Origin of the sequence: Pantoea sp. AS142, from assembly GCF_037152305.1 — a bacterium.
In the GTDB taxonomy this organism is placed as follows: Bacteria; Pseudomonadota; Gammaproteobacteria; order Enterobacterales; family Enterobacteriaceae; genus Pantoea.
This window is the reverse complement of the sequence record NZ_JBBCMO010000007.1, coordinates 1-230,686: the sequence shown is the minus strand read 5'-3', so window position 1 is coordinate 230,686 and position 230,686 is coordinate 1. Positions and strand designations below refer to the sequence as shown.

211 protein-coding genes, 3 tRNA genes, 7 pseudogenes and 1 other annotated feature are annotated in these 230,686 nt (G+C 53.8%); of the genes and pseudogenes, 108 read left to right on the top strand and 113 right to left on the bottom strand.

The genetic code is table 11. The features are described 5' to 3' along the window. Window positions 1-69: 69 nt before the first annotated feature. Entirely contained in the window at window positions 70-222 is a 153-nt protein-coding gene (locus tag WFO64_RS14745; RefSeq protein WP_337012847.1) for a hypothetical protein, read from the bottom strand. Window positions 223-392: 170 nt separating this feature from the next. Here WFO64_RS14745 and sapA point away from each other — a divergent pair, with 170 nt between their 5' ends. The 7 genes from sapA (at window position 393) to WFO64_RS14710 (ending at window position 7,918) form a co-directional block, all read left to right on the top strand. After that, on the top strand, window positions 393-2,015 hold the full coding sequence (gene sapA / locus WFO64_RS14740; protein WP_337012846.1) for an ABC transporter substrate-binding protein SapA: 1,623 nt from the start codon (window positions 393-395) through the stop codon (window positions 2,013-2,015). Then, window positions 2,016-2,981, top strand: a complete 966-nt coding sequence (gene sapB / locus WFO64_RS14735) for a putrescine export ABC transporter permease SapB (protein WP_337012845.1) — start codon at window positions 2,016-2,018, stop codon at window positions 2,979-2,981. It begins immediately after the preceding gene. Further along, entirely contained in the window at window positions 2,968-3,858 is an 891-nt protein-coding gene (gene sapC, locus WFO64_RS14730; RefSeq protein WP_337012844.1) for a putrescine export ABC transporter permease SapC, read from the top strand. Before sapB ends, sapC begins: the two co-directional genes overlap by 14 nt. Beyond that, complete coding sequence (sapD, locus tag WFO64_RS14725) at window positions 3,859-4,854, top strand: putrescine export ABC transporter ATP-binding protein SapD (protein ID WP_337012843.1); 996 nt, start codon at window positions 3,859-3,861, stop codon at window positions 4,852-4,854. Between the two features lies 1 nt (window position 4,855). Beyond that, window positions 4,856-5,659 (top strand): putrescine export ABC transporter ATP-binding protein SapF, encoded by an 804-nt coding sequence (gene sapF, locus WFO64_RS14720; RefSeq protein WP_337012842.1) that lies wholly within the window; start codon window positions 4,856-4,858, stop codon window positions 5,657-5,659. Window positions 5,660-5,800: 141 nt separating this feature from the next. Next, complete coding sequence (gene fabI / locus WFO64_RS14715) at window positions 5,801-6,589, top strand: enoyl-ACP reductase FabI (RefSeq protein ID WP_010244547.1); 789 nt, start codon at window positions 5,801-5,803, stop codon at window positions 6,587-6,589. A 216-nt stretch (window positions 6,590-6,805) separates the two neighbouring features. Continuing rightward, window positions 6,806-7,918 carry a CMD domain-containing protein gene (locus WFO64_RS14710; protein ID WP_337012841.1) on the top strand — a complete coding sequence of 371 codons (1,113 nt, stop codon included), beginning with the start codon at window positions 6,806-6,808 and terminating at the stop codon, window positions 7,916-7,918. Between the two features lie 5 nt (window positions 7,919-7,923). Here WFO64_RS14710 and WFO64_RS14705 read toward each other — a convergent pair whose 3' ends face one another. The 3 genes from WFO64_RS14705 to WFO64_RS14695 form a co-directional block, all read right to left on the bottom strand. Beyond that, window positions 7,924-8,820 carry a LysR family transcriptional regulator gene (locus WFO64_RS14705; RefSeq protein ID WP_337012871.1) on the bottom strand — a complete coding sequence of 299 codons (897 nt, stop codon included), beginning with the start codon at window positions 8,818-8,820 and terminating at the stop codon, window positions 7,924-7,926. Window positions 8,821-9,012: 192 nt separating this feature from the next. After that, entirely contained in the window at window positions 9,013-9,744 is a 732-nt protein-coding gene (locus WFO64_RS14700; protein ID WP_337012840.1) for a YoaK family protein, read from the bottom strand. 368 nt (window positions 9,745-10,112) lie between these two features. Next, window positions 10,113-11,699, bottom strand: coding sequence for a PTS transporter subunit EIIC (locus WFO64_RS14695; protein WP_337012839.1), 1,587 nt, complete (start codon window positions 11,697-11,699; stop codon window positions 10,113-10,115). 261 nt (window positions 11,700-11,960) lie between these two features. Here WFO64_RS14695 and WFO64_RS14690 point away from each other — a divergent pair, with 261 nt between their 5' ends. The 5 genes from WFO64_RS14690 to pdeR all read left to right on the top strand — a co-directional run bounded on the left by WFO64_RS14690 (window position 11,961) and on the right by pdeR (window position 21,008). After that, on the top strand, window positions 11,961-14,264 hold the full coding sequence (locus WFO64_RS14690) for an FdhF/YdeP family oxidoreductase (RefSeq protein WP_337012838.1): 2,304 nt from the start codon (window positions 11,961-11,963) through the stop codon (window positions 14,262-14,264). 111 nt (window positions 14,265-14,375) lie between these two features. Continuing rightward, a complete protein-coding gene (locus WFO64_RS14685) occupies window positions 14,376-16,310 on the top strand; it encodes an exoribonuclease II (RefSeq protein WP_337012837.1) in 1,935 nt (644 codons plus the stop codon). A gap of 200 nt (window positions 16,311-16,510) precedes the next feature. After that, window positions 16,511-18,580, top strand: a complete 2,070-nt coding sequence (locus WFO64_RS14680) for a carbon starvation CstA family protein (RefSeq protein WP_337012836.1) — start codon at window positions 16,511-16,513, stop codon at window positions 18,578-18,580. Continuing rightward, window positions 18,573-18,863 carry a YbdD/YjiX family protein gene (locus WFO64_RS14675; protein ID WP_337012835.1) on the top strand — a complete coding sequence of 97 codons (291 nt, stop codon included), beginning with the start codon at window positions 18,573-18,575 and terminating at the stop codon, window positions 18,861-18,863. Before WFO64_RS14680 ends, WFO64_RS14675 begins: the two co-directional genes overlap by 8 nt. 159 nt (window positions 18,864-19,022) lie before the next feature. Further along, window positions 19,023-21,008, top strand: a complete 1,986-nt coding sequence (pdeR, locus tag WFO64_RS14670; RefSeq protein WP_337012834.1) for a cyclic di-GMP phosphodiesterase — start codon at window positions 19,023-19,025, stop codon at window positions 21,006-21,008. Between the two features lie 12 nt (window positions 21,009-21,020). Here pdeR and WFO64_RS14665 read toward each other — a convergent pair whose 3' ends face one another. The 3 genes and pseudogenes from WFO64_RS14665 to araD form a co-directional block, all read right to left on the bottom strand. Next, entirely contained in the window at window positions 21,021-21,887 is an 867-nt protein-coding gene (locus WFO64_RS14665; RefSeq protein ID WP_337012833.1) for a crotonase/enoyl-CoA hydratase family protein, read from the bottom strand. A gap of 144 nt (window positions 21,888-22,031) precedes the next feature. Then, window positions 22,032-23,016, bottom strand: a pseudogene (gene kdgT, locus WFO64_RS14660) (2-keto-3-deoxygluconate transporter). 214 nt (window positions 23,017-23,230) lie between these two features. Beyond that, window positions 23,231-23,929: an L-ribulose-5-phosphate 4-epimerase gene (gene araD, locus WFO64_RS14655; RefSeq protein ID WP_337012832.1), complete on the bottom strand. Its 699-nt coding sequence runs from the start codon at window positions 23,927-23,929 to the stop codon at window positions 23,231-23,233. Between the two features lie 347 nt (window positions 23,930-24,276). Here araD and osmB point away from each other — a divergent pair, with 347 nt between their 5' ends. Beyond that, window positions 24,277-24,492, top strand: coding sequence for an osmotically-inducible lipoprotein OsmB (gene osmB / locus WFO64_RS14650; RefSeq protein WP_003853848.1), 216 nt, complete (start codon window positions 24,277-24,279; stop codon window positions 24,490-24,492). 75 nt (window positions 24,493-24,567) lie between these two features. On the opposite strand, the gene yciH is transcribed toward osmB, so the two are convergent. The 5 genes from yciH to pgpB form a co-directional block, all read right to left on the bottom strand. Next, window positions 24,568-24,891, bottom strand: a complete 324-nt coding sequence (yciH, locus tag WFO64_RS14645) for a stress response translation initiation inhibitor YciH (protein WP_337012831.1) — start codon at window positions 24,889-24,891, stop codon at window positions 24,568-24,570. Then, complete coding sequence (pyrF, locus tag WFO64_RS14640) at window positions 24,891-25,610, bottom strand: orotidine-5'-phosphate decarboxylase (protein WP_337012830.1); 720 nt, start codon at window positions 25,608-25,610, stop codon at window positions 24,891-24,893. Before pyrF ends, yciH begins: the two co-directional genes overlap by 1 nt. Before the next feature lie 198 nt (window positions 25,611-25,808). Beyond that, window positions 25,809-26,978 (bottom strand): lipopolysaccharide assembly protein LapB, encoded by a 1,170-nt coding sequence (gene lapB / locus WFO64_RS14635; protein WP_337012829.1) that lies wholly within the window; start codon window positions 26,976-26,978, stop codon window positions 25,809-25,811. A 6-nt stretch (window positions 26,979-26,984) separates the two neighbouring features. Then, window positions 26,985-27,293, bottom strand: a complete 309-nt coding sequence (locus WFO64_RS14630; RefSeq protein WP_010244487.1) for a LapA family protein — start codon at window positions 27,291-27,293, stop codon at window positions 26,985-26,987. A gap of 134 nt (window positions 27,294-27,427) precedes the next feature. Then, window positions 27,428-28,186, bottom strand: coding sequence for a phosphatidylglycerophosphatase B (gene pgpB, locus WFO64_RS14625; RefSeq protein WP_337012828.1), 759 nt, complete (start codon window positions 28,184-28,186; stop codon window positions 27,428-27,430). Window positions 28,187-28,413: 227 nt separating this feature from the next. On the opposite strand from pgpB, the gene ribA reads away from it, so the two are divergent. Beyond that, a complete protein-coding gene (gene ribA / locus WFO64_RS14620; protein ID WP_337012827.1) occupies window positions 28,414-29,007 on the top strand; it encodes a GTP cyclohydrolase II in 594 nt (197 codons plus the stop codon). Between the two features lie 247 nt (window positions 29,008-29,254). Here the strand turns inward: ribA and acnA are convergent, their stop codons facing one another. The 4 genes from acnA to topA form a co-directional block, all read right to left on the bottom strand. Next, window positions 29,255-31,936, bottom strand: a complete 2,682-nt coding sequence (gene acnA, locus WFO64_RS14615) for an aconitate hydratase AcnA (protein WP_337012826.1) — start codon at window positions 31,934-31,936, stop codon at window positions 29,255-29,257. A gap of 595 nt (window positions 31,937-32,531) precedes the next feature. Further along, on the bottom strand, window positions 32,532-32,690 hold the full coding sequence (locus tag WFO64_RS14610) for a YmiA family putative membrane protein (protein WP_098050400.1): 159 nt from the start codon (window positions 32,688-32,690) through the stop codon (window positions 32,532-32,534). 495 nt (window positions 32,691-33,185) lie between these two features. Then, window positions 33,186-34,160: an HTH-type transcriptional regulator CysB gene (gene cysB, locus WFO64_RS14605; RefSeq protein ID WP_337012825.1), complete on the bottom strand. Its 975-nt coding sequence runs from the start codon at window positions 34,158-34,160 to the stop codon at window positions 33,186-33,188. Between the two features lie 183 nt (window positions 34,161-34,343). Further along, window positions 34,344-36,941 carry a type I DNA topoisomerase gene (gene topA / locus WFO64_RS14600; RefSeq protein WP_337012824.1) on the bottom strand — a complete coding sequence of 866 codons (2,598 nt, stop codon included), beginning with the start codon at window positions 36,939-36,941 and terminating at the stop codon, window positions 34,344-34,346. 371 nt (window positions 36,942-37,312) lie between these two features. On the opposite strand from topA, the gene WFO64_RS14595 reads away from it, so the two are divergent. Next, window positions 37,313-37,561 (top strand): YciN family protein, encoded by a 249-nt coding sequence (locus tag WFO64_RS14595; RefSeq protein WP_337012823.1) that lies wholly within the window; start codon window positions 37,313-37,315, stop codon window positions 37,559-37,561. A gap of 27 nt (window positions 37,562-37,588) precedes the next feature. Here WFO64_RS14595 and sohB read toward each other — a convergent pair whose 3' ends face one another. Then, window positions 37,589-38,635: a protease SohB gene (gene sohB, locus WFO64_RS14590; RefSeq protein WP_337012822.1), complete on the bottom strand. Its 1,047-nt coding sequence runs from the start codon at window positions 38,633-38,635 to the stop codon at window positions 37,589-37,591. Between the two features lie 174 nt (window positions 38,636-38,809). Between sohB and WFO64_RS14585 the strand changes: the two genes are divergently transcribed. Together WFO64_RS14585 and cobO are read left to right on the top strand one after the other, a co-directional pair. Beyond that, entirely contained in the window at window positions 38,810-39,571 is a 762-nt protein-coding gene (locus tag WFO64_RS14585; RefSeq protein ID WP_337012870.1) for a YciK family oxidoreductase, read from the top strand. After that, a complete protein-coding gene (gene cobO / locus WFO64_RS14580) occupies window positions 39,571-40,161 on the top strand; it encodes a cob(I)yrinic acid a,c-diamide adenosyltransferase (RefSeq protein WP_337012821.1) in 591 nt (196 codons plus the stop codon). Before WFO64_RS14585 ends, cobO begins: the two co-directional genes overlap by 1 nt. A gap of 53 nt (window positions 40,162-40,214) precedes the next feature. On the opposite strand, the gene rluB is transcribed toward cobO, so the two are convergent. Then, the gene (gene rluB, locus WFO64_RS14575) at window positions 40,215-41,105 is read right to left on the bottom strand and encodes a 23S rRNA pseudouridine(2605) synthase RluB (protein WP_337012820.1); all 891 of its coding nucleotides are present in this window, start codon (window positions 41,103-41,105) and stop codon (window positions 40,215-40,217) included. Between the two features lie 786 nt (window positions 41,106-41,891). Between rluB and WFO64_RS14570 the strand changes: the two genes are divergently transcribed. Continuing rightward, window positions 41,892-42,539: a serine protease gene (locus WFO64_RS14570; protein WP_337012819.1), complete on the top strand. Its 648-nt coding sequence runs from the start codon at window positions 41,892-41,894 to the stop codon at window positions 42,537-42,539. Window positions 42,540-42,549: 10 nt separating this feature from the next. Here WFO64_RS14570 and WFO64_RS14565 read toward each other — a convergent pair whose 3' ends face one another. After that, the gene (locus WFO64_RS14565; protein WP_003853883.1) at window positions 42,550-43,170 is read right to left on the bottom strand and encodes an L-threonylcarbamoyladenylate synthase; all 621 of its coding nucleotides are present in this window, start codon (window positions 43,168-43,170) and stop codon (window positions 42,550-42,552) included. 12 nt (window positions 43,171-43,182) lie between these two features. Then, window positions 43,183-44,067, bottom strand: coding sequence for an RNase RNM (rnm, locus tag WFO64_RS14560; RefSeq protein ID WP_442956153.1), 885 nt, complete (start codon window positions 44,065-44,067; stop codon window positions 43,183-43,185). Window positions 44,068-44,220: 153 nt separating this feature from the next. Continuing rightward, window positions 44,221-44,322, top strand: a sequence feature (Trp leader region). 23 nt (window positions 44,323-44,345) lie between these two features. Between rnm and WFO64_RS14555 the strand changes: the two genes are divergently transcribed. From WFO64_RS14555 to WFO64_RS14530, 6 genes and pseudogenes are all read left to right on the top strand, one after another. After that, window positions 44,346-45,911 carry an anthranilate synthase component 1 gene (locus WFO64_RS14555; RefSeq protein ID WP_337012817.1) on the top strand — a complete coding sequence of 522 codons (1,566 nt, stop codon included), beginning with the start codon at window positions 44,346-44,348 and terminating at the stop codon, window positions 45,909-45,911. Continuing rightward, window positions 45,911-47,505: pseudogene (trpD, locus tag WFO64_RS14550) on the top strand (bifunctional anthranilate synthase glutamate amidotransferase component TrpG/anthranilate phosphoribosyltransferase TrpD). The gene WFO64_RS14555 and the pseudogene trpD overlap by 1 nt, the downstream one beginning before the upstream one ends. A gap of 2 nt (window positions 47,506-47,507) precedes the next feature. Further along, window positions 47,508-48,869, top strand: coding sequence for a bifunctional indole-3-glycerol-phosphate synthase TrpC/phosphoribosylanthranilate isomerase TrpF (trpCF, locus tag WFO64_RS14545; RefSeq protein ID WP_337012816.1), 1,362 nt, complete (start codon window positions 47,508-47,510; stop codon window positions 48,867-48,869). A gap of 45 nt (window positions 48,870-48,914) precedes the next feature. Continuing rightward, the gene (gene trpB / locus WFO64_RS14540; protein WP_337012815.1) at window positions 48,915-50,105 is read left to right on the top strand and encodes a tryptophan synthase subunit beta; all 1,191 of its coding nucleotides are present in this window, start codon (window positions 48,915-48,917) and stop codon (window positions 50,103-50,105) included. After that, on the top strand, window positions 50,105-50,908 hold the full coding sequence (gene trpA / locus WFO64_RS14535; RefSeq protein WP_337012814.1) for a tryptophan synthase subunit alpha: 804 nt from the start codon (window positions 50,105-50,107) through the stop codon (window positions 50,906-50,908). The genes trpB and trpA overlap by 1 nt, the downstream gene beginning before the upstream one ends. A gap of 149 nt (window positions 50,909-51,057) precedes the next feature. Beyond that, complete coding sequence (locus tag WFO64_RS14530) at window positions 51,058-51,372, top strand: BON domain-containing protein (RefSeq protein WP_337012813.1); 315 nt, start codon at window positions 51,058-51,060, stop codon at window positions 51,370-51,372. Between the two features lie 48 nt (window positions 51,373-51,420). Here WFO64_RS14530 and ompW read toward each other — a convergent pair whose 3' ends face one another. Next, the gene (ompW, locus tag WFO64_RS14525; RefSeq protein WP_029519099.1) at window positions 51,421-52,056 is read right to left on the bottom strand and encodes an outer membrane protein OmpW; all 636 of its coding nucleotides are present in this window, start codon (window positions 52,054-52,056) and stop codon (window positions 51,421-51,423) included. 250 nt (window positions 52,057-52,306) lie between these two features. On the opposite strand from ompW, the gene WFO64_RS14520 reads away from it, so the two are divergent. The 4 genes from WFO64_RS14520 to yciA are packed head-to-tail and all read left to right on the top strand — an operon-like array spanning window position 52,307 to window position 54,559. Further along, window positions 52,307-52,723: a YkgJ family cysteine cluster protein gene (locus tag WFO64_RS14520; RefSeq protein ID WP_337012812.1), complete on the top strand. Its 417-nt coding sequence runs from the start codon at window positions 52,307-52,309 to the stop codon at window positions 52,721-52,723. 27 nt (window positions 52,724-52,750) lie between these two features. Further along, the gene (locus tag WFO64_RS14515) at window positions 52,751-53,485 is read left to right on the top strand and encodes a YciC family protein (protein WP_337012811.1); all 735 of its coding nucleotides are present in this window, start codon (window positions 52,751-52,753) and stop codon (window positions 53,483-53,485) included. Between the two features lie 51 nt (window positions 53,486-53,536). Beyond that, the gene (locus tag WFO64_RS14510; RefSeq protein WP_111140053.1) at window positions 53,537-54,076 is read left to right on the top strand and encodes a septation protein A; all 540 of its coding nucleotides are present in this window, start codon (window positions 53,537-53,539) and stop codon (window positions 54,074-54,076) included. Window positions 54,077-54,136: 60 nt separating this feature from the next. Further along, the gene (gene yciA, locus WFO64_RS14505) at window positions 54,137-54,559 is read left to right on the top strand and encodes an acyl-CoA thioester hydrolase YciA (RefSeq protein ID WP_337012809.1); all 423 of its coding nucleotides are present in this window, start codon (window positions 54,137-54,139) and stop codon (window positions 54,557-54,559) included. 36 nt (window positions 54,560-54,595) lie between these two features. Here the strand turns inward: yciA and tonB are convergent, their stop codons facing one another. After that, complete coding sequence (gene tonB / locus WFO64_RS14500; protein WP_337012807.1) at window positions 54,596-55,339, bottom strand: TonB system transport protein TonB; 744 nt, start codon at window positions 55,337-55,339, stop codon at window positions 54,596-54,598. Between the two features lie 197 nt (window positions 55,340-55,536). Here tonB and WFO64_RS14495 point away from each other — a divergent pair, with 197 nt between their 5' ends. Both WFO64_RS14495 and WFO64_RS14490 read left to right on the top strand, forming a co-directional pair. Further along, the gene (locus WFO64_RS14495; RefSeq protein ID WP_337012805.1) at window positions 55,537-55,833 is read left to right on the top strand and encodes a YciI family protein; all 297 of its coding nucleotides are present in this window, start codon (window positions 55,537-55,539) and stop codon (window positions 55,831-55,833) included. 77 nt (window positions 55,834-55,910) lie between these two features. After that, on the top strand, window positions 55,911-56,096 hold the full coding sequence (locus WFO64_RS14490) for a hypothetical protein (protein ID WP_337012803.1): 186 nt from the start codon (window positions 55,911-55,913) through the stop codon (window positions 56,094-56,096). A 231-nt stretch (window positions 56,097-56,327) separates the two neighbouring features. On the opposite strand, the gene ycgZ is transcribed toward WFO64_RS14490, so the two are convergent. Beyond that, window positions 56,328-56,570, bottom strand: coding sequence for a regulatory protein YcgZ (gene ycgZ / locus WFO64_RS14485; RefSeq protein WP_337012801.1), 243 nt, complete (start codon window positions 56,568-56,570; stop codon window positions 56,328-56,330). A 344-nt stretch (window positions 56,571-56,914) separates the two neighbouring features. Between ycgZ and WFO64_RS14480 the strand changes: the two genes are divergently transcribed. After that, window positions 56,915-57,232 (top strand): hypothetical protein, encoded by a 318-nt coding sequence (locus WFO64_RS14480; protein WP_337012799.1) that lies wholly within the window; start codon window positions 56,915-56,917, stop codon window positions 57,230-57,232. Between the two features lie 106 nt (window positions 57,233-57,338). Here WFO64_RS14480 and WFO64_RS14475 read toward each other — a convergent pair whose 3' ends face one another. Beyond that, on the bottom strand, window positions 57,339-57,512 hold the full coding sequence (locus tag WFO64_RS14475) for a YciY family protein (protein WP_003853917.1): 174 nt from the start codon (window positions 57,510-57,512) through the stop codon (window positions 57,339-57,341). Window positions 57,513-57,668: 156 nt separating this feature from the next. Here WFO64_RS14475 and cls point away from each other — a divergent pair, with 156 nt between their 5' ends. Further along, complete coding sequence (gene cls / locus WFO64_RS14470) at window positions 57,669-59,129, top strand: cardiolipin synthase (RefSeq protein WP_337012797.1); 1,461 nt, start codon at window positions 57,669-57,671, stop codon at window positions 59,127-59,129. Between the two features lie 45 nt (window positions 59,130-59,174). Next, window positions 59,175-59,498, top strand: a complete 324-nt coding sequence (locus WFO64_RS14465) for an HI1450 family dsDNA-mimic protein (protein ID WP_009089915.1) — start codon at window positions 59,175-59,177, stop codon at window positions 59,496-59,498. Window positions 59,499-59,546: 48 nt separating this feature from the next. On the opposite strand, the gene oppF is transcribed toward WFO64_RS14465, so the two are convergent. The 7 genes from oppF to WFO64_RS14430 form a co-directional block, all read right to left on the bottom strand. Continuing rightward, the gene (oppF, locus tag WFO64_RS14460; RefSeq protein ID WP_010244389.1) at window positions 59,547-60,548 is read right to left on the bottom strand and encodes a murein tripeptide/oligopeptide ABC transporter ATP binding protein OppF; all 1,002 of its coding nucleotides are present in this window, start codon (window positions 60,546-60,548) and stop codon (window positions 59,547-59,549) included. Then, window positions 60,545-61,558: an ABC transporter ATP-binding protein gene (locus WFO64_RS14455; protein WP_337012794.1), complete on the bottom strand. Its 1,014-nt coding sequence runs from the start codon at window positions 61,556-61,558 to the stop codon at window positions 60,545-60,547. The genes oppF and WFO64_RS14455 overlap by 4 nt, the downstream gene beginning before the upstream one ends. Window positions 61,559-61,569: 11 nt before the next feature. After that, on the bottom strand, window positions 61,570-62,478 hold the full coding sequence (oppC, locus tag WFO64_RS14450) for an oligopeptide ABC transporter permease OppC (RefSeq protein WP_337012792.1): 909 nt from the start codon (window positions 62,476-62,478) through the stop codon (window positions 61,570-61,572). Between the two features lie 14 nt (window positions 62,479-62,492). Next, window positions 62,493-63,413, bottom strand: a complete 921-nt coding sequence (gene oppB, locus WFO64_RS14445) for an oligopeptide ABC transporter permease OppB (protein WP_337012790.1) — start codon at window positions 63,411-63,413, stop codon at window positions 62,493-62,495. A gap of 92 nt (window positions 63,414-63,505) precedes the next feature. Further along, window positions 63,506-65,146, bottom strand: a complete 1,641-nt coding sequence (gene oppA, locus WFO64_RS14440; protein WP_337012788.1) for an oligopeptide ABC transporter substrate-binding protein OppA — start codon at window positions 65,144-65,146, stop codon at window positions 63,506-63,508. Window positions 65,147-65,302: 156 nt separating this feature from the next. Then, the gene (locus tag WFO64_RS14435; protein ID WP_337012786.1) at window positions 65,303-66,937 is read right to left on the bottom strand and encodes an ABC transporter substrate-binding protein; all 1,635 of its coding nucleotides are present in this window, start codon (window positions 66,935-66,937) and stop codon (window positions 65,303-65,305) included. A gap of 572 nt (window positions 66,938-67,509) precedes the next feature. After that, window positions 67,510-68,157: a YchE family NAAT transporter gene (locus tag WFO64_RS14430; RefSeq protein WP_337012783.1), complete on the bottom strand. Its 648-nt coding sequence runs from the start codon at window positions 68,155-68,157 to the stop codon at window positions 67,510-67,512. 461 nt (window positions 68,158-68,618) lie between these two features. Here WFO64_RS14430 and adhE point away from each other — a divergent pair, with 461 nt between their 5' ends. Next, window positions 68,619-71,306, top strand: coding sequence for a bifunctional acetaldehyde-CoA/alcohol dehydrogenase (adhE, locus tag WFO64_RS14425; RefSeq protein WP_337012780.1), 2,688 nt, complete (start codon window positions 68,619-68,621; stop codon window positions 71,304-71,306). A 71-nt stretch (window positions 71,307-71,377) separates the two neighbouring features. On the opposite strand, the gene tdk is transcribed toward adhE, so the two are convergent. Next, window positions 71,378-71,998: a thymidine kinase gene (gene tdk, locus WFO64_RS14420; protein ID WP_337012778.1), complete on the bottom strand. Its 621-nt coding sequence runs from the start codon at window positions 71,996-71,998 to the stop codon at window positions 71,378-71,380. Between the two features lie 409 nt (window positions 71,999-72,407). On the opposite strand from tdk, the gene hns reads away from it, so the two are divergent. After that, window positions 72,408-72,818: a histone-like nucleoid-structuring protein H-NS gene (gene hns / locus WFO64_RS14415; RefSeq protein ID WP_337012776.1), complete on the top strand. Its 411-nt coding sequence runs from the start codon at window positions 72,408-72,410 to the stop codon at window positions 72,816-72,818. Window positions 72,819-72,897: 79 nt separating this feature from the next. On the opposite strand, the gene WFO64_RS14410 is transcribed toward hns, so the two are convergent. The 5 genes from WFO64_RS14410 to rssA form a co-directional block, all read right to left on the bottom strand. Then, window positions 72,898-73,905, bottom strand: coding sequence for an NAD-dependent epimerase (locus WFO64_RS14410; RefSeq protein WP_337012774.1), 1,008 nt, complete (start codon window positions 73,903-73,905; stop codon window positions 72,898-72,900). A gap of 15 nt (window positions 73,906-73,920) precedes the next feature. Next, window positions 73,921-75,261, bottom strand: a complete 1,341-nt coding sequence (locus WFO64_RS14405; RefSeq protein WP_337012772.1) for a UDP-glucose dehydrogenase family protein — start codon at window positions 75,259-75,261, stop codon at window positions 73,921-73,923. 22 nt (window positions 75,262-75,283) lie between these two features. Further along, window positions 75,284-76,192, bottom strand: coding sequence for a UTP--glucose-1-phosphate uridylyltransferase GalU (galU, locus tag WFO64_RS14400; protein ID WP_337012770.1), 909 nt, complete (start codon window positions 76,190-76,192; stop codon window positions 75,284-75,286). Between the two features lie 193 nt (window positions 76,193-76,385). Next, window positions 76,386-77,402, bottom strand: a complete 1,017-nt coding sequence (gene rssB / locus WFO64_RS14395) for a two-component system response regulator RssB (RefSeq protein ID WP_337012768.1) — start codon at window positions 77,400-77,402, stop codon at window positions 76,386-76,388. A gap of 99 nt (window positions 77,403-77,501) precedes the next feature. Beyond that, on the bottom strand, window positions 77,502-78,407 hold the full coding sequence (rssA, locus tag WFO64_RS14390) for a patatin-like phospholipase RssA (protein ID WP_337012767.1): 906 nt from the start codon (window positions 78,405-78,407) through the stop codon (window positions 77,502-77,504). A 96-nt stretch (window positions 78,408-78,503) separates the two neighbouring features. Between rssA and WFO64_RS14385 the strand changes: the two genes are divergently transcribed. The 5 genes from WFO64_RS14385 (at window position 78,504) to xthA (ending at window position 81,198) form a co-directional block, all read left to right on the top strand. Then, complete coding sequence (locus tag WFO64_RS14385) at window positions 78,504-78,959, top strand: YchJ family protein (protein ID WP_337012765.1); 456 nt, start codon at window positions 78,504-78,506, stop codon at window positions 78,957-78,959. A 55-nt stretch (window positions 78,960-79,014) separates the two neighbouring features. After that, window positions 79,015-79,863, top strand: coding sequence for a formyltetrahydrofolate deformylase (gene purU, locus WFO64_RS14380; RefSeq protein WP_003852258.1), 849 nt, complete (start codon window positions 79,015-79,017; stop codon window positions 79,861-79,863). 144 nt (window positions 79,864-80,007) lie between these two features. Beyond that, window positions 80,008-80,092, top strand: a tRNA-Tyr gene (locus WFO64_RS14375). 32 nt (window positions 80,093-80,124) lie between these two features. After that, window positions 80,125-80,209: transfer RNA gene (locus WFO64_RS14370), tRNA-Tyr, on the top strand. A 182-nt stretch (window positions 80,210-80,391) separates the two neighbouring features. Next, window positions 80,392-81,198 (top strand): exodeoxyribonuclease III, encoded by an 807-nt coding sequence (gene xthA, locus WFO64_RS14365; RefSeq protein WP_337012762.1) that lies wholly within the window; start codon window positions 80,392-80,394, stop codon window positions 81,196-81,198. 33 nt (window positions 81,199-81,231) lie between these two features. On the opposite strand, the gene WFO64_RS14360 is transcribed toward xthA, so the two are convergent. The 3 genes from WFO64_RS14360 to WFO64_RS14350 form a co-directional block, all read right to left on the bottom strand. Further along, window positions 81,232-81,543, bottom strand: coding sequence for a DUF1496 domain-containing protein (locus WFO64_RS14360; protein ID WP_337012760.1), 312 nt, complete (start codon window positions 81,541-81,543; stop codon window positions 81,232-81,234). Further along, window positions 81,540-83,456: a DNA topoisomerase III gene (locus WFO64_RS14355; protein WP_337012758.1), complete on the bottom strand. Its 1,917-nt coding sequence runs from the start codon at window positions 83,454-83,456 to the stop codon at window positions 81,540-81,542. The genes WFO64_RS14360 and WFO64_RS14355 overlap by 4 nt, the downstream gene beginning before the upstream one ends. Before the next feature lie 195 nt (window positions 83,457-83,651). Continuing rightward, window positions 83,652-84,203 (bottom strand): NAD(P)H nitroreductase, encoded by a 552-nt coding sequence (locus WFO64_RS14350; RefSeq protein ID WP_337012756.1) that lies wholly within the window; start codon window positions 84,201-84,203, stop codon window positions 83,652-83,654. 171 nt (window positions 84,204-84,374) lie between these two features. Here WFO64_RS14350 and sppA point away from each other — a divergent pair, with 171 nt between their 5' ends. From sppA to pncA, 3 genes are all read left to right on the top strand, one after another. Next, on the top strand, window positions 84,375-86,237 hold the full coding sequence (gene sppA / locus WFO64_RS14345) for a signal peptide peptidase SppA (RefSeq protein ID WP_337012754.1): 1,863 nt from the start codon (window positions 84,375-84,377) through the stop codon (window positions 86,235-86,237). 85 nt (window positions 86,238-86,322) lie between these two features. Further along, window positions 86,323-87,336 (top strand): asparaginase, encoded by a 1,014-nt coding sequence (gene ansA / locus WFO64_RS14340; protein WP_337012752.1) that lies wholly within the window; start codon window positions 86,323-86,325, stop codon window positions 87,334-87,336. A gap of 16 nt (window positions 87,337-87,352) precedes the next feature. After that, window positions 87,353-87,961, top strand: a complete 609-nt coding sequence (pncA, locus tag WFO64_RS14335) for a bifunctional nicotinamidase/pyrazinamidase (RefSeq protein WP_337012750.1) — start codon at window positions 87,353-87,355, stop codon at window positions 87,959-87,961. Window positions 87,962-87,989: 28 nt separating this feature from the next. Here pncA and WFO64_RS14330 read toward each other — a convergent pair whose 3' ends face one another. Both WFO64_RS14330 and msrB read right to left on the bottom strand, forming a co-directional pair. Beyond that, a complete protein-coding gene (locus WFO64_RS14330; protein ID WP_337012748.1) occupies window positions 87,990-88,271 on the bottom strand; it encodes a YeaC family protein in 282 nt (93 codons plus the stop codon). 5 nt (window positions 88,272-88,276) lie between these two features. Further along, complete coding sequence (gene msrB / locus WFO64_RS14325) at window positions 88,277-88,687, bottom strand: peptide-methionine (R)-S-oxide reductase MsrB (protein WP_337012746.1); 411 nt, start codon at window positions 88,685-88,687, stop codon at window positions 88,277-88,279. A gap of 341 nt (window positions 88,688-89,028) precedes the next feature. Here msrB and gapA point away from each other — a divergent pair, with 341 nt between their 5' ends. Together gapA and WFO64_RS14315 are read left to right on the top strand one after the other, a co-directional pair. After that, window positions 89,029-90,027, top strand: coding sequence for a glyceraldehyde-3-phosphate dehydrogenase (gene gapA, locus WFO64_RS14320; RefSeq protein ID WP_003852747.1), 999 nt, complete (start codon window positions 89,029-89,031; stop codon window positions 90,025-90,027). A gap of 73 nt (window positions 90,028-90,100) precedes the next feature. Next, complete coding sequence (locus WFO64_RS14315; RefSeq protein ID WP_337012744.1) at window positions 90,101-91,000, top strand: D-hexose-6-phosphate mutarotase; 900 nt, start codon at window positions 90,101-90,103, stop codon at window positions 90,998-91,000. Here the strand turns inward: WFO64_RS14315 and WFO64_RS14310 are convergent. Continuing rightward, entirely contained in the window at window positions 90,997-91,848 is an 852-nt protein-coding gene (locus tag WFO64_RS14310) for an aldo/keto reductase (protein WP_337012742.1), read from the bottom strand. The genes WFO64_RS14315 and WFO64_RS14310 overlap by 4 nt on opposite strands. A gap of 72 nt (window positions 91,849-91,920) precedes the next feature. Next, window positions 91,921-92,670 carry a MipA/OmpV family protein gene (locus WFO64_RS14305; protein ID WP_337012740.1) on the bottom strand — a complete coding sequence of 250 codons (750 nt, stop codon included), beginning with the start codon at window positions 92,668-92,670 and terminating at the stop codon, window positions 91,921-91,923. 420 nt (window positions 92,671-93,090) lie between these two features. Between WFO64_RS14305 and yeaG the strand changes: the two genes are divergently transcribed. The 6 genes from yeaG (at window position 93,091) to WFO64_RS14275 (ending at window position 102,010) form a co-directional block, all read left to right on the top strand. Continuing rightward, window positions 93,091-95,025: a protein kinase YeaG gene (gene yeaG / locus WFO64_RS14300; RefSeq protein WP_337012738.1), complete on the top strand. Its 1,935-nt coding sequence runs from the start codon at window positions 93,091-93,093 to the stop codon at window positions 95,023-95,025. 89 nt (window positions 95,026-95,114) lie between these two features. Beyond that, window positions 95,115-96,389 carry a YeaH/YhbH family protein gene (locus WFO64_RS14295; RefSeq protein WP_337012736.1) on the top strand — a complete coding sequence of 425 codons (1,275 nt, stop codon included), beginning with the start codon at window positions 95,115-95,117 and terminating at the stop codon, window positions 96,387-96,389. 416 nt (window positions 96,390-96,805) lie between these two features. Beyond that, the gene (locus WFO64_RS14290) at window positions 96,806-98,533 is read left to right on the top strand and encodes a potassium/proton antiporter (protein WP_337012734.1); all 1,728 of its coding nucleotides are present in this window, start codon (window positions 96,806-96,808) and stop codon (window positions 98,531-98,533) included. A 78-nt stretch (window positions 98,534-98,611) separates the two neighbouring features. Then, entirely contained in the window at window positions 98,612-98,845 is a 234-nt protein-coding gene (locus tag WFO64_RS14285) for a DUF1480 family protein (protein ID WP_337012732.1), read from the top strand. Window positions 98,846-99,221: 376 nt separating this feature from the next. Continuing rightward, window positions 99,222-100,688, top strand: coding sequence for an undecaprenyl-phosphate galactose phosphotransferase WbaP (gene wbaP / locus WFO64_RS14280; protein ID WP_337012730.1), 1,467 nt, complete (start codon window positions 99,222-99,224; stop codon window positions 100,686-100,688). A 128-nt stretch (window positions 100,689-100,816) separates the two neighbouring features. Next, window positions 100,817-102,010, top strand: a complete 1,194-nt coding sequence (locus tag WFO64_RS14275) for a multidrug effflux MFS transporter (protein ID WP_337012728.1) — start codon at window positions 100,817-100,819, stop codon at window positions 102,008-102,010. Here WFO64_RS14275 and dadX read toward each other — a convergent pair. Continuing rightward, the gene (gene dadX, locus WFO64_RS14270; RefSeq protein ID WP_337012726.1) at window positions 102,003-103,073 is read right to left on the bottom strand and encodes a catabolic alanine racemase DadX; all 1,071 of its coding nucleotides are present in this window, start codon (window positions 103,071-103,073) and stop codon (window positions 102,003-102,005) included. The genes WFO64_RS14275 and dadX overlap by 8 nt on opposite strands. Before the next feature lie 19 nt (window positions 103,074-103,092). Next, window positions 103,093-104,394, bottom strand: a complete 1,302-nt coding sequence (locus WFO64_RS14265; protein ID WP_337012724.1) for a D-amino acid dehydrogenase — start codon at window positions 104,392-104,394, stop codon at window positions 103,093-103,095. Window positions 104,395-104,898: 504 nt separating this feature from the next. Between WFO64_RS14265 and WFO64_RS14260 the strand changes: the two genes are divergently transcribed. Then, window positions 104,899-106,434: a SpoVR family protein gene (locus tag WFO64_RS14260; RefSeq protein WP_337012721.1), complete on the top strand. Its 1,536-nt coding sequence runs from the start codon at window positions 104,899-104,901 to the stop codon at window positions 106,432-106,434. 40 nt (window positions 106,435-106,474) lie between these two features. Here the strand turns inward: WFO64_RS14260 and fadR are convergent, their stop codons facing one another. After that, entirely contained in the window at window positions 106,475-107,194 is a 720-nt protein-coding gene (fadR, locus tag WFO64_RS14255; RefSeq protein ID WP_337012719.1) for a fatty acid metabolism transcriptional regulator FadR, read from the bottom strand. A gap of 481 nt (window positions 107,195-107,675) precedes the next feature. Between fadR and dsbB the strand changes: the two genes are divergently transcribed. Further along, a complete protein-coding gene (gene dsbB / locus WFO64_RS14250) occupies window positions 107,676-108,206 on the top strand; it encodes a disulfide bond formation protein DsbB (RefSeq protein ID WP_337012717.1) in 531 nt (176 codons plus the stop codon). Window positions 108,207-108,263: 57 nt separating this feature from the next. Here the strand turns inward: dsbB and WFO64_RS14245 are convergent, their stop codons facing one another. From WFO64_RS14245 to WFO64_RS14235, 3 genes are all read right to left on the bottom strand, one after another. Then, the gene (locus WFO64_RS14245; protein WP_337012715.1) at window positions 108,264-108,710 is read right to left on the bottom strand and encodes a YcgN family cysteine cluster protein; all 447 of its coding nucleotides are present in this window, start codon (window positions 108,708-108,710) and stop codon (window positions 108,264-108,266) included. 64 nt (window positions 108,711-108,774) lie between these two features. Beyond that, window positions 108,775-109,434: a fumarylacetoacetate hydrolase family protein gene (locus tag WFO64_RS14240; RefSeq protein ID WP_337012713.1), complete on the bottom strand. Its 660-nt coding sequence runs from the start codon at window positions 109,432-109,434 to the stop codon at window positions 108,775-108,777. A gap of 316 nt (window positions 109,435-109,750) precedes the next feature. Next, window positions 109,751-110,026, bottom strand: a complete 276-nt coding sequence (locus tag WFO64_RS14235) for a YcgL domain-containing protein (protein WP_337012710.1) — start codon at window positions 110,024-110,026, stop codon at window positions 109,751-109,753. Between the two features lie 155 nt (window positions 110,027-110,181). Here WFO64_RS14235 and minC point away from each other — a divergent pair, with 155 nt between their 5' ends. From minC to minE, 3 genes are read left to right on the top strand one after another with little or no spacing between them, the layout of a single operon-like run. Next, window positions 110,182-110,895 carry a septum site-determining protein MinC gene (gene minC / locus WFO64_RS14230; protein WP_337012707.1) on the top strand — a complete coding sequence of 238 codons (714 nt, stop codon included), beginning with the start codon at window positions 110,182-110,184 and terminating at the stop codon, window positions 110,893-110,895. Between the two features lie 33 nt (window positions 110,896-110,928). After that, complete coding sequence (minD, locus tag WFO64_RS14225) at window positions 110,929-111,741, top strand: septum site-determining protein MinD (protein WP_003852716.1); 813 nt, start codon at window positions 110,929-110,931, stop codon at window positions 111,739-111,741. Between the two features lie 3 nt (window positions 111,742-111,744). Continuing rightward, the gene (gene minE, locus WFO64_RS14220) at window positions 111,745-112,014 is read left to right on the top strand and encodes a cell division topological specificity factor MinE (RefSeq protein WP_008925314.1); all 270 of its coding nucleotides are present in this window, start codon (window positions 111,745-111,747) and stop codon (window positions 112,012-112,014) included. A gap of 53 nt (window positions 112,015-112,067) precedes the next feature. Here the strand turns inward: minE and rnd are convergent, their stop codons facing one another. From rnd to WFO64_RS14185, 7 genes are all read right to left on the bottom strand, one after another. Next, on the bottom strand, window positions 112,068-113,189 hold the full coding sequence (rnd, locus tag WFO64_RS14215; RefSeq protein WP_337012705.1) for a ribonuclease D: 1,122 nt from the start codon (window positions 113,187-113,189) through the stop codon (window positions 112,068-112,070). Window positions 113,190-113,287: 98 nt separating this feature from the next. Further along, the gene (gene fadD, locus WFO64_RS14210; RefSeq protein ID WP_337012703.1) at window positions 113,288-114,964 is read right to left on the bottom strand and encodes a long-chain-fatty-acid--CoA ligase FadD; all 1,677 of its coding nucleotides are present in this window, start codon (window positions 114,962-114,964) and stop codon (window positions 113,288-113,290) included. A gap of 206 nt (window positions 114,965-115,170) precedes the next feature. Next, window positions 115,171-115,767: a Slp family lipoprotein gene (locus WFO64_RS14205; protein WP_337012701.1), complete on the bottom strand. Its 597-nt coding sequence runs from the start codon at window positions 115,765-115,767 to the stop codon at window positions 115,171-115,173. Between the two features lie 60 nt (window positions 115,768-115,827). Continuing rightward, entirely contained in the window at window positions 115,828-116,526 is a 699-nt protein-coding gene (gene tsaB, locus WFO64_RS14200; RefSeq protein ID WP_337012699.1) for a tRNA (adenosine(37)-N6)-threonylcarbamoyltransferase complex dimerization subunit type 1 TsaB, read from the bottom strand. A 44-nt stretch (window positions 116,527-116,570) separates the two neighbouring features. Continuing rightward, entirely contained in the window at window positions 116,571-118,487 is a 1,917-nt protein-coding gene (locus tag WFO64_RS14195) for an ATP-dependent DNA helicase (RefSeq protein ID WP_337012697.1), read from the bottom strand. A 242-nt stretch (window positions 118,488-118,729) separates the two neighbouring features. Further along, entirely contained in the window at window positions 118,730-119,467 is a 738-nt protein-coding gene (locus WFO64_RS14190) for a carbonic anhydrase (RefSeq protein WP_337012695.1), read from the bottom strand. A gap of 642 nt (window positions 119,468-120,109) precedes the next feature. Further along, window positions 120,110-120,277: a hypothetical protein gene (locus tag WFO64_RS14185; protein WP_337012693.1), complete on the bottom strand. Its 168-nt coding sequence runs from the start codon at window positions 120,275-120,277 to the stop codon at window positions 120,110-120,112. Between the two features lie 342 nt (window positions 120,278-120,619). Between WFO64_RS14185 and WFO64_RS14180 the strand changes: the two genes are divergently transcribed. Then, entirely contained in the window at window positions 120,620-120,979 is a 360-nt protein-coding gene (locus WFO64_RS14180) for a hypothetical protein (protein ID WP_337012691.1), read from the top strand. Window positions 120,980-121,046: 67 nt separating this feature from the next. After that, window positions 121,047-121,391, top strand: a complete 345-nt coding sequence (locus WFO64_RS14175) for a RidA family protein (protein ID WP_337012689.1) — start codon at window positions 121,047-121,049, stop codon at window positions 121,389-121,391. Between the two features lie 12 nt (window positions 121,392-121,403). Here WFO64_RS14175 and WFO64_RS14170 read toward each other — a convergent pair whose 3' ends face one another. Continuing rightward, on the bottom strand, window positions 121,404-121,598 hold the full coding sequence (locus tag WFO64_RS14170) for a YoaH family protein (protein ID WP_337012687.1): 195 nt from the start codon (window positions 121,596-121,598) through the stop codon (window positions 121,404-121,406). Window positions 121,599-121,708: 110 nt separating this feature from the next. On the opposite strand from WFO64_RS14170, the gene pabB reads away from it, so the two are divergent. From pabB to WFO64_RS14150, 4 genes are all read left to right on the top strand, one after another. Further along, window positions 121,709-123,088 carry an aminodeoxychorismate synthase component 1 gene (gene pabB / locus WFO64_RS14165; protein ID WP_337012685.1) on the top strand — a complete coding sequence of 460 codons (1,380 nt, stop codon included), beginning with the start codon at window positions 121,709-121,711 and terminating at the stop codon, window positions 123,086-123,088. Continuing rightward, on the top strand, window positions 123,072-123,635 hold the full coding sequence (locus tag WFO64_RS14160) for a CoA pyrophosphatase (protein ID WP_337012683.1): 564 nt from the start codon (window positions 123,072-123,074) through the stop codon (window positions 123,633-123,635). Before pabB ends, WFO64_RS14160 begins: the two co-directional genes overlap by 17 nt. A 186-nt stretch (window positions 123,636-123,821) precedes the next feature. Continuing rightward, complete coding sequence (locus tag WFO64_RS14155; RefSeq protein WP_337012681.1) at window positions 123,822-125,186, top strand: L-serine ammonia-lyase; 1,365 nt, start codon at window positions 123,822-123,824, stop codon at window positions 125,184-125,186. 226 nt (window positions 125,187-125,412) lie between these two features. Then, complete coding sequence (locus WFO64_RS14150; RefSeq protein WP_337012679.1) at window positions 125,413-126,975, top strand: EAL domain-containing protein; 1,563 nt, start codon at window positions 125,413-125,415, stop codon at window positions 126,973-126,975. A gap of 133 nt (window positions 126,976-127,108) precedes the next feature. Here WFO64_RS14150 and WFO64_RS14145 read toward each other — a convergent pair whose 3' ends face one another. Further along, window positions 127,109-128,692 carry a TerC family protein gene (locus tag WFO64_RS14145; protein WP_337012677.1) on the bottom strand — a complete coding sequence of 528 codons (1,584 nt, stop codon included), beginning with the start codon at window positions 128,690-128,692 and terminating at the stop codon, window positions 127,109-127,111. Window positions 128,693-129,202: 510 nt separating this feature from the next. Here WFO64_RS14145 and manX point away from each other — a divergent pair. The 4 genes from manX (at window position 129,203) to WFO64_RS14125 (ending at window position 132,443) form a co-directional block, all read left to right on the top strand. After that, window positions 129,203-130,165: a PTS mannose transporter subunit IIAB gene (gene manX / locus WFO64_RS14140; RefSeq protein WP_337012675.1), complete on the top strand. Its 963-nt coding sequence runs from the start codon at window positions 129,203-129,205 to the stop codon at window positions 130,163-130,165. A 66-nt stretch (window positions 130,166-130,231) separates the two neighbouring features. Then, the gene (locus tag WFO64_RS14135; protein ID WP_337012869.1) at window positions 130,232-131,032 is read left to right on the top strand and encodes a PTS mannose/fructose/sorbose transporter subunit IIC; all 801 of its coding nucleotides are present in this window, start codon (window positions 130,232-130,234) and stop codon (window positions 131,030-131,032) included. Between the two features lie 15 nt (window positions 131,033-131,047). Beyond that, window positions 131,048-131,893, top strand: a complete 846-nt coding sequence (locus WFO64_RS14130; RefSeq protein WP_337012673.1) for a PTS mannose transporter subunit IID — start codon at window positions 131,048-131,050, stop codon at window positions 131,891-131,893. Window positions 131,894-131,984: 91 nt separating this feature from the next. After that, on the top strand, window positions 131,985-132,443 hold the full coding sequence (locus WFO64_RS14125) for a DUF986 family protein (protein ID WP_337012671.1): 459 nt from the start codon (window positions 131,985-131,987) through the stop codon (window positions 132,441-132,443). On the opposite strand, the gene rlmA is transcribed toward WFO64_RS14125, so the two are convergent. From rlmA to WFO64_RS14105, 4 genes are all read right to left on the bottom strand, one after another. Then, on the bottom strand, window positions 132,440-133,249 hold the full coding sequence (gene rlmA, locus WFO64_RS14120) for a 23S rRNA (guanine(745)-N(1))-methyltransferase (RefSeq protein WP_337012669.1): 810 nt from the start codon (window positions 133,247-133,249) through the stop codon (window positions 132,440-132,442). The two genes, WFO64_RS14125 and rlmA, sit on opposite strands and share 4 nt — an antisense overlap. 137 nt (window positions 133,250-133,386) lie before the next feature. Next, on the bottom strand, window positions 133,387-133,596 hold the full coding sequence (cspE, locus tag WFO64_RS14115) for a transcription antiterminator/RNA stability regulator CspE (protein WP_003852684.1): 210 nt from the start codon (window positions 133,594-133,596) through the stop codon (window positions 133,387-133,389). A gap of 654 nt (window positions 133,597-134,250) precedes the next feature. Beyond that, complete coding sequence (locus WFO64_RS14110; RefSeq protein ID WP_337012667.1) at window positions 134,251-135,249, bottom strand: MBL fold metallo-hydrolase; 999 nt, start codon at window positions 135,247-135,249, stop codon at window positions 134,251-134,253. An 18-nt stretch (window positions 135,250-135,267) separates the two neighbouring features. Further along, window positions 135,268-135,540 carry a YebO family protein gene (locus WFO64_RS14105; protein ID WP_337012665.1) on the bottom strand — a complete coding sequence of 91 codons (273 nt, stop codon included), beginning with the start codon at window positions 135,538-135,540 and terminating at the stop codon, window positions 135,268-135,270. 212 nt (window positions 135,541-135,752) lie between these two features. Between WFO64_RS14105 and WFO64_RS14100 the strand changes: the two genes are divergently transcribed. Next, window positions 135,753-135,989: a YobH family protein gene (locus tag WFO64_RS14100; protein ID WP_090960331.1), complete on the top strand. Its 237-nt coding sequence runs from the start codon at window positions 135,753-135,755 to the stop codon at window positions 135,987-135,989. A 30-nt stretch (window positions 135,990-136,019) separates the two neighbouring features. Here WFO64_RS14100 and kdgR read toward each other — a convergent pair whose 3' ends face one another. Further along, complete coding sequence (kdgR, locus tag WFO64_RS14095; RefSeq protein WP_337012663.1) at window positions 136,020-136,811, bottom strand: DNA-binding transcriptional regulator KdgR; 792 nt, start codon at window positions 136,809-136,811, stop codon at window positions 136,020-136,022. A gap of 185 nt (window positions 136,812-136,996) precedes the next feature. On the opposite strand from kdgR, the gene WFO64_RS14090 reads away from it, so the two are divergent. Next, complete coding sequence (locus tag WFO64_RS14090) at window positions 136,997-138,367, top strand: MFS transporter (protein WP_337012661.1); 1,371 nt, start codon at window positions 136,997-136,999, stop codon at window positions 138,365-138,367. Window positions 138,368-138,631: 264 nt separating this feature from the next. Here WFO64_RS14090 and htpX read toward each other — a convergent pair whose 3' ends face one another. The 4 genes from htpX to WFO64_RS14070 all read right to left on the bottom strand — a co-directional run bounded on the left by htpX (window position 138,632) and on the right by WFO64_RS14070 (window position 143,115). Further along, window positions 138,632-139,513 (bottom strand): protease HtpX, encoded by an 882-nt coding sequence (htpX, locus tag WFO64_RS14085; RefSeq protein WP_003852678.1) that lies wholly within the window; start codon window positions 139,511-139,513, stop codon window positions 138,632-138,634. 244 nt (window positions 139,514-139,757) lie between these two features. After that, window positions 139,758-141,797 (bottom strand): carboxy terminal-processing peptidase, encoded by a 2,040-nt coding sequence (gene prc / locus WFO64_RS14080; RefSeq protein ID WP_337012659.1) that lies wholly within the window; start codon window positions 141,795-141,797, stop codon window positions 139,758-139,760. A gap of 19 nt (window positions 141,798-141,816) precedes the next feature. Next, window positions 141,817-142,518 (bottom strand): RNA chaperone ProQ, encoded by a 702-nt coding sequence (gene proQ / locus WFO64_RS14075; RefSeq protein ID WP_337012657.1) that lies wholly within the window; start codon window positions 142,516-142,518, stop codon window positions 141,817-141,819. 96 nt (window positions 142,519-142,614) lie between these two features. Continuing rightward, a complete protein-coding gene (locus WFO64_RS14070) occupies window positions 142,615-143,115 on the bottom strand; it encodes a GAF domain-containing protein (protein WP_337012655.1) in 501 nt (166 codons plus the stop codon). A 214-nt stretch (window positions 143,116-143,329) separates the two neighbouring features. Here WFO64_RS14070 and yebS point away from each other — a divergent pair, with 214 nt between their 5' ends. From yebS to rsmF, 3 genes are all read left to right on the top strand, one after another. Further along, window positions 143,330-144,574, top strand: coding sequence for a membrane integrity lipid transport subunit YebS (yebS, locus tag WFO64_RS14065; RefSeq protein ID WP_337012653.1), 1,245 nt, complete (start codon window positions 143,330-143,332; stop codon window positions 144,572-144,574). Continuing rightward, window positions 144,543-147,176: a PqiB family protein gene (locus tag WFO64_RS14060; protein ID WP_337012651.1), complete on the top strand. Its 2,634-nt coding sequence runs from the start codon at window positions 144,543-144,545 to the stop codon at window positions 147,174-147,176. The genes yebS and WFO64_RS14060 overlap by 32 nt, the downstream gene beginning before the upstream one ends. Window positions 147,177-147,257: 81 nt before the next feature. Further along, window positions 147,258-148,685 (top strand): 16S rRNA (cytosine(1407)-C(5))-methyltransferase RsmF, encoded by a 1,428-nt coding sequence (gene rsmF / locus WFO64_RS14055; protein ID WP_337012649.1) that lies wholly within the window; start codon window positions 147,258-147,260, stop codon window positions 148,683-148,685. Window position 148,686: 1 nt separating this feature from the next. Here rsmF and WFO64_RS14050 read toward each other — a convergent pair whose 3' ends face one another. The 4 genes from WFO64_RS14050 to WFO64_RS14035 form a co-directional block, all read right to left on the bottom strand. Continuing rightward, window positions 148,687-149,334, bottom strand: coding sequence for a metallophosphoesterase (locus WFO64_RS14050; RefSeq protein WP_337012647.1), 648 nt, complete (start codon window positions 149,332-149,334; stop codon window positions 148,687-148,689). Window positions 149,335-149,599: 265 nt separating this feature from the next. Beyond that, the gene (locus WFO64_RS14045; protein WP_337012645.1) at window positions 149,600-149,812 is read right to left on the bottom strand and encodes a DUF1272 domain-containing protein; all 213 of its coding nucleotides are present in this window, start codon (window positions 149,810-149,812) and stop codon (window positions 149,600-149,602) included. 137 nt (window positions 149,813-149,949) lie between these two features. Next, window positions 149,950-151,308: an MFS transporter gene (locus WFO64_RS14040; protein ID WP_337012643.1), complete on the bottom strand. Its 1,359-nt coding sequence runs from the start codon at window positions 151,306-151,308 to the stop codon at window positions 149,950-149,952. 135 nt (window positions 151,309-151,443) lie between these two features. Continuing rightward, window positions 151,444-153,474 (bottom strand): choline transporter, encoded by a 2,031-nt coding sequence (locus WFO64_RS14035; RefSeq protein ID WP_337012640.1) that lies wholly within the window; start codon window positions 153,472-153,474, stop codon window positions 151,444-151,446. 255 nt (window positions 153,475-153,729) lie between these two features. Between WFO64_RS14035 and betI the strand changes: the two genes are divergently transcribed. From betI to WFO64_RS13995, 8 genes are all read left to right on the top strand, one after another. Then, window positions 153,730-154,323, top strand: coding sequence for a transcriptional regulator BetI (gene betI, locus WFO64_RS14030; protein ID WP_337012638.1), 594 nt, complete (start codon window positions 153,730-153,732; stop codon window positions 154,321-154,323). A gap of 14 nt (window positions 154,324-154,337) precedes the next feature. Next, window positions 154,338-155,810 (top strand): betaine-aldehyde dehydrogenase, encoded by a 1,473-nt coding sequence (gene betB / locus WFO64_RS14025; protein WP_337012636.1) that lies wholly within the window; start codon window positions 154,338-154,340, stop codon window positions 155,808-155,810. A 23-nt stretch (window positions 155,811-155,833) separates the two neighbouring features. Further along, window positions 155,834-157,516, top strand: coding sequence for a choline dehydrogenase (gene betA, locus WFO64_RS14020; RefSeq protein WP_337012634.1), 1,683 nt, complete (start codon window positions 155,834-155,836; stop codon window positions 157,514-157,516). Window positions 157,517-157,946: 430 nt separating this feature from the next. Then, window positions 157,947-158,297: a multidrug/spermidine efflux SMR transporter subunit MdtJ gene (gene mdtJ / locus WFO64_RS14015; RefSeq protein ID WP_337012632.1), complete on the top strand. Its 351-nt coding sequence runs from the start codon at window positions 157,947-157,949 to the stop codon at window positions 158,295-158,297. Beyond that, window positions 158,284-158,613, top strand: a complete 330-nt coding sequence (gene mdtI, locus WFO64_RS14010; RefSeq protein WP_337012630.1) for a multidrug/spermidine efflux SMR transporter subunit MdtI — start codon at window positions 158,284-158,286, stop codon at window positions 158,611-158,613. The genes mdtJ and mdtI overlap by 14 nt, the downstream gene beginning before the upstream one ends. A 199-nt stretch (window positions 158,614-158,812) precedes the next feature. Beyond that, the gene (locus WFO64_RS14005; protein WP_337012628.1) at window positions 158,813-159,955 is read left to right on the top strand and encodes an acyltransferase family protein; all 1,143 of its coding nucleotides are present in this window, start codon (window positions 158,813-158,815) and stop codon (window positions 159,953-159,955) included. Between the two features lie 188 nt (window positions 159,956-160,143). Then, a complete protein-coding gene (locus WFO64_RS14000) occupies window positions 160,144-160,383 on the top strand; it encodes a hypothetical protein (protein ID WP_337012626.1) in 240 nt (79 codons plus the stop codon). A gap of 102 nt (window positions 160,384-160,485) precedes the next feature. Further along, window positions 160,486-160,671: a hypothetical protein gene (locus WFO64_RS13995; protein ID WP_337012624.1), complete on the top strand. Its 186-nt coding sequence runs from the start codon at window positions 160,486-160,488 to the stop codon at window positions 160,669-160,671. Between the two features lie 340 nt (window positions 160,672-161,011). Here the strand turns inward: WFO64_RS13995 and WFO64_RS13990 are convergent, their stop codons facing one another. Continuing rightward, complete coding sequence (locus WFO64_RS13990) at window positions 161,012-161,149, bottom strand: hypothetical protein (protein ID WP_337012622.1); 138 nt, start codon at window positions 161,147-161,149, stop codon at window positions 161,012-161,014. A gap of 212 nt (window positions 161,150-161,361) precedes the next feature. Next, entirely contained in the window at window positions 161,362-162,384 is a 1,023-nt protein-coding gene (adhP, locus tag WFO64_RS13985) for an alcohol dehydrogenase AdhP (protein WP_337012620.1), read from the bottom strand. Window positions 162,385-162,535: 151 nt separating this feature from the next. On the opposite strand from adhP, the pseudogene WFO64_RS13980 reads away from it, so the two are divergent. Together WFO64_RS13980 and WFO64_RS13975 are read left to right on the top strand one after the other, a co-directional pair. Continuing rightward, window positions 162,536-163,664: pseudogene (locus WFO64_RS13980) on the top strand (replication endonuclease); the annotation flags it as partial. 391 nt (window positions 163,665-164,055) lie between these two features. Further along, window positions 164,056-164,247 (top strand): hypothetical protein, encoded by a 192-nt coding sequence (locus WFO64_RS13975; protein WP_337012618.1) that lies wholly within the window; start codon window positions 164,056-164,058, stop codon window positions 164,245-164,247. Between the two features lie 196 nt (window positions 164,248-164,443). On the opposite strand, the gene WFO64_RS13970 is transcribed toward WFO64_RS13975, so the two are convergent. Next, window positions 164,444-165,154 (bottom strand): hypothetical protein, encoded by a 711-nt coding sequence (locus WFO64_RS13970; protein ID WP_337012616.1) that lies wholly within the window; start codon window positions 165,152-165,154, stop codon window positions 164,444-164,446. Between the two features lie 695 nt (window positions 165,155-165,849). On the opposite strand from WFO64_RS13970, the gene WFO64_RS13965 reads away from it, so the two are divergent. From WFO64_RS13965 to WFO64_RS13945, 5 genes and pseudogenes are all read left to right on the top strand, one after another. Beyond that, entirely contained in the window at window positions 165,850-166,254 is a 405-nt protein-coding gene (locus tag WFO64_RS13965) for an STM2901 family protein (protein ID WP_337012614.1), read from the top strand. A gap of 47 nt (window positions 166,255-166,301) precedes the next feature. Continuing rightward, window positions 166,302-166,601: a DUF1493 family protein gene (locus tag WFO64_RS13960; protein ID WP_337012612.1), complete on the top strand. Its 300-nt coding sequence runs from the start codon at window positions 166,302-166,304 to the stop codon at window positions 166,599-166,601. 118 nt (window positions 166,602-166,719) lie between these two features. Continuing rightward, a pseudogene (locus tag WFO64_RS13955) lies at window positions 166,720-167,481 on the top strand (contractile injection system protein, VgrG/Pvc8 family); the annotation flags it as partial. 78 nt (window positions 167,482-167,559) lie between these two features. Continuing rightward, window positions 167,560-167,775: an ogr/Delta-like zinc finger family protein gene (locus WFO64_RS13950; protein WP_337012868.1), complete on the top strand. Its 216-nt coding sequence runs from the start codon at window positions 167,560-167,562 to the stop codon at window positions 167,773-167,775. A 104-nt stretch (window positions 167,776-167,879) separates the two neighbouring features. Next, complete coding sequence (locus tag WFO64_RS13945) at window positions 167,880-168,944, top strand: phage integrase (protein ID WP_337012610.1); 1,065 nt, start codon at window positions 167,880-167,882, stop codon at window positions 168,942-168,944. 299 nt (window positions 168,945-169,243) lie between these two features. Here the strand turns inward: WFO64_RS13945 and WFO64_RS13940 are convergent, their stop codons facing one another. From WFO64_RS13940 to copC, 3 genes are read right to left on the bottom strand one after another with little or no spacing between them, the layout of a single operon-like run. Further along, window positions 169,244-169,591 carry a YebY family protein gene (locus WFO64_RS13940; protein ID WP_337012608.1) on the bottom strand — a complete coding sequence of 116 codons (348 nt, stop codon included), beginning with the start codon at window positions 169,589-169,591 and terminating at the stop codon, window positions 169,244-169,246. Between the two features lie 28 nt (window positions 169,592-169,619). Next, the gene (copD, locus tag WFO64_RS13935; protein ID WP_337012606.1) at window positions 169,620-170,495 is read right to left on the bottom strand and encodes a copper homeostasis membrane protein CopD; all 876 of its coding nucleotides are present in this window, start codon (window positions 170,493-170,495) and stop codon (window positions 169,620-169,622) included. Between the two features lie 4 nt (window positions 170,496-170,499). After that, entirely contained in the window at window positions 170,500-170,877 is a 378-nt protein-coding gene (copC, locus tag WFO64_RS13930) for a copper homeostasis periplasmic binding protein CopC (RefSeq protein WP_337012604.1), read from the bottom strand. Between the two features lie 151 nt (window positions 170,878-171,028). Between copC and WFO64_RS13925 the strand changes: the two genes are divergently transcribed. Continuing rightward, window positions 171,029-171,262: a DNA polymerase III subunit theta gene (locus tag WFO64_RS13925; RefSeq protein ID WP_337012602.1), complete on the top strand. Its 234-nt coding sequence runs from the start codon at window positions 171,029-171,031 to the stop codon at window positions 171,260-171,262. Next, window positions 171,259-171,930, top strand: coding sequence for an exodeoxyribonuclease X (gene exoX / locus WFO64_RS13920; RefSeq protein ID WP_337012600.1), 672 nt, complete (start codon window positions 171,259-171,261; stop codon window positions 171,928-171,930). The genes WFO64_RS13925 and exoX overlap by 4 nt, the downstream gene beginning before the upstream one ends. On the opposite strand, the gene WFO64_RS13915 is transcribed toward exoX, so the two are convergent. Together WFO64_RS13915 and WFO64_RS13910 are read right to left on the bottom strand one after the other, a co-directional pair. Next, complete coding sequence (locus WFO64_RS13915; protein ID WP_337012598.1) at window positions 171,924-173,987, bottom strand: prolyl oligopeptidase family serine peptidase; 2,064 nt, start codon at window positions 173,985-173,987, stop codon at window positions 171,924-171,926. The genes exoX and WFO64_RS13915 overlap by 7 nt on opposite strands. A 126-nt stretch (window positions 173,988-174,113) precedes the next feature. Continuing rightward, window positions 174,114-174,770 (bottom strand): tellurite resistance TerB family protein, encoded by a 657-nt coding sequence (locus tag WFO64_RS13910; RefSeq protein ID WP_337012596.1) that lies wholly within the window; start codon window positions 174,768-174,770, stop codon window positions 174,114-174,116. Window positions 174,771-174,937: 167 nt separating this feature from the next. Here WFO64_RS13910 and purT point away from each other — a divergent pair, with 167 nt between their 5' ends. Further along, a complete protein-coding gene (gene purT, locus WFO64_RS13905) occupies window positions 174,938-176,116 on the top strand; it encodes a formate-dependent phosphoribosylglycinamide formyltransferase (RefSeq protein ID WP_337012594.1) in 1,179 nt (392 codons plus the stop codon). Between the two features lie 35 nt (window positions 176,117-176,151). On the opposite strand, the gene WFO64_RS13900 is transcribed toward purT, so the two are convergent. Together WFO64_RS13900 and zwf are read right to left on the bottom strand one after the other, a co-directional pair. Next, complete coding sequence (locus WFO64_RS13900; protein ID WP_337012592.1) at window positions 176,152-176,790, bottom strand: bifunctional 4-hydroxy-2-oxoglutarate aldolase/2-dehydro-3-deoxy-phosphogluconate aldolase; 639 nt, start codon at window positions 176,788-176,790, stop codon at window positions 176,152-176,154. Window positions 176,791-177,004: 214 nt separating this feature from the next. After that, complete coding sequence (zwf, locus tag WFO64_RS13895) at window positions 177,005-178,480, bottom strand: glucose-6-phosphate dehydrogenase (protein ID WP_337012590.1); 1,476 nt, start codon at window positions 178,478-178,480, stop codon at window positions 177,005-177,007. 364 nt (window positions 178,481-178,844) lie between these two features. Between zwf and hexR the strand changes: the two are divergent. The 3 genes and pseudogenes from hexR (at window position 178,845) to WFO64_RS13880 (ending at window position 182,583) form a co-directional block, all read left to right on the top strand. Beyond that, window positions 178,845-179,701 (top strand): annotated as a pseudogene (gene hexR / locus WFO64_RS13890) (transcriptional regulator HexR). 122 nt (window positions 179,702-179,823) lie between these two features. Next, window positions 179,824-181,266: a pyruvate kinase gene (gene pyk / locus WFO64_RS13885; protein ID WP_337012588.1), complete on the top strand. Its 1,443-nt coding sequence runs from the start codon at window positions 179,824-179,826 to the stop codon at window positions 181,264-181,266. Between the two features lie 84 nt (window positions 181,267-181,350). Further along, complete coding sequence (locus WFO64_RS13880; protein ID WP_337012586.1) at window positions 181,351-182,583, top strand: MFS transporter; 1,233 nt, start codon at window positions 181,351-181,353, stop codon at window positions 182,581-182,583. A gap of 208 nt (window positions 182,584-182,791) precedes the next feature. Here WFO64_RS13880 and lpxM read toward each other — a convergent pair whose 3' ends face one another. The 3 genes from lpxM to znuA all read right to left on the bottom strand — a co-directional run bounded on the left by lpxM (window position 182,792) and on the right by znuA (window position 186,181). Next, on the bottom strand, window positions 182,792-183,763 hold the full coding sequence (gene lpxM / locus WFO64_RS13875; protein WP_337012584.1) for a lauroyl-Kdo(2)-lipid IV(A) myristoyltransferase: 972 nt from the start codon (window positions 183,761-183,763) through the stop codon (window positions 182,792-182,794). A gap of 125 nt (window positions 183,764-183,888) precedes the next feature. Further along, a complete protein-coding gene (gene mepM, locus WFO64_RS13870) occupies window positions 183,889-185,220 on the bottom strand; it encodes a murein DD-endopeptidase MepM (protein ID WP_337012582.1) in 1,332 nt (443 codons plus the stop codon). A 13-nt stretch (window positions 185,221-185,233) separates the two neighbouring features. Further along, the gene (gene znuA, locus WFO64_RS13865) at window positions 185,234-186,181 is read right to left on the bottom strand and encodes a zinc ABC transporter substrate-binding protein ZnuA (RefSeq protein ID WP_337012580.1); all 948 of its coding nucleotides are present in this window, start codon (window positions 186,179-186,181) and stop codon (window positions 185,234-185,236) included. Window positions 186,182-186,258: 77 nt separating this feature from the next. Here znuA and znuC point away from each other — a divergent pair, with 77 nt between their 5' ends. Next, the gene (gene znuC, locus WFO64_RS13860; RefSeq protein ID WP_337012578.1) at window positions 186,259-187,014 is read left to right on the top strand and encodes a zinc ABC transporter ATP-binding protein ZnuC; all 756 of its coding nucleotides are present in this window, start codon (window positions 186,259-186,261) and stop codon (window positions 187,012-187,014) included. Beyond that, entirely contained in the window at window positions 187,011-187,796 is a 786-nt protein-coding gene (gene znuB, locus WFO64_RS13855; protein WP_337012576.1) for a zinc ABC transporter permease subunit ZnuB, read from the top strand. Before znuC ends, znuB begins: the two co-directional genes overlap by 4 nt. On the opposite strand, the gene ruvB is transcribed toward znuB, so the two are convergent. The 6 genes from ruvB to aspS all read right to left on the bottom strand — a co-directional run bounded on the left by ruvB (window position 187,797) and on the right by aspS (window position 193,335). Then, complete coding sequence (gene ruvB / locus WFO64_RS13850; RefSeq protein ID WP_337012574.1) at window positions 187,797-188,801, bottom strand: Holliday junction branch migration DNA helicase RuvB; 1,005 nt, start codon at window positions 188,799-188,801, stop codon at window positions 187,797-187,799. 8 nt (window positions 188,802-188,809) lie between these two features. Beyond that, on the bottom strand, window positions 188,810-189,424 hold the full coding sequence (ruvA, locus tag WFO64_RS13845; RefSeq protein WP_003849207.1) for a Holliday junction branch migration protein RuvA: 615 nt from the start codon (window positions 189,422-189,424) through the stop codon (window positions 188,810-188,812). A 96-nt stretch (window positions 189,425-189,520) separates the two neighbouring features. After that, window positions 189,521-190,048, bottom strand: coding sequence for a crossover junction endodeoxyribonuclease RuvC (ruvC, locus tag WFO64_RS13840; RefSeq protein WP_337012571.1), 528 nt, complete (start codon window positions 190,046-190,048; stop codon window positions 189,521-189,523). Window positions 190,049-190,085: 37 nt separating this feature from the next. After that, window positions 190,086-190,829 (bottom strand): YebC/PmpR family DNA-binding transcriptional regulator, encoded by a 744-nt coding sequence (locus tag WFO64_RS13835; RefSeq protein ID WP_337012569.1) that lies wholly within the window; start codon window positions 190,827-190,829, stop codon window positions 190,086-190,088. 296 nt (window positions 190,830-191,125) lie between these two features. Then, window positions 191,126-191,557: a dihydroneopterin triphosphate diphosphatase gene (gene nudB / locus WFO64_RS13830; RefSeq protein WP_337012567.1), complete on the bottom strand. Its 432-nt coding sequence runs from the start codon at window positions 191,555-191,557 to the stop codon at window positions 191,126-191,128. Continuing rightward, window positions 191,557-193,335 carry an aspartate--tRNA ligase gene (gene aspS / locus WFO64_RS13825; RefSeq protein WP_337012565.1) on the bottom strand — a complete coding sequence of 593 codons (1,779 nt, stop codon included), beginning with the start codon at window positions 193,333-193,335 and terminating at the stop codon, window positions 191,557-191,559. Before aspS ends, nudB begins: the two co-directional genes overlap by 1 nt. A gap of 211 nt (window positions 193,336-193,546) precedes the next feature. Here aspS and WFO64_RS13820 point away from each other — a divergent pair, with 211 nt between their 5' ends. The 4 genes from WFO64_RS13820 to cmoB all read left to right on the top strand — a co-directional run bounded on the left by WFO64_RS13820 (window position 193,547) and on the right by cmoB (window position 196,609). Continuing rightward, on the top strand, window positions 193,547-194,368 hold the full coding sequence (locus WFO64_RS13820) for a DUF72 domain-containing protein (RefSeq protein WP_337012562.1): 822 nt from the start codon (window positions 193,547-193,549) through the stop codon (window positions 194,366-194,368). A gap of 70 nt (window positions 194,369-194,438) precedes the next feature. Next, window positions 194,439-194,834, top strand: coding sequence for an MAPEG family protein (locus WFO64_RS13815; protein ID WP_337012560.1), 396 nt, complete (start codon window positions 194,439-194,441; stop codon window positions 194,832-194,834). Window positions 194,835-194,915: 81 nt separating this feature from the next. Next, a complete protein-coding gene (gene cmoA / locus WFO64_RS13810) occupies window positions 194,916-195,644 on the top strand; it encodes a carboxy-S-adenosyl-L-methionine synthase CmoA (protein ID WP_337012558.1) in 729 nt (242 codons plus the stop codon). After that, complete coding sequence (gene cmoB / locus WFO64_RS13805) at window positions 195,641-196,609, top strand: tRNA 5-methoxyuridine(34)/uridine 5-oxyacetic acid(34) synthase CmoB (RefSeq protein WP_337012556.1); 969 nt, start codon at window positions 195,641-195,643, stop codon at window positions 196,607-196,609. The genes cmoA and cmoB overlap by 4 nt, the downstream gene beginning before the upstream one ends. A 7-nt stretch (window positions 196,610-196,616) precedes the next feature. Here the strand turns inward: cmoB and WFO64_RS13800 are convergent. Further along, a pseudogene (locus WFO64_RS13800) lies at window positions 196,617-197,021 on the bottom strand (LysE family translocator); the annotation flags it as partial. A 3-nt stretch (window positions 197,022-197,024) separates the two neighbouring features. Between WFO64_RS13800 and WFO64_RS13795 the strand changes: the two are divergent. After that, window positions 197,025-197,530, top strand: a pseudogene (locus WFO64_RS13795) (hypothetical protein); the annotation flags it as partial. Here WFO64_RS13795 and WFO64_RS13790 read toward each other — a convergent pair. Both WFO64_RS13790 and cutC read right to left on the bottom strand, forming a co-directional pair. Further along, window positions 197,478-198,326: a hypothetical protein gene (locus WFO64_RS13790; RefSeq protein WP_337012554.1), complete on the bottom strand. Its 849-nt coding sequence runs from the start codon at window positions 198,324-198,326 to the stop codon at window positions 197,478-197,480. The pseudogene WFO64_RS13795 and the gene WFO64_RS13790 overlap by 53 nt on opposite strands. A gap of 647 nt (window positions 198,327-198,973) precedes the next feature. Beyond that, window positions 198,974-199,726, bottom strand: a complete 753-nt coding sequence (gene cutC / locus WFO64_RS13785; protein WP_337012552.1) for a copper homeostasis protein CutC — start codon at window positions 199,724-199,726, stop codon at window positions 198,974-198,976. Window positions 199,727-199,811: 85 nt separating this feature from the next. Here cutC and WFO64_RS13780 point away from each other — a divergent pair, with 85 nt between their 5' ends. Continuing rightward, window positions 199,812-200,957 carry a MalY/PatB family protein gene (locus WFO64_RS13780; RefSeq protein ID WP_337012550.1) on the top strand — a complete coding sequence of 382 codons (1,146 nt, stop codon included), beginning with the start codon at window positions 199,812-199,814 and terminating at the stop codon, window positions 200,955-200,957. Here WFO64_RS13780 and WFO64_RS13775 read toward each other — a convergent pair. Next, window positions 200,954-201,514: a VOC family protein gene (locus WFO64_RS13775; RefSeq protein WP_337012548.1), complete on the bottom strand. Its 561-nt coding sequence runs from the start codon at window positions 201,512-201,514 to the stop codon at window positions 200,954-200,956. The genes WFO64_RS13780 and WFO64_RS13775 overlap by 4 nt on opposite strands. 314 nt (window positions 201,515-201,828) lie before the next feature. On the opposite strand from WFO64_RS13775, the gene WFO64_RS13770 reads away from it, so the two are divergent. Further along, window positions 201,829-201,951 carry a hypothetical protein gene (locus WFO64_RS13770; RefSeq protein ID WP_337012546.1) on the top strand — a complete coding sequence of 41 codons (123 nt, stop codon included), beginning with the start codon at window positions 201,829-201,831 and terminating at the stop codon, window positions 201,949-201,951. A gap of 213 nt (window positions 201,952-202,164) precedes the next feature. Further along, window positions 202,165-203,895 carry an arginine--tRNA ligase gene (argS, locus tag WFO64_RS13765; RefSeq protein WP_337012867.1) on the top strand — a complete coding sequence of 577 codons (1,731 nt, stop codon included), beginning with the start codon at window positions 202,165-202,167 and terminating at the stop codon, window positions 203,893-203,895. A gap of 206 nt (window positions 203,896-204,101) precedes the next feature. Here the strand turns inward: argS and flhE are convergent, their stop codons facing one another. The 18 genes from flhE to otsB form a co-directional block, all read right to left on the bottom strand. Next, window positions 204,102-204,494, bottom strand: coding sequence for a flagellar protein FlhE (gene flhE, locus WFO64_RS13760; protein WP_337012544.1), 393 nt, complete (start codon window positions 204,492-204,494; stop codon window positions 204,102-204,104). Then, window positions 204,494-206,587, bottom strand: a complete 2,094-nt coding sequence (flhA, locus tag WFO64_RS13755) for a flagellar biosynthesis protein FlhA (protein WP_337012542.1) — start codon at window positions 206,585-206,587, stop codon at window positions 204,494-204,496. Before flhA ends, flhE begins: the two co-directional genes overlap by 1 nt. After that, the gene (flhB, locus tag WFO64_RS13750) at window positions 206,580-207,731 is read right to left on the bottom strand and encodes a flagellar biosynthesis protein FlhB (protein WP_337012540.1); all 1,152 of its coding nucleotides are present in this window, start codon (window positions 207,729-207,731) and stop codon (window positions 206,580-206,582) included. The genes flhA and flhB overlap by 8 nt, the downstream gene beginning before the upstream one ends. A 191-nt stretch (window positions 207,732-207,922) precedes the next feature. Then, window positions 207,923-208,564 (bottom strand): protein phosphatase CheZ, encoded by a 642-nt coding sequence (gene cheZ, locus WFO64_RS13745; RefSeq protein WP_337012538.1) that lies wholly within the window; start codon window positions 208,562-208,564, stop codon window positions 207,923-207,925. A gap of 9 nt (window positions 208,565-208,573) precedes the next feature. After that, the gene (gene cheY, locus WFO64_RS13740) at window positions 208,574-208,963 is read right to left on the bottom strand and encodes a chemotaxis response regulator CheY (RefSeq protein ID WP_010258559.1); all 390 of its coding nucleotides are present in this window, start codon (window positions 208,961-208,963) and stop codon (window positions 208,574-208,576) included. 39 nt (window positions 208,964-209,002) lie between these two features. Beyond that, complete coding sequence (locus tag WFO64_RS13735) at window positions 209,003-210,052, bottom strand: protein-glutamate methylesterase/protein-glutamine glutaminase (RefSeq protein WP_337012536.1); 1,050 nt, start codon at window positions 210,050-210,052, stop codon at window positions 209,003-209,005. Next, window positions 210,052-210,924, bottom strand: a complete 873-nt coding sequence (gene cheR, locus WFO64_RS13730) for a protein-glutamate O-methyltransferase CheR (protein WP_337012534.1) — start codon at window positions 210,922-210,924, stop codon at window positions 210,052-210,054. Before cheR ends, WFO64_RS13735 begins: the two co-directional genes overlap by 1 nt. 80 nt (window positions 210,925-211,004) lie before the next feature. Further along, a complete protein-coding gene (locus tag WFO64_RS13725; protein ID WP_337012532.1) occupies window positions 211,005-212,681 on the bottom strand; it encodes a methyl-accepting chemotaxis protein in 1,677 nt (558 codons plus the stop codon). A 106-nt stretch (window positions 212,682-212,787) separates the two neighbouring features. Then, window positions 212,788-214,350: a methyl-accepting chemotaxis protein gene (locus tag WFO64_RS13720; protein ID WP_337012530.1), complete on the bottom strand. Its 1,563-nt coding sequence runs from the start codon at window positions 214,348-214,350 to the stop codon at window positions 212,788-212,790. Between the two features lie 193 nt (window positions 214,351-214,543). Continuing rightward, window positions 214,544-216,217: a methyl-accepting chemotaxis protein gene (locus tag WFO64_RS13715; protein WP_337012528.1), complete on the bottom strand. Its 1,674-nt coding sequence runs from the start codon at window positions 216,215-216,217 to the stop codon at window positions 214,544-214,546. A 162-nt stretch (window positions 216,218-216,379) separates the two neighbouring features. After that, window positions 216,380-216,877 carry a chemotaxis protein CheW gene (cheW, locus tag WFO64_RS13710; protein ID WP_337012526.1) on the bottom strand — a complete coding sequence of 166 codons (498 nt, stop codon included), beginning with the start codon at window positions 216,875-216,877 and terminating at the stop codon, window positions 216,380-216,382. Between the two features lie 23 nt (window positions 216,878-216,900). Beyond that, window positions 216,901-218,883 carry a chemotaxis protein CheA gene (gene cheA / locus WFO64_RS13705; RefSeq protein ID WP_337012866.1) on the bottom strand — a complete coding sequence of 661 codons (1,983 nt, stop codon included), beginning with the start codon at window positions 218,881-218,883 and terminating at the stop codon, window positions 216,901-216,903. Window positions 218,884-218,894: 11 nt separating this feature from the next. After that, a complete protein-coding gene (gene motB, locus WFO64_RS13700; RefSeq protein ID WP_337012524.1) occupies window positions 218,895-219,836 on the bottom strand; it encodes a flagellar motor protein MotB in 942 nt (313 codons plus the stop codon). Then, window positions 219,833-220,720, bottom strand: a complete 888-nt coding sequence (gene motA / locus WFO64_RS13695; protein ID WP_337012522.1) for a flagellar motor stator protein MotA — start codon at window positions 220,718-220,720, stop codon at window positions 219,833-219,835. Before motA ends, motB begins: the two co-directional genes overlap by 4 nt. Before the next feature lie 133 nt (window positions 220,721-220,853). Next, window positions 220,854-221,432, bottom strand: coding sequence for a flagellar transcriptional regulator FlhC (gene flhC / locus WFO64_RS13690; RefSeq protein ID WP_337012520.1), 579 nt, complete (start codon window positions 221,430-221,432; stop codon window positions 220,854-220,856). Next, entirely contained in the window at window positions 221,429-221,782 is a 354-nt protein-coding gene (gene flhD, locus WFO64_RS13685; RefSeq protein ID WP_337012518.1) for a flagellar transcriptional regulator FlhD, read from the bottom strand. The genes flhC and flhD overlap by 4 nt, the downstream gene beginning before the upstream one ends. A 1,003-nt stretch (window positions 221,783-222,785) precedes the next feature. Beyond that, window positions 222,786-224,222, bottom strand: a complete 1,437-nt coding sequence (gene otsA, locus WFO64_RS13680) for an alpha,alpha-trehalose-phosphate synthase (protein ID WP_337012516.1) — start codon at window positions 224,220-224,222, stop codon at window positions 222,786-222,788. Continuing rightward, window positions 224,219-225,007, bottom strand: a complete 789-nt coding sequence (gene otsB / locus WFO64_RS13675; RefSeq protein WP_337012514.1) for a trehalose-phosphatase — start codon at window positions 225,005-225,007, stop codon at window positions 224,219-224,221. Before otsB ends, otsA begins: the two co-directional genes overlap by 4 nt. Before the next feature lie 401 nt (window positions 225,008-225,408). Here otsB and eptA point away from each other — a divergent pair, with 401 nt between their 5' ends. From eptA to WFO64_RS13645, 6 genes are all read left to right on the top strand, one after another. Then, entirely contained in the window at window positions 225,409-227,037 is a 1,629-nt protein-coding gene (gene eptA / locus WFO64_RS13670; protein WP_337012512.1) for a phosphoethanolamine transferase EptA, read from the top strand. After that, window positions 227,037-227,717 (top strand): two-component system response regulator PmrA, encoded by a 681-nt coding sequence (gene pmrA, locus WFO64_RS13665; protein WP_337012510.1) that lies wholly within the window; start codon window positions 227,037-227,039, stop codon window positions 227,715-227,717. Before eptA ends, pmrA begins: the two co-directional genes overlap by 1 nt. After that, window positions 227,714-228,772 carry a two-component system sensor histidine kinase PmrB gene (gene pmrB, locus WFO64_RS13660; RefSeq protein WP_337012508.1) on the top strand — a complete coding sequence of 353 codons (1,059 nt, stop codon included), beginning with the start codon at window positions 227,714-227,716 and terminating at the stop codon, window positions 228,770-228,772. The genes pmrA and pmrB overlap by 4 nt, the downstream gene beginning before the upstream one ends. A gap of 310 nt (window positions 228,773-229,082) precedes the next feature. Continuing rightward, window positions 229,083-229,649, top strand: coding sequence for a flavin reductase family protein (locus WFO64_RS13655; protein WP_337012506.1), 567 nt, complete (start codon window positions 229,083-229,085; stop codon window positions 229,647-229,649). 59 nt (window positions 229,650-229,708) lie between these two features. Further along, window positions 229,709-230,242 (top strand): peptide-methionine (S)-S-oxide reductase MsrA, encoded by a 534-nt coding sequence (gene msrA, locus WFO64_RS13650; protein WP_337012504.1) that lies wholly within the window; start codon window positions 229,709-229,711, stop codon window positions 230,240-230,242. 264 nt (window positions 230,243-230,506) lie between these two features. After that, window positions 230,507-230,594, top strand: a tRNA-Ser gene (locus WFO64_RS13645). The last annotated feature ends 92 nt before the right edge of the window (window positions 230,595-230,686 follow it).

Sequence of the window (230,686 nt, the reverse complement as noted above, 5' to 3'; positions counted from 1 at the left end):
AACATCGGGTTTGCTCTCTTTTCCGTCCCGGTTTTTTCACGCTGCACTGTTTTAGAAGCGCCTGCGCTTTCAGAGGTGATCCATCCTCTTCAGATGTAGTGCTGCAGTCAAAAATAAAAAAAAGCCCGCCAACAGGCGGGCAACGATACTGGAAGCAATGTGAGCAATGTCGTGCTCTTCTTCGGTAGAGCCACCGTCGAAGTGCAAATAAATAATAATCATTCTTATTATCATCTGTAAAGTCCCAAGTGAGAATTTTTCTCATTACCCCACCTTCTGTGCGTTTTTTTACCGTCGCTATGATGGAAATCAGGCTGGCAGCGGTTGCAGGTTTTGGGACAATGCCCGCTTTGCGATACACTCTGTTTAATGCCTCAAAATCGTTGAGTTCTATGTCAAAACTACTATGTTCGCTATTGTTCAGCCTCAGCGTGTTGAGTCTCCCTGCGTGGTCAGCGCCTGCCGGTGATATACGCCAGACCGGCTTTGTCTATTGCGTCAGTGGCACGCTGAATACGTTTAATCCGCAGATGGCCAGCAGCGGGCTGACTGTCGATACGCTGGCGGCACAACTTTATGACCGCCTGTTGGATGTCGATCCTTACACCTATCGTCTCAAGCCCGATCTGGCGTCCAGCTGGGAAGTGCGCGATAACGGCGCAACGTATCGCTTTCATCTGCGCAGCGGCGTGCAGTTTCAGCAGACTAACCAGTTCCGCCCGACCCGCACGCTGAACGCCGACGATGTCGTGTTTAGTTTCGCGCGGATGTTTGACCGTAATCACCCCTGGCATAAGGTCAACGGTGGCGCCTATCCCTACTTTGATAGCCTGCAATTTGCCGATTCGGTGCAGAGCGTGAAGAAAATCGACAACAGTACGGTCGAGTTCAGGCTTAACAGCCCGGATGCGTCGTTCCTGTGGCACATGGCGACCCACTATGCACCCGTGCTGTCGAAAGAGTATGCCGACCAGCTGACCGCTCAGGGCCGCCAGGAAGAGATGGATCGGCAGCCGGTCGGCACCGGTCCTTATCAACTTAGCGAATACCGCACCGGTCAGTACATCCGTCTGGCGCGTAATCCTCATTACTGGAAAGGGGTGCCGCGTCTGCAACAGGCGGTGATCGATCTCGGGTCCGGCGGCACCGGGCGGCTCTCCAAGCTTTTGACCGGTGAATGCGACGTGCTAGCCTACCCCGCTGCCAGCCAGCTCAGCATCCTGCGCGATGACCCGCGCCTGCGGATGACGCTGCGTCCCGGCATGAATATCGCCTACCTGGCTTTTAATACTCGCAAGCCGCCGCTCGACCGTCCTGAGGTGCGTCACGCGCTGGCGCTGGCAATCAACAATGAGCGGTTGATGGAGTCGATCTATTACGGCACCGCCGAAACGGCCGCCTCAATATTACCACGCGCCTCCTGGGCTTATGATAATGATGCACACATTACCGGCTACGATCCGGAGAAGTCACGGAGCGCGCTGGCGGCTCTGGGCATCAGCGATCTGCATCTGCGGCTGGTGGTGCCGGCCGCGTCGCAGTCCTGGAATCCCAGCCCGCTGAAAACCGCCGAACTGTTGCAGGCGGATTTGGCTCAGGTTGGCGTCCGGCTGACGATTGTGCCGGTAGAGGGCCGTTTTCAGGAAGCGCAGCTGATGGCAATGAATCATGATCTGACACTGTCTGGCTGGGCCACGGACAGTAACGATCCAGACAGTTTCTTCCGGCCGCTGCTCAGCTGCGCGGCGATTCGCTCGCAGACCAATTACGCGCACTGGTGCTCTCCGGCCTTTGACGAAACGCTGCAAAATGCCCTGTTATCACAGCAACTTTCTGGCCGCATCGACAGTTATGATAAAGCGCAGCAGGTTCTGGCGCAGGCGTTGCCGGTGCTGCCGCTGGCATCCTCTTTGCGGCTGCAGGCGTTTCGTCATGATATTAAAGGACTGGTGCTGAGTCCGTTTGGCAACGCCTCATTTGCCGGGGTTTATCGTGAAAGCGATAAGGAAAAGTAAGTGATTATCTATATTTTGCGGCGTCTGCTGCTGCTGGTCATTACCTTGTTTCTGCTGTCGCTGGTCAGCTTCAGCCTAAGTTACTTTACCCCTAACGCCCCGCTGGAAGGTGCTGCGCTCTCCGACGCCTGGTGGTTCTGGTTCAAAGGGATGCTGCAGTTTGATTTTGGTGTCTCCAGCACCAACGGTCAGGAGATTGGCCTGCAACTGCGCGAGGTTTTCCCGGCTACCATGGAGCTGTGCATTATGGCATTTATGTTCGCGCTGATAGTGGGGATCCCGCTGGGGATCTGTGCCGGTGTGATGCGCAACAAATGGCAGGATAAAACGATCAGTGCGCTGGCGCTGATCGGCTTCTCTGCGCCAATTTTCTGGCTGGCGCTGCTGCTAACGCTGTTCTTCTCACTCACCCTGGGCTGGCTGCCGGTGTCAGGGCGTCACGACCTGCTCTATCCGGTACAGAACATCTCAGGATTTGCGCTCATTGACGCCTGGCTGAGTCCTTCACCGTGGCGTCATGAGATGATAATCAGCGCCCTGACCCACCTGATTTTACCGGTGCTGGTGCTGGCGATGGCTCCGACAACGGAAGTGATTCGCCTACTGCGTAACAGCACCAGCGACGTGATGGACAAAAATTATGTCAAAGCGGCCGCTACGCGCGGTCTGTCGCGTTTTACGGTGATCCGCCGTCACGTGCTGCATAACGCGCTGCCACCGGTCATCCCGCGTCTGGGCCTGCAATTTTCCACCATGCTTACGCTGGCGATGATTACCGAGATGGTCTTTAACTGGCCTGGTCTGGGGCGCTGGCTGATCAATGCGATTCGGCAGCAGGATTATGCTGCGATCTCCGCCGGTGTGATGGTGATTGGCGGGCTGGTGATTCTGGTTAATGTCATTTCTGACGTGATTGGTGCGACAATGAATCCGCTGAAACATAAGGAATGGTATGCCCTCCGATAATATCTACGCCGAAAAACGCCTGCCCAGCGCGTTTCGTCAGAGCTGGCATCATTTCTATGGCAACCCGATTTCAATGGTCGGGCTGTATGGCTTTGGCGCGCTGCTGCTACTCTGTCTGTTTGGCGGTCTGATAGCGCCTTACGGTATCGACCAGCAGTTCCTGGGCTATCAGCTGCTGCCGCCATCCTGGTCGCGTTACGGCGATGTCTCATTTTTTCTGGGTACCGACGACCTGGGCCGGGATGTGCTGAGCCGCCTGCTGAGCGGTGCAGGCCCGACGGTGGGTTCAGCGATTCTGGTGACATTGTTCGCCACGCTGGGCGCGCTGGTGCTGGGCGTAATGGCGGGCATGACGCACGGCATACGTTCGGCGGTGATGAACCACGTGCTGGATACCCTGCTCTCTCTTCCGTCGTTGTTACTGGCGATTATCGTGGTGGCGTTTCTCGGGCCGCGACTGGAGCACGCGCTGCTGGCGGTCTGGCTGGCACTGATGCCACGTCTGGTACGCGAAATATACAGTGGCGTGCATGATGAGCTGGAAAAAGAGTATGTGGTGGCGGCACGTCTGGACGGTGCCAGAGGACGGAATATCCTGCTCTACGCCATTTTGCCTAACATTTTACCGTTGTTGATCACCGAAATTACCCGTGCACTGTCAATGGCGATTCTGGATATTGCCGCACTCGGCTTTCTCGACCTAGGCGCGCAGCTGCCTTCACCGGAATGGGGAGCGATGCTGGGCGATTCGCTGGAACTGATCTACGTCGCTCCCTGGACCGTTATGCTGCCCGGTGTGGCGCTGATGGTCAGCGTATTGATTGTGAACCTGCTCGGTGACGGCATCCGTCGCGCCGTCGAAGCGGGAGTGGAATAAATGCCGTTACTCGATATCCGTAATTTGACCATTGAATTTATGACCGCTGACGGACCGGTCAAGGCGGTCGATCGCGTCAATCTGACGCTGGGCGAAGGCGAAATCCGTGGCCTTGTCGGTGAGTCCGGCTCCGGTAAGAGTCTGGTTGCAAAGGCTATCTGCGGCGTGACTAACGATAACTGGCGAGTCACCGCCGATCGCATGGTGTTTGATGATGTGGACCTGTTGCGCCTGTCGCCGCGCGAACGCCGCCGCATTATCGGACATAATGTCTCAATGATTTTTCAGGAGCCACAGTCCTGTCTGGATCCCTCTGAAAGCATCGGTCGTCAACTGATGCAGGTGATCCCGCGCTGGACCTACAAAGGTCCGTGGATAAAACGCTTCTGGTTCTGGCGCAAAACCCGCGCCATCGAACTGCTTCATCGCGTCGGCATCAAAGATCACAAAGACATCATGCGCAGCTTCCCCTATGAGCTAACTGAGGGCGAATGCCAGAAAGTGATGATCGCCATTGCCCTGGCGAACCAGCCACGACTGCTGATTGCCGATGAGCCGACTAACGCTATGGAGCCGACCACGCAGGCGCAGATTTTTCGCCTGCTAAGCCGTCTAAACCAGAATAACAACACCACCATTCTGCTGATCAGTCATGACCTACGCACCATGAGCCAGTGGGCGGACCGTATCAACGTGATGTACTGCGGTCAGACCGTGGAAACCGCCCAGAGCGAAGATTTAATGAGTACGCCGCATCATCCTTATACGCAGGCGCTAATTAGGGCAATGCCCGATTTTGGTCGCGCCCTGCCGCACAAAAGCCGTCTCAATACCCTGTCAGGGGCGATCCCGTCGCTGGAGAGTCTGCCAATTGGCTGTCGTCTGGGGCCACGCTGCCCCTATGCACAGCGCAAATGTATTGAAACACCACGACTCACCGGCAGTAAAAGCCATCTCTACGCCTGTCATTTCCCGTTAAATATGGAGGGCCAGTAGCGTGGAGACCCTGCTGGAAGTGCGCAATCTGAGTAAAACCTTTCGCTATCGCACGGGCCTGTTCCGCCGTCAGCACGTTGAGGCGGTTAAGTCGGTGAGCTTTACCCTGCGTGAGAAACAGACGCTGGCGATTATCGGCGAAAATGGCTCCGGCAAGTCAACGCTGGCGAAGATGCTGAGCGGTATGGTCGCGCCCACTGAAGGTGAGATTCTGATTGACGATCATCCGCTGACCTTCGGGGATTATGGCTATCGCAGTCAGCGCATCCGCATGATTTTCCAGGATCCCTCAACCTCACTAAACCCCCGTCAGCGCATCAGTCAGATCCTGGAGTTCCCGCTGCGGCTCAATACCGATCTCAACGCGGAGGATCGCGAAAAACGCATTATCGCCACCCTGCGTCAGGTGGGATTACTGCGCGATCACGCCGGCTACTATCCGCACATGCTGGCACCCGGTCAGAAGCAGCGTCTGGGTCTGGCCCGCGCGTTGATCCTGCAACCCAAAGTGATTGTGGCCGATGAAGCGCTGGCCTCGCTGGATATGACGATGCGGTCCCAGCTGGTAAATCTGATGCTGGAGCTGCAGGAGAAACACGGGATCGCTTACATTTATGTTACCCAGCATTTAGGAATGATGAAGCACATCAGCGATAAAGTGCTGGTGATGCATCAGGGTGAAGTGGTCGAGCGTGGCGGTACCGCGGATGTGCTGGCCTCCCCGCTGCACGATCTGACCCGGCGGCTGATCAGCAGCCACTTTGGCGAAGCGTTGAGTGCCGAAGCCTGGCGGCGCGAGCGCTGATTTTTGCTGCATATCGCGGAAATTGCGGGCCGATTTACCTGATTTATGAGAGACGTGCTAGAATCCGCACGTCGATTAACGTCGGTCGCTTACTATTTAACCCTGCGGCCGCCAACTACCATGACCATAAGGATTACAGCTATGGGTTTTCTTTCCGGTAAGCGCATTCTGATTACTGGCGTTGCCAGTAAACTTTCCATCGCCTACGGTATTGCACAGGCGATGCACAAACAGGGCGCCGAACTGGCTTTCACCTACCAGAACGACAAGTTAAAAGGTCGTGTGGAAGAGTTTGCCAAAGATTTGGGTTCAGACATCGTGCTGCCATGTGACGTAGCCGAAGATGAGAGCATCAAATCTCTGTTCACTGAACTGGCAAAAACCTGGCCGAAATTTGACGGTTTTGTTCACTCTATCGGTTTCGCTCCCGGCGAGCAGCTGGTTGGCGACTACGTAAACGCGGTTACGCGTGAAGGCTTTAAAATCGCGCATGACATCAGCGCTTACAGCTTCGTCGCGATGGCCAAAGAGTGCCGCGAAATGCTGAATCCCCACTCTGCACTGCTGACCCTCTCTTACCTGGGTGCTGAGCGCGCAATCCCGAACTACAACGTGATGGGTCTGGCAAAAGCGTCGCTGGAAGCAAACGTACGTTACATGGCAAATGCCATGGGCCCGGAAGGCGTGCGTGTTAACGCCGTTTCTGCCGGTCCAATCCGTACCCTGGCCGCATCAGGCATCAAAGATTTCCGTAAGATGCTGGCTCATTGCGAAGCGGTTACCCCGATTCGCCGCACCGTAACCATCGAAGATGTCGGTAACTCCGCCGCATTCCTCTGCTCTGACCTGGCTGGCGGCATCACCGGTGAAGTGGTACACGTTGATGGTGGCTTCAGCATCGCCGCAATGAACGAACTGGAACTGAAATAAGTTCTGCAAGGGCGAGCCTGCCTCGCCCTTCTCTTTCCCCCGCCTGGCTCTTCCTGCCTGATTTTGTTGCCGTTATACCGTAACGCTATTAATTATCACCGATCAATCTTTTGCCCCGGACTGGCCATCAGCGACGATAAGCCTGCCCTTCGGTTTATGCACATTTTAAGATTCTGTCGCCTGCATGCCGAACCCGATTTTGCAAAAGGATTGATCATGGAACAACGCCGCTTTCCGGGCCATAACCACTGGTTTTACGAGAGCCAGACCAGTCCACGAACTTCTCAGGCCGCGCCGCTCGTGCCAGAGGCCGCCCTTATTGATGACCGTTTTTTACTGGGATGCCACACCGATAACGCCAGGATGCAGTCACTGCTGCGTACCCATCAGCCCGCCCTGCTGGCAGCACGCGATCTGGCACAGCGGCTGTTTCCCGATCGCGTGGTGACGTCGCTCACCCACACCTTAACGCTTTACGATCGCCTCAGCACCGCGCTGACCGTGGCCCAGGTGACGGGTGTGCAGCGGTTGTGTAATCACTACTCTGCCCGCCTTAATCCGTTGCCCGGACCTGACTCCTCGCGTGAGAGTAATAATCGCCTGACCCAGATTACGCAGTATGCACGCCAGCTGGCGATGCAGCCTGAGCTGATCAACGCCAGTGCGATCACCGCCCTGGATGCAGTTGGCCTGACCGAACCCGATATTGTGACGCTGAATCAGCTGATCGGCTTTGTCAGTTATCAGGCGCGGGTCGTCGCCGGATTGCAGGCGCTGCAGGCGCAGCCGGTACGCTGGCTGCCCGGCAGCACCGCACCACCCGATGCTGAGGCCACGGGTTTTGACCAGCCAGCCTGCTGGCAGCCGGTGCTGAAGCCGCTGGAGTTGCGTTATGCCAGTGCTGAGCAACTCGCTGCAATTACCCGCTGTCAGTCTCTGCCAGGGATGCAGGAAGCGGTATGGCTGCTGGCACACGATCCTTCGGCACTTTATGGTTGGGCGCAACTGCGTCAGCATCTCATTCAGGACAACACACTGGCCGAGGCGACCGCCAGCCGACTCCTGGGCAGCCGCTGGGCATTCAGGCTGCTGGCCGGGAATAAAATCTTAATTGATAGTGTGGATGACGCAGGATCTGAAGGTGAAGAGCAGCAGATTATTGCACTGGCGGCGCAGCTGACCCGTTCGCCTGAACGTTTCAGCGCGGCCCATCTGCAACCGCTGATGGAGACGGGATGGGAGGCTGATGCGCTGTTCGCACTGATTCAGAGTGTCGCAATAGGTAACTGGAACAGCCGCCTGTTTTACGCACTGGGCGAGGCGCAGTAGCCGGTCTATACCGGCAGCAAACCGCGAGCTTCATCAAAAAAGTGTTGTGCCAGCGGTGTGGCTCGGACAGGTTCCGCTATCACCAGCGCCGCCTGGCGTGCCATCGGCGGCAGCGTAATGGCACGCTGCTGCAGCCCCTGTAATGACGCGGGCAGCAGATGGCCAACCGGCGACACCAGCAGACCCAGTCCGACCTGTGCGCACTGCATCAGCTGCATAACAGAGGCGCTCTCCACGATCACCCGAGGCAACAGCGCCGCCTCGCGAAAAGCCATATCGAGGTAGCGCCGGAAATAGCGCGTTGGTTCTGCCAGGCAGAGCGGCTGTTGTGCCACTTCATCAAGGGTCAGCGGGGTGTCGCCCACCAGCTCAGGGAAATGGCCGGGATGGAATACGGCTTCCACGCCCCGGTCTGCCAGTATTTCGGTCTGAAAATGGAGTTCCCTCAGGCTCGCTATCTCGAAGAAACCGATCCCGACATCGACGGTGTGGCTGTTGAGCGCTTCCAGCAACTGGTCAGCACTGAGTACCGCAATCCGATAGTCGAGCTGGGGATAACGCGCCTGCACCGCTTTCAGCAGTAGCGGCAGTGCCATGCTGCATTGCGGCACCACGCCCACCCGTAGCGTGCCGTTTACCCCATGTTTCAGCGATTCGACTTCCAGCTTTAGCCCCTGATAGACCGATACGATTTCACGCGCCCACGCCAGCACGCGATCGCCCTCTGGCGTAAATCCGGCAAAGTTATTGCTGCGGTTAATCAGCGACAGACCGAGTTCGCGCTCCAGATTTTTCAGGCGCATGGAGAGTGTCGGCTGTGTAACAAAACTGGCTTCCGCGGCTCGCCCGAAATGGCGTTCACGTTCCAGGTTACACAAATAAATGAGTTGTTTAATGTCGATTTTAATTATCCATCAGCAGGTTGAAGGCTGTTCGCGTCACTGTCTCACTGACAGTGATCAACCAGAGTATAAAGCTGAATGTTACCCTGCGCTGGCTTTGATGTTTTAACAGCAGGGTTCATTTTCGCAGGCGGAATGCTTAAATCAGGGCTACGCATAGCCCTGATTTAAGCAGGAGAAGGTAGGGCGACATTAATTCATTGCATCCTCTGGTTTTATGGGCTTAGCGAATATAGCATTCAGCGCCAGGCAGATTAACGCGAACCCAACTGGCAACAGGAAATCGTAGCTAAGTAACCTGTAAAGCCCGATTCCGGCAATCCCCCCTGCCAGGAAAGATAACAACGTCAGACAGTGCAGTCGCAGCCGGCTTAGATAGAGCGGAGCTTCTTTCGGTGACATTTTGCGCCGCACTATTTCAAACAGCATCGCCAGTTCAATACCGATATCTGTCGCCGTACCGGAGATATGGGTGGTGCGAACGCGGGCATTGGAGATTCGCGTCACCACCGCATTTTGCAGCCCCATCAAAAAGCTCAGACTCATGATTAGCACCACGCCGGGCGACAGCGGCGGAAAATGATTCTCAATCACCCCCAGTCCAATTAGCGCTGCGCCCTCAGTCAGGATGACAAATGCATAAATGGTACGGATATTCCTGCGGTGCCCGGCATTAATGGTCAGCGTTGAAAAAATCGAGCCCGCGATAAAAAGAATGACAATCGACAGAAAAAACAGTCCAGGCGCCAGATTCGCTTTTGCCAGATGATCTGACAACAGCGAGACATTTCCGGTCATGTTGGCTGAAAAAAAACCGACGATCTCAAATGCTGCGGTATTCAGCGCCCCTGCGGCAGCGGCAAGCGTGCAGGCCAGTCGGGTATCAGCGCTGTTGCTGCGGGCACTTTCCGTGCTGATTAGCATGACCACCCCATCTTCATTGCAAAACCTTATAATCCGCTGATTAACCCTAAGCCACAAGGCGCTTAAAACGCACCCTTCTCTGACGCGCTATGCTCGGCACCGCCCCCCCCAGGACTCTGTGCTGCATAGAATCAGCATCAGGGGGAAGGTGAAGATAATCAGGTTGGATTTTTTTAACAACATCGCGGTGTTCCAAAAACAAGGGTAGTAGTCGCTTTATCGGCAGAAACGTGCGGCCCATTAGGCGCTGAACTTTTCAGTTACAATAAGCGGTAGAGCAGCAGGCTGAATCCTACAGGAAACTGCCGTTAATCGCCCAGAGGTATCGGACGGTTAACGGTAGTGAGGGAACCTGAACCACACTGCTGCTAGGCGACCCCCAGCGCCCTTTTCACCTCGTTGGCGATCTTCTCAACCTGCGGGCCGTAGATTACCTGAATGTCGTGCTCGCTGACGCGATTAATCCCGTTGGCACCGGTGCTCATCAGCGTCTGATCGACCACCTGATTCATCGCTTTGACGCGCACCCGCAACCGGGTAAAGCAGCAATCGACATCTTCGATGTTGGGCTGCCCACCCAGCCCGCTAATAATGACCTGGGTCCGCTCATCCGCAGCGACCTGTTGCGGTTTCTCATCCTCCGATTCCCGACCCGGCGTTTCTACATTCATCCGGGTGATCACCAGCCGGAAAGCGTAGTAGTAGATCGGTGCATAGATCACGCCCAGTGCCAGCGTCCACCACCAGTGAGTTTTGGCCCCGCCCAGCATGCCAAATACCACCAGGTCGATAACACCGCCCTGCACGTTGCCAATCATCAGATGCAGCATTGACATCAACATAAACGACAGGCCGGTGAGAAAAGCGTGCAGCAGATAGAGTACGGGCGAGACGAAGATAAAACAGAACTCCAGCGGTTCGGTAATGCCGGTGGTAAAGGAGGTCAGCGCACCCGCCATGACCAGCGCTTTGACCCGCTGTTTATGTTCGGGTCGGGCGGTGTGATAAATCGCCAGCGCCGCGGCGGGCAGACCGAACATCATGACCGGAATCTTGCCCTGCGCCAGAAACTGCGTGGCGGTGCGCAGCGTCTCATCCGGGATGGTTCCCGGATGGGTCAGCGACGCGTTGAAGATGTTCAGCGCGCCGACAACAGTCTGACCATCGACCACCGCTATGCCGCCAATGGGCGTAAAGCGTACCGTTTCGTTGAGGATGTGATGCAGGCCAGTGGGGATCAGGATGCGCTCAAAAGCCCCCAGCAGGAAAGCCCCATACTGGCCGCTTTTACCAATCATCTGTCCAATCCAGGCGATACCGTCGCCAATGGTCGGCCAGACCAGCGCCAGCAACACCCCAATCAGCGGCAGACAGACTACGGTCACGATCGGCACAAAACGCCGTCCGCCAAAGAAGCTGATCGCCATGGGGAGTTGCTGCGTATAAAAGCGATTGTGCAGCGCCACCGTTACCAGCCCGGCAATCACCCCGCCCAGCACGCTCATGTTGTAGGTAAAGACACCCAGCATATTGATATATTCAGCCGAGGTCATCATAGCAGTGGTCTGATCCATTCCCGCCTGCTGCAGAGCTACCGGTGTGGTCGTGGTGGCCGTGATCCCTTTGGCCGCCAGGATAGCGCTGATGCCGACGTTCATTACGATGTAGCCAATTACCGCGGCAAAGGCAGCAGTGGGTTTTTCCGCTTTGGCCAATCCGATGGCAGTCGCCACGGCAAATAAGACCGGCAGATTAGCAAACAGCGCCCCTGCGACCTTGCGAATAAAACCAATGATTAATTGCGGCACCTGCATTTGCGCAAAGGCATCGCCGGTTACCGCCGGGTTCTGCATCGCCGCCGCCAGCCCAAGAAAAATACCTGCAGCAGCAATGACCGAGATTGGCATCATCAACGCTTTGCCAAATGCATGGATCTGGCTGGTCAGCTGTTTCATAGAATCGTGCCCTCTCTGGACGTGAACAGCAAGTATTAGCCTGTTGTGAGGAGAACTCCCGTTATCAGCTGGTTAAAAGCGAGTAAAATCTGACCAGCATCACATTTCTGGCTGAGGCGCGATAAACGCCAGCTATTGCACTATTAAGTCAATCAATTAGACAAGGTGTGAGGATAACTGCAAACTTCCTTTCACCATCAGGTTAAAACCTGATAACAAACGCCAAACAATAACGCCTACTATAAAAAGCCTGCACTCAATATGAAATTTAAACGCCAAATCAAACCCTATCGCGCGGCTGCGGGCGGCTGGGGTTCACTGGAAGCCACCACGCGTTTCGTTCTTGACAGCAAAGCGGCCCTGAAAAATATGCGCAACCTGATGCGCATGAACAAAGCACGCGGTTTTGACTGTCCGGGCTGCGCCTGGGGTGATGACAATAAAAGTACGTTTAGTTTCTGCGAAAACGGCGCCAAAGCGGTGACCTGGGAAGCGACGCGCCGGATGGTCGACACTGACTTTTTCGCCCGCCACAGCGTGACCACGCTCTATACCCAGAGTGACTATTTCCTGGAGTATCAGGGGCGTCTGACTCACCCGCTGCGCTACAACGCGGAAACTGACCACTATGAGCCTATCAGCTGGGATGAGGCGTTTGCGCTAATCGCGCAGCATATCAAGGCGATGGACCATCCGAACCAGATGGAGCTCTACACCTCTGGTCGCGCCAGCAATGAAGCCTCCTGGCTCTATCAGCTGTTTGGCCGTCTGATGGGCACTAATAACTTCCCAGACTGCTCCAATATGTGCCATGAAGCCAGCGGCACCGGTCTGAAGCGCAGCATTGGCGTTGGTAAAGGCACCATTCGTCTGGATGATTTCGACCACGCAGATGCGATCTTTGTTTTCGGTCAGAATCCTGGCACTAACCATCCGCGTATGCTGCACAGCCTGCGTCATGCCGCTGACCACGGTGCGAAAATCGTCACCTTTAACACCCTGCGCGAGCGCGGTCTGGAACGATTTGCCGATCCGCAAAAACCACTGGAAGTGGTGACGTCCAAAGCGGGCAACATCAGTTCCTCCTACTACCAGCCAAACCTGGGCGGTGATATGGCGGCGGTGCGCGGCATGGTGAAATCTCTGCTGGAAACCCACCGTGCGCGGCTGGCGGCTGGTGAAAGTGGCCTGTTTGATCAGACGTTTATCAATGCCAAAACCCAGGGCATTGAGGTCTACCTCGATGCCGTGGATAACACCAGCTGGTTGCAGATTGTGGCGCAGTCGGGCTTGACTCAGGCACAGATCCGCGAAGCCGCGGCCATCTACCAGAGCGCTGACCGGGTGATCTGCACCTGGGCAATGGGCATCACTCAGCACAAGCACTCGGTGGATACGGTGCGTGAGATCACCAACCTGCAACTGCTATTTGGTCAGTTGGGCAAGAAAGGCGCAGGCCTCTGCCCGGTTCGCGGTCACAGCAACGTGCAGGGCAACCGCACCATGGGCATTGATGAGAAACCGGCTAAAGCATTCCTGGATGCGCTGGGTGATCATTTCAATTTCGAGCCACCGCGTGCGCCGGGTCACAACACGGTTGAAGCGCTTAACGCCATGCTGCGTGATGAAGTCAAAGTGCTGATTGCACTGGGTGGCAACCTTGCGGCGGCCGCGCCCGATTCACCGCGCACCGAAGAGGCGTTATCACGCTGTGGTCTGACCGTGCATATCAGCACCAAACTGAACCGCAGCCATCTGGTGCCGGGTCACGAAGGGCTGATTCTACCGACGCTGGGTCGCACCGAGCGCGATCTGCAGGCAACCGGCAACCAGTTTATTACCGTGGAAGACTCTTTCAGCATGGTTCACGCCTCTGAAGGGATCGGTATTCCGCTGGCGGAGACGCAGCGTTCTGAAACCGCGATTGTCGCCGGTATCGCCCAGGCGGTGCTGGGTGATGAAAAAGTGAAATGGCGCGAGCTGGCAGGCGATTACAACCTGATCCGTGAGCACATCGCCGCGACGATTCCGGGCTTTGCCGACTTCAACGCGAAATGCGATATCCCTGGCGGTTTCTATCTGGGCAATGCGGCAGCGGAATTGCGCTTTACTACTCCGAGCCAGAAAGCGGAGTTTAATGCGTCAGCGCTGCCGACGTCACTGTTCCCTCATCTTGATCAGGACGTGCCATTTACCCTGCAGACGCTGCGTTCACACGACCAGTACAACACCACGATTTATGGCCTCGATGACCGTTACCGTGGCGTGTTTGGTCAGCGTGAAGTGGTGTTCATCAACCCGGATGATATGGCAGACCTCGGCTTCACCGAAGGTCAGAATGTCGATATCGAAACGCTGTGGAATGATGGCATTACCCGTCGCGTCAGCGGATTTAAACTGGTTCCCTATAATATTCCGCGCGGTAATCTGGCGGCCTATTACCCGGAAACCAACCCGCTGGTACCGCTGAACAGCTTTGGTGATGACAGTGGTACACCGACCTCTAAATCAGTGCCGGTGAAGCTGGAACTCTCTGAGGCGCTGGCCGATAAGCGCATCGCCTGACCGCCCTTCCGCTCCCCTTAAAAAGCCGGTTCGCCCGGCTTTTTGCCTTGCCGCGCGGCGGCGATTCGCGTAAAACTGTCAGCCGCAATCAGGCCACGAAGCGTAAAAATTATGTTCCAGGATAACCCGCTGCTCGCGCAGCTTAAAGAGAAACTCCATTCACAAACACCACGTGCTGAAGGCGTTGTTAAAGGCACCGAAAAAGGCTTCGGCTTTCTGGAAGTCGATGCGCAAAAAAGTTACTTTATCCCGCCACCGCAGATGAAGAAAGTGATGCATGGCGATCGTATCGTTGCCGTGATCCACAGCGATAAAGATCGCGAAAGCGCTGAGCCGGAAACCCTGGTTGAGCCGTTCCTGAGCCGCTTTGTAGGCCGGGTGCAGAAGAAAGACGATCGTCTGTCGATTGTGCCGGATCATCCCCTGCTTAAAGAGGCCATCCCGTGTCGCCCTGCGCGCGATGTCAGCCATAAATTTGAGAATGGCGACTGGGCAGTGGCGGAAATGCGTCGCCATCCGTTGAAAGGCGATCGCGGCTTTTATGCCGAACTCACCGATTTTATTGTCAAAGCTGATGACCATCTGGCGCCGTGGTGGGTGACGCTGTCGCGTCATAACCTGGAGCGTGAAGCGCCCGATGTCAGCTTTGGCGAGATGCAGGATGAAAATCTGACGCGTGAAGATCTGACCGCACTGGATTTCGTCACTATCGACAGCGCCAGCACCCAGGATATGGATGATGCGCTGTTTGCGGAAGCGCAGAACGATGGCGCCGTGCGTTTGACCATCGCTATCGCCGATCCTACCGCCTATGTTCCGGAAGGCAGTCAGCTCGATAAAGTGGCGGCGCAGCGTGCGTTTACTAACTACCTGCCGGGCTTTAACATCCCGATGCTGCCGCGCGAACTCTCTGATGATGTCTGCTCACTGCGTCCGAATGTGCGCCGTCCGGCGCTGGTCTGCCGCGTGACCGTAGCCGCCGATGGCAGCTTAGGTGATGATGTCGAGTTCTTTGCTGCCTGGATCGAATCCAAAGCCAAGCTGGCTTATGACGACGTCTCTGACTGGCTGGAAAACACCGGCGCATGGCAGCCAGAAAGCGAGGCGATTGCTGAACAGATTCGCCTGCTGCATCGCCTCTGCCTGGCGCGCGGCGAGTGGCGTCAGACCCACGCGCTGGTGTTTAAAGATCGTCCTGATTACCGCTTCCTGCTGGGTGAGAAAGGTGAAGTGCTGGAGATTGTGGCTGAACCCCGCCGCATCGCTAACCGCATCGTCGAAGAATCAATGATTCTGGCGAACGTCTGCGCCGCAAAAGTGCTGCGTGACCGCCTCGGCTTTGGTATCTACAACGTCCATGCCGGTTTCGATACCACCAATGCTGAACAGGCTGCCGCTGTGCTGGCCAACCACGGTATTACGGTAGATGCGCAGGCGATCACTACGCTGGAAGGTTTCCGCGTGCTGCGCCGTGAGCTGGATGCCCAGCCGACCCAGTTCCTCGACAGCCGGATCCGTCGTTTCCAGACCTTTGCGGAGATCACTACCGAGCCTGGCCCGCACTTTGGCCTGGGCCTGGAAGCCTACGCCACCTGGACTTCACCGATTCGTAAGTTTGGCGACATGATCAACCATCGTCTGCTGAAAGCGATTATTCGTGGTGAACCGATCGCCCGTCCGGATGATGCGCTGACGGTGACGATGAGTGAGCGCCGCCGCCTGAACCGGATGGCAGAACGGGATGTTGGCGACTGGCTCTACGCCCGTTATCTGACGCCGTTTGCGGCCACCGACCGTCGCTTCAGTGCCGAAATTATCGACGTATCGCGCGGTGGCATGCGTGTCCGCTTGCTGGAGTTTGGCGCGGTCGCCTTTATCCCGGCTCCCTTCATTCACGCGGTGCGTGATGAGCTGGTCTGCAGCCAGGAAAATGGCAGCGTACAGATCAAAGGCGAAGTGGTTTACCGGGTGACCGATGTGATTGATGTCACCATCGCCGAAGTCCGCATGGAAACCCGCAGCGTCGTGGCGCGTCCCGCCGTCTGAGCACAGGTTTTCTGAGCAGTCAATTTGGCGGGATAACATCAGTTATCCCGCCCGTACCCGCCTCGCGCGCGTTGCAAAAAAGTTAAATTTGTACCCCGCTTCACACTTCTCCACTGATTAACTTTCACTTACATTCCATTACATTAAGTTTAACTCGTTGTTTTCGATCGCCTTCCCTCGGTCTCTACAAGGAGTTAGTCATGAAAAACGTCAAAACCAGTGCGATCTGGTTAGTGGTGGCGTTAATCGGCGCAGGCGCTTTCGCCATGCTGGCCCTCAGCCGCGGCGAACACGTCAACGCAGTCTGGCTGGTAATAGCCGCTGTCGCCTGTTACAGCATCGCTTATCGCTTCTACAGCCTGTTTATCGCCCGCAATATTTTCGAACTGGACGATCGCCGGATGACGCCAGCCGAACGACTGGGCGACGGGCTTGATTATGTCCCGACCAACAAATGGGTGCTGTTTGGCCACCACTTCGCGGCCATTGCGGGTGCCGGCCCGTTGGTCGGACCGATTCTGGCGGCGCAGATGGGCTTTCTGCCGGGCACCCTCTGGATTCTGGTCGGGGTGATGCTGGCGGGTGCGGTACAGGATTTCCTGATCCTGTTTATCTCCACCCGCCGTGATGGTCGCTCGTTGGGCGAGATGGCGCGGCAGGAGCTGGGCGCGTTTGCCGGTGTGGTGACCATGCTCGGTGCCCTGGGCGTGATGATCATTATCTTGTCGGCACTGGCGCTGGTGGTGGTGAAAGCGCTGGCGAACAGTCCCTGGGGTCTGTTTACCCTCGCGGCCACCATTCCTATTGCGCTGTTTATGGGCGTCTACATGCGCTTTATCCGGCCAGGCAAAATCGCGGAAGTTTCACTGATTGGCTTTGTGCTGATGATGGCAGCGATTATCTATGGCGGTGACGTAGCCCTTCATCCTTACTGGGGCCCCTTCTTTACCCTGAAAGGCACTTCATTGACCTGGGTGCTGGTGATCTATGGTTTTATTGCCTCAGTCCTGCCGGTCTGGTTGCTGCTGGCTCCGCGTGACTACCTGTCAACCTTTCTGAAAATCGGCGTGATTGTCGGTCTGGCAGTCGGCATCGTTTTCGCCATGCCGGAGATGAAAATGCCGGCAGTGACTAAATTCATCGACGGCACCGGACCGGTCTTTTCCGGCGCGATGTTTCCGTTCTTGTTTATTACCATTGCCTGCGGTGCTATCTCCGGCTTCCATGCGCTGGTCTCCAGCGGCACGACGCCAAAACTGATTGAGCGGGAAAGTCATATCCGCTTTATTGGCTATGGCGCGATGCTGATGGAGTCATTTGTGGCGATCATGGCGCTGATTTGCGCCTCGGTGCTGGATCCGGGCGTCTACTTTGCCATGAATTCACCCGCGGCGCTGATTGGCACTACCGTTGAAAGTGCCTCTCAGGTGATCAACAGTTGGGGCTTTGTCGTCACGCCAGAAATGCTGAGCGGCATCGCCCGTGATGTGGGTGAAGGCTCGATTCTGTCGCGTGCAGGCGGCGCGCCAACCTTCGCAGTAGGGATGGCCCACATCATTACTGAAATCTTTAGCAGCCGGGCGATGATGGCGTTCTGGTACCACTTCGCCATTCTGTTTGAAGCGCTGTTCATCCTGACGGCGGTCGATGCCGGTACCCGCGCCTGCCGTTTTATGGTGCAGGATCTGGTGGGAACCGTAGTGCCCTCTATGGCGAATAACCGCTCGTGGCTGGGCAATATGGCGGGCACCACCGTCGCGGTCGCGGGTTGGGGCTTTTTTGTCTATCAGGGCGTGGTCGATCCGCTGGGTGGGATTAACACCCTGTGGCCCCTGTTTGGTATCGGTAACCAGATGCTGGCGTCAATGGCGCTGATCCTCGGCACCGTGGTGCTGTTCAAAATGAAAAAACAGCGTTACGCCTGGGTGACAATCCTGCCCACCGTCTGGCTGTTTATCACCTCGATGACCGCAGGCTGGCAGAAAATCTTCCATGAAAAACCGTCAATCGGTTTCCTGGCGCAGGCCAGTAAGTTCCGCAAAGGGCTGGATGAAGGCATGATCATCGCCCCGGCAAAAAGCGTGGCAGATATGCAGACTATCGTCTTTAGTAATCAGATAAACGCAGCGCTGTGCGCCTTCTTTATGCTGGTCGCGATAACGATGCTGATCTCCGCGTTCTTTGTCATTCGACGGGCGCTGCGCAGTGATCTTCCTACCACGCATGAGTCGGCTGTGGCGCTGCGCAACAAGGAGGTACGTCATGTTTAATGCTGTTCATCAGGCCCACCGTCCGCAGGGAGAATGGCAGATTATCCGCTGTGACCTGGCACCCTCCTCGCAGCCCCGGCCATTTAGCTGGCGGGGATTCTGGCGCGGCTTGCAACAGTGCTTTCGTTTAATGGTCGGAGTGCAGGATTATCAACGCTATCTGCAGCATATGCGACTGCATCATCCCGATCAGCTGCCGATGAATGAGCGTGATTTCCACCGTTACTGCCTGGACGCCCGCTTCCCCAGCCAGCCAGGTAAACTGGGTAAATGTCCCTGCTGACCGTGCCTGATAGCCCCGCAGAACCGGGGCTTTTTTGTGCCATTCTTATCTGGATGGGAAAATATATTTGGTTTGCATCTTGTACTGGCGTCAGATGATGAATACTGTTGCTAAAATAATGAGATAACGCCTGCAGAGCACTTCCCGGAGGAAGTTTCCATGACCGATGAACAAGGGCAAACGTTGTTGTACACCCTTTTTGGTACAACCAGCCCTCATTGGCGTCTGACCGCGGACAGCGATGCGTTGCATTTTGCCGAAGATGAGTCGTCACAAACCAATATCGCCCTGCCGTTGACCCCCGGCCAAGCCGCAATGATACGCGCGATGCCGGTCATCACCTCGAGCATCAATCTGACCATGACCCTGCAGGGCATTGATGTTCCGATGCATTTTGTCGGACGCAAAGTGAACCAGGCCACCTGGGCAGGAACTGCCTCTGCCTGGGGCGATACCTCAGCGGTCGCCCGCGACTTAACCCTGGGTCTTTCATTCGCCGAACAGGTGGTTTCTGAAGCCAACTCGGTGATTGTGATCCTTGATCAGCGCGGCAATATTCAGCGTTTTAACCGCCTCAGTGAAGAATATACCGGCCTGAATGAGCATGAGGTTATTGGCCGTAACGTATTTCAGCTCTTTATGAACAAACAGGAAGCCTCACAGTCACGACGTAACATTGCGGGCTTCTTCCGGGATGGCAACTCTTATGAGGTCGAGCGCTGGATTAAAACTAAAAAAGGTCAGCGACTGTTTCTGTTCCGTAATAAGTTTGTTCACAGCGGCAGTGGAAAAAATGAAATTTTCCTCATCTGTTCAGGGACAGACATAACCGAAGAGCGACGTGCTCAGGAACGTCTCCGGGTGCTGGCAAACACCGATACGGTGACCGGTTTGCCTAATCGCAACGCCATTCATCAACAGATTAGCCTGGCGCTGGAGCGCTCTGAGGGCGATGAGACCGGCGTGGTCTATCTCGATCTCGATAATTTCAAAAAAGTGAACGATGCCTACGGCCATATGTTTGGCGATCAATTACTGCAAGCGGTATCACTGGCGATCCTTAGCTGCCTGGGTAAAGATCAGACTTTGGGCCGACTGGGCGGGGATGAGTTTGTGGTACTGGCCGAGCACACTAGCCAGGCCGCGCTGGAGGCAATGTCCTCCCGTATTCTTGAGCGCCTTCGTCAGCCCTTTCGTATCGGACTAATCGAAGTTTACAGCGGTTGCTCTATCGGCATCGCGTTTGCGCCACTGCATGGCGAAGACCGCGAGAGCCTGATTCGTAACGCGGATACCGCGATGTATCACGCCAAAGAGAATGGGCGCGGCAAGTTCTGCGTCTTTGCTGCCGAGATGAACCAGCGGGTCTTTGAATACCTGTGGCTGGACACCAATCTTCGCAAGGCGCTGGAGTTGGATCATCTGCTGGTCTATTACCAGCCGAAAATCGACAGCGATGGTCAGGTCCGAAGCGCCGAAGCCCTGGTGCGCTGGAACTCACCGGAACGGGGCCTGGTCTCTCCCGCTGATTTCATTCCCTATGCCGAAGAGTCGGGGCTGATCGTGCCGCTGGGACGCTGGGTAATGCTCAACGTGCTGAAGCAGATTATCGCCTGGCGTCAGCAGGGAATATTTTTGCGCGTCGCCGTCAACGTTTCAGCACGACAGTTGATTGATCAAAGCATTTATACCGATCTGAAACAGGCATTGCATGAGGCGAATATCACTGACTGCCCTATCGATATTGAACTCACCGAAAGCTGCCTGATTGAGAATGAAAACGAAGCGCTGAAGCTGATGAAGCAGTTTCAGCAGCTTGGCGCACAGGTTCATCTGGATGATTTTGGCACCGGTTACTCCTCGCTTTCTCAGCTGGCACGCGTGCCGATCAATGCCATCAAGCTCGATCAAAGTTTTATCCGGGATATTAACAAGCAGCCGGTTTCACAATCGCTGGTGCGTGCGATTGTCGCCGTTGCCAAGGCGCTTGATTTGCAGGTGATTGCAGAGGGTATTGAGACCCCGGACGAAGAAAAATTTGTCCTTAAAAGTGGTGTCGATGGGCGTCAGGGCTATTACTACGCAAAACCAATGCCCGCGGAACAATTTGGACATTGGCTGGCTAAGCATCCTGCCCACGTTTAACGCTGGTTAAAATTAACCCGCTTTACGCAATGATGCGCTGTGACGGTTTTGTAACTGGACCAGTCGTTCCATGTAAGCAATATCTTTGGGTTCGATAGTAAAGGCGTAATCAACCCAATCTTCAGTGATATCCATCAGCTCAGCGCGTGACAATTGCAGCACGCGCTGACGCGCTTTGAGCATAGCCCGCACGCCATTGAGTTTAGGACGTAACGTGTCGATAAAGGTGCGTGTAGCGCGGTAGCTGTCGCCTGGCTGGAAGACTTTATCCACCAGTCCGCGTGTCTCATACCATTCTGCACTGTGGGACTCCCCTTCACAGATCAACTCCTCTGCCAGTTTCATGCCGGAACGACGCGCCACCAGCGAGTAGCCACCCATGCCGGGGAAGAGATTAAAGGCAATTTCCGGGAAGCCCATCCGCGCATTGTTCTGCGCCAGAATGAAGTGATGCGCCAGCGCAGCTTCGAATCCGCCGCCTAACGCACTGCCCTCAATCATTGCCAGCGTCACCGCGCCGGTATCAAAACCCCGTGCTGCTGAATGGATGCAATCCACGCAGGCTCGGGCATAGGCTCGCAGCGCCTCACGACGGTTGTTGCGAATGCACTCAACGAAGAAGCGCAGATCGCCGCCAGCGTTAAACATCTGCGGCACCAGTGATCCGGTGACCCAGAAGTCGATCGGCAAACCGGAACGCTGAGCGGCGTAGCTCAGATTCATGATCTCCTCAATCAGTTCATGGTTGAAACTCGGACGGGGCTGCGCACGCAACATCATCCACAGGGTACGGCGCCCTTCTTCGTAATAGGCGACTAACTGTGTGGTGTTGCCGACTTCGGTAAATAATCTGCACGTTGCTTGGTTAATCACTGTCATTGTCTCATCCTCTGTTTATATTTGATGCGTTTAATACGCCACATCAGCGTAATCCAGAGTGAGGCCAGACCAAATGAGAGATTGATTTACAACACAAAATCCAGAGAGATCCCCGACTCACGCGTCCGGGATTGATTAGACGGGTTACTTAATAGCAACACGCTGTCCAACGGCAACATGAAGACGCTTAACGCGTTTTGAATTAATGGCTGTGATGATCGGCACCAGCACGGAGGTCACAATAACGGCAGTCGCAACCAGCGCGGTGGCCGCAGGGACAACCGATTTAAACTGTGGCAGCATCCCGGCAATCAGCACCGGTGTTGCCCCCGCTGCGCCTGCCGTACTGGATGCGGCCACGCCAGCCGTCCCGTCCCCGCCGCCCATCAGCCGATCGGCCAGAATCAGTGGGATACCGGTTATGAGGATTACCGACACACCCAGCATAATGCCCAGCAGTCCGCTTTCCGCAATGACTCCCAGATTAAGGGGGTTATCAAGAGCAAAGGCGAAGAAAGGAATCAGCGTGTGTACGGCTTTACCGAAGAACTCACGCAGCTGTGGATCAAGATTCCCTATTGCAAATCCCACAATGAACGGCAGGACCGCGCCGACAAACACATGCGGCTCAAATGAAGCGATACCGGCCGTGCCCAGGATAACCATGGTCATTAATGGCCCGGACTCCAGCGACATCAGCACAAACGCGCCCGCTTCCTTTTTGGAACCATATTGCTGCATGATCGAGGCATAAAGACCGCCATTGGTCATATCCATGGCTGCCACCAGCGCCAGGGTAGATAACCCGGCGAACATCCCCACCTCTACACCATTCTCCGGCATCACCCTTGAGGCGATAGCGGCCACAACCCAGGCCACTGCAATGTTCCTGAGTACCAGCGTGCCCGATTTACGCAGTACCGTACCGGTGGCGCTGAGCTTCATCGACGCGCCCATATAGAAAAAACCAGACGACCAGAATCGGCACCGTGCCGGTCATCAGGCCGTTGGTGAAAGAACCGAAATATTTCCCCGCCCCGAGAGAGAACGTATGGCAAAGTGCGCCGGTAAACAGCGGAATGAGCATCATGCCGCCTGGTATTTTGTCTATTACACGTTTGATATGCATAGGGATGTCACCTTTGCTATGCCAGAGTACGGAGCAGGAATGCCCGAAGGCGATGCAAGCAAGATAGGGACTCAGGGAGAGCAAAACAGTGATCACCTCAATATAATGAAACGCTGTTTTATTTTATGGCAGGTTGTGTTGATAACTATGATGGCGCTCGCCATACCAGTCTCAGATGAGACTAATAAAAAGGGACGCCGTGGCGTCCCGCTCGCTATTTTTGTCCGTACCAGGCATTCTCGCCATGCTTTCGCAGATAGTGCAGGTCAAGCAGTGTCTGGTTAATCGGCGGCAGGTTTGCGTTAAGCTGCTGACTGAACAGACCCATATAAGCCACCTCCTCCAGGACAACGGCGCTGTGCACGGCAGCAGGGGCATCTTTCCCCCAGGCAAACGGGCCATGGGCGTTAACCAGCACTGCCGGGATGGCCAAGGGTGACAACCCACGTTGCGCAAATGTCTCGATAATCACCTCACCGGTGTTCCACTCGTAGTTGTGCTGAATCTCTTCATTGCGCATCGCCCGTGTACAGGGGATCTCACCGTAAAAATCATCGGCGTGGGTGGTTCCCCAGGCCGGAATCGGTCGTCCTGCCTGCGCCCAGATGGCCGCATGCCGCGAATGGGTATGGACAATGCCACCCACGTCTGGCCAGGCAAGATAGAGCGCGCGGTGCGTCGCCGTGTCTGATGAGGGGCGTTTATCCCCTTCCACCACGTCGCCGCTTACCAGATCGACGACGACCATATCGTCGCGCTTCATCACTTCATAGCGCACGCCGGACGGTTTAATCACCAGCAAACCCTGTTCGCGGTCAACAGCGCTGACATTGCCCCAGGTGAAGGTCACCAGGTTGTATTTGGGTAGATCCAGATTCGCTTCCAGAACCTGTTGTTTAAGCTGTTCCAGCATGCCTTTTCTCCAGCTGACAATTGTTCCTGAATTTTGCGGAGTCGGACGCCAAAAAGTTATGGAGCAAATGGCTATAAACGCAGAAGGAATGGCTATGAATGCGGAAATGTGTCGTGATTTCAGAATTTTCTATCTTCGGAATTAACGCAGAATGCTTAGAATTCTCTCAGGCAATGCGTGGACCTGTTGGGTTTGCATTGTGACTCACCTGCTACAAACGGTTTGTCCATGGTGACCCCATTTCGATGCCATCACGGAAGCGGCAATGATGTGGCACAAGCGGGCTGAGGAAATATCGGAGCTATACTAAAAGTGTTGCCTCTGTGAGCACATCAAAGGAGAAGTGTATGACAACAACAATGAAACGAATCACTGCCGTTGTACTGGCGACCACGCTAGCTGTTGCACTGAGCGGCTGTTCTAACTGGTCTAAGCGTGACCGCAATACCGCTATTGGCGCGGGCGCGGGTGCGATTGGAGGTTCAGTATTGACCAATGGCAGCGCACTCGGCACAGTCGGTGGCGCCGCTGTCGGGGGTATTATCGGTCATCAGGTCCACTAAGACCTTATTAAAACAATAATCGGCTACGCTAAGCATATGCGTTACAATCGGGCTATCTGGATAGCCCGATTTTTTTCACCCGCCCGCCAGTTTGACCTTCATACCTTTGGCTTCCAGCAAGCTTTTCAGTAAATCGCGTTTATCCCCCTGAATTTCGATGACGCCCTCTTTCACCGCCCCCCCGCAGCCACACTTTTTTTTCAGTTCAGCCGCCAGCAGCGTCAATGCCGCGTCATCCAGGTCGATGCCGCTGATCAGGCAGACCCCTTTTCCCTTGCGTCCGCTGGTCTGGCGCTGAATACGCACAATACCATCCCCTTTTGGCCGCGCCGTTTTGTGCTCCGGCTGCGTAATGCGCCCGCTTTCGGTTGAATAAACCAGTGGATTATCATTCGCCATTATTGTGTCTCCAGACTGTGCAGGATCGCCTGAAGGGTGGCGGCCGGATCGGCGGATTGGGTGATCGGACGCCCAATAACCATGTAGTCCACGCCTGCCTGCTTCGCCTCCTGGGGTGTCATGATGCGCCGCTGATCGCCTGCATCACTGCCCGCCGGGCGAATCCCCGGCGTAACCAGCGCGAAGTCCTGACCCATAACCTGTTTGAAGCGGACAGCCTCATGCGCGGAACAGACCACACCATCCAGTCCGCACGACTGGGTCAGCTTCGCCAGTCGCTCTGCCTGTTCAGCAGGTGAAAGCGTAATGCCTAGCTCTTTAAGGTCATCTGCATCCATGCTGGTCAGTACGGTCACTGCAATCAGCAGAGGCGCATCTTTACCAAAGGATAGCAGCGCCTCACGCGCCGCGTTCATCATCCGCGCCCCGCCGCTGGCATGGACGTTAACCATCCAGACACCCAGATCGGCTGCAGCAGCCACTGCATGGGCGGTGGTGTTCGGAATATCGTGGAATTTAAGATCGAGGAAGAGCTGAAAGCCGCGCTGCTGCAGGGTTTTTACCAGCGAAGGTCCAAACAGCGTAAACATCTCTTTGCCCACTTTAAGGCGGCAACTGCGGGGATCGATCTGGTCAACGAAACGCAAAGCGCTGTCGAGATCATGATAATCCAGCGCTACCAGAATCGGCGAAGCGGTCACGTTGTGGGGTGAAGGCATGGCATTTCCTCTGCAGTAGGCACCCGCAGGCGCAATAGACAAACGGCAAGCATTCTACCTGCGGTGTCTGGCCATCACAATCGCCATTGTCCCTCTGCCTGGCAGTTTATGCACAGTTGTTGAGTGACGGAATCTTGATGTTTAATTAGCATGTTGTAACTATAATAAACTATACTTTATGTTTCTTTGATGGCCCGGTTACTGACCGTCGAGACCCCGGATGGGTTTAACAGAAGACCAGGTGCGGCAGGATGGGCAGTGCCAGTATAGTGCGTGGGCGGTAAAGCCACATTTCTGGCAGCGATAGCGCGGCTTGGTGCGGATCTGTTCGCCGACCATGTCGCGCAGTACCATCAGGCTCTCTTTGGCCCGGCCATCTTCCGCTTCATGCAGATTTAAATCCATCAGGCGATGGAACACCCGCATCGTGGGATGGCGCTCCAGCTGACGACTGATGTAGTTCTGCGCCGCTTCTGCTCCCTGCTGCTGTTCCAGGATGTCAGCGAGATAGAGTTCCGCTGCCGCACCGGTGTTCTCTTCCACACAACGCTGCAAAAACGCTGACCAGGCATCAAGCTGATGAAGCCGCTGAAAACAGGTCTCCAGCATGCCCAGCGTTTCACTCACCAGCTCTTTATCCTGATCCAGTACCCGCTGCAGATGACCCACCGCTTTGGCGAAGTCCTCTTTTTCCATCAGAATACGGCCCATCATGATAGAGATACGTGCGCTGTTACGATCGGCCGCCTCCCCTTTCTTCAGCAGGCTCATTGCACGATCCAGATCGTCGCTGCTCATCGCCTGCAGTGCCAGTTCGCAGTAGAAGTGGGCAATTTCGCCTTTCTGCTTCTCTTTGCCGAGCTTAACCAGCCGTTCTGCTACCTCTATCGCCTGCTGCCAGTCGCTGGTTGCCTGGTGGATCAGCAGCAGTTGCTGCAGCGCACCCACCCGAAAGTCAGTTTCATCGGTAAGCTGCTTAAACATATCTTCAGCGCGGTCATATAAGCCCGCCGCCATATAGTCGCGGCCCAACTGCTGTACGGCGAGCAGGCGCTGATCGTAGCTCAGGGAAGCGCTTTCCATTAAAGCCTGATGGATACGAATGGCGCGGTCGACCTCCCCGCGCGATCGAAACAGATTACCTAACGTCAGGTGCGCTTCAACGGTGCCACTGTCCTCTTTCAGCATATCAAGGAAAAGGTCGACTGCTTTGTCCTGCTGGTTCGAGAGCAGAAAGTTTACACCAGCGACATATTCACGTGACAATCGGTTGGCTTCCTGTTGCTTATCCTGATGCGCGCTGCGGCGGCCCATATACCAGCCATACGCAGCCGCTACCGGCAGTAACAGAAACAGCAATTCATGCATCGGGGGTTATTCCCGGCCAGCCGGAGAAGATGGCGTGGTTGCCAGGGCAGTACTCTGCTCGATTTGGGTCTGCATACGTTTAATTTTCCGGTTGGCATTCGCCAGAGATACGCGGGTGCGCAACCAGAACAGACCGCAGATAATCCAGCCAAGCACGAAACCTGCACCAAACAGTGATGCCAGTAAGGTCGAGATGCTGAACTCACCCTGCGCCAGCAGATAGTTAAAAGTAATGACCTGATCGTTATGTGCGCCTAATGTGACGGAAATAATGAAAATGACCAGTACCACTAAAAAAATCAGCAAATATTTCACAGTGCATCCTGTTGTGAGGTTGTCGGGTAGAATTATGCCAAAACTCCTGCAAAAATGCTGCTCCCAGCAGCATCGGGCGAGTCGCTTTTGCGCAGGCCCGACTAATAATATGGGGTCTTAAGGGTGAATTACAATCAGGGTTCCCGCTGCGCCACCTCTTTTTGCTCTTCCGGTGGCAGCGTCAGCGGGCCACAAAAACGCTGCGCCAGCCAGGTGGCAACGGTGACCAGTAACCAGGAGAGTACGGTTGCCATCGCCAGATCGCGTGGCCAGTGCATACCCAACAGCAGACGGCTCGCCATCACGCCGGTGGCCCACAGGAAGATCACCGCCACGGTTTTATAATGACGACGCGGCCAGAGCAGACCCAATGCCAGCAGCGCCCAGCTGGCGGCAAACATGGTATGCCCCGACGGAAAGGCAAAACCGGTTTCAAACGCCCAGTGCCGTTTAAGCCAGCCTGGGATCTGCGCCTCATCCGCGATTAGTGAGGTCACCATCTCGCCACGCTGTTTGCGCTTGAGCTCGTAGAAGGTCTTTTCATCCAGGCCGTGATGCTGCTCCAGCCAGATGACATAGGGACGTGGCTCCTGTATCTGCTCTTTAATAAAGGATTTGGTGTATTGCCCGGCCAGAATGGTGGCGTTCATGATCAGCAGCAGCAAAATAGCCGGCTTCAGGCGAAACCGCAGGCACCAGAGCATCCAGGCACTCAACAACACGCTGGTGATAATGCCCCACGGGTTAGTGACGGTTTCGGTCATCCAGAAGAGACCTTTCAGCACTGCATTGCTTTCGCCCGGCTGCCAGCGCCAGCCAGTCAGCCAGACCGCAACCGGCATGATAAGCAGCAGCAACATTCCAAAGGTGGTACGACGCGAAATCTTAAACATCCTCTTCCCTTATCCAGGTGTCAAATGACAACATTTGCATAACTTTAGCTTAAAAAAGAATAACATAACCGTTGCCGATTGGATAATTGTGCTTTATCACTGCAATTGGTATCAGGGATTACCAGCCCGCTTGCGGGTTGTGGCACAATATTGCACGTTTGTCGGGCCACACTGGCCTGTGCACTATCATGATGATAGTGCATCCTCTGAAGGTTCTGGAGAGTCACATGCAGCTTAAACGGGTGGCAGAAGCCAAACTGCCCACGCCATGGGGAGATTTCCTGATGGTTGGTTTTGAAGAATTGGCAACCGGACATGACCATGTTGCGTTAGTCTTTGGCGATGTAAATGATAACGAGCCGGTACTGGCGCGCGTTCACTCCGAATGCCTGACCGGCGATGCACTCTTCAGCCTGCGTTGCGACTGTGGTTTTCAGCTGGAAGCCGCTCTTAACGCCATTGCAGAAGAGGGCCGTGGTGCGCTGCTTTATCACCGTCAGGAAGGCCGTAATATTGGTTTGCTGAATAAGATCCGCGCCTATGCCTTACAGGATAAAGGTTATGACACAGTAGAAGCCAACCATCAGCTTGGGTTTGCCGCCGATGAGCGCGACTTCACCCTGTGCGCGGATATGTTTAAACTGCTGGGTGTTAATGAAGTGCGCCTTCTGACCAATAACCCGCGTAAAGTTGAGATTCTCAGTGAAGCCGGGATCAACATTGTTGAACGTGTGCCATTGGTCGTGGGACGTAATCCGAAAAATGCGCACTATCTGGATACGAAAGCGGAAAAGATGGGTCATCTACTGCCGAAGTCATAGCCGTCGTAAATGAAAAAGCCGGTTACTCCGGCTTTAAATCGCTGCTGAACCCAAACCCGGGTGAAGCTTACCGCAACGGATAAATTCACTGCGCAGGGAACCCGGCTAAAAGAGGAAAGTGTCCCGCGCCAGGGAAACGTCCTAGCCACTTTCCAAACTGACCGGGTTCCCTGTGCAACCATGATCTCAGAGTGAATCGGACCAGACTTCATCCGTCATCTTGAGCCGGGTTTCCCCGGCTTTTTTGTTAGTCCAGCATATTGCGGATAACGTAGTGCAGGATGCCGTCATTGCGGTAATAGGTCAGCTCATTACCGGTATCGATGCGGCAGCGGGTGTCCAGCTCTTCCTTACTGCCGTCAGCATGGGTCAGCGTCACTTTGACACTGCAACCTGGCGTCAATGCCTGAAGATTCTCCACATCAATGTGCTCTTCACCGGTCAGCCCCAGGCTTTTGCGCGTCACGCCCTGCGGGAACTCCAGAGGCAGAATACCCATACCAATCAGGTTTGAGCGGTGAATACGCTCGAAGGATTCGGCAATCACGACCCTGACGCCCTGCAGACGTGGTCCTTTTGCTGCCCAGTCGCGGCTTGAGCCGGAGCCATACTCTTTGCCGGCAATGACCGCCAGCGGAACACCTTCCGCCTGATATTTCATAGCCGCATCATAGATAGCAAGCTGTTCGCCACTTGGATAGTGCCGGGTATAACCGCCCTCTACGCCCGGAACCATTTCGTTGCGGATACGGATGTTGGCGAAGGTGCCGCGCATCATCACTTCATGATTGCCGCGACGCGAACCATAGGAGTTAAAGTCGGTGCGCTCAACGCCGTGTGACAGCAGATAACGTCCGGCCGGGCTTTCTGCTTTAATGCTGCCCGCTGGCGAGATATGGTCAGTGGTGACCGAGTCGCCCAGTAAGGCCAGGACCCGCGCCCCGCGAATATCCTGCACCGGCTTAGGCGCTTTCTCCATATCATCAAAGAAGGGTGACAGACGAATGTAAGTCGAGCCTTCATCCCAGTCGTAAGTCGCCGCTTCACTGACCTTAATCTCCTGCCACTCTGGCGTGCCATCGAAGACTTCGGCGTACTCCTTATGGAACATGTCGCTGGTGACTTGCTGCACTGCCGTGGCGATCTCTTCCGGCGAGGGCCAGATATCTTTTAGATAAACCGGCTGGCCCTGCCGATCGTGTCCCAGCGGCTCGGTCTGCAGGTTAATTTTCATGTTACCCGCCAGCGCGTAGGCCACCACCAGTGGTGGCGAAGCCAGCCAGTTGGTTTTAATCAGCGGATGAATACGGCCTTCGAAGTTGCGGTTGCCCGATAGCACCGCACCCACCGTGAGATCGCCCGCTTTAATCGCAGACTCTATCTCATCTTTCAGTGGGCCAGAGTTACCGATACAGGTGGTGCAGCCATAGCCTACCAGGTTAAAGCCCAGCTCGTCGAGATAAGAGGTCAGTTGCGCGACGGCCAGGTAGTCTGAGACCACTTTAGAACCTGGCGCCAGCGAGGCCTTGACCCATGGTTGACGTTTCAGACCGCGTTCGACCGCTTTCTTAGCCAGTAAACCGGCCGCCATCAGCACGCTGGGATTAGACGTGTTGGTGCAAGAGGTTATCGCACTGATCACCACCGCACCATCGGTAAGTGTATGAGTCAGCCCGGTATCGCTGTCGGTATACGTTACGTTTTTATGGGGTTTCTGCGCCTGATTCACTTCCAACTGGTTGCTGGCATCAAACGCAGCGGGCACATCGCCCAACGAAACCCGATCCTGCGGACGTTTTGGTCCGGCAAGGCTTGATTCCACCTCGTTCATATCCAGCGCCAGCGTACTGGTAAAGCGCGGCTCATCGCCGGGATTCCGCCATAGACCCTGTGCTTTGGCATAGGCTTCCACTAAAGCCACCTGGTCGGCATCGCGTCCCGTCAGTGTCATATAGCTCAGCGTGACGTCATCGACCGGGAAGAATCCACAGGTCGCGCCATACTCAGGAGCCATATTAGCAATGGTGGCACGGTCTGCCAGCGGCAGATCGGCCAGCCCATCACCATAGAACTCAACGAATTTGCCGACAACGCCATGCTTACGCAGCATCTGGGTGACGGTCAGAACCAGGTCGGTTGCCGTAATGCCAGGACGCAGTTTACCCGTGAGTTTAAAACCCACTACATCCGGGATAAGCATTGAGACAGGCTGACCGAGCATGGCGGCTTCAGCCTCAATACCCCCTACGCCCCATCCCAGAACGCCAAGCGCGTTAATCATGGTGGTGTGAGAGTCAGTACCGACCAGGGTATCGGGCCAGGCGTACTCTTCCCCCTTCAACGTTTCATGCCAGATCGCCTTGCCGAGATATTCCAGGTTCACCTGATGGCAAATACCGGTTCCCGGCGGTACCACGCGGAATTTATCAAACGCTTTCTGGCCCCAGCGGAGAAAGACGTAGCGCTCATGGTTTCGCTCCATCTCCAGCCGGACGTTTTCTTCAAAGGCGTCATCATCACCAAAATGGTCAACAGTGACCGAGTGGTCGATAACCAGATCCACGGGTGACAACGGGTTAACTTTTGCTACCTCGCCGCCCAGTCGATTCACTGCTTCGCGCATTGCAGCCAGGTCAACAACAGCAGGAACGCCGGTAAAATCCTGCATTAACACGCGTGCTGGCCGGTAAGCGATTTCCCGATTGGCGTGAGCGTCTTTTTGCCAGTCAACCAGCGCCTGAATGTCCTCCGCTGTAACGGACTCACCATCCTGCCAGCGCAGTAAATTTTCCAGCAGAACTTTAAGAGATTTGGGCAGGCTATCGATATTGCCAAGATGTTGAGCAGCGCGAGGTAGACTGAAGATGTGATATTTTTTGGTGTCGACCTGCAGTATTTCCTGACTCTGCTCACGTAGGGTAGACGACATAGCTCCTCCTTTCATTCATGGTCTTAAACCTTAGAGAGATAAAGGTTTATGTTAAAGATAGACCACAAATTCGTTAACGTTTTGATTACAACACAAATTGCTACAATCGCTCGCAAACGAAAATGCCCCGTGAAGTCACGAGGCATCAGAAAAAGGTGATTTAATTCAAATTACAGCGTTATCCACACCGCCGCAGACCAGAACGCAAAGGAGAAAGCATACGCGCTGAGCCAGGACATTTTAATGATATTCATTTGGTTCACTCCTTCGCCGGAATCGGGCGTAAAAGTTTTTGCGGTCACCTTATAGAGGCGACACCCTTTGGTCGTACAGTATGTGGAAAGGGGCATTTAAAAGCCCGCCGGAAACTCAGGAATAAAAGAGCAGAGACTAATAAAAGGTCTGACAGCGTTATTTGCTTTTAGGCTCCAGAAACGACTCAATAAAAAGTCTCTGGTTATCACTCAAATCCCACGAGTCGGGGATAGACACTTTCTCGTCGTTTGCAAGTGGTTCTTTTCCTTTGCAGGCAACCGGCTTGTGCTGACGCGAGGTCAGGGAACGCTTATGGCTGAGTGTGTTTGCCCACATGGCTTTAGCCCCAGATACGCCAAATCATTAACGCTACAACCACCCAAAACAGCGCAGAGGCAGCGAATACGGTTAACCAGGCGTTGCGACGGGTGTTGCCGGTACGCTCAACCTTGGTGCTTTTTACCGGGAAACCCGGTTGTACAGTCAGTCGTGTATTCATAGTTTTTGATAATCACTCTCAACAAAATGATTGATAACATCGATCAAGATTTAGGAGGAATCCTAAACGCGTTAAGGCCAAAAATCCAGTTATTTTTATTGAGCAAAACGATTAACGGTATTAATCAATAGCCTTCAATAACGTAAGAAATCATTAACGCCCGAACCAATATTTAAATAAACAATCAGCCAATAAATTTGAGTTAATTTAAAAACAGATCCATTCAGGACAATAGAGACTTCATAAGAACCCTATGCTGACAGGCTTCCCACATCAGCTCTTAACTAGAGTATGGGAATAATCCTGGCGAGCTGCAAAGTGACGTAGTTAAAAATGTGTTGTAATTCGCATTTAACAAAACCCAATGGGAAAACATGTGATCAATGTTTCATTTACAAAAAAATAATAAAAAATTTTGATTCTCATTTGGCGCTAAAGCCTGGAGACAAAAAAGGCTGCACCAGGCAGCCTTATTTTAGAAGGTGTGCGTAAACACTATTTAAACGGCAGTCGGATATCCTTAAACATCGCCTCAATGTCTTCGTTAGAGCGCAGCGCAACCGCAGTATCTACCACGTCGCGTGTCAGGTGTGGCGCAAAACGTTGGATAAAATCATACATATAACTGCGCAGGAATGTGCTGCGACGAAAGCCAATCTTGGTCGTACTGTTGGTAAAGATGTCGGCTGCTTCAATGCGAATGAGGTCAGGATCGGCCACTGGGTCAACCGCCATACTGGCGATAACGCCAACGCCCAGACCTAACCGGACATACGTTTTGATCACATCAGCGTCGGTGGCGGTGAACACGATGCGTGGCGTCAGGCCTGCACGATTGAACGCGGTATCGAGCTCCGAACGCCCCGTAAAGCCAAAGGTGTAGGTCACCAGTGGATATTCAGCCAGCTCCTCAATGGTTACCTGCCCTTTTCCAGCCAACGGATGGTCGGCTGTCACCACAATCGCCCGATTCCAGTGGTAGCACGGCAGCATAATTAAATCGTCATAGAGATGCAGGGCTTCGGTGGCAATCGCAAAATCCGCATTACCCTTGGAGACCGCTTCGGCGATCTGGGTCGGAGAGCCCTGATGCATGTGCAAAGAGACACGAGGATAACGCTCAATAAATCCTTTGATCACACCCGGCAGCGCGTAGCGTGCCTGGGTATGCGTGGTTGCTACATAGAGCGAGCCTTTATCTGGCCAGGTGTGCTCACCAGCCACCGATTTGATTGCATCCACTTTAGAGAGAACTTCACGCGCTATACGGATAATCTCTTCCCCTGCAGGCGTCACCTGGGTGAGATGTTTACCGCTGCGAGCAAAGATTTGCACGCCCAGCTCATCTTCCAGCATACGCACCTGTTTACTGATGCCGGGTTGAGAAGTGTAGAGACCTTCCGCTGTTGAAGAGACATTAAGATTATGGTTCACCACTTCGACGATATAGCGCAACTGCTGTAATTTCATATCTATTCCATCCGGTAAGTTACAGAGTCGCATCCCCGGTTGACGTATAGTCGCAAGGGTAAAGAAATGCTATGCATCAGGAAAGGTCGGAAATGCTATAACAACTATATCAGTTTAAGTGAGAGAATAGAACGGATTGATATAAGGCTCAGAAAAAGGCCAGCGAGCGCTGGCCTGAGTGGATTACTTTTTCGCTTCCTGCCAGTTGCCATCTATATAGAAGGCAGACCAGCCGGTTGCTTTGCCCTCTTTTTCTGAGGAAACATACTGCTGTTTGGTCTTGCGGCTGAACCGCACCTGCGTTTTATTGCCTTCCGGATCGACGGCTGGTGCGTCGGCCAGATATTTCAGCTTCTCAGGCAGACGATCTTTGAAGCGCTGAAGCTCTTCCACCAGCGGCGCACGCGTTTCGCGTGATTTCGGGAAGGTGTTGGCCGCGAGGAAAACGCCCGCTGCGCCATCACGCAACACGAAGTAAGCATCTGACTTCTCACACGCCAGCTCTGGCAGCGGAACCGGATCCTCTTTCGGCGGAGCGACTTCCCCACTCCGCAGAATCTTGCGGGTATTTTTGCACTCTTCGTTGGTACACGCCATGTACTTGCCAAAACGCCCCATCTTCAGGTGCATCTCGGAGCCACACTTCTCGCACTCCACCACCGGGCCATCATAGCCTTTGATGCGAAACTCGCCCTTCTCGATTTCATAACCATCACACTCCGGGTTATTACCACAGACATGCAGTTTACGTTCGTTGTCGATTAAGTAGCTGTCCATTGCCGTGCCACACTTCTGGCAGCGACGACGGGCACGCAGGGCATTGGTTTCAGCATCATCCCCTTCCAGAATATTGAGGACTTCATTTTCCGGAATCAGATTGATGGTCTGTTTGCAGCGCTCTTTAGGCGGCAGCGCATAGCCGGAACAGCCCAGGAAGACGCCGGTACTGGCCGTACGAATCCCCATCTGACGGCTACAGGTCGGACAGTTAATCGAGGTCAATACCATCTGGTTCGGCTGCATGCCGCCCTCTTCAGGATCTTTCTCAGCCAATTCAAGCTGCTGAGTAAAGTCGGTGAAGAAGTGGTCGAGCACGGCTTTCCATTGGGCCTGGTTGTTGGCAACCTGGTCGAGGTTGCTCTCCATGCGGGCGGTAAAATCATAATTCATCAGTTCGCGGAAGTTCTCTTCCAGACGGTCGGTGACGATTTCACCCATTTTTTCCGCATAAAAACGACGGTTTTCTACCCGCACGTAGCCACGATCCTGAATGGTCGAGGTAATGGCCGCGTAAGTTGATGGACGGCCAATTCCGCGCTTCTCCAGCTCACGTACCAGTGACGCTTCGCTGAAGCGCGCCGGTGGCTTGGTAAAGTGCTGACCGGGCAACAGCTGTTGCAGATCCAGAACATCACCCACGCTGACTGCGGGCAGGGTGCGATCTTCATCATTCTTGCGCAACGCTGGCATCACTTTGGTCCAGCCATCAAAGCGCAGAATGCGGCCTTTCGCTTTGAGTCTGAACTCACCGGCGGCAGCTGTGATGGTGCTGGAGTCATATTTTGCCGGTGTCATCTGACAGGCAACAAACTGACGCCAGATCAGCTGATAGAGTTTCTGCGCATCCGCTTCCATATCTTTCAGCTTTTCCGCCAACACCTCCACATCAGAAGGACGAATCGCTTCGTGCGCTTCCTGGGAATTCTCTTTGCTGGCATAGGTAATGGCGTTTTCAGGCAGATATTTTTTACCGAAATTGCTTTCGATGTAGCCTCGCGCCATAGCGACCGCATCCTGACTCAGGTTGGTCGAATCGGTACGCATGTAGGTAATGTGACCCGCTTCGTACAACCGCTGCGCCATCATCATGGTTTTCTTCACGCCAAAGCCAAGACGGGTGCTGGCAGCCTGCTGTAACGTCGAGGTGATATAAGGCGCGCCCGGCTTGCTGCTGGTCGGCTTATCTTCACGATCCACGATCTCATAACGCGCTTTTTCCAGCAGCGCCACAGCGGCATAAGTTTCGTCGCGATTGACCGGACGGAAGGCGTTATCGCCTTTGTGCGTCACGTCCATCGACAGCTCATCGCCTTTGGGTGTGGTCAATGCGGCATTAACTTCCCAGTATTCTTCGGGAACAAAGGCTTTGATTTCACGTTCACGTTCTACCACAAGGCGAACGGCGACAGATTGTACACGCCCTGCCGAGAGACCACGGGCGATCTTTTTCCACAGCAGTGGCGAGACCATGTAGCCCACTACGCGGTCCATAAAACGACGCGCCTGCTGAGCATTAACCCGATCAATATTCAGTTCGCCTGGCTTTTCAAACGCCTGACGAATCGCATTCTTGGTGATTTCGTTGAAGACCACGCGGCTGAAGCGCGAGTCATCACCACCAATCACTTCCCGCAGGTGCCAGGCGATGGCTTCCCCTTCGCGGTCAAGGTCGGTTGCGAGATAGATGTGGTCAGCATTGGCAGCTAACGCTTTTAGTTCGGCGACCACTTTCTCTTTGCCGGGCAGGATCTGATAATCCGCTTCCCAGCCGTGGTAGGGGTTAACGCCCATGCGGCTGACAAGTGCGGCCTTCTCATCTTTTTTAACTTTTTTTACTTTCTTATCTGTCGAGGCGTCAGCACTTTTCTTCGCGGTTGAACCACTGGTCGGCAGATCCCGGATATGACCAACGCTGGATTTAACCACGTAGTCACTGCCCAGGTATTTATTGATTGTTTTAGCCTTTGCCGGGGACTCAACAATAACGAGTGCTTTACCCATATTTACCTTTACCTAATGAAAACATCCTGCTTAACGGGAGAGGATTGGATGCCCAAAAACCCAGTGGGTTCAATATTGCTGCGCCTGTTTAACATTTCAAGGCGGAGGGGTCAATCTCAGATCAGATGATGTGGCGGTATGCAACTGCATGATAAAGAGTGCTTTTTCTATCTGAACTCATCGCACATCCTGGTGCAAAATCCCTGAAATCGGAATCGCCCACACTCTACCTGATAAAATCTGTTACGCAACTTAATTAGCACTCAGTAGGGACTTCCGCCAGATTTTCATCGGTCACACCGATTTGTCACACCGCGTGACTCGTCAGTAATATAGAAAGGATTAGGGTTCTGTCAAAAAGGAGCAAATAAATGCAGAGAACAACTCAGGCTATTTCCCGCCAGGCATTGCTGGAAAAGGCCAATGCGTTGATCAAAGAACATGATGATTATTTAGCGGGAATGCAGGCGGATGAGGTGATTCAACAGGGGAATGTGCTGGTATTTCGCGGACCGTTTTTTCTCGACGCGGAGGGACTGCCGACCGCGAAAACCACGGCGGTGTTTAACGTCTTTAAACACCTTGCTGTGGTGCTGTCGCCGCTCTACAGCCTGGAATAAAAAACCCGGCACAGGCCGGGTTCCGCATCAGAGCAGTGGCTTTTCGCCGCGCTGCCAGAGTTTCAGCAATAGTCGTTCTGCCACCGAGCCGGCGCTCTGCGTAAAGCGATCAATCACTTTACGGCGGCGGGCATAATGCACGCCGAGCACATTGAACTGATCCATGTGACGGATGATCAGATCATCGCTGGTCCCGATTTCGTCAATCAGGCCGAGATCCAGCGCCTGGCGGCCATACCAGTGTTCACCGGTTGCAACCTGGTCGATATTAAGTGATGGGCGCATCTGGTGGACAAATTGCTTGAACAACAGGTGCGTTTCGTCGAGATCTTCCTGGAATTTCTCACGCCCCTCTTCTGTGTTTTCACCAAACAACGTCAGCGTGCGCTTATACTGCCCGGCGGTGTGAAGCTCAACATCAATATCGTTACGTTTCAGCAGGCGGTTGAAGTTCGGGATCTGCGCAACTACGCCGATGGAGCCAATGATCGAGAACGGTGCCGCCACAATCCGATCGGCTACGCAGGCCATCATGTAGCCGCCGCTGGCCGCCACTTTATCTACGGCAGCCGTGATGCGCAGACCCTGATCACGCAGACGCTGCAGTTGCGAGGCCGCCAGGCCATAGCCATGAACCACTCCGCCTGGGCTTTCAAGACGCAGCAGCACTTCATCGCCAGGCTGCTTCACGGCGAGCACGGCTGAAACTTCTTCACGCAGGGAGGTCACCTCACTGGCGTCCATGCTGCCTTTGAAATCGAGCACATAAAGCGTGGGCTTAGCACTGTCAGTCTGCCCCTGCTTCGCCGCCTGCTTTTCCGCTTTGGCTTTCAGCTTCTCACTTTTTTTATGATTTTTCAGCCAGACTTTCTGCGCCTGCGGCTTCATTTTTGCCAGCTGTAAATCCTCTTTCATCTGTTGATAGTCGTCACCCAGATGGGTCAGACGAAGCTGACCACTTTGTGCCCGTTTGCGTAATGCGGCATTCATCACAATCATAACAATTACAGCGACGGCAACCACCAGTGTCACCACTTTCGCTAAAAACAGTCCATACGTAGAAATAAAATCCATCAGGTCGCCTTAGTAAACAGAGAATCAAAAACAGTTCGCCAGTTTAGCCGTTTTGCCCTGTTTCGTCGCCTGAAATGCCAGCAGCTGGCACAGAATGCGTGGGTTGGCGATTGCACCCATTCGTAAATTCAGGCATAAAGCGGAATCATGCTGTTTTCGCTGGAGGATCCCACTGTGCATTATCAACCGAAAAGCGACCTGCTCAATCACCGTATTATCCTGGTTACTGGCGCTTCAGATGGCATTGGCCGGGAGGCGGCGCTAACTTATGCCCGTTATGGGGCGGAAGTGATCCTGATGGGCCGTAACCCTGAAAAGCTTAAGCAGGTTGAACAGTCAATCAATCAACTCAATAAATGCCCGGCTCACACAGTGGTGTTCGATCTGGCAGAGGCGACACCGGAACGTTGCCAGCAGGTGGCAGACCAACTGTCACAACAGTTTCCGCGTCTTGACGGCGTGCTGCATAACGCCGGTATCCTCGGCGAAATTGTGCCGCTGGCTGAACTCGCCCAACAGGTCTGGCAGCAGGTGATGAGCATCAACCTGGACGCTACCTTTTTCCTGACTCAAGCGCTGTTGCCGCTGCTGTTAAAATCGGATGCCGGTTCACTGGTATTCACCACTTCCAGCGTTGGCCGAACCGGGCGTGCAGGCTGGGGAGCTTACGCCGTTTCTAAATTTGCTACTGAAGGCATGATGCAAGTGCTGGCTGATGAGTATAAAACGCAGGCATTGCGGGTGAACTGTATCAATCCGGGCGGGACACGAACCAAAATGCGCGCCAGCGCGTTCCCATTGGAAGATGCCAGCAAGCTGAAATCCCCTGCCGATCTGATGCCGCTCTACCTTTATCTGATGGGTGATGACAGCCGACGCAAAACTGGTATCAGCTTTGATGCACAGCCGGGCAGAAAACCGGGAGCCGCTGAATAATGGCTGAGGATCGTCATCAACAGCGTCAGCAGCGGTTAAAGGAGCAGGTCGACGCGCGCATTGCCGCAGCCACAGAGGTCCGCGGCATCCTGATGGTGTTTACCGGCAATGGCAAAGGTAAAACGACCGCGGCCTTTGGTACGGCACTCCGCGCCACCGGTCATGGCAAACGTGCGGCGGCTATCCAGTTTATTAAAGGTGACTGGCCGAATGGTGAGCGTAACCTATTGGAACAACATGGGGTTGAGTTTCAGGTGATGGCAACCGGGTTTACCTGGGATACGCAGAACCGCGAAACGGATACCGTCGCCTGTCTGGCCGTGTGGCAGCATGCAAAGCGGATGCTGGCCGATGAGCAGCTTGATCTGGTGGTGCTCGATGAAATCACCTATATGGTCAGCATGGATTATCTTCCGCTGGGCGATCTGATCATTGCCCTGCAACAGCGTCCGGCTCATCAGAGTGTGATCATTACCGGACGCGGCTGTCATCGCAGCCTGATTGAGATGGCGGATACGGTCACCGAGATGCGCACTGTTAAGCACGCCTTTGATGCCGGTATTCAGGCTCAGCAGGGAATTGACTGGTAACAGAAACGAAAACGCAGCCCTGGGGCTGCGTTTTCGACGATCTGGCAACGTGATTAACCGGAGTTACGTTTGCTGCCCGGATTGCGGCGTGGTGCCCGTGGCGTGCTGCTCACTTTACTGTGACGTTTCACGGCACGACGAATCTGGTTTGCTTTAGTGCGACGACGGTCTTTCTCAACCACCAGCTTGGTAACCGTTTCATCATCCATTTCCACCAGGTTACGCAGGTAGTTAACCGCGGGCAGATCCAGTTCGGTCCAGCCACCGCGTGGCAGGCCTTTTGGTAAGGTGATATCGCCGTAGCGAACACGCATCAGACGACTGACCTGAACGCCGACCGCCTCCCACAAACGACGCACTTCGCGGTTACGCCCTTCGGTCAGGGTCACGTTATACCATTGGTTGATCCCTTCTCCGCCGCCGAAGCGCAAAGTTTTAAAGGCAGCGGGGCCATCTTCCAGTTGAACGCCTTTACTGAGCTGACGAATTTTATCATCGTCGACCTGACCAAAGACGCGCACCGCATATTCACGTTCAACTTCACGGCTCGGATGCATCAGGCGGTTCGCCAGTTCACCGTCAGTGGTGAAGAGCATAAGGCCACAGGTGTTCACATCCAGGCGGCCAACGGCAATCCAGCGTGAGCCGCGCAAACGAGGCAGACGGTCAAATACCGTTGGGCGGCCTTCAGGATCGCTACGGGTGCAGAGTTCACCTTCCGGTTTGTAGTAAGCCAGCACGCGGCAGATTTCAGTTGCTGATTCAGCAATGGAAACCAGATGGCCATCAATACGGATTTTCAGAGATTTGCTGCTTTCGACGCGGTCGCCCAGGGTGGCGATTTTACCGTCGACGCTGACACGGCCAGCGGCAATCATTGATTCGATTTCACGACGCGAGCCATGACCGGCACGCGCTAAGACTTTCTGTAACTTTTCGCTCATTGAGCTTCCTCTTTGTCGCCTTCCCAGGCGTCACGGCAGGGTGATAATTCTTTTTTAATCAATAGGTTAACCTATTAATCCAGCCCCATTATACAGAGATTCCCCCCTGAAGTAACGCGCTTTGTGAGTGATTAAATAGCAAATAAAGAAGGGTCAGCTTCAAACTGTTTTAGCTCTAATAATTCCTACTGCTGAACGACTGATTTAAATAGTGTCCGGCCATATGATAAGGAAATATGTTCAATAAAACGCAGGTATCGAAAACTTTATAGCTGATGGCAAATAAATTTTTTACACACTCCTGTACCATCGAAGTCATGTCCTGATGATGAAAACCTTAACATTATCTTACGCTTTCACGGATTTATTCTTACCTTTAATTATCTGCAAAAAATATTAAAGTTAGCATAAAAAACTGCTTGTTTGATTTTAGTGATGATAGTTGAACGGTGAATATGAAAACTTCAGATTATTCTTAAGGAAGATTTATTTAAAACCTTATTTATCGCGACATTTTATTCTCAGTAGCTTTAATAAATTGTACGACACTATTAAGCTGATACACTTCATCTGAGTCGCACAATAAAAAAGCAGAGATCACTATGAAGTGGTTTTGCGACATTTCAGTCTGACTTTGTCATTCTTAATAAAAATAGTGTTTTACATTAATCCAATAACCGGCGCATCCGGAGTTGTTGCGTTAATACGGTTCAGTGATGAACCTTGCTTGCATGTCAAAAATCTTCACCAGGGATTTCCAGACATGCCTGAATAAAGAAACCCATCATGCGAAACCTGTTGCTGTGCCCGGTGCTTGCTGCACTGGTGCTAAGTGGGTGTTCCGTGGGCCACACTGAGTACAGTCGTACGGCGATGCAGCACGTAGATATGAGCGTGACAGGCATTCCGACGATCCTCGGTCTCGGCACGCTGGGCACCAGCATTCCTCTGACGCCAGAATATAGCCTGACGGCTGCGCACGTCGCCAAAACTGCCGTGCAACGCGTAAAGTCTTATCATCCTTATTGCGACCTTGCGATTATCTATCACAAGAATGATGCCACCACGCTGACTAAGTTCCGCAGTAGCGACATCGGCGATCCGGTTAAAATGTATGGCTACAGTTTTATTTCAGCGATGCCAGTTGAATCGACCGGGATTAATTTAGCCCGCACCGCTATTCGGAATAACTGGAATAAAAGTCCCTGTATAGCAATGGCCTCTAACGCAGGCGTTGTTCAGGGAATGTCTGGCGGCGGCGTTTATAACCGTGATGATACGCTTGGCGGCGTGATTGTAGGCTATTCAGACGCCATCAGGAATGGCCGCAATAATAAAGTGATCCTGAAAGATGTGTCGCTTTATATTCCTTACGGCCAGTTTAAAAGCTGGTTAGAGTCGAATCTGGCCCCGGCACCGACCCGCGGTGTCTGAGCCCGCTGAATTAAAGGAACGGGCGGGTATCGCCCACCCCTTCACGCACAATTTCCGGCGCATCGGTGGTCAGATCGACCACCGTAGTGGGCTGCTGACCCAGCGTGCCGCCATCGATAATCAGATCGACCAGCTTGCCGATGCTGTGCTGGATCTCTTCCGGATCGGACTCAGTGAAATCGTTGCCCGGCAGGATTAATGAGGTCGACATCATCGGCTGATTCAGTGCTTCCAGCAGCGCCAGCGCCACGGGATTCGAGGGTACGCGCAGACCAATGGTCTTACGTTTTTCATTCATCAGGCGGCGCGGCACCTCTTTGGTCGCCTTGAGAATGAAGGTGTAGTTGCCTGGCGTGTTGTTTTTCAGCAGGCGAAACGCTGAATTGCCCACCTGCGAATAGACCGACAGCTCAGAAAGATCCCGGCACATCAGGGTGAAGTTGTGATGCCCGTCGAGTTGACGGATGCGGCAGATTCGCTCCATCGCGCCCTTCTCCTCCAGCCGACAGCCCAGCGCATAGCCGGAATCGGTTGGATAAACAATGACGCTGCCTTTGTTCAGGTAGTCGACCGCCTGATTAATCAGGCGAGGCTGCGGGTTGTCCGGATGAATATGAAACAATTGACTCATAGAAACCTCGTGTCACCTTTCCGTGATTGCCAGGCTGGGAGCCAGATCCGGGAAGCGTTCCCAGACCGGCTCAACCGCCGCGGGCAGCCAGAGTTTGCGGCCCAACTCAATCCACGGACAGGGTTGATGAAAATCAGAACCTTGTGATGCAGCCAGTTCGTTGTCTCTGGCGTAGTGCGCCAGCGTCGTGCGCTCATTGGGTGGCTGCTGGCACTGCGCGACCTCCATCGCATCGCCGCCCGCTTCCCGGAAATGAGCGACCAGCCGTTTGAGCCACTTTGCTGATAACCCGTAACGGCCAGGGTGCGCCAGCACGGCACAGCCACCAGAATGATGAATCGCATCAATAGCTTGTTTAATTGTACACCATTGTGGCGGCACATAACCGGTTTTGCCACGCGCCAGATAATTTTTGAATACCTGCGCGATATTCTCCGCTTTGCCCTGCTCAATCAGGAAGCGGGCAAAGTGACCGCGGGTAATGATGCCGCCATCTGCCAGTCGCGTGGCGCCCGCCAGTGCATCCGGGATGTGCGCCTTCGTTAGTCGCTCACCAATCTCTTCTGCACGTGCTTGCCGACAGGCATGTTGTCCGGCCAGAAACGCCACCATCGCGGGATGGCGGATATCAATGTTGAGTCCTACGATGTGAATCTCATGATTCTCCCACAGGGTGGAAATCTCTGCGCCTGCCAGCACTTTTATCGGTAAATCGTTGTCGATTACCGTTTGTTGCGCTTCTTTTACTCCTGCAACACTGTCGTGATCGGTGATCGCCAGTACGCCGACGCGCATCTCAACCGCTCGCTGCACCAAAGCTGCTGGCGTCAGTAAGCCATCGGAGGCACGCGTGTGGCTGTGTAAATCATAAACCGGGAAACGGGCGATATCGCTCAAGAGAACTCCTGCAAAAACTAAACCGGCCAGCATGATAACGATTTTCGCGGTCAGTGAAAAAGTGTATTGACATTTCCGCCATGAACCCGTTAACTAGTACACAAGTTCACACGTTACGGGTATTCAATCATGGCTGTTGTAATCACGCATTTAAACGGTTGGCGCGATGTTCCCGAAAACGGGCGACAGGGTCGTGCACACTTTGCGTAAACGCTGTGCTAATACCTGAGCCCGCCACCGAGCGGGTTTTTTTTTGAGCGAAATTCAGAGAAATCATCATGCCAAATGCGAAACCTACAGTGAAGTTGATTACCGGCACCGCACCCTACCGCGAAGATCCGGCCGCAGTGTTTCACCAGCTATGCGGCGCACGTCCGGCAACCCTGCTGCTTGAATCCGCTGACATCGACAGCAAGCGCAATTTAAAAAGCCTGCTGATTGTCGACAGCGCGCTGCGCGTTAGCGCCATGGGCAATCAGGTCACTGTTCAGGCGTTGTCAGAAAATGGCCGCGCCCTGCTGCCGCTGTTGGATGAGGCCCTGCCTGAGTCGGTCAGCAATCAGGTTCGTCCCGATGGACGTGAGCTGACTTTCCCGCAGAGCACCGACCATCAGCAAGATGAAGATTCCCGCCTCAAGGCACTGTCGGTGTTTGATGCACTGCGTCTGATTCCACAACTGGTCAACTCCCCTGCCGACGAGCGCGAAGCCGTGCTGCTGGGTGGCCTGTTTGCTTATGATCTGGTTGCCGGTTTTGAAACCCTGCCGGAGCTGGATAATCAGCAACGCTGCCCCGACTACTGTTTTTACCTGGCAGAGACATTACTGGTGATCGATCACCAGACCCACAGTGCGCGTCTGCAGGCCAGCCTGTTCTGCCCGTCCACCAGCGAGTTCCAGCGCCTCCAGCGTCGCATTGAGCAGTTGCACGGCCAGATGCTGCAGCCGGCTCCGGCTCTGCCGGTGCAGCCGGTAGAACAGATGACACTGACCACCAGCCAGAGTGATGAAGTGTATTGCGACGTGGTACGTACGCTGCAGCAGGCGGTTCGGATCGGTGAAATTTTCCAGGTCGTGCCGTCACGCCGCTTCTCGCTGCCTTGCCCGTCGCCGCTGGCTGCTTATGAGACACTGAAAAACAGCAATCCCAGCCCCTACATGTTTTTTATGCAGGATCAGGATTTCTCACTGTTTGGCGCGTCGCCGGAAAGTTCGCTGAAGTATGACGCCACTTCGCGTCAGATTGAGATCTACCCGATCGCCGGTACCCGCCCACGCGGCCGCCATGCCGATGGCTCACTCGACCGCGATCTCGACAGTCGCATCGAACTGGAGATGCGCACCGATCATAAAGAGCTGGCTGAACATCTGATGCTGGTGGATCTGGCGCGTAACGATCTGGCGCGTATCTGCGTACCAGGCAGCCGGTACGTGGCTGACCTGACCAAAGTTGACCGCTACTCATTTGTGATGCATCTGGTCTCCCGCGTGGTGGGTACGCTGCGCGCGGACCTTGACGTGCTGCACGCGTATCGTGCCTGTATGAACATGGGCACGCTGAGCGGTGCGCCTAAAGTTCGCGCCATGCAGTTGATTGCCGGGGCTGAACGCACCCGTCGCGGCAGCTACGGCGGCGCGGTGGGCTACTTCACCGCCCAGGGCGATCTCGATACCTGCATCGTTATCCGCTCTGCCTATGTAGAAGACGGCGTCGCCACCGTTCAGGCGGGCGCTGGTGTGGTGCTGGATTCTAATCCGCAGGCTGAAGCTGATGAAAGCCGTAACAAAGCGCGCGCCGTACTGCGCGCTATCGCGACTGCCCATCACTGCAAGGAGATCTTCTGATGGCCGATATTCTGCTGCTCGATAACATCGACTCTTTTACCTACAACCTGGTTGATCAGCTGCGCACCTTTGGTCACGACGTGGTGATCTACCGCAACAACCTGCCCGCCGAACGGTTAATTGAACAGCTACAGCGGATGGAGAACCCGGTGCTGATGCTCTCTCCCGGTCCCGGCGCGCCAAAAGATGCTGGCTGTATGCCGGCGTTGCTAAACGCGTTGCGTGGTCGTCTGCCGATTATTGGTATCTGTCTGGGTCACCAGGCAATTGTCGAAGCCTATGGCGGCCATGTGGGTCAGGCAGGCGAGATCCTGCACGGCAAAGCCTCTTCAATCGACCATGATGGCGAGGCGATGTTTGCCGGTCTGAGCAATCCGCTGCCGGTGGCGCGCTATCACTCGCTGGTGGGCAGTAACACGCCAGATAAGCTGACGGTTAACGCCAGTTTCAACGGGATGGTGATGGCGGTTCGCCATGACACCGATCGCGTTTGCGGGTTTCAGTTCCATCCTGAATCGATTTTGACTTCTCAGGGCGCGCGCCTGCTTGAGCAGACGCTGGCCTGGGCGCTGGCGAAGTAACAGGGAGAATAACTATGCAACAGACACTGGAAAAACTTTACCAGGCGCAGACGCTGAATCAGGCTGAGAGTCATCAGCTGTTCAGCGCCATCATTACCGGACAACTGGAGCCCACGCAGCTCGCCGCCGCGCTGATCGCCATGAAAGTGCGCGGTGAAACGCCGCAAGAGATCGCCGGAGCCGCCACCGCACTGCTGGAAGATGCCAAACCTTTTCCCCGCCCTGATTACGCGTTTGCCGACATTGTGGGCACCGGCGGCGATGGCAGTAACAGCATTAATATCTCAACCGCCAGCGCCTTTGTTGCCGCGACCTGCGGTCTGAAAGTGGCAAAGCACGGCAACCGCAGCGTCTCCAGCAAGTCGGGGTCCTCCGATCTGCTGGCGGCCTTTGGCATCAATCTCGATATGCCTGCTAACCGGGCGCGTCAGGCGCTGGACGATCTTAACGTCTGCTTCCTGTTCGCGCCGCAGTATCACACCGGATTTCGCCACGCGATGCCGGTTCGCCAGCAGCTTAAGACCCGCACGCTGTTTAATGTGTTAGGTCCGCTGATCAACCCGGCACGCCCGCCACTGGCAGTGATTGGCGTGTACAGTCCGGAACTGGTGATGCCGATTGCCCAGACCCTGAAAGTGCTGGGTTATCAGCGCGCGGCGGTGGTTCACGGTGGCGGAATGGATGAAGTGGCGCTGCACGACGTGACGCATGTGGCGGAACTGCGTGAAGGTGAAATTACGCGCTACCAGCTCTCGCCTGAAGACTTTGGTTTTGGCTTCCATCCCAAAGAGGCGCTGGCGGGCGGCACGCCGGAAGAAAATCGTGACATTCTGACGGCTTTACTTCAGGGTAATGGCCAGCAGGCCCATGAGGAGGCGGTCGCCGTTAACGTAGCGATGTTGCTTAAAGTATTTGGTCAGGAAGATCTGCGTGAAAACGCACAGCAGGCGCTTAACGCCATCCGCAGCGGACAGGCTTATGAGCGTGTCGTCGCACTGGCAGCAAGAGGATAATCATGAAAGGCACCGTGTTAGAAAAAATTGTTCAGGACAAAGCGATTTGGGTTGAAGCCCGTCAGCAGCAACAGCCTCTCTCCACCTTTCAGAACAGTCTTGAACCTGCCAGCCGTCATTTCTACGACGCACTGCAGGGTGCAAGAACCGCGTTTATCCTGGAGTGTAAAAAGGCGTCGCCCTCGAAAGGCGTTATTCGCGAGGATTTCGATCCGGCCGCGATTGCCGGAGTCTACCGCCACTATGCTTCCGCGGTGTCGGTGCTGACCGATGAGAAATATTTTCAGGGCGACTTCGCCTTTCTGCCGATAGTCAGCGCGGCCATCACCCAGCCGGTGCTGTGCAAAGATTTTATCATCGATCCCTATCAGATCTATCTGGCACGTTACTACCAGGCGGATGCGATTCTGCTGATGCTGTCGGTGCTGGATGATGAGCAGTATCGTCAGCTCGCCGCTGTGGCGCACAGCCTGAAGATGGGCGTTCTGACTGAAGTGAGTAATGAAGAGGAACTGGAGCGGGCTATCGCGCTGCAGGCCAAAGTCGTGGGTATCAACAACCGCGATCTGCGTGATCTCTCTATCGATCTCAACCGCACCCGTCAGCTGGCACCGCGACTGTCGCACGGCGTCACGGTGATCAGCGAATCAGGCATCAACAGCTACGCCGATATTCGCGAGCTGAGCCACTTTGCCAACGGCTTCCTGATTGGTTCTGCCCTGATGGAAGAAGCCGACCTGACCGCAGCGGTGCGTCGGGTCACGCTGGGCAGCAATAAAGTGTGCGGCCTGACCCGTGCCGACGATGCGCGTGCCGCCTATGAAGCCGGGGCACTCTATGGCGGGCTGATCTTCGCTGAAGGGTCACCGCGCCAGATTGACACCGCCACGGCACAAAACGTGATCTCTGCCGCCCCGTTGCGCTACGTCGGCGTGTTCCGCAATGCCGCAGTAAGTGACGTTGTCACGAAAGCCAGTGCGCTTTCATTGTCAGCGGTGCAGCTGCACGGTAATGAAACGCCGGCGTTTGTAGCCGAACTACGCGTGGCTCTGCCAGCAGAGATTCAAATCTGGAAGGCGCTACGCATTGAAGGCTCTTTGCCTGCGCGCGACTGGCCACATGTTGACCGTTATGTGTTTGATAATGGCGATGGCGGAACCGGACAGCGTTTCGACTGGTCATTGTTACAGGGGCAGACACTGAACAATGTGTTGCTGGCAGGTGGCCTGAGCGCGGATAACTGTGTTGAAGCCGCGCAGCTGGGCTGTGCCGGACTGGATTTTAACTCTGGCGTGGAAAGCGCACCAGGTATCAAAGATGCCCGTAAAATTGCCGCTGTGTTTCAGACACTGCGCGCCTACTGATTTGCCTGGCCTGCTCAACGGCGGGCCCGAGAAAGGAAGATAAAAATGACGTTACTGAATCCCTATTTTGGCGAATTTGGCGGAATGTATGTTCCGCAAATCCTGATGCCAGCCCTGCGCCAGCTGGAACAGGCGTTTGTCGACGCCCAGAAAGATCCGGAGTTTCAGGCCGAGTTTACCGACCTGCTGAAGAACTATGCGGGTCGTCCTACCGCCCTGACGCTGTGCAAAAACCTGACCAAAGGCACCAAAACGCGCCTCTATCTCAAGCGTGAAGATCTGCTGCACGGTGGTGCGCACAAAACCAACCAGGTGCTGGGCCAGGCATTATTAGCAAAACGCATGGGCAAAAACGAAATTATTGCCGAGACCGGTGCGGGTCAGCACGGCGTGGCCTCAGCGCTGGCCTGTGCGCTGCTGGGCATGAAATGCCGCATCTATATGGGCGCGAAAGATGTGGAGCGTCAGTCACCCAATGTGTTCCGTATGCGTCTGATGGGCGCAGAAGTGATCCCGGTACACAGCGGCTCTGCCACGCTGAAAGACGCTTGTAACGAAGCGCTGCGCGACTGGTCTGGTAGTTATGAAACTGCGCACTACATGCTCGGCACTGCGGCCGGTCCGCATCCCTTCCCGACGATTGTGCGTGAGTTTCAGCGCATGATTGGCGAAGAGACCAAAAAGCAGATTCTGGAAAGAGAGGGCCGCCTGCCCGATGCCATTCTCGCCTGTGTGGGTGGGGGTTCCAACGCCATCGGGATGTTTGCCGACTTTATCGATGAGACCAGCGTGAAGCTGATCGGCGTAGAGCCTGCGGGCCACGGCATTGAGACCGGCGAGCATGGTGCCCCGCTCAAGCATGGTCGCGTCGGCATCTATTTCGGTATGAAAGCGCCAATGATGCAGACCGCTGATGGCCAGATTGAGGAGTCTTACTCGATCTCTGCCGGCCTCGACTTCCCGTCAGTCGGCCCGCAGCATGCGCATCTGAACAGCATTGGTCGTGCGGAATATGTCTCCATTACCGATAACGAAGCGCTAGACGCCTTTAAACAGCTGTGTCGCGCTGAAGGTATCATTCCGGCGCTGGAATCATCCCACGCCCTGGCCCACGCGATAAAGATGATCCAGGCTGAACCGGAAAAAGAGCAGTTGATTGTGGTCAACCTCTCTGGCCGCGGCGACAAAGATATTTTCACCGTTCATGACATTCTGACAGCACAGGGAGAGATCTGATGGAACGTTACAATCAGCTGTTTACGCGTCTGTCAGCGAATAACGAAGGCGCTTTCGTTCCTTTTGTTACGCTTGGCGATCCGTCACCAGAGCTTTCACTGCGCGTAATTGACGCCCTGGTTGAAGGTGGCGCGGATGCGCTGGAGCTGGGTATTCCCTTCTCCGATCCTCTGGCGGATGGCCCGACCATCCAGAACGCGACGTTGCGCGCCTTTGCGGCAGGCACCAGCATCAGCCAGTGTTTTGAAATGCTGGCGACTATCCGCCGTAAATATCCTGATCTGCCGATTGGATTGCTGATGTACGCCAATCTGGTCTTCACCAACGGCGTGGATGCGTTCTATGCCCGATGTGCTGAAGCGGGTGTGGATTCGGTGCTGGTGGCGGATGTGCCGGTGGAAGAGTCTGCGCCCTTCCGTCAGGCAGCCCTGCGTTATGGCGTAGCGCCTATCTTTATATGCCCGCCTAATGCCAGCGATGAGCTGCTGCGTGAGATCGCTTCGCATGGTCGGGGTTACACCTATCTGCTGTCGCGCGCTGGTGTCACCGGCGCTGAAAACCGTGCCAGCCTGCCGTTGCAGCATCTGATCGACAAGCTGCGTGAAAACCACGCGGCCCCGCCGCTGCAGGGCTTTGGTATCTCGGAGCCTGAACAGGTTAAGGAAGCAATTTCTGCGGGTGCAGCGGGCGCAATTTCAGGATCGGCGATTGTCCGAATCATTGAAAAACATCACGCAGAACCTGAGGTGATGCTGAGTGAACTGAAGAATTTTGTCAGCCGTCTCAAAGCTGCCAGCCGTTAATGCTGCCAACATGCCTTATCGCGCGATAAGGCATGATTTGTTTCCTTTTTTTTGATTCCGCTATTTGCCCTTTTTGCAATATCTGCACCACAATGACAATGCGCCGTTACGGTAACGCCGCATAAATTTTGTGACAGGGAGAGAATGCAATGAAATTCGTTAAACTGCTGACAGGTGCTGTACTGGCGGGCGTGGTTGCGCTGACACTGAGCGCCTGTGCGCCAACCTCAACCAAAGAGGGAACCGGTGGCTACATTGATGACACCGTGGTGACCACAAAAGTTAAAGGTGAACTGCTGAAAGATGACTCGCTGAAATCAACTGAAATCAACGTAGAAACCTTTAAAGGTAAAGTTCAGCTGAGCGGTTTTGTTTCATCACCACAGATGGCTAATCATGCCGTTCAGGTTACGCGCAGCGTGCCGGGCGTGAAGTCCGTGGTAAACAATATGCAGATCAAATAATGTCTTAACAGACAAAAAAAGGCCGCTGATTTAGCGGCCTTTTTCTCATCAGAAACGGTAACCCGCGCCAAAGAAGAACACCCAGGGGTCGATACGCATATTGATGTTCTGCTGTTCGCCACCCGCTTTAAACTTCACTTCGGTATCAATATCCATGTACCACACCGAGGCATTCAGCATCCAGTCGCGGTTAATCTGGTAATCCAGACCGACCTGACCCGCTACACCCCAGGAATCCTTGACGCTGAGATCGGTCAGGCCCGCATCGCGGCCCGTTTGATTGAAATCGGCATCGTAAAAGGTGGTGTAGTTGATACCCACGCCTACGTAAGGACGCGCCTTGCTTTTGCTGTCAAAGAAGTAGTACTGCGCCATCAGCGTCGGCGGTAACTGGCGCACTGTGGCCAGTGTGCCGGTCGGGCCCAGGCCCACTTTGTGACGGAAAGGTGTGGCGGCCAGTAATTCGACACCAATGTTGTCCGTTGCCATATACGTAAAGGTGAGGCCCAACTGCGTGTCGTTGGATGCGCTGAACTCGCCCATCCCTAACACATTATCGGAACCCTCGGTGGGCCGGACGGTGGCACTGCCCGCACGCATAAAGAAGTCGCCCGCTTCGTGGGCCATCGACAGCTGGGGGAAAGCCAGAGCCAGCAGCATCGCGCATTTTGCCAGTTTCATCATCACTCCTTTGCTTAATGTTAATGTCGCAAACGTCATCGCTTTTTTGCTGGCAAATATTTAACGTGATTTACAGAAAATTGCACTCTGTACCCTTTAGATAAATTACTTAAAAAACAATGAATTGATTTAGATCAATTTCGACGCATGCTGGCGCCGCAAAATTCCCCTTGCTGAATAATTTCGCCGGGCCTATTTTGCTTATCTTCTCTGGTGATTTTGGTTCGATGCCCTGGGAGGGGCGGGTGATCAAATGAGTGAAATATCTAACCCTTGTGTCAGCTGTGGCGCCTGCTGCGCCCATTTCCGCGTCTCATTTTACTGGGCTGAAGCCGATGATGCAGGCGGCCCTGTGCCGACCGCATTAACCGAACCGCTCAGCCTGTTAATGCGCAATATGCGGGGTACGAACGATCGCGCGCCCCGCTGCGTGGCTCTCGAGGGCAATATTGGGGGCTGTGTCTCCTGCGGAATTTATGAACAACGTCCGACGCCCTGTCGGGAATTTTCGATGTCGGGCGAAGGGGGTATCCACAATGAAGCCTGCGATCGCGCCCGCGCCCGGTATGGTCTTCCCGCCCTTTTTTCTCCCTCTTTACCTGTCATGACAGAAAGTTATGCCACAGCGGGTGCCCGCGAGCAGCCAGAACATGTACAATCGCCGGGTTGATTAACCCGGTTCTTCCAAGGAGTGTACATGTCTATCACGGCAAGCTCGTTATACCGTGACACAGGAAATTTTGCGCGACATCAACTGGCTACATTGCTGTTGATGTCGCTGCTGACCGCTTTTATCACCGTCATGCTGGTGCATGTGCTGACGCCGGGTGCCGATCAGATGGCCCTCCTGCAGCAAGGTGACGATAGCGCCAGTTCGTTGTTTGAGATAGTGCAGAATATGTCTCCGGAACAGCAGCAGGTATTGCTGCGTGCCTCTGCGGCCAGCACTTTTGCTGCGCTGATGGGTAATACGCTGCTGCTTGGCGGAATGCTCTATCTGATCCCGATGGTCTCTTCCGGCCAGCGTGTGAGTGCGTTGCGTGCCATTGGTGCGTCCGCGCCGCTGTTGCCAAAGCTGTTACTGCTCACCTTCCTGATGACGCTGGTGGCGCAACTGGGCTTTATGGTGCTGGTGGTGCCAGGCATTATACTGACGATTCTGCTGTCACTGGCACCGGTGATGGTGGCCAGTGAAAAAATGGGTGTCTTTGCTGCCATGCGGGCCAGCATGCGGATGGCGTGGAAGAATGTGAAGCTGATTGCACCTGCCATTCTACTCTGGCTGCTGGCCAAAGTGGTGGTGATGCTGTTCTTCTCTTCGCTGACGGTATTACCGCTCAATGTCTCGTCGGTGATTTTCACCGCGGCAGGGAATGTGGTTTCGGCAATGTTGATCATCTATCTTTATCGGCTCTATATGCTGTTACGTTGATTGTCGGTGTGCCTTCGGGCACATTCGCAGCCAACTCTGAATGGAAAAACTATGAAGCAGCTACTCGACTTTCTCCCCCTGGTGGTCTTTTTCATCTTCTACAAGCTGTATGACATTTTTGTTGCCTCTGGCGCATTGATTGTCGCCACTGGCCTGGCCCTGGTCGTCAGCTGGGTGCTCTATCGAAAGCTGGAAAAAATGACGATTTTCACCTTTGTACTGGTGGCCGTCTTTGGCACCCTGACGCTGGTGTTCCACAACGATGAGTTCATTAAGTGGAAAGTCACGGTCATCTACAGCCTGTTTGCCGCAGCCCTGCTCTACAGCCAGTGGTTTATGCAGCAAACGCTGATTCAGCGCATGCTCGGCAAAGAGCTTCAGCTGCCTGACGCGGTCTGGCGTCGGCTAAACATCGCCTGGGCGCTGTTTTTTCTGATTTGCGGCCTGGTGAATATCTATGTCGCCTTTTGGTTATCTCAGGCGTTTTGGGTTAACTTTAAAGTGTTCGGTCTCTCCGGTCTGACCTTACTGTTTACCCTGCTTAGCGGGCTTTACATCTGGCGACAGATGCCGCAGCAGGAACAAAAATAATTACTCTGCCCGGTACGCCGGGCATTTTTTTAGCATTTACCTGCATAAAAAGTGGACGCGATGGGCGAAAAACATAAATTGCCGCAAGGCGAAATGGTGCTGCGTACGCTCGCCATGCCAGCAGACACCAACGCCAACGGCGATATTTTTGGTGGCTGGCTGATGTCACAGATGGACATGGGCGGCGCTATCCTGGCGAAAGAGATCGCTGAAGGGCGCGTTGTGACGGTGCGTGTTGACGGCATGTCATTTCTGAAGCCGGTGGCGGTGGGCGATGTAGTGAGCTGCCATGCGAGCTGTATCCGTACCGGCAACAGTTCCATGACGATTAACGTTGAAGTGTGGATTAAAAAAGTGTCGTCTGAGCCGATTGGACAGACCTACTGTGCCACAGAGGCAGTCTTTATTTATGTGGCGGTCGATAGTGAAGGCCATTCACGTCCTTTGCCACCCGGACGCGCCAATCAGCAGCCAGGCAATTAAGTCACGGGTCAGGCGGCTTTAGCCTGACCCGGCGTCTTATTCAATGCTGGCACCACCCTTGATCTTAAACACAATATTCATGGTCAGCCCCTGGCCTGGCTGTCCACTCTGGTAGCGCCACTTTTTCATCGCCTGCTTAACCTCCCGCTCAAACATATTGCGCGGTTCAGCAGACACAATCTGGATGTTATCCACTCTTCCCTCACTGTCCACATCAAACTTCACCCGTACCCGGCCTTCCACCCGCAATGCAAAAGCGCGCTGAGGATAACCGGGCTTACTCACGCTCAGGGCTTTAGGGCCGTTTGACGCCGACGAGGTGGGTGATGGCGTGGCTTTTGGCGCTGCGGCGGGTTTGCTCTGGGTCGCCGTTGTCGCCTGATTAAACGGGCTAGCCTGAGGTTTGCTCTCCTGACGGGGCTTCACGTCGCGTTTGGGCTGCTCCCGCTTGTGCTCAGGTTTCGGCTTTGGCTTTGGCTTAGGTTCAGGTTTTGGAATGGGCACCGGCTCCGCTTTCGGCGGTTCTGGCACCGGTTGAGGTTCCGGTTGAGGTTCCGGTTGAGGTTCCGGCGCAGGGGGCTTTGCAATAGCCGGTGCAGGTTCGGGCTGGACTTCAGGGGCGACCATGGTCACGCTGATGGGTTGCGACGCTTTGGGCACATCAATCACCTGCTGGAATGAAGCATAGAGAATTCCGGCAATCACGGCCCCATGCAGAGCAACAGACAATAACATGGAGACAGGCGTGCGTTTAGGTAATGGCATAGTCAGCGTGGTCATAACGGTCGCAGTGATTGAATGAAGCCGCGATTTTAAATGCAAATAGCAATCAGTTTCAATAACTCCCGCTCTACAGCATGAAGAAAAGCGCTTTTCAGCCCATTATGCTGAGCCATCAACCGCCCGGAGGTTTCGTTTGCACTCTTAACGGCGATCCCTTAACGTGTTGCAAAATTCTGATTAGTGGGAGTTCCCTGGTGCTTTACGTCATTTATGCAGAAGATACTGCAGATTCGCTGGAAAAACGTAACGCTGTGCGTCCTGCCCACCTGGCGCGGCTCAAACTGCTGCAGGAAGAGGGACGCCTGATCATTGCAGGCCCGATGCCTGCAGTCGACAGCAACGATCCGGGCGTGGCAGGCTTCACCGGCTCAACCGTGATTGCTGAGTTTCCGTCGCTGGAAACCGCGCAGTCATGGGCGCAGGATGACCCTTATTTTGCGGCAGGTGTTTACAAGCAGGTCTCGGTTAAGCCGTTTAAACGCGTCTTCTGATAAAGAACTAGCAGTCAAAATGGCTTCTGTGCCTGGGTACAGAAGCCATTTGTATTTTGATCGTTTAGAGAGGAAAGATGCAGATAATCATTCCGGGACTATTGGCAATTATCGTTTTACTGATCGGGAGCGCAGTTTATCTGTGGCGAACGCAGGGCTGGCGTAACAAAAAGGAGTGGATTGTGATGCTAATCGTGCTGGCGGCAGCACTGCAGTTGGTAAACGTGACGCTGGTAATGACGGCACAACGCCCCGCTGGTTAATGCAATTTAATAACGCACCCCGGTATCACAGAACCGCTAATTGATCGCTGTGACCACGACTATTCTGCCTGAACTTCATACCGCATCCATACGCATTAACGCGGCGATAACGTCTTCATCTTAATTTGAATAAGGTATTGTTCTTATCTAAACGGGCATGGTGGATCAATTACCCCGCTTCTGGTTTCCCACAATGTTGACATTACTGGCTGGGATATATTCAGTGCAGTATTAACCCCGATCCAGAATCAGACCAATCAGTGCATGATAGTGCTGCTCTTCTTCCGGGCTGGTGACATGCTGTAAGCGGCTGATAAGTTTTGAGCAGAGAGCTTTACGATTCAGGCTACGGCCAGAACTGATAATTTCCGTCACGACAGCGCCAAGAATGGCCTGTTGGGTAGGCTGCGCAGCACTGTGTAAATAAGCGGAAATGTCAGATATTGAAGCGGGAATACGAACGTTAGTCTGCATGATTGCTCCTCATAGGATTCATTTAAGGTCACTTACCGATGGGGTAAAGTTATACAACAAATATGTAATTGTACACATATTTAGCTTATAAAATCTTAGCAGCATAACAGAACTAAAAAATATATATAAATTACAACAACATATAAAAAACAAAATTGTACAAGTTTACTACCTGCTAGCGTACAACTCGCCTGGTACGCGCCTGAATAACCTTTTTTACTGTTAAAAATGATCTATCCGTTATTTTTTTAATAGCGAAGAGGAATTATTCTGCAGGGCTGTCTACATTTATGACTGGTTAGTTACACCTCTGAATGGATACGCAGTAACGTCGCAGGCTTATTATGAACAAAATCAACACTATTCAGGCCTTTACACTGCTTAACCCTCTGGTATCCCGGGTTCTGGCTATTGCCGATCCTAAAATCGAAGTGCTCAGTGGCTATCCGGCAAATTGCTCAGCGTGGCTAACTGTTTATTACCAGCGTAAGTCAGATAGGTGGTCTTATGAATGGTATGACCGTGCAGGCTACCGACGACCAATGTCGCTGGGTAGTACGATAGTTTGTCTGATGCGTGAAGTCAGCGATCGGGGTGCGTCACGACAGGAGCATTTAAAAGCGCGACAGGTGCTGGCGAAATTAGGATTTTTTGAAGCCTGAAGGAGCGTTACCTCAGGCAGGCTGAAACCCATAATGAGTTTTTACGCAAATCCGTCGCTGCCTGAAAGACAGGTCACTCCTTTCAGGCTCGTTTAAAACAACCTGATTATATTATTTGCGTAATAAACAGAATCGAACGACGCTGCTGCTGGGCCAGTTGATGGCGAATACAGTGAATACGCTTATAACGCCGTGACTGCCCTTCCAGCCAGCGTGAGCGACGGCGATGTACCTGACGTAACATTCTCCAGCGCGCGACTTCATTTCTGCTTCGTTTCATCACTTCCTCTCTGACTTCGTCTTCGCGAGGGCATTATAGAGCTCTCTGCGATAATGCCAAATCAGATCTCTCATCGTGGTCCGGGATAAAAGGTTCCGTTAGCCGTCATCTGCACGTAAACTTGCCTGACGGAAGCGCGAACGGGATGTCCACTTTATGACCACTTTTTATACGCTGATCAGCTGGTTGCTGCTGTTTGGATACTGGCTGTTGATTGCCGGTGTCACATTGCGCATCCTGATGAAGCGTCGGGCCGTTACATCAGCGATGGCCTGGCTACTGGTTATCTATATTCTGCCGCTGGTGGGCATTATCGCTTATCTCTCCTTCGGCGAACTGCATCTGGGTAAACGTCGCGCGGAACGCGCCCGCACCATGTGGCCGTCCACCGCCCGCTGGCTTAATGATCTGAAGCAGTGTCGTGAAATTTTTGCCACCGAGCACAGCGACGTTTCACGTTCGCTGTTTGAGCTTTGCTACCATCGCCAGGGCATCGCCGGGGTCAAGGGTAACCAGCTCCAGCTGCTCACCAGTTCCGACGACGTCATGCAGGCGCTGATTCGTGATATCCAGCTGGCCCGCCACAACATTGAGATGGTGTTCTATATCTGGCATCCCGGCGGTCTGGCAGATGAAGTGGCTGAATCGCTGATGGCTGCATCACGCCGTGGTGTTCATTGTCGACTGCTACTCGACTCAGCGGGCAGCGTGACCTTTTTCCGCAGTCCCTGGGTCGGCATGATGCGTAATGCCGGGATCGATGTGGTGGAAGCATTGCAGGTCAGCCTGCTGCGCGTCTTCCTGCGACGAATGGATCTGCGTCAGCATCGCAAAATCGTGCTGATTGATAATTACATTGCTTATACCGGCAGCATGAACCTGGTGGATCCCCGCTTCTTTAAGCAGGGCGCGGGTGTCGGCCAGTGGATTGACCTGATGGCGCGAATGGAAGGCCCGGTTGCGGTTGCGATGGGCATTGTTTTCAGCTGTGACTGGGAGATTGAGACCGGCAAACGCATTTTACCGCCGCCGCCCGATCGCAACATCATGCCGTTTGAACAAGAGAGCGGCCACACCGTGCAGGTGATCGCCTCCGGTCCCGGTTTCCCGGAAGATATGATCCATCAGGCGCTGCTGACCGCGGTCTATTCAGCACGTGAACAGTTGATCATGACCACGCCCTACTTAGTGCCCAGCGACGATCTGCTGCATGCTATCTGTACGGCGGCTCAGCGTGGCGTCAATGTCAGCGTGATTGTGCCACGTCACAATGATTCGCTGCTGGTCGGGTGGGCCAGCCGCTCCTTCTTCAGTGAGTTACTGGAAGCTGGCGTGAAAATCTACCAGTTTGAAGATGGGCTGCTGCACACCAAAAGCGTGCTGGTCGACGGACAGCTAAGCCTGGTGGGAACCGTGAACCTTGATATGCGCAGTTTATGGCTGAATTTTGAAGTGACGCTGGTGGTTGATGATGCGGGATTTGGCAGCGATCTGGCCTGTGTACAGGATGACTATATCGCCCGTTCGCGCCTGCTGGATGGCAAGCGCTGGGCAAAACGTGCCTGGTGGCAGCGCATCGTCGAACGACTGTTTTACTTCTTTAGCCCTTTACTGTAAAACGAGCCAGATTGTGTTAATGGCCTGAGGCCGACAGGACAGACTATGGATTTAAATAATCGCCTTACCGAAGATGAAACGCTGGAACAAGCCTACGATATTTTTCTCGAACTGGCAGGCGACAATCTTGATCCGGCAGATATTATTCTCTTTAACCTGCAGTTCGAAGAGCGCGGTGGCGCAGAACTGTTTGATCCGTCTGAGGACTGGAAAGATCATGTCGATTTTGATCTGAATCCGGACTTCTTCGCCGAGGTGGTGATTGGGCTGGGTGAAGCGGACGGTGAACCGATCACCGACGTCTTTGCTCGCGTGCTGCTGTGCCGCGAAAAAGATCACAAACTCTGTCATATCCTGTGGCGTGAGTAAGCGTCAGATTTGATAAGAAAACGCCGGGCGATTACCCGGCGTTTTGCATTATAGCGGATCGACTTTCAGACAGGAGACAGCGTGGTTGAAGCTGCCTTCCAGCAGCGGCCGGGTTTTCGCACACTCCGGACCGGCAATCGGACAGCGGGTGCGGAACACGCAGCCTGATGGCGGATTGATCGGCGACGGCAGCTCCCCTTCCAGCAGCTGGATCTGCTTGTTCTTCTCCTTGTCCGGATCGGGAATCGGCACGGCGGACATCAGCGCACGGGTGTAAGGATGCTGAGGATTGCTGTAGACCTCTTTATAGGTACCCAGCTCCACCGCATGCCCCAGATACATGACCAGCACCCGGTCAGAGATATGTTTCACCACCGCCAGATCATGGGCAATGAAGATCAGAGATAGCCCCATTTCGCGCTGTAGCTGCTGCAACAGGTTAACCACCTGCGCCTGAATCGATACATCCAGCGCCGATACCGGCTCATCACAGATAATCAGCTTAGGCTCAAGAATCAGCGCGCGGGCGATACCAATACGCTGACACTGACCGCCCGAGAACTCGTGCGGATAACGGTTAATCAGGTTAGGCAGCAGCCCCACTTTCATCATCATATTTTTGACGCGGTCTTTCACTTCCTGACGCGCCATTTTCGGATGATAAGTACGCAGAGGCTCCGCGATGATATCGCCAATGGTCATACGCGGGTTCAGCGATGCCAGCGGATCCTGGAATATCATCTGAATATCGCTGCGTGCCTTGCGCCACTCCTCTTCACTTTGCCCCAGCAGATCACGGCCTAACCAGGCGACCCGGCCTTCAGTCGCCTTCACCAGCCCGATAATGGCGCGCGCCAGGGTCGATTTACCGCAGCCCGACTCGCCTACCACGCCTAGGGTTTCCCCCTCATACAGGCGAAGGCTGACACCATCGACTGCTTTCAGGGTTTTTGATGGCTGCCAGAACCACTGCCTGCCATCTTTGATGTCGAAATGCACCTTGAGGTCGGCGATTTCCAATAACACTCTTTTTTCAGCGACGGTGCTCATACTAACTCCTCCACCGGCTTAAAGCAGGCGCGCAGACGGCCTTCGCCAAAGGGTTCCAGCGGTGGTGCCTGGGTGCAGATGTCCATAGCGTGCGGACAACGCGGCTGGAACGGGCAGCCCTGCGGCAGACGCAGCAGGTTAGGTGGATTACCCGGAATCGTCGTCAGACTTTCCCCTTCCGCATCCAGACGCGGGACCGCATTAAGCAGGCCAATCGAGTAAGGATGTGACGGCTGATAAAAGACATCGCGGGCACGGCCATACTCCATGGTGCGTCCGGCATACATCACCAGCACTTTGTCACAAATCCCCGCCACCACACCCAGATCGTGGGTGATCATGATAATGGCGGTATTGAACTCGCGCTTCAGGTCGTTGAGCAGCGTCATAATCTGCGCCTGGACAGTGACATCCAGCGCGGTGGTCGGCTCGTCGGCAATCAGCAGTTTGGGACGGCACAGCAGCGCCATGGCGATCATTACGCGCTGACGCATCCCGCCGGAGAACTCATGCGGGTACATCTTCATCCGTTTGCGCGCTTCCGGCATTTTTACCGCATCCAGCATTCTCACTGACTCTTCAAACGCCTGCGCGCTGTTCATCCCTTTGTGCAGCTTCAGCACTTCCATCAGCTGCTCGCCTACCCGCATGTAGGGATTCAGCGAGGTCATCGGGTCCTGGAAGATCATCGCGATCTGTTCGGCGCGCAGTTTATTGAGCTTGTTCTCAGGCAGATTCAGGATCTCTTTTCCGTTGAACAGCGCAGAACCGCCAATGCGGCCGTTTTTTGCCAGCAGCCCCATCAGGGCAAAAGCGGTTTGTGACTTTCCAGAGCCGGACTCCCCGACAATGCCCAGCGTCTCACCGGCGTGCAGTGAGAAGTTCAGGTCATTAACGGCGGTGACATCACCATCATGCGTGCCAAAGGTCACGCGTAAATCTTTGACCGTAAGTAGCTGTTCGCTTCCCGCGCGGGCCGCCATCGCTGGCTGAAATTCATGAATAGTCATCGGGAAACTCCTTAACGATCTTTCGGGTCGAGGGCATCACGCAGGCCATCGCCGATAAAGTTGAAACAGAACAGCGTGACCACCAGGAAACCTGCCGGATAAAGCAACAGCCACGGCGACACTTCCATCGAGTTAGCGCCGTCGCTGAGCAGTGCGCCCCAGCTACTTAACGGCTCCTGCGTGCCCAAACCCAGGAAGCTCAGGAAGGATTCAAACAGGATCATGCTTGGCACCAGCAGCGAGGCGTAAACCACGACCACACCCAGTACGTTCGGCACGATGTGGCGCACCACGATTTTCCAGGTTGAAACCCCGCCGACATGGGCCGCTTCGATAAACTCTTTACGCTTCAGGCTCAGTGTCTGGCCGCGCACAATACGCGCCATATCCAGCCACGAGACCATGCCGATAGCAGCAAAAATCAGCAGGATGTTGCGGCCAAAGAAGGTCACCAGCAGGATCACAAAGAACATAAACGGGAAGGAATTAAGGATTTCCAGAATACGCATCATCACTGAGTCAGTTTTGCCGCCAAGATAACCGGCAATCGAGCCATATAGCGTCCCCACGATCACGGCAATCAGAGCTGAAGCCACGCCCACCATCAGTGAGATTCGTCCACCGATTGCCACACGTACCAGCAGGTCACGTCCCGATGAATCGGTACCGAACCAGTGACCAGAGGTGGTATCAGGCGGTGAGGACATCATCGCCCAGTCGGTATCGTCGTAGGTGAATTGCGCCAGCATGGGGGCAAAGATCACGAACAGCGTAATCAATAGCAGCACCAGCAGGCTGATTGAGGCGGCCCGGTTATGGATAAAACGTCGACGCGCGTCCTGCCAGAGACTACGCCCTTCTACTTCCAGCTTCTCACTGAACGCATCAAGAGCTTCGCTGTTTTTCTTACTTAATATCATGGCGAACTCCGCTATCAGTAACGAATTTTAGGATCAATAACGGCATAGAGCACGTCAACAATCGCGTTAAATACAATAGTCAGCAAACCGACCAGAATGGTCAGGCTCATCACCAGTGAGTAGTCCCGGTTCAGCGCGCCGTTCACAAACAGCTGGCCGATGCCTGGCAGACCGTAGATCGACTCAATCACCATCGAACCGGTGATGATGCCAACAAATGCCGGCCCCATATAGGAGATCACCGGCAGCAGCGCCGGTTTCAGCGCATGACGCAGCACAATGCGGCGCAGCGGTAACCCCTTGGCGCGTGCCGTGCGGATGAAGTTGGAGTGCATCACTTCTATCATCGATCCGCGGGTAATACGCGCGATACTGGCAATATAAGCCAGCGACAGCGCCACCATCGGCAGCAGCATGTAGTTCCATTGCCCGCCATTCCAGCCGCCGCCCGGCAGCCACTTCAGGGTGATGGCGAACAACAGTACCAGCAGCGGCGCGACCACAAAACTGGGTATCACCACGCCGGTCATTGCCACCCCCATCACCGCGAAATCCCACAAACTGTTCTGTTTGAGCGCGGCGATCACCCCAGCGGTGACGCCAAGCACCACCGCCAGCAGGAAGGCGGCCAGGCCGAGTTTGGCCGAGACCGGGAACGCATGCGCGACCAGGTAATTGACCGAATAATCTTTGTATTTAAAGGATGGGCCGAAATCGCCGTGCGCCAGCTGCACCAGGTAATCGACATACTGCTTACCGATAGGATCGTTGAGGTGATATTTCGCCTCAATGTTGGCCATCACTTCCGGTGCCAGGGTGCGCTCGCCGGTAAAGGGGCTGCCGGGTGCCAGCCGCATCATAAAGAAGGAGATGGTAATCAGGACGAACAGCGTCGGGAGCGCTTCAAGCAAGCGACGCAGGATGAATTTTAACATTGCCGTACCTACCAGGCTGTTGCTTCACAACATATAAAAAATTAAAAAAGGCGGCGCCAGACGCGCCGCCACTGCTGATAGCCTGAATGCTATTAGTGTTTAATGATGTAGAAGTTTTTATCGAGCGTTTTGTCCAGTGGATCTTTACCGGTATAACCGCCGAGATACGGTTTCACCAGACGCGAGTTTACGTAGTAGTAAACCGGTACGATGGTGCTGTCTTTATCCAGGATCTGCTCAGCTTTCTGATAGTCCGCTGCGCGCGCTTTAGCATCCGGAGCCTTGATAGCGTCACGCACCACTTTGTCAAACTCATCGCTCTTATAGTGCGATGTGTTACTGCTGCTGTTGGACAGCATGGTGTTCAGGAATGACGTCGGTTCGTTGTAGTCCGCACACCACGCCGCACGCGACACATCGAAGTTACCCTGATGACGGGTGTCCAGGAAGGTTTTCCACTCCTGGTTTTCCAGCTTGATGTTCACGCCGATGTTTTTCTTCCAGATCGACGAGGCGGCAATCGCCAGCTTCTTGTGCAGATCGGAAGTGTTATACAGCAGGTTAAAGGTCAGCGGTTTGTCGGCGGTGTAGCCCGCTTCAGCCAGCAGCTTCTTTGCTTCGGCATTACGTTTGTCCTGTGACCATTTGAACCAGTCTGGCGGCAGAATGTCCATGCCGTCAGTGGATGGCGGTGTGTAGCTGTAAGCTGGTTTCTGGCCCTGCGCCAGCACTTTATTCACCATGATGTCACGATCCAGACCCAGCTTCAGGGCGGCGCGCACGCGGGGATCGGTGAATGGCGCTTTCTGGTTATTAATTTCGTAGTAGTAGGTGCAGAGGTAAGGATCGACGTGCAGCTCTTTACCGTTGTCACGCTGGAGCTTTTTAAACAGCTCAATCGGCATGTTGTTGTAGGTCATGTCGCTGCCGTTCTCGGAGAAGTAACGGTTAACGTCACTGACTTCAGAACTGATGGGCAGGAAGGTGACTTTGTTCAGCACCGTGTGTTCGTTGTCCCAGTAGTTCGGGTTACGCACCAGAGTGATGCGCTCGTTAATCACGTGCGCGTCCAGCTTAAAAGCACCGTTGCCGACCCAGTTCTGGGGCTGAGTCCACTGCTCGCCAAACTTCTCAATTGCCGGTTTGTAAACCGGTGACATGACGGAGTTGATCAGCAGCTTATCAAAATAGGGAACCGGCTCACTCAGGGTGACTTCCAGCGTGTGGTCATCAATGGCTTTGACGCCCAGATCAGTAACCGGTTTTTTGCCGGCAATGATCTCATCAACGTTCAGGATATGCCCATATTGCGGATAGCTGGCGTAAGGTGAGGCCGTTTTAGGATCGACCAGACGCTGCCAGCTATAGACGAAGTCCTGCGCGGTGACTGGCTCGCCATTGGACCATTTGGCATTTTTACGTAAGTGGAACGTCCACACTTTGAAATCTTTGTTTTCGTAACTTTCCGCTACGCCCGGGATCGGTTTACCGTTGCTGTCATTGACCAGCAGACCTTCGTAAAGATCGCGCGCCACGTTATCTTCTGGCACGCCTTCGATTTTGTGCGGATCCAGCGACTGGACTTCATCGCCATTGCCGCGAACCAGCTCCTGTTTTGCGGCCAGCTCAACGCCCGCAGGCACCGTTGCCGCTAAAACCGTATTCCCTGCCAGCGCACTCACTGCGGCGAAAACGCCCGCTGCAATCAGGCTTTTTTTCGTGATGTTGTTCATTATTACACTCCAGTTTTATTATCGTCACCGTGGCGATGCTCTGCCCCGGCGTCCCCCGTCTACGGGCTCCCTGGCCTGTTACCAGGGAGATTGACCCCAAAAAATGGTCTGTTTGCTGATGCGTTTTCCGACTGTCTCGCCGAACGGGCGATCAGCTCAGTGTTGTTTGATGAAATAGTACTTCAGGTCTGTTATGTCCTGCGGGTCTTTGCCCGTGAAGCCGCCAACCCAGGGCTTCACCAGGCGCACACTTACGCGGTAGTAAACTGGCACAATTGGTGAGTCTTTGTCGAGTTGTGTTTCAGCCTGCTGATACAGGTCGGCGCGCTGCGCGTCGCTGCCCGCCGTCAGCGTTTCTGCCATCAGACGATCAAAGGTCGCGCTGCTGTAAAACGCGGTGTTAATCGAGGCGTTACTGATCAGCATGTTCAGGAAGGTTGAGGGTTCGTTGTAGTCGGCACACCAGGTGGCGCGCACCACGTCGTACTGCGCCTGATGACGGGTCTCCAGCAGGGTTTTCCACTCCTGATTCTGCAGCGTCACCTTAGCACCCAGGTTTTTCTGCCACATCGACGCGGCCGCAATCGCCTGTCGTTTGTTCTGATCGGAAGTGTTATAGAGCAGCGTAAAGGTCAGTGGATGGGCAGCATCAAAGCCAGCCTCTGCCAGCAGCTTCTTAGCGGCTTCATTACGCTGCGCCTGCGTCCAGGCGAACCAGGCAGGTGGAGTGAGTTTGATACCGGCGGTGAAAGGCGGCGTCAGGCTGTAAGCCGGAATCTGCCCCTGGGCCATGATCTTATTGGCAATCACCTCGCGATCGAGGGTCATTTTCAGTGCGGCACGCACCCGTGCATCGGTGAACGGCGGCTTTTTGTTATTAATTTCGTAGTAGAAAGTGCAGAGCAGCGGGCTGACCTTCACTTCATCACCCAGTTCTTTACGAAGCTTGCCAAACATCTCTGGTGGCACCGCACTGTTAGTAATATCCGTGCCGCCGCTGCGGTAGCGATTGATATCGCTGTTTTCAGAGGCGATCGGCAGGAATGTCCCCTGTTCAATCACTGTGTGGGCATTGTCCCAGTAGTGAGGATTGCGCTTCACGACAATTTTTTCATTCACCACCCAGTCGCTCAGTGTATAGGCACCGTTACCGATGTAGTGACCCGGGCGGGTCCAGGCTTCGCCCCACTGCTTAATGACCTGTGCATAAACGGGTTTCAGCGCCGTATGCGCTAGCATCGCCACCAGATACGGAACTGGTTCACTCAGGGTAATTTGCAGCCGATGGGCATCCAGCGCTTTTACACCCAACTGATCGGGTGACGCTTTACCGGCAAGAATGGCATCAATATTGGCAAAATGGGCTGCCTGCAGATAGCTGGAGTAAGGCGATGCGGTATCCGGGTCCACCAGACGGCGCCAGCTATAGACGAAATCAGCGGCGGTAACCGGCTCACCGTTGCTCCACTTCGCATCCTCCCGCAGATTAAAAATCCAGACGGTGGGTTGCGGGTTTTCCCAGCTTTTTGCGACGCCCGGAACGACCTGCCCGCGGTTATCGGTATTGACCAGGCCGTCCAGCAGGTTCTGAATAATATTGGATTCCGGCACGCCTTCAGTTTTATGCGGATCCAGTGAGGAGACTTCGCTTCCGTTATTGATCACTATCTGCTGTTGCGCTTCCAGCGCCGTACCCGGCGGAACCGTAGCGGCATAAGCCGGAGCAAAGGCCATTAACAGCACACCGGCGAGTGTCGAGCGCTGCTGCTGCAAATTTTCTATCCCAATCATGCGAAACGCCAACCCTTAATTAAGTATCCCGATAGGCTTAAGCAAAAAGCGTTCTCACTTTGGGCTTTCGGAGAAAAAAAATCACGATGGGCCAAAAATTATCAGAAGCCGCGAAGGGGCGCCAAAGCAAAATAGCTAAAATGTTAACTATTTCTCTTTTCTCATGAGTAATCATGCAGCGCAAGTGTTAATTTACGCTCTAAAAATACTATATCGATATGAAAAATAGAGGATTTATCTGGAACCCCCTCTCCGAAACAGAAGGCAGTGCTTAAAATCGTCAGTTTTGGCAATTATCTGGAAAAAGTTGGCTTCAGCATGATGAAAACGAGGCTGCTGGCTCTCATGTGGCGGTTTATGGGGCTGATTAGAAAATAGAAAGCAGATTGTCATGTGAAAATAGTGACATATTTTTGCAAAAATAAGTCTGTGAACTAACGCGCAGTAATGAAATTTATAATCGACTGTCTCTGTTAAGAATCGCGAATAATTGCAATGTAATGGTGCAATAAAAGAGCTTTTTGCACCATTATGAGTCACCCATCCACTTCACTGATTGAAATAAGTAGGCTTTAATTAAGCAGGCCGGGAAAAATGGACTTCATACCTGTGACAACAAATTCTATACCCAACGCCATAAGTAACAGACCCATGATGCGGGTAATGACATTGATACCCGTCTGCCCCAGAATACGCACCATCAATGGCGCGGCCCGGAACAGTAACCAGCAACAGAATGCAAAGATGGCGATCGCCAGCGTAAAACCCAGCAGGTTTAGCCAACTGTGGTAGCGGGTACTCCAGACTATCGTCGAGCTAATTGCACCCGGCCCCGCCATCAAAGGTAACGCCAGCGGCACAACACCCACGCTTTCTCGGATCGCCGTTTCTGACTTCTCCTGCTTGTTCTGCTTATCCTCCCCCAGCTTGCCGCTGATCATCGACATCGCAATAGTGACAACCAGAATCCCACCCGCTATGCGAAAAGAATCAATCGAGATGCCAAACACACGCAAAATCGCATCGCCGAGGAAAAGTGATGTCCAGAGGATAATGGCGACTGCCAGATTGGCAGTGAGGTTGGTTTTATTCCGCTCAGCCACCCCCTGGTAACGCGTCATGCTGATGAACACCGGAATAATGCCCACCGGATTGACCAGCGCAAACAGCCCGACAAAAAATTTTATATAGCCTGATAAATCTAACAGCGCAGGGTTCACGACTTACTCCGTACCACAGGGGGGGGAAAACGCGCCTAATGTATGTGAAAACAGACGCAGACGCCAGATGCTTACCCAGCTATTTATACTGATAGCGTGCCGATTATTTAGCGCTTTACGCCAGAGATTAAAAAGTGACTGGGTTTAGCCGCTGCCAGACTAACGCTCTGTAGGTTTAAACAGATTTGATGTGAGAAGCGATTATGGGGATGCTGAAAGGTGTCAGCTTGCGGTTAAATTGATCGTCATCAAAATTGGCCTATCCCAAACCAGGTACTCTTTTCTCAACGGAAGTATTAGCAGCCACGAACGACCCTTCGCGGATGGCAGCAGAAGACTAGTTTAGTAAACAGTTGAAAATCCTGGCGTTCCCTCCCAGCCAGACGCGTTATTGTAACGTGACTATACTCAGGATGCAGGAGTGTTTACTAAAAAAGTTTAACTTCCTTCAGGAGAACACCATGGCCGTAACTAATATCGCTGAACTCAATGCACTGGTTGAACGTGTAAAAAAAGCACAGCGTGAATATGCCAACTTTTCTCAACAACAGGTCGACGCCATCTTCCGTGCCGCCGCCCTCGCCGCCGCAGATGCCCGCATTCCGCTTGCCAAGATGGCCGTTGCCGAATCCGGCATGGGCATCGTCGAAGACAAAGTGATAAAAAATCATTTTGCTTCAGAATATATTTATAACGCTTATAAAGATGAAAAAACGTGTGGTGTGTTAGCCACTGACGATACTTTCGGCACCATTACCATCGCCGAACCCATTGGTTTGATTTGCGGCATCGTCCCGACCACCAACCCGACTTCAACTGCCATTTTCAAAGCATTGATCAGCCTCAAAACCCGTAACGGAATCATCTTCTCGCCACATCCGCGCGCGAAGGACGCGACAAACAAAGCGGCAGATATCGTATTGCAGGCCGCGATTGCCGCGGGTGCGCCAAAAGACATTATCGGCTGGATCGATGCCCCTTCCGTTGAGCTTTCAAACCAGCTTATGCATCACCCGGACATCAACCTGATTCTCGCCACCGGCGGTCCAGGCATGGTGAAAGCGGCTTACAGCTCCGGTAAACCAGCGATTGGTGTGGGTGCCGGTAATACGCCGGTCGTGATTGATGAAACCGCCGATCTGAAACGTGCCGTTGCTTCAATTCTGATGTCGAAAACCTTTGATAACGGGGTGATCTGCGCCTCTGAACAATCAGTGATTGTGGTTGATTCGGTCTATGACTCAGTGCGTGAACGTTTCGCCAGCCATGGCGGTTACATGTTGCAGGGTGCCGAACTGAGTGCGGTGCAGAATATCATCCTGAAGAATGGCGGTCTGAACGCAGCCATCGTCGGTCAGCCGGCATTCAAAATCGCGGAGATGGCCGGTATCAGCGTGCCACCGAGCACGAAAATTCTGATTGGCGAAGTTAAACTGGTGGATGATTCTGAACCGTTCGCCCATGAAAAACTCTCACCAACGTTAGCGATGTATCGTGCGAAAGATTTCCAGGATGCGGTAGATAAAGCCGAAAAACTGGTCGCCATGGGCGGTATCGGCCATACCTCGTGTCTCTATACCGACCAGGATAACCAGACTGAGCGCGTTCACTACTTCGGCGACAAAATGAAAACCGCACGTATTCTGATCAATACACCAGCCTCGCAGGGTGGGATTGGTGACCTCTACAACTTTAAACTGGCACCCTCTCTGACGCTGGGTTGTGGTTCATGGGGCGGTAACTCTATTTCTGAGAACGTCGGTCCAAAACACCTGATTAATACCAAAACTGTCGCCAAGCGAGCTGAGAATATGTTGTGGCATAAACTTCCTAAATCCATCTACTTCCGTCGGGGTTCACTGCCAATTGCGCTGGAAGAAGTGGCAACGGACGGTGCAAAACGTGCTTTTATCGTTACTGACCGCTTCCTGTTCAATAACGGCTACGCTGACCAGGTTACCCGGGTACTGAAATCACACGGTATTGAGACTGAAGTTTTCTTTGAAGTTGAAGCTGACCCGACGCTAAGCATCGTGCGTAAAGGGACAGAGCAGATGAACAGCTTTAAACCGGATGTCATCATCGCTCTGGGCGGCGGTTCCCCAATGGATGCCGCAAAAATCATGTGGGTGATGTACGAACATCCGGAGACCCACTTTGAAGAACTGGCGTTACGTTTTATGGATATCCGTAAACGTATCCACAAGTTCCCGAAAATGGGCGTCAAAGCACGCATGGTTGCCATCACCACCACGTCCGGTACCGGTTCAGAAGTGACGCCATTTGCCGTCGTTACCGATGATGCGACAGGTCAGAAATATCCACTCGCTGACTATGCGTTAACACCTGATATGGCGATTGTTGATGCCAACCTGGTGATGGATATGCCGCGTTCACTTTGCGCCTTCGGCGGTCTGGACGCGGTGACCCACGCGCTGGAAGCCTATGTTTCAGTACTGGCAAATGAATACTCTGATGGACAGGCACTGCAGGCACTGAAACTGCTGAAAGAGAACCTGCCAGCCAGCTATGCCGAAGGCGCTAAAAATCCAGTGGCACGTGAGCGCGTACACAATGCCGCGACTATCGCCGGTATTGCGTTTGCCAACGCCTTCCTCGGGGTCTGTCACTCAATGGCGCATAAACTGGGTTCAGAGTTCCATATCCCACATGGTCTGGCCAACGCCCTGTTAATCTCGAACGTTATTCGCTACAACGCGAATGACAACCCGACTAAACAGACCGCTTTCAGCCAGTATGATCGTCCACAGGCTCGTCGTCGTTACGCCGAGATTGCTGACCATCTGGGTTTGAGCGCCCCGGGCGACCGCACCGCGCAGAAAATTGAAAAGTTGCTGGCCTGGCTGGATGAGATTAAAACTGAACTGGGTATTCCAGCCTCTATCCGTGAAGCCGGTGTTCAGGAAGCGGACTTCCTGGCGAAAGTCGACAAACTGGCTGACGATGCGTTTGATGACCAGTGTACCGGCGCTAACCCACGTTATCCGCTGATTGCAGAGCTGAAACAGATTATGCTCGATACTTTCTACGGTCGTGAATTTGTCGAACCGTTCTCGAGCATAGCCGAAGCGGTAGCTGAGCAGCCAGTAAAAGGTATCAAAATTGATAAGAAAGCGAAGAAAGTCTGATAGTACCATTTTGACTGTCTGATAAAAAAACCCGCCACGGCGGGTTTTTTGTTACCTGAACAATAGCCCTGTTAATTCAGGTGAGTCTTTGCGCCATGAATCGCCTGCAACGATCCCTGCTCGATAGCCTGTTTATAATGCTTACGGCAGACTGAAATATAGCTTTCGTTACCGCCAATCACCACCTGCTCACCCTCACTGAAGGGCTTTCCCTCGCTATCCAGTCGCAACACCATGCTGGCCTTGCGGCCACAGTGACAGATGGTTTTGAGTTCAACCAGCTTATCTGCCCATGCCAGCAGATACTGGCTGCCAACAAACAATTCACCGCGAAAATCGGTTCGTAGTCCATAGCAGAGTACCGGAATCTCAAGATCGTCTACGACATCAGAGAGCGATTTAACCTGCTCGCGGGTCAGGAACTGACTTTCATCAACCAGCACGCAGTGAATAGGCTGCGCTGCATGTTGAGCAGCAATGTCGCTGTAAAGTGAGGTGTGCGCATTATACAGCAAAGCCGGTGACGAGAGGCCGATGCGGGAACTCACTTGCCCGGCACCAAAGCGGTTATCGATTTCAGCAGTGTAGACCAACGAACGCATACCGCGCTCATGATAGTTATATGAGGATTGCAGCAGTGCGGTCGATTTTCCTGCATTCATAGCAGAGTAATAAAAATAGAGTTGTGCCATAAGCGCGTATCTTCATCAGGACTTAACGGAATGGCGCGCATATTAACACAAAGTGCCAGCAGTACGTTGCGGTTGATGGATGAATAGAGCGCAACGGCTGCCGATTTATACCTTCACAGGCAGTTTCCAGCGCCTGTTATCTGCACTGCCAGCGTGGATAAGCTTTGCTTATTTAATCGTCAAAAAAAGGAATGACACTTTTGTTACTTAAGAAATACATTAAATTTATTTGATATGAAGCCAAAGGAAAATATTTTTTATTCGGCATAATCGTGAATTTTTCACACGGAATTATTTTTGGTCATCACTATAATTGGCAGTCAGAATATATTTATGATTGAAGTTATTTAGTGTCACCACTACTATTAGCGGGCAACACAACTTTTCCCCTTATTCAGAGACCAGGACAATGAGCGAAGCACTAAAAGTTCTTAATAATATCCGTACGCTGCGCGCCCAGGCCAGAGAGTATTCCGTTGAAACACTGGAAGAGATGCTGGAAAAACTGGACGTGGTGGTCAAAGAACGCCGCGAAGAAGAGTCGCATTTTCAGGCAGAAAATGAAGAACGCACCCGTAAGCTTAATCAGTATCGTGAAATGCTGCTGGCCGATGGAATCGACCCGAATGAACTGATTAACACGCTGACCGCTGCCACCCGAGCTGCGGCAAAAGGCAAACGCTCAGTGCGCCCGGCAAAATATGGTTATACTGATGAAAAAGGTGAGTCCAGAACCTGGACCGGTCAGGGACGTACGCCAGCCGTGATTAAAAAAGCGCTGGAAGAACAGGGTAAAAAGCTGGACGATTTTTTATTGTAAGAGCATGCCTCTTCGCTGTCTCAGCGAAAGCGCGCCTGATACGCAACAAAAAAAGGAAGCCGGAGCTTCCTTTTTTTAATCAGACTTGGTAATAATCCTGATACCAGTCAACGAATTTTTTAATGCCCTCTTCAACCCCGGTCTGCGGTTTAAAACCTATTGCCTTAAACAGGGCTTCGGTATCGGCACTGGTTTCCAGTACATCACCAGGCTGCATTGGCATCAGATTTTTCCTCGCGGTAATACCCAGTGCTTTTTCAAGTGCTTCGATATAATTCATCAACGTAACAGGCTGACTGTTACCGATATTATAAACACGATAAGGCGCTGAACTGGTTGCTGGGGTACCGGTTTCAACTGTCCAGTTGTCGTCTTGCTGCGGAATAACATCCTGCAGGCGGACAATGGCTTCTGCAATATCGTCAATATAGGTAAAGTCGCGTTTCATCTGGCCCTGGTTATAAACATCAATCGCTTCACCGGCAATCATTGCACGGGTGAATTTGAATAATGCCATATCCGGACGGCCCCACGGGCCATAGACGGTAAAGAAGCGCAATCCTGTCGTCGGCAAATGATAGAGATGCGAGTAAGTATGCGACATCAACTCGTTGGCTTTTTTCGTCGCCGCATATAAAGAAACCGGATGATCGACGCTATCTTCGGTTGAGAACGGCATCTTGCGATTCAGACCATAAACTGAACTGGAGGAGGCGTAGAGCAAATGTTCAATTTTATGATGGCGGCACCCTTCAAGGATATTGAGGTGACCAATCAGATTGGAGTCTGCGTAGGCATGCGGATTTTCAATCGAATACCGGACGCCAGCCTGGGCGCCCAGGTGAATAACGCGTTGGAATCGTTGCTGGTCGAACAGTGATGCAATTGCGTCACGGTCCGCCAGATCCATCTCAATAAAAGTAAAATCAGGGTCACCGTTAATTAGACTGAGACGGGCATGCTTGAGATTTACGTCGTAATAATCATTCAGGTTGTCGATACCGACAACCTGGTGACCGGCGGCCAGCAGACGCTGGCTGACATGAAAACCAATAAAACCTGCGGCGCCGGTAACCAGAAAGTTCATAAATCCCTCGTTAAATTATGCAGTTTGAATAGACGCTCCGCGGCCGATTGCATAATAAACGAAACCGCGTTTGTTGGTACGCTCTGGATCATACAGGTTGCGACCATCAAAAATCACGGGTTCTTTCAGTGCATTTTTGATGACATCGAAGTCAGGCGCACGGAAGTTTTGCCATTCCGTACAGATGACCAGACCGTCAGCGCCCTGCAGTGCTGCTTCTTTAGTACCCATCAGCTTAAGATCGCTACGATGGCCATAGATGCGCTGCGCTTCATCCATCGCTTCCGGGTCAAATGCCTGAACAGATGCGCCAGCTTCCCACAGCGTTTCCATCAGCACACGGCTGGAGGCTTCACGCATGTCGTCAGTATTCGGCTTAAATGACAGGCCCCAGAGTGCAAACGTTTTGCCACTCAGATCGTCACCAAAATGTCGTTTGATAAAGGTTGGTAGCTTGTGTTTCTGGTTGTCATTCACATCTTCCACAGCCTGCAACAGACGCGGTTGATAGCCAATTGACTCTGCGGTTCGGATCAACGCTTGAACATCTTTCGGGAAGCAGGAGCCGCCGTAGCCGCAGCCAGGATAGATAAAATGGTAGCCAATGCGGGGATCAGAACCGATGCCCTGGCGTACTTTTTCAATATCCGCGCCTAAACGTTCAGCAAGGTTTGACATCTCATTCATGAAGCTGATTTTGGTGGCCAGCATGCAGTTTGCCGCATATTTGGTCAGCTCTGCGCTGCGGATATCCATCATAATCATGCGATCGTGGTTACGGTTAAACGGCTCGTAGAGCTCGCGTAACAGTTCAATCACGTTGTCGTTATCGGTGCCGACAACGATACGTTCAGGACGCATACAGTCATTAACTGCAGCACCCTCTTTCAGGAATTCCGGGTTTGAGACCACATCAAAAGTGATGTTGGCATCACGCGCTTGCAGCGCCTCCGCCATTACTGCACGAACTTTGTCTGCTGTGCCAACCGGAACGGTTGATTTGTCGATAACCACTTTGTGATCGTTCATGTGCTGCGCAATGGTGCGCGCTACGGCGGTCACATATTTCAGATCGGCTGAGCCGTCTTCATCCGGTGGAGTACCGACTGCAATAAACTGCATAACACCATGGTTAACGCCTAGCGCAGCATCAGTGCTGAACTTCAGACGACCCGCTTCGTAATTTGACATTACCAGCGGCGTTAATCCTGGTTCGAAAATAGGAATGATGCCTTTTTTCAGATTTTCGACTTTGTTTTCGTCGACATCAATGCAGAGAACGTCATGTCCGACTTCGGCTAACACCGCAGCCTGAACCAGACCGACATAGCCGATACCAAATACAGTGACTTTCATCGAGTTATCCTGTGTTTATGAATTACTTTTTGTTGCCAACTGCGCCATCGAGCCATTCAGAAAAATCTTTGCCCAATACCGGATGACGAACACCGTACTCAACGAAAGCCTGCATGTAGCCCAGTTTGTTACCACAGTCATGGCTCACGCCTTTCAGGTGATAAGCTTCAACGGTCTCTTTTTCCATCAGCATGGCAATCGAGTCAGTCAGCTGAACTTCGCCGCCTGCACCTGGAGGCGTTTTCGCCAGCAGTGGCCAGATATCAGAAGAGAGGACATAACGTCCAACCACGGCCAGGTTTGATGGTGATTCTGACGCTTTAGGCTTCTCAACCACACCGACCATGGGTGCGCTGTCACCTGGGTTCAGTTCTGCGCCCTGGCAATCGACGACACCGTATGCGGTGACATCGGCAACCGGCTCTACCATGATCTGGCTACGGCCAGACTCTTCATAACGGCTCAGCATCTCTGCCAGGTTATCCTGGGTTGGGTTTGATTCGTATTCGTCGATGATGACGTCTGGCAGGATGACAGCAAATGGCTCATCACCGATCAGTGGGTGTGCGCACATAACAGCATGACCCAGACCTTTAGCGATGCCCTGACGAACCTGCATGATGGTAACGTGTGGCGGGCAGATTGACTGGATTTCATCCAGCAGCTGACGCTTAACGCGTTTTTCCAGCATTGATTCCAGTTCGAAACTGGTATCAAAATGGTTTTCGATGGCATTTTTTGATGAATGCGTTACCAGCACAATTTCATTGATGCCAGCAGCGATACACTCGTTAACGACATACTGAATTAACGGCTTATCAACCAGCGGTAACATCTCTTTAGGAATCGCTTTGGTAGCCGGGAGCATACGCGTGCCCAAACCCGCTACCGGGATTACCGCTTTTTTTACTTTGGTATTATTGGCAGACATTAAGATACCTCTCTTATAGGCCGTTCAAGTTAATACTTGATATGTCGGTTTAAAATCGGAAATGAGTATATCAGTTAGTATCGAACGGATTTATCCTGGAAGGCATGAAACCGTCGAAATTAAGACTATTACCCAACTGTAAAGCTAAACTCTGGCACTGCATCCAGCGCCAGAATCTCTCTGCTATTGACACTTATTCTTCTGTCGACAGCATCAGCCTAATGCGCCCACCCGCGCCCCATACGTGGCATTGCCAGTTATCTGCGCGCTGACTGATTTGGTTAAGATGGGTGCTGCCCATAGTGCCAAGGGGGACACCATTGCTGAGCTGAATCTGATGGGCATGAACATGGAGTGTGGCGTTTAATCCAGCCGAAACCAGAATTAAGTTTTTTAAACCGCGATGATAGTACCCAACCAGCAATGGAAACTGGCCGCTCAGATTCGCCTGCCGCAGCAGCAGATTGACCTGTCTGAGAAGCCCATTAAGCTCTGGCAGACGCTGTTTTTGCCCGGTCAGTTGCTCCTGCAGAAGGCCATTAAACAGAGCCCGCAGTAGCAAAGCTGCTAGCACGCCATTGTCACCGGCGCGCGTCACATCAAGACAATAAAATGCCAGATCTTTATCAGAGAGCGCTGCAATATCAAGCACCAGTCCGGGCTGCTCAGCCATCGTCAGCTGACGGTAGTTAACCCGACAGTTAGCGATAGTCTGTTGCACCGGAGGCTGGAGTTGCTTGAGCAGCTTGGCGGCCGCTTTTGGATCACGAACCAGCGCATCCCAGTCCTGGAACAACTGCTCATCCTCTTCCACTTTTGAGGTGAACATAGAAGGATAGAGACACTCATAGACGGCTTCACGAAAGCGTTCAAAGTTTTTCAGTGGCTTAAGCAGCACATCCTGCACCCCGAGTCGCAGCACATGCGCGATATCAGACATATTTTCGGTGGCCGAGATAATTAATATCGGCACGACGTTGCCACGGGTACGAATGTGCTCTACAAACTGAATGCCGCTCATACGGGGCATTTCCAGATCGCAGATAATCAGGTCGACAGTATGCTCTTGTAGTTGTGCAATTGCTTCCAGACCGTCTTCCGCTTGTAACGTTACAGCACCCATCGATAACAAAAATTGGTCCAGCAACGAACGGAAAACAGCCTCATCTTCGACAATGAGTATCTTTTTGCCGAGTAGTGGTTTTTCCATTCTTTCCCCCTGCGTACCAGATATTTCAATAGTGGTTCATAAAACGCAGTTGCGCCTTTCAGAATTGCCCGAAGTCACCGCTTAGAATGAACAACCTAATTATCTGCCACGGACCAGTGGTAATAGTTCATCCATTTTCTTCTCTACGGCGGCCTTGCCTGCCTCAATGGCCTCTTCAGCACGATGAAAGTCCAGCGTCGAAATTTGCGGACAGACCGGCTGTATCAATACATCGGGCGGATCGCCTGCCATACGGTTTCTCTTAAGGCGATTCTCCAGCACCTGGATAGAGGTGGACATAATCTCCATCGCACCAGGTGACTGAGACGCACGGCGCTGGGTGAAATTGACCAGGCGCTGTCGCAGCTTCCCACCCCAACTTAATGCCGCTGCGGCGGCTTCTTCTTCACTATTCTGAGGTGTAACGGAAAAGAGATCCTGCTGCATTAAATGCGCGTCATGCTGTAAATCAACAGCGATAACAATGTCTGCCCCCAGGGCGCGGGTAAGTGAAATCGGCACCGGGTTGACCACGGCACCATCCACCAGCCAATATCCATTGTAGCCCACCGGCGGTAATAAACCTGGCATACTGCAGGATGCGCGTACTGCCTGATGCAAATCGCCCTCGGTCAGCCAGAGTTCACGGCCAGTACTGAGGTTGGTCGCCACCACGCCAAAGGGTTTATTACAGTGCTCTATCGCGTCATTGGGGATGAGCTGACGAACATGGCTAAATACCCGCTCACCACGTAAGAGCCCGCCACGCTGCCAAGAGACATCCATCAGGCGAATAACATCCCAGTAGCGGAATGCACTGACCCATTTTTCCATCAGCGGCAAACGATTATTCACATAGGCAGATCCAACCAGTGCCCCAACTGAGCAGCCTGCAACGACGTCGATCTCAATACCTGCACGCTCCAGCGCGTTAATCACGCCGATGTGCGCCCACCCCTTGGCTGCTCCAGACCCCAGAGCCAATCCAATTTTTACCTTTCTCATTTGTATCTGGTCCTGCCGTCAATACGTAGCGTCACAACGTGGGGTCAGCTAACATAGCGCGCTTGTTAAATCGACCCATCATTCACAGGAGAAAATGTGTCAGAAACCTGCCCATGTTGTAGCGGAGAGCAGTATAGCGTATGTTGCGAACCCTTTCTGCAGGGCAACCAGATTCCTGTTACAGCTGAACAACTTATGCGATCCCGTTATTGCGCCTATGTTCAGCATAATGCGGAGTATCTGGTTGCGACCTGGCATCCCGGTAAACGCCATCCGGAACTGTCGGGGCTTTTATCTGAAAGTTTTCCGGGTACCGTTTGGCTTAGCCTGAATGTAACCCGTTGTAATCATGGAAGCCATGAGAACGAAGCTTTCGTCACCTTTTTTGCGCGGTACCGCGAGAAAAACAACATTCATGCCATTCATGAGTGTTCACGCTTTCTTCACGAGGATCAACGCTGGTACTATGTTGATGGCACAGCACCGCCCGTGGGGCGTAACGATCCCTGCCCCTGCGGCAGTGCCAAAAAATACAAAAAATGTTGTGGTTAAGCTGACGGCTACCCCAGCGGATTACCCCAAATGCTTTGACAGGACTCTGATTGAGATGCAAGCGCAAACCATGCAAAGAAAAGTTTTACGAACCATTTGTCCCGATGCAAAAGGTCTGATCGCCAAAATCACCAATATTTGTTACAAGCACGAACTTAATATCGTGCAAAACAATGAGTTTGTTGATCATCGCACCGGGCGTTTTTTCATGCGCACCGAGCTGGAAGGGATTTTCAACGACAATACCCTGCTCGCTGACCTCGACAGCGCCCTGCCTCAAGGTTCAGTGCGGGAACTTCACAGTGCCGGTCGTCGTCGCGTGGTAATCCTGGTCACTAAAGAGGCACACTGCCTGGGTGACCTCTTAATGAAGAGCGCGTTTGGCGGGCTGGATATGGAAATTGCGGCGGTCGTGGGTAACCATGACACCCTGCGTTCACTGGTTGAGCGTTTCGACATTCCCTTTGTACTGGTGAGTCACGAGGGGCTGACGCGGGAAGAGCACGATAACCGCATGGTGGAAGAGATTGACCGCTATCAGCCCGATTACGTGGTGCTGGCAAAATATATGCGTGTCCTGACGCCCGCTTTCGTGCAGCGTTATCCGAACCAGATTATCAATATTCACCACTCCTTCCTGCCCGCCTTTATCGGTGCCCGTCCTTACCATCAGGCTTATGAGCGTGGGGTGAAGATCATTGGCGCCACCGCGCACTATGTGAATGATAATCTCGATGAAGGCCCAATCATCATGCAGGATGTGATTAACGTCGATCACAGCTACACCGCCGATGAGATGATGCGCGCCGGTCGCGACGTAGAAAAGAATGTCCTGAGTAATGCGTTGTATAAAGTACTGGGCCAGCGCGTGTTCGTTTACGGCAACCGTACGATTATTCTTTAATCATCCAGGGCGCTGAATTGTCTGCAGATTCAGCGCTACGCGTAAAAAGTGGGCAAACAGTTGTGGTTTTGCCAGTGGGCGCTTTACACCTTTATCGCATTTGGTATGATGCGCCCCGCTTTAAGAGAGAAAGATTCAGGCCATGGTGGGATTCCCGAGCGGCCAAAGGGAGCAGACTGTAAATCTGCCGTCACAGACTTCGAAGGTTCGAATCCTTCTCCCACCACCATCTGAATCATCTTAAGGCACTTCATTATCCCAGGTGGGATTCCCGAGCGGCCAAAGGGAGCAGACTGTAAATCTGCCGTCACAGACTTCGAAGGTTCGAATCCTTCTCCCACCACCATCTTGCATATTGCAGACAATCCCTGAAGTTATACAAAACCTTCCTGTTTTATCCTTCTGTTCAGCCTGCTACACACTCACATTCTTACCCGTTCACCTAAAATCTTAGCCCGTTCCGTCATGACTTTTTCAGAGAAAATCGCTACCATCTCCGGCTGGCACTTCTGAACTATGGTCTATCTCATGAAATTTGTTTCATTTAACATCAATGGGTTGCGTGCCCGCCCGCATCAGCTTCAGGCGCTAGTCGAACAACATCAGCCCGACGTTATCGGTCTGCAGGAAACCAAGGTCCATGACGACATGTTCCCACTGGAAGAGGTGTCAAAGCTCGGCTACCACGTCTTCTATCATGGACAGAAAGGCCATTACGGCGTGGCGCTGTTAACGAAAGCTCAGCCTGTGTCGGTGAGCCGGGGCTTTCCCGGTGATGACGAAGAGGCACAGCGCCGCCTTATTATCGCTGAACTTCCCAGCCCGATTGGCGACATCACGATAATCAATGGCTATTTTCCACAAGGCGAAAATCGCGACCATCCCACCAAATTTCCGGCTAAAGAAAAATTCTATCACGATCTGCAACGTCTGCTGACCGGGGATCTGCCTGCCGATAAACCGATTTTGATCATGGGCGACATGAATATCAGCAGTACCGATCGGGATATTGGTATTGGTGAGGATAACCGCAAGCGCTGGCTGCGCACCGGTAAATGCTCTTTCCTGCCGGAAGAACGTGAGTGGATGGACCGCCTGCTGGGCTGGGGACTGGTCGATACCTGGCGTGAGCATAATCCCGACGTGGCGGATCGCTTTTCCTGGTTTGATTACCGTTCGAAGGGGTTTGATGATAATCGCGGGTTACGTATCGATTTAGTGCTGGCCAGCAAAACGCTGGCCTCACACTGCGTTGAGACCGGCATTGATTATGAGATTCGGGGCATGGAAAAACCGTCTGACCACGCGCCCATCTGGTCAACCTTCCGCTTTTAAGTGACAGTCGCGTGGCAGAGCACCACGCGACGGCTATTTCACTATTTTCCAGATCAGGTTGTTGGTGCCAATGGCATGTTCATCACGAGTGCATTGCAGCAGCACGCCCTCTGACTTCACCACCGCGCCTTCCGTGTAGTTTCGGTTCTCGAAGATACAGCAGCGGAGACAGTCTGGCTGACGTCTCTCGGCCTGCGTCCAGGCTTCCGGCGGCATATCCACCACCACATCGGTATTCATACCGTTGTTACCCTGCTGTGGCATCGACTGATAACGACTGTTGGCCTGTGCCGCGCTGGTCGCCAGCGTCAGGGCCACGACCAGTACTACTGAATAACACCTCATTCCGTCTCCTTCACTTTACGCCTGGTTTTGCGCACCGGACGTTTCTGTCCGGTGGACGGTAATCCCCGAAATGCATGCGCTGCAGGTTGCTGTCGCGCCTGCTGGATGAGGCCGGTTAAGGTCTGCACCAGCGGTTGCATAAACTCATCATAGCGGCAGGCCTTTTCGCTGATACGTGTCAGTGTCGATTCCCACTGCGCCGTCATATCCGGGCGTGCTGCCAGATCGGGTAGAGAGTGAATCAGGGCGCGTCCGGCATCAGTAGAATTGATATAGCGGCCCTTTTTCACCAGGAAGCCACGACGAAACAGTAATTCGATAATACCGGCACGCGTGGCTTCCGTTCCTAAACCATCGGTCGCGCGCAGGACTTTCTTTAATTCTTTATCCTGAACAAAACGGGCAATGCCGGTCATAGCTGAAAGAATGGTGGCATCGGTAAACGGGCGTGGCGGCTGGGTCTGCTTCGCCAGCACCTCTCCACGCTCACACAGCAGCTCATCCCCTTTCGCCACCACCGGCAGCGGCATGCCGTCGTTCTCTTCATCCCGCTCTTTGTTGCCCAGCAGCGCGCGCCAACCCGCCTCGGCCAAAAAGCGCGCTTTAGCCACGAATTTTCCACCCGCAATATCGAGATCGATGACACATTTACGGAATACCGCATCCGGGCAGAACTGCATCAGATACTGGCGCGCTACCAGTTCATAGATATGCTGCTCGTTTTCACTGAGCTTCACCGCGCTGGCACGGGCCGTGGGGATAATGGCGTGGTGCGCATCGACTTTTTTATCATCCCAACAGCGATTCCTGCGATTGGCATCGAAATCTGCCGGTGGGGTTAGCAATGACTGATGAGCCTGTATCGCCTTTAATACCGCATGACGACCGGTAAAATGCTCTTCGGGCAGATAGCGACTATCCGAACGGGGATACGTAATCAGTTTGTGGGTTTCATAGAGGCGCTGACAGGTATCCAGTACCGTCTGCGCACTCAGTCCGTAGCGTTTAGCTGCCTCAATCTGTAGGCTTGACAAGGAGAATGGCAGCGGAGCCACCTCATGTTCGCGCTTGTCACTGTAGGCGGTGACGATCGCTGGCTGGCCGGTGATACGCGCCACCACATGATCGGCCAGCGCGCGTTTGAGCAGACGCCCCTCTTCATCCTGCCACGGCTCACAGGCTTCGCTGGGGACCCAGCTGGCGATAAATCTGGCGCCATCAGGCGTAAGGATATGTGCTTTCACTTCGAAGTAATCTTTCGGCAGAAAGTTCTCAATCTCTTCATCGCGCCGGACCACCAGTCCCAGCACTGGCGTCTGCACCCGACCCACCGAGAGTACGCCATCGTAACCTGCATTGCGTCCCAACAGGGTCCAGGCGCGGGTCATGTTAATCCCGTAGAGCCAGTCTGCACGGGCGCGGGCCAGCGCAGAGACGCATAACGGTATAAACTCGCGATTCTCACGCAGGCGGTTCACTGCCCGGTCTACCGCCTGGGGGTTGAGATCGTTGATCAGACAACGCTGCACTTTGCTGCGTTTTTCAGCCGGCAGGTTCAGGTAATCAAGCACTTCATCCACCAGCAACTGCCCTTCGCGATCCGGGTCACCGGCATGCACTACCTCACTCGCCTTCGCCAGTAAATCCTCAACCACTTTCAGCTGCTTAGCGACCGAAGGTCGGGGTTTAAGTTGCCATTTTTCCGGAATGATCGGCAGATCAGCCAGCGACCAGCGCGCGTAGCGGCTGTCATAACTGTCGGGTTGCGCCTGCTCCAGAAGATGTCCTACGCACCAGGTGACAATTTGATCGTTGCCGCAGGCAATGAATCCATCACCGCGTCGATGCGGTTTCGGCAGCACATCTGCGATAGCACGCCCAAGGCTCGGTTTTTCCGCAATAAACAAACGCATTGAATCAGGTAATCCTTAACATCAGGGGAACGCAGTGATAACTGGTGGTTCGCTGTCGGTATGAATCCTGGAGCTATGTTAGCCTGGCAAGGCTTCGGGCGTAAGCGTAACGCGCGACGTTAGCGATCGTTCGCACAGGAACCGTGCAGAGGCAGGGCTGAAATGCACTCTGCCGGAACCTAAAATGCATCGTGATCAGAAGTAACGGACGAAAGGCGCCGTGTCAGGCGGGAGCACCGTAGTGCTGGATTTCAGTTGCGGGGTGCCCAGATAGAGAAAGCCGACGATGGCATCCTGCTCGCGGCAGCCAAACCCCTGACGTACCCGCTCGTCATCGGTCCAGGGGCCGCTGCGCCAGATACCATTGTAACCCTGAGCCATGGCCGCCATCTGCATCGCCATCACCGCGCAACTGGCCGAGGCGATCTGTTCCCAACGCGGCACTTTGTGGTGCTCTTCACAATGTGCCACCACCGTAATGATCATCGGTGCGCGAAACGGTGACTGACTCGCTTTGTTTATCGCCTTTTCGTCCAGCTGTTTATCGCGTGCTGACTGCTCCAGCAGCTGGCTCAGCCGGTCACGTCCTTCATTTTCCACAATGATAAAGCGCCAGGGCTGCAGCGTGCCGTGATCCGGGGCGCGCATGCCAGCCCGCAGGATATTTTCCAGTGCGTCACCTGCTGGTGCCGGCTCAGTCAGGCGTGAGGCCGAACGTCGGTTGACCAGTAACTCCAGTGCGTCCATGTTTCTCTCCCGATCTCTGTAATGTGCCGTTATCCTGGCACAGGCAGATTTTTTGTAACAGTGCGCAGTGATTTCCTGCTGACTTTTAACACGCCGCTCTTTAGGATGAGCTCGTCGGGGAAGTCTGGTCCGCGCGGCGGCCACTTCCTGCTACATAATATGGAGAGTCTGATGCGCACATTGTGGCGAATAATTGCCGGTCTGTTCCGCTGGATCTGGCGGGTATTGAATTTTATCAGGGAATTTATTCTGAATATCTTCCTGATTTTGTTGATTGTGGTGGGTGTAGGGATTTGGCTGCAGGTCAGCGGATCGGGCGGCAGTTCAGCGCCGCTCCAGCAAGGCGCATTGAAAGTCGATCTCAGCGGCGTACTGGTGGATAAACCGTCAGTGAGCAATCGTCTGAATAAAATTGGCCGCCAGCTGCTGGGTGCAAGCAGTGACCGCTTACAGGAAAATTCGCTGTTTGATGTGGTCGACGCGATTCGCCAGGCAAAAGGCGATAGCAACATCAAAGGCATAGTGCTTGATTTACGCGAATTTGCCGGTGGCGATCAGCCTTCTCTGCAATATGTGGGTAAAGCGCTGCGCGAATTCCGTGACAGCGGCAAGCCGATTTATGCACTCGGCGACAGCTACAGCCAGGCGCAATATTACCTTGCCAGCTACGCCACTAAAATCTATCTGTCGCCGCAGGGCACGGTGGATCTGCATGGTTTCGCCACCAACGGGCTTTATTACAAAACCCTGCTGGAGAAGTTGAAAGTCACTTCACACGTGTTCCGTGTCGGAACCTATAAATCGGCGGTCGAGCCGTTCCTGCGTGACGACATGTCACCTGCCGCACGGGATGCTGACAGCCGCTGGGTCGGTCAGCTGTGGCAGAACTACCTGAACACCGTGGCGGCGAATCGCCAGATTACACCAGAGCAACTTTTCCCGGGCGCGGCTGCGATTATTGCCGGATTAAATGCCGTTAAAGGCGATACCGCGCAATATGCACTGGATAACAAGCTGGTCGATGCCCTGGGTTCGCGAGCGGCAGCCGATCAGGAGCTGGTCAAAACCTTTGGTCTGGATAAGCAGAGCAACGATTACCGTAGCGTCAGCATCTATGACTACAGCGTGAAAACCACCTCCACGCAGCAGGATGGCAACATCGCGGTAGTTATGGCCAGCGGTGCCATCATGGATGGTGAAGAGACGCCGGGCAACGTTGGTGGCGACACTACGGCTGCACAGATCCGCGATGCGCGTCTCGACCCGAAAATCAAAGCGATTATTCTGCGGGTGAACAGCCCGGGCGGCAGTGTCACCGCCTCTGAAGCGATTCGTGAAGAACTGGCTGCTGCCCAGACGGCCGGTAAACCGATTGTGGTCTCAATGGGCGGCATGGCGGCTTCCGGCGGTTACTGGATCTCAACACCTGCCAGTTACATTGTTGCTAACCCCAGCACGCTGACCGGCTCCATTGGTATTTTCGGCGTGATTAATACGCTGGAAAATAGCCTGGACAGCATTGGCGTACATACCGACGGTGTCGCGACCTCCCCGCTGGCGGATATCTCAACCACCAAAGCGCTGCCAACAGAAGTTCAGCAGCTGATGCAGCTGACCATCGAAAATGGCTACCGCAACTTTGTCGGCCTGGTGGCGAAGTCGCGTCACAAAACGCCCGAGCAGATTGATGCCATTGCGCAGGGCCATGTATGGACCGGCAGCGATGCCAAAGCCAATGGCCTGGTTGATGCTCTCGGAGACTTCGATGATGCCGTGAAGAAGGCAGGCGAGCTAGCGAAAGTCAGTAAACCACAGCTAAGCTGGTATCAGGATGACCCGAGTTTCCTGGATATGATGCTAAGTCAGATGAATGCATCTGTGCAGGCGATACTGCCGGATACACTGAAAGCCTGGCTGCCGGCACCGATGCTGGATGTGATGAGTGCTATGAAAGCCCAGCCGGGTCTGATCGACCGGCTGAACGATCCTCAAAACCGTTACGCCTTCTGCCTGAACTGCGGCGAAGTGCGATAAACCTCGCAGCCTGGCCGCAGGTCGGGCTGCTTTTCCCCGCTATTCCCCTTATACTGCGCGTTTTATGGCGAGTCTGAGTTCTCTAATGCAAAAGAAAAACATCTACGTAGCCTATACTGGCGGGACAATCGGTATGCAGCGCTCGGCGCAGGGTTATATTCCGGTTTCCGGACACCTGCAGCAGCAACTGGCAAACATGCCGGAGTTCCATCGCCCCGAGATGCCTGATTTCACCATTCATGAATATCAGCCGCTGATCGACTCTTCCGACATGACCCCGGAAGACTGGCAGTCTATTGCCGAAGATATCCGCCAAAACTACGATCGCTACGATGGTTTTGTGATTCTTCATGGCACTGACACCATGGCGTTTACCGCCTCAGCGCTCTCTTTTATGCTGGAAAACCTGGCCAAACCGGTCATCGTCACTGGCTCGCAGATACCGTTAGCGGAGCTGCGCTCAGACGGTCAGCAAAACCTGTTAAATTCACTTTATGTGGCGGCCAACTACCCGATCAGCGAAGTGTCGCTGTTTTTCAATAACACGCTCTATCGCGGTAACCGCACCACCAAAGCCCATGCAGATGGCTTTAACGCCTTTGCTTCGCCTAACCTCTCTGCACTGCTGGAAGCGGGCATTCATATTCGCCGCCTCAATACGCCGCCTGCCCCGTCCGGTCAGGGCGAACTGAAGGTCCACACTATTACGCCTCAGCCAATTGGTGTGGTCACCATCTATCCGGGGATTTCAGCCGACGTGGTGCGTAACTTCCTGAGACAGCCAGTGAAGGCACTGATCCTGCGTTCTTATGGTGTGGGTAATGCCCCGCAGAACAAAGAATTTTTGGCAGAGCTCCAGCAGGCCAGTGAACGTGGCATCGTGGTGGTGAACCTTACCCAGTGTATTTCAGGCAAGGTTAATATGGGTGGATACGCTACCGGCAATGCGCTGGAACATGCTGGCGTAATCAGCGGATTTGACCTGACTGTAGAAGCTGCGCTGACCAAGCTACACTTTTTACTCAGCCAGGATCTGTCGGCCGATCAAATCCGCGCCAGAATGCAGCAGAATTTACGCGGCGAACTGACTGAAGACTGAAACGGAGCGACATGTAATGAAGCGGGCACTCATCATTATTGATATTCAGAACGATTTTTGTCCCGGCGGCCCGATGGCAGTCCATGAGGGCGACCACACAGTCGAGGTGGCAAATCGTTATGCGCGTATGTTCCATGAAAACGGAGAATGCGTCCTGGCCTTGCAGGACTGGCATCCTGCTAATCACGGCAGCTTTGCCTCGGTTTCCGGCGAGCCAGTCTACACGCCTGGCGAGTTAAATGGTCTGGCCCAGATCTGGTGGCCCGATCACGGCATTCAGGGCTCGGCTGGCGCTGACTTCCATCCAGGTCTGGATCGCTCACTGTTTGATGCGACTTTCCATAAAGGTCAGGATCAGGATGTCGACAGCTACAGCGCCTTTTTTGATAATGGCCACCGCCGTAAAACCGAGCTGGACAGCTGGCTGCGTGAGCGGGGGATCACCCATCTGGTGATGCTCGGGCTGGCCACGGATTACTGCGTAAAATATAGCGTGCTGGATGCACTCGAACTGGGGTATCACGTTGAGGTGGTTAAAGAGGGCTGCCGCGGCGTCAATCTGAATCCTGAGGACAGTGACATCGCCTTTGCTCAGATGACCGCCCAGGGCGCAATTCTGATTTAAAAAATGGAGCTGGCATTACGCCAGCTTTTTAATGCAGATGGATGCGCGTCACATCAGGGTCGATGCCGAACTCTTCTTTCAGCTCTTTTTTCGACTTCATCACCATCTCACCACCTTTGCCGATAGTCATATGCTGGGGGTCATCGTTGTGTCTCGCCTGCCACATCATCACCAGTTGCAGGCAGTTCTCACGCTGTTCCTGGGTCAATGCCACGCCATCCGGCCATTTACCAATCTCAACGGCTGTTGCCAGACGCTGGTAGACTTCAGGCGTCATTGACGCAAGCATTGCTTCAAGTTGTTCCTTCATCGCCCTTACCCTTTGGTCTGTTCACCCTGCTCGTCGGTAAAATTCAGTGAGGCGGAGTTAACACAATAGCGTTCGCCGGTGGGTTGCGGGCCATCCGGGAAAACATGCCCCAGATGCGCATCGCAGCTGCCACAGCGGATCTCAACACGCTGCATACCGTGTGAATCGTCCTCGATGTAGCGAATCGCATCATCACTCACCGGCTGGTAGAAACTGGGCCAGCCACAGCCTGAATCATATTTGGTCTCTGAGAGAAAAAGTGGCGCCTCACAGACCAGGCAGTGGTAGATCCCTTCCTGCTTGTTATGCAGCAACGCGCCGCTGTAAGGCGGTTCCGTTCCGCGATGCTGAGTGACGTAGCGCTGCATTTCAGTCAGCTGCGCAATTTTTGCTTCGGTTGCGGTGTCTTTAGCCATTTTAGGATTCCGGGAAGTGCCATTCTGAAAAATTCGACTATTATTCTAACAAATGATCAACATAACCCGGGTCTTTTTTTGTGCTCACCTGTTCAGCCCGCCCGCCGCTAAGCGGATTTGTGACTTCGATCACCTTTTGTCCTGTGCATCCCTATATATTCGGCGATTGATTCAACGAAGCGCGATATCATTGGCGGCGCGCAAGCGGTTGCGCACTGAATAATTCCTCTCAGGCGAATTGATTTGTCGCAACAATTGACACGATTCCGCTTGACGCCTGGTAAGGTTTTTGTAATTTTACAGGCAACCTTTTATTCACTAACCAATAGCTGGTGGAATATATGACTATCAAAGTAGGTATCAATGGTTTCGGCCGTATCGGTCGCATCGTTTTCCGTGCTGCTCAAAAGCGTTCTGACATCGAAATCGTTGCTATCAACGACCTGCTGGACGCGGATTACATGGCGTACATGCTGAAGTATGACTCTACTCACGGTCGTTTCGACGGCACCGTAGAAGTTCAGGATGGCGCACTGGTGGTTAACGGTAAAAAAATCCGTGTTACCGCTGAACGTGATCCGGCGAACCTGAAGTGGGATGAAGTGGGCGTTGACGTTGTTGCTGAAGCAACCGGTATCTTCCTGACCGACGAAACCGCGCGTAAACACATCACCGCAGGTGCTAAGAAAGTCGTTCTGACCGGTCCATCTAAAGATGACACCCCAATGTTTGTTCGTGGTGCAAACTTCGACAAATATGATGGCCAGGATATCGTTTCTAACGCTTCCTGTACCACCAACTGCCTGGCACCGCTGGCAAAAGTAATCAACGACAAGTTCGGTATCGTTGAAGGTCTGATGACCACTGTTCACGCTACTACTGCAACCCAGAAAACCGTTGATGGCCCGTCTCACAAAGACTGGCGTGGCGGCCGCGGTGCATCGCAGAACATCATTCCTTCATCAACTGGCGCAGCTAAAGCCGTTGGTAAAGTTCTGCCAGAACTGAACGGCAAACTGACTGGTATGGCATTCCGCGTACCTACTCCTAACGTTTCCGTTGTTGACCTGACCGTGCGTCTGGAAAAAGCGGCTTCTTACAAAGAAATCTGTGCTGCAATCAAAGCGGCTGCAGAAGGTGAGATGAAAGACGTGCTGGGCTATGTTGAAGATGACGTGGTTTCTACCGACTTCAACGGCGAAATCCTGACTTCAGTGTTTGACGCTAAAGCCGGTATCGCGCTGAACGACAACTTTGTGAAACTGGTTTCCTGGTACGACAACGAAACTGGCTACTCAAACAAAGTTCTCGACCTGATTGCACTGGTTTCTGCTAAATAAGGCAGCCAGACATCATTAAGAATAAGGGCGACTTCGGTCGCCCTTTTTTGATCCGCACAGGAAGGAATAGAACATGCAAGATAAACTGTTTTCTCTGCCGGTGGTGACCCAGATCTCCCCTTACCTTTCTCAGCGGCAGGTGGGTGAGCTCCCGACGATTGTCGTCAGTCACCCAAAAGTACGGGCCGCAGTCACGCTGCAGGGCGCGCATCTGATCGCCTGGCAACCCAGCGGCGAAAAGCCAGTGCTCTGGCTGAGTGATAAAAGTCTCTTCTCATCAGGCAAGGCGATTCGTGGCGGCGTCCCAATCTGCTGGCCGTGGTTTGGCCCGGCTGGCGAACCGGCACACGGTTTTGCCCGGGTTCAGCCATGGACGCTGACTGCGCATGATGAGAATGAAGATGGCGTGATGCTGACGCTGGTCCTTAAGAGCAACGTACAGACACTGAAACTGTGGCCCCACGAGTTCACCCTTATCGCCCGCTTCCGTCTGAGTCAGCATTGTGAGATTGAGCTGGAAGCCTATGGTGACTTTGAAGCCACTTCAGCCCTGCACAGCTACTTCACCATCAGCGATATCAATGGTGTCGAGGTCTCAGGTCTGGGTAACAGCTATATCGATAAAGTGAATAACGGCGAGGTCGGCAGCAGCGACGGTAAACAGCGTTACCCTGGAAGAATCGACCGTGTCTTTACCGCGGCGGAAGATTGTTCGGTGATTAATGATACAGCGGGTGAGCGGCAGATCGAGGTTTACCACCACCATCACAGTGACGTTGTCACGTGGAATCCTGGCGTGGAACTCTCCTGCAGTATGTCGGATATGGCGAATGAAGGTTATAAGACGATGGTCTGCGTAGAGACGGCACGCATCAACAAACCGTTACGCAGCGCGGGTGAAAAGCCATCACGCCTGGCCACGACCTTCCGCCTTAAAAAGAAAGCCGCAGCCAGCGACAAAGTGAACGGCTAAACGATATCCAGCGGCAACTTATGCTGTGGTGCTGGCCAGGCCCGATCGATGAGCTTAAGTTCTTCATCGGTTAATACCACTTCCAGCGCAGCAGCATTTTCCTGTACGTGCACCACAGAACTGGCTTTAGGAATGGCAATCACACCTGACTGACGAATCACCCATGCCAGCAGTAATTGTGCCACGCTGATGCCCTTCTGCTGTGCAATCTGAGTTAGCCGCGAATCGGTGAAGAGCGAGTCACGTAATCGTCCAGCCTGTGCTAGCGGACAGTAGGCCATAACCGGCACCCCACGCTGCTGACACGTTGGCAGCAGATCGAATTCAATGCCGCGTGACGCCAGATGGTAGAGCACCTGATTAGTCGCGCACTGATTTCCTTCCGGCTCATCCCACAGTTCAGCCATATCGTCTGTGTCAAAATTTGAGACGCCCCAGTAACGAATTTTGCCCTGCTGCTGCAGGCGTTCCATTGCACGGAGTGTCTCTTCCAGCGGAACATCGCCGCGCCAGTGTAACAGGTAGAGATCGAGATAATCGGTTTGCAGACGGCGCAGGCTGTGCTCACAGGCTGCAATGGCATCCCGTTCACCCGCATTCCATGGATAGACTTTGGAGACCAACAGCGCCCGATCGCGACGGCCCAGCAGTGCCTGCCCGACAACCTCTTCTGCTCCGCCATCCGCATACATTTCGGCGGTATCGATAAGCTGCAATCCACACTCAAGACCCGCCTGTAATGCAGCGACTTCCTCAGCACGCTGCGCCGGGTTTTCGCCCATATACCAGGTGCCCTGACCGATGACAGGTAGATCGCTGTATCCAGCAAAGTTAATCGTGTTATGCATTCTGCTCTCCCGCCCCATTCCGAGGCCCTGAAAAAGAACAGAGGGCACTAAACGCCCTCTTTTGGTGCGCCATCAGAAGGTATAGCTGACACCCGTCCAGATTAACGCTTGCCCGCTTTTATCAATCATCGGGCTGTCTTTTATTTCGCTGTCGAAGCGGGTGTAACGTCCCATGACGCTGGCATTCCACTGCGGCGAAATCTGATAGCTGGCACTCAGTTCAACATAAGGTGACCAAGTGTCATCCGGATTATAACGGCTGATACCGGTTCGGGCGCTTTCATGCCCGGACACACCGTAGTAATAACGGTTTTGATTGGCACTGTTCCACGTAGCTCCGATGCCCGGTGTCAGACTCAAGTCACCCATCTGGAAGCGATAGAGGTAAGTCAGGTCCCAGATCATCCCGTTACTTTTATTGAGCACATCTCCCAGTAATGAGGTACGGACAATCCCCCAATCAGCGGTGTGACGATAGGTTGCGCCCCCCATCAGCGTCATGCGCCGTTTATCCAGCCCTTTCATGTCGCCCAGATCGTTGTCGCTGGGTTTATATTCCTGCGGTGAACCCAGCAGCGTCAGCGACAGCTGATTCTGGGGATCTTTCCACAGGTAGTAGCCGCCCTGCAGGCTGCGGAACCAGAAGTTTTCACCCTCATAATTGATAACCGGAACCGGAAGATAACGGTCCTGACCGCCTCGATAAGGTGACTCTGCGTAGATGACCGACGCGCCAATGGAAAGCGGTGCGGCATTCGCGTGTGTAGCCAGTAAATAACAGGGCAGAAGTACAGCAAGCGTCTTAAATTTGAATTGGTTCACAATTTATTCATTCCATAAATATAACAATCAAACAGGAAGTTTAACGTTTTTTTACAGCTGAATTAACTTATATCGAAATCCTTTAAGTGACTCACCGAAGAAGGTGGCATCAAAGGTTAAAAACACGTTAAGTTAAAGCATCATCCATACGAACTCATCTCTCAACAAACCGAAATCGCTACTGGTCTTCCCCTCATTCACCCAAACCCGTGGAGGAAATTTCCTAGAAGCCATCTACAGTTAGATGTAACAGCAGATAAATTGTACGAGCAGAGTAACCACAAAAGTTGTGTATCCCGATAAAAAAGATCAGGTTGGCATAAGGGTTGCTGTACTCAACAGAGAATATCTTCCGGGAGCTGCTATAAACCTCTAATTACGCTCCTTACCTGTGCTAAAAACGAAAGGACGGGCATCGCTATGAATATATTCGATCACTATCGTCAGCGTTATGAAGCTGCCAAGGACGAAGAGTTCACATTGCAGGAATTTCTTGCCATCTGTAAGCAGGATCGCAGTGCATACGCCAACGCTGCAGAGCGACTGTTAATGGCTATCGGAGAGCCGGTAATGGTTGACACTGCTCAGGAGCCACGCCTTTCCAGAATATTCTCCAACCGTGTGATGGGACGCTATCCGGCGTTCGAGGAGTTTTACGGCATGGAGGAAGCGATTGAACAGATCGTATCCTACCTCAAACATGCCGCTCAGGGACTGGAAGAGAAGAAACAGATCCTCTATTTGCTGGGCCCGGTGGGTGGCGGTAAATCATCACTGGCGGAACGCCTTAAGTCGCTGATGCAGCGAGTGCCGATCTATGTGCTGAGCGCAGACGGTGAACGCAGCCCGGTTAACGATCACCCTCTTTGCCTGTTTAATCCGCAGGAGGATGCTCACATTCTTGAAAAAGAGTATGGCGTACCGCGCCGTTATCTTGGCACGATTATGTCGCCGTGGGCCGCTAAAAGACTGCATGACTTTGGTGGCGATATTTCACGTTTCAAAGTCGTGAAGGTCTGGCCGTCCATTCTGGAGCAACTGGCGATTGCCAAAACAGAACCGGGTGATGAAAACAATCAGGATATCTCTGCGCTAGTCGGTAAAGTCGATATCCGAAAATTGGAAAATCACGCCCAGAATGATCCTGATGCTTACGGGTATTCCGGCGCACTCTGCCGGGCGAATCAGGGCATCATGGAATTCGTTGAGATGTTTAAAGCGCCGATCAAGGTTCTGCACCCGTTACTGACGGCGACTCAGGAAGGGAACTATAACGGCACTGAGGGGATTTCGGCGCTGCCGTTTAACGGCATTATTCTGGCGCACTCCAATGAATCAGAGTGGGTGACATTCCGCAACAACAAGAATAATGAGGCGTTCCTTGACCGCGTTTACATCGTCAAGGTGCCTTACTGCCTGCGGGTGTCTGAAGAGATTAAGATCTACGACAAATTGCTTAATCACAGTGAGCTGGCGACTTCGCCCTGCGCACCTGGCACGCTGGAAACGCTGGCTCGTTTCTCTATCCTGTCACGACTAAAAGCGCCCGAGAATTCCAGCATCTATTCCAAAATGCGGGTCTATGACGGTGAAAGTCTGAAAGACACCGATCCTAAAGCCAAATCGTGGCAGGAATATCACGACTACGCCGGTGTAGATGAAGGGATGAACGGCCTGTCGACCCGCTTTGCATTTAAGATTCTGTCGCGGGTGTTTAACTTTGATCACGCCGAAGTGGCGGCGAACCCGGTACACCTCTTCTATGTGCTGGAGCAGCAGATTGAACGCGAACAGTTCCCACAGGATCAGGCAGAAAGATACCTTGAGCATCTTAAAGGCTATCTGATTCCTAAATATGCTGAATTTATCGGCAAAGAGATTCAGACCGCCTATCTGGAATCTTATTCTGAATATGGTCAGAACATCTTTGACCGCTATGTGACCTATGCCGACTTCTGGATTCAGGATCAGGAGTATCGCGATCCCGACACCGGACAGCTATTTGATCGTGAATCGCTCAACGCGGAACTGGAGAAAATTGAGAAGCCCGCTGGCATCAGCAACCCGAAAGATTTCCGTAACGAGATCGTCAACTTCGTGCTGCGTGCCAGGGCACACAATAACGGTCGCAATCCGAACTGGACCAGTTATGAGAAATTACGCACCGTGATCGAGAAGAAAATGTTCTCGAACACGGAAGAATTACTGCCGGTAATCTCGTTTAACACCAAGACCTCTACCGATGAGCAGAAGAAACATGATGATTTTGTCGATCGCATGATGGAAAAAGGCTATACCCGCAAACAGGTTCGCCTGCTATGCGAATGGTATCTGCGTGTGCGCAAATCGTCCTGATAAGAGTCTGTAAGCTTGCCGGTAAGTGATACCGGTCTGACAAGGTCGGGTTCGCCCGGCCTGCTTACAATGTAGTTTGGGGGAATACCATGGCCTATTTCATCGATCGCCGACTCAACGGCAAAAACAAGAGCGCGGTAAACCGCCAGCGCTTCTTGCGCCGTTATAAGTCGCAAATTAAGCAGTCGATCTCCGAGGCCATCAATAAACGCTCGGTGACCGACGTAAGCAGCGGTGAGTCTGTCTCTATACCGATTGACGACATCAATGAGCCGATTTTCCATCAGGGACGCGGCGGAAATCGCCATCGGGTTCATCCGGGTAATGACCATTTTGTTCAGAATGATCGAGTCGAGCGCCCGCAGGCCGGTGGTGGTGGCGGCAGTGGTCAGGGCGAAGCCAGCCAGGATGGTGAAGGTCAGGATGAATTTGTCTTTCAGATATCGAAAGATGAGTATCTTGACCTGCTGTTTGAAGATCTCGCCCTGCCTAACCTGCGCCGGAACCAGCATCGTCAGCTGAATGAGTATAAAACTCATCGTGCGGGTTTCACGTCCAATGGCGTGCCTGCCAATATCAGCGTGGTGCGTTCGCTGCAGAACTCGCTGGCGCGTCGCACAGCGATGACGGCGGGAAAACGCAGGATGCTGCACGAACTGGAAGCGACACTGCTACAGGTACAAAACGCTGAACCGGCTCAGCTGCTGGAGGAGGAAAAGCTGCGTAAAGAGATCGCCGAGTTGCGAGCACGCATCGAACGGGTGCCTTTTATCGATACCTTCGACCTGCGCTACAAAAACTTTGAGAAACGCCCTGAGCCTTCCAGCCAGGCGGTGATGTTCTGTCTGATGGATGTTTCTGGCTCAATGGATCAGGCCACCAAGGATATGGCGAAACGCTTCTATATCCTGCTCTACCTGTTTCTGAGTCGCACTTACAAAAATGTCGATGTCGTCTACATCCGGCATCATACTCAGGCCAAAGAGGTGGATGAGCAGGAGTTCTTCTACTCCCAGGAGACCGGCGGCACCATTGTCTCCAGTGCATTGAAACTCATGGATGAGGTGGTGAAAGAGCGCTATGACCCGGCGCAGTGGAATATCTATGCAGCACAGGCGTCAGATGGCGATAACTGGGCCGACGATTCACCGCTCTGTCATGAAATTCTGGCGAAGCATATTCTGCCAGTGGTGCGTTATTACAGTTATATCGAGATCACCCGCCGTGCGCATCAGACGCTGTGGCGCGAATATGAGCATCTGCAGGCGATGTTCGATAACTTTGCCATTGAACATATTCGCGAACCGGAAGATATCTACCCGGTATTCCGATCGCTGTTCCATAAACAGGCAACGGAAGCCTGACCTACCCAGCCGGTTCAACACCGGCTGATGTTGCTTTAAAGGGTGAGCGAAGGGAACGTCCACCCGGTTCAATGCCGCAAAAACGCCCCTTCAGTCGTCTTATTGCGGGCCATTAGTGGCCCGCAACGCATTGCTACAGGCGTTCGCTTTTATCGCTTTCAGATTCTCAGCAGTTTCTGCCGGCTAATCACCGTTTTTTTATCTGCCGAATAACCTCGTAAAACAGTCTGTTTTCTACCGCTTGCCTGCCAACACCCTCATTCTTCACATTAATCTGATACCATATGCGGTTAAGCAATTCGTATAATGATTATTTTCACAATGACAACTCCTTGATAAAACATTATCTTTCAGAGATAGCATGGATATTTATCACCAGTTGCTGCATCGCACTGTCATATCTCAGGAGACCGGGTTTGAACCACACTATCGTCTACAGTCTGTTTATCATCGGTTCCGTGCTGGTAGCATCGAGTATTCTGCTCAGTTCTTTCTCATCCAGGCTGGGCATCCCTATTTTGGTTATCTTCCTTGCACTGGGCATGCTGGCCGGTGTTGATGGTATCGGCGGCATCGCTTTCGATAACTATCCGGCTGCGTATCTGATCTCGAACCTGGCGCTGGCGATTATCCTGCTGGATGGCGGCATGCGGACCAAAGCCAGCTCGTTTAAAGTCGCGCTGGGGCCCGCGCTGTCATTGGCTACCGTCGGGGTGATGATCACTGCAGGTTTAACCGGTGTCGTGGCGGCATGGTTATTTAATCTGGATATGATGCAGGGATTCCTGATTGGCGCGATTATCGGCTCCACTGATGCCGCCGCGGTCTTTTCACTGCTGGGTGACAAAGGCCTGAATGAGCGCGTCAGCTCTACGCTCGAGATTGAGTCGGGCAGCAACGACCCGATGGCGGTGTTTCTGACCATTACCCTGATTGAGATGATCGAACAGGGCCGCACCGGTCTTGACTGGATGTTCCTGGTGCATCTGGTGCAGCAGTTCGGTCTGGGTATTGTGTTAGGCCTGGGCGGCGGTTGGGCGCTGCAGCAACTGATTAACCGCATCAGCCTGGCCGGAGGGCTTTATCCGCTGCTGGCGTTAAGTGGCGGCATTCTGGTGTTCGCCCTGACCACGGTATTAGAAGGCAGTGGTATTCTGGCTGTCTATCTGTGTGGGTTTTTACTGGGTAACCGCCCGATTCGTAACCGCCATGGCATTCTGCAGACCTTTGACGGTATGGCGTGGCTGAGTCAGATTGGCATGTTTATTGTGCTTGGGCTACTGGTGACACCTTCCGATTTATGGCATATCGCGGTTCCGGCGATGATCCTCTCGCTGTGGCTGATTCTGGTGGCGCGCCCGCTGTCGGTGTTTATTGGCCTGCTGCCGTTCCGCAGCTTCACTACCCGCGAACGGGTCTTTATCAGCTGGGTCGGCTTGCGCGGTGCGGTTCCGATTATCCTTGCGGTCTTCCCGATGATGGCCGGACTGGAGAACGCCTCGCTCTATTTTAATATCGCTTTCTTTGTCGTGCTGGTCTCCCTCATGTTGCAGGGCACCTCGCTGGGCTTTGCCGCAAAAAAAGCCAAAGTGGTGGTGCCACCTACCGCTTCGCCAATCAGCCGTATCGGTCTGGATATTCATCCGGAAAATCCGTGGGAGCATTTTGTTTACCAGCTCAGCGCTGACAAATGGTGCGTCGGTGCTGCACTGCGTGATCTGCAAATGCCGCGCGAGACGCGTATCGCCGCCCTGTTCCGTGACAATGTCCTGATGCACCCCAATGGCGGGACGCGGCTTAAAGAGAACGACGTAATCTGCGTGATTGGCCGTGAGCGCGATCTTCCGGCACTCGGCAAAATGTTCAGCCAGTCGCCGCCGGTGTCGCTCGACCAGCGCTTCTTCGGTGACTTTATTCTGGATGCAGAAGCTCGCCTGAGCGACGTTGCTCAGATTTACGGACTCGAACTGGACGAGAGCACCAATGATCAGCAATCGCTGGGACAGCTGGTGCTGGGTATGCTGGGCGGCGCGCCGGTGGTGGGCGATCAGGTTGAGTGGAATCAGCTGACCTGGACTGTGGCAGAGAAAGAAGACAATCGTATCGTGAAGATTGGTGTCCGCCCGGCTGAAGAGAAGGAATAATCCTAATCATTCAGCCACGTTATTTTCTGTCGATACACTAAGCTTAAATGTCTATGTCAGTAAAAACGGGAGAAATGAATGGGACACGTGGTTAAAATTGGTCGTTATGAGATTGTTGATGCCGATCTTGACAGTGAGAGCCCCGACACAGTCAGTATTCCCTGTCACACCAATCCCGGCTTAATAACTCAACTTGATGGCTGGGATCGCGATACCAGCGTTCCTGCATGGATTGACGGGGAACCGGTGGATCTGCAAATAGGTCATTACGATAAACAGCAGGACCGCTGGATTTTAAAAAAACCGGCCTGAGCCTCTATCACTGCCGCCAGTCGTAAGATTTGGCGGTAATTCCTAAAAAGCGTCTTAAACATTTTGATTATAACCAACGCCCTCCTTATTTTATTCATAAAAATCATTAAGTTAGACATCTGAAACGTTAATCACTTTTGATGTTTTCAGATTTTTTCCGTATTAACTCTGTCAAATAACTCCTGCATACTCATTCTCAATGCTGCAACATTTCGTGAGTACCATCACGCTTTAATCTTTATCTTTTTTGCAGCTGCACTGGCTTTACTGACTGCAACAGACTGAAAATTAATTTTTAAATTTTCAGAAGCCCACTCCTGAGCGCGTACCTGATTCTGGTCAGGCCATCTTTTACTTAAGAAAGAGAGCAGGTTTTATGGCAAGTACATTGATAATGAATAGCCCGAGCCGCTCGTGGAGCGGCACGCGTAAAAATATCATCGTGAAATTCGCCCTGAGCTTTTCCGATCTGATTGCACTTAACCTGGCATTATTTTTATCCGCCGCGACGATACAGGGTATTTGGGGCGAACTGGATACCTTTATTCCACCGCATCAAATTGAATATCGTTTTGTGGCACAGTTTATTATGTCAGTGATGTGTACCGGCTGGTTCTGGGTACGGCTGCGTCACTACACCTATCGCAAACCTTTCTGGTTTGAGCTGAAGGAGATCATTAAAACATTATTTGTTTTCTCGCTGCTCGACCTCGCGCTGATCGCCTTTTCTAAATGGGATTTCTCCCGCATGGTGTGGGTCTTCAGCTGGACGTATGCCCTGCTGCTGCTGCCGCTGATGCGTGCTCTGGTCAAACGCGCCATTAATAAGGCGGGTCAGTGGCAGAAAGAGACCATCATTATTGGTTCTGGCAGAAACGCCACGGAAGCCTATGCTGCACTGCAGAGTGAAGAAATTCTGGGCTATAACGTGCAGGCCTTTATCTCGGTCGATGATGTTCCGTCCCAGCAGAGCGTGAATGGTGTGCCGGTGATCACCTGGAAAGATATTAACTGGCAGACCATTGACCGTGACAATGTGCAGTTTATTGTTGCCATGGAGTATGAACAGCAACCGATGCGCGATCGCTGGCTGAAATTCCTGTCGAAGATGAACTGCCGTTCCGTCTCAGTGATCCCGACACTGCGCGGGGTGCCGCTTTACGGCACGGACATGTCTTTTATCTTCAGTCACGAAGTGATGATTCTGCGCGTCAGCAATAACCTGGCGAAACACTCTTCCCGTTTCATGAAGCGTGCCTTTGATATCGTGGTGGCATCGATGCTGCTGCTGTTCCTCGGTCCGATCTTCGCCCTGCTCTGCTACATGGTGAAACGTGATGGCGGCAATGCGATTTATGGTCATGAACGTGTGGGCCAGAATGGCAAAAAATTCAAATGTCTGAAATTCCGTTCCATGGTGACCAATTCCAAAGAGGTGCTGGAGAAGTTACTGGCAACCAGCGAAGCAGCCCGGAATGAGTGGGACAAAGATTTTAAACTGAAGAATGACCCTCGCGTGACCCGTATTGGCAGCTTCCTGCGTAAAACCAGCCTCGACGAGTTACCGCAGTTATGGAATGTGATTCGTGGTGAGATGAGTCTGGTCGGCCCGCGTCCGGTCATCGAAGCGGAGCTGGAGCGTTATGCCGGTGATGTCGACTACTATCTGATGGCCAAACCTGGCATGACCGGCCTGTGGCAGGTCAGCGGACGTAACGATATTGACTATGACACACGCGTCTACTTTGACTCCTGGTATGTCAAAAACTGGGCGCTCTGGACCGATATCGCGATCCTGTTCAAAACCGCAGGCGTCGTGTTACGTCGCGACGGCGCTTACTAGTTCAGACTTTTGCGATGCCTGTTTACAACAGGCATCGCACTTTCCGCACGGCTTACTCTATCTTTTTTGTCCCTGAATCATTACCCTCTGCGATCGTTTTTAAACAGAACGTTTACCCTCTGGTTGTTATGCAAAAATTTACTCTGCTGTTATTAAGCCTGGTGCTGCTGGCACCTCTAGGCATTGATCTCTATTTGCCCACGCTGCCGCAAATCGCAGAAGGGCTGAATACACCGGTCAATCTGGTGCAAACCACGATTCCCCTGTTTCTGCTGGTCATGGGGCTGGGGCAACTGGTGACCGGTCCGCTGGTGGACAATTATGGCCGTAAGCCGATTGCCCTGCTGGGCCTGGCGCTTTACATCACGGGCAGTGCCCTCGCCGCCACCGCCACCTCCTTTCCACTGTTTGTCCTTGCCCGTCTGGTACAAGGCTGTGGTGTCTGCTGTAGCGCGGTCGTGGCTTTTAGCGGAGTACGCGACCGTCTGAGCGGTGATGATGCCGCCCGCGCGTATGGGTTCCTGAACGGCGCATTAAATATCGTCCCGGCCCTGGCCCCGCTGCTAGGCGGTTTACTGGCCAGCGCCTTCGACTGGCGTGCGCCCTTCTGGTTTCTCTGCGCCTACGGCGTGCTGATTACGTTACTGGTGATTATCTGGCTGCCGGAGACACGCCCGACGGATACCCTGCGGGTGAAAGGATTACCGATTAAGCAGTACGTTGCGATCCTCCGTCAGCCGCGCTTTCTGGCGTTCGCATTTGCCAATGCCGGTGCGCTGGGCATGGTGCTGACCTATGTGTCACTGGCACCGCAGGTATTAATGACCGAAGGCGGGTTGACGCCGATCCAGTTCTCATTTGCTTTTGGGGCCAACGGTTTCTGGATCATGTTTGTCAGCATGTTCGTTAATAAAGCGATTCGCAAAGCGGGTCGCCCTTTCTGCCTGGCGATGGGATTTTTCACTATGCTGCTGGGCGCGGCGCTGCTGGTTGCAGGGATGCAGCTCTTCCCAGCGGAGATGCAGACGCACTGGGCGCTCTACATGTTCCCGGTGGCGGTGTCGGTTGCCGGTCTGGCCTTTACGGTGGGACCGGCCACCAGCTATGCGCTGGAGCCTTATCAGCAGCAGGCGGGCGTGGCCTCAGCCTTACAGGGATTCATTCAGATGGCCGGTGGTGCGGCAGGCAGCCTGGCGATCGTGGCGCTGCCGGTGGCGGAGAAGCTGTCCTTGAGTCTGATGATGCTGCTGGGCGCAGCGCTGGCATTTATCGCCTGGCGCTGCAGCAGAAGGATGCGCGGCAGCCTGACCGCGCTTAAATAACCGTGACCGGAACGCGGGGTGCCAGCGCACACATCAGCTCATACCCTACCGTTCCGGCCGCTTTAGCCACCTGATCGATTTTCACCTGCTCACCCCACAGTTCAACGACTGAGCCAATGCCGGCCTGGGGACAGGGAGTTAAATCCACGGTGATCATATCCATGGAAACTGCGCCAACCACCTGCGTCATCACACCCTCAACACAGACCGGCGTGCCGGTCGGGGCATGACGTGGATAGCCATCGGCGTAACCACAGGCCACCACGCCGATTCGTTGCGCTGCGCTGGCGTGATAGCGATAGCCGTACCCTACACCCTCCCCCGTCTGTAATTGCTGAACAGCGATAATCTCACTGCTTAAGGTCATCACCGGTTTCAGGCCACTGCCCGCAATGTCCTGCCAGTCACCACTGGGGGACGCGCCATACAGCACGATACCGGGACGAACCCAGTCAAAATGCGCTTCAGGGTGCCATAACGTACAGGCGGAGTTGGAGAATGATCGCGGACAGTTCAGCCCCTCTGCCGCCTGCTCAATGCGCTGTAGCGGCGCAACCAACCCTTGCGGATTTTCCGCATCGGCAAAATGCGCCATCAGCGTCATCTCACCCACGGTGCCCAGCGCCTGCAGCTTTTGCCACGCGCCATTAACCTGTTCCGGGCGAAATCCCAGACGGTTCATGCCGCTGTTCATTTTGAGATAAATATCAACTGGCGCAGAGAGCCTGGCACTGGCAAGCGCTTTGATTTGCCAGTTACTGTGTACGCTGGTGGTCAGGCGATAGCGGTCGATCAGCTGCAGGTCCTCTGGCTGGAAAAATCCCTCCAGCAGCAGAATCGGTTTTTTCCAGCCCTGCTCGCGCAGTAGGATCGCCTCTTCCATATTAAGTAACGCAAAGCCATCGGTGGCCGATAACGCCTCGCGCACGCGATCAATGCCATGGCCGTAAGCATTAGCTTTCACCACAGACCAGACGCGGGATGCGGGCGCCGCCTGGCGAACGATAGTCAGGTTATGACGTAACGCCTGATGGTTGATGGTAGCGACAATGGGACGTGACATCCTCTCTCTCCCTGAATACTTAACGAGTTGCGTTGGCGTTACGCAGTGGCGATGAGATCGCCGCGAAACCAGGTAAGTAGCGGAACACCGCTAAGTCATCCGCCGCAATGGCTGGCTTTTTACCGGAGATAAGATCGGCCAGCAACTGACCAGAACCACACGCCATTGTCCAGCCCAGCGTACCGTGACCGGTATTGAGATAGAGATTAGACACGGGCGTGGCACCCACAATCGGCGTTCCGTCTGGCGTCATCGGACGCAAACCGGTCCAGAAACTCGCCTGCGCGAGATGACCGCCTTCAGGATAGAGATCACTGACCACCATCTCCAGCGTTTCCCGCCGGGCTTCGGTGAGTTTGGTGTTAAAACCAACAATCTCCGCCATCCCGCCAACGCGAATACGATCGTCAAACCGGGTCACTGCCACTTTGTAAGTCTCGTCCAGAATAGTCGATACCGGTGCGGCGTCAGGATTTTTAATCGGAATGGTGAGTGAGTAGCCTTTCAGTGGATAGACCGGAATATCAATCACGTTTTTTAATAACGCGGTGGAGTAGGAACCAAATGCCACCACGTAGCTGTCCGCCTTAATAATCTCCTCGCCGCACTTTACGCCATAAATGCGATTTCCATCGCGCAACAGGTGATCCACCGGGGTGTTAAAGCGGAATACCACGCCCGCCTCTTCGGCCATTTTTGCCAGCCGCTGAGTAAAGAGTTGACAGTCGCCGGTTTCATCGTTGGGCAGTCGTAGTCCGCCGGTGAGCTTATGCTGGGTTGCCTCAAGCGCTGGTTCAACGCGTGACAGCTCATGCGCCTGCAACAGCTCATAGGGCACGCCCGCGTCGCGCAGCACCGCAATATCTTTGCTGGCGCTGTCAAACTGCTGCTGAGTGCGGAACAGCTGCAATGTCCCGCCCTGACGTCCTTCATAGGCGATGCCGGTTTCACTGCGCAACGCTTTCAGGCAGTCACGGCTGTATTCGGCAATTCGCACCATGCGGCTTTTGTTCTGCTGATAGTGGTTGATGTCGCAGTTGCGCAGCATGTGCCACATCCATTCCAGCTGAAAACCGCTGCCATCCAGCCGGATAGCCAGCGGTGCGTGGCGCTGGAACATCCACTTCACCGCTTTTAATGGCACGCCGGGTGCCGCCCAGGGTGCGGCATAGCCCGGTGAGATCTGACCGGCATTACCTGCGCTGGTCTCCATCGCTGCGGCGGGCTGACGATCAATAACGGTCACCTGATGTCCGGCACGCGCAAGATACCAGGCGCTTGCCACCCCAACCACCCCACTTCCCAGAATGACAACGTGCATAGGTCCCCCACCCGACTTATAAAAGCATAATTCACTATTCAACGGATGATAGTCAGCGAATTTACATAGCGGACACCACCTCAGAATCTCACCATTCATTTCACATCTTTTTTACTTTTCAGGTAACTAAAATCTTGCCGCGCGACCAATTTTAGCGCTTTATGCGCCTTTATCCCTAAACACAGAAATAAATGATAATGGAGGCAGTTAAATCTGCGCATTGCAGGAGAATCCTTCAACCCCATACATTCCACTTATAAACAGGATTATCTTCCGCGTTTTAAGTTAACATTCGAATTAAAGGCTATTAAATTCCCTGTTACTCTGCTCTGAATGATTTTGTGCCAAAGAATTCGTTTGAGTTCGCATTTCGGATAAGCGACAGTGGACTATCATTGTTGTGTTCGCTCAGTTTTTTTCGGGTTCCCTTTTTCAGGACGAAGCCTTAAATAACCAGAACGGGTTGTCTTTCGGGTCAGCCGGTTTGCAAAAAAGAGGTGCGCTATGACGACAATCTTTGACGAAGCCATCAGAGACAGCAAACGACTCAATGACGGACCAGACTGGACATTCGAACTGCTTGATGTCTATTTAGCTGAGATCGACCGGGTCGCAAAACTCTACCGGCTTGATACCTACCCGCACCAAATTGAAGTGATTACCTCTGAACAGATGATGGATGCTTATTCCAGCATCGGCATGCCCATCAACTATTCTCACTGGTCATTCGGCAAAAAGTTTATCGAGACCGAGCAGCGCTATAAGCATGGCCATCAAGGTCTGGCCTATGAAATTGTCATTAACTCTAATCCCTGCATCGCCTATCTGATGGAAGAGAACACCATGACCATGCAGGCGCTGGTGATGGCGCATGCCTGCTATGGACATAACTCTTTCTTCAAAAATAACTATCTGTTCCGCAGCTGGACCGATGCCGGATCGATTGTCGATTACCTGCTGTTTGCCAAAAACTATATCAGTGACTGCGAAGAGCGCTATGGCGTTGAAGAGGTTGAGCGGCTGCTCGACTCCTGCCATGCCTTAATGAATTATGGCGTCGATCGCTATAAACGTCCGCAGAAGATCTCCCTGCAGGAAGAGAAGGCAAGGCAGAAAAGCCGTGAAGAGTATCTGCAAAGTCAGGTGAACACACTGTGGCGGACGCTGCCCCGGCGTGAGAAGGAGGCGGTGCCGTTTGAAGCAGCGCGCTACCCTTCTGAGCCGCAGGAAAATCTGCTCTATTTTATGGAAAAAAACGCCCCGCTGCTGGAGTCATGGCAGCGTGAGATCCTGCGCATCGTGCGCAAGGTGAGTCAGTATTTTTATCCGCAAAAACAGACGCAGGTGATGAATGAAGGGTGGGCGACCTTCTGGCACTACACCATCCTTAATCATCTGTATGACGAAGGCAAAGTGTCCGAACGCTTTATGATGGAGTTCCTGCACAGTCACACTAACGTAGTGTTTCAGCCGCCCTATAACAGCCAGTGGTACAACGGCATCAATCCCTACGCCTTAGGGTTCGCGATGATGCAGGATATCAAGCGTATCTGTCAGTCACCGACCGAAGAGGATCGCTACTGGTTCCCGGATATCGCTGGCTCGGACTGGCTGGAAACGCTGCATTTCGCGATGCGTGAGTTCAAGGATGAGAGTTTTATCAGCCAATTCCTGTCGCCAAAAGTCATGCGTGATTTCCGTCTGTTTACCGTGCTGGATGATGACCGCAACAACTATCTCGAAATCGCCGCGATTCACGATGAGGCGGGCTACCGGGCGATTCGCCAGCAGCTCTCTGCGCAATACAATCTGAGCAACCTCGAACCCAACATTCAGGTCTATAACGTGGATCTGCGTGGCGACCGTTCGCTGACCCTGCGCTATGTCCCGCAGAGCCGCACGCCGCTGGATAAGAGCCGTCGCGAGGTACTGAAGCATGTGCATCGTCTGTGGGGATTTGATGTCATTCTGGAACAGCAGAATGAGGATGGCAGTGTAGAACTGCTGGATCGTAATCCACCACGCGGTTCATCACTCTGACTGAATAAAAACAAAAAACCGGACGCGATGTCCGGTTTTTTTAACGTTTACTGCCGAGATCGTCCGGTAGATTCTTCTGCATACTGTGCCAGATTTCACCGCTGCGGCGGCCATAGTTGCGCACCACCTCGACTATCTCATCCTGTCCGGGTTCTTTGTCGCATAGCGCCAGAAGTTTGAGATAGAAGTCACGCGCTACCTGACGGGCTTCCGGATTAGAGAAGTAATGGCGGCCAACGCGGGTATAGAGACCTTTGAGGCCATTCAGGATCAGCCCGTAAATCGGGTTACCTGACGCAAAGGCCAGACCGCGGAATACGCGATAGTCGAGTTCAGTATAGGCATCAGCCTGATCGGCGGCGGCACTCACCGTCATCAGCACTTCCCGCGCTTTTTCTGGGTGATGGCGCAGCGCACGGCTGATAAAAATCGATGAAATGTTGCTGCGTACTGACAGCAAGTTGTCAATCAGCACCGGAACGCTATCGTGATCGAGACGGGCCAGCGTTTCCAGAATATTCAGGCCGGATGTTTCCCAGAAATCGTTCACCCGCGTCGGTTTGCCGTGCTGAATAGTGAGCCAGCCATCGCGCGCCAGGCGCTGCAGCACTTCACGCAAGGTGGTGCGCGTCACCCCAATCAATTCAGAAAGCTCACGCTCAGCAGGAAGAATCGACCCTGGCGGAAAGCGGCTGTTCCAGATGCTTTCAATAATATACTCTTCAGCAAATCCCGCTGGACTCTGAGCCTTTATAACCATAGCAATGTGTTCTCGTTGCTTTTCTAATCATGATGGGCACTCATCATACCAGACGCCCTATAGCGGATATAGCCTGTGTAACCATTAAAACCGGGTGCAGGCGCATATTTCAATATGGCTGACAGAGATATCCGCTGCAATGAGATTGCTGGCGGGATGAACAATTTTTTGTGTTGAAATTGCTCGTACTACAGAACAGCAAAATGTCGGCGTTCAGTAAGCCTGAAAGCGCAGGACGCTCGTACCGGATAATCTACGCAAACCGTTTCGCCTCTCCAAATCGCATCCGGTTCTCTCGTCGCTGCCGATCCCCATTTTTCGCTAACCGGACATCGACAGGTATGACCTCCGCTTATCCTCATTTAACCTGCTCTGGATCAGAATCAGGTCATGTTTACACACGATTTTTCCCTGAACCTGGCTGGTTTGCCCGCGCTTTTGGTTTACACTGCGTGGCATTAACGTTTACAGGGAATGCAATATGTTGCGATATCTGAATCAATGTTCACGGGGTCGCGGAGCCTGGTTATTACTGGCACTGACTGCTCTGGCACTGGAATTGACCGCACTCTTTTTTCAGCACGTTATGGGCCTGAACCCCTGCGTGATGTGTATCTATGAGCGCAATGCGTTATTTGGTGTACTGGGCGCGGGGCTGGTGGGTGCCATTGCGCCGAAATCGCCTTTACGTCTGGCGGCGCTGGCGTTGTGGATCTACAGTGCCTGGGAAGGCCTGCGTCTCTCTTATGAACATACAATGATTCAGTTGCATCCTAACCCATTCACTACCTGTGATTTTGCTGCGCGCTTTCCCAGTGGATTACCGCTGGATAAGTGGCTGCCATCGGTGTTTCTTGCCAGCGGTGACTGCGCAGAACGCAGCTGGACTTTCCTGACGCTCAGCATGCCGCAGTGGATGATTGTGGTGTTTGCCGGTTATCTGCTGGTCGCGGCGCTGGTGCTGATTGCGCAGCCACTGAAACCTAAACGCCGCGATCTGTTTGGTCGCTGAGATCATAAAAGGCTGCCACTGGCAGCCTTTTATGCATCAGGGTTGATACCGAGACACTTAGCCGTTGCGATCGGGTCGATCAATGATGTGTTCTTCCCAGTCCCGCACTTCACTCTCTCGTACCGCGATATAACGCACCGAAATACGCTGAGCATGCATCGCTATTTTCGAACCAGCCCGCAGCGGATGCCAGGCAGGTAGCGCTTTGCCCTCACCCAGTAGTCGATATGCACAGGTACGCGGCAGCCAGTTAAAGGTGGTCAGATTTTCGCGCGTTAGCTTGATGCAATCCTCTTCATACTCGAAGCGGCGCTCATAGTTACGGCACTGGCAGGTTTTAATATTGAGCTGATTACAGGCGACATTAGTAAAGTAAATCTCATCGGTGTCGGCGTCCTGCAACTTGTTCAGGCAACATTGCCCACAACCATCACACAATGATTCCCATTCCTCATCGCTCATTTGTGCCAGGCGTTTATGTTGCCAGAAAGGGGTGTCAGTCATGATGATTGTCCGGATTATGCCTAAACCGCACCTTATAAAGCCTATCGTGCGGTGATGCAAGTTTTTAGAGGACGCGCGTGCTGATGCCGTGACCCGCCAGAGAGACTTCCAGCTGATCACCCGAGCGCATCGGGCCAACCCCTTCAGGCGTACCGGTCAGAATCACATCCCCTGCACGCAGGGTAAAGTAATGGCTCATATGTGCGATCAAAGGCAGAATTTTATGAATCATATCAGCGGTGTTGCCCTGCTGACGAACTTCACCATTCACCAGCAATTTAAGCTCGACATTCTGCGGGTCGCTACTGAATTCCGTCGCCGGGATAAAACCGGAGACGGGACAGGCGTTGTCAAAGCCTTTAGATTTTTCCCAAGGCTGGCCCGCTTTTTTTAGTCCGGCCTGCAGGTCACGCAGCGTCAGATCCAGCGCCACACCATAGCCTGCAATTGCCTTCGCCACATGCGCATCGGTGGCTTGCTTCAGGGTTGCGCCAATCAGCACCGCCAGTTCAACTTCATGATGGACTTCCCCGAAAGCGTCGGGAATAGAAAGCGGCTGACGCAAATCACACAGCGCTGTCTCCGGCTTGATAAAGATCACGGGTTCGGTGGGAGTTGCGCTGCCCATCTCTTTAATGTGGTTTGCATAATTACTGCCGACACAAACCACTTTGCTGACCGGAAAATCTAACAGAGCGCCTTGCCAGTTACGATGCTGATACATGCTCTTCCCCTGTTCAGGTTAGGTGTGATGCCAGCGCTGCTGGCGGATTGATGTTTGCTGATGCGTTGGTCGAAATGCCAACCTCATGGCGTGATAATAAGATCCTTTTAACGATCCGGGGGGCGGAATTTGTCAAAAAGCGTAAATGGATGCATTGAAGTGCTGAATAATCGTACAAATCAGGAGAAAAAAATGCGCAGTGAATTTAAAAAGGGGTCAAACAGATAAGCCGCGCCGTTAATTTTGCGCAGCGTCAGAGCAATATTATCCTGACAGAATCGCACCGACAGGATTTATATTTACAGAAGAATCCGAGTTAAACTTTTTTATCGGCCTCTAAATGAATTTTTAGCAGACTTTCTATCGGCGGAGGAAGCTGTAAATAATAGCCCTGCTCACACAATCCCTGCTTAACTTTATTGATATCTGCATTTGCCAGCCTGTCACGGCCCGTGAGCTTTAGCACCATCGCCAGCTGCGGTTGGCCAAATCCTTTCAGCAATTCTTCCGGAACGCGCGAAAAATCGTCCTTTTTTTCAACGTAGAGATAAGTCTGGTCACGTAACGGGCTTCTGTAGATCACACAAAACATATTTTTTACTCGAATTAACCGGCGTTGAGGCTTGTCTGAATATAGCTGTAACTATAACATGCTTGCAGAACTTCGAATATTCACCGTTAGCGCTTCAATGATGATTTTATCATCGCCAGGCTGACGGTAGTGAAAACAGGACTGAGTCGGGACAGATGTCGCAAACGCCAATCGAATTCAAAGGTAGCAGTTTCACCCTGTCTGTCGTCCATTTGCATCACCCTGACCCTGCGGTGATTCGCAAGGCACTCCAGGACAAGATTGACCAGGCTCCAGATTTCCTGAAAAACGCCCCAGTGGTTCTTAACGTCGCCACGCTGAGTGCCAATGTTAATTGGAAACAGCTACAGCAGGCGATTCTTGCCACCGGTTTACGCATCGTTGGCGTAAGCGGCTGCAAGGATGAAGCACTGAAACGCATGATCACCCGGGCTGGCCTGCCGGTGCTGGCAGAAGGTAAAGAGGCCAGATCGCGTGCCGAACCGCCGCAGCCGGTGCCAATACCTGAACCTCTGCCGGTTGCTGCCGAAACGGTGACAACGAAAACCCGCATCGTGAACACCCCGGTGCGCTCAGGCCAGCAGATTTATGCGCGTGACGCTGATTTGATTATCACCAGCAGCGTCAGTGCCGGTGCCGAACTGGTCGCCGATGGCAACATTCATATTTACGGCATGATGCGGGGTCGCGCCCTGGCGGGTGCCAGCGGTGACCGCAACTGCCAGATTTTTTGTACCAGCCTGGCTGCCGAGCTGGTCTCGATTGCCGGAGAGTACTGGATCATGGATCAGATCCCGCAAGAATTCTTTGGTAAAGCCGCGCGCCTGTGCCTGCAGGATGGCGCGCTGACTATCCAGACACTTAATTAGGCCCCTTTTCTTTTGTTAAGGAAATCAACATTTATGGCACGCATTATTGTAGTTACATCCGGTAAAGGGGGCGTTGGTAAGACCACGTCAAGCGCGGCCATCGCCACCGGTTTAGCGCAGAAAGGCAAAAAAACGGTTGTGATAGACTTTGATATCGGTCTGCGTAACCTGGATTTGATCATGGGCTGTGAGCGCCGTGTGGTTTACGACTTCGTCAATGTAATCCAGGGCGATGCCACGCTGAACCAGGCGCTGATTCGCGACAAACGCACTGAGCAGCTCTACATTCTGCCTGCCTCGCAAACCCGTGATAAAGATGCGCTGACCCGTGAAGGTGTTGAAAAAGTCCTGAACGATTTAGCGGCAATGGAGTTTGATTTCATTGTCTGCGACTCACCGGCAGGGATCGAAACCGGTGCATTGATGGCGCTCTACTTTGCCGATGAAGCGATTATCACCACCAACCCGGAAGTCTCTTCTGTACGCGACTCCGATCGCATCCTCGGCATCATCTCGTCTAAATCCCGCCGCGCTGAAAACAGTCAGGACCCGGTGAAAGAGCATCTGCTGCTGACACGTTATAACCCTGGCCGGGTGAACCGTGGTGATATGCTGAGCATGGAAGATGTGCTTGAAATCCTGCGCATTCCTCTGGTCGGCGTGATCCCGGAAGATCAATCGGTGTTGCGTGCCTCTAACCAGGGCGAACCGGTGATTCTTGACGGCGAATCTGATGCTGGCAAAGCCTATGCCGATACCGTTGAACGGTTGCTCGGTGAAGTACGCCCCTTCCGCTTTATCGAAGAAGAGAAGAAGGGTTTCCTGAAACGCCTGTTCGGGGGATAAACCATGGCATTACTTGATTTCTTTTTATCCCGGAAGAAGAACACTGCCAACATAGCCAAGGAAAGGCTGCAGATTATCGTGGCAGAACGGAGAAGGGGCGACAGTGAGCCCCACTATCTTCCGCAACTTAAGCGCGACATTCTGGAAGTGATTTGCAGATATGTGAAGATCGATCCAGAAATGGTGACAGTGCAGCTCGATCAGAAAGGTGATGATATCTCGATTCTGGAGCTGAACGTGACGCTGCCGGAAACGGATGAAGTGACTAAATGACGCTGACCGTTTGCTGAATTTCCCCTGCGCTCTGGCAGGGGAAATTTACCCGGTTAATAGCCCGCCAGAATTTCATCAATGCCGGGTTTCAGCAGTTCGCCCCGCCATCCGGTCAGTAATTCCGGCTGACGTCCCTGTGGCTTAAGGTCCCAGTGTTGGCTCAATACCTGATTAATTTGACGTCGTGACGCCAGTAACTCCTGACTGAATCCACTCTGTTCACTTACCTGCTGCACCAGCGCCTTCATCGCTTTAAATACCTGCTTGTAGTGCGGATAGTCGATCAGATTGCCCAGCGGAGCGGGTAGTTCGCTCTCCTCCAGCGCCTCAGCTTCTGCCACCCGTGCCACCAGCGTTTTACCGTGAAAACGGATTTCGTGGCCTGACAGCCCCAGATGATCCAGTTCACCGAGTGAACCTGGCATAAAGCGCGCCACTTTCCACAGGTGCTCTTCACGTACCACAAAGTTAACCGCCATATCCTTTTCACGCGCCAGCTTCAGACGCCAGGCCGCCAGTCGCTGCAACGCCGCCAGCTGACGCGGACGCAACTGCCAGGCATTGGTGATATCGCGCCAGGCTTCATCCGGCGACAGGCTATCCAGACGTCGCTGACAAAGGTTATCGCACTCACTGAGTGCCGCCGCCGTATTGCCAGCCTCTTCAGTATTGATCATCAGCTGACGGGCAATCGGCAGCAGATAGTGAACGTCCGCCGCCGCATACTCGCACTGACGCTGGGTCAGAGGACGTGCCAGCCAGTCCGTGCGTGACTCACTTTTATCGAGTTCAACCTGAGTGAAATGCGCCACCATCGAAGCAAAACCCCATGAGAGCGGCTGGCCGGAAAATGCCGCCAGAATCTGGGTATCGATCATCGGCGTCGGCAGCACGCCAAAGCGATGCAGGAAGACTTCCAGATCTTCACCACCAGCATGCAGGAATTTGGTCACGCGGGTGTCGGTCAGCAGAGCGATAAAGGGAGACCAGTCACGGATACTCAGCGGGTCAATCAGCACCAGTTGCTGATCGTCAAACAGTTGGATCAGGCCGAGCTGAGGGTAATAAGTGCGGGTGCGGACAAATTCGGTATCCAGTGCCACCGCTGCATGCTGGCGCGCTTTCTGACATACGTCTGCCAGTTGATCATCCTGGTCGATAAGGGAATAGTTCACGTCTGATTTTCACCGCAGCCAACAACGCGCGGCGCTCCATGTTAAAAACAATAAAAACGCCGGACATGCCGGCGTTCAACCTCAATTCCTGTCCGGATTTAGCTCGTGCTGGGTTTCGCCTCGTCGCGCAATTCACGCCGCAGGATCTTGCCAACGTTGCTTTTTGGTAACTCATCACGAAACTCAATGATTTTCGGCACCTTGTAACCGGTCAGCTGACGGCGACAATGATCGAGCACTTCTTCTTTGGACAGCGACGCATCTTTTTTCACGATGCAGACTTTAACCGCTTCACCAGAAAGATCGCTGGGCACACCAATCGCCGCGGCCTCACGCACTTTAGGGTGCTGCATCAGCACATCTTCGATTTCATTCGGATAGACATTAAAACCTGATACCAGAATCATATCTTTTTTGCGGTCAACGATGCGAATAAAGCCTTCATGATCAACGGTAACAATATCACCGCTGTGGAGCCAGCCATTTTTCAGCACTTCCGCTGTCGCTTCCGGATGCTGCCAGTAGCCCAGCATTACCTGCGGACCGCTGATACAGAGCTCCCCCGGTTCACCCGCAGGCACTTCGTTTCCGGCGTCATCCAGAATCAGCACATCTGTCGAGGGAACCGGCAAGCCGATACTGCCGGTATGACAACTGATGTCATAAGGATTAACTGACACCAGCGGCGAACACTCGGTCAGGCCATAGCCTTCCAGAAGGTAGTGTCCGGTCAGCTTTTCCCAGCGCTCGGCCACCACTTTCTGCACCGCCATCCCGCCACCTGCGGAAAGACGTAGCGTTGAAAAATCAAGTTTAATGAACTGCTCATCGTTGAGTAGCGCGTTAAACAGCGTATTCACACCGGTAATCGCGGTAAACGGGAATTTCCCCAGCTCTTTAACAAAACCAGGAATATCGCGCGGATTAGTGATCAACAGATTCTGACCGCCCAGCGCGAGAAAAAGCAGGCCGTTCACCGTTAAAGCGAAGATGTGGTAAAGCGGTAGCGCGGTGACGACTAACTCTTTACCGTCGCGCAGCACTTTGCCGTAGGTTGCCCGGGTCTGCTCAAGATTCGCCTGCATGTTGCGATGGGTCAGCATAGCCCCTTTAGCCACGCCGGTGGTGCCACCGGTATATTGCAGGAAGGCGAGATCGTCATTCGAAACCGTCGGGCGGTGATAATCGAGCGTAGCGCCAACGTCCAATACCTGGCGAAATGAGATTGCACCCGGCAAATGGTATTTTGGTACCAGTTTCTTAACATACTTGACGACAAAATTAACCAGCGTTGCTTTTATCGGCGCCAGCTGATCGCCCATCCGTGTCAGGATAACGTGCCGAACAGCGGTTTCCGCCACCACTTTCTCCAGCGTGTGAGCAAAATTCGAGACAATCACAATTGCGCTGGCACCACTGTCATTAAGCTGATGCTTTAGCTCACGCGGCGTGTAGAGCGGGTTTACATTAACCACCACCATACCCGCGCGTAGCACCCCAAAGAGAGCCACTGGATACTGGAGTAAGTTAGGCATCATCAGTGCCACCCTGTCGCCCGCTTTCAGGCCCAGTTGCTGCTGAAGATAAGCGGCAAACGCGCGGCTCTTCTCTTCCAGCTGACGATAACTCATCTTCTGACCCATGTTCAGAAACGCGGGTTGATCGGCGTAGCGATTTGCGGCCTGCTCGAACAGATCCACCAGTGAGGTGTAACGATCTGCATTTATTTCAGCAGGTACATCTGCCGGGTAGCGTTTCAGCCAAACCTTATTCAAGGATCCACCCCGATAATTATATTGTATTTCCATCGCTGCCTCAGCTAACCGGGTTTTTTAACAATATTTTAACTGATTGTACCAGTTTGCCTGTTTCGGCATGTTGAGGTTGCGAAGTGCATCACTAAATTTCGTGCTGATAAACAGGCAAATAAAAAGCCCGGCAGCGTGAACCGCGACCGGGCTGAATAATATGAATTTCACACTTACTCGGTCAGAATGGTCTGCACCTCTGTCGGGCCACTGTTGACCATTCCCCAGTAGGGATTAGGCCCCCAGTATCCGCCTCGGTGGCGGGTTGGACCATACCAGATCCAGGGATCCATAGGCTGTGGCGGTGACATCACCTGCTGGGCCAGGCGCCAGCGCTGATAACCCCGCACATCGATGACCGCAAATTTATAGTCCGCCTCGCCAATTTTTCCCTGCTCCGTACCTTTAAGGATACCCAACACCGTAACATACTGGTTTCTGACATCTACCGGATCAACAAAGCCGTGGATATCGGCATAAATCCGACCAACCGAGGCCGCCCCCAGACGCGGTCTGGCGCTCTCGTCCAGCGGTTGTGCGGCAATTTCAAGCCGGGTTTTGCCGTTCAGGTTAGTCACATTCACCACCTTACCGCCAAAACGCGATTCCTGCCCAACGTAAATGGCCGGATCGTTCATGACCCGCAACAAATCCTGCTGTGGCTGAGGTGAACTCCCCTGCAGGGTGTCAGGAATTGAAACACAACCGGTTAACACCAGCATACAGGTCAGCAGCAGACCTGAAAGCCCTTTACCACACATTGACGACATAGACGTTCTCCCGTTAGGTAAAGACTTAGACTGGACGCATAACAATAAGTTGCGTGCATTTTACCGGCCAGGTAATTTTTTCCAGGCGACTTCATTACGTAGATAAGTAGGCTCAGCCGTTTCCGGCAGCAGCGTATTACCCTGCGCCAGCGAAATGGTCGCCAGTGGCAGCATATCCTCTGCGGCAGGCAGTGTGACATCACTGGCATTCAGGATCAGATCGTGTCCCTCTAGCAGAGCAGGATAAGCCTGCCAGCCTGTGCCTGCGGTCATCCACTCACCAGAGAGCGCCTGCATCCTTTCCAGTGCCGCCTCGGGCGACAGCACACTTTCGCTGGCCTCACCCTGCCAGGCACCCTGTGCATCACGCTGATATTCGGCCCAGTAGACCTCACCCATCCGCGCATCGATAGCGGTTAATACCCGGGTTGCCCCGTGCAGACGCCATGCACCTTCCGCCAGCGTCGCCAGCGTGGAAATCGCGATCATCGGCAGTGATGCGCCCAAAGCCAGTCCCTGAGCAATACCAATGCCAATCCGCACGCCGGTAAAACTGCCGGGACCGCGACCAAAGGCAAGCGCGTCCAGATCCGTCAGTTCCAGCTGCTTCGCCAGAAGTAACTCCTCGACCAGCGGTAAAATACGCTGGGTATGATCGCGTGGGGCAATTTCGAATCGGGCATCAATCTGTTGCTGATTCAGCAAGGCGGCTGAACAGGCTTCTGTCGCCGTATCCAGCGCTAAAATTCGGGCTGACATGACTACCTCAGAAGAAAGAAAACGGCGCGCATCTTAGCATAGAATTACGCGTCTGGTTCGGGTTGCTGGCGGATAAAGGCGATGGCACGGGCCATATCACGGGTTCGCGGCGTCGGCGGCAGGCTGTTTATAAACAGTGCGCCATAAGGACGTGACACCAGCCGCTGATCGCAAATAACCAGGACGCCACGATCGTCAGTATCACGAATCAAACGCCCCACGCCCTGTTTAAGAGTAATCACCGCATCCGGCAACTGCACATCCGCAAAAGGATCGCCGCCACGAATACGGCAATCTTCCATTCTGGCTTTTAACAGCGGATCTTCCGGTGAGGTGAACGGCAGTTTGTCGATAATGACCAGCGACAGCGCGTCACCCCGCACATCCACGCCCTCCCAGAAACTGCTGGTCGCCACCAGCAGGGCATTGCCCTTCTCAATGAATTGTTGCAGTAACTGGCCTTTGCTGGTTTCACCCTGCACCAGCACCGGCAGTGTCATTGAGGCGCGAAATTCTGCTGCCAGTTCACGCATCATCAGATGAGAGGTGCAGAGAAAGAAACAGCGGCCTTTATTGGCATCAATCAGCGGCTTCATCATCGCGGCCAGCTGACGTGCACCACCCGGACGGTTAGGCTCCGGCAGATTGCGCGGGACGCAGAGCAGTGCCTGCTTCGCAAAGTCGAACGGGCTGTTCAGAATCAAACTTTTTGCCGCATTGACACCCAGCCGTTCGGCGAAGTGGGCCATTTTTCCATCCACCGCCAGGGTGGCGGAGGTGAAGATCCAGGCAGCCTTACGATTATCCATCACTTCACGAAAGCGTTCCGCCACCGAGAGCGGCGTCAGCGCCAGGGTAAAGTGACGCGAGGTGCATTCATACCAGTAGCTGTAGCCCGGCTCGTTAATCGCCCGCAGCCGTTTTAATCGGCCACGATAGAGCGCGGCCCGCTCAAAGGCGGCATCCAGTAAGGCTGAACGGCCCAGTGAGAGTTTAATAACGTCGTAACAAAGCTCAAGTGCATCATCCAGCAGAGTGAACATTCGCAGTATCGCGTTATCGCTCAGCAGCTCGCGCAGATTACCGCGATAGCCAGGATCGCCTAACGACAGACGGAAATCCTGCGCGCATTGCGCCAGGCGGTCTGCCGATTTCTGCAGTTGCTGAGCATCCCGAACTTCAGTGCGATAAGCGGTGATAATGTCTTTGGCGAGATCGAGTAACTGGCGGCTGGAGAGCTGCTGTCCAAAATATTGACTGGCGATATCAGGCAACTGATGGGCTTCGTCGAAGATCATGACATCAGCTTCAGGAATAAGTTCGCCAAAGCCGCCCTCTTTCACCACCAGATCGGCGAGGAACAAATGGTGATTCACTACCACCACATCGGCGTCCATTGCGCGTTTTCGCGCTCTGACCACGAAACACTCTTTATAGCGTGGGCAATCCGTGCCGAGGCAGTTATCGTTGGTGCTGGTGACCAGCGGCCAGACCGGGCTGTCTTCGGTCACGCCAGCACAGCTGCTGATGTCACCCTCTTCTGTCTGGGATGACCAGCTGCGCAGCGTCACCAAATCGGTCAGCGCCTGCACGGTGAGATCGCCGCCCGCCATTGATTGCTGTTCCATGCGTTCCAGACAGAGATAGTTGGAGCGCCCTTTAAGCAAAGCAGTTTTACCTTTGTATTTCAGTGCCTTGATCATAGTAGGCAGATCGCGGGCATAGAGCTGATCCTGCAGCGCTTTGGATCCAGTGGAGATAATCACTTTTTTACCGGCCCGCAAGGCGGGGGCCAGGTAAGCATAGGTTTTACCGGTGCCAGTACCGGCCTCGACAACCAGTTCACCCTGCTCTTTTACGGCTTCGGATACCGCCTGCGCCATCTCACGTTGTGCTTCACGCGGCTTAAAGCCTGCGATTGCCAGCGCCAGTGCGCCATCCACTGCAAAATCGTCTGCCACATACCCTCACTAAGAACGGCAAAAACACTGTAATTATGTCAGTATTGGATCAACAAATCAAAATGGATAATTAACAATAACTTAGCTATTTTAAGCGGGTAGCGAAGTGCTCGCGACTGAGCCAGGTTCATGTCTGCGAGTTATGAAAATGGCGGCACAAGGCCGCCTGAAGAGCAGTCCTCCCTGAGCCAATAGGCCTGATGCCGAATGGGCACTGGGAAAGCGAGCAGAAAACGTCGTGATTACTCTACAATCATGCGTCCGTTGAGATGCTGCAACGGACGATTATTGGTGGTTTTCAGCGCCTGTCTAAACGCGTCAAGCTGCGCCTGAGAGAGCGTAACCGGCTGTTTCAGCACCAGCCAGCGAATACCTTCGCTGCAGGGGGGTGTCGTCAGAGAACCGCTGAAACGATAGTAGTGCAGGTCTTCCGGGAAGAGATCGCGTAAATTTACCAGGCGATTAATGCTTACCTGCTGGTTTTCCTTTTGAGGCATAGCGTCAATCAACGGCACCAGTGCCGAATTCTCTTTCCCGACCTTAAACATCACCGCCACCACGGCCGAATCGCCATCCTCTTTGCTGTGTACAAAGTGGGCTTCGAGGGGAAAAGTGTGCCCATTGATCTGGTTTTCACTTGGCGTATGGAAGTGATACTGCCGCAGAGTGAACTTTTCACTGTCCAGAACAAAGTCATCTTCTTCATTAACAGTCACCTGAATGGTGTGTCCATTGTTAATCACCTTTTCGGCCGAAGTGTGGTATGCCAGATCGAGTGCCTGCAAATGTCCCTCGATCGGATCTTTAATATTGATTGGCGACTGAAACTTGCCTTCGTGACAGATGTGGAAATCGCGGGTCAGTTCACTCCAGTGCTCCGGGCCAGCTTTGCCCTCGTAAGTCCAGTGCGGTGCCGCCGCACCGACTGCGCTGATGGTCGAGAGCGCCAAAACCAGACTTAACATTTTAGGTCGTTTCATTTTATCCCTGCTTTATAAGCTAATTTGCGGCAGGGATAATATTTCGCTCACCTTTGAGTCAGCAAGGTGACAAAATGCGGTAAATCAAAATCTGAACGAATAAAGGGCTTATAATTTTCATCGATGTTAATTAAATTAACATCGATGATGAAAGGACTTTATTTAAGCGAATTATCTGTGACGTTTATCTGATTAACACGATCTGACTGCTGAAATTTATTAAGCAGCGAGGTGAACGAGGGATTCATCAGCAGGCTTAACCCCACAAGCGCGGAGAGAGGCGAATCAGGGGCGCATAACGTGAGAAACCGCAAAACTGCACGACCGGCAGTTTTGCGGTGCAGGATTAACTCAGAAGACAGGAACCTCGTCCTACATCCTTTTCAGACGGCTAAACATCCTTTTCTAAAGGATCGTCTTCCTCATCCTCTTCTTCATCTTCCGGATAGATCTCAGCATCATCTGGCAGCGGTTCATCGTAATCAGGACGTTCAGACATAATTACCTCCGGTGATAAATAGCAGTGCTGCTATTTCAACTGAGCATAGTTAACCGGCACTGCAGGCCCCACATTTTCCGCCTGAAGTGTGAGCCAGGCGTGAAATTGCTGAAATAGACTGAAAACAATCTCACCGTGCAGCGCTAATGGTGTATGTAAAGCGCTCCCGCCAGCATGATGATGAAAAGCACAGCAAAAGTAATGAAACCCTGCTTATTGCCTTTTGACAAACCTACAAACGCCGCGATCACAATAAGCAGCAGCGTCAGTGCGCCAGCCATAACCCAAAACAGATACTGCGTATTCGCCATTCTCTAATCCTCTTACTGTGGCGCTATCTTTCGGCTGATTTATAACATCTTTAAGCAGGTAGTGTCCTCAATTCCGTCCCTCTGCCAGTGCATTAACCCCCAATGCGGGCGCGAAATTCATGACGTCAGCCCCCAGACCTGCGGCCCGACAGTGTGATGCAGTTATCAAATGCAAAGGATCGCAGAAAGGAAACAAATGCCCGGCTTATAATGATTAAATCAGCTTAACGTTGGGATGTGGCATCCGTGGGCTGACGTGCTGAGACTGGCTTAACATTGCCGTTCAGACGGTGTTAACCAGATGGCCTTAACCCGACTGCCTGACTCAGGCGGAGGAACGTTATGAACTATTTCCGCATCGGCTCCCTGGCTGGCGTGCTGCTGATCTGTGGCTGCCAGGCACCCACTCCCGATCAGGCTCGTCAGCAGCAGCCCGTTTTTCAGGGTCAGAGCGCCCGAACTGTCCCTCAGCTCAGCGATTGTATTTATCGCGGCTGGTCAACCACCAACGTCATTGCCAAAGATAACACCACCCATACCCAGCCCAATGGCAGCGAAATTAGCGTCTTTACCTGGGAGGATTCGATTTTCGCGGATGTTTCGTCCCACAGAAAAGGGGCGAATGTGAAATATTTCACGACTTTCCAGATGGCTCCTCAGGTGATCGCTGACAGACAGGCGATTGTTGAACACTGCCTGTGAGGCGTAAGAGGTGACAGCGATGTCAGGAATATGCCAGGCTAATGCGCAATTAACCAGGGAGAAACCGATGAGTATTACCCGCATTGACCCGGAACACCGCATGTCCGAAGCCGTGATCCATAATGACACCATCTATTACACCAGTGTGCCTGAAAACCTGGATGCCGACGCAGAAGCGCAGACAGCCGATGCGCTGGCGGTAATTGATGCGATACTGACCCGGCTCGGCAGCGATAAAAGCAAAATCCTTGATGCAACGCTATTTCTGGTGGATAAGGCTGATTTCCCAGCCATGAATCGAGCCTGGGATGCCTGGGTCTCCCCGGGCAACGCACCAGTCCGTTGCACGGTCCAGGCCGGTCTGTTGAATCCAAAGTACAAAATCGAAATTAAAATCATCGCCGCACGTTAATCATGCCGGGCGTTATTCTTCTTCGTTTTCTTCATCTTCGTCGTCGAATAGCGCCCGAATCCGTTCGCCCTTATGATTTTGTCGGATTTCCTGCGCCACCTGGGCGATCGCTTCACCGCTCGATAAACCGCCCGCCATCAATTCCTGAATACGTTCGACGGCTTGCTGTTGCTGCTCATGTGAGAGAGCCGGTAATCCAATAAACATGTTTCACTCCTGCGTTGGGGCAGACAGTATCCCACGCTGAACTAACAGGTGCCAGTCAGGAAAAAATATGTCAGTCTGACCGCCTCTTTGCTTGCTGATTTCTCTGCCCGATGATTGTTAAAACCCTCACTCTTGATTATACCCCGGATGCGCTGACTCAGCGTTTTGCCACAATTTCCCATCTACCCTGGGCGATGCTGCTCTCTTCCGGCCAGGCCAGCCACAGCAACAATCGCTTTGATATTCTGACAGCCGATCCCCGTGCCACCCTGGTGACCCGCGGTGCGATTACGACCCTCACCGATCCCACTGGCACGACCGAATCGACCACCGATCCACTGCTGCTGGTTCAGCAGCAGTGCGATGCGCTGGGCGTGACGCCTGCTGTCAGCGAGACTCTGCCCTTTCAGGGCGGTGCGCTGGGGCTGTTTGGTTATGATCTGGGCCGCCGGTTCGAGTTGCTGCCCCAGCAGGCTGCAGCCGATCTCACTACGCCTGACATGGCGGTGGGGATCTATGACTGGGCATTGATTGCCGACCATCATCGGCAAACGCTGACGCTGCTGGCATTAAATAACGCTGAAAACCGCGCCGCCTGGCTGGCGCAGTGGCCCGTGCGCGAGTCCATGCCCTTTTCACTGACCAGTCACTGGCGCTCCAACCTGAGCTATGCAGATTACGCTACGCGCTTTCACGCGGTTCAGGCCTATATTCAGGCAGGTGACTGTTACCAGGTTAACCTGGCGCAGCGTTTTCAGGCCGGTTATCAGGGTGATGAGTGGCAGGCGTTCACCCTGCTCAATGCGGCTAACCGTGCGCCATTCAGCGCTTTTCTGCGTCTGTCTGAGAGTGCGATCCTCAGCCTGTCGCCTGAGCGCTTTCTGTCGCTGAATAAGAAACAGATCGAAACCCGACCAATCAAAGGTACCCGGCCACGCTGTGCCGATCCGGTGGCGGATGCGCAACAGGCCGAGGCGCTGCGCCATGCAGAAAAAGACCGGGCCGAAAACCTGATGATTGTCGATTTAATGCGTAACGATATTGGCCGCGTGGCACTGCCCGGTTCAGTTACGGTGCCGGAGCTGTTTGTGGTTGAACCCTTCCCCGCCGTGCATCACCTGGTGAGCACGGTGCGGGCGGAGCTACCTGATACTCTACAGGCCACTGATCTGCTGCGCGCCTGTTTTCCGGGCGGCTCGATTACCGGTGCGCCCAAGATCCGGGCGATGGAGATTATTGATGAACTGGAACCGCAGCGCCGTAATGCCTGGTGCGGCAGTATTGGCTATCTCAGCCTGTGTGGCCGGATGGATACCAGTATCACTATCCGCACACTGATCGCCGAAGGCCAGCAGCTCTACTGTGCTGCCGGCGGCGGGCTGGTGGCAGACAGCGATCCTGAAGCGGAGTACCAGGAAACGCTCGATAAAGTCAGCCGGATCTTACCGGCACTGGAACAGACAGGAGATTCAGTTGGCGCTGACACTTGATGCTTTCCGCAGCCGTTTTCTGTTGCAGCAGCCTGCCCGCAGCACGCAGCGTCTCTGCGGTCGCCATGCGGCGGTACTGGTGCCGATTGTGTCGCGCCCTGAACCGGGTCTGCTGCTGACGCAGCGCTCACACGCCCTGCGCAAACATGCCGGACAGGTCGCTTTTCCGGGGGGCATGCAGGACGATATCGACACCTCACTGATTGCTACTGCACTCCGTGAGGCGCAGGAAGAGATCGGTATCGATCCGCAGCAGGTCGAAGTATTAGGCGCCCTGCCTGCCGTGACCAGCAGCACCGGCTTTCAGGTAACGCCGGTGCTGGGGATCATTCCGGCTGATCTGCGCTTAGCAATTAATCCGGACGAGGTGCGCAGCGCTTTTGAGATGCCGCTGGCCGAGGCATTGCAGCTCAGCCGCTACAGCGCGCTTGAAGTGCAGCGGGCGGGCGTAAGACACCCGGTCTGGCTATCGCGTTATCAGGATTATCTGGTGTGGGGCATGACCGCCGGGATTATACGTTCACTGAGTACTCAGATCGCATTCTGAGGCCATTTCTTCTTGTTTCCAGGCTTCAGGCCCGTCAGTGCCCTGCCGGGCTGCGCTATAATTTTTTCTATCGGCTTTAATAAGTTTATTTCATGCGAAAAGCTGCTCTTTTCCGGTGCATGACTATTACTATGGGCGCCATAAACTGCCCCGGCAGACTGAGAATAATTGTGAGGAGTGTCACCCGTGATTAGTGTTTTCGACATGTTCAAAGTGGGCATCGGCCCCTCGAGTTCACATACTGTCGGCCCGATGAAAGCGGGTAAACAGTTTGTGGATTTGCTGTGCGAACAGGAAAAGCTGCAGGAGGTCACCCGGATCGCCGTGGATGTTTACGGTTCTCTGTCACTGACCGGCAAAGGCCATCACACCGATATCGCCATTATTATGGGTCTGGCGGGTGAATCGCCAGATACGGTAGATATCGATGCAATCCCCGCTTTCATTAAAGATGTTGAGCAGCGTGAGCGCCTGCTGCTGGCAAAAGGCGCGCATGAAGTCGATTTCCCGCGTGAAGGCGGCATGGTGTTTCGCAGTGAGAATCTTTCACTGCATGAGAATGGACTCCGCCTGCTCGCGTTCGCAGACGACCTGCTGATCCTGTCGAAAACCTACTATTCCGTGGGCGGCGGCTTCATCGTCGATGAAGAGCATTTCGGGCAGTCTGCACTGGACGAAGTTTCTGTGCCCTGGCCGTTCCACTCAGCCAAAGATCTGCTGGCTCACTGTCGTGAAACCGGCCTGTCACTGTCGGGTCTGGTGATGAAAAATGAGCTGGCGCTGCACAGCCGCGACGAAATACATGCCTATTTCACTACGATCTGGCAGACGATGCAGGCCTGTATTGATCGCGGCCTGAATACTGAAGGTGTGTTGCCAGGTCCGTTACGGGTGCCGCGCCGCGCTGCCTCCCTGCGTCGCCTGCTGACCTCCTCCACTAAACACTCCAGTGATCCGATGATTGTAATCGACTGGATCAATATGTACGCGCTGGCTGTCAACGAAGAGAACGCCGCGGGTGGCCGTGTGGTGACCGCGCCCACTAACGGTGCCTGCGGTATCGTGCCTGCGGTACTGGCCTACTACGATCACTTTATCGAGCCGGTAACACCGGATATTTTCCTGCGCTATTTTCTTGCCTCAGGTGCGATCGGCGTGCTGTACAAAATGAACGCCTCCATTTCCGGCGCAGAAGTGGGTTGCCAGGGTGAAGTGGGAGTTGCCTGTTCCATGGCGGCGGCCGGTCTGGCAGAACTACTGGGCGGCAGCCCGGAGCAGGTGTGCGTAGCCGCTGAAATCGGCATGGAGCATAATCTTGGACTAACCTGTGACCCGGTAGCTGGTCAGGTTCAGGTACCCTGCATTGAACGTAATGCGATTGCTTCGGTTAAAGCGATTAACGCGGCGCGCATGGCGCTGCGTCGCACCAGTGAACCCCGCGTCTCGCTGGATAAGGTCATCGAGACGATGTATGAAACCGGCAAAGATATGAACGCGAAATACCGTGAAACCTCACGTGGCGGTCTGGCGATTAAAGTTCAGTGTGATTAAATGAAACGTTTAATTTGTTTAAATGACGTGCAAATGTAAGAAAATCCGCCCCCTGCGCTATCTCAGCGCAGGTTTAAACGGTAGAGTGTTTCCCGCGCAGCCGTCCGGTTTGCGCAGCTTTCCAGACCCGCTTTTCTGCATTCCGGCCTCAATATTGACCTGGCCGTGCCGATATTAACCCCGTTATTTTTTGCTTTTTTCTGGCTTTTTGGGAAGGTGGATACTGATGTTTATGGCCCAGCAATATGTTGGACAATTCAGACGCAAGCGTTTGCTAATCACACTGTCAATTGCCACCGTGGCGCTGATATTAACCCTGGCCTTTCGCTATATTGAAGAGAAGTCACGCATTGAACAGCTAGCGATGGATTTCGCCGACAAAGCGATTATGCGGTTTGATCGGATGTTTTCACCGCTGGAGGTTTCAGCGAACAATACGCTGGGCCTGGTCGGTGTGCCCTGTCAGGATGTTCGCTTTCCACTCATCGAAAAAATCGCTTCTTTGCAGACGGTTCGCGCGATCCTGCTGGTAGATAATGACAAACTTTACTGCTCCAGTATTTATGGCCCGCGCGCTATCCCTTTCAGCCAGACCTACCCCGACTTAGCCTTCAACAGCCAGCGTATGGTGCTGTCAACCGATCAGTATCTGCTGAAAGGCTCCCCGGTTTTACTGCTGTGGACGCCAAAGAGCCTGGATAACCGTTCCGGCATTTTGCAGGTGATTAACATCGAAATGATGAGCAACTATCTGCTGGAACCGCAGTTGCCCTGGGTGGAACGTGCTGTATTTAACGTCAACGGAGAGAGTCTGGAGTATGGCAATCCGCTGATTGAGCCAACCGTACCGGCAGATGATGAAGTGAGCTATGAGCAGGGATCGCTGCGCTATCCCTTTACGCTCACCCTGTATGGCCCTTCACCGACCCGGCTGGCGCTGGCGAAGCTTCCATCACAGTTGCCGCTGGCGCTACTGCTGAGTCTGCTGATGGGCTACATTGTCTGGCTGGCAACAGCAAATCGTATGAGCCTGAGCTGGCAAATCAGTAATGGCATCACGGCCCGAGAATTTATGGTTTATTGCCAGCCGCTGATCAATACACGACGTGGTGTGTGCGACGGCATTGAGTTATTGCTGCGCTGGCATAATGCCCGTCAGGGCTGGATTGCACCGGATGTTTTTATTCCGCTGGCCGAACGCCAGAATCTGATCAAGCCGCTAACGCGCTTTGTGCTGAATGAAGTGGTAAGGCAGTTACCTCAATTGCCCGATGATCCCGCTTTCCATATCGCTATCAATGTTGCTGCCAGCCATTTCCGCGACCGTGCCATTCTTGAGGATCTGCAAAACCTGTGGTGGCCTGCCAACCCGGTGCCGAAACTGGTGGTGGAACTTACCGAGCGGGATGCCCTGCCGGTGGTGGACCAGTCAGTGATTACGCAACTGCACGATATAGGTGTCCGGCTGGCGATTGATGACTTCGGCACCGGACACAGCTCGCTCTCTTACCTGAAAGATCTGCAGCCAGACGTGCTGAAAATCGACAAAACTTTTACGGCAGCCATTGGGACTGACGCGATTAACGCTACCGTGACGGATATGGTGATTTCGCTGGCCCAGCGCCTGAATATCAGTCTGGTGGCTGAGGGGGTGGAAACCGCTGAGCAGGCAGCGTATCTGTGTGAGCGTGGTGTGGATCACCTGCAGGGCTACTATTATGCCCGCCCGATGCCGCTTCAGGACTTTCCGGCGTGGCTGGCGAAACATCAGGCTGATGCACGAAAATAACAGACGAACTTGCGCCATGTCTCCCTGCCTGATTACGTTGCACCACAGATAAAAAAACAGCCGCGGCGTTCAGGCAGCGGCTGTCAGGGAAAATCAGCGAAGCCGGTTGAGCCGGTAACGCTTCAGCATTGCATTACCCCTCTTCATCTTCGTCATGCGGTTTATCTTTGGTTACCCGCACCAGATCGATACGGTAGTCGGTTGCTTCGATAATCTGGAAGTGCAGCGGAGTGATATCAATCACATCGCCAGGCAGCGGTAACTGCCCTTTCTGCTCAATCAACAGGCCCGCCAGCGACGCGTGGTCTTCTTCCGGGTCGACCAGTTCATGGAAGTCCAGCAACTGCTGAAGCGAGTGCAGGTCGGTACCCCCTTTCACTAACCAGCCATCACCATCTGCAATGATATCGGGTGTTTCATCTTCATCCGGGAATTCACCCGCAATCGCTTCCAGTACGTCCAGCGGGGTAATCAAACCCTGCACCACGCCAAACTCGTTGGTGACAATCACAAAACTGCCTTTGGCACGACGCAGCACCCCTAGCAGGTTGATCGGATCCAGTGTCTCCGGCACCACGATGGTTGGCGTATTGGCCGCAAAGGTCGCCACATCCACGCCGTGCTCCAGCGCCACCAGCAACTCTTTGGCCCGGACCACGCCGACGATCTCATCCAGTTCACCACGACAGACCGGGAACAGACTGTGTGGCGTGTCCAGCAACTGACCGCGAATCTCATCCACCGGACGGTTCGCATCGACCCAGGAGATTTCACCGCGCGGCGTCATAATGCTGCGAATTGAGCGGGAAGCCAGCGTCAGCACGCCATTAATCATGTAGCGTTCTTCATCTTTAAACGCTTCTTGCGGCATCACTTCCGCCAGCGCGGCCTCTTCGCTGCTGCTGCTGGTGTTGTTATTGCTGGCCGTCTGGGCGCGGTTGCGGCCCCCCATCAGGCGCAAAATCGCTTCTGCGGTGCGTTCACGCATCGGGCGATTTGACTGATGGCGGATAAAGTTACGGCGCGCAATCTGGTTGAAAAGCTCAATCAGAATCGAGAAGCCAATCGCCGCATACAGATACCCTTTAGGAATATGGAAACCAAAGCCTTCTGCCACCAGTGACAGACCGATCATCAGCAGGAAGCTCAGACAGAGCACCACGACGGTCGGATGCGCGTTAACAAAGTTGGTTAACGGTTTAGACGCCAGCAGCATCACACCCATGGCAATCACGACAGCGGTCATCATCACCGGCAGGTGGTTGACCATACCGACAGCGGTGATAACGGCATCCAGCGAGAACACGGCGTCCAGCACCACAATCTGCGTCACTACTGCCCAGAAACTGGCATATCCCCGATTACCGGACCCGTCGAGCTGCCGGTTCTCCAGCCTCTCATGCAGCTCCATGGTCGCCTTAAACAACAGGAACAGACCACCTGCCAGCAAAATTAAATCACGACCGGCAAAGCTGAAACCGCCTACGCTAAAGAGAGGCGTCGTCAGTGTCACCATCCAGGAGATCAGCGACAGCAGGCCCAGACGCATCACCAGCGCCAGCGACAGGCCAATCAAACGTGCTTTATCACGCTGCTTTGGCGGCAGTTTGTCGGCCAGAATGGCAATAAATACCAGGTTATCGATGCCGAGAACGATTTCCAGCACAACAAGCGTCAGTAAGCCCGCCCAAATTGAGGGGTCGAATAAAAATTCCATTATTTATGACTCCTGAACAGGGAACAGAACGAGCCGGTGCGTATCAGCGCGGTAAAGCGTGACATCCGGGTAGTCGGAAAAGCGATGAAAACGCCGAAAGGCGAAGGGTGACGCGCCAGCAGGCGCAAAGAACAAAGTAAGCGACGTCGGTGACGATCCATAAAGGTGGGCTGAAGCCCGTTACTCCTGAAGTAATAAACAGAACGTTAATGTATCAGGTCGGGGAATTGCGTCAAAAAATTTTCTTATTTTTACAATCTGCAGGGCGGATGATCGGGCGCATAAAAAAGGTAACTGGCCACTTGACGGGGTGAATAGCTGACAGACATCACATAATTTATTTTTTCGATCACTAAAATAAATCGCGACTTGACCGCCTTAATGTAGTTAAACAATGATTTTTCGAAGCTATATCGATTATTCGATTTACCCGGTTAAAAAGATAACCAAAGTATGACTCAATACAGTTCATTTATTCAGATGAGCATCTCTAGCGAACGGAGGTAGCACGTGACCATTGCGATTGTAATTGGTACACACGGCTGGGCAGCGGAGCAACTGCTGAAAACAGCAGAAATGCTGTTGGGCGAGCAGGACAATGTCGGCTGGATAGACTTTGTCCCCGGTGAAAATGCAGAAACACTGATTGAAAAATACCAGGCTCGGCTGGCAGAACTTGATACCCGCCAGGGGGTACTGTTTTTAGTCGATACCTGGGGCGGCAGCCCGTTTAATGCGGCCAGCCGCATTGTGGTCGACAAACCACAATATGAAGTCATCGCCGGGGTCAATATCCCAATGCTGGTCGAAACCCTGATGGCACGCGATGACAATCCCGGTTTTGATGAGTTGGTCGCCGTGGCGGTTGAGACCGGTCGTGAAGGGGTCAAAGCTCTGAAAGCTAAAGAAGAAGCGCCAGCACCGGTCGCGGTAAAACCCGTCACTGCGGCGCAACCGGCTAAACCCATGGCGTCCGGTGATCACATGAAAATCGGCCTGGCGCGCATTGATGACCGGCTGATTCATGGACAGGTCGCGACGCGCTGGACAAAAGAGACCAACGTTCAGCGCATTATCGTGGTCAGCGATGAAGTGGCTAATGATCACGTGCGCAAAACGCTGCTGACGCAGGTCGCTCCGCCAGGCGTTACAGCACATGTGGTGGATGTCGATAAGATGGTGCGGGTGTGGAATAACCCGAAGTATGGTCAGGATCGCGTGATGCTCCTGTTTACTAACCCCACAGATGTGCTGCGCGTGGTGGAACAGGGTGTCGATATTAAAACCGTCAACATCGGGGGTATGGCATTTCGACAGGGAAAAACCCAGGTCAATAATGCGGTCTCGGTCGATGAAAAAGATATCGCCGCCTTCCACAAACTCAATGAACGCAATATTGAACTGGAAGTACGCAAAGTTTCCAGTGATCAGAAACTAAAAATGATGGACCTTATTGCGAAAGTTAACGCGTAACAGAAGCACTTATGCGCCTGCGGTTACAGGCTCATTTTCGTTATCCTGCTGAGGACAAGAAGTATGATGGAAATAACCTCGCTACAAATTATTTTGATTTTTATTGTCGCCTGCGTTGCTGGTATGGGGTCGATCCTGGATGAATTCCAGTTTCACCGCCCGCTGGTGGCCTGTACGCTGATTGGTATTGTGCTGGGTGACATGAAAACCGGCATTATTATCGGTGGTACGCTAGAGATGATTGCGCTGGGCTGGATGAACATTGGTGCCGCCGTTGCACCCGATGCCGCCCTCGCCTCCATCATCTCTACCATTCTGGTTATCGCTGGCGGTCAAAGTGTCGGTGCCGGTATCGCGCTGGCGATTCCACTTGCCGCAGCCGGACAGGTACTGACCATCATCGTACGTACGCTGACCGTGGCCTTCCAGCACGCAGCTGATAAAGCAGCCGAGAAAGGTAACCTCACGGCCATCTCCTGGATTCACGTTTCTGCCCTGCTGTTACAGGCAATGCGTATCGCCATTCCGGCACTGATCGTAGCGATTTCGGTCGGCACCAGTGCGGTTCACGCCTTACTCAGTTCGATTCCTGAAGTGGTCACCAACGGCCTGAATATCGCGGGTGGCATGATTGTGGTCGTAGGTTACGCAATGGTCATCAACATGATGCGCGCAGGCTACCTGATGCCCTTCTTCTATCTGGGTTTCGTTACCGCAGCCTTTACCAACTTTAACCTGGTGGCGCTGGGCGTAATTGGCGTGGTTATGGCAGTGCTCTACATTCAGCTCAGCCCGAAATACAACCGTGTGGCGGGAGCACCAACAGGCGCTGCAACTGCAAACGATCTTGATAACGAACTCGATTAAGGAACAGGTGAGCACATGGTTGATATTACGAAAGTCGAAAAGAAACTGACACCCGGTGATGTCCGCGCCGTCTTTATTCGCTCTAACCTGTTCCAGGGTTCATGGAACTTTGAACGTATGCAGGCGCTGGGCTTCTGCTTCTCAATGGTGCCGGTGATACGCCGTCTCTATCCCGAGAACAACGATGAGCGTAAGCAGGCGATCAAACGTCATCTGGAGTTCTTTAATACTCATCCTTATGTAGCCGCGCCGGTACTGGGCGTCACTATGGCGATGGAAGAGCAGCGTGCCAACGGCGCCCCCATCGATGATGGCGCGATTAACGGCCTCAAAGTCGGCCTGATGGGACCGCTGGCCGGTGTAGGCGACCCGATATTCTGGGGTACGGTGCGTCCGGTATTTGCCGCGCTGGGTGCCGGTATCGCGCTGAGCGGCAGTCTGCTGGGCCCCCTGCTGTTCTTTATACTGTTTAACCTGGCACGTCTCCTGACCCGCTACTACGGCGTGGCGTATGGCTATCGCAAAGGGATCGATATCGTCAGCGACATGGGCGGTGGTTTTCTGCAGAAACTCACGGAGGGCGCTTCGATTCTGGGCCTGTTTGTGATGGGGGCGCTGGTCAACAAGTGGACTCACGTCAACATTCCGCTGGTGGTATCACGCATAACCGACTCCACCGGAAAGACTACCGTCACCACGGTACAGTCGATCCTCGACCAGCTTATGCCGGGCGTGGTGCCCCTGCTGCTGACGTTTGGCTGTATGTGGCTGTTACGCCGTAAAGTGAACGCACTGTGGATTATCGTCGGCTTCTTTGCCATCGGTATTTTTGGTTACTGGATCGGCCTGCTGGGCGTGTAATTTCATCCTGCCGGGAGCCTGCGCTCCCGGCTTTTAAGCGTGGTGAGCTGAGCCATAACCGGCTGATCTCACCCTGTTTGAGGTAGATGTGATGTCTTCAACCGACGCGCTGATAGTGTTATGTATTGCCGCCCTGCTGCTGTTTGCCGTCTATGATGAGGCAATTCTGCCCCGTCGTCGCGGCCCGACCCGTTTACAAGTTGCCCTGCGCAGGCGGCATAAAATCGACGGCCTGATTTTTATCGTGCTGCTGCTGATCCTGCTGTGGAACAACATTACTCACCATGGCCCGCAGCTCACCACCTCACTGCTGATGGTGCTGAGTTTTCTGTCGTTCTGGCTTTTCTGGCTGCGAAAGCCAACGCTCCTGATGAAGAGTGAAGGATTCTTTTACGCGGGTGTCTGGATTGATTACCGGCGGATTCAGGGCATGAATCTCTCTGAGGATGGGATTCTGGTGATTCAGCTGGAACAGCGTCGGCTACTGCTCGCGGTTCAGCAACTCGACGATCTGGAGCGGATCTTTAACACCCTGGTAGAAGCGCGTTAATCGCGCTGCCACATTGTCAGGATAAAGTCGGCATCACAGCGGAACTGTTCGCTCTGCTGCAGGGTTTGCCAGACCTCCTCCCGCGCACGCCAGGCGAACGGCGTCATCTGAAGCAGGGTCGTAGCAGCCGCGCCCGTCAGCGCCATGGGGTAACGCAGTGCCTGCTGCGCCACCTGCCGGAACCCGGGATAATCTTTCTGCTCCGGCGCATGCAACTGCACTTCACGATAAATCAGCGCTTTGAACTGCTGCAGATGGTGCGAACCCGGCGTAACCGTCAGCACCGTGCCGCCTGGCTTCAGCACGCGTGCGAGTTCCGCTTCATTGCAGGGTGCGTAGATTCGTACAACCGCATCCAGGGCGTTTTCGGCAAAGGGTAAGCGCTGACTGGAAGCGACGCAAAAGCGCACGGCAGGATAGCGCTTTGCAGCCAGCCGGATTGCCAGTCTTGCGACATCCAGTCCATAAACCTGCCCGGCATCGCCCGCCGCGTCAGCCAGCGCGGCGGTGTAGTAACCTTCGCCGCAGCCGATATCAAGAATTTGGCACCCCGGATGATTCAGCGCCGGGTTAAGCAATCTGACAACCTGATCACGCAGCGGCTGATAGTAGCCTGCCTCAAGAAATTCCCGTCGTGCCTGCATCATCTCAGCACTGTCACCCGGTTCACGCGACCGTTTATGCTGAACGGGCAGCAGATTGACATAGCCCTCTTTCGCCTGATCAAACTGATGACGATTCTCGCAGCACCAGCTGCGCTCAGTGAAGGTAAGAGGAGAGTGGCAAAGAGGGCAAATCAGGGACATAGCGGGCTCCAGCATCAGATAACGCGGCGCAGTGTAACCCTAACGTTTCCGCATCGGAAGCATAAAGAAAGCCCCGGCTGATCAGCCAGGGCTTTAAGATTGCATGTCAGGGTGCGATGCACCGAGTTGGAGCCGAATCAGATAGCAGTAACGTTAACGGCTGCCGGGCCTTTCTGGCCATCCTGAATTTCAAACTCAACGCTCTGGCCTTCAGCCAGGGTTTTGAAACCATTACCCTGAATAGCAGAGAAGTGTACGAATACATCTTTGCTACCGTCAGCAGGGGTGATAAAACCAAAACCTTTAGACTCGTTGAACCACTTAACCTGACCTTTAATCTTTGCCATTTTGCACATTCCTTAAGATGTTTATTTAGCCCGAAAGCTGTCTTACAGAAAAACCAGAGACATTACTGCATGAGGCACTAATTAAGGTTCGGCAAGGAAGCGGTATTCAACGTCAACGTCTTTACTCGTACTTCTTTACTGAAGATGCCATGCATAAACAGAACTGTACCTCGTTTAACCCAGGAATTGTTATCACATATCCTAAAAACAATGGCAAGCCATTTTTAAAGCCTCAGCGAGCCTGTGCACACAATTGCCAGAAGGCTCACATTGCCTGTTCTATGGGGGTTTACAAATGGCCCTGCGAATAAAGCAACAGTGCGGCCTGCGCCCTCTTCCGCCTCTGTTGCCAGGAGTAACCTGATGGATACCATAAGAAATTAATATTTCACAAATATGGCAATAACGGAATGAATAAGCGAAACGGCATTCCTGGAGATTAGCAATAATCTGACGTCAATCCTGTACATAGCCTTTTATTTCGTACAATTAACACTTTTTTGCACCAAAAACAGGAGCCATACATTAGCCCTGCTCCAAATAAAAGCAACCAAGCCGATTTTACTTATTAAGAATTTAACTTTTGATTTGAAAAATTGATGTAGATAAAAAAACCTCCGGTTTTTATTTATCCTGGACGCTTTGGGATAATTCCTAGTCGAAATTATTCAGCATGCGGCATTCGCCTATTCGCCACGGTGCGAAACCGCCATTGTGCTCGTTTGCCCGCAACAGCGCATCCGCCAGTTCTTTTGGTGGCGCATCCAGTGACTCATCGGCCAGTTCGAACACGCCCCAGTGGATAGGCAGCGTCAACGGCCTGCCTGCTGCCTGCCACAGCGCCACAGCCTGATCGGGGTCCATATGCTGTCCCGCCATGAACCACTTAGGTGCATATGCGCCAATTGGCAAAGCGGCCAGGCTGAACGGGCCAAGACGAGCAGCAATCTCATGCAGACTGTCGCTGTAACCGCTATCGCCCGAGAACCAGAAACGGACGGAAGCAGCACGCACCACCCAGCCGCACCAGAGCGAACGATTTCGATCGCGCGGCGTTCTCATACTCCAGTGACGTGCCGGCACGGCATCAAAGTGGAGATCGCCGACCGTCATCTGTTGCCACCAGTCGAGCTGATGCACCCGTTTTACGCCCTGCGTTCTGCACCAGTTGGCCAGACCCAGCGGCACAATAAAGGTGACCTGCGGAAAACGCCGGACAATCGCTTTAACCGTTGGCCGATCAAGATGATCGTAATGGTTATGTGAAATCAGCACGACATCCAGACGCGGCAGATCAGCAATGCTGAGCGGAGCTGGCGTTTTGCGCTGCGGCCCGGCAAAAGGCAGCGGCGAGGCGCGAGAAGAGAGCGCGGGATCGATCAGGATATAGTGCTGGTTCAGCCGCAGCAGCACGGCTGCATGTCCCAGCCACCAGATGCTATCGTCACTGCCGCTGATATCGGCGGGCTGCCACCATCGATCGGTGAAAGCTTCATAGCCTTGCTGTGGTGGATGCGGCAGCCCCTGTGCTTTGCGCTCTCTGCGCCAGCGCTTCAGAGAGCCCGGCTGACGCAGATTCGGTTCAGGATTACAGAATCCCTCTGGAGTGTGATGCGCTTTGCGACTGTCATACCACGGATTTTTCCAGACCATCCCGCCTCGCTACAGTGATTAACGTTCCGGGATCAACCGGATAAAGTCGCGTTTCTCCTGATCGTCATCAGTTTTCTTCATCTCTGTGCCTGGCTGCATCTCGATTAAACGGCGCAGCAGCTGATTCTGCTTCTTCTGCTCTTCCAGCAAAGATTCCAGTAAGCGGATTTGCTCTCCGGCGCGCACGCTGGCCCGGTTAACAAAGAACCAGACGATAAACGCCACAATCAAAATTATGACCAGCAGGCCATAACTGACCAGTGGACCCGAATTTGCGGCTAACTCATTCATAACTGCCTCGTAGAACTCAGTGGAAACGCCAGAACATGACAACCGCTCATTCTACCTGTAGCCATCGTAAAAGATAATGGGGTTAACACCATTGCAGAATTAGCCGTTTCAGTTATCTCTGATCGATCCCACCAGAAAAGCGAGGCATGCTGATATCATTGTAACTGGCAGCACCACATGGAGCGCTGAGTTATCTTTCACAAGGAGACATAATGAAACTATTTATTCGCACGATAGGCTTGCTGGCGGTGATCTGGCTGGCGATGCTGTTCACGGGTTATGGCGTGTTAACCGGCAGTACAAAGAATGCAGCCGGACTTGGCCTGCAGTGCAGCTATCTTACCGCTCGCGGCGTGATTAGCGCGCAATATCTGCATACTGACAGTGGCGTAGTGGGCGTCACAGATTGTCCGTTGCTGAAAAAAAGCGGAGAAGTGATCGATAATTAGCAAAACAGCGGGCCGGCTGGCCCGCTGTTTTCAGAACGGGTAGTCGTGGTAGCCCATCTCTGATGAGAGTTTACGCGCCGCCTGATGCAGCATTGCAACATAATCCTGTTGGGCATCTTCTGAAAAGCGAAGGGTGGGAAAAGAGATACTAAGCCCGGCAATCACCACGCCAAAACGGTCAAACACCGGCACGGCAAGGCAGCGTAATCCCTCTTCCTGCTCTTCATTATCTTCACCATAGCCCTGCGTTCTCACCTGCTCCAGCGCCGTCATCAACGCCTCAGCGCTTAACAGCGTATTGGCCGTGCTGCGTTTGAACTCCACATCCCGCAGAATCTCCTCAACTTCGCTGCGATCGCGCCAGGCGAGCAAAACTTTTCCAATCGCGGTGGTATGCAGTGGATTACGGCGGCCAACACGAGAATACATACGCAGATTATAGAGCGAGTCGATTTTGTGGATATAGACAATGCTGTCCTCTTCCAGCGCGCCCAGGTGAATAGTCTCTTTGGTCAGACGTGATAGCTCACGCATCTGCACATCCGCGCTGCGAATTAAATCAACGTTCTGCAGTGCTTTAGCACCCAATTCAAATAACTTCAGCGTCAGTGAGTACTTTTCGCTCTCACCTTCCTGGGTAACATAGCCCAGCGACTTCATGGTCTGCAGAAAACGGTAAACGGTGCTTTTTGACATCATCACGCGCTGCGCGAGCTCAGTAATACCGTGATCGCGTTCTTCACCCAGCGCCTGCAGAATACCGAAGACTTTAAGTACCGAAGAGACGGAATCAGGCTGTTTATCATTCTCAGCAGAGGACATCGCACACCTTGTTAACCTGTTTCAAAAAAAATGGAACGGACTGCCAGTATAGAGTGAGGCACAGGAAGGCGGCAATGCTTTAACGGTTAAGTCATATTTTAAGACAGTTTTTATCTGCCTGGTCGCTGCATTTCAGCGTTAACTTCATTAGCATGATGATATTCACCCTCTTTAGTAATTAACTTATGACACTCTCCTCTCCTCAGGATGGATTACCGACGGGTCAGCGCTACATGGCTATCCTCACTATTGCGCTGGGCCTGACGATGGCGGTGTTAGATGGTGCGATTGCGAATGTCGCTTTACCCACCATTTCGCGTGAACTGAATGCCAGCCCGGCACAGTCAATCTGGATTGTAAATGCCTATCAGATTGCAATAATAGTCTCGCTATTGTCGCTCTCATTTCTGGGGGACATGCTGGGTTATCGCCGCGTCTACCAGGCGGGCCTGGCGCTATTTATTGCGACCTCGCTGTTCTGCGCCTTCTCGACCACGCTCAGCATGCTGACCTTCGCCCGTGTGCTGCAGGGGTTAGGCGGTGCAGCGTTGATGAGTGTGAATACCGCGCTGATACGCATTATCTATCCGCAGCGTTATCTGGGACGCGGCATGGCGATCAACTCACTGGTGGTGGCGGTTTCAACCGCGGCAGGCCCGACGGTCGCAGCCGCGATCCTCTCGGTGGCGAGCTGGAAATGGCTGTTTCTGATTAACGTCCCGCTGGGTGCCATTGCGCTATGGCTGGCGCTGCGAACGCTGCCCGATAATCCGCAGAAAGCGACGGCACAGAAATTCGATGTTCCCAGTGCAATGATGAATGCCCTGTTCTTTGGACTGATTATCTCTGCCCTGAGCGGTTTTGCTCAGGGACAGAGCCATCTGCTGGTGCTGTCGGAAGTCATTGCTTTGCTGGTCGTGGGTTGGTTCTTTATCCGTCGACAGTTGAACATGGCGGTGCCGCTGTTGCCGGTTGACCTACTGCGTATTCCGGTTTTCAGCCTGTCGATGGGAACGTCGGTCTGTTCGTTCTGTGCGCAAATGCTGGCGATGGTTTCACTGCCCTTCTTTCTGCAGAACGTCCTGCAGCGTGATGAAGTCGCAACGGGCTTACTGCTGACGCCATGGCCGCTGGCAACTATGGTGTTTGCGCCGATTGCCGGTCGGTTAATTGAACGAGTCCATGCCGGGCTGCTAGGGGGGATCGGACTGACCCTGTTCGCCCTGGGGCTGTTTCTGCTCGCCTGGTTACCGGCAAACCCGGGCGATGGCGATATTATCTGGCGTATGATGCTGTGTGGTGCGGGTTTTGGGCTGTTTCAGTCTCCTAACAACCATACCATTGTCACTTCTGCTCCGCGTCATCGCAGCGGTGGCGCCAGTGGCATGCTGGGCACGGCGCGCCTGCTGGGCCAGAGTATGGGCGCCGCACTGGTGGCGCTGATGTTTAATCTGTTTAATGAGCGTGGAACGCACGCTTCGCTGCTGCTGGCGGGAAGCTTTGCCGCACTGGCGGCACTGGTCAGTGTGTCGCGCATGACGCAGACCCGCGCATGACGGAAGAATAAGAAAAGGCGCCCCGTGAGCAGAGTGTGGGCTGATTCGCTGTGAGGCAGAGTCGGCACCAGGAACCCGGTGAGATCGGAAAAACTACCGTCATCCATGACGTTTCGTCCCGCACCTTATCGGCGTCGGGATACTTTCCTCGCCTGCCCGGTTTCCCTGTGCGCTGAGCGAAGATATCGCTGTCTGAATCACTTTGATTTGCGTTTTTAAACAGAAAAGGCGACCCGAGGGTCGCCTTTTTTGCTCTGCTTAATGCTACTTCAGGTACTGACCGCTGCGCAGTGCTTCAATACGTTTGTCTAACGGCGGATGCGACATAAACAGCTCACTGAACGATTTCCCCTTACCGTTGATGCAGAACGCCATCATGCTGCTCGGCTCCTGTGGTTCGTAGCTGGTTTTCAGGCGCTGTAACGCCGCAATCATTTTCTCGCGACCCACCAGCTTCGCTGAACCGGCATCGGCGTGGAACTCACGGTGACGGGAGAACCACATCGTTATAATGCTGGCGAGAATACCGAACACCAGTTCCAGCACCATCGACACCGCAAAGTAGACCAGCGGGTTACCGTTGCTGCTCTCCTCGCCATCACGGTTGCCGGACATAAAGCCCGCCGCGATCTGCGCCAGAATACGTGAAACGAAAATCACAAAGGTGTTCACCACACCCTGGATCAGCGTCATGGTAATCATGTCGCCGTTAGCGATGTGCGACACTTCATGTGCCAGCACCGCTTCCGCTTCATCACGGCTCATGTTCTGCAGCAGACCGGTTGAGACAGCAACCAGTGAGGCGTTACGCCGTGCGCCAGTGGCAAAGGCATTGATGTCAGGTGCGTGATAAATTGCGACCTGTGGCATCGCAATGCCCGCCTGTTGTGCCTGACGGCCGATAGTATCCACCAGCCAGCGCTCGGTTTCGTTGCGTGGCTGTTCAATCACTTCACCACCAACCGATCGCAGCGCCATCCACTTCGACATCAGCAGTGAAACAAACGCACCGCCGAAGCCAAACAGGCCTGCCATGATCATCAGGCCCTGGACACTGCTTGACTGGATCCCTGTCAGGCTGAGAATCAGCCCGAATACCAACATCACAGCCAGGTTGGTCATCAGGAAAAGAGCAATACGCATCATATTTGTTAATCATCCTCAGTAGTTCACGCGCCTATACGCGGATACATATCCTATGAGCATTGAGCGGCTTTTCAAGTGACCTTAACGTTTAAGTGCCTAAAAAGACATAACTTTACATTCTGACACGCATGACGAGGAGCTTAACCCACAGACGGGTATACCACCGCTAATCATTGGTTACTGGAAACATTTACGCGTACAAAAAAAAGCACCGCTAAGCGGTGCTTTTTCTGTCAACAGCGCGTTATTTAGCCGCTGGCGCGTCTGGCTGGGATTTCTCCAGTTGCGCAAGATCGTTAGCGATCTTCACCGTCTCATCAAGATACGGATCCGGCTCTTTATAATCTTTCGGCAACTCATCCAGGTTTTTCAGCGGCTTTTTGCCTTCGGCCTGATAGCGCGCGTTGATTCGTTCCAGACGTGACGCATCCTCTTCGTGGTTTTCTTTCTCTCGCTGGGCGAGATTAAGCGACACAAAGTTGCGCTTATCTTTCAGGGCAGTGAAACGCGCAATGTCCTTCATGATGTACTGGAACTCGCGATCCTGAGCGATACGGTCAGCATGCTGCTTCGTCAGCTGCACAACCAACGGTTTCACATCACCGGTTTTGACATAGGTTGCCGCTTTAATGCTATCCCACGGCAGTGCGTTATCCTCAAATTTCTCGCCGGTTTCAGCCGCTTCAACGCCAGTTGGCATCAGCAGATCCGGCGTGACGCCTTTACGCTGTGTGCTGCCGCCATTAATGCGATAAAACTTCTGAATAGTATAAGAAACAGAGCCTAACGCTGGCCACTCCGGACGCAGCATCTGATCGTAAATGCGGTTCAAAGAGCGATACTGCTGAACAGTGCCTTTACCAAAGGTCGGCTCACCCACAATCACGGCACGACCGTAATCCTGCATCGCGGCAGCAAAGATCTCAGAAGCTGATGCGCTGAATCGATCGACCAGCACCACCAGCGGCCCTTTGTAGTACACCACGCCGTCGTTATCACTGTCTTCACGTACCCGACCATTATTGTCGCGTACCTGTACTACCGGACCACTCGGAATAAACAGGCCGGAAAGCGATACTGCTTCGGTCAACGCGCCACCGCCGTTGGTACGCAGATCGATCACTACGCTGTCGACGTTCTGTTTCTGCATTTTCTGCAGCTGTACTTTCACGTCATCGGTGAGGCCCACATAGAAACCCGGAATATCCAGCACGCCCACTTTCTGCTTGCCGACATTTTTAACACTCATTTTAACCGCGCGATCTTCCAGACGGATTTTCTCACGCGTCAGCGTCACAGTTCGGGTTTTGGTGCCCTTACCGGCGGGCAGAACCTCCAGGCGCACTTTACTGCCTTTCGGTCCTTTGATTTTTGCCACGACATCATCAAGACGCCAGCCGATGACATCTTCCATCGGTTTGCCTGGCTGACCGACACCGACGATGCGATCGCCAACAGTAATGGCTTTGCTTTTCGCTGCCGGACCACCTGCGACCATCGAGTTGATAACGGTATAGTCATCATCCATCTGTAGTACCGCACCAATGCCTTCCAGTGACAGGCTCATCTCGGTGTTGAACTGCTCTGTGTTGCGCGGCGATAGATAGCTGGTGTGCGGATCGATTTCGCGGGCGAAAGCGTTCATCACCAGCTGGAAAACATCTTCACCGTTGCTCTGGGCCAGACGACGGATGGCGAAGTTGTAACGCTTGGTCAGAACGTCGCGAATCTCATTATCATTTTTGCCCGCCAGCTTCAGGCTCAACTGGTCATATTTGACCTTGGCATCCCAGAGCGCATTCAGTTCAGACTGATTTTTCGGCCAGGGTGCTTTGGCGCGATCAATGTCAATCGTGTCATTGCCACTGAAATTCATCGGACGAGTCAGCACCGTCAGCGCATATTGATAGCGCTCAAAACGGCGTTTCTGCGCCAGATTATAAATATCGTAAAAGAGATCCAGCTTGCCACTGCGCAACTCATCTCCGACAGTGTTTTTTTTGCTGGCAAACTGCGCCACATCAGACGCCAGCAGCACATTGTGGCTGTAGTCGAGCATGTTCAGGTAGCGATCAAAAATTTTCGCTGAAAAGTTCTGATCCAGATCGAACTGGCGGTAGTGGGAACGGGTGAAGCGCGAAGTAACACGTTCACTCACCGTCGGATCCTGTGGGTCTTCGTGAAGCTGGGGAATCTGATCGGCACGCGTGATGTTCTCCGCGCCGAAAGTTGGGCCTGCTAACAGCAAGCCCGCAATAAGTCCAACTTTAAAAAGGGTGTTCATGCCGGGGTTAGCCTCCGTTTCAGAACTGCAAATGTTCTGCGCGCACAATCATTGCCATGCCGGAAGCGAGCTGGACCCGAACGCCGTCTTTCGACACTTCAAGAACGGTAGCGTCCATCGCACTCTTGCCTGCTTTAACTTTAATACTCTGGCCGGGTTGCAAAGTTGAAGTATCAGTGATGGGTCGGGCTTCCTGCTCAGGACGTGGGGATGGCTTGCGATGCTGTGAGGCGGTCGCACGCGGCGCAGTGGACTGTGGACGCGATTTACGCGCAGCTTCGCCTTCTGCAGGCTTACGTGTCGCGGGCTTGCGTGGACGACGCGGTGCAGCACCCTCTTCGCTTTCGCCTGCTTCACGGCGTGCGGCACGTTGCTGGTCACGCTGCGCCTGGACACGCGCTTTGGCTTCTTCCAGCTGCTTGCGTGCATGCTCGACGTGTTGCTCATCCAAAACGCCACAGGCGTTACCATCGAGATCAACACGAATAGCACCAGCTTTGATGCCGTACAGATAACGCCAGCTTGACGTATAGAGACGCAGCGCAGAGCGCAGCTGTGTTTTGCTCAGACTCATTTCGCCCTGAACACGCTCCACCAGATCCTGAAAGATACCGATTTTGAGCGGACGCGCTTCACCTTCAGCGCTAAAGCAGTGCGGAAAGCGCTCCGCCAGAAAAGTAATGACTTCTTTACTGCTATTCAACTTAGGTTGATTTTCCATGAAATTTCCTGATTACAACGGGTTTGCCGACCAGCGCAGGCATGAACAGGCGACATTATAATGACAACATCGCTAAATGCCATGTGATCCAGACGATTAGCAGCGCGTCAGCTGCAGATATTTTTCTAAGTCGCTGTTCGCAAGCACTTCACAAAGCCCATCAGTCAGTGTGAGCAGCCCCGATTCGTCATCGCTGTCAAAGCGATTGTACGCCACGCTGTCAATGTCCAGCACCCCAACCACAGTGCCATTCACTTTCAGAGGAATCACAATCTCAGCATTACTGGCAGCATCACAGGCGATGTGGCCAGGGAAGGCATGCACATCGTCTACGCGTTGTACTTTTTCTTCTGCCAGCGCCGTGCCACACACCCCTTTGCCGACCGGAATGCGCACACAGGCAATTTTGCCCTGGAACGGCCCCAGCACCAGCGTATCGGCTTCCGTCAGCAGGTAGAACCCTGCCCAGTTCACGCCATCGAGACGTTCGTACAGCAGCGCACTAAAGTTTCCCATCGCGGCGAGGAACGCCGTTTCTCCCGCCAGCAAGGCGCGCATATCGCGATTCAAATCGGCGTAAAAGGCAGTTTTGTTCATTATTTAACCGTTACCAATGACATCTGAACGGGGTGATACAGACCGTTCGTTAAAAATAAGTTTTAAATAACCAGAGCCACAAGGTGAATCATAGCGTTAGTTGCTATACCCTTAGCATTCTGCGGATCGAAGCGTGATGCCAGAGACAGGCACACAGACAATGTCTTTACGAACAATATCGGTTACTTCTGAAGAGCGAAGATTGCATCACCTTATGAAAATTCACGCTATCAGCCAGACATTGCCTCACGCACGTTATCAGCGTTGCCCGCAATGCGATACCCTTTTTTCCTTACCGGATGTGAAATCGCATCAGTCCGCATATTGCCCGCGCTGTAACGCCGAGATTCTTAGTGGTCGCGACTGGCCAATGACCCGCCTCATGGCCATGGCCGCCACCATGATTGTGTTAATGCCCTTCGCTTTCTCCCTGCCGCTGGTGGATATCCGGCTGCTCGGCATGCGCATTAATGCCAGCGTGCTGGAAGGGGTGATTCAGATGACTCAGCAGGGTGATGTGCTGACAGCATCGATGGTAGCGTTCTGCACCATTGGCGCGCCGGTAACGTTGGTCGCCGGCATCTGTTATCTCGGTATTGGCCATCGGCTGGGCATGAACCTGCGGCCCGTGTTACTGATGCTGGAGAAGCTGAAAGAGTGGGTGATGCTCGATATCTATCTGATCGGCATCGCCGTGGCATCGATCAAAGTACAGGACTATGCTTCGCTGGAGATTGGCTACGGTCTGGCGGCTTACATTGCCCTGACGGTGCTGAGCGTGCTGACGCTGATCCATCTGAATATGGAGCAGTTGTGGGAGCAATTCTATCCGCAAAGCCCTGGCAATATGGCCCGTGACGATATGCAGGTTTGCCTGAACTGTCACAACACCGCCATCCCCGATGAGCAGGGCCGTTGTCCGCGCTGCCACACTCCGCTCGACTTCCGCCGCCGCCATAGCCTGCAAAAATCCTGGGCCGCGCTGATCGCATCGATAGTGCTGTTGATCCCCGCGAATCTTATGCCGATCTCTGTGGTTTACCTCAACGGTTCACGACGTGAGGACACCATTTTCTCCGGCATCCTGTCGCTGGGTGAAGGCAATATTCCGGTGGCAGCGATTGTTTTTATCGCCAGTATTCTGGTGCCCTTTACCAAAGTACTGGTGATGCTGACCCTGTTGCTCAGCATTCATTTTCGCTGTGAACAGGGGCTGAGAACCCGCATCCGCTTGTTGCGGTTTGTGACCTGGGTTGGCCGCTGGTCAATGCTCGATCTGTTTGTCATTTCATTAACCCTGTCGCTGGTCAACCGTGATCAGCTGCTGGCTTTTACCATGGGACCGGCGGCGCTGTTTTTTGGCGCGGCCGTCATCCTGACCATTATGTCTGTTGAGTGGCTGGACAGCCGCCTGCTCTGGGATGCACATGCAACAGGAAACGCCGACTACACCGACTAACGCGACGCTGCGCAATAAGCGTAAAGTTTCGCCCTTCTGGCTGCTGCCGATTATTGCAATGCTGATCGCCTGCTGGCTGCTCTGGACTAATTATCAGGAGCGCGGTACCACCATCACCATCAATTTCCAGACGGCAGATGGTATTGTGCCGGGCCGCACCCCGATCCGTTATCAGGGCGTGGAAGTGGGCACCGTGCAGGGCATTAATCTCAGCGATGATTACCGTAGCATTCAGATTAAAGCCAGCATCAAGAGCGACATGCGTGACGCGCTGCGCGAGGATACGCAGTTCTGGCTGGTGACCCCCAAAGCCTCACTGGCGGGTGTGTCGGGACTGGATGCGCTGGTCGGCGGTAACTACATCGGGATGATGCCGGGTAAAGGAAAACCGAGCGAGGCCTTTACCGCACTGGATACGCAGCCCAAATACCGGGTTAATACTGGCGAATTGTTGATCCACCTGCATGCGCCCGATCTCGGCTCGCTCAACACCGGTTCGCTGGTCTACTATCGCAAAATTCCGGTTGGCCGGGTTTATGACTACAGCATTAATAACAAATCCGATGGCGTAGCAATTGATGTGCTGATTGACCGTCGCTTTATCAATCTGGTGAAAACCAACAGCCGCTTCTGGAATGTATCGGGCGTGAATGCTGACGTCAGCCTCAGCGGGGCCAAAGTGCAGCTGGAGAGTCTGGCGGCACTGGTCAATGGCGCTATAGCGTTTGACTCGCCACAGGGTGCAGAAACGGCCAAAGCGGATCAGAACTACCGCCTCTACCCCGATCTGGCCCACAGCCAGCGCGGGGTGCTGATCACCCTGGATCTGCCCAACGGCAACAATCTCAAGGCGGGCAGTACCCCACTGATTTATCAGGGGCTGGAGGTCGGTACGTTGACCAAACTGAACCTGCAGGAGGGTGGCAAGGTCACCGGCGAGCTGACCCTCGATCCCTCTGTTGTCGGTCTGATGCGCAGCGGCACCCGCATTGAGATGCACAGCCCGAAAATCAGCCTGACCGATACCAGCCTTAGCGCGCTGCTGACCGGCAATACGCTGGAACTGGTCCCGGGTGAAGGCGAGCCGCAGCAGCACTACACCGTGCTGGCCTCCAATGAGACTCTGCTGCAGAAACCCAACGTGCTGACGGTAAAACTCAGCGCGCCAGAGAGCTACGGTATCGATCAGGGCCAGCCGCTGATGCTGCACGGCATGCAGATTGGTCAGGTGATGTCGCGGTCACTGGATGAAAATGGTGTAAATTTCGTGGTAGCGGTCAATCCTGAAAATCGCAATCTGGTGCATGGCGACAGCAAATTTATCGTCAACAGTCGGCTCGATGTGAAGTTCGGCCTTGATGGTATGCAGGTTTTAGGTGCCAGCGCCCGTGAGTGGGTAGATGGCGGTATCCGGCTGGAGCCGGGCAAAAAAGGCGAGCCGAAAACGGCCTATCCGCTGTTTGCTGATGCTGAAAAAGCGGAAGAAGGCATTACCGGCGATGGCCCTTCTACCACGCTGATGCTGACCGCCAACAGCCTGCCTGACGTGCAGGCGGGTTCTATCGTGCTTTACCGCAAATATCAGGTGGGTGAGATTGTCAAAGTCACGCCGCGCGCTGACGCCTTTGACATTGCGATACATATCCAGCCGGAATATCGCAAGCTGCTGACCAGCGAAAGCGTATTCTGGGCTGAGGGTGGCGCGCGTGTCAGCCTCAACGGCAGCGGCCTGACGGTGCAGGCATCGCCACTTAACCGCGCGTTGAAAGGCGCAATCAGCTTCGACAACATGAGTGGTGCGGAGTCGGCTAAGGGGGCAAAACGCGTGCTCTATCCGTCAGAAACGGCTGCCCGCGCGGTGGGTAGTCAGATTACGCTGCACACCTATGACGCCAGCAAACTCTCTGCAGGGATGCCAATTCGTTATCTGGGTATTAATGTCGGCCAGGTGGAGTCCCTGTCGTTAAGCAAGGATAACAATCAGGTCGTGGCGAAAGCGGTGCTCTATCCCGAGTATGTTAATGATTTCGCCCGTCTCGGCAGTCGTTTCTCGGTGGTCTCACCGGAGATTTCCGCCACGGGCGTGAATCATCTGGAAACCCTGTTGCAGCCTTACGTTAACGTTGATCCTGGAAAAGGTGGAGCCGCGCGGACCTTTGAGCTACAGGAAAGTACCATTACCGATTCGCGCTACCTTAATGGCCTGAATATCTATGTTGATGCCACCGAAGCCGGTTCACTGTCGCTGGGTACGCCAGTGCTGTTCCGTGGTGTGGAGGTGGGTACCGTGACCGGCACCTCACTGGGTAACATGGCGGACCGCGTGCAGATCGCCCTGCGCATCAGCAAGAAGTATCAGCATCTGGTGCGTAACAACTCGGTGTTCTGGCTGGCATCCGGCTACAACCTCGACTTCGGTCTGGTGGGTGGCGTGGTTAAAACCGGCACCTTCCAGCAGTTTATTCGCGGTGGCATTCAGTTTGCGACGCCGCCGACGGTGCCGCTGGCGCCGCAGGCGAACCCGGATAAACATTTCCTGCTGCAGGATGAAGCACCAAAAGAGTGGCGTAACTGGGGAACGGCGATTCCGTCTCCGCGCTAATTTAGCCTGAACGGGCAGCCTGGCTGCCCGTTTTCTTTCCTCATGTTACACTGCCGCCTTTGCCTTAACTGGAATGTGCCCGTGTCTGATGCTTCTTCGCTTTTCCCCGCCGATTTTCTCTCGTTAATGCGCCAGAGCCTGCCCGACGAGGCGCGCTTCTCACAGTTCCTTGCTTACAGTCAGCAACCCCTGCGCCGCAGTCTGCGCGTGAATACCCTGAAGATAAGCGTAGCCGACTTCCTGAGCCAGACCGCCAGGTATGGCTGGCTGCTGACGCCGGTGCCGTGGTGCGAAGAGGGATTCTGGATCAGTCGGGAAGATGAGAGCCTGCCGCTGGGCAGCGTGGCCGAACATCTTAGCGGCCAGTTTTACATACAGGAAGCCAGCTCCATGCTGCCAGTGACCGCCCTGTTTGATGCCCAGCCAGAGGTCAGCATCGTGATGGATATGGCGGCCGCACCGGGTTCTAAAACGACGCAGATTGCTGCACGGATGGGCAATCAGGGCGTTATCCTGGCTAACGAATTCTCCTCCAGCCGGGTGAAAGTGTTGCACGCCAACATCAGCCGCTGCGGTGTCAGCAACAGTGCATTAACGCACTTTGACGCGCGAGTATTTGGGCCAGCCCTGCCGGAACAGTTCGATGCCATCCTGCTCGACGCCCCCTGTTCCGGCGAAGGCGTGATTCGCAAAGATGCTGATGCGCTAAAAAACTGGTCGCTGGCCAGTACGCATGACATCGCCACGACTCAGCGCGATCTGCTCGACAGTGCATTTCACGCACTCAAACCCGGCGGCACGCTGGTCTACTCCACCTGCACCCTGAATCAGATTGAGAATCAGGAGGTGATTGCCTGGCTGCTGCAACGCTACCCGGACGCCGTCGAAGTGTTGCCGCTCTCCGGGCTGTTTAAAGGTGCCAACGAGGCCGCTACCCCAGAGGGCTATCTGCATGTCTTCCCGCAAATGTTCGACAGCGAGGGCTTTTTCGTTGCCCGTCTGCGTAAAACTGCATCGGTCGATCCATTGCCGCTGCCGGGCTATAAAGTGGGTAAGCTGCCCTTCTCCCACCTCAGCCGCAAGCTGGAAAGTGAGATAGCTCAGGCCGCCTCTGCCGTCTCCCTCAAATGGGATGCGTCACTGGAGCTGTGGCAGCGTGATAAAGAGATCTGGCTGTTCCCGAAAGCTGTTACCCCGCTGCTGGGTAAAGTGCGCTTCTCACGCATTGGCCTTAAGCTGGCAGAAACCTTTGCTAAAGGCTATCGCTGGCAGCATGAAGCGGTCATCGCGCTGGCGCAGCCTGATGCGGCACAGACCTTCGAGCTTACTGCGGCAGAGGCGGAAGAGTGGTATCGCGGCCGGGATATCTATCCGGACATCGACCCTACCCGCAACGAGATGATTGTCACTTATCAGCAGCAGCCGCTTGGGCTGGCAAAAAAGGTCGGCAGCCGCATCAAGAACAGCTATCCACGTGAGCTGGTGCGCGACGGTCGCCTGTTCCGCTGAGTCATTGAATTTGTCGCATCGTCAGAGGATTGCCAAACACCGCGCCGGTATCGATGTAATGCAGATTGGCAATCGTCAGCGGCTGTTTCAGCGGCGTGTGGCCAAAGTAAAAGGCGTCTGCGCCACGGATGCCCGCTTGTTCGCCTGACTCCATCGCCTCCAGCCGCAGACGGCTCCAGACCACCTGCTGCCAGTCGAGCGGTTTATTCAGCGCGTATTCCTGCGCCGGGTAATCAGCATGAGCAATCACAATAATTTGCTCACCAAGCTGCAGATGAAGAATCAGCGGCAGAGCACGGCAACGCTGCAACGCGTGACGCGCCGCAATTAGCGTTGCGCCTCGCAGCCGAAAGAACCAGTCGCCACCGTTCATCTGCCACAATGCCATTTCGTTACCCTGTAACGCCGACAGCGCCATCTCTTCATGATTCCCCCGCACGCCGCGAAACCATGGCTCCTCCAGCAGCGCCAGACAACCCAGACTATCGGGCCCGCGATCGATGATGTCACCCACCGAAATCAGTAAATCCTGCTGCGGATCAAACTGATGTTGCTGCAACAGCACGTCCAGCTCGCGGCGGCAACCATGCAGATCGCCAACCACCCAGATCCGTCGCCACTCTGCGCCATTCAGGTAGTGGTAATACATCAGTGCACCTGGCCTGTATCTGCTGAAAACATCCTCAGAGTATAGTCAGGGACAATGATGAACCAGCGTGACGATGTGGATAGAGTGCAAATGGGCTGGCCAGTTTAGGCCGAAGAGAGATTATCGGTGGATGAAAGGAGCGTCCCTTCCGGCGCTTATCTCCGGCACTCAGTTAAGGTGGTAGCTCTGTCAGGGACTGAAAGATAATAACGACAGCGCGTGCTTCAGGCTATTCAGCAGGAATAATAACCCGTGTCATTTGGGATTAGCTGCGCGTTTTAGCTGGATATTTCTGCAACTTTTCTGCCGGACGCACCGGACGGCGCACCAGCTCACCGCCGCAGTTGGGACAAAGATGCATGAGATGCTCAGCACAGTTAGCGCAGAACGTGCATTCAAACGAGCAGATGCGTGCCGCCAGAGAAGATGGCGGCAGATCAACATCACACTGTTCACAGTTGGGGCGCAGTTCCAGCATGGTGTTACTCCGTGAAAAGGGTATGCACCAGCTTCGCTGTTGCTGGCCCGAATGTCGAGCCAGCAACCGGACAGGCACGTGTCAGATTCGGACATCATGCTTTAATCGGTTCAGGCTGGGGCGTTGTGATCAACACTTTACCGCGGCTCTTTGTGCCGCTGATCTTCAGGGACGTCATCGAGCCAATCATCTGCATCAGCCGTGTCATCGTGCTCAGTGCTCTCCTCTTCCGGTTCTGGCCCCCCCATTGACGCCTGAATCACCTCCTCTTCCAGCGTTGGAATCAGCGCTGCCCCCAGTGGCGAGGTTGCCAGACTGTCAGGCATCACCACGTGCGGCAACGGCACTTCAGTTGTGGGAAGCGGACCTGGCGCACGCACATAACTCAGCGCGCCAATCACCAGCGCACAGAGCGCAAAGAAGAGATAGAGCATGTTGCTGCCCAGCGGCTGCATCAGTGCGCCAATCACCAGTGGCCCGATACTGGCACCAATACCAAACGCCATCAGCAGACAGGCGGTTAACGACACCCGCCGCTCGGCAGCAACCTGATCGTTGGCCAGCGCCACCTGCAACGGATAGAGCGCAAACTGCATCATGCTGGCGACAAAGGCGATGCCGATCATCCAGTGGAAGGTCAGATGCGGCAGCACCACCAGCGGCACGCAGGCCACGGCAAACAGCATCGCAATAATGAGTAATAGCCGCTGACGATCGTAGCGGTCAGAGAGCCAGCTCAGCGGAAACTGAGACACCAGTCCGGCAAAAATAGTGAGACTCATAAAATAGCCAGTCTGACTGGTAGAGAAACCTTTGCTGCTGCCGTAGACCGGAGCCAGTCCGTAGAACGCGCCAATTGCCATGCCCGTCACCAGGGTGGTGCCGAGCAGCTTAGGGATGGTGCGAATAAAATAGCCCAGCTCCATGGGGGCCGGTGTCATCGGCCGGACGTGGGTACGGGTGGTCAGCGCTATCGGCACCAGACAGAGCGCGAAACAGAGCGCTACAATCAGCAACGTGCTTACCCCAAACCCGGTTTGCAAGCTCAGCACCACCTGCCCGCCGCTGAGTCCAAGGTAGGTGGCGACCATATATAAACCAAAAATCATGCCGCGCTGGGATGATTCCGCCTGATCGTTGAGCCAGCTCTCCAGCACCATGTACTGGCACATCATGCAGAGTCCGATAATCAGACGCAGAAAAACCCACAGCGGAATAAAGTCAGTCAGACCGTGACCAATAACCGAGGCGGTGATAATCCCGGCGCAGGCAACGTAGGCGCGGATATGGCCAACCCGGGCGATTAGGTTGTGCCCGACTTTGCCGCCAATCACCAGCCCGATGTAATTTGCCGCAATAATCGCGCCGATCAGCGCACCATTAACCTGCTCGCTGGCCAATCTTAATGAGACATAGGTGGTCAGCAAACCGGAACCGAGCAGCATCAGCAGCGTGGTGGTATAGAGCGGCAGAAACGTACTGAATATTTTTCTCATATGACTCCCTGTCAACACCCTTCAGGCATCAGGCCAGCAAAGCCCAAAATATAGTCGATTTCAGCAGGCGGCGGAGGAGGACGCACAGCCGATGGCAAAAAAAAGCCCGCCAGCTGTATGCTGACGGGCCCTGATTTACGCGCCTGGGAAGCTGATGTTGCTGCCCGGCGCCTCGCGGTTGAGATGGATGAAGTTCAGGTGTCGCTCATACTGATCCAGAATGTCGATGATCACCTGCTCTTTGCTGTAGTCCATCAAGTCATTGCCCTGACTGCCCTCTAGCAGGAAGGTTTCCAGGCGGTAGTAGGTCGACTTACCGCTGCGGGCGCGATAGGTAAAGCCCGGAATAGAATACTGCTGCGGCCAGACCTGATAGATGAAGTCCTGCTCTTCGCCCAGATGGACGCGCAGATCCAGATAGCCAATCGGGTTGGCCTCATCCGGCGCAACGCTCTCCAGCGTGACGCGGCCATCACGCAATTCCAGCTCTTTCGCGACTTCCTGCATCGCCGGATAAATCGTCTTTTCCATCATCTGCTGAGTGTAGCGCGAGCCAGGATAATTCATCAGGCGTGACAGACGCTTCTTCCAGGTCAGACGATCGGTTGCATGAGCCAGGTAAGGCGCAGTGTCGCGCGTGGCGCTGGCCCGACGGTGATCTTCAATCTTGAGGGATTTAAACAGACCCGCCATCACAAAGAAGATAACAAAGCTGAACGGCAGCCCCATGATCACCGTGGTGTTCTGCAAGGCAGTGATACCGTTGGTCATCAGCATGCTCAGGGTCAGTACCCCAATCGCCACAGACCAGAAGATACGCAGCCAGTTCGGTGCATCACTGTTGATGTCTTTAAGCCGTGAGGTGAAGTTCCCCAACACCAGCGAGCCGGAATCCGCTGAGGTGACGTAGAAGAGCATACCGGTGATGGTGGCGACCGATGCGCTGAGTTTAAACGCCGGGTACTGCGCCAGCAGGCTGTAGAACCCGCGCTCCGCATGGTTCATCACTTCCTGCGCAAAGTCAGTATTGCCGTGAATAATCTGATACAGCGCGGCATTACCAAACACTGACAACCACAGCAGTGTAAAGGTAAAGGGAATAATCAGCGTGCCAAGCACGAACTCACGGATGGTGCGACCGCGTGAGATACGCGCCAGGAACAGGCCGACAAACGGAGACCAGGCCACCCACCACGCCCAGAAGAAGAGCGTCCAGCTGTTCATCCATTGGGTCGGACGATCAAAAGCAAAGGTATTGAGTGTCATGCCCATGAAGCGATTGATGTAATCCCCGACATTCAGCACCAGCGCATTCAGCAGGAACTCGGTGTTGCCGAAGAACAGCACAAACAGAATCAGTCCCAGCGCCATCGCTACATTGAGCTCGGAGAGAATACGGATACCTTTATCGACGCCCGACGTCACAGAAATGGTGGCGATGACCACAGAGAGAATAATCAGCGCCGTCTGCGCGGTCAGGCCTTCCGGGATATCAAACAGCACTTTCAGCCCGTAATTAAGCTGCACTACCCCGATGCCAAGCGTGGTGGCGATACCAAAGATGGTGCCGACCACGGCCGCGATATCCACTGTGTGACCAATCGGACCATAGATGCGTTTACCGAAGATGGGATAGAGCGCCGAACGAATGGTCAGCGGCAGGTTATAGCGGTAGCTGAAGTAGCCCAACGCGATGCCCATCAACGCATACATCGACCAGCCGGTTAGTCCATAGTGGAACAGCGTCCAGACCATCGCCTGACGGGCCGCTTCCATGGTCTGGCCTGTGCCTTCCGGCGGCTGCATGTACTGCGTCACGGGTTCGGCGACAGAGAAGAACATCAGGTCGATGCCGATGCCAGCAGCAAACAGCATGGCGGACCAGCTGAGCACGCTGAACTCAGGTTTAGAATGCTCCGGCCCGAGTTTGATCGAGCCAAAGCGTGAGCAGGCCATATAAAGCACAAAGACAATGTAAAGCGTGGCAGCCAGCATGTAGTACCAGCCGAAGGTAGCGGAAACCCAGTTGACCGCCTTGAGGATCCAGCTCGCGGCCAGTTCACTGTAGAGAATCGTCACAAGTGAAAACGTCAGAATCAATCCGGCAGAGGTATAAAATACAACGGGATTGAGTCTGTCTTTTTCACCGGCAGGTGGATTATTCATCGATTACCTCTGGTTAATATCCTGAAAATACGCAATGGATAAATCTTGCCGCCCACGGTTTTCAGGCCGTGCGGCCTCATTTCGTTCTGTTACTTCCTGTTAATTGCTCCGGCAATCGAGCCAAGTGTAGCACTCAATGCCGTTTCGCTTTCGCTACATTTGAAGAACAGCATCCTAACAAATTTTCTTTTTATATTGAACATGCAATCAAAAAAAGTTTTAATAGTGGTTCGATTTGAGGGTGGAGCTTGAGCTATGCCAAAGGTAGGGATGCAGCCGATACGACGTCGGCAACTGATTGATGCAACCCTGAACACGATTAACGAAGTAGGGATTAATGATGCCACCATCGCCCAGATCGCCCGTCGGGCGGGGGTCTCAACCGGCATTATCAGTCACTATTTCAAAGATAAGAACGGCTTGCTGGAAGCCACGATGCGTGATGTGACGCGTCAGCTGCGTGAAGCGGTGACGGCGCGGCTACAACCGCTGGGCGATGCGCCGGCAGAACAGCGGTTATGTGCCATTGTTGACGGTAATTTTGATGAAACCCAGGTTCAAAGCGCCGTCATGAAAGCCTGGCTCGACTTCTGGTCGAGCAGCATGCATCAGCCTCAGCTTAATCGCCTTGAGCGGGTCAGCAGCCGGCGGCTCTACTCAACGCTGGTGGTCGAGTTCCGGCGAGAACTGCCGCTGGCAACGGCTCGCCTGGCCGCACACGGTCTGGCGGCCCTGATCGATGGTCTATGGCTTCGCGCTGCACTGAGCGGTAAGCCTTTTAACCCGGTCGTCGCCCGCACACTGACCACCCAATTCATCCGTCAGCAACTGGCTGGCGAGCACGAATAACGGAAGGAGAAAACATGTCCCGATTCACTGAGCAGAAACTCTACATCGATGGCGCCTATGTTGCCGCAGCGTCTGGCGAAACGTTCCAGACGATTAACCCGGTCAACGGCGACGTGCTGGCAGACGTTCATGCTGCCGGCCAGGAGGATGTCAATCGCGCCGTTGCTGCCGCCAGAAAAGGCCAGAAAGTCTGGGCCGCAATGACCGCCATGGAGCGCTCACGCATTTTGCGTCGCGCCGTCGAACTTCTGCGCCAGCGTAATGATGAACTGGCAGAGCTGGAGATGCTCGACACCGGTAAACCCTTCAGCGAAACCTCCAGCGTCGATATCGTCACCGGCGCAGACGTGCTGGAGTATTACGCCGGTCTGATTCCGGCACTGGAAGGCCAGCAGATTCCGTTGCGTGAAACCTCCTTTGTCTACACCCGCCGCGAACCGCTGGGCGTGGTCGCCGGTATTGGTGCCTGGAACTACCCGATTCAGATCGCCCTGTGGAAATCCGCGCCAGCACTGGCAGCCGGTAACGCGATGATCTTTAAACCGAGCGAAATGACCCCGCTTACCGCCCTGAAGCTGGCGGAAATTTACACGGAAGCGGGTCTGCCGGATGGTGTGTTCAACGTGCTACCGGGCATTGGTTCGGTCACCGGTCAGTTGCTTACTGAACATACTGGCATCGACAAAGTCTCCTTTACTGGCGGTGTGGTCAGCGGCAAAAAAGTGATGGCTAATGCGGCGGGTTCAACGCTGAAAGAGGTCACGATGGAATTGGGCGGTAAATCACCGCTGATCATCTTTGATGATGCCGATCTCGATCTGGCTGCTGACATCGCCATGATGGCGAACTTCTACAGCTCCGGTCAGGTCTGCACCAACGGCACCCGCGTCTTTATTCCTGCAAAACTGCAGTCGGCTTTTGAAGCGAAAATTTGCGAACGCGTTACCCGCATTCAGGCGGGCGACCTGCTCGACCCGGCCACCAACTTTGGTCCGCTGGTCAGCTTCAGCCATCGCGACAACGTAATGCGCTACATCGAATCCGGCATTGCTGAAGGCGCACGCGTACTGTGCGGCGGCAAACGTCTGACCGGTGGCGATTTCGACCAGGGCGCGTGGGTTGCACCAACCGTCTTCACCGACTGTCATGATGAGATGAAGATTGTCCGTGAAGAGATCTTCGGACCGGTAATGTCGATCCTGAGCTACGAAAGCGAAGAAGAAGTCATCCGCCGCGCTAACGACACCGAATTTGGTCTGGCTGCCGGACTGGTCACGCAGGACCTCAACCGGGCGCATCGTGTTATTCATCAGATTGAGGCGGGTATCTGCTGGATCAATACCTGGGGCGAGTCGGCCGCAGAGATGCCAGTGGGTGGCTACAAGCACTCCGGCATTGGCCGTGAGAATGGGCTGATGACGCTGCAGAGCTACACCCAGGTGAAGTCAGTGCAGGTTGAGCTGACGCGTTTTCAGTCAGTATTTTAATCACTTAACCTGAGGAACGATGAATGGAATTTGACTACATCATTATTGGAGCGGGATCCGCAGGAAACGTTCTGGCCACCCGTCTGACCGAAGACAGCAACGTGAGTGTCCTGTTGCTGGAAGCGGGCGGCCCGGATTACCGTTTTGATTTTCGCACCCAGATGCCAGCGGCTCTCGCCTTCCCATTGCAGGGAAAGCGCTATAACTGGGCCTATGAAACTGAGCCTGAGCCTTACATGAACAATCGCCGTATGGAGTGCGGTCGCGGCAAAGGCCTGGGCGGTTCATCACTGATTAACGGCATGTGTTACATCCGCGGCAACGCGATGGATCTCGATAACTGGGCCAGCGAGTCAGGGCTGGAGAACTGGAGCTATCTGGACTGCCTGCCCTATTACCGTAAAGCGGAAACTCGCGACATCGGCCCGAACGATTTCCACGGCGGCGAAGGTCCGGTGTGCGTAGCGACGCCTAAAGCGGGTAATAACGTGCTGTTTGAAGCGATGATTGAGGCGGGCGTGCAGGCGGGTTATCCGCGCACTGACGACCTTAATGGCTATCAGCAGGAAGGTTTTGGTCCTATGGATCGTACCGTGACACCAAAAGGTCGCCGTTCCAGCACCGCGCGTGGCTACCTTGATATGGCTAAAGGCCGTTCAAACCTGAAGATCATTACGCATGCCACCACCGATCGCATCATCTTCGATGGCAAGCGTGCGGTCGGTGTGGAGTATCTGCAGGGCGACAGTAATACCATCAACAAAGTGACCGCTCGCCGCGAAGTGCTGCTGTGTGCCGGCGCTATCGCCTCGCCGCAGATCCTGCAACGCTCCGGCGTGGGTTCCCCGGAACTGCTGAAGCAGTTCGACATTCCGCTGGTTCACGACCTGCCGGGCGTGGGTGAAAACCTGCAGGATCATCTGGAAATGTATCTTCAGTATGAGTGTAAAGAGCCGGTTTCAATCTATCCGGCGCTGAAGTGGTGGAATCAGCCGAAAATTGGTGCAGAGTGGATGTTTAACGGGACCGGTATTGGCGCCAGCAACCAATTTGAAGCGGGTGGCTTTATCCGCAGCCGTGAAGAGTTCAGCTGGCCGAACATTCAATATCACTTCCTGCCGGTGGCGATTAATTACAACGGTTCCAATGCCGTTGATGCCCACGGTTTCCAGTGTCACGTTGGGTCAATGCGTTCTCCAAGCCGGGGTCATGTGCGCCTGAAATCACGCGATCCACGCCGTCATCCCGCTATTCTGTTTAACTACATGTCCCATGAGCAGGACTGGCATGAGTTTCGTGATGCGATTCGCATAACGCGCCAGATCATCAATCAGCCTGCGCTGGACAAGTACCGTGGCCGTGAAATCAGTCCGGGGCTGGATTGCCAGACTGATGAGCAGCTGGATGAGTTCGTGCGCAACCACGGCGAAACTGCCTATCACCCGTGCGGCACCTGTAAGATGGGCAACGATCCGATGTCGGTGGTTGATGGCGAAGGTCGGGTGCATGGGCTGGAAGGATTGCGCGTGGTGGATGCGTCGATTATGCCGCTGATCATTACCGGTAACCTTAATGCCACCACCATTATGATTGGCGAGAAGATAGCCGATAAGATTCGTGGACGCGATCCGCTGCCACGCAGTACCGCCGCTTACTATGTTGCCGGTGATGCGCCGGTGCGCACGGTCCCGCAGCGCGCTGAATAACCCGTGACAACGTCACCAAAGTAAGGCCGGGCACATTGGGTGGCCGGCCTTTTTTTTGAGTATTACTTTCGACACATCCTTTCCTCTTTCCCCTCTTTACCAAATCATCTAACCTAAACCGACATCAAACAAAGTAGTTTCTGCTGTTGATTTCATAATGTGCCGAATGCTATAAATCCAGCGTGTACGTTACCGGAGGCACTATCCGTCCATTGATGAGAAGCAACAATGTGGATGCGTTGTAAATTTTATGAGCAAAATGTTCATGTCACATTTAATGACTTTCCCCGCTTTCCTTTCTGGCTGGAACGCCGCCGATCAGCACTGGCGTAACGCCCTGTAGTCCCCTCACCACTTCGACACTGTTCTGAGTCTGCCCGCCTTTTGTGCGTTATGGCAGGTCGTTATTTTTCGTTGCTGGAGAACACCCATGCGCGCCTGGGTTTTATTATCACTCGCTATTATCACTGAAATTATTGGTACCCTTTTTATGAAGTGGTCCAGCCTCAACGGCAGTCATTCAGGCTACCTGATGATGCTGGGCATGATTGCCTGTTCATATATTCTGCTGAGTTTCGCTGTCAAACGTATCGCCCTGGGCGTGGCTTATGCCCTGTGGGAGGGGACTGGCATCATGATGATTACCTTGTTCAGCGTGCAGCTGTTTGGTGAAGCGCTGTCAGCATTGAAAATCTGTGGGCTGATGACGCTAATCATCGGGATTGTTCTGATTAAAACCGGCACTCAATCATCAGTGGAGGTTAATCATGGTCATCAGTGATTTCGTGCATGCGGCCTGGCTGGCGCTGGCTATCGTGCTGGAGATTGCCGCCAACATATTCCTTAAATATTCTGATGGGTTTAAGAAACCGCTACACGGTCTACTTTCACTCGGCTGTGTCCTGCTCGCGTTCAGCGCTCTCGCCCAGGCGGTCAAAGGGATCGATCTGTCGATCGCCTATGCGGTCTGGGGCGGTTTTGGGATTATCGCCACGGTCGCGGCCGGATGGGTGTTATTTGGTCAGCGGCTTAACCGCAAAGGCTGGGCTGGTCTGACCCTGCTGCTGGCAGGTATGATCTTGTTAAAACTGGCTTGATCGGCACTCTCAATCAGTAATATTGGTTAAGGGTGTGCCATTGCACGCCCTTAACTTCCTGTGCTTTCCGCCCTTTCCTGGATGATTTTCCCCTTTTATCTGCGTTCGGAATCTTCTTACTTTTGTAAAGGCCCGTTTACATATCTGTTGCCTTGAGGCTTAGTGAGCCCCGATAGTCGGATAAAAGCGAGGAATAGTTATGTCTGCAACACGAGGTTGGTCTACGGAGCTGGAGGGATTACGCGGCATTGCTTCTCTTTGGGTACTTGTTGGCCATATCAGCTTACTGGTTCACTGCCACATCACGCTTATTTCATCGCCTGGCATCGGGGTGGATCTGTTTATTCTGTTATCAGGTTATCTGATGGCGAAAAACTACGTCGAGCGTCAGCAGAAAGAGCCGTGGCGCAGCGCGGAAACCATCAAGACGTTCTGGATCCGCCGCTTCTTCCGCATCGCCCCACTCTACTATTTGCTGTTGATCATCGCCCTGATTTATGGCCCGTGGTTTGGCGAGATGCGTGACACCATCGCTCATTTCTATTCCGGCACCGCCACTGAGTCGTCACGTTACACTGACCAGTCGCTGGCAAACATCCTGACCCACTTTAGTTTTCTGTTCGGCCTGCTGCCCGAGTATGGATTTAATACCGTGCTGCCTGACTGGAGCATCGGGCTGGAGATGCAGTTCTATCTGCTGTTCCCGTTCATTATGCTGGTGACGCTGCGCTTTGGTTATGCGGCCTCATTAATTGGCATCATGGCGCTCTGCTGCGCCGGTCGATATGTGCTGGCGGATTATTATGAGGCGTTTGAGATGCCTTCAATGATCCTGATTAAGCTGAACATGTTCCTGTCGGGCATGCTGCTGGCCGAAGCAATTCGCCGTAAATCCCTGTTGTACGTCGCCTATGCGCTGCTCGGCCCGGTCGCCAGCGTGGCGATGGGCCTTGGCGCGATTAAGCTTCAGGTGATTATGGAAGTGCTGATGATCGTCGGTATGGCGGCCATTCTGTGGCAATATCCGCAGGGTAGCATGCGGGCTCAGTTGATTGCCCTGCCGCGTAAATTACTGAACAACCGTCTCAGCACCTGGCTGGGCGACGTGTCGTTCTCAGTCTACTTACTGCATCTGTTGATTGTGATTCCGCTGATCGCGCTGCTGCTCAATCATACGGACCTTGAGCTTAAGAGCGACCTGATGCGCTTTATGATTGTCTGCGTTTTTGCTATTCCAGTGACCTACGCGCTGGCTTCCTTACTCTATAAGTATGTTGAGAAGCCCGGCATTCAGATTGGTAAGCGCGTGCTGAAACCAAAGCTGGCCGATCAGACCAGCTAAGTTTACGGGTAATCGATTTTTGATTGAAAAGCCCCTCATGGGGCTTTTTTATTGCTTCTGAAGCGGTTTACCAGCCCTGCACTGGCATTGCTGAACTGGCTTTGCCAGCACACCGGCTGAGGTGAACTACACTTTGCCGGTTAGCAATCTGACTCAGAGGAGAGAACAGGAACATTCAGCATCTGCTGTTGTCCAGTGACGGTGGCGCGGTGATCATTGAAGCAGGTCAACTCGAAAATGAGCTGGTTATCCCGCCCCATCGGCAGACCCTGACCGGCGGTGAAGCTGACAGCGATAACGGCCAACGGGTGGCGGTAACAAGGCATTACTGTAAGGGACGCTACTACGCGGTTGCCCTTGATCGCCCCGCGGCCAGCAATGAAATTGATGACGTGATCGACCTGCTACACCCTGCCCCGCTTGATTAGTCTTTGTCGGACAGAAGTCAGGCATGTTCAGCTTGAATTCACGGGGAAAAGCTCTGTATTGCCGGTACACGGCTACTACATTTTCAGAAGAGGATAAAAATCATGCAAAAGAAGAAGTGGTTTGTTTCCTACGTGATTAAGCCAAACGGTGAAAATCATGTCACGACTCACGCTTTCATTGAGGGCGACGATGTTGAGGAGGCGCTGGAAGCCTATCTGTTCGAAACCAAAAAAAGCCTGTCTTTGAAAACTGAAGAGTTGACTCTGCTTTCGGTGAGCCTGGTATAACCTCTGTTCAACCTCGTGATTGCGGGGTTTTTTTATGCTCTGCCGGAAGGGAACGCGTGGACAGGGGAACTGTGCGAATGCGATGCATCTGACGCGTCACTGAATAAAAACGGGCATTTTGCGATTCGGGTTTTGCGGCTTCTGCTGTTCTGCTGTTCTGCTGTTCTGCTGTTCTGCTGTTCTGCTGTTCTGCTGTTCTGCTGTTCTGCTGTTCTGCTGTTCTGCTGTTCTGCTGTTCTGCTGTTCTGCTGGTAAGGTTTGGCCAGGCGCAGCCGTCAATCAAACGTTTACCTATTTATATTATTTATATTATTTATAATTTCCCTGGTGCGGCAGTCAGCTACTTAGTGGGGTAAGGCCAGGCGTGATCCATGCCAGTGGTTGACATCAGGCCGGTCACAACCAGATACGCCAGAATCAGGACAAACAGCACAATCGCTGCAATTTCAATGGATTTAAGTAAATGATGCTTAGCCATAAACAATGCTCCTTCAGATGTGTGTAATCAGACTTCACCTCATAAAGTATAATGTTACCGGTAAAGTGCAAGCGAAATCACATCATGAAACATAAAGAATTTCTTATTGATTCTTTAGCGGAATGTGCTCTTCAGAGTGTAGATGGCGGGAATTGATCTTAAAAAGATAAAAAAGCCCGCACCAGGCGGGCATCTGCGATTATCAGCACATTTTATTTCGCAGGCTGATCGCTAAAATCGATCACCATTCTGCCGCGGATCTTACCGTGAATCATCTCATCAAAGATGGTATTGATCTCACCAATCTTCCTTTTGGTCACCTTCGGCACCACCTTCCCTTCTGCCGCAAACTGGAATGCTTCGGCCAGATCATTACGCGTACCGACCAGCGATCCCACCACTTGAATCCCATCAAGTACCAGACGTGGAATGTTGAGGCTCATCGCTTCCGGCGGCAATCCGACGGCTACGACCCGACCACCGGCTCTGACCGCATCTACCGCGGAGTTGAACGCCGCTTTGGCAACTGCCGTTACTACAGTTGCATGCGCCCCACCGGTTTTCTCCTGAATAAAGCGAGCCGCATCTTCGCTGGCAGAGTTTACGACCAGATCGGCTCCCATCTCTTTCGCCAGTGCCAGTTGCCCATCACTCACATCAACGGCAATCACCTTGGCGTTAAAGACGTTTTTGGCATATTGCAGGGCGAGATTCCCCAGCCCCCCAAGGCCGTAAATCGCCAGCCACTGACCCGGCTTTACCTCTGATACTTTTACCGCTTTATAGGTGGTGACACCGGCGCAGGTGACACTACTGGCGGCGTAAGGATCGAGTCCGTCGGGGACTTTGACCGAGTAGTCGGCAACCACGATACACTCTTCAGCCATGCCGCCATCCACGGTATAACCGGCATTGACCACCTCTCTGCAGAGCGTTTCATTACCGGCGTTACAGTATTCACAGTGCCCGCAGCCCTTGAAAAACCAGGCAATGCTGGCTCGATCGCCAGGCTTGAGTGAGGTGACATCCGGGGCGACTTCCACAACGATACCGATACCTTCATGACCCAGCGTCACGCCGGTTTTATCGCCAAAGTCACCGTTTTTCACATGCAAATCGGTATGACATACGCCACAGCATTCCATCCTGAGCCGTGCTTCACCGGTTTTGAGAGGACGCAATGTCTTCTCAACCACTTCAACCTGGTGTTCACTATTCGCAATTGCTGCTTTCATAAATGTTCCTCCATTTGATTGTAGGTTCAGAATAAGCCAAACCGGGATGATAACAAGATAACAGATAAGCTTTAGGTGCGGGGTGGGCAGGTTATTGCGGCTTTTGCGAGTAGCGTCAATTTTGAGATGAAGACGCGTTTAACCGGTTATCATCAGCAAAAAGCCTACCCCTTACGCCAGCAGCATGACCGTTTCAGAGTGGCGCGAGCAGAAGCGTCGCACCCGTGAATTTCTTAAGGGAATGGAGCGGGAAGACGAGGAAGGCAACCGCATCAGCCTGATTGAGAAATACGACGGCAGTGTGGCCAACCCGGCGATCCGCCGCTGCGAACTGATGACCCGTATTCGCCGTTTCGAAAACATCTGCAATGAAATGGGCTTCATCGGCGAGTTCTACACGCTGACCGCCCCGGCGCGCTATCACGCCACAATCAAAACCGGGCATCGTAACCGTAAATGGAACGGTGCCAGCCCGGCCGACACGCAGCGTTATCTCTGCAGCATCTGGCAGAAAATCCGCGCCAGGCGGCACCGCGAAGAAATTCGCATCTTCGGGATCCGCGTTGCCGAACCTCATCACGATGCAACCCCGCACTGGCACATGCTTATGTTAATGCGCCCGGAGCAGGCTGAGCGCGTGTGCGAGATTATGCGCGACTACGCCTGCCAGGAATACGCGACCGACAAGGCCCGCTTTCATGCCGAAGCTATCGACCCGGAGAAAGGCAGCGCAACGGGTTATGTTGCTAAATACATTTCCAAGAATATCGATGGCTACGCGCTCGACGGCGAGACGGACGACGAAAGCGGCAAAGACCTGAAGGAAACCGCCTCGGCCGTTTCCGCCTGGGCGGCACGCTGGCATATCCGGCAATTCCAGTTTGTGGGCGGCGCGCCGGTCACAGTTTACCGCGAGCTGCGCCGCATGGCAGACAGCGAAACTGCGCATGGCCTTAGCGTCGAGTTTACGGCCGCGCATGACGCAGCCGATGCAGGAGATTGGGCCGGATACGTTAACGCGCAGGGTGTCCCGTTCGTACGCCGTGACGAGCTGGCCGTGCGTGCCTGGTATCAGGCTAGCGAAGACGTGAATGAGTACGGAGAGGAAACCGTGCGTATCAAGGGTGTTTACGCAACTGAAGTGTGTGACGCCCCCCCCATCCTCCCCCGTCTGGCTCAGTGGAAAATTGTTCCGAAACGTGCCGTTGATTTGGGTTTTGAATTTAAGGACGCGTCCGCGTCCACGGCGTTCTGTCAATAACTCTACGGGGCCGCAGCGCCGACGGTTAGAGCTGGAACTGAAAGGCAGGGTTTTTAACAGGAGTGAGTAAGAAATCAGGCTACTGGTCGGTGGCTGTAGCCTGAATGCGGGTTCATAAATGCGGCTTTTTACCTTAGTGGACGATTACAGGAGGATGACCATTGGTGACAGTAATTTTTGCTGCACGGAATATGGCAATTTTTCCAGTTAATGAGTGGCATTGGCACTCGTATAGTTTAGGCAGACCGATTAAATTGGGAGCCGCTTTCACTATAACCTTTTGGTCTTTATGATTTTTAGCGGAAGGGCTTTGTGAGACTAATCTTAATGTGAGGTAAAGAAGCCTTTCACAAATTGTCAGTAAAACCATACTTTGTTTATATACAAATCGTTGGGTTTGCGAGGTATAAATGGCAGACGATGTACAAGAATGGGTGATGATTGAGCGCTTGGGGCTGATCGCGCGGCTAACCACGGAGGGCATTTGTAAAGAGCGTGACAGAGGGATTGCGCTGAATTTAATCGCTGAAATCGCGGCTAATTACACGTTATCTGATAATCAATTTTCGGTCGCTTTTTCGGCCGTATTGTTTGAATGTTAAGCCTTCCGGATATCAGAATGTCATTAATACCATTTATTATACTTAATATATATATAAGAAACGATAATTATCCATAATAAGCTAAGAAGTGCTGCATAGCTCGGGATAAAGCGTACAAATACATATATACCTGCTCCAATAATTGCGACAGGTATCAAATAGAAAAATGACTGGATTAACCATAGAATTGCACGCTTCATTTACGTAAAATCTCATACAAAGCATCTGCGATTTTTTCTTCGTTATTATCTCCAGAATTCACCTGGTGAATTATTTCAGACATTTGAGGCTCAATAAGAAAGTAAAGCATTTCAAGGTTTTCTTTGCATAGAGCCTGATAATATGAACAATCCTGGAATTTAAGCCTGTTTGCGGCTGATGCGGCTACTTGTGCTTTGGCATAAAGTGTTGTCGCGTTCACAAACCATGTTGAGAACGAATTAACTAGTCTTATATGGTTTTTTTTGCAGTCGGCGCTGCTAAGCACTAAGTTGGCAATTGTGAAGGATAGAGCTAGCTTGCTGGCTTTAGCAGATGCATGATCTGCCGCTTTGCCTAACAATTTTTTAATGTGGGACACAAGGTTATTGCTTTTTTCATTGCCAAGCCTTGTTAAGATTTTACGGAAGTAAATTTCAACAATATCCAGAGCTACATCGTTTCTTCTATATATCTCACCTAAAGAAAGAACTAACCTTTTGTCCTCTCTCCAGGTATCAAGACATGAACTACGATAATATTCATTCGGGACAAGACATGAACCATAATTGATAAGCCGTTGCCCACCCAACTTTACCTTTTCAATAGTAGATAAATGATCTGCATGGATGTCATTAAGTGAATTTGTTAATGCAATAGCTAATTGCTTATTGGCCTGCATTTTCAATTGCAAATAGGGTTGTGACATACCTTGTTTCCTTGTTGTATCATTTATACGATTTTTGATCATATTCGCCAACAAGGGCAAGAAAGAAGATGGGAAAAACAAAAAAAACGCTAATTTATGTTCCGGTTGTTATTGTTTTTTTTCTAATTATACCGGAGATAATTCTTCGTGTATTGACGCCTGAACAGCTTGCAAGGGTGAGTGATTTCACAAGCTTAGGGGGGCTCTTAAACCCTTTACTCTCCCTAATAATTTTTTTAGGCCTTTTCTCCGTCATTTTGGCTGTTCTCACTGTCTCTACAGTGAGCAAAATTTATCGATTAAGATCACGCTCTAAGAGCAAGTGAATCCTGGTATTACCGATAATCAGCTTTGGCAAAACTATGCATGCATTGGGTGCATTATTCTGCATGCATTTCCTACTCTCATTTCCGCTGTTTCCGGCCTGTTCCGGAGCGGTTTCGATGGCTCGATGTAGCTGCATCATAAACGATGCATAATGCGGGCAGGCGTGGCCGGAATAGCTTGCGCGCGCGGGGGCAAACATGTATGCGGAAGCGGCACGGAGGCGCACGCAATGGTTTGATGAGATATAAACGGTAAAGATAATCTGAGCCTCGTACATCGGGCCTGAGAGCGGCAGATGAGGTATGGCACTGACCGGAATCAATATGATAAAGTTTTGACCAACACGGTTAACCATGTAAGGGAATAATATGGATACAACTGAGCAGTTAAACGGGACTTACTTCTATGGCGGGCTTACTAACCTTACCCCGGGAGAGCTTTATTTCTGGATTATGATTGATGTGACCGCTGAGCACTTCACCGGTGCAAAAGATATCATCGCGATAGCTGCCATTTACTCGGGGCAGAACACGATTAACGTGTCAGGAAAATTAAAGGGTGCCTGGAAAGGTACCTCTTATGCGTCAGTCTATTCTCGCAAGCTGTTACGCGACTACCGTCTGCCGTTCAGGTTGCCCACGTGGATACAAAACCCTAAAAAACCATTTCAAATTAAAATGTTAATGACCCATAAATTGGGAACATTCGTCGGTCGCACAATTCCGGTTTTAGGATGGGTAATTATGGCCGCTGATGTAGCGGAGACAGGCTGAAAAACTACGGTAAAATACAACCTTATTGCCCATAAGGACGACAGAATATGGTGAGTGAGGATATAGAGAAGGCAGTATTTGCGCTGGTTGAAGATTATAACGGCAGAAGCTTGTTCACATTAAAACGTTACAAGCTTGAGCTGGACACTGATCTGAACAACGACTTTCGCATGGATCCCATTGACGCTTATGAATTGCTTGAGCGTTATGCTGACAGTTTTCGCATTGACCCCGGTACCATCTCTTTTAACGACTATTTCCCGGAAGATTTCACCACACCACATGATCCGCTTACTCTCCGTCTGTTGGTTGAGTCTGCACAGGCCGGGCGCTGGTTGGGTAAATAACTAACGCCTGCACAGGCAGGCGTTACATCCTCACTTTGTTGCCGCTTCCAGTGAATAAGAGCGGAACGTGATCACCTCTTCGCCCAGCCAGTTATTGGATGCGGACGCGGCAGACGGGCGCAAACACTTAAAGCCCATGCTGGCTGATGGGTTCGCCGGAATTGCCGTGGCTCACATTGACCAGACCCAGGAAACAGACGCTAAATTCCTGACGCGACTCGCCACGCTGTACGGTGCGGTTGCAGCTGTGAAGGCCGGGCGGCTTGTGTTTATAAAGCCCGGTAACGGCGTCACCGCCAGCGGAAAGTCAATCCCGCAGATGACTATCACACGGCAGGATGGCGACCGGCACAGCTTCAGCATTGCCGACCGTGGTGCATACACCGGCGTCTCGGCAAGCTGGCTGCATACCAAAGACCCTAAGCCGAAAAAGGTAAAGGTGAAGCGCAAGCCAAAGGTAAAGCATCTGCGCGCGCTGGAGCACCCTGCGGCTAAAAAGAAAAAGACGACCGCGACCAAAACACCGGAGGCCAGAGGGGGCGATTATCTCGCAGGGACTGAAGACAACATTTTTACGCTGACGACCGTGTATGCGACGAAAGCGGCAGCGATGCGGGCAGCTAAAGCAAAGTGGGATAAGCTGCAGCGCGGCGTCGCTGAGTTCTCGCTTACGCTCGCGATGGGACGTGCCGACCTGTACCCGGAGACACCGGTCAGGGTGAGCGGCTTTAAATCCGTGATCGATGTGCAGCCGTGGATTATCAGTAAGGTGACGCACAGTCTGAGCAGTAGTGGATACACAACCACGCTTGAGTTTGAAGTGCTGCTTTCAGATATTGAATATCAGTCAGAAACAGAGGGTGAAACGGAAACGGCTTAATTCGGGTGTAATTTGCAAAACGTGATTTGCATATTCAAACTAAGTGGCTCTCCCCTGCCCTTTTTGAGGATATTGATGATGATGCACTGCCCTTTATGCCAGACAGCAGCTCACGCAAAAAGCAGCCGCTATGTATCAAAAGAAACAAAAGAACGTTATCACCCGTACCAGAATATTAATTGCAGCTGCACATTCAAAACGCACGAGACCGTGACTGGAATGATTGTCTCGCCTGGGCAAATCAATAAGGTGCCACTCTACACCAGCCAGCAGCAACCTTCCCTTCTGCATTAATTTAGCCCGCTCAGCGGGCTTTTTCATGTTTGAAAATCCATAATCAAACATTGAATGCTGTTTTTATATACAGTAATTTAATCCCCTTTTATCAAGGGGGCTGCATGGCAATAAGGAAATTAAATACAGGTAAGTGGCTCTGCGAGTGCTATCTCAATGGAAGGGATGGTAAACGAGTGAGACGACAGTTCAGGACCCGAGCTGAAGCCATTGCCTTTGAGCAATACACTCAGGACGAAATGAAGGCTAAACCCTGGCTGGCTGAGAAAGAGGATAACCGCAAGCTTAGCGAACTTATCGAGCTATGGTACAAACTGCACGGTTGCGCGCTAAGTGACAGAAAAGGCCGACTCGGCAAACTCAATATTATTTGCAATGGCATGGGAAACCCCGTTGCTGCCTCTATCACTTCGAAGGATTGGGCACATTATCGGGACAGGCGTTTACAGGGCCTCATACAGAACGGATACAAAACCAGTGATAAATCGTTAAAGGTCTCACCGGGTACTATTAACTGTGAACATGCATTCCTTCGCGCTCTTTTTAATGAGCTGGAACGGCTTGGCGAAATCAGCTACCCCAACCCACTTAAAAATATCCGCGAGTTTTATCAGCCTGAGAAAGAAATGGCATGGTTGACTGAAACCCAGATACAAAAGCTTTTTGCTGCCTGCAAAGTTCACGATAACCCTGATCTGACGCTGATTATCAAAATCTGCCTTTCAACCGGGTGCCGGTGGAGTGAAGCCGCGAATCTTAAAGCCTCACAATTGTCTCCAAATAAAATCACTTTCATCAATACCAAAGGCAAAAAGAACCGCTCGGTACCCATCGACAACGCCCTGTATAACGAATTAAAAGACAAAGAGGGCCGTTTTTTTGCAGAGTGCTATCGCCAGTTTTATCGGGTCATTCGCCTGGCCGGTATTGAATTACCCGAAGGCCAGATGAGCCATGTACTGCGCCATAGCTTTGCCAGCCACTTTATGATGGCCGGAGGAAATATCATCGTGCTGCAGCGTATTCTCGGGCATTCCGACATCAGGGTAACGATGCGTTATGCGCACTTCGCGCCCGACCATCTTGAAGATGCAATTCGCTGCAATCCGCTGGTGTTGATGGCGAAGAAAAATGGCGACGAAGTGGCGGCACAGGTTCCAGCAGAGTAGAACAGAGGGCAACAGGATGGGATTTAACTAATTGATTTTACTGTAACATAATGATTTTAAATGCCAACCAAAAAAAGACCGAATACGATTCCTATATTCGGTCCAGGGAAATGGCTCTCCAGGAGCCGTGCGCTAAAAGTTGGCATTTATGAAGGCGATATCGCCTTGCCATTTAACATTAGAACAGTGCAGTGGATTTGCCAGCAAACAGGCGGCGCAGAGCCATAAACCGGATCACTTTGTGATCGCAACGGCAAAAAAGAGGGGCTGGGTGCAGCCTGATGCTGCACCCGAGAGGTTTATTTACCGCACAGCGCCTGGGTGCGTTCAACGATCGGCTGCAGGCTCATCATCTGGCCCGGATGGGCTTTATCTTCACTCTGGATTACACTAATCGGCTGCGCTTTGACCTGTTTATTTTTTAATAGCTGGTCTGCGATGTCGTTTAGCGGGTATTGCATCAGCGTGCTCGGATTAATGGCAAACATCGCACCCTCTTTCTCGCAGGTCAGCATCACCTCTTCACGGTTAAACGGCCACTTCTCTTTACCGATCTCAAAGCGACTGACGGTAATGATTTGTGCCGCCAGCGCCTGGCCGCATACGGTAAACAGCAGGATTGCGGGGATCACTTTCTTCAGCAACATAACTACCCTTCTCTCTCTTAAACCACATTCAGGCTGGCGACAGCGTGGCAAATACGCTGACCAGCCCAACCACTCCACACGCCAGCAGCAATTCGAACTGCGTCATGCGAATAAATTTTTGCTGCGTCCCGCTACCCGCCAGGCGGAATCGCGGCACCAGCCAGTATCGATTAAACAGCGCCACTAGCACCATCAAAGCAACCAGCAGCCCCTTGCACAACAACAAGACAATGTAGCGTGAATCGTGCCACATCAGCGGCCATCCTGCGATCATCAGGCTGTTTATTACGCCGCTCAGGAGCGTCAACGCCACCGCCAGATGCCCATAACGCGAAAAACGCATCATGGTACGAATTGCGTCGGTACGGCGATCTATCTGACGCGATTCCCGCATCAACAGCAGCAGTGGCAATAATCCGCCCGCCCAGAACGCCGCCCCAATCAAATGCAGCGCATGATTGATCTGCTGGAACAGGCCGGGCCAGCCATCACGCATTGCGGCATGTCCAATCAGGGCCATGCAGGTCAGTTGCAGCACGCCTGCTAGCAGTAGCACCTGCTCTCGCAGCCTTCCGGTCAGTAACCCTCCGGCAACGGCCAGCATGCTAAACAGGATTTCCCATTGCCACACCACACCGAAATGTGTACCCAGCACAGCCAGCCAGATGTCGAGTTCGGCCAGGTGAGTACTGTCGCCGCTCATCAGCACATTCTGGCAGGCCAGCATCGCCAACGCACTGAGCAGTGCCAGCCAGGCGCTGCCTTTCACCAGTGACTCCAGACAAATCGCTAATCGTGGACGAAAGCGTCTGGGAGCCAGCAATGCGCTGTAACAGGCGCTGCCGGTCAGCAACATCACAGAGGCAAAATGCAGGGCGCGCAGCAGTATCCAAAAGGTGGTCACAAGGTTACTTCACGCTAAAGCGATAGCTTCCTGCGGTTTTATGTCCATCCACCGACAGCACATGCCAGTTAACCTGATAACTACCCGCTTTCAGAGGCTGAGGCAGGCCGACAATCAGCCGGTTTTTCTGGCCAGATTCAACGCGGGCTTTGGCGGTTTCGACGGGCTTCTGTGCACTATCCAGCAGCGTGACGCCGCTGAACGCCGCTTCAATATCTTCACTGAAGTTCAGTGTCAACGCATCGGTGGATGTCGTTACCTGCGCTTTGGCCGCCGGAACGGAAAACTGGAGATGAGCGTGCGCCGCCGCTAGCGAGCTGAATGCCATCAGTCCGGCTGTCGCCAGCGCAATAACCCTACCGGAAATCTGTTTTTTCTGCATAAGATCATCCTTTTAAGCGCGGTTGAGGCAATAAACGTGGCAAAAGGATACGCTGCTGTATTTGCACTGTCGAGGCCGGCAATGCGATCCTTTATCCTTGATTCAGACCGACGAAAACATTACTTTTGCCCGCTATCATCAGGAGAAAATTATGAGCCACAACCTTGCCCTGTTGTCCCAGGAAGAGAAAGACAAGATAAATGTCGATTTGGCAGCCGCGGGCGTGGCGTTTAAAGAGCGCTATAATATGCCGGTCGTCGCCGAGATGGTGGCGCAGGAGCAGCCTGAAGCGCTGCGTGACTGGTTTCGTCAGCGTCTGATGCAATACCGCCAGGCCTCACTCAGCCTGTCGCGCCTTCCTTATGAACCGAAGATGAAGCAATGATGTTTCGCGTTATTGATACCGAAACCTGCGGACTGCAGGGCGGCGTGGTCGAAGTTGCGTCAGTGGATGTGGTCGACGGTCAGATTGTCAATCCGATGAGCGATCTCATCCTGCCCGACCGCCCTATCAGCCGTCAGGCGATGGCGGTGCATCGCATCACCGAAGCGATGGTTGCCGGGAAACCAACCATTGAAGAGGCAATCCCGCGCTATTATGGCAGTGCCTTTTATGTGGCCCACAACGCCAGCTTTGATCGCCGGATGCTGCCGGAAATGTATGGGGAGTGGATCTGCACCATGCAACTGGCGCGTCAGCTCTGGCCGGGCATTAAATATGGTAACCAGGCACTGCGTCATTCGCTGAAGCTGGATGTCACACCGCCCGCTGATCTGCATGCACACCGTGCGCTCTATGACTGCTATGTCACGGCGGCGCTGTTGATACGTATTATGGAGGCCTCCGGCTGGAGTGCCTCCGAGATGATTGTGCGCTCACAACCGGCGGCTCAGCGCGATGATGTTCTGCCGTTTGGTAAATACCGCGGCCAGGCGATCGCCCTAGTGGCGAGGAAGGATCCCGGCTACCTGAAGTGGCTGCTGGATAATGTCAGCGATCTGCGCCCGCCGCTGCGGCAGGCGCTACGTAAATACCTGACTGAGCCTCAGTAATCCTGGGCTGACGGCAACGTGCTCTGCGCCAGCCCCAGCAGGAAAGTGTATTCCATCGCGATCCCTTCGTAAGCTTTATAGCGCCCCGACTTGCCGCCGTGACCGGCATCCATGTCGGTGCAGAGCAGCAACAGATTATTATCGGTTTTCATGGATCGCAGCTTCGCCACCCACTTGGCCGGCTCCCAGTACTGCACCTGCGAATCGTGCAGGCCGGTGGTGACCAGCAGGTGGGGATAGGCTTTCACCTCAATATTGTCATAAGGGCTGTACTGACGGATATAGCGGTAATACTCAGGATCATTAGGGTTGCCCCACTCGTCATACTCGCCGGTGGTCAGCGGGATCGACTCATCCAGCATGGTGGTAACCACATCGACAAACGGCACCTGGGCCACCACGCCGTGAAACCGCTGCGGTGCCCGGTTGATCACCCCGCCCATTAGCAAGCCACCCGCGCTACCGCCCATGGCATAGAGCCGTTCCGGATGTCCAATGCCACGAGCTACCAGTGCATCAGTGACATCAATAAAATCGGTGAAGCTGTTCATTTTATTCAGCAGGCGCCCCCCGTCATACCATTGCTGTCCCAGCTCACCGCCACCGCGCACCTGTATCTGTGCATACACAAAGCCGCGATCAAGCAGGCTCAGGCGGCTGACGCTGAAATCCGCATCCAGGGTGCTGCCGTAGGCACCGTAGCCATAGACCAGCATCGGGTTCTGACCGGGCTGATAATGTTTGCGGTGATAGACCAGCGACACCGGCACTTCGGTGCCATCGTTGACTTTGATCCAGTGATGCTCGCTTTTATAATCTTCCGCGTTAAAGCCTTTTACCGCGCTCTGTTTCAGGATGCGGCGTTCGCCGGTATCCATATCCAGTTCAAATAGCGTGGTCGGCGTGGTCATCGACGAATAGCCATAGCGCAGTTTACTGGTGCGCGGCGTGGGGTTGTAGGCCAGCCAGGTTACATAGGTCGGGTCGTCAAAGGCAATCCCGCTGGTTTCGCCGCTGGCCCAGTTGATCTGCCGCAGACTGGTTAAGCCGCGCTGGCGCTCCTCAACCACCAGCCAGTCCCGGAAGAGTTGAAAATCTTCCATTACTACCTGCTCCCGTGCCGGGATCAGCGTTTCCCAGCGTGACTCATCCAGATAGCGGCTGCGATACAGCCCGAAGTTTTTGCCGTCGCGGTTGGAGCGAATGAAAAACTGGTGCTCGTAATGGTCGATGCTGTACTCATGATCGCGGCGGCGCGGCAGAAACACATGCGGCTGCGCGTCGGGGAAGTTCGCATCAATCAGCTGAATTTCGCTGGTGTTGGTGCTATAGAGCGCAATCATGATGAACTGCCTGGAGGTGGTCTTGTGCACGCTGAGATGATAGGTATCATCCTGCTCTTCATAGACCAGCTGGTCGTCAGACTGAGGCGAGCCGAGCTCGTGTCGCCATACCTGATAGGAGAGCAGCGTTTGTGGGTGTTTGCGCACATAGTAGACGGTGCGGGAGTCGTTACCCCAGGCGAAGCTGGATGAGGCGTTACTCAGCACTTCAGGATACCAGCTGCCACTCTCAAGGTTACGGAACCGGATGCCATATTGCCGTCGTGACAGGAAATCTTCCGCCAGCGCCATCACCCGGTTATCGGGGCTGATGTGCAGCGCGCCCATGGTGTAGAAATCGCTGTGCGAAGCGCGCTGGTTGGCGTCCAGCAGCAGGCTCCACTCGCCCGACTCATCGCTCGCTGCGGGCTGGCGGTAATAGGCAGGATATTCATTGCCGCTCTGGTAGCGGCTTTGATAACGGTAACCGTTTTTTACATAAGGCACCGAGTGATCTTCAGGCGGCAGGCGATCGATAATCTCTTTTAGAACCCGGTCCTGCAGTGGCTGCTGCGAGGACATAATTTTTTTGCCGTAATTGTTTTCGGCACGCAGGTAATCAAGGACCTCGCTGTTTTCTCGTTTGTCGTCGCGCAGCCAGTAATAATTGTCCACGCGGGTCTCACCATGCAAGGTCATCTCATGGGGTATTTTTTTTGCGATGGGTGCTTTCATCCATCCGTCTCCGTCAACGTAATGATCTGTAAGCGTAACACTTCAACAGCCGGAAGCCAGACATAGGGTGAGAAGCTGCCGCCAGCCGAGCACATCCTGTGACCCGCCGGCGGAGTATCGGAGCGATTAGCGGGCAGGCAGACGGGCTTTTTCAGCCTCAAGATCCTGCTGAATGCCGTCACGGACATCCTGCGGGATTTTCAGCGCGTCACCCAGCGCGGAGAGATAGCTGCGTTCCATGAAGTGATCAACGTCGATGGCAGCACAGCTCAGGAAGTAAAGCTCCAGCGCTTCTTCCTCGTTTTTTACATCGGCGGCGAGCCATTGTGGATCCAGCGGGCGGTTCATCGCTTTCTGAATCAGCTGTTCTGCATCCTGACCGTAACCGGACTGATGAATATTCTGCTCAATGGCTGCCCGCTCCTGATCGTCAATATGTCCGTCGCTTTTCGCGGCAAACACCAGCGCCGTTACCAGGCGTTCCGCGCGCAGGTCGATGGGCGTCTGCGCCATGCCAAAGTCAGGCTCATTCTGGTGCGCTTCGCTGACCCGCTGCTTGTATTTGTTCCACAGCACCGCGCCTGCCGCCGCACCACCCCCCATGATCAGCGCTTTGCCACCATATTTTGTCAGCAGTTTGCGCGACGACTTGCTGGCAATCAGCAGACCGGCCAGACCGCCCAACGCACCCGGTGCCAGCATATCGCTTAGGCCACCGCCCGATTTACCCTCACCGCCTTTCTTCGCCAGTACCGATTGAATCTGTTGCAACCAGTTATTCATCATCCACGCCTTTTTAAGATGTCAGTTCGCTATCCTGACGAAAAGGATGTCAGGAAACGTCAGAGCGGGAAAAGTAAGGCAAACAGCGATGCCAGACAGACGAAAGATGAGAACGCAAACGTTTTCGTTTATACTTGCGCGCGAATTTTGACTGTTTAGGTGAATGTATGACGACTCTCGGAACAGCGCTGCGTCCGGCAGCGACGCGCGTGATGCTATTGGGTTCAGGTGAACTGGGTAAAGAAGTGGCGCTGGAGTGTCAGCGTCTGGGGGTGGAAGTGATCGCGGTTGATCGTTACGCCGATGCCCCGGCAATGCATGTCGCCCATCGAAGTCATGTAATTAACATGCTGGATGGCGCAGCGCTGGCTGCGCTGATTGCTGAAGAGAAGCCTGACTTTTTGGTGCCGGAAATTGAAGCCATCGCCACGAATACGCTGGTTGAACTGGAGCAGCAAGGCCAGCGTGTGGTACCGACCGCCCGTGCCGCACAGCTGACTATGAATCGCGAAGGCATTCGCCGTCTGGCGGCTGAAGAGTTGTCACTGCCGACGTCACGCTATCGCTTTGCCGACAGCAAGGCGCGCTTCGATGAAGCAGCGACAGAGATCGGCTTCCCCTGCATTGTGAAGCCGGTGATGAGTTCATCCGGCAAAGGTCAGAGCGTTATCCGCGACGTCAGCCAGCTTGATAAAGCCTGGGACTATGCGCAGCAGGGTGGCCGTGCCGGTGCCGGGCGCGTCATCGTTGAAGGGGTCGTCGACTTTGATTTTGAGATCACCCTACTGACCATCAGCGCAGTTGATGGCATACATTTCTGCGCGCCTATTGGTCACCGTCAGGAGGATGGCGATTATCGTGAGTCCTGGCAACCGCAGCAGATGAGTGAAGTGGCGCTGCAGCGGGCACAGGATGTTGCCGCGCAGGTGGTTAAGGCACTGGGCGGCTATGGCTTGTTTGGTGTTGAGCTATTTGTCTGCGGTGATGAGGTGGTATTCAGCGAAGTGTCGCCGCGTCCACACGACACCGGCATGGTGACGCTGATTTCGCAGGATTTGTCGGAGTTTGCGCTGCATGTGCGGGCGTTTCTCGGTCTGCCGATTGGCGGGATTCGTCAGTATGGCCCGTCAGCGTCCGCTGTTATTCTGCCGCAACTCACCAGCCAGAATGTGCAGTTTATGAATGTCGACGCGGCGCTGGGCGCCGGTCTGCAACTGCGTCTGTTCGGCAAGCCGGAGATCAGTGGTCAGCGTCGTCTGGGCGTGGCACTGGCCAGCGGTGACAGCATCGAACAGGCGATTGCGCGTGCGGTTGCCAGCGCCGCAGCGGTCACGGTTCAGGGGTAAAGTTATGGCGGTGAGCAGATGCTCACCGCCATAACTTACGTCGCGCCTTCGACTGCTTCGCGCGCCAGGCGGGTAATGCGATCCCAGTCGCCGACTTCCAGCGCGTCGTGGGGCACCAGCCAGGAACCGCCGATGCACAGCACGCTTTTCAGCGCCAGATAGTCACGGTAGTTGGCCGGAGATATGCCACCGGTCGGACAGAAACGCACCTGCGGGAAGGGGCCACCAATCGCCTGCAGCGCTTTAACGCCGCCATTGGCTTCTGCCGGGAAAAATTTAAACTCACGCAAACCGTAGTCCATACCGGTCATTAGTTCAGAAACGGTGCTGATGCCCGGAATCAACGGAACCGGTCCTTCAACGGCGGCTTTCAGCAGTGACTCAGTGACGCCCGGGCTGATAATAAATTGCGCACCGGCATCGGTCACTTCCTGTAACTGCTGCGGATTAATCACCGTTCCTGCACCGACGATTGCATCCGGCACTTCTTTGATCATCGCACGTAAGGCGTCCATCGCTACGGGCGTGCGCAACGTGACTTCCAGCACTCTGACACCGCCTGCCACCAGCGCTTTCGCCATTGGCACCGCATGTTCCAGTTTATTCACAACGATGACCGGCACCACGGGTCCGGTGGTGAGAATCTGTTCAGCACTCGTTTTCCAGTTTTTCATCAGTTCCCCTTGCTTGATAACACCGGGATTGAGACCCGGTCATGGAGCATCGGCTCCTGCCCTGTAAATTGCGTCACTACCATACATGATCCGCTTCCTGAGCGTCTATCATCCTGCTAAAATTTTGAAACAGCAGTTCAATTTTATTCGTCTCGGCTGGTGAGATTTAAAGGCGAAAAAAAAGCCCGCGTTGCGGGCTTCGTCATCATGTCAGTTATTCAAACTCATTCCACGAGCGGCCATCGCGGGTGATCATCGCCACTGAGGCTACCGGACCCCAGGTCCCCGCCTGATACGGCTTGGATGAGTCGCCATCCGCAGCCCAGGCGTCGATAATCGAATCGACATAGGTCCATGCGGCTTCAACTTCATCACGACGCACAAACAGCGCCTGAATACCGCGCATGCTCTCCAGCAGCAGACGCTCATAGGCATCGGCAAGGTGCGACTGGTTAAACGTCTCGGAATAGCTCAGATCCAGCTTGGTGGTCTGCAACTTGTGTTTGTGATCGAGGCCAGGCACTTTGTTCAGGATCTCGATATCCACCCCTTCGTCCGGCTGCAATCGAATCGTCAGCTTGTTTTGTGGCAGCTCTGAGTAGGAATCTTTAAACAGGTTCATCTCCGGATTTTTAAAGTAAACCACGACCTCAGAGCATTTGGTCGGTAAACGCTTACCGGTGCGCAGATAGAACGGCACGCCCGCCCAGCGCCAGTTATCGATATCGACACGAATTGCCACGAAGGTCTCAGTGGCGCTCGACTTATTGGCCCCCTCTTCTTCCAGGTAGCCAGGCACTTTTTTGCCCTGCACAAAACCCGCGGTGTATTGGCCGCGAACTGTTTTCTCACGAACGTTAGTCTGATCGATGCGGCGCAGCGAACGCAGGACTTTGACTTTTTCGTCACGGATGCTGTCGGCGCTGAGATCGGATGGCGGCGACATGGCGATCATGGTCAGAATCTGCAACAGATGGTTCTGGATCATGTCGCGCATCTGGCCTGCTTTATCGAAGTAACCCCAGCGGCCTTCGATGCCGACTTCTTCGGCCACGGTGATCTGGACGTGGTCGATGGTGCGGTTATCCCAGTTATTCACAAAGATAGAGTTAGCAAAGCGCAGCGCCAGCAGGTTAAGCACGGTCTCTTTACCGAGATAGTGGTCAATACGGAACACCTGGCTCTCATCGAAGTATTCGCCAACGCTGTCGTTGATCTCCTGCGAGGTTTCCAGTGAGGTGCCTAGCGGCTTCTCCATCACCACGCGCGCCGGTTTAGCATTCAGTTTCGCGGTGCCCAGTCCCTGACAGATAGCGCCAAAGGTGCTGGGTGGCATAGCGAAATAGTTGATCGTGGTGCGGTTTTTCTGGTCCAGCATCTTGCCCAGTTTCGGGAAGTGCGTGGTGTCATTGACATCGAGGTTACAGAAGTCGAGACGATTGCTGAGTTTGTCCCACAGCGCTTCGTCAATCTTCTCCTTCATGAAGGTTTCCAGCGCTTCACGCACCACTTTGGTGTATTCCGCTTTGTCCCAGTCGGCACGGCCGACACCAATAATGCGGGTTTCCTCGTGTATCTGACCCGCTTTTTCTAATTGGTACAGTGAAGGCAACAGTTTACGGCGTGCAAGATCGCCTTTGGCACCGAAAATCACCAGATCGCATGCCTGGGCTGTTTGTGTTACCGCCATTTTCCTCTCCTCGTTGCAGGATAGTCCGGTGGTGATGCATCCGCTGCCACCGGGTCCAGGTTATTATTTTCTTTCAGCACAATGTACTTTTTTCCCCGCGCCAGGTAAACCGACTCGCCGGGTTAACCGCATTAACTCTGTACCGGATGTGCTAAGCCCGTGTGATGACACGTGCGGATCACCGGTTTTTTCTGTGTCTGTTGGTGTCAGGAAAGTCTGGCACCCGTCAACGTAGCCTAAAAATAGGGGCACCCGACGCGTTCGCCATTGCGCCAGCCAGGTGCTGAAGAGATATAGTCTCTGTTAATCGACTCTGACGACAGTGATAATTGAAATTGATAAAAGCGATAATGGTCATCAACTTATGAACTGGCTGGAAAAAATCGAGGCGCAGTTTGCTGCGCTGAGCAAAGCAGAAAGTCGCCCGACAGATTCTGGCTGCACCCCAGGCGGCGATGAACTCCAGCAGCGCGACACTGCGTGCGAAGCCTGCGTCAGTGAGCCAACCGCCAATCGCATCTGTCACCAACTGGCTGCCCGGGGCTTTCCCGATTTTAAGCCGTAACTGGCTCAGAGCCTGGTGAAAAGCAGCGGCGGGGTCAGCTGTGGCGTAGAGGACCTTGACAGTGTGGAGGACTACAGCCACAAGGTCTTTCGCTCGGCGCTGGCGGGCCTGCAACGGGTTCGGGAGCAGCTTATTAGCGCACATCTGCAACAAGGGGTAACCGTGCCCGCACAGGCCGACAAACTCGTTTTTTCGGCCTGGGTGCCTCTGCGGTGGTGGCACATAACGCCCTTAATCAATTTCTACGCGTTAATCTGCCTGTCATCTGGTCTGACGATATTGTGATCCAGCGCATGAGTTGCATAAATAGTCGAGCCGGTGACGTTTTTGTTCTCCTTTCGCATACTGGACGCACAAAAAATATGGTAGAACTGGCCCGCCTGGCCCGTGTAAACGGTTCCACCGTTATTGCCATCACCTCTCCCGATTCACCCCTTGCCCATGAAGCAGCGATAGCTTTAGCGCGTGATGTACCGGAAGATGCCGATGTCTATTTGCCGATGGTGTCGCGCCTGGCGCAGTTGACCATGATCGATGTATTGGCGACCGGTTTTACCCTGGAATGGGCTACGCCCTTCCGGGAAAACCTCAAACGCGTGAAAGAAGCACTGAAAGCGTCGCGTTACGAAAAGCACCCCCTGCGGGAAAAGGATTAACAGCTAAAAAATTAACATCACATTTACAATGTGAGTCGTATCACAACCCGTCGATCATATAGAATAGCTAACCATGCTGTGTCTACAGACCATGACACACTTATTTGTTAACGGAGTCCTCGATGTCAAGACGTCTCAGAAGAACCAAAATCGTAACAACTCTCGGCCCGGCCACCGATCGTGACAATAACCTCGAAAAAATCATCGCGGCTGGCGCGAACGTTGTACGACTTAACTTCTCTCACGGTACACCGGAAGATCACCAGTTGCGTGCTGATAGAGTGCGCGAAATTGCAGCAAAATTGGGGCGCCATGTGGCTATCCTCGGTGACCTCCAGGGTCCAAAAATCCGCGTTTCGACCTTCAAAGAAGGCAAAGTTTTCCTGAATATCGGCGACCGTTTCCTGCTCGATGCCAGCCTGAGTAAAGGCGAAGGTGATAAAGAGCGCGTCGGGATCGACTATAAAGGCCTGCCTGAAGATGTGGTGCCGGGTGATATCCTGCTGCTGGATGATGGCCGCGTGCAGCTGAAAGTGCTTGAAGTCCAGGACATGAAAGTGTTCACCGAAGTCACCGTGGGTGGCCCGCTGTCGAACAATAAAGGCATCAACAAACTGGGCGGCGGCCTGTCAGCTGAAGCCCTGACTGAAAAAGATAAAGCGGACATCATCACTGCCGCCAAAATCCGGGTCGATTATCTGGCCGTCTCCTTCCCGCGCTGTGGCGAAGACATGAATCTGGCACGTCGTCTGGCGCGCGAAGCGGGTTGTGACGCCAGATTGGTCGCTAAAGTGGAACGTGCCGAAGCGGTCGCCAGCCAGGAAGCAATGGATGACATTATTCTGGCATCTGACGTGGTGATGGTTGCGCGTGGCGACCTGGGCGTTGAAATTGGCGATCCGGAGCTGGTCGGTATTCAGAAAGCGTTAATACGTCGTGCCCGTCAGCTTAACCGCACCATCATTACGGCGACCCAGATGATGGAGTCGATGATCACTAACCCGATGCCGACCCGCGCCGAAGTCATGGACGTGGCGAACGCCGTGCTGGATGGTACCGATGCTGTCATGCTCTCCGCTGAAACCGCAGCGGGTCAGTATCCGGCAGAAACCGTCTCGGCGATGGCGAAGGTCTGCCTGGGCGCGGAGAAGATCCCCAGCGTCAATGTTTCCAAGCACCGACTGGACGTGCAATTCGACAACGTCGAAGAAGCGATCGCCATGTCATCCATGTACGCCGCGAACCACCTGCAGGGCGTCACCGCAATCATTACCATGACGGAGTCGGGTCGTACCCCGTTGATGACCTCACGTATCACCTCGGGCCTGCCGATTTTCGCCATGTCGCGCCATGAACGCACCCTGAACCTCACCGCGCTCTATCGCGGCGTAACCCCGGTGTTCTTCGACAGCAACAACGACGGTGTGGCTGCCGCACACGACGCGGTTAACCTGCTGCGCGACAAAGGTTTTCTGGTTTCTGGCGATCTGGTGATCGTAACGCAGGGTGATGTAATGGGCGCCACCGGCACGACCAACACCACGCGTGTACTACGTGTGGATTAATTGAGTCTGGGTTGACATTGTCGGTGTAGAATAAATGACGCGACTGCCTGGCAGTCGCGTTTTCTTTTCTGACAAGGAGGCCAGATGGCCCGTTTCCACCCCATCAGCCAGCTTACCGGCCGGGTTTTACTTTTTCCTCTGGCATTAGTGCTGTTTGAGTTCGCCACCTATATCGCTCACGACATGATCCAGCCAGGCATGCTGATCGTCACCAGCGAATTTTCCGTCGGTCCTGAATGGGTTTCCACCTCGCTCACCGCCTACCTGATTGGCGGCGTGGTGCTGCAATGGTTGCTTGGTCCCCTCTCCGATAAATTTGGCCGACGACCCGTGATGCTCTCCGGCATCCTCTTTTTTGCCGTCGCTTGCATGCTCACACATTGGGTCAACTCGATTGAAGAATTCGTCAGCCTGCGTTTTATTCAGGGCATTAGTCTCTGCTTTATCGGCGCGGTCGGCTATGCCGCGATCCAGGAAGCCTTCGACGAGGCGCTGGCGGTGCGCATGATGGCGCTGATGGCCAACGTAGCGCTGCTGGCTCCGCTGGCAGGTCCGCTTGCCGGGGCAGCCTGGCTGACCATCGGAAGCTGGCGCAGCATGTTCTGGCTGTTTGCCGCCTGCAGTTTGGTTGCTTTTGTGGTGCTGTGGCGCGTGATGCCGGAAACCGCAGGCGATCGCAGTCACTCTATCGCCCTGCCGAATCTGGCGCGCAACTATGGCCGACTGATGAAAGACCGGCTGGTGATGTCTGGATCCTTCGCCATCGGGCTGGTGTTTATCCCAATCCTCACCTGGGTTGCCCTCTCTCCGGTGATCCTGATGCGTGACGAAGGTCTGTCACGCATGCAGTACGCCCTGCTGCAACTACCGGTGTTTCTGGCGATGATTGCCGGAAACCTGACCCTTAGTAAGCTGGCGGGACGAGTGCCAATTGAACAGCCGGTGAAGTTTGCCGCCTGGCCGATTCTGATTGGTTTGAGCCTGTCACTGGTGGCGAGCCTGCTGAATAGCCACGGTTATCTGCTGATTACCGCCGGCCTGAGCCTCTACGCCTTTGGCGCTGGCATGGTAAATGCCGGGCTTTATCGCCTGACGCTCTATGCCAGTAACGAAGGCAAAGGCAGCGTAGCGGCAATGCTGGGGATGATCAGTATTCTGACGCTGGCAGTGGGAATTGAACTGGCAAAAAGTGGCTACTTTAGCGGCGGCACGCTGTGGTTCTGTCTGATTAACTTCATCAGCGGCGTGCTGTGGTTTGCTCTGGTGATCCTGTTTATGCGCGAGAGTAAACGCCGTAGCAGGCTGGAAGCGCTATAAAAAAAGCCGCAGACACCGGCTTGACTGGCAGGCAGCGAACAAACTCGAAGCAAGGGGGAGTATACGTCTGACGTAAAGCCTCGCGGGCCAGGATTGGCCCGCGATGAGCCTGCCATGAATGGCGCTTTTGTCTCTTTGCGGAAGGCGCATGCTCGCTGGGCCTGCTCTTTCTCACTCATCAAATAAGGCCGCTTATGCGGCCTTTTTGCTATTTGCGTGGATAGAGCTCTTTACGTGAATAGGGCTCAATGTCCCCTTCTTTGCGGGTCTTCAGCAATTTGAGTATCCAGGTGTACTGTTCCGGATGTGGGCGCACGAAAATTTCGACCTCTTCATTCATCCGGCGAGCCAGCTGGTGGTCATCCGCTTCCAGCAAATCATCCATTGGTGGGCGCACATAAATTTCAAGCACATGCCGTTCGCTGTTATAAACCGGAAACAGCGGCACCACGCGGGCGCGGCACACTTTCATCAGTCGGCCGACTGCAGGCAGGGTTGCTTTGTAAGTCGCAAAGAAATCGACGAATTCGCTGTGCTCAGCACCGTGATCCTGATCGGGAAGGTAGTAGCCCCAGTAACCCTGCCGTACCGAACTGATAAAAGGTTTGATACCGTCATTGCGGGCATGCATCCGGCCACCATAGCGACGACGAGCGGTGTTCCAGGCATAATCCAGCAACGGATCGCTCTGGTTGTGGAACATGGCCGCCATCTTTTGTCCTTCTGACGCCAGCAGCATGGCAGGAATATCCACCGCCCAGCCGTGTGGCACCAGGAAAATCACATTCTGCTGGTCAGCTTTCATCTGTTCGATAATTTCACGACCGTGCCACTCAACACGCTTACGGATACGCGCCGGATCGCGCAGTACCAGCTCGGTCATCATTGCCATCGCCTGGGGTGCTGTCGCAAACATCTCATCGACCAGCGTTGCGCGTTGCGCCTCGCTGAGTTCCGGCAGACAGTAATAGAGGTTAATCAGCGCACGGCGACGTGCCCCCGTTGCCAGCTTACCGGCGAACCTGCCTAACCGGCTCAACAGCGGATCGCGCATTTTGGGCGGTAAATAAGCCAGACCCGCCAGCGCACCGATTGCCAGCCAACTGCCCCAGAATTTAGGTTTAAGAAATGAACGTTCAAAAACGGGTATAAATTCAGTGTTATTTTTATGGGTTTCCATGCACTCGCCTCAAGAAATGACCGGCTAATGATAGTGACGACCTGAAAATTTGCAATCATCCTGCGCCAGATAGCAAAAAACCGACGGGGAACCCGTCGGTTTTTGCACGACTTGACGAAATTTGCTTACTTCAGACCCAGCTGAGGTAGCCAGGATTTAACCTGTGCCATGTACTCACTTCGCTCCGAGCCGGACAAGCCTTCCATGCGCGGCAGTTTCGCCGTTAATGGGTTGACCGCCTGGTTATTGATCCAGATTTCGAAATGCAGATGCGGTCCGGTAGAGCGTCCGGTGTTGCCTGACAGTCCAATACGGTCACCACGCTTTACTTTCTGGCCTGGCTTTACCAGCACTTTCTTCATGTGCATATAGCGCGTCATATACTGACGGCCATGGCGGATAGCGACGTAATTACCGGCGGCGCCACCGTTTTTCGCCACGACGATCTCACCGTCACCCACAGCCAGTACCGGCGTACCGATTGGCAGCGCAAAGTCGACACCTTTATGCGGTGCAATACGGCCGGTGACCGGGTTGAGACGACGCGGATTAAAGTTAGACGAGACACGGTACTGCTTAACCGTCGGGAAGCGCATGAAGCCGCGCGCGAGACCGGAGCCGCTGCGATCGTAGAACTTGCCATCTTCAGCGCGGAAAGCGTAATAGTCTTTACCCCCACTACGCAGACGCACACCCAGCAACTGACTCTGGGCACTCTTACCCTCCAGCATTTCGCGTGACATCAGTACGCTGAACTGGTCGCCAGCACGCAGCTTACGGAAGTCCATCTGCCACTGCAGCGCTTTGATCACGCCGCTGGCTTCGGCGCTACTCAACCCGGCACGCTGGGCGCTGGCGGCGAAGCTGCCGCGCACTTCGCCCTGCATGATGCTGTTGCGCCATTCACCCTTCTGCATCTGCGCATCCATCTTAAAGCCACCTGTTGGGGTGCGCTCATAGGTGCGGGTTTCACGACGGGAGATTTCCCAGCTCAGGGTTTTCAGGCCGCCATCATCATCCAGCGTCCAGCTCAGTTGCTGACCCACCTGCAGATTACGCAGGTCACGATCGCTCACCACCAGCGCATTAATGTCACCAGCGTCGATGCCATACTGATTCAGGGCACTGCTTAGGGTATCGCCGGATGAAATGGTGTAGTCGTGCACCCCTGCTGTTTCCGGCACGTTGGTGTCGACATCGTCCGCAGGCAATTCTTCGTCCGGTTCCGGTGTGCTCTGGTCGATAGGCTCACTGGCTTCCGGCAACAGCGTACGTAACGTGTTTTTATCCAGCTCAATGTTTTTGACGATGGGCGTCACATCATCTGTGGGATGATAAACGTAGGGCCGCCAGACAGCGACGGCCAGAGTGACTACAGTTAAAGAACCCAGCATTACGCGGTGGGGGCGCGGCAAATTATTAAATGCGAGGGCGACAGAGCGGGCTATCTGCTGCACTTTTACCTATTCCTCATGCTCCGTTCAGGCAGCTTTCATACTGGCTCGACAGTTGTGAGAGGAATTTCACGTAGCTGTCTTTGGCTAAGCTGATGTCTGTTCCCAGGGGATCGAGCGTACCTTTACGCACCTGCGTTCCGCGGGCGACAGCATCGATGACTGCTGGCCTGAATTGTGGCTCAGCAAAGACGCAGACCGCCTTTTGCTCAACCAACTGTGTTCGTATCTGGTGTAAACGCTGCGCGCCCGGTTGAATTTCAGGATTGACGGTAAAGTGCCCGGTGGGCGAGAGACCGTAGTGTTTTTCAAAGTACGTGTAGGCGTCGTGAAAAACGAAATATCCTTTTTTTCTGACCGGATCCAGTTGAGCGCTAACGCGTTTGTCCGTGTCCGCCAACGCTACCTCAAACTGCTGGAGGTTGGCGTCAAGTTTGGCTTTATCTTGCGGCATAAGTTCCAATAATTTTCCATGGATTGCAACCGCGGTCTTGCGCGCGATCTCTGGCGACAACCAGAGGTGCATATTAAACTCGCCGTGATGATGGTGATGAGCATCAGCGTCCTGTTCTTCAGATTTTTCCGCTGTGTGTTCATCTTCATCTTCATCACCGCCAATCAATAACGGTTTTATCCCGTCAATGTTCACCATGGCGAGATTTTTTTGGGCCGGGAGTTCAGCCGCAGACTTCGCCATAAAGGCTTCCATTTCAGGCCCTACCCATACGACTAAGTCCGCGTTTTTTAAGCGTTTTGCATCAGATGGCCGCAGGGCATAATCGTGTTCGGATGCACCGTCCGGTAGTAGCACCTCAACCGGTGTGACACCATCAGCAATCGCCGCGGCGATAAAACCCACCGGTTTGAGTGAAGCCACTACATTGGCATGGGCCGGAAGGGTTGATAAAGCGGTAAAGGAGAAAGCAGTTAAGGCGAATAGAGCGCCTTTTTTATTATGTAACATATTTTGTCATTCCATCGTGACCATGAGGTGGAATGTGATATTATAACATTCGAAATTCTGTGCAACCTGTAAATACTATGACCTCACTTGTCACACTCGATAATGTTTCGATAACGTTTAATCAGCGCAATGTGTTATCTGGCGTCAGCCTCACGTTGCAGCCTGGCCGTATCCTCACTCTGCTGGGTCCCAATGGTGCCGGAAAGTCAACGCTGGTACGTGTGGTGCTTGGCTTGCTTGCCCCCACCACCGGTAGCGTTCAGCGTGATACCGCTCTTCGTATTGGCTATGTGCCACAAAAACTGCACATTGATCCCACCCTGCCGGTGACGGTTGAACGCTTTATGCGTCTGACGCCTGGCAGCAAAAACGCCGAGATCCTGCCAGCACTGAAACGCGTGCAGGCGGGACACCTGCTCAATTCCCCGCTGCAAAAACTTTCCGGGGGGGAAACCCAGCGCGTGCTGCTGGCGCGCGCCTTGCTAAATCAGCCTCAGTTGCTGGTGCTGGATGAGCCGACACAGGGTGTGGACGTGAATGGTCAGGTTGCGCTGTATGACCTGATCAATCAGTTACGCGTTGAACTGAACTGCGGCGTGCTGATGGTCTCCCACGATCTGCATCTGGTAATGGCCAAAACTGACGAAGTGTTGTGCCTCAACCATCACATCTGCTGTTCCGGCACCCCGGAAGCGGTAACGCAGCATCCTGAATTTATCGCGATGTTCGGCCCGCGCGGCGCAGAGGAACTGGCGATCTACCGTCATCATCATAATCACCGTCACGATCTTCAGGGACGTATCGTTTTACGCAAAGGACAGGGTTCATCATGATTGAGTTGTTATTACCGGGCTGGATTGGCGGTGTGATGTTAGCGTTGGCTGCCGGTCCGCTGGGTTCGTTTGTGGTATGGCGCAAGATGTCCTACTTTGGCGATACCCTGGCGCACGCTTCCCTGCTCGGCGTGGCGTTTGGTCTGCTGTTGAACGTGAGTCCCTACTATGCGGTGATTCTGGTGACGGTTTGTCTGGCGCTGGGGCTGGTCTGGCTTGAGCGTCGGCCACATCTTGCTATCGATACCCTACTGGGGATTATGGCGCACAGCGCGCTCTCGCTGGGGCTGGTGGTCGTCAGCCTGATGAAGAACGTGCGCGTCGACCTGATGGCCTATCTGTTTGGCGATCTGCTTGCGGTGACGCCGGACGACCTCTGGATGATGGGTGGCGGCGTAGTGATCGTGCTGCTGGTGATGGCGTGGCAGTGGCGGTCACTGCTCTCGATGACCATCAGCCCGGAACTGGCGCAGGTGGATGGTGTGAATATCCAGCGAACCCGACTGATTCTGATGCTGATCACGGCGCTGACTATCGGGGTGGCAATGAAGTTCGTGGGTGCGCTGATTATCACGTCACTGCTGATCATTCCCGCTGCGACCGCACGTCGGTTTGTCCGATCACCGGAAGGCATGGCGGCCGTCGCCGTCGGCATTGGGGTGATCGCCGTAACTGGCGGTCTGACCTTCTCCGCTTTCTACGACACGCCTGCCGGGCCTTCAGTGGTGCTCTGCGCCGCCATTCTGTTTATCTTCAGCATGGTACGCAAACCGGCCATGTAGTTACTCTTCACGCGTGATACCGAAGTGACGATAAGCATGCTGCGTGGCCATCCGGCCACGCGGTGTGCGCTGAATGAATCCCTGCTGAATCAGGAAAGGTTCAATCACATCTTCGATGGTCTCGCGCTCTTCACCGATCGCGGCGGCCAGGTTATCCAGTCCCACCGGTCCCCCCATAAACTTGTCAATGATCGCCAGCAGTAGCTTGCGATCCATATAGTCGAACCCTTCGCTGTCGACATTAAGCATATCCAGCGCGCTACAGGAGACTTCGCCACTGAGATCACCGTTAGCCCGCACTTCTGCAAAATCACGAACCCGGCGCAGCAGGCGGTTAGCGATACGCGGTGTGCCGCGAGCGCGACGGGCGATCTCTAACGCCCCTTCGTCACTCAGCGCCAGCCCCAGACAAGCGGCACTTCGTCCCACTATGTGCTGCAGATCTTTAACCTGGTAGAATTCGAGCCGCTGCACAATACCAAAACGATCACGTAACGGCGAAGTCAGTGAGCCCGCGCGCGTGGTCGCGCCAATCAAGGTAAATGGCGGCAAATCGAGTTTGATCGAGCGCGCAGCCGGCCCTTCGCCAATCATAATATCCAGCTGATAATCTTCCATCGCCGGATAGAGCACCTCTTCCACCACCGGTGAGAGGCGATGGATTTCATCGATAAACAGCACGTCATGCGGTTCAAGGTTGGTCAGCATCGCCGCCAGATCGCCTGCTTTCTCCAGCACCGGACCCGAAGTGGTGCGCAGATTAACGCCCATCTCGTTGGCCACGATATTCGCCAGCGTGGTTTTTCCCAGACCTGGTGGGCCGAAGATCAGCAGATGATCAAGCGCATCGCCACGCAGCTGCGCGGCCTTGATAAAAATCTCCATCTGCTCACGCACCTGCGGCTGACCAACATACTCGGTCAACATCTTTGGGCGAATCGCGCGGTCGATAATCTCTTCTTCGTTAATGCTGGTAGCGGAGACCAGGCGGTCGGCTTCTATCATGACTTACCTCAAATGGCGGCGCGAAGCGCTTCTCGGATTAGCGTTTCGCAATCCGCATCCGGTCGACCCACTTTGCTGATCATACGGCTGGCTTCCTGCGGTTTATAACCCAGTGATACCAGCGCTGCAACCGCTTCGGATTCCGCATCGTTGGTTTCCGGCTCTGCACTCGGCGTGGTGAGCGTAAAGGCAGAATCGCCGCCAAACAGATCGCCGTGCATCCCTTTGAAGCGGTCCTTCATCTCGACCACCAGACGCTCGGCGGTCTTTTTGCCCACACCTGGCAGTTTCACCAGCGACGCGATCTCCTCTTTTTCCACCGCAGTGACAAACTGCTGCGCTGACATGCCGGAGAGGATCGCCAGTGCCAGCTTGGGTCCGACACCATTCACTTTGATCAATTCGCGAAACAGCGCACGCTCCTGCTTGCTGTTAAAACCAAACAGCAGCTGAGCATCTTCACGCACCACAAAGTGGGTAAAAATCACCGCTTCGTGCTGAAGTTCAGGCAACTCATAAAAACAGGTCATGGGCATATAAATTTCATAGCCTACGCCGTGTGCCTCAAGCAGCACCAGTGGCGGCTGCTTTTCCAGAATATTGCCCCGTAAACGACCTATCACCTGAATGCTTCCTTAACTGACGAATGTGGCGGATTTTATAACATAAAAAAGGCTGGATGAATATCCAGCCTGAAAGTGAAACCTGAGACACACGGCCTAACCCGAGCGCAAACGTCCGCGCGTTAACACCAGCTTGCTGTCGCTCATACGCGCCGCATTCTGCGCCACGTGACAGTGCGTGATCGCAATTGCCAGCGCATCGGCGGCATCCGCCTGCGGGTTAGCCTCCAGCTTCAGCAGGGTCCGCACCATGTGCTGCACCTGACTTTTCTCGGCGCTGCCGATGCCAACCACGGTCTGTTTAACCTGGCGCGCGGCGTACTCAAACACCGGCAAATCGTGATTAACCGCAGCAACAATCGCGGAACCGCGCGCCTGCCCCAGCTTCAGCGCCGAGTCTGCATTCTTCGCCATAAACACCTGTTCAATGGCGAAGTAATCGGGTGAAAACTGAGTAATGATTTCACAGACGCCTGCATAAATCAGCTTCAGGCGGGCGGGCAACTCGGTGGTATTGGTACGGATACAGCCGCTGCCCAGGTACGTGAGCTGGCGGCCGGTCTGACGAATAACACCATAACCGGTGATGCGTGAGCCGGGATCGATACCCAGGATAATCGACATGACGCCTCTCTGGTTAAAGTGATTACGGTAGACGCCATTACAGCGTTTCCGCCACCTCGTCGGAGATTTCACCGTTGTGATAGACTTCCTGCACATCGTCGCAATCTTCCAGCATGTCGATCAGGCGCAGCAGTTTAGGTGCGGTTTCCGCATCCATTTCTGCTTTAGTGGTCGGGATCATCGCCACTTCTGCGGTATCCGCCTTCAAGCCGAGCGCTTCCAATGCATCACGCACTGTGCCCATTTCTTCCCACGCGGTGAAAACATCCATCGCGCCGTCGTCATAACTGACCACATCTTCGGCACCCGCTTCCAGCGCTGCTTCCATCACCGCATCTTCATCCTGACCCGGCGCATAGGAGATCACGCCTTTCTTGTTAAACAGATAAGCCACGGAGCCATCGGTGCCGAGGTTGCCGCCAGTTTTGGTAAAGGCGTGACGTACTTCGCCCACCGTGCGGTTACGGTTATCACTCAGGCATTCAATCATGATAGCTGAGCCGCCAGGACCGTAGCCTTCATAGATGATGGTTTCCATGTTGGCGTTGTCATCGCCACCGACACCGCGCGCGATAGCGCGATCCATGGTGTCGCGTGTCATGTTGTTCGCCAGCGCTTTGTCCATTGCGGCACGCAGTCGCGGGTTTGAGCCCGGATCCCCGCCGCCCAGCTTGGCGGCCGTCACCAGTTCACGAATGATTTTGGTGAAGATTTTACCGCGCTTAGCGTCCTGCGCCGCCTTACGGTGTTTGGTGTTTGCCCACTTACTATGTCCTGCCATTTTCTGTTTTCTCCGATCTTTTACAGGGTGCAGGCTATCCTCGCTGCGATCCTGTCCTCCGACACGACTCATACCGGTTGTTTATAACCTGTACGCCTTAAGGGCGGCCCGGTGGGTGAGCTTCGCGAGTCAGCCTCACGTACACGCGTACGCTGGCGACGTCTCGCTGGCGGCGGACAACCTCGCAGCACCGATTAAGCCTGACTATTCAATATGTTGGTTTAGTCCGGTTAAAACTCACCAGATTCATAAAATGTAATCTATTCGCCGCCGGAATACCGGGCGGTGGCGAGCATTCAGATAAATTCTTCAATTGCCTGGCGGTTACTCCATGATCGGGTTAATGCCGCAGCGTCAGCAGGTGTCAGCCAGCGAAACGCCAGGTGCTCGGTGAGCGTTACATCACGCTCTTCCGGCAATTGCAGGCGAAACCAGTGCTCGTGATTATGGGTGACATCAGGCGCATAGCGATGGCGGAAATGGGGAAAGATTTCAAAGTCAATTTGACGCTGACAATCTTCCACCTCCAGCTGCTCGGCCAGCACATCGATGCCGATCTCCTCATTCACTTCACGACACGCAGTCGTTAGTGGTGACTCTCCTGCCTCCAGGCTGCCGGTCACCGACTGCCAGAACGAAGGGTCGTCACGCCGCTGCAGCATTAACACCCGGCCAGTGTCGCGCGCCGAAATAACGACCAGCACTGAAACCGGGTGTTTATAGCCCATTATTTATTCTCAGATTTTTCTTTTTTCACCACCTGAATACCCAGCTCCAGCAGGGAAGCAGGATTTGCTTCGCTTGGCGCTTCGGTCATCATGCAGGCTGCCGCTGTGGTTTTCGGGAACGCGATTACGTCACGAATATTATCGGTGCCGGTCAGCAACATGGTCAGGCGATCCAGGCCAAAGGCCAGGCCCGCATGTGGAGGCGTACCGAACTTCAGCGCATCCAGCAGGAAGCCAAACTTCTCGCGCTGCTCATGCTCTTCAATACCCAGAATACTGAACACCGTCTGCTGCATTTTGCCATTGTGGATACGCACTGAACCGCCGCCCACTTCATAACCGTTGATCACCATGTCATAGGCATTCGCCACGGCACGGGTTGGATCAGCGGCCAGTTCTTCTGCGCTCATCTCTTTTGGCGCCGTGAACGGATGGTGCATCGCGGCCAGACCGCCTTCCTCGTCCTCTTCGAACATTGGGAAGTCGATCACCCACAGCGGTGCCCAGGCTTTCTCATCGGTGATGTTCAGCTCGCGGCCCACTTTAAGACGTAGCGCACCCAGTGCATCTGCGACTACTTTGGCGCGATCGGCGCCAAAGAAGATAATGTCGCCATCCTGTGCACCGGTGCGGCTCAGAATGCCTTCCACGATCTCTGCATTCAGGAACTTAGCAACCGGACTCTGCACGCCTTCCAGGCCGTTGGCACGGACGTTAACTTTCATCCACGCCAGCCCTTTCGCACCGTAAATCTCGACGAACTTGCCATATTCATCAATCTGCTTACGACTCAGCTGGGCACCGGTCGGCACGCGCAGCGCGGCAACACGGCCTTTTTCATCGTTGGCCGGGCCAGAGAAGACCTGAAACTCCACGTTTTTCAGCAGACAGCCGACGTCCACCAGCTCCATCGGGTTACGCAGATCCGGCTTATCGGAACCGTAGCGATGCATTGCTTCCGCAAAGGTCATCTGCGGGAACTCGCCGAGATCAACGCCCTGCACGTCCTGCCACAGATTGCGGATTAAACGTTCCATGATTTCACGCACCTGTGGCGCGGTCATAAAAGAGGTTTCCACGTCGATCTGGGTAAATTCTGGCTGACGATCAGCACGTAAATCTTCATCGCGGAAGCATTTAACGATCTGATAGTAGCGGTCAAAACCGGACATCATCAGCAGCTGTTTGAAGAGCTGAGGTGACTGCGGCAGCGCATAGAATTTGCCTTTGTGTACCCGGCTTGGCACCAGATAGTCGCGCGCGCCTTCAGGCGTCGCTTTGGTCAGCATCGGGGTTTCGATGTCCAGGAAGCCTTCATCATCCATAAAGCGACGGACAAAGCTGGTGATTTTTGCGCGGGTTTTCAGTCGGGTTACCATCTCCGGGCGGCGCAGATCCAGATAGCGGTATTTCAGGCGCGCTTCTTCGCTGTTGGTCTGATTCGAGTCCAGCGGCAGTGGCTCCGAGCGGTTGATGATGGTCAGCGCCTGGGCAAACACTTCGACTTCACCGGTCGCCATGTCGCTGTTTTTGTTCTTCTCATCACGCGCACGAACGGTACCAGTGATCTGGATGCAGAATTCATTACGCAGTTCAGAAGCCAGCTTGAAGGCGTCCTGGCGATCGGGATCAAAAAACACCTGCACGATGCCTTCACGGTCGCGCATATCGATAAAAATCAAACTGCCCAGATCGCGACGACGGTTTACCCAGCCGCAAAGCGTGACTTGCTGGCCCACATGAGACAGATTGAGCTGTCCGCAATATTCTGTACGCATAACACTATCCTTTTAACTTCGCCGCTGCAGCTGACAGCATCCGGCCGCGTTACCTTATGCGATGCTGTCGCAAAAATGGCGGCCATTATAATGGAAAAAGCCAGGCAGGATAAGCAGATCCGCGCCAAAGCGCGGATTTCCTGTCTGCATTTGCCCCCCTGCCTGACCATAGCGGATAATAGGGTATCCTAACCCGCAGCGAGGAGCGCATGTGACACTTCGTATTGGCCTGCCCCAGTGGCAGCATTCACACTGGAAACGCTGGGGTATCGAGAGCCTGGCGGACTATGCCCGTTACTTCCACTGTGTAGAGGGAAATACCACGCTTTATGCACTGCCGAATGCGGAAACGGTCATGCGCTGGCGCGATATGACGCATGATGCGTTTCGCTTCTGCTTCAAGTTTCCCAATACCATCAGCCATCAGGGGGCGCTGCAGCACAGTGACGATCTGCTGACCGATTTTCTTCGCCTGATGGAGCCGCTGGCCGATCGCATCGGTCAGTACTGGCTGCAGCTACCAGCCAGCTTCTCCCCGGCACAGCTTAACGACCTGTGGCGTTTTCTGGATAGCCTGCCGCGCCGATTTACTTATGGTGTCGAAGTCCGCCATCCGGCTTTCTTTGCGAAGGGAGAGGCAGAGCGGGCGCTGAATCGCGGCCTGCTGGCGCGTGGCATCAATCGCGTGATGCTCGACAGCCGTCCAGTTCACGCCTCCACCTCGCTAAGTCCTGCCGCGCTGTTAGCCCGCTCGCAGAAGCCCCGGGTGCCGCCCCACGCACTGCGAACCGGCTCACAGCCAATGGTACGTTTTATCGGTAGCGACAGCGTGGAAGAGAGCGTGCCGCTGTTTCAGATCTGGCGCTCTAAACTGGCTGAGTGGCAGCAACAGGGGGACGCCATGCTGTTTCTGCACACGCCCGATATGGGCCAGGTTTTTCCACTGGTGCAGGCGTTATGGCCGCAGTTGCAGCAGATCGCTCCGGCTATTGGCAATGGACCGGACTGGCCGCAACAGACGTCACTGTTTTAAGTGACGGCACCGCATGGCGGGCGACACGCCCGTTAAAATAGAACCATTATGGACAGTCGCAGGAGTGGCTATGATTAGCGCGTTATACGTCGTGTTGGGTGCATTACTGGTGATGAAATTCACGCTGGACGTGGTGCGCTACCGCCGTTTCTATCGTGTGGCGTATGGCGATGGCGGCTATCACGATTTGAAAATGGCGATTCGTATCCACGGTAATGCTATCGAAACCATTCCGCTGGCGCTGCTGCTGTTGATAATGATGGAGATGAACGGCGCCGATATCTGGATGGTACATCTCACTGCCCTGCTGTTTTTCATTAGCCGACTGCTGCACGCCTGGGGGTTACGCAGCAGCGCGATGGCAGGCCGCAAATATGGCATGATGCTGACGCTGTTTTCACTGTGCGGCATGGTGATTTTTAACCTGATCTACCTGCCGTGGGAACTGGTGCTGACGCTTCATTAAACCAGCCTGGGTTAAGGGGTGCAGCCCGCCCCACTTTCTGCGAGAATAGCGCCCTTTCCGTCGTCTCTTCGGATTTTCGATATGTCTGACCGCGATCAACTCTTCTCAGCGCCCATTGCAAAACTGGGCGACTGGACTTTTGACGAGCGCGTAGCTGAAGTCTTTCCTGACATGATTCAGCGCTCGGTGCCGGGCTACTCCAACATCATTTCGATGATTGGCATGCTGGCAGAACGTTTTGTTACTCCGGACAGCAAGGTTTATGACCTGGGCTGCTCGCTGGGTGCGGCCACTCTGTCAGTGCGCCGCAATATTCATGTACCGGGTTGCCAGATCATCGCGGTGGATAACTCCCCGGCGATGGTCGAGCGCTGCCGTCGTCATCTGGATGCGTTTCGCGCTGATACGCCGGTCACGGTACTGGAAGCAGATATCCGCGACATTGAGATTGAGAACGCCTCGCTGGTGGTGCTCAATTTCACACTGCAGTTTCTGGAGCCACCTGCACGTCTGGCGCTGCTGGAAAAGATCTGGCAGGGACTCAGACCGGGCGGTGCGCTGGTGCTGTCCGAGAAGTTCAGTTTTGAAGATGCCGAGGTCGGTGAACTGTTATTCAATATGCATCACGACTTTAAGCGCGCCAACGGTTACAGCGAACTGGAAATCAGTCAGAAACGCAGCATGCTGGAAAATGTGATGCTGACTGACAGCGTTGAAGCTCATAAAGCCCGCCTGAAACAGGCCGGTTTCTCGCACGCCGAACTCTGGTTCCAGTGCTTTAATTTTGGTTCACTGGTGGCGTTGAAATGATCGACTTTGGCCGTTTTTATCAGCAAATTGCGGTGGGCCCGCTGGCGAAGTGGCTGGAAGTCTTACCAGCACAAATCAGCGAATGGCAGCGTGAAAATCTGCATGGTCACTTTCGCGACTGGTATAAATCGCTGGAATATCTGCCGCAGCTGGAGCCTCAAAAGCTTGACCTGCTGCACAGCGTTACCGCCGACCGCGATGACATCAGCGATCGCCATCGTCAGGGCATTAAGAAATTACTGCGCAATCTGATGCCGTGGCGCAAAGGGCCTTATTTCCTTTATGGCACCCACATTAACACCGAGTGGCGATCTGACTGGAAGTGGGAGCGCGTGATACCGCACATTTCTCCGCTGGCGGGCCGCACAGTGCTGGATGTCGGCTGTGGCAGCGGTTATCACATGTGGCGGATGATAGGAGCAGGTGCGCATCTGGTGGTCGGCATCGATCCAATGCAATTGTTTCTGGTGCAGTTCGAAGCGGTACGCAAGCTGCTGAACGATGATCGCCGGGCGCATATGCTGCCGCTGGGCATTGAGCAGTTACCGGTGTTACAGGCGTTCGATACCGTGTTCTCAATGGGTGTGCTCTATCATCGTCGTTCGCCACTGGACCATCTGTTACAGCTTAAGAATCAGCTGGTGAGCGGAGGCGAACTGGTGCTGGAGACGCTGGTGATTGAGGGCGATGTGAATCAGGTGCTGGTGCCGGGTGAGCGCTATGCGCAGATGCGCAATGTTTTCTTTATTCCGTCAGCTGAAGCGCTGAAGAGCTGGCTGGAAAAAAGCGGCTTTGTCGACGTGCGGATTGTCGATTTCGCCCGAACCACCACCGAAGAGCAACGCCGTACTGACTGGATGACCAGCGAGTCTCTGGCGGAATTCCTCGATCCCGATGACCCCAGCAAAACGATCGAGGGCTACCCGGCTCCCCTGCGCGCCGTGCTGGTCGCCACCAAACCTTAATGCCTCCGCGGCGAGACAGCGCCCGTTTCGCCGCAAATCCAATAATTACACAGCGGGTCAGGCGATCCATTACCTTCACTATCCGCGGCTTTCGCAGATGACCGGCGAAATAGCGGCTAACGCCGATCAGGGCCGCATTCCAGACCAGACCCAGCAGCATGTGTGCCGGCGCCATCAGACTTCACCAGAACGCCACTGACGCCCCCGCCGGACTAAACTGTGGCGGCAAGGAGACGTAAAACACGTTGGCTTTCGGATTCAATAAGTTCCCCAGTAATCCCCGGCAGAAACAGGCCAGGTAACCCTGCTGCAGCGAGGACGGCTCTGCAATGACATCGGGCTGCTGGCGCGGTTTAATCAACAGCCTGATACCGAGCCAGAGCAGCCGGGCCGTACCCATCCACTTCAGCAGTTACTGGCCGGACTCGCGATTGCCCGTGCCTGTGAAGAAACGCTTCTTACATGGGGTTACAGCGCCTGTGTCACCGTCACCAAAAAAAGGGTAACGCCCGCAGTGGAAGCGGTGCTTGAGATGGCGACATCCACCGTCTGACCCAAGGCGAGAAAGTCGCCTATGGCACACTGACGCAGAGGGTACCTGAGCCGCGTCGGGATGAGGACATTGCGCGCTATATTCGTTTCTATCGCCAGATCACCATGCCGCCCGCGTTCCGGAAGCTGCATCTGGAAAATGAAAACCGGGAAAATCGGGTGAAAGGGGGAGCACTGGCGAACAGCGAGGTGGATAAGCTGAAAAACCTCAGTCCCCCTTTTTCACCTGAAGAAATTGCCCACCCCCTGCTGGCGCTGGATACCTTAAGCCAGACGGTGAAATCGCCCTCACAAAAGGCGATCATCGGATCGCCTGTTACTCTTCCGCCACAGGCTGGTCCCAGTACTCATACTTGTAGGCTGAACTGAGATGGCGTTCTATGGTGCCACGCGTGAAGATTTCGGTCTCATGCAGGTAGCTCAGGGTACAGTTGCCGACCTCATCCCAGGACTGACACTCATCTACCGACCGGATAGTGCTCAGCGGTGTGGTCGCCGAGCCGTTGAGCCGCATTTCACGCCATTGGGGATCGTAGGTGTAATCGTCGGTGCCCCGGGGTGATGTGGTGCGCGTCACCAGACCCTGCGGGTTCCAGTGGTAATGAAATTCACCGTTGGTCAGCGGATCTGTGCCGCGCGCCACGCTCATCTCCAGCCGAAGCTGGCGATCATAGCGATAGGTGGTGTCGGTAAAACCGCTTTTACCCATACTGGTATACCTATCGGAGGCGCTGGTGATAGTGCCATGCTGGCCTTTCTGCCAGTTAATCGTTCCCTGTCGGTTATCCACCACCACCTCTTTGCCCTCTTTCAATACTTTTACCAGATAGGCATATTCCGCCACCCAGCCGCCCTGCACCCGTGCAATATGTTGCTCCATACTGAGGATCAGGTTGTGCTCACTTTTGTCATAGCTGACGTCGGCGACCGTCAGATCGCCACAGGTGTCAAACTGCCCCAGCACCCGCTTTTGCGAGTTCACATCTTTGCCAAACTCACCCGCAATCACCTGCTTCACCGCGCCTTTAGCATTACCACCCAGCAGAATCAGGTTATTGCTGTTAGCAACGGCAGCGTTGTTCGGGCTGCATGCGCTGGCTTCAGCGCTGCCACTGCAGAAAGCAGTCAACATCAGGCTTATGGAAAGAATCTGATTGTGGTTCATAGGGTAAATTCCAGGCGACGTTGCATTCAGTGTAAACGCTGCGGTGGTGAACAACAGCAATCTACGAAGATTTCAGCCTGCGTCGACTTTTAGCAGGCGATACGGCACACGACCAGCGTCACGGATAACGCGCGTTATTTGGGCGCGGGGGCCTGAAAGCCCAGAATGACATTGACTGAATAAAGGGTTGCAAGGGAAGATGATTCTTTAGCAGACTGAATAGACCCAGCTTTACGGGGCTATGTCGTGGGTCAATCCAGTCAAACCAGTGCCTGCTAAATCGGGGGCTAATCAGAGATTATTCATTCAGGAAATGAATTTTTTCGAGATTTAATCGTTATGGACAGTGGACTTCAACTCGCAATGTCTCGCGTGCAGCTGGCAGCGATGTTTTCTGTCAGGGTTACTGATGGGGCGAAACATAACGGGGTTTCTGACCCGGGCCAGGACAACGCTCAACAGTGAAAATTAAACGTTATGCACGCCATTCATGAGCTATTTTCGCAACACTTCGGAGCCCATGAGTCCCCTTTTTTATCTTAACCCTTTGTTTTATATAAAAAGAACCCCAGCAAGCATACTGGGGTTTGGTACTTGCAAACACCACGTCAATGATCGGCGTGCTGCGCGGCAAAATCTGTTGTGGTTCAGGCGACCCGAACGGTGCTCATCTGCATCACGCTTTTCATCGCCTCAACCACATCGCCATCTACACTGTAGCGGCTGAACTCGTCGGTTTCGGCTTCTGAACACATGGAGACACCCGCTTTGCGGTAGCGCATCGGCGATGCCATCAGGTGACTGGCCGAGCTGTGAACCTCATCAATACCCATGTCGAGAAACTTTTGCAGGTTGCTGAGGCGAACTCCGGCACCCGCCATAATGATAGGACCGGTACTGGCCTCATTTAGTTCCCTGAGTAATGCAATTCCGTTTTCAGCACTCTGCTGCTGACCAGATGTCAGAATACGCGCCACACCCAAATCCGTTAACGCTTCCAGCGCGCGCTTTGGGCTGTGACAGAGATCAAAGGCGCGATGAAAAGTCACGGACAGGCCGTCACACAACGCCATAATTTGCCGCATCTGGCCATGATGAATGTGGGCGTCCTCATCCAGCATCCCGATCACCAGACCGGGAAAACCGAGTTCGCGGATAAATGCCACGTCCGATTTCATCGCTTCAAATTCGCGCGCGGTGTAACAAAAATCACCACCACGTGGCCGGACGATTGGATGAACCGGAATCGAAACCTCGCGGCGGGCGGCATTCAACATCCCCGCCGACGGGGTGAGGCCGCCTTCGCGCGGTGCGGCACAAAGTTCAACCCGATCGGCACCCGCCTGCTGTGCAGTCACGGCGCAATCCACGCCATAGCAGCAAATTTCCAGTGTGGTCATTCTCTTCTCCTTTACATGACTCTGGTTCAAGGCAGATTCATCAGTTAGTCTGGCTGCTGGAATGAGTTTACCGGGAAAGTTAACTATGGCATTCAATTTCGACCAACGGATAGACCGTCGTCACAGCGATAGCCTTAAATGGAACAAATATGCGGACCAGGACATTCTACCGTTGTGGGTGGCCGATACGGATTTTCGATCGCCTGACTGTGTGATTGATGCGATTAAAAACCGCGCCGAACATGGGATTTTCGGCTATGGCGACACGCCCGTTGAGTTTATCGACAGCGCGATTGCGTGGCTCGCCTCACGCTATCAGTGGCACGTTAATCCTGAATGGATTGTGGTTTTGCCAGGCGTTGTGAGCGGTCTGAATCTCGCCGTGCGAGCCTTTACTGCACCTGACGAGCTTACGGTTACTCCGACGCCAATCTATCCGCCGTTTCGCGGTGCGGCGAAACTGGCAGAACGGGGTCAGGTCAATCTGCCGCTGATGCTGCAACAGGGACGCTGGCTGCTGGATATGGATGCGGCTGAAAGTCAGATTGGCGGTAAAGAGCGGCTGCTCATGCTGTGTAATCCGCAGAATCCGGGCGGCACCGTCTATCGCCGCGAGGAACTGCAGGCACAACTGGAATTTGCGCAGAAGCACAATTTAATTGTCTGTTCCGACGAGATCCACAGCGATCTGCTGCTGGAGCCGGGCATTCAGCACATTCCGTTTGCTTCACTGAGTGAGGATGCTGCTCAGCGCAGTGTGACGCTGATGTCGCCCTCCAAAAGCTTTAATATTGCGGGTCTGGGGGCGTCCATCGCCATCATACCTAACGCCGGGTTACGCGCGCGCTTTAACCGGTTGCGACGCGGAATTGTACCGGATGTCGATATCCTGGCACTCACGGCAGCGGCAGCGGCATGGCGCGACGGTGGGCCATGGCTGAAGGCGCAGAATGTCTATCTGCGCAGTAATCGTGACTGGCTGATATCTCAGGTCAATAAAATGACCGGCCTGTCAGTCGCCGCGCCAGAAGCAACCTACCTGGCCTGGATCGACGCCAGCGCGCTGGGTGTGGCCAGCCCTGCCCTCTATTTTGAGAAGCACGGACTCGGCTTAACCGCCGGACGTGAATTTGGTGATGACCAGTTTGTCCGGCTGAATTTTGGCTGTACCCGCGCGCTGCTGGATGAGGCCGTTGCGCGCCTGAAGCGCGCGGTAGCCGCCCGGATTTAGTTCTGCTCGCTGGCGACAATTTCCTCCAGTCGCCACGGATGAAACTTGATTGTCGTCTGCCCATCCGTTACCGCCAGGGTGGGATTGGGCAGACGCTCATTCTCGCCCTGCGGTGAGCTGGTTTTAAATGAAATGCCCGGTTGCGTCAGTGCCGCATCAGACAGTAATGCCATCGCGCGTACGCCCAATGTCTGATGATCGCCGCGTAACACCACCTCAATATGCTCCCAACCTTCATGGCGATAACGCTTTTCACCCGGCCATGGCAGTTCAACCACATCAATCTGCCTGCCCGCCACAACCAGCGGTTCATGTAGTTTAAACAGGCAAATCTGCCGTCCGTTAATCATCGCCGCCGAAAACTCAGTGCCAATCTGCTGTAAACCTAGCTGCCAGCGCATCGCCGTCGCGTCCTGATGACAACGTACTGCGATATGGTCCACTTCGAGATCGTTAAGGCACACACCGAGTCTCTGCGCAAAATTTTGCAACGATTCTTCAAAACGGCCTAAATCTGCCTTTAAATCATCCAATTCTGTCGGAAAAGATCTCTCCACCACCTCGATTCCTCTCTATTAGTTTAGTATTTATAATCAGTCTGTTTGATTGTGCGCCGGGTGCTGAACGTCACCAAATGATAAGATTCATCTTATTTGGACCGAAATTTAACGCAAAACCGTATAATAACATTTTTTATTTCGGATTTATCTCCTGTTTAGGACCATGAATTCCTAGATGAAAGCATTCTAACTTGATGATTTAATTAATATTCTTTAATACAATAAGATAACTCTCATTTGATTTGCAAACAATTGCAGCTCACCCCGCCTTCCTATAAATTTGACCTAACACAACCAAAAGGAATGGCTCTATGTCTATGCTCATCGTTGTCGCTGTCCTGATCGCACTGATGGGATTTGCAATTTCCCGCCATTGGAAGGTGCGTGATGATAAAAGCGTAAAGAACCCACGCCGTCATCTGCGACGTCGTTAACGCTTCAGGGAAACATCTTCTTCAGCTCTGTTTCCCCCGCTTTATCCAACTACTGACGCCCACTGACATTTCACGTATACTTTTCCCCTCATTTTTTTCCGTTTTTGTCTGCCTCATCCGTTTCTGCCTATCCGTTACGCGATGCGCTCAGGCAAGATGATGACAGCCCGGCTTAGCAAGCTCGGGCATTGCTCAGCACATGAAGGTAACTCGGTGAATATTCAGGCACTTCTTTCCGCAAAAGTCAGTCAGGCAATGGTTTTAGCCGGCGCACCCGCCGATTGCGAACCCCAGGTTCGTCAATCCGCCCGGGTTCAGTTTGGAGACTATCAGGCCAACGGCATTATGGCCGTGGCGAAAAAGCTGGGACAGGCACCGCGACAATTAGCGGAAGCGGTGATTCAGCACCTCGACCTGACCGGCATCGCCAGCAAGGTTGAAATTGCCGGGCCGGGTTTCATCAATATCTTCCTTGACCACAACTGGCTGGCAAGCCACGCCCGTGAAGCGCTGAATTTGCCGCGCCTTGGCGTGGAGCTGGCCGAACCTCAGACCATCGTGGTCGACTACTCCGCACCTAACGTTGCAAAAGAGATGCACGTGGGACATATCCGCTCCACGATCATTGGTGATGCGGCAGTACGTACGCTGGAGTTTCTCGGCCATAACGTGATCCGAGCGAACCACGTTGGCGACTGGGGTACGCAGTTTGGTATGCTGATTGCGTTCCTGGAAAAGCAGCAGAATGAAGATCATGCAGAGATGGCGCTGGCGGATCTCGAAGGCTTCTACCGTGAAGCCAAACGCACCTATGATGAAGACCCTGAGTTTGCCGAGCGTGCACGCAGTTATGTGGTGAAATTACAGGGTGGCGATGACTATTGCCGCCAGATGTGGAAGAAGCTGGTCGACATCACCATGAATCAGAACCAGAAAATCTATGACCGTATGAACGTCACGCTGACGCGCAACGATGTTATGGGTGAAAGCCTGTATAACGCGATGCTGCCGGGCATCGTCTCCGACCTGAAACAGAAAGGCTTAGCGGTCGAGAGCGAAGGCGCAACCGTGGTATTCCTGGATGAATTCCAGAACAAAGAAGGTGAGCCGATGGGTGTTATCATCCAGAAAAAGGATGGCGGCTACCTCTACACCACCACTGATATCGCCTGTGCGAAATACCGTTACGAAACGCTGAAAGCCGATCGTGTGCTCTATTACATCGACTCACGTCAGCATCAGCATCTGGTTCAGGCCTGGACCATTGTTCGTAAAGCAGGTTATGTGCCGGAATCTGTGCCGCTGGAGCACCATGCGTTTGGCATGATGCTGGGCAAAGATGGCCGTCCGTTTAAAACCCGCAGCGGCGGCACCATCAAGCTCTCCGATCTGCTGGATGAAGCCTGGCAGCGTGCCTACACGCTGGTGCGTGAGAAGAACCCGGAGATGAGCGAAGCGGAAGTGAAAATGCTGGCGGAAGTGGTCGGCATCAGTGCGGTGAAATACGCCGACTTGTCAAAAAGCCGCACCACCGACTACATCTTCGACTGGGACAACATGCTGGCCTTCGAAGGCAACACTGCGCCTTACATGCAGTACGCCTATACCCGCGTGCTGTCAGTATTCCGCAAGGCGGGCATTGATGCCGATTCGCTGGACGCAGAGATCGTAATCACCGAAGCGCGCGAAGCGCAGCTGGCCACGCGTCTGCTGCAGTTCGAAGAGGTGATTACTCAGGTGGCTCGCGACGGCACGCCGCACGTGATGTGTGCCTATCTCTACGATCTGGCGGGACTGTTCTCCGGATTCTATGAACACTGCCCGATTCTCAGCGCAGAAGCAGAAGTCACCCGTCTCAGCCGACTGCAACTGGCCGCACTGACCGCGAAGACCCTGAAGCAGGGTCTGGATACACTGGGCATCGACACCGTCGAGCGCATGTAATCGCTGAAACGGAGAGGGCTTTCCCTCTCCGTTGCAGATCTCATTAATCCCTTCTGATCTCCCCCGCATATCTCAGCAGCAGGATGGCGTTATATCTGCAGCCGCGCACCTCATCAGCCGCCACCTTCCCACGATAAAGCAGTCGTCGGGCTTTCTGGCTGTCACGCTCCCGCGGAATGTTCACCGGCCACAAAGGGGCTGATGAGTTACTTGTAATTGACCATCACTTCACTGCTCACCACCCGTAATCCCGGTGGCAGCGCCCCGCTTCCGGCAAAACCAAACACCATGTGCAGTGTCTCACTGGCGCTCAGATGTGCCAGCCCGCGCGTGGTGCCGCTGGCACCCTCCAGGGTCGTGCAACGCTGTTCGCCGCACAGCCGCACCTGCAGGCCAGACGGTGCCGGTCTGCTCAGCTGATAACGCCAGTTGATGACACTCACCTCCCCACCGACGTCGGTGGGCGGCGTCAGCGGCTGTGCCCGTTGCCAGCTGCCACGGTTCGCCAGTAGCGGTCCGTTGGCAGTGGCACTCCAGGCACCACCAGCCGCCTGTGCCATGAGCGGCAACATCAATAGTGCAGTCACCCATCCGCGCATTATTTGCCTCCGATGGTGGCCGTCATGCGGATCTGGCGGTTGTCGCTCAGCTCCAGATTAGAAAGCACCACCAGCTGTGGCAGGTTGCGGCGCAGGAATCGCGCCAGCAGCGCCCGCAGCGGATGATTGACCAGCAGCACCGGTGGCGCGCCCAGCATCTCCTGACGCTGCAAAGCCCCCTGTGCCTGACTTAACAGCCGATCGGCCAGACCTGGCTCCAGGCCACCACCGCCCTGCAACGCCTGTAACAGCAGGCGCTCCAGCGTGGAATCAAGGCCGATAACCTGCACTTCTTCATTACCTGGGAACCACTGTTGAGTAATCGCACGGCCCAGCGCCACACGCACCACGCTGGTCAGCTCCTGCGGATCGCTCTGCACCGGCGCATGTTCCGCCAGCGTTTCGATAATGGTGCGCATATCGCGAATCGACACGCGCTCCACCAGCAAATTCTGCAGCACCTTGTGCAGGGTGGTCAGCGAGATCACACCCGGCACCAGATCTTCGGTCAGCTTCGGCATCTCCTGCGTCACACGATCCAGCAACTGTTGCGCTTCCTGACGGCCAAACAGCTCGCTGGCAAACTGACCAATCAGATGGTTAAGGTGAGTCGCTACCACCGTACTGGCTTCGACTACGGTAAAGCCCTGAATCTGCGCCTGCTCTTTCAGTGCGCTGTCAATCCAGACCGCCGCCAGACCAAAAGCGGGATCGACGGTCGCTTCGCCCGGCAGACTGCCTGCAGCCGTGCCAGGGTTAATCGCCATCCAGCGGCCGGGATAAGCGTCACCGCTCCCTATCTCCACCCCTTTCATCAGGATGCGGTAGCGTGCAGGTGGCAGTTCCATGTTGTCGCGGATATGCACTACCGGCGGCAGGAAACCGACATCCTGCGCGACTTTCTTACGAATACTGCGGATACGTCCCAGCAGCTCACCGTTTTGCTGATGATCGACCATCGGAATCAGGCGATAGCCCACTTCCATGCCCAGCGTATCTTCCAGATGCACATCGGTCCACGACGCTTCAGTGGCGGCGGGCGTATCCGCCGTTTTGCTGATGCTGCCCGTGACTTCGACTTTCTTTTTCGGCAGCATTTCGCGGCCACGCAGCCACCAGGCCAGACCCAGTAAGGCGGCGGTGAACAGCAGGAAAACGAAGTTAGGCATACCAGGCACCAGACCCAGCAAGCCAATTACCCCGGCGCTGAGCATCAGCACGCGGGGATCTTTGAACAGCTGGGTTACCATCTGTTCGCCCACATCCTGATCGGTGGCAACGCGCGTCACGATAACACCGGCTGCGGTGGAGATAACCAGCGCCGGGATCTGTGCAACCAGACCATCACCGATGGTCAGTAGCGTATAGGTCTCTGCGGCGTGCCCCACATCCATACCGTGTTGCACCACGCCCACCAGCAGGCCGCCGATGACGTTGATCACCATGATCATGATACCGGCGACGGCATCACCACGAACGAACTTACTCGCACCGTCCATCGAACCGTAGAAGTCCGCTTCCTGGGTCACTTCGGCACGGCGGCGTTTGGCGTCATCTTCACCAATCAAACCGGCGTTGAGGTCGGCATCGATCGCCATCTGCTTACCGGGCATCCCGTCCAGCACGAAGCGCGCGCCCACTTCGGCGATACGACCGGCACCCTTGGTGATAACCATAAAGTTTATGATTACCAGGATGATAAACACCACGATACCGATGGCGAAGTTACCGCCCACCAGGAAGTGACCGAATGCTTCAACCACCTGTCCGGCCGCGGCCGCTCCCGTATGCCCTTCCATCAGGATGATACGGGTTGAGGCCACGTTCAGCGCCAGACGCAGCAAGGTAGAGAACAGCAGAATGGTCGGGAACGCCGCAAACTCCAGGGTCCGCTGGGTGAACATCGACACCAGCAGGATCATGATTGACAGCGCAATGTTAAAGGTGAACAGCAGATCCAGGATGAACGGCGGTAACGGCAGAACCATCATCGACAGGATCATCAGGATCAGTACCGGCCCAGCCAGCACCTGCCACTGCATATCTTTAAAGTTGCCCGGTAAACGTAATTTTGCGGCCAGGTTATTAGCCATCGTTTTTGCTCTCTCCTGCAAAGTCCATCTCTGCCGGAACCGGCAGGTTTTTTGGTTTGGTTGGGATCAGGCCGCCTTCACGCTTCCAGCGACGCGACTGCCAGACCCACGCCAGCACCTCGGCCACAGCAGCATAGAGCGCGCCGGGGATGTGCTGACCAATTTCAGTGTGACGGTATAACGCACGCGCCAGCGGCGGTGCTTCCAGAACCGGGATGCGATGTTCGGCAGCCAGTTCACGAATTCTCAGGGCGATCTCGCCGGCGCCCTTAGCCACAACCTTCGGCGCACTCATCTTCTTCTCGTTGTACTGCAATGCCACCGAGTAGTGTGTCGGGTTGGTGACGATGACATCGGCTTTAGGTACATCCGCCATCATTCTGCGTCGCGCGGCGGCCCGCATCTGCTGACGGATGCGTCCTTTAACATGCGGGTCACCTTCCTGCTGCTTATGCTCGTCGCGGATCTCCTGCATCGACATCTTCAGCTTTTTAAAGTGGCTGTAAAGCTGCCAGAAGACGTCATACCCCACCATCGGGATCAGCCCCAGCATCACCAGCGAACTACAGATCGCGATCATCTCCATGCCGTGAATCAGCGCCGTCACCGGTGGTTCGCTAATCAACCGCAGCATCTCGGGCCAGTGGCTCCAGATGTACCACCAGCCTACCGAGCCGACCAGAATGGTTTTGAGGATACCTTTAAACAGTTCGGTCCAGGCCTGGGCCGCGAACATCCGCTTGAAACCGGCCATCGGGCTGAGCTTTTTCAGGTCGAACTTGATCGATTTACCGCTGAACACGATACCGCCCAGCAGCATGGGGGCGGCAATCGCCACCAGCACCAGACCGCCCATCAGCGGCAGTAGCGCCATCAGCGCCTGTGTGATCAGGCTGCCGATGTGGCTGACGATAATTTTGTCATCCCTGACCATGCCGTGATCAAAACGGAGTCCGGTGGCGACCATTGCCGCCAGCCGATGCGCCATCATGTTGCCGCCCATCCACAGAATCATGATGCCGGCCAACAGCATCAGTAATGACGTCAGTTCGCGCGAACGCGGAATCTGGCCCTCTTCACGCGCTTTCTCAAGTCGGTGGGCCGTGGGCGATTCTGTTTTGTCTTCGTCGCTATCTTCAGCCACGACAAACCTCGGTTGGCAGGAATTCTGAGCATAGGATGCCAAATCTGGCTTAAGTTAAAGCGGAGATAAGATAGGAAAAAGAGGCGTTCTTTCGGGGATGAATCTGACAATGTGGAACGGGGCCACCCGAAGGTGACCCTTTTTTTATCCACTGCAGCCCTTTCACCCGCCGACAGGCGGGCGAAACCGGGTTAAAATCCTAAGCTGTCCAGCAGGTCATCAACCTGGTCCTGGTTCGCGACCACGCCCGGTGCATCGGTGTGGATCTGTGGCCCATTCAGCAGGCTGGTGCCTTCCTGACGCTTCTCAGCGCTGACTTCTGGCATGTTCTCCAGCAGCACCATTAACAGCTGGCGCTCAATTTCCTGAATCACATCCATCATGCGTTTGATCACCTGACCGGTCAGGTCCTGGAAATCCTGCGCCATCATGATTTCAAGCAGTTGCTTGTTAGTAAAGGCGGTGTGCTCTGGCACGGCGGCGAGGAATTCGCGCGTATCCGTCACCAACTCCCGCGCGTCGCCCAGTTCAATCGGGTTCTCAAACCACTCATCCCAGCGCCCTTTCAGCTGGGTTGCCCCGGCATCCATCTTATCCTGATGGGGTTGGGCTGCTTCAACACAGTTCAATGCACGGTCGGCGGCCTGTGCCGTCATCTGTACAACATAATCCAGACGATCGCGGGCATCAGGAATGGCTTCTGCCGCATCGGCAATGGCTTTATCCAGCCCCAGCTCGCGCAGACTGTCGCGCAGCATGCGCGTCAGAGAGCCAATTCGTGAAATGATGTCGTGTGCCGCGGCATCCTCAGTTGGTTTCGGAAAGTCGCTCATCACATCCCCTTACATACCCAGTTTTTCAAAAATTTTACCCAGCTTCTCTTCCAGGGTCGCTGCGGTGAATGGCTTCACCACATAGCCGCTGGCTCCCGCCTGGGCGGCGGCGATGATGTTTTCTTTCTTCGCTTCCGCGGTCACCATCAACACTGGCAGCGAACTCATTGCCGCGTCGGCACGAATGGTCTGCAACAGTTGCAGGCCATCCATGTTTGGCATGTTCCAGTCGGAAATCACGAAGTCGAAACCACCCGCTTTCAGTTTGCCGAGAGCGTCGACACCATCTTCCGCTTCTTCAACGTTATTGAAGCCCAGCTCTTTCAGCAGGTTACGCACAATACGACGCATCGTATTGAAGTCGTCTACTACCAAAAAGCGCATGTTTTTATCAGCCATATCTACTCCTGAGTTGTCTCGCCCGGCGGGACGGGCCTGTTAAATACGCAATGCCTGTCCGGCGCTAATTTTCGCCAGCATGTGCTGGCTGATGTTGCTTAAATCCACGACTTCGCTCACGCCGCCTGTGGCAATGGCCTCACGTGGCATGCCAAATACCACACAACTGGCTTCGTTCTGGGCGATAGTCCAGGCGCCTGCCCGGTGCATTTCCAGCATCCCGGCCGCGCCGTCGTTGCCCATTCCGGTGAGAATCACCCCCACCGCATTTCGTCCGGCGTTAATCGCCACCGATTTAAACAGCACATCCACAGACGGTTTATGCCGGTTAACCGGTGGCCCTTCATTCAGTTTCACCACATAGTTGGCGCCACTTCGGCTCAGCTCCATGTGCATTGCACCTGGTGCAATGTAGGCGTGCCCCGGCAGAATACGCTCACCATCTTCAGCCTCTTTCACCGTGATCTGACACAGCTTATTCAGGCGCTCGGCAAAGGAGCGGGTAAAGCCTGGCGGCATATGCTGAGTAATCAGCAGCGCCGGGCTGGTCGCCGGTAATGGCTGCAGCACATGGCGAATCGCCTCCGTGCCGCCGGTTGAGGAGCCAATCGCAATCAGCTTCTCGCTGCTCAGCAGCGGCCCCGCTTTCAGCACGGCGGGTACCGGCATGGCTGCGCGGTTGTGCAGTCGGGCGCGGGCAGCCGCGCGGATTTTGTCGCCAATCATCTGGCTGTAAGCCAGCATCCCTTCACGGATGCCGAGCTGCGGCTTGGTAACGAAATCCACCGCACCCAGCTCCAGCGCCCGCAGGGTTATTTCGGAGCCTTTCCCGGTCAGCGACGAAACCATCACCACCGGCATTGGCCGTAACCGCATCAGTTTTTCCAGGAAATCGAGGCCATCCATGCGCGGCATTTCCACATCCAGCGTCAGTACCTGCGGATTGAACTGCTTGATCAAATCGCGGGCGACCAGTGGATCGGGCGCCGTAGCGACCATCTCCATATCCGGATGGCTGTTGATGATTTCTGTCATCAACTGCCGCATCAGCGCAGAGTCATCTACGCACATCACGGTGATTTTGCTCATCATCTTTCCTTCGTCAGTCCATAGACGGTTTGCCCACGCAGCCAGAATTCTTTACTGATCTGACTGAAGTTTTCTGAGTGACCGGCGAACAGAATGCCGCCCGGCTTCAGCAGCGGGACAAACCGACGCAGAATCTTCTCCTGCGTCTCTTTATCGAAATAGATCATCACATTGCGACAGAAAATGGCGTCGAACTGGCCCGGCAGTGCCCAGTCGTTGGCCAGCAGGTTAAGCTGCGCGTAAGTGACCATACCGGTCAACTCGGGACGTGCCCGCACCATACCGGCATGAGGACCCGTACCGCGCAGGAAGAAACGTTGCATTTGCGCTGGTGACAGCGTGCGCAACTCCTCCTGGCGATACACACCCGCCACCGCTTTTTCCAGCACCTGGGTGTCGATATCACTGGCATGAACCTGGAACTTGCCCTGGCCGGCACCCAGCGTCTCCGCCAGCGTCATGGCGATGGAGTAGGGTTCTTCGCCGGTTGACGCTGCGGTACTCCAGACGCTGAAGTTGCCCTGTCGCTTACGCGCATGCTCCGCCAGAATCGGGAAGTGATGCGCTTCGCGGAAGAACGCGGTCAGGTTGGTGGTCAGGGCGTTGATAAACGCCTGCCACTCGGCACTGTTCGGATCGGACTCCAGCAGCGCCAGGTAACGACCGAAATCATCGATATTCAGCGTGCGCAGGCGACGAACCAGACGGTTGTAAACCATCTCACGCTTGTGATCGGCCAGTACGATACCGGCACGCTGATAGATCAGCTGGCTGATACGGCGAAAATGCGTGTCGGAGAGCGGTAACCGCTGCACCATCTGCGACAGCAGCGTTGTCGTCTCATTTTGATCTAAAATCGTCGATTTTTTCATCTCTGCACCTGGCCCGAACGGAATACATTAACTGTCTGCTGCGATGCCCGGCGACTCAACGGCGGCCGGGCCACGGGCGATTAAAAGGTTTCCCAGTTGTCGTTGCTGCGTGAAGCAGACGGACGACCAACGGCTAACGGTGCATCTAACTGGAGAGTTTTTGTCGCCGTTGTCTTGTTAACGGCCTGAGCGACAAATTCTTTACCAATATTGAACACGGATACCGCTTGTTTTAAGTGACTGGCCTGATCTTCCAGCGCGGCAGCCGCTGCCGCAGACTCTTCCACCAGTGAGGCGTTCTGCTGCGTCACGCGATCCATCTCTGTCACCGCAAGGCCCACCTGGTCGATGCCACGACTCTGCTCGTCTGAGGCTGAGGCGATCTCACCCATGATGTCGGTGACGCGGGTAACCGCGCTGACGATGTTGCTCATGGTATCGCCCGCGCTCTCTACCAGCACCGAGCCGGTATTAACACGGCTTACCGAATCTTCAATCAGACCTTTAATCTCTTTAGCGGCCTGGGCGCTGCGCTGCGCCAGGCTGCGCACCTCACCGGCCACCACCGCAAAGCCGCGACCCTGTTCACCGGCCCGCGCCGCTTCAACCGCCGCATTCAGCGCCAGGATGTTGGTCTGGAAGGCAATGCCATCAATCACGCTGGTGATGTCGGCAATCTTCTTCGAACTGCCGGCAATCTCTTTCATGGTGGTCACCACGTTATCCACCACTTTACCGCCCTGCTGCGCGGTTTCAGAGGCAGTCAGCGCCAGCTTCGACGCCTGACGGGCGTTCTCGGCGTTCTGCTTCACGGTCGCGGTGAGTTGCTCCATGCTGGCCGCGGTCTGCTCCAGCGAAGCAGCCTGCTGTTCGGTACGCGAAGAGAGATCGTTGTTGCCAGTGGCGATTTCGCTGGCACCGGTATAGATGGCGTCAGAGCCATCACGCACGGCGCGAACGGTGCGCACCAGCTCCTGCTGCATGTGCTGCAGCGACGTCAACAATTCACCGATTTCGTTACGAACGTTAATCTCTACCGGCTGGGTCAGATCGCCCCGCGCGATGTGCTGGATATGCTCAATACTCTGGCGCAGCGGACGGATCAGCACGGAGCGCATCACGTTCCACACCAGAATGATCATCAGCAACGTTACCGCCAGCGTGGTGATGACAATGGTGATAGAGCGGATATAAGCCTGATGGTTGGCTTCCACGCCCTGCTGTGACAGCACCTGATTGTTCTCCAGCCAGGCGTTGTAATCTTTCTGGAATTTATCCTGATAGCTCTGGGTCGGCTGATCGACAAAACCTTTAAAGTTACCGGTGGTGAAGAACACCATCAGTTCCGCAAGGGCGTCGTGGTAGGCCTTGTAGTTTGCCTGTAACGCCACAACGTTCTCAGCCGTTTTGCCCTCTTCTGACAGGTTGGCATTGAACTGCTCGTAGCTCACTTCAGCCTGCTTCAGCTCCTGGCCCGCCAGGGCCACCAGCTCTTTCACGCTGGCACCTGAACCCGACATCTGGGCATCCTGCAGAAAACGAATACCGGCGCGATTTAGGGTATTGCGCGCCTGAACCAACGAAACCCATGAGGTGCTCATTGCCTGTTGCAGGGTATTCAGGCGCTGGTTGTAGGCAAAATTCTCTTTATCTGAACTGACAGTTTTGAAAAACATTCCCCCGGAAAACAGCTGCAGCAGCGCAAACAACGCCAGCACACACAGCAGGCCGGAAACGACGCGTACTCGACTAAACATAAACACCTCATTGGTTGGCGATTCGTGTTTATTTATCGGCGGAGTCGGAGGGAACTTTATGCATGGCAGCGGCTATAAGCCGCCGCCAGGGTGTAAGACGGCAAAATCAGGCGCGGGAGATTTTGAAAACGGAGACAGCCTGAGTCAGCGCGCTGGCCTGCTGCTCCAGTGCGGCGGCGGCGGCGGCGGACTCCTCAACCAGTGAGGCGTTCTGCTGGGTCACGCGATCCATTTCAGTGACGGCCAGACCGACCTGCTCAATACCGCGGCTCTGCTCATCAGAAGCTGACGCGATTTCACCCATGATGTCGGTAACGCGGGTCACGGCACCCACAATCTCATTCATGGTGCTGCCGGCGCTTTCAACCTGCAATGAACCGCTGTTTACGCGCGACACGGAGTCTTCAATCAGGCCTTTGATCTCTTTGGCAGCCTGGGCGCTGCGCTGCGCCAGGCTGCGCACTTCACCGGCTACCACCGCAAAACCGCGACCCTGTTCACCGGCACGCGCCGCTTCAACCGCCGCATTCAGCGCCAGGATGTTGGTCTGGAAGGCGATACCGTCGATCACGCTGATGATGTCAGCAATTTTCTTCGAGCTGCCAGCGATCTCTTTCATGGTGGTGACGACGCCATGCACCACTTTACCGCCCTGCTGCGCGGTTTCGGAGGCGGTCAGCGCCAGCTGCGACGCCTGACGGGCGTTGTCAGCATTCTGCTTCACCGTGGCGGTGAGTTGCTCCATGCTGGCCGCGGTCTGCTCCAGCGAGGCGGCTTGCTCTTCCGTGCGGGCCGAAAGGTCGTTGTTTCCGGCAGCAATTTCGCTGGCACCGGTGAAGATGGCATCAGAGCCGTCACGTACATTACCCACGGTCATCACCAGCGACTGCTGCATCTCATGGATGCCGGCGGCCAGCTGACTCATCTCATTCCGCCCCTCAACCTTAATTGACTGGGTCAAGTCGCCAGAAGCGATAGCGCGAATTTGTGCCAGCAGCTGTTGCAACGGCTGAATCAGCACCTGACGCAGACCAAACCAGCAGGCCAGAATCACCGCGATCACCGTGACGCCAATAATAACAAGCAGCCACATCATCTGAGTAAAGGCTTTCTGGTTCTGCGTCATGCCCTGATCGGAAAGCGCGGTCTGGCGTGCACGCCATTCGCCGTAGCTACCCTGCATGGCGACCTGCTTCTGCTCGATGTTCTGTTTGAACATCCCTTCAAGGTCGCGTGCCTGCAGGCTTTTCACCATCGCTTTCAATCCATTATTATATTGAGCGTAATCCGCTTCAAGTTTGTCCCGTAGCGTCTCTTCAAGGCCCGGCGTGGCGGGCTGGTCGTAATAGACTGTAAAGTGACGATCGGCTTCAGCCAGTTGGACGTTGGCTTTATTCATCAGGTCATCAAGCTGACCGCCATTCATCTGCGAGGCCATGCTGGTCTGCAACCGCAGCATGGCGCGATTAAGCGTGGTACGGCTGTTGTTCAGGGCGATATAGGCATCTGTCATCGACGTAACGTTACGATTGGAAATCTGCGACAGCGCAAAAGCGTCTTTATCATTGTTAAGCGCTGACCAGAACAGGCTGCCAGAAAGCAACTGGATCGCGCCAAAGATAACCAGTACTGCGATTAAACTGGTCACCACTTTTATTTTTTTTAACATCTTGTTCCCCTGCAGGTTGATTAAGGTCCAGCGGCTATATCGGCGATAGAGTGGTATTAATTAACGCTTTCCGACGCTTTCCAGAAAAGAATTGGCTTTTGTAATTATTCTTATCAGCAAGGCGGTTGAATTTGAGTTTACGCAGAGGCGTTGCGGAGGGTGCTGCGCATCCCGCAGGATGCGCAGGGTAATATCAGAAAGTTTCCCAATGCGTATCACTGACCGGTGCTGTCAGGGCTTTGCGCGGTGCCTGCGCCGCCGTACCGGGCGCGGCAATCGGCAAATGCTTTGTCAGCGTCTGCTGTAAGGCGCCGCGGGTGATTCTGAAGACTGACACGGCCTGGCTTAACCGGCTGGCCTGATCTTCCAGCGAGGCAGCGGCCGCAGCGGACTCTTCCACCAGCGAGGCGTTCTGCTGGGTGACGCGATCCATCTCGGTTACTGCCTGCCCGACCTGATCGATACCGCGACTCTGCTCATCCGACGCCGAGGCGATTTCACCCATGATGTCGGTAACGCGCGTGACCGCACTGACGATATCGCTCATGGTTTCTCCGGCGGTGCCGACCAGTTGCGAACCGATATCGACCCGGCTCACCGATTCATCAATCAACCCTTTGATCTCTTTTGCCGCCTGGGCGCTGCGCTGTGCCAGATTACGCACTTCGCCGGCAACCACGGCAAAACCGCGCCCCTGCTCCCCGGCGCGAGCCGCTTCAACGGCGGCGTTAAGCGCCAGGATATTGGTCTGGAATGCGATGCCATCAATCACGCTGGTGATATCGGCAATCTTCTTCGAGCTGCCGGCGATTTCGCTCATGGTTTTCACCACGCCAGCCACCACACTGCCCCCTTTTTGCGCGGTTTCTGACGCGCTAAGCGCCAGCTGTGACGCCTGGCGAGCATTTTCGGCGTTCTGTTTCACCGTGGCGGTGAGCTGCTCCATACTGGCCGCAGTCTGCTCCAGTGAAGCAGCCTGCTGTTCAGTGCGGGCAGAAAGGTCATTGTTTCCGGCAGAGATCTCACTGGCACCGGTGAAAATCGCATCCGATCCGTCACGCACATGGGTCACGGTCCGTACCAGCGACTGCTGCATATCATGCAGGCTGGCAGCGAGCTGCGTCATCTCATTGCGCCCTTCCACTACGATCGGCTGGGTTAAATCGCCCTGGGCAATATGCTGAATGTGAGTAATGCTGGTGTTCAGCGGCGTCATCACAATTCTGCGCAGGCCAAACCAGCAGAGCACAATCACCGCCAGTACGACGGCCATGATGCTGGCCAGTATCCAGAGTATGCGGTTATAGGCAGCACTGTTTTCTGCTACACCCTGTGATGAGAGCCGGTTCTGATCGGCACGCCAGTCCCGATAGAGCGAGAGAAAGGCACTCTGGCTCGGCGCGACAGGGGCTTTAGCCGCCGCAATCAGATCATTAGCCTGCAGCGCGGTCTGTAACGCATTCAGTGCACCGGCATAGGCGTTGAAGCGCTGATCAAGCTGATCATTCAACCGGGCATCCTGTCCTGGGGTGTCGGGAATCGCTTTAAATTCTTTATAGAAGCTCTCAGCCCCCTGCTGGAAACCTTTACTATCATCAAACAGCCCAGCGATATCGGCCGTTTTATTCTCCAGTTTGCTGGTAGCAACACGCAGTTGGATACGGGTCAGCAACACCCGGCTCTGATTAAGGCTCATATAGGCGTCATTCAGCGCTTGCGTGTTTTGCATCGCCAACTGCGACACAGCGAAGCTCTGTTTATCGTGGCTTAGTGCAGAGTAGAAAATGGAACCAGTGAAGGCCTGTAATAGCCCAAACACCAGCAACACCAGGACCAGGCTGGTGCCAACACGGATTTTCGTTAACATGAGTAACCCTGAATAAAGTAGGCAATTAAAAGTGACAGAGGGATTATCGGCAGGCGGCAGCGGTAAATTAGGGCGGGATGAGGCTTTATTATCTGAATTTAAAGGGATTGTTACTGATAGTGACAATCACGGGCCAGCCATAACCGGCCCGTGATAATAGAATTACGCGCTACGCAGGTTATCTACCAGCGCCATCTCGTCGCTGCTCAGCAGCTTCTCAATGTCGACCAGTATCAGCATGCGGTCGCCCAGCGCACCCAGACCGGTCAGGTACTCGGTAGACATGGTCACAGCGAACTCCGGCGAAGGGCGGATCTGATCCTGGGTCAGCGACAGCACATCAGAGACGCCGTCAACCACAATACCGACCACGCGATTTTCCAGATTCAGCACGATGACCACGGTGTTTTCATTGTACTCGACATCGGGCTGCGCAAACTTCACGCGCAGATCGATAATCGGCACGATAACGCCGCGCAGGTTAGTCACGCCGCGGATGAATTCAGGTGTATTCGCAATACGTGTTACCTGATCGTAACCGCGAATTTCCTGAACTTTGAGGATATCGATGCCGTACTCTTCGTCGCCCAGCGTGAAGACCAGAAACTCCTGACCCACAGTTTCGTCAGCGATTTTTGTCACGGTTGCCATTCCATTCATGTTATTTACCCTTTCGTTATCAATCAGGCGGCAGCGCCAGCCACACGTTTTTCACGGTTAAGTGATTGCAGTGCTGAAACATCAACAATCAGCGCCACGCTACCATCGCCAAGAATAGTGGCGGCGGAGATGCCCGGCACTTTGCGATAGTTACTTTCCAGGTTCTTCACCACCACCTGATGCTGGCCAATCAGCTGATCGACCAGCAGCGCGTAACGTTTACCCGCGCTTTGCAGGATCACCACAATGCCCTGCGTGGGCTCGGTTTTGGCGTCCTGCACATCAAAGACGTTCCACAACTCGACCAGTGGCAGATATTCCCCACGCACTTCCAGCACGCGCTCGCCACCGGCCAGCGGTTTCAGCTCTTCGGCGCGCGGTTGCAGCGACTCCATCACGGCATTCAGCGGCAGAATAAAGACTTCATCAGCGACGCGAACGGACATGCCATCAAGGATGGCGAGCGTCAGCGGCAGCAGGATACGAATGGTGGTGCCTTTGCCCTGCTTCGAGGCAATTTCGACGTGACCGCCCATCTCCTGAATGTTCCGTTTCACCACGTCCATACCGACGCCGCGTCCTGAAACATCTGTCACCTGCTCCGCCGTGGAGAAGCCCGGTGCAAAGATCAGCATGCCGACCTCTTCGTCGCTCATGTTCTCGTGAACCGGCAGGCCCGATGACAGGGCTTTAGCCAGAATACGTTCGCGGTTGAGACCGGCACCATCATCAGAGACTTCGATACAGATGTTACCGCCCTGATGTTCCGCTGAAAGCGTCAGGTTACCGGTTGCCACTTTACCGGCCACCAGACGTTTCTCTGGCGTTTCGATACCGTGGTCAAGACTGTTACGCACCAGGTGCGTTAAGGGGTCGATGATGCGTTCAATCAGGCTCTTATCGAGTTCAGTTGAGCTACCCAGCAGTGTCAGTTCGACCTCTTTACCAAGTTTGCTGGCCAGGTCACGCACCAGACGCGGGAAGCGGCTGAACACATATTCCATTGGCATCATACGAATCGACATCACCGATTCCTGCAGATCGCGGGCGTTACGCTCCAGCTGACCCATGCTGTTCAGCAGGTCGCCGTGCGCCACCGGATCGAGTTCGCCGGAACGCTGGGCGAGCATTGACTGGGTAATCACCAGTTCACCCACCAGGTTGATCAGCTGATCAACTTTCTCCACCGCAACGCGGATGCTGGTGGATTCGCTCGACTTGGCAGGGGCTGCGACGCGCTTACTCTCACGTTTCACCGCGGCCACCGGCAGTTCGGTGACGGTGGCCGTGTGCACGTCTTCCACCACCGGTGCGGCCTCGGCGACGACAGCAACCGGTGCGGCAACGGCTTCGTCAGCGTCCGGGAAGCGGATCTGCGCTTCGTCGATCACGAAGCAAAGCACCGCCACGATGTCATCTTTACCCACGCCATCGATGCAGACATCCAGCGTAGTACTGCCCTTCTGCACATTGGTCAGGGTGCCGAGATTACTCATCTCTTCCAGCATCAGATCGACCTCTTTCTCTTTGAGATCGATGAGCTGTACCCGCAGGCCGCGGGTGCTGGCAGGTTCTGCGCTGGCAGTGACAATCGTGGCCGGCGAATCAACCGGCAGACCTTTGGCCTCTAACGCCAACTGGCGCAGTGCTTCACAGATATATTTGAAGCTCTCCGCGTTAGGCTCCTGCGCGGTTTTATAAGCATCGAGCTGTTCCTGCATAATATCTTTGGTTTCCAAAAACAGGTTGATGATGTCGGTGCTGAGCTGCATCTCGCCGCGACGAGCACCATCCAGAATATTTTCCAGGATATGGGTCGTTTCCTGTAATACCGTAAAACCAAAGGTTCCGGCCCCACCCTTGATGGAGTGAGCGGCACGGAAGATGGCGTTAAGCTGTTCCGAATCTGGCTCCTGCGGGTCAAGGCCCAACAGGTGTTGTTCCATATCCGCTAATAGCTCATCGGCTTCATCAAAAAACGTCTGGTAAAAATCGCTGATGTCCATACTCACGGGAATCACCTCGGTTGTGAGGGGGCTGCTGTATTCACCGCGCTGCCTGGTGGTGCAGGTGCGGTAATCTGTTCAATGGCCGCCGGATCGCTGATCTGGACGGCATCACTTTCTGCGTTCTCTTTTTCGATTGCCGCTTCGGTGTCGTGGTTCAACACCAGCAGGCTGATGCGGCGGTTAACTGCGTCATTACCGCCACGATTTTTCAGGCGCATGGTGTCGGCCATACCTAACACCCGCAAAACTTTGCCGCTGTCTAAGCCACCCATGACCAGTTCACGGCGTGAGGCGTTAGCACGGTCGGTCGACAATTCCCAGTTGCTGTAGCCTTTGTCACCGCTGGCATACTGAAAATCATCGGTATGCCCGGCCAGGCTAATGCGGTTCGGAATGTCGTTAAGGATTGGTGCTATTGCACGCAAAATATCGCGCATATAAGGCTCTACTTCGGCCCGACCGGTCTTAAACATCGGGCGATTCTGGCTGTCGATAATCTGAATACGCAGCCCCTCTTCGACCATGTTAATGATCAGATGCGGGCGCAGCGCTTTCAGTCGCGGATCCGCTTCAATCAACTGGTCGAGCTTTTCACGCAGCCGGTTAAGGCGAATCTCATCCAGCTTGCGTTTCTGGGCGTCCATATCGACGACCTTGTTCACTTCACCAATTTTTTTCGTCGGGTCATCACCGCCGCCGGGGATCGGGCTTTCACTGTCACTGCTGCGCGCTCCACCGGTGATCGCCACCTTCAGTGGCGTTTTAAAGTAATCTGCGATCTGCACCAGCTCTTGCGGGTTGGCGATCGACAGCAGCCACATCACCATAAAAAAGGCCATCATCGCCGTCATAAAGTCGGCGTAGGCAATCTTCCACGATCCGTGGCTGCCTTCATGGCCTTTATGTTTGCGCTTTTTGATCAGCACAATTGGGCGATTGCCGTGTTTCATGAAGTCTCATCCGAAGTCTGTTTAGCCGGGTTCTTGGCGTTACGCACATGCTCTTCCAGTTCGCTGAACGATGGGCGCTCGGCGGAATAGAGCGTCTTACGACCAAACTCCACCGCAATTTGCGGCGCGTAACCATTCAGGCTCGACAGCAACGTCACTTTAATGCACTGCATCATCTTGGTGGTTTCCGCACACTTCTGCCGCAGTACTGAGGCCAGCGGAGAGACAAACCCGTAAGCCAGCAAAATGCCCAGGAAAGTTCCCACCATCGCATGTGCCACCAGCGCACCAAGTTCAGCAGCCGGACGATCAGCCGAGGCCAGCGCATGAACAACACCCATGACCGCGGCCACGATACCGAATGCCGGAAGACCATCGCCCACCGCAGCAATACTTTGCGCTGGTACGTCACACTCGTGTTCGTAGGTCTCAATCTCTTCATCCATCAACGCTTCGATTTCAAAGGCGTTCATGTTGCCGCTGACCATCAGGCGCAAATAGTCCGTAATAAAATCGACTAACTGTTTATCGGCAAGAATGCGGGGATAATTAGCAAAAATTTCACTCTGGCTGGGATCTTCAATATCGCGTTCCAGCGATAACATTCCCTGCTGACGCGACTTCGCCATCAGGCGATACAGCAGCGACATCAGATCCATGTAAACCGCTTTGTTATATTTGGAACCACGAAATAACAAAGGCAGCGCTTTAAGCGTTTTTTTAATCGACTTGCCGTTATTACCGACTAAAAAAGCACCCGCCCCGGCACCGCCGATCATTAATAATTCGGCCGGCTGATAAAGCGCGCCCAGATGGCCACCTACCAGCGCATATCCGCCCAACACGGAGCCTAAAACAATCAGGTAACCTATAATTATCAGCACAAAAAAATCCTTACGTCCGTAACGTGTTGGTGGAAGTTAAGCCAGAGAGCCGCAGGTGTTATTCCTGAACCGCAAGCAAAAAAAAAGCAGCGGTATTAACCGCTGCTGGATGGCTTCCACAGTGCGAACAAACTTAAACGGCGTGTTTAACCTGTTCATCCAGCAGTTGTGGAAACATATCGGCAGATTCTGCAGAAAGTTTACGTCTTTTTACGGCACGTGATGGTGGCTGGCACAGGCTGCAGGTAAAGCTGCCAACCGGCTGATGTGCATGATTAATAAAGCTGCCATTGCAGCATTTGCAATCCGCCAGTTCCAGCATGCCACTTTCAACGAACCGGACCAGGGTCCAGGCGCGGGTCAGCGCCAACAGCGGGCCTTCGTCCGCCTGCGGACACTGCTCCAGATATAACCGGTAGGCTTTAATCACGGCATCGACGCCACTGCATAATCCGGTTTTCAGCAAAAATTTCCAGGCGTTACAGAACATAGAAGCATGAATATTCTGTTCCCAGGTCATAAACCAGTCTGTAGAAAACGGCAGCATGCCTTTGGGTGGCGGACTGCCACGCAATTCTTTATAGAGCTTAATCAAACGACCACGGCTCAGCTGAGTTTCACTCTCTAGCATCTGTAAGCGCGCGCCTAATGTGATCAACTCCATGGCGAGCTGAATATCACGAGCTTCCTGAACAATACTTTTCTCACTCATGACATTGCTCTCTTTTTAGCAGGTGCATCATCTTTAGACGCATTACGCAGTAAACGGCTGGATAATAAAATGCCGGTGTGAATTTGTTGTAAATCGTCCACACGTGATTCCTGCGTCAGACGATTAATGGTGCTGCTGTCGGTAAAACGGAACTGGCAAACCAGTTGATTGGTTTCTGCCATTTTTACCATTTCAGGCAATGTTAATTCAGATAATACATTCGCCATTTTTTCGTCAATTCCGAGGCGAAACATTGCAGAAGCTTTATCCTGGTTAATTAAACGCTGTGCAAGCAGTAAATAAGACAAGTTGAGATCGTAAATATGTTTCAATACTTCAGATGTGCCCATTATTTTTCCATCCTGAGAGATGCGACGTAACTGTATCGCAGAATAATATCTGCGGTTCGAGCTGCTGTTTTTAAAATCAAAAGATGGCAAAAAAAACTTCACATAATCTTAATGTCACTGTTTTTCGCCTTCTATTTTTTGTGGGTTTCAGACCCACAGAAGGTCGAAAATCCAGGCCATTCTATTTTCGAGTTTTGGACATCTTCCATGACACTTTCTGACTTTTTTAGGACTATTCCGAAAACAACGCAAATCTATATCGTCTGATTTCGACATACAACGACAGCGAGGCGAAATTTTAGATAAAGTGTGACGCAGATCACACTTTTAACGCAAATTTCTTCAGCAGCCCTTTACGATCACTTAACCGATGGTCAATTTTTGAGCAAAAAAGCGTGATTTTAAGTCCAATTCGTCCTTAGAAAGGTTTAATAGGGGGTAAAACTCCCCTTAATCGGCGCTTTGAGCATTCCGAAATGGATATTGAGTGTTAATCGTTTTAACGCCCTATTTAGAACCACACAAAGAAAGGTTTCCAGTATATTATGCTGCTACCCCGTGCAGTTATTTGCTGTTAAATTAGTTACTTAAGGGGAGTATCGCAGAGGGTGAGTAATGAAATCGTTAAGGTTTATACGGCAGCATGGGCGGTTTCTGACCACCGGGCGTTAATAGTGATAGCGGGGTGTTCAGGCTCCGATACCCAATGTAACAAGGGGTTACATAAGAAACGCGAATGAATTGACATCGGTTTATAGGTTGGCACTGTTCTTATCGGCAGGCTGAGAAAAAACTTGAGTAAAGAAGGTAAAGAAAGCGGCAGGGGCTGATATACGGGTTTTCGGCTATACCGGGATTTACCGGGCTACACAAGCCAGCGACTCTCATAGTCTGCGCGAAATGACAGCAGAGGGTCGTTAACAGAGAGCAGGCGAGTTTTCTGTGAGATGGGCCAAAAAAAAAGCAGCGATACCCTAAGGTATCGCTGCTTTCATCACCCCGCTTAGGCGAGTTTAGGGAAAGTTGCGACCTTGTTGACCGTGTTGTGGTCAACACTGCGCGGATCAATGCGCTCCAGGTCTTTCAGGAAGCTTTCACGCCAGGCGGTAATATCATTTTTACGCAATACCGCCATCATGTCGTTGTAGCGTGAAATCCTTTCGGTACGCGGCATGGTAATCGCCTTATCCAGCGCGGCGGCCACTTCATCGCGGTCGTAGGGATTCACAATTAGCGCCGAGGTGAGCTCGTTGGCTGCACCGGCAAAGCGCGACAGCACCAGCACACCCGGGTCGTCCGGGTCCTGCGCAGCGACATACTCTTTAGCCACCAGGTTCATGCCGTCACGCAGCGGCGTCACCAGACCCACATCGGTCAGGCGGAAGATTTTCATCAACAGACGACGATCGAAATGCTGGTTAAGGTAGTAGAGCGGGGTCCAGCCCAGCGTACCGTACTTACCGTTGATGCGCCCTGCTTCGGTCTCAAGCTGATGACGGATGTCCTGATACGCCTGCACATCGCCGCGCGAGGTTGGCGCGATCTGCGAGTAGCGGATTTTGCCACGATGCTGCGGGAAGTTCTCGAGCAGCGCTTCATAAGCAAGAAAACGCTCAGGCAGCCCTTTAGAGTAGTCGAGACGTTCGCAGGCAATAATATTGCGTGCATCGCCCAGTTCTTTCTTCATAGCAGCCATTTTCGGCGGCAGCGGCCCTTCAGCCATCTCTTTAATACTGTCAGGCTCAATCCCGATCGGATAAACCTCGGTCATAAAGGTGTTACCAAAGGCGCGATGTTTTTTATCGCCTTTATTCTGCAACTGCGTGAGCTGGCTGACGCTGTCCAGGAAGGCCACCCGATCTGAATCGGTCTGGAAACCCAGCAAATCATATTCACACAGCATTTCCAGCAACTCTTTGTGCGGAGGCAGTGCATTAAATATTTCGGGTGTCGGGAAAGGAATATGCAGGAAGAAGCCGATGCGGTTATTAATGCCCGCCCTACGCAGCGCGGCGGCAAACGGTAAAAAGTGATAATCGTGGATCCAGACGATATCGTCAGGCTTGATTAGCGGTTTTAAACGCTGCGCCACCGCATCATTAACGTCGCAATACCCTTCCCAGGCTTCACGCTGGAACTGCACCAGGTCGAGACGATAATGGAATGCAGGCCAGATAACCGTGTTAGAGAACTGGCAATAATAGAGATCGTAATCGTTCTGGCTTAGCGGGAACGAGGCATACTCGATACCTTCATGTTCCTGAACGTTGAGCTCGTCCTCTTCTTCGCCAGAGAACTCGCTGATTTCACCATTCCAGCCAAACCACAATCCACCGGTGCTTTTCAGGGCATCGAGGATCCCGACGGCCAGGCCGCCTGCGCTGGTTTTAGACCCATCTGGCATGGCGACACGGTTAGATACAACCACTAAACGACTCATAACCTAAACTCCTTACCGACGTTGTCTTGCTCTAATCGTAATAATGTTCTTTCCAGCCAGCCGTAAACCGTATCGACATCATCAAGCCGATAATGGGCCTGGCTGGAACCTTCGCCGACTTTAATCGAGACGCCCTGCCGTGCGTTGACGGCCAGAAAGCCCTTCTCATCGGTCAGATCGTCGCCAATAAAGACCGGCGTACGTCCGGCAAACGGGGGCTGCTGCATAAAATCGTTAATGGCGGCACCTTTATCAATACCCGCCGGTTTAATCTCTACGACACATTTTCCCGGCTGAAGCGCCAGGCCAGGGAAACGCGTCACTGCCTGTTCCGCCAGTCGCATCACATCCTGCTCATGCTGCATTGCCTGGCGGTAGTGAAGCGCAAATGCCATGCCTTTTACCTCAAGTTGGGTGCCAGGCCAGCATGCTATCGCATCCTGCAATTCCGTCCTGAGCGCTTGCTCGACCTCGATGGGTAAGCTTATGCGCGCAACACGTCCCTCGGCATCGCGGCGCTCAGCACCATGCACACCCGCAGCCGGGCCATGCCAGGGAGCGGCCAGCGTATCAAGTTGTTCAAGGGGTCTGCCAGAAACCAGCGCAAGTGCGCCCTGCGAGAGTGTAGAGAGCTGCTGGAGATGCGCGATAACCTGCTCAGGAATAAATACCGCTTCGGGACGGGACTGTATCGCTGCCAGCGTACCGTCAACATCAAAAAAGAAGGCGTACTGCCCGCGATTTAATGTCGGGTATCTGGCATGGGTATCTGCCGCTTGGGTCACGTTACTTCTCCTGAAAATCGAATTTTAATAAAACATTGAGTTAGAACAAGAATGTCCTGACGGAGTCAGGTCAGCAAGCGGGAAATTCTGATAAAGCGGTGATTGAGGGATAAAACGCGGTGATTGGATAGGTCACTCTCCTCAAACTGGCAAACGCATTGCTGACAATACTGGCTAACTGAGAACATCTTCCTGTTAAGTGTAGTCATCCACAGGGGTTATGCCAAAAAGATGCAGGATCCATGCCAGCCGCTGCGGTTAAATCGGTCGAAAAGCGCCATTTAATCACTGCTGTGCAGCCCCGGTACAGACGCTAACCGCCAAAGCTTAAGCTTCTTAAGGTATTCCTAATATTGAAAGCGCACTCTCATGACACTTTCATTACTCTGGTACCTGCTTACATGGCGTTTAACCTTAAGAGGCCGCTGATTAGCCGCCTTACATTGCTGATTGTGGCTGCGGTTTATATCGCAGTGTTTCTTAATATTGTCTATTACCGTCAGGTGCTGGCGGCGATGCCCCTGAACAACCTGCATACCACGCTGGTGTTTTTATCGATGCCATTGGTCGCCTTTAGCGTGATCAATATCGTGATTACGCTGGCCTCGTTTATCTGGCTGGATCGGCTGCTGGCCGCGCTGTTTATTCTGCTCTCCGCGTCGGCGCAGTTCTTTATCCAGACCTATAACATCGTGATCGATCGCGCGATGATCACCAACATGATGGATACCACCGCATCGGAATCCTTTGCGCTGATCACGCCGCAACTGCTCTTTACCCTACTCACCTCGGGCGTGCTGATGGCGTTGCTGCTGTTCTGGCCCCGGATAAAACGGCAGCAGTGGCGCGGCGTGCTGGCGCGGCTGCTCAGCGTGTTGCTGTCAGCGGCGCTGATCGTGCTGGTCGCCCTCCTCTTCTATAAAGATTACGCCTCGCTGTTCCGCAATAATCACGAGCTGGTTAAAGCGCTTAGCCCGTCAAACAGCATCGCGGCGACGCTCTCCTGGTATAAGCATGAGCAGTTGCAGAACGTGCCGCTGGTACGAATCGGTGAGGATGCTCATCTGCAGCCCAGCCGCAGCGGTGGCAAACCTAATCTGACCATTCTGGTGCTGGGAGAGACATCGCGTGCGCAAAATTTTTCGCTGGGCGGTTACGATCGTCTGACTAATCCCTTACTGGCGAAAGATAATGTCATCTACTTCCCGCACACCACCTCGTGCGGCACAGCGACAGCGGTTTCCGTACCTTGTATGTTCTCTAACATGCCGCGCGCCCATTATGATGATGTGCTGGCCGCACATCAGGAGGGATTGCTGGATATTATTCAGCGCGCCGGTATCAGCGTGTTGTGGAATGAGAACGATGGGGGCTGTAAAGGCGCCTGCGATCGGGTTCCGCATCAGGACATGACCAGCCTCAACCTGCCGGGCATGTGTATTAATGGTGAGTGTTATGACGACGTGCTGTTCCACGGGCTGGATGAGTACATCAGCCAGTTGAAAGGCAATGCGGTGATTGTGCTACACACCATTGGCAGTCATGGCCCGACGTACAGTCATCGTTATCCACCACAGTTTCGTCAGTTTGAACCGACCTGTGACACCAATCAGATTCAGGACTGTTCGCAACAACAGCTGATCAACACCTATGACAACACGCTATTAAATGTGGATCACATTGTCGATAAGGCGATTGGCGTACTGCGTGCGCATCAGGATCGCTTTACCACCAGCCTGGTCTATCTTTCTGATCACGGCGAATCACTGGGCGAAAATGGTGCTTACCTGCATGGCCTGCCCTATGCTATCGCTCCGGATACGCAGAAACATGTGCCACTGCTCATCTGGCTCTCAGAGGATTATCAGCAACGTTATGCGGTTAACCGCACCTGCCTGAATAAACTGGCGGCGACAGACCATTTTTCACAGGATAATCTGTTTTCAACCATGCTGGGATTAACCGGCACCGCGACCCACGAATATGTGCCTGCGGATGATATTTTGACGTCGTGTCGGAACCAACCCTAATGAAGATACTGATAGTTGAAGACGATGCCCTGCTGCTGCAGGGCCTGATGCTGGCACTGGAAGGCGAAGGCTATGTCTGCGATGGTGTGACGCGAGTGCGGGATGCTGAAGCGCATTTCGCCAGCGGCCTCTATAGTCTGGTGGTGCTGGATCTTGGCCTGCCAGACGAAGATGGACTGCATTTCCTGATACGACTGCGGCGGCAAAAAAAGATGACGCCGGTGCTGATCCTGACCGCGCGTGACACCATCAGCGAGCGCATTGCCGGACTGGACGCAGGCGCTGATGACTATCTGATTAAACCGTTCTCGCTGGATGAGTTACTGGCCCGGATCCGCGCGCTGATTCGCCGTCACGTCAATCAGGGTGACAGTCAGGTGAGCGTCGGTGCGCTGGCGCTGGATATGACCCATCGCCAGATCACGCTCAGCAACGTGCTGCTGGATCTGACGCCAAAAGAGTTTGCGATTTTGTCACGGCTGATGCTTAAGGCCGGAAATCCGGTTCACCGTGAAATTCTCTACCAGGATATCTATAACTGGGAGACCGAGCCTTCTACTAATACTCTGGAAGTGCATATCCATAATCTGCGCGACAAAATTGGCAAAAGCGCTATCCGCACCGTGCGCGGTTTTGGTTATGCGCTGGTGACGCAGGATGGCATTCGCGAGGCAACATGATAAAACGTTTCGATCACCGCAGTATGCGCTTTCGTCTCATCCTGACCATTGGTCTGATCTTGTTGGTATTTCAGGTGATTAGCGTGATCTGGCTTTGGCATGAGAGTAAAGAGCAGATTCAGTTTTTGGTGGAAGCGCAGCTGCAGAAGCGCAACATGGATGGCCACGTAGCGCGTGAAGTTCATGAAGCGGTCGCCAGCCTGGCGGTGCCGAGTCTGGTGATGATTACCCTGACGCTGCTGCTCTGCTATCAGGCGGTGAAATGGATCACCCGGCCGCTTTATCAGCTACAGCGTGAACTGGAGAGTCGTAGCGAGGAGAATCTGGATCCCGTTGCCTGCCACAGTCAGGTACATGAGATCGATGCGGTGACGCAGGCGATAAACCAGCTGGTCGCGCGTCTGAACAGCAGTCTGGAGCGTGAACGCTTATTCACTGCCGACGTGGCGCATGAGTTGCGCACACCGCTGGCGGGATTACGGCTGCATCTGGAGTTAATAGAACGTAATAGCGATGTCAAAGTTCAGCCGCTGGTGCAACGCCTGGATCAGATGACGCACAGCGTTTCACAGCTGCTGAATCTGGCGCGCGCCGGACAGTCGTTTACCTCTGGCACCTATCAGAACGTCGGGCTGATTGAAGATGTGATCCTGCCGATGGAGGCGGAGTTGAGTATCATGCTGGAGGCGCATCAGCAGACGCTGTTGCTCGATCTGCCACAGGAGCAGTTTGTACGCGGTGATGCCACGCTGCTGAAGATGTTGCTGCGTAACCTGGTGGAGAACGCCCATCGCTACAGCCCGGATAACACCACCATCACTGTGCAGCTGTTATCTGCTCCACAGCGCATGATGGTGGTGGAAGATCAGGGGGCGGGAATTGATGAGAGTAAAAGTGGCGAGCTGAGTAAAGCGTTTATCCGTATGGACAGCCGCTACGGCGGTATTGGACTCGGGCTGAGCATCGTCAGCCGCATCGTCCAGTTACACCGGTTTCAGTTTTTCTTAGAGAACCGTCGCGACCAAAGCGGTTGCCGGGCCGTGATTAAGTTCTAAGCGCTGAACCAGGCAGAGAGGAACATAACGACCGTGACGGCAGCAATCAGCAGTGCAGCATATTCACTCAACGGACGCGGGGCACTCACAGACAGGGCAACAGGAGCCGTTTTCATAGCATCATCCTCGGTTAAAGCAGGCAGTATCGCGATTGCACATTAAGGAAACCTTAAGCTCGCAGCACTGCCGGTAAAAATATCTGCCCTTTCCGACGCCGTTATCAACCTCGCATTTCTGCCCGCTGACATACCTGCTGCATCCGCCCGGTGCTCTACACTTAATGGCTATGTTCCGTTAATGGAGTTTCGCCATGAGCCAACGCATGCACAAATATGCTTTTCCGGTCAGCAAAGCCCGCAAATATCTTGAACCTGGACCGGTGCTGCTGCTGAGTTCGCAGTACAAAAATCAACATGACATCATGACGCTCGGCTGGCACACGGTGCTTGAGTTCTCTCCGTCACTGGTCGGCTGCATGATTGCCGGAATGAATCACAGCCACGAGTTGATCCGCAACAGCGGTCAGTGCGTGTTGAATATCCCCTCCGCCTCGCTGATTGATGAAGTTGTGGCGATCGGCAACAGCCACGGTGACAGCCTTGATAAGTTTGAGGCGTTTGGCCTGACGCCGGAACCGGCGCAGGTGGTTGGCGCGCCGATGATTGCCGAATGTTTTGCCAGCTTTGAGTGCCAGCTTTATGACGATTCGATGGTCGCGAACTACAACCTGTTTATTTTTGAGATTGTTAAAGCGCATGTCGCCGAGCAGCCGGAATATCCCGCGACCCTGCACTACACGGGCGAAGGACGATTTAGCGTAATGAGCGATAAAATGCTGGATAAGAGCAGAGATTTTAAACCGGAGATGCTGATCTAGTTGAAAGCCGTCTGCAGCGCCCCCATTCACCTCTTTCGACCTGACAGGAGTAAATTATTATGGCAATCGAATACGCAGTTATCGCTGGCGGCTGTTTCTGGTGTACCGAAGCGGTATTTAAGGATGTGATCGGCGTAGAGTCGGTAGAAAGCGGTTATACCGGCGGTAAACGCCCTAATCCGACTTATGAGCAGGTCTGTAGCGGTGCGACCGGTCATGCGGAAGCCATCCGCATTGGCTTCGACCCGGAGAAAGTGAGCTACGGCGATCTGCTGGATATCAGCTTTGTGACGCATGATCCGACCCAGCTTAACCGTCAGGGTAATGATATTGGCACCCAGTATCGTTCCGCCATTTTCCCGGCCAATGCAGAGCAGGAAGCGGAGGCCCGCGCCGCCATTGCCCGCGCTCAGGCTGACCATGATGTGCCGGTGGTGACCACCATTGAGCCGCTGAAAGAGTGGTATCCCGCTGAAGCTTATCATCAGGACTACTGGGAAGGTGCGGGCCAGCGCAACGGCTATTGCATGGCTGTCATTCCACCGAAATTGCAGAAGCTGCGTAAAAGCTTCGCTAATCGGGTTAAGAGCTGATTTAGCTTCTGACGCGGCGGCGTCTGGCCAGAAAGGAGGGGCAGGATGTCGCCCCCGTATTGTTTGCAGTTGTGAAAATGAACCAAACTGGTCCTAAGAAGACGGCGGGCTATGGCGCGTAAATGGCCGGTTTTAGGCCGCAGTAAATCGATTCGTTCAGAGCTTAAGCGAATAGATCAAAAGAAAAAAATAGTGCTTGACCGTTTTCAGCCGACTCCCTATAGTACCGCCCCGTTGACCCAGCGCGGTCAGCGAAATAAATGTGGTGAGGTGTCCGAGTGGCTGAAGGAGCACGCCTGGAAAGTGTGTATACGGCAACGTATCGGGGGTTCGAATCCCCCTCTCACCGCCACATTCTGAAGAAGAGCCTGAACGAAAGTTCAGGCTTTTTTTTGTATATTGCACGCTGAGAGGGGGTGAGAACCCCCGCCGGGGGTCGACAAC

What these genes read in the sequence shown, in the direction of transcription:
- rssA (WP_337012767.1), bottom strand. Translation starts at nt 78,407, where the DNA reads ATGAGAAAGGTAAAAATTGGATTGGCTCTGGGGTCTGGAGCAGCCAAG.
- WFO64_RS14700 (WP_337012840.1), bottom strand. Translation starts at nt 9,744, where the DNA reads ATGCTAATCAGCACGGAAAGTGCCCGCAGCAACAGCGCTGATACCCGA.
- WFO64_RS14745 (WP_337012847.1), bottom strand. Translation starts at nt 222, where the DNA reads ATGATTATTATTTATTTGCACTTCGACGGTGGCTCTACCGAAGAAGAG.
- betB (WP_337012636.1), top strand. Translation starts at nt 154,338, where the DNA reads ATGTCCCGATTCACTGAGCAGAAACTCTACATCGATGGCGCCTATGTT.
- znuA (WP_337012580.1), bottom strand. Translation starts at nt 186,181, where the DNA reads ATGTTACATAATAAAAAAGGCGCTCTATTCGCCTTAACTGCTTTCTCC.
- WFO64_RS14530 (WP_337012813.1), top strand. Translation starts at nt 51,058, where the DNA reads ATGAAATTCGTTAAACTGCTGACAGGTGCTGTACTGGCGGGCGTGGTT.
- WFO64_RS14360 (WP_337012760.1), bottom strand. Translation starts at nt 81,543, where the DNA reads ATGAGGTGTTATTCAGTAGTACTGGTCGTGGCCCTGACGCTGGCGACC.
- otsA (WP_337012516.1), bottom strand. Translation starts at nt 224,222, where the DNA reads ATGAGTCGTTTAGTGGTTGTATCTAACCGTGTCGCCATGCCAGATGGG.
- WFO64_RS13915 (WP_337012598.1), bottom strand. Translation starts at nt 173,987, where the DNA reads ATGAAAGCACCCATCGCAAAAAAAATACCCCATGAGATGACCTTGCAT.
- eptA (WP_337012512.1), top strand. Translation starts at nt 225,409, where the DNA reads ATGGCGTTTAACCTTAAGAGGCCGCTGATTAGCCGCCTTACATTGCTG.
- WFO64_RS14570 (WP_337012819.1), top strand. Translation starts at nt 41,892, where the DNA reads ATGCGAAACCTGTTGCTGTGCCCGGTGCTTGCTGCACTGGTGCTAAGT.
- dsbB (WP_337012717.1), top strand. Translation starts at nt 107,676, where the DNA reads ATGTTGCGATATCTGAATCAATGTTCACGGGGTCGCGGAGCCTGGTTA.
- sapC (WP_337012844.1), top strand. Translation starts at nt 2,968, where the DNA reads ATGCCCTCCGATAATATCTACGCCGAAAAACGCCTGCCCAGCGCGTTT.
- flhC (WP_337012520.1), bottom strand. Translation starts at nt 221,432, where the DNA reads ATGAGTGAGAAAAGTATTGTTCAGGAAGCTCGTGATATTCAGCTCGCC.
- WFO64_RS14405 (WP_337012772.1), bottom strand. Translation starts at nt 75,261, where the DNA reads ATGAAAGTCACTGTATTTGGTATCGGCTATGTCGGTCTGGTTCAGGCT.
- yebS (WP_337012653.1), top strand. Translation starts at nt 143,330, where the DNA reads ATGAAAATTCACGCTATCAGCCAGACATTGCCTCACGCACGTTATCAG.
- cmoA (WP_337012558.1), top strand. Translation starts at nt 194,916, where the DNA reads ATGTCTGACCGCGATCAACTCTTCTCAGCGCCCATTGCAAAACTGGGC.
- WFO64_RS13950 (WP_337012868.1), top strand. Translation starts at nt 167,560, where the DNA reads ATGATGCACTGCCCTTTATGCCAGACAGCAGCTCACGCAAAAAGCAGC.
- sapD (WP_337012843.1), top strand. Translation starts at nt 3,859, where the DNA reads ATGCCGTTACTCGATATCCGTAATTTGACCATTGAATTTATGACCGCT.
- tdk (WP_337012778.1), bottom strand. Translation starts at nt 71,998, where the DNA reads ATGGCACAACTCTATTTTTATTACTCTGCTATGAATGCAGGAAAATCG.
- flhD (WP_337012518.1), bottom strand. Translation starts at nt 221,782, where the DNA reads ATGGGCACATCTGAAGTATTGAAACATATTTACGATCTCAACTTGTCT.
- WFO64_RS14150 (WP_337012679.1), top strand. Translation starts at nt 125,413, where the DNA reads ATGTTTATGGCCCAGCAATATGTTGGACAATTCAGACGCAAGCGTTTG.
- WFO64_RS14680 (WP_337012836.1), top strand. Translation starts at nt 16,511, where the DNA reads ATGAAAAACGTCAAAACCAGTGCGATCTGGTTAGTGGTGGCGTTAATC.
- WFO64_RS13735 (WP_337012536.1), bottom strand. Translation starts at nt 210,052, where the DNA reads ATGAGCAAAATCACCGTGATGTGCGTAGATGACTCTGCGCTGATGCGG.
- WFO64_RS14125 (WP_337012671.1), top strand. Translation starts at nt 131,985, where the DNA reads ATGTCTTCAACCGACGCGCTGATAGTGTTATGTATTGCCGCCCTGCTG.
- WFO64_RS14045 (WP_337012645.1), bottom strand. Translation starts at nt 149,812, where the DNA reads ATGCTGGAACTGCGCCCCAACTGTGAACAGTGTGATGTTGATCTGCCG.
- WFO64_RS14475 (WP_003853917.1), bottom strand. Translation starts at nt 57,512, where the DNA reads ATGAAACGAAGCAGAAATGAAGTCGCGCGCTGGAGAATGTTACGTCAG.
- WFO64_RS14350 (WP_337012756.1), bottom strand. Translation starts at nt 84,203, where the DNA reads ATGGACGCACTGGAGTTACTGGTCAACCGACGTTCGGCCTCACGCCTG.
- motB (WP_337012524.1), bottom strand. Translation starts at nt 219,836, where the DNA reads ATGAAACACGGCAATCGCCCAATTGTGCTGATCAAAAAGCGCAAACAT.
- cysB (WP_337012825.1), bottom strand. Translation starts at nt 34,160, where the DNA reads ATGAAATTACAGCAGTTGCGCTATATCGTCGAAGTGGTGAACCATAAT.
- WFO64_RS14710 (WP_337012841.1), top strand. Translation starts at nt 6,806, where the DNA reads ATGGAACAACGCCGCTTTCCGGGCCATAACCACTGGTTTTACGAGAGC.
- gapA (WP_003852747.1), top strand. Translation starts at nt 89,029, where the DNA reads ATGACTATCAAAGTAGGTATCAATGGTTTCGGCCGTATCGGTCGCATC.
- kdgR (WP_337012663.1), bottom strand. Translation starts at nt 136,811, where the DNA reads ATGTCCTCTGCTGAGAATGATAAACAGCCTGATTCCGTCTCTTCGGTA.
- adhE (WP_337012780.1), top strand. Translation starts at nt 68,619, where the DNA reads ATGGCCGTAACTAATATCGCTGAACTCAATGCACTGGTTGAACGTGTA.
- trpA (WP_337012814.1), top strand. Translation starts at nt 50,105, where the DNA reads ATGGAACGTTACAATCAGCTGTTTACGCGTCTGTCAGCGAATAACGAA.
- copC (WP_337012604.1), bottom strand. Translation starts at nt 170,877, where the DNA reads ATGCAGAAAAAACAGATTTCCGGTAGGGTTATTGCGCTGGCGACAGCC.
- flhE (WP_337012544.1), bottom strand. Translation starts at nt 204,494, where the DNA reads ATGCGCGGATGGGTGACTGCACTATTGATGTTGCCGCTCATGGCACAG.
- oppF (WP_010244389.1), bottom strand. Translation starts at nt 60,548, where the DNA reads ATGAGCACCGTCGCTGAAAAAAGAGTGTTATTGGAAATCGCCGACCTC.
- adhP (WP_337012620.1), bottom strand. Translation starts at nt 162,384, where the DNA reads ATGAAAGCAGCAATTGCGAATAGTGAACACCAGGTTGAAGTGGTTGAG.
- sohB (WP_337012822.1), bottom strand. Translation starts at nt 38,635, where the DNA reads ATGGATTTTATTTCTACGTATGGACTGTTTTTAGCGAAAGTGGTGACA.
- oppB (WP_337012790.1), bottom strand. Translation starts at nt 63,413, where the DNA reads ATGTTAAAATTCATCCTGCGTCGCTTGCTTGAAGCGCTCCCGACGCTG.
- ycgZ (WP_337012801.1), bottom strand. Translation starts at nt 56,570, where the DNA reads ATGCAGACTAACGTTCGTATTCCCGCTTCAATATCTGACATTTCCGCT.
- cheY (WP_010258559.1), bottom strand. Translation starts at nt 208,963, where the DNA reads ATGGCTGATAAAAACATGCGCTTTTTGGTAGTAGACGACTTCAATACG.
- WFO64_RS13835 (WP_337012569.1), bottom strand. Translation starts at nt 190,829, where the DNA reads ATGGCAGGACATAGTAAGTGGGCAAACACCAAACACCGTAAGGCGGCG.
- WFO64_RS14070 (WP_337012655.1), bottom strand. Translation starts at nt 143,115, where the DNA reads ATGAACAAAACTGCCTTTTACGCCGATTTGAATCGCGATATGCGCGCC.
- WFO64_RS14090 (WP_337012661.1), top strand. Translation starts at nt 136,997, where the DNA reads ATGACACTCTCCTCTCCTCAGGATGGATTACCGACGGGTCAGCGCTAC.
- pdeR (WP_337012834.1), top strand. Translation starts at nt 19,023, where the DNA reads ATGACCGATGAACAAGGGCAAACGTTGTTGTACACCCTTTTTGGTACA.
- WFO64_RS14035 (WP_337012640.1), bottom strand. Translation starts at nt 153,474, where the DNA reads ATGAATAATCCACCTGCCGGTGAAAAAGACAGACTCAATCCCGTTGTA.
- WFO64_RS13925 (WP_337012602.1), top strand. Translation starts at nt 171,029, where the DNA reads ATGAGCCACAACCTTGCCCTGTTGTCCCAGGAAGAGAAAGACAAGATA.
- purT (WP_337012594.1), top strand. Translation starts at nt 174,938, where the DNA reads ATGACGACTCTCGGAACAGCGCTGCGTCCGGCAGCGACGCGCGTGATG.
- WFO64_RS13770 (WP_337012546.1), top strand. Translation starts at nt 201,829, where the DNA reads ATGTCTATGCTCATCGTTGTCGCTGTCCTGATCGCACTGATGGGATTT.
- WFO64_RS14510 (WP_111140053.1), top strand. Translation starts at nt 53,537, where the DNA reads ATGAAGCAGCTACTCGACTTTCTCCCCCTGGTGGTCTTTTTCATCTTC.
- zwf (WP_337012590.1), bottom strand. Translation starts at nt 178,480, where the DNA reads ATGGCGGTAACACAAACAGCCCAGGCATGCGATCTGGTGATTTTCGGT.
- WFO64_RS13970 (WP_337012616.1), bottom strand. Translation starts at nt 165,154, where the DNA reads ATGTCACAACCCTATTTGCAATTGAAAATGCAGGCCAATAAGCAATTA.
- WFO64_RS14355 (WP_337012758.1), bottom strand. Translation starts at nt 83,456, where the DNA reads ATGCGTTTGTTTATTGCGGAAAAACCGAGCCTTGGGCGTGCTATCGCA.
- WFO64_RS14185 (WP_337012693.1), bottom strand. Translation starts at nt 120,277, where the DNA reads ATGGCGAATACGCAGTATCTGTTTTGGGTTATGGCTGGCGCACTGACG.
- WFO64_RS14245 (WP_337012715.1), bottom strand. Translation starts at nt 108,710, where the DNA reads ATGACTGACACCCCTTTCTGGCAACATAAACGCCTGGCACAAATGAGC.
- WFO64_RS14490 (WP_337012803.1), top strand. Translation starts at nt 55,911, where the DNA reads ATGCAGATAATCATTCCGGGACTATTGGCAATTATCGTTTTACTGATC.
- minD (WP_003852716.1), top strand. Translation starts at nt 110,929, where the DNA reads ATGGCACGCATTATTGTAGTTACATCCGGTAAAGGGGGCGTTGGTAAG.
- WFO64_RS14265 (WP_337012724.1), bottom strand. Translation starts at nt 104,394, where the DNA reads ATGCACGTTGTCATTCTGGGAAGTGGGGTGGTTGGGGTGGCAAGCGCC.
- wbaP (WP_337012730.1), top strand. Translation starts at nt 99,222, where the DNA reads ATGGCAAGTACATTGATAATGAATAGCCCGAGCCGCTCGTGGAGCGGC.
- WFO64_RS14410 (WP_337012774.1), bottom strand. Translation starts at nt 73,905, where the DNA reads ATGAACTTTCTGGTTACCGGCGCCGCAGGTTTTATTGGTTTTCATGTC.
- nudB (WP_337012567.1), bottom strand. Translation starts at nt 191,557, where the DNA reads ATGGGCTATAAACACCCGGTTTCAGTGCTGGTCGTTATTTCGGCGCGC.
- WFO64_RS13655 (WP_337012506.1), top strand. Translation starts at nt 229,083, where the DNA reads ATGAGCCAACGCATGCACAAATATGCTTTTCCGGTCAGCAAAGCCCGC.
- WFO64_RS14665 (WP_337012833.1), bottom strand. Translation starts at nt 21,887, where the DNA reads ATGACAGTGATTAACCAAGCAACGTGCAGATTATTTACCGAAGTCGGC.
- acnA (WP_337012826.1), bottom strand. Translation starts at nt 31,936, where the DNA reads ATGTCGTCTACCCTACGTGAGCAGAGTCAGGAAATACTGCAGGTCGAC.
- WFO64_RS14170 (WP_337012687.1), bottom strand. Translation starts at nt 121,598, where the DNA reads ATGTTTATTGGATTACCGGCTCTCTCACATGAGCAGCAACAGCAAGCC.
- rlmA (WP_337012669.1), bottom strand. Translation starts at nt 133,249, where the DNA reads ATGTCCCTGATTTGCCCTCTTTGCCACTCTCCTCTTACCTTCACTGAG.
- WFO64_RS14465 (WP_009089915.1), top strand. Translation starts at nt 59,175, where the DNA reads ATGGATTTAAATAATCGCCTTACCGAAGATGAAACGCTGGAACAAGCC.
- pyk (WP_337012588.1), top strand. Translation starts at nt 179,824, where the DNA reads ATGTCAAGACGTCTCAGAAGAACCAAAATCGTAACAACTCTCGGCCCG.
- sppA (WP_337012754.1), top strand. Translation starts at nt 84,375, where the DNA reads ATGCGCACATTGTGGCGAATAATTGCCGGTCTGTTCCGCTGGATCTGG.
- WFO64_RS14235 (WP_337012710.1), bottom strand. Translation starts at nt 110,026, where the DNA reads ATGTTTTGTGTGATCTACAGAAGCCCGTTACGTGACCAGACTTATCTC.
- WFO64_RS14565 (WP_003853883.1), bottom strand. Translation starts at nt 43,170, where the DNA reads ATGAGTCAATTGTTTCATATTCATCCGGACAACCCGCAGCCTCGCCTG.
- exoX (WP_337012600.1), top strand. Translation starts at nt 171,259, where the DNA reads ATGATGTTTCGCGTTATTGATACCGAAACCTGCGGACTGCAGGGCGGC.
- znuB (WP_337012576.1), top strand. Translation starts at nt 187,011, where the DNA reads ATGATTGAGTTGTTATTACCGGGCTGGATTGGCGGTGTGATGTTAGCG.
- ruvC (WP_337012571.1), bottom strand. Translation starts at nt 190,048, where the DNA reads ATGTCGATTATCCTGGGTATCGATCCCGGCTCACGCATCACCGGTTAT.
- xthA (WP_337012762.1), top strand. Translation starts at nt 80,392, where the DNA reads ATGAAATTTGTTTCATTTAACATCAATGGGTTGCGTGCCCGCCCGCAT.
- dadX (WP_337012726.1), bottom strand. Translation starts at nt 103,073, where the DNA reads ATGTCACGTCCCATTGTCGCTACCATCAACCATCAGGCGTTACGTCAT.
- oppA (WP_337012788.1), bottom strand. Translation starts at nt 65,146, where the DNA reads ATGAACAACATCACGAAAAAAAGCCTGATTGCAGCGGGCGTTTTCGCC.
- hns (WP_337012776.1), top strand. Translation starts at nt 72,408, where the DNA reads ATGAGCGAAGCACTAAAAGTTCTTAATAATATCCGTACGCTGCGCGCC.
- cobO (WP_337012821.1), top strand. Translation starts at nt 39,571, where the DNA reads ATGGCTGAGGATCGTCATCAACAGCGTCAGCAGCGGTTAAAGGAGCAG.
- cheW (WP_337012526.1), bottom strand. Translation starts at nt 216,877, where the DNA reads ATGAATGGAATGGCAACCGTGACAAAAATCGCTGACGAAACTGTGGGT.
- yciH (WP_337012831.1), bottom strand. Translation starts at nt 24,891, where the DNA reads ATGGCGAATGATAATCCACTGGTTTATTCAACCGAAAGCGGGCGCATT.
- WFO64_RS13960 (WP_337012612.1), top strand. Translation starts at nt 166,302, where the DNA reads ATGGTGAGTGAGGATATAGAGAAGGCAGTATTTGCGCTGGTTGAAGAT.
- ribA (WP_337012827.1), top strand. Translation starts at nt 28,414, where the DNA reads ATGCAGCTTAAACGGGTGGCAGAAGCCAAACTGCCCACGCCATGGGGA.
- trpCF (WP_337012816.1), top strand. Translation starts at nt 47,508, where the DNA reads ATGAAAGGCACCGTGTTAGAAAAAATTGTTCAGGACAAAGCGATTTGG.
- WFO64_RS13965 (WP_337012614.1), top strand. Translation starts at nt 165,850, where the DNA reads ATGGATACAACTGAGCAGTTAAACGGGACTTACTTCTATGGCGGGCTT.
- WFO64_RS13900 (WP_337012592.1), bottom strand. Translation starts at nt 176,790, where the DNA reads ATGAAAAACTGGAAAACGAGTGCTGAACAGATTCTCACCACCGGACCC.
- WFO64_RS14050 (WP_337012647.1), bottom strand. Translation starts at nt 149,334, where the DNA reads ATGTATTACCACTACCTGAATGGCGCAGAGTGGCGACGGATCTGGGTG.
- WFO64_RS14145 (WP_337012677.1), bottom strand. Translation starts at nt 128,692, where the DNA reads ATGGAATTTTTATTCGACCCCTCAATTTGGGCGGGCTTACTGACGCTT.
- WFO64_RS13790 (WP_337012554.1), bottom strand. Translation starts at nt 198,326, where the DNA reads ATGAACCACAATCAGATTCTTTCCATAAGCCTGATGTTGACTGCTTTC.
- WFO64_RS14480 (WP_337012799.1), top strand. Translation starts at nt 56,915, where the DNA reads ATGAACAAAATCAACACTATTCAGGCCTTTACACTGCTTAACCCTCTG.
- ompW (WP_029519099.1), bottom strand. Translation starts at nt 52,056, where the DNA reads ATGATGAAACTGGCAAAATGCGCGATGCTGCTGGCTCTGGCTTTCCCC.
- cheA (WP_337012866.1), bottom strand. Translation starts at nt 218,883, where the DNA reads ATGGACATCAGCGATTTTTACCAGACGTTTTTTGATGAAGCCGATGAG.
- galU (WP_337012770.1), bottom strand. Translation starts at nt 76,192, where the DNA reads ATGTCTGCCAATAATACCAAAGTAAAAAAAGCGGTAATCCCGGTAGCG.
- WFO64_RS14105 (WP_337012665.1), bottom strand. Translation starts at nt 135,540, where the DNA reads ATGAATGAGTTAGCCGCAAATTCGGGTCCACTGGTCAGTTATGGCCTG.
- minE (WP_008925314.1), top strand. Translation starts at nt 111,745, where the DNA reads ATGGCATTACTTGATTTCTTTTTATCCCGGAAGAAGAACACTGCCAAC.
- trpB (WP_337012815.1), top strand. Translation starts at nt 48,915, where the DNA reads ATGACGTTACTGAATCCCTATTTTGGCGAATTTGGCGGAATGTATGTT.
- betI (WP_337012638.1), top strand. Translation starts at nt 153,730, where the DNA reads ATGCCAAAGGTAGGGATGCAGCCGATACGACGTCGGCAACTGATTGAT.
- WFO64_RS14260 (WP_337012721.1), top strand. Translation starts at nt 104,899, where the DNA reads ATGACGACAATCTTTGACGAAGCCATCAGAGACAGCAAACGACTCAAT.
- WFO64_RS14190 (WP_337012695.1), bottom strand. Translation starts at nt 119,467, where the DNA reads ATGAAACGACCTAAAATGTTAAGTCTGGTTTTGGCGCTCTCGACCATC.
- WFO64_RS14240 (WP_337012713.1), bottom strand. Translation starts at nt 109,434, where the DNA reads ATGTATCAGCATCGTAACTGGCAAGGCGCTCTGTTAGATTTTCCGGTC.
- WFO64_RS14180 (WP_337012691.1), top strand. Translation starts at nt 120,620, where the DNA reads ATGAACTATTTCCGCATCGGCTCCCTGGCTGGCGTGCTGCTGATCTGT.
- araD (WP_337012832.1), bottom strand. Translation starts at nt 23,929, where the DNA reads ATGCTGGAACAGCTTAAACAACAGGTTCTGGAAGCGAATCTGGATCTA.
- htpX (WP_003852678.1), bottom strand. Translation starts at nt 139,513, where the DNA reads ATGATGCGTATTGCTCTTTTCCTGATGACCAACCTGGCTGTGATGTTG.
- minC (WP_337012707.1), top strand. Translation starts at nt 110,182, where the DNA reads ATGTCGCAAACGCCAATCGAATTCAAAGGTAGCAGTTTCACCCTGTCT.
- WFO64_RS13720 (WP_337012530.1), bottom strand. Translation starts at nt 214,350, where the DNA reads ATGTTAAAAAAAATAAAAGTGGTGACCAGTTTAATCGCAGTACTGGTT.
- ansA (WP_337012752.1), top strand. Translation starts at nt 86,323, where the DNA reads ATGCAAAAGAAAAACATCTACGTAGCCTATACTGGCGGGACAATCGGT.
- WFO64_RS13780 (WP_337012550.1), top strand. Translation starts at nt 199,812, where the DNA reads ATGGCATTCAATTTCGACCAACGGATAGACCGTCGTCACAGCGATAGC.
- flhA (WP_337012542.1), bottom strand. Translation starts at nt 206,587, where the DNA reads ATGGCTAATAACCTGGCCGCAAAATTACGTTTACCGGGCAACTTTAAA.
- WFO64_RS14130 (WP_337012673.1), top strand. Translation starts at nt 131,048, where the DNA reads ATGGTTGATATTACGAAAGTCGAAAAGAAACTGACACCCGGTGATGTC.
- pyrF (WP_337012830.1), bottom strand. Translation starts at nt 25,610, where the DNA reads ATGCCTTCACCCCACAACGTGACCGCTTCGCCGATTCTGGTAGCGCTG.
- WFO64_RS13725 (WP_337012532.1), bottom strand. Translation starts at nt 212,681, where the DNA reads ATGTTTAGTCGAGTACGCGTCGTTTCCGGCCTGCTGTGTGTGCTGGCG.
- WFO64_RS14595 (WP_337012823.1), top strand. Translation starts at nt 37,313, where the DNA reads ATGCAGAGAACAACTCAGGCTATTTCCCGCCAGGCATTGCTGGAAAAG.
- WFO64_RS13715 (WP_337012528.1), bottom strand. Translation starts at nt 216,217, where the DNA reads ATGTTAACGAAAATCCGTGTTGGCACCAGCCTGGTCCTGGTGTTGCTG.
- WFO64_RS13815 (WP_337012560.1), top strand. Translation starts at nt 194,439, where the DNA reads ATGATTAGCGCGTTATACGTCGTGTTGGGTGCATTACTGGTGATGAAA.
- proQ (WP_337012657.1), bottom strand. Translation starts at nt 142,518, where the DNA reads ATGGAAAATCAACCTAAGTTGAATAGCAGTAAAGAAGTCATTACTTTT.
- WFO64_RS14555 (WP_337012817.1), top strand. Translation starts at nt 44,346, where the DNA reads ATGCCAAATGCGAAACCTACAGTGAAGTTGATTACCGGCACCGCACCC.
- tonB (WP_337012807.1), bottom strand. Translation starts at nt 55,339, where the DNA reads ATGACCACGCTGACTATGCCATTACCTAAACGCACGCCTGTCTCCATG.
- WFO64_RS14005 (WP_337012628.1), top strand. Translation starts at nt 158,813, where the DNA reads ATGTCTGCAACACGAGGTTGGTCTACGGAGCTGGAGGGATTACGCGGC.
- sapA (WP_337012846.1), top strand. Translation starts at nt 393, where the DNA reads ATGTCAAAACTACTATGTTCGCTATTGTTCAGCCTCAGCGTGTTGAGT.
- WFO64_RS14205 (WP_337012701.1), bottom strand. Translation starts at nt 115,767, where the DNA reads ATGTCGTCAATGTGTGGTAAAGGGCTTTCAGGTCTGCTGCTGACCTGT.
- WFO64_RS14175 (WP_337012689.1), top strand. Translation starts at nt 121,047, where the DNA reads ATGAGTATTACCCGCATTGACCCGGAACACCGCATGTCCGAAGCCGTG.
- rssB (WP_337012768.1), bottom strand. Translation starts at nt 77,402, where the DNA reads ATGGAAAAACCACTACTCGGCAAAAAGATACTCATTGTCGAAGATGAG.
- WFO64_RS14695 (WP_337012839.1), bottom strand. Translation starts at nt 11,699, where the DNA reads ATGAAACAGCTGACCAGCCAGATCCATGCATTTGGCAAAGCGTTGATG.
- fadR (WP_337012719.1), bottom strand. Translation starts at nt 107,194, where the DNA reads ATGGTTATAAAGGCTCAGAGTCCAGCGGGATTTGCTGAAGAGTATATT.
- cutC (WP_337012552.1), bottom strand. Translation starts at nt 199,726, where the DNA reads ATGACCACACTGGAAATTTGCTGCTATGGCGTGGATTGCGCCGTGACT.
- prc (WP_337012659.1), bottom strand. Translation starts at nt 141,797, where the DNA reads ATGAACACCCTTTTTAAAGTTGGACTTATTGCGGGCTTGCTGTTAGCA.
- WFO64_RS14315 (WP_337012744.1), top strand. Translation starts at nt 90,101, where the DNA reads ATGCAAGATAAACTGTTTTCTCTGCCGGTGGTGACCCAGATCTCCCCT.
- WFO64_RS14675 (WP_337012835.1), top strand. Translation starts at nt 18,573, where the DNA reads ATGTTTAATGCTGTTCATCAGGCCCACCGTCCGCAGGGAGAATGGCAG.
- ruvB (WP_337012574.1), bottom strand. Translation starts at nt 188,801, where the DNA reads ATGATAGAAGCCGACCGCCTGGTCTCCGCTACCAGCATTAACGAAGAA.
- WFO64_RS14455 (WP_337012794.1), bottom strand. Translation starts at nt 61,558, where the DNA reads ATGACTATTCATGAATTTCAGCCAGCGATGGCGGCCCGCGCGGGAAGC.
- WFO64_RS14685 (WP_337012837.1), top strand. Translation starts at nt 14,376, where the DNA reads ATGTTCCAGGATAACCCGCTGCTCGCGCAGCTTAAAGAGAAACTCCAT.
- mdtJ (WP_337012632.1), top strand. Translation starts at nt 157,947, where the DNA reads ATGCGCGCCTGGGTTTTATTATCACTCGCTATTATCACTGAAATTATT.
- WFO64_RS14310 (WP_337012742.1), bottom strand. Translation starts at nt 91,848, where the DNA reads ATGCATAACACGATTAACTTTGCTGGATACAGCGATCTACCTGTCATC.
- WFO64_RS13880 (WP_337012586.1), top strand. Translation starts at nt 181,351, where the DNA reads ATGGCCCGTTTCCACCCCATCAGCCAGCTTACCGGCCGGGTTTTACTT.
- WFO64_RS13990 (WP_337012622.1), bottom strand. Translation starts at nt 161,149, where the DNA reads ATGGCTAAGCATCATTTACTTAAATCCATTGAAATTGCAGCGATTGTG.
- lpxM (WP_337012584.1), bottom strand. Translation starts at nt 183,763, where the DNA reads ATGGAAACCCATAAAAATAACACTGAATTTATACCCGTTTTTGAACGT.
- WFO64_RS14435 (WP_337012786.1), bottom strand. Translation starts at nt 66,937, where the DNA reads ATGATTGGGATAGAAAATTTGCAGCAGCAGCGCTCGACACTCGCCGGT.
- WFO64_RS14060 (WP_337012651.1), top strand. Translation starts at nt 144,543, where the DNA reads ATGCAACAGGAAACGCCGACTACACCGACTAACGCGACGCTGCGCAAT.
- cheZ (WP_337012538.1), bottom strand. Translation starts at nt 208,564, where the DNA reads ATGAGCGACTTTCCGAAACCAACTGAGGATGCCGCGGCACACGACATC.
- WFO64_RS14110 (WP_337012667.1), bottom strand. Translation starts at nt 135,249, where the DNA reads ATGGTCTGGAAAAATCCGTGGTATGACAGTCGCAAAGCGCATCACACT.
- yciA (WP_337012809.1), top strand. Translation starts at nt 54,137, where the DNA reads ATGGGCGAAAAACATAAATTGCCGCAAGGCGAAATGGTGCTGCGTACG.
- WFO64_RS13910 (WP_337012596.1), bottom strand. Translation starts at nt 174,770, where the DNA reads ATGAATAACTGGTTGCAACAGATTCAATCGGTACTGGCGAAGAAAGGC.
- WFO64_RS14295 (WP_337012736.1), top strand. Translation starts at nt 95,115, where the DNA reads ATGGCCTATTTCATCGATCGCCGACTCAACGGCAAAAACAAGAGCGCG.
- topA (WP_337012824.1), bottom strand. Translation starts at nt 36,941, where the DNA reads ATGGGTAAAGCACTCGTTATTGTTGAGTCCCCGGCAAAGGCTAAAACA.
- rluB (WP_337012820.1), bottom strand. Translation starts at nt 41,105, where the DNA reads ATGAGCGAAAAGTTACAGAAAGTCTTAGCGCGTGCCGGTCATGGCTCG.
- msrA (WP_337012504.1), top strand. Translation starts at nt 229,709, where the DNA reads ATGGCAATCGAATACGCAGTTATCGCTGGCGGCTGTTTCTGGTGTACC.
- cmoB (WP_337012556.1), top strand. Translation starts at nt 195,641, where the DNA reads ATGATCGACTTTGGCCGTTTTTATCAGCAAATTGCGGTGGGCCCGCTG.
- WFO64_RS14275 (WP_337012728.1), top strand. Translation starts at nt 100,817, where the DNA reads ATGCAAAAATTTACTCTGCTGTTATTAAGCCTGGTGCTGCTGGCACCT.
- pmrB (WP_337012508.1), top strand. Translation starts at nt 227,714, where the DNA reads ATGATAAAACGTTTCGATCACCGCAGTATGCGCTTTCGTCTCATCCTG.
- WFO64_RS14690 (WP_337012838.1), top strand. Translation starts at nt 11,961, where the DNA reads ATGAAATTTAAACGCCAAATCAAACCCTATCGCGCGGCTGCGGGCGGC.
- pabB (WP_337012685.1), top strand. Translation starts at nt 121,709, where the DNA reads ATGATTGTTAAAACCCTCACTCTTGATTATACCCCGGATGCGCTGACT.
- znuC (WP_337012578.1), top strand. Translation starts at nt 186,259, where the DNA reads ATGACCTCACTTGTCACACTCGATAATGTTTCGATAACGTTTAATCAG.
- WFO64_RS13945 (WP_337012610.1), top strand. Translation starts at nt 167,880, where the DNA reads ATGGCAATAAGGAAATTAAATACAGGTAAGTGGCTCTGCGAGTGCTAT.
- mdtI (WP_337012630.1), top strand. Translation starts at nt 158,284, where the DNA reads ATGGTCATCAGTGATTTCGTGCATGCGGCCTGGCTGGCGCTGGCTATC.
- yeaG (WP_337012738.1), top strand. Translation starts at nt 93,091, where the DNA reads ATGAATATATTCGATCACTATCGTCAGCGTTATGAAGCTGCCAAGGAC.
- WFO64_RS14330 (WP_337012748.1), bottom strand. Translation starts at nt 88,271, where the DNA reads ATGAAGGAACAACTTGAAGCAATGCTTGCGTCAATGACGCCTGAAGTC.
- betA (WP_337012634.1), top strand. Translation starts at nt 155,834, where the DNA reads ATGGAATTTGACTACATCATTATTGGAGCGGGATCCGCAGGAAACGTT.
- lapB (WP_337012829.1), bottom strand. Translation starts at nt 26,978, where the DNA reads ATGCATGAATTGCTGTTTCTGTTACTGCCGGTAGCGGCTGCGTATGGC.
- WFO64_RS13995 (WP_337012624.1), top strand. Translation starts at nt 160,486, where the DNA reads ATGCAAAAGAAGAAGTGGTTTGTTTCCTACGTGATTAAGCCAAACGGT.
- WFO64_RS14040 (WP_337012643.1), bottom strand. Translation starts at nt 151,308, where the DNA reads ATGAGAAAAATATTCAGTACGTTTCTGCCGCTCTATACCACCACGCTG.
- WFO64_RS14515 (WP_337012811.1), top strand. Translation starts at nt 52,751, where the DNA reads ATGTCTATCACGGCAAGCTCGTTATACCGTGACACAGGAAATTTTGCG.
- purU (WP_003852258.1), top strand. Translation starts at nt 79,015, where the DNA reads ATGCAAGCGCAAACCATGCAAAGAAAAGTTTTACGAACCATTTGTCCC.
- msrB (WP_337012746.1), bottom strand. Translation starts at nt 88,687, where the DNA reads ATGGCTAAAGACACCGCAACCGAAGCAAAAATTGCGCAGCTGACTGAA.
- WFO64_RS14285 (WP_337012732.1), top strand. Translation starts at nt 98,612, where the DNA reads ATGGGACACGTGGTTAAAATTGGTCGTTATGAGATTGTTGATGCCGAT.
- cheR (WP_337012534.1), bottom strand. Translation starts at nt 210,924, where the DNA reads ATGAAAAAATCGACGATTTTAGATCAAAATGAGACGACAACGCTGCTG.
- WFO64_RS13975 (WP_337012618.1), top strand. Translation starts at nt 164,056, where the DNA reads ATGGCAGACGATGTACAAGAATGGGTGATGATTGAGCGCTTGGGGCTG.
- WFO64_RS14100 (WP_090960331.1), top strand. Translation starts at nt 135,753, where the DNA reads ATGAAACTATTTATTCGCACGATAGGCTTGCTGGCGGTGATCTGGCTG.
- pgpB (WP_337012828.1), bottom strand. Translation starts at nt 28,186, where the DNA reads ATGTTTAAGATTTCGCGTCGTACCACCTTTGGAATGTTGCTGCTGCTT.
- osmB (WP_003853848.1), top strand. Translation starts at nt 24,277, where the DNA reads ATGACAACAACAATGAAACGAATCACTGCCGTTGTACTGGCGACCACG.
- tsaB (WP_337012699.1), bottom strand. Translation starts at nt 116,526, where the DNA reads ATGTCAGCCCGAATTTTAGCGCTGGATACGGCGACAGAAGCCTGTTCA.
- cls (WP_337012797.1), top strand. Translation starts at nt 57,669, where the DNA reads ATGACCACTTTTTATACGCTGATCAGCTGGTTGCTGCTGTTTGGATAC.
- cspE (WP_003852684.1), bottom strand. Translation starts at nt 133,596, where the DNA reads ATGGCAAAGATTAAAGGTCAGGTTAAGTGGTTCAACGAGTCTAAAGGT.
- WFO64_RS14135 (WP_337012869.1), top strand. Translation starts at nt 130,232, where the DNA reads ATGGAAATAACCTCGCTACAAATTATTTTGATTTTTATTGTCGCCTGC.
- WFO64_RS14610 (WP_098050400.1), bottom strand. Translation starts at nt 32,690, where the DNA reads ATGAATACACGACTGACTGTACAACCGGGTTTCCCGGTAAAAAGCACC.
- fabI (WP_010244547.1), top strand. Translation starts at nt 5,801, where the DNA reads ATGGGTTTTCTTTCCGGTAAGCGCATTCTGATTACTGGCGTTGCCAGT.
- aspS (WP_337012565.1), bottom strand. Translation starts at nt 193,335, where the DNA reads ATGCGTACAGAATATTGCGGACAGCTCAATCTGTCTCATGTGGGCCAG.
- WFO64_RS13940 (WP_337012608.1), bottom strand. Translation starts at nt 169,591, where the DNA reads ATGTTGCTGAAGAAAGTGATCCCCGCAATCCTGCTGTTTACCGTATGC.
- pncA (WP_337012750.1), top strand. Translation starts at nt 87,353, where the DNA reads ATGAAGCGGGCACTCATCATTATTGATATTCAGAACGATTTTTGTCCC.
- oppC (WP_337012792.1), bottom strand. Translation starts at nt 62,478, where the DNA reads ATGATATTAAGTAAGAAAAACAGCGAAGCTCTTGATGCGTTCAGTGAG.
- pmrA (WP_337012510.1), top strand. Translation starts at nt 227,037, where the DNA reads ATGAAGATACTGATAGTTGAAGACGATGCCCTGCTGCTGCAGGGCCTG.
- WFO64_RS14520 (WP_337012812.1), top strand. Translation starts at nt 52,307, where the DNA reads ATGAGTGAAATATCTAACCCTTGTGTCAGCTGTGGCGCCTGCTGCGCC.